This is a genomic window from Cupriavidus sp. GW823-FHT07A04, assembly GCF_058794615.1.
In genome coordinates, this window is sequence record NZ_JBXAHA010000002.1 from 1 (window position 1) to 221245 (window position 221245).

199 protein-coding genes and 3 pseudogenes (1 of these 202 cut by a window edge) are annotated in these 221245 nt (G+C 66.6%); 107 read left to right on the plus strand and 95 right to left on the minus strand.

Annotated features, from left to right (window positions below):
• Positions 1 to 110 precede the first annotated feature (110 nt).
• The 9 genes from AC1Q7Q_RS03255 to AC1Q7Q_RS03295 all read right to left on the minus strand — a co-directional run bounded on the left by AC1Q7Q_RS03255 (position 111) and on the right by AC1Q7Q_RS03295 (position 12384).
• Entirely contained in the window at positions 111 to 1682 is a 1572-nt protein-coding gene (locus tag AC1Q7Q_RS03255; protein WP_492375245.1) for an acyl-CoA synthetase, read from the minus strand.
• A 72-nt stretch (positions 1683 to 1754) separates the two neighbouring features.
• Positions 1755 to 2540, minus strand: coding sequence for an enoyl-CoA hydratase/isomerase family protein (locus AC1Q7Q_RS03260; protein WP_492375246.1), 786 nt, complete (start codon positions 2538 to 2540; stop codon positions 1755 to 1757).
• Positions 2541 to 2625: 85 nt separating this feature from the next.
• Positions 2626 to 4626, minus strand: a complete 2001-nt coding sequence (locus tag AC1Q7Q_RS03265; protein WP_492375247.1) for an acetyl-CoA carboxylase biotin carboxylase subunit — start codon at positions 4624 to 4626, stop codon at positions 2626 to 2628.
• 39 nt (positions 4627 to 4665) lie between these two features.
• Entirely contained in the window at positions 4666 to 5820 is a 1155-nt protein-coding gene (locus tag AC1Q7Q_RS03270; protein ID WP_492375248.1) for an acyl-CoA dehydrogenase family protein, read from the minus strand.
• Positions 5821 to 5875: 55 nt separating this feature from the next.
• Complete coding sequence (locus tag AC1Q7Q_RS03275) at positions 5876 to 7498, minus strand: acyl-CoA carboxylase subunit beta (RefSeq protein ID WP_492375249.1); 1623 nt, start codon at positions 7496 to 7498, stop codon at positions 5876 to 5878.
• Between the two features lie 155 nt (positions 7499 to 7653).
• Positions 7654 to 8556 carry a phosphatidylglycerol lysyltransferase domain-containing protein gene (locus AC1Q7Q_RS03280; RefSeq protein ID WP_492375250.1) on the minus strand — a complete coding sequence of 301 codons (903 nt, stop codon included), beginning with the start codon at positions 8554 to 8556 and terminating at the stop codon, positions 7654 to 7656.
• Entirely contained in the window at positions 8553 to 9365 is an 813-nt protein-coding gene (locus AC1Q7Q_RS03285) for a TIGR03084 family metal-binding protein (protein WP_492375251.1), read from the minus strand. The genes AC1Q7Q_RS03280 and AC1Q7Q_RS03285 overlap by 4 nt, the downstream gene beginning before the upstream one ends.
• A gap of 108 nt (positions 9366 to 9473) precedes the next feature.
• Positions 9474 to 10244 carry an AraC family transcriptional regulator gene (locus AC1Q7Q_RS03290; RefSeq protein ID WP_492375252.1) on the minus strand — a complete coding sequence of 257 codons (771 nt, stop codon included), beginning with the start codon at positions 10242 to 10244 and terminating at the stop codon, positions 9474 to 9476.
• A gap of 307 nt (positions 10245 to 10551) precedes the next feature.
• Positions 10552 to 12384 (minus strand): acyclic terpene utilization AtuA family protein, encoded by a 1833-nt coding sequence (locus AC1Q7Q_RS03295; protein ID WP_492375253.1) that lies wholly within the window; start codon positions 12382 to 12384, stop codon positions 10552 to 10554.
• Positions 12385 to 12661: 277 nt separating this feature from the next.
• Between AC1Q7Q_RS03295 and AC1Q7Q_RS03300 the strand changes: the two genes are divergently transcribed.
• The gene (locus tag AC1Q7Q_RS03300) at positions 12662 to 14230 is read left to right on the plus strand and encodes a fatty acid--CoA ligase (RefSeq protein WP_492375254.1); all 1569 of its coding nucleotides are present in this window, start codon (positions 12662 to 12664) and stop codon (positions 14228 to 14230) included.
• Positions 14231 to 14392: 162 nt separating this feature from the next.
• On the opposite strand, the gene AC1Q7Q_RS03305 is transcribed toward AC1Q7Q_RS03300, so the two are convergent.
• Entirely contained in the window at positions 14393 to 15361 is a 969-nt protein-coding gene (locus tag AC1Q7Q_RS03305; protein ID WP_492375255.1) for a DNA-binding protein, read from the minus strand.
• 122 nt (positions 15362 to 15483) lie between these two features.
• On the opposite strand from AC1Q7Q_RS03305, the gene AC1Q7Q_RS03310 reads away from it, so the two are divergent.
• From AC1Q7Q_RS03310 to AC1Q7Q_RS03325, 4 genes are all read left to right on the plus strand, one after another.
• Positions 15484 to 16644: a site-specific integrase gene (locus AC1Q7Q_RS03310; protein WP_492375256.1), complete on the plus strand. Its 1161-nt coding sequence runs from the start codon at positions 15484 to 15486 to the stop codon at positions 16642 to 16644.
• Positions 16645 to 16874: 230 nt separating this feature from the next.
• Positions 16875 to 17291 carry a hypothetical protein gene (locus tag AC1Q7Q_RS03315; protein WP_492375257.1) on the plus strand — a complete coding sequence of 139 codons (417 nt, stop codon included), beginning with the start codon at positions 16875 to 16877 and terminating at the stop codon, positions 17289 to 17291.
• Positions 17292 to 17473: 182 nt separating this feature from the next.
• Positions 17474 to 18445 carry a GGDEF domain-containing protein gene (locus tag AC1Q7Q_RS03320; protein WP_492375258.1) on the plus strand — a complete coding sequence of 324 codons (972 nt, stop codon included), beginning with the start codon at positions 17474 to 17476 and terminating at the stop codon, positions 18443 to 18445.
• A gap of 101 nt (positions 18446 to 18546) precedes the next feature.
• The gene (locus AC1Q7Q_RS03325) at positions 18547 to 18966 is read left to right on the plus strand and encodes a hypothetical protein (protein ID WP_492375259.1); all 420 of its coding nucleotides are present in this window, start codon (positions 18547 to 18549) and stop codon (positions 18964 to 18966) included.
• A 21-nt stretch (positions 18967 to 18987) separates the two neighbouring features.
• Here the strand turns inward: AC1Q7Q_RS03325 and AC1Q7Q_RS03330 are convergent, their stop codons facing one another.
• The 8 genes and pseudogenes from AC1Q7Q_RS03330 to AC1Q7Q_RS03365 all read right to left on the minus strand — a co-directional run bounded on the left by AC1Q7Q_RS03330 (position 18988) and on the right by AC1Q7Q_RS03365 (position 23192).
• The gene (locus AC1Q7Q_RS03330; protein ID WP_492375260.1) at positions 18988 to 19176 is read right to left on the minus strand and encodes a hypothetical protein; all 189 of its coding nucleotides are present in this window, start codon (positions 19174 to 19176) and stop codon (positions 18988 to 18990) included.
• Between the two features lie 214 nt (positions 19177 to 19390).
• Positions 19391 to 19645 (minus strand): annotated as a pseudogene (locus AC1Q7Q_RS03335) (TCP-1/cpn60 chaperonin family protein); the annotation flags it as partial.
• Positions 19646 to 19686: 41 nt separating this feature from the next.
• Positions 19687 to 19974: a co-chaperone GroES gene (locus AC1Q7Q_RS03340; RefSeq protein ID WP_492375261.1), complete on the minus strand. Its 288-nt coding sequence runs from the start codon at positions 19972 to 19974 to the stop codon at positions 19687 to 19689.
• 142 nt (positions 19975 to 20116) lie between these two features.
• Positions 20117 to 20497, minus strand: coding sequence for a hypothetical protein (locus AC1Q7Q_RS03345; RefSeq protein WP_253931045.1), 381 nt, complete (start codon positions 20495 to 20497; stop codon positions 20117 to 20119).
• Between the two features lie 239 nt (positions 20498 to 20736).
• Positions 20737 to 21303, minus strand: a complete 567-nt coding sequence (locus AC1Q7Q_RS03350; RefSeq protein WP_492375262.1) for an Hsp20/alpha crystallin family protein — start codon at positions 21301 to 21303, stop codon at positions 20737 to 20739.
• 89 nt (positions 21304 to 21392) lie between these two features.
• Positions 21393 to 21800, minus strand: a complete 408-nt coding sequence (locus AC1Q7Q_RS03355; RefSeq protein ID WP_492375263.1) for an Hsp20/alpha crystallin family protein — start codon at positions 21798 to 21800, stop codon at positions 21393 to 21395.
• Between the two features lie 15 nt (positions 21801 to 21815).
• A complete protein-coding gene (locus AC1Q7Q_RS03360) occupies positions 21816 to 22256 on the minus strand; it encodes an Hsp20/alpha crystallin family protein (RefSeq protein ID WP_492375264.1) in 441 nt (146 codons plus the stop codon).
• A 486-nt stretch (positions 22257 to 22742) separates the two neighbouring features.
• Positions 22743 to 23192 carry a PA2169 family four-helix-bundle protein gene (locus AC1Q7Q_RS03365; protein ID WP_492375265.1) on the minus strand — a complete coding sequence of 150 codons (450 nt, stop codon included), beginning with the start codon at positions 23190 to 23192 and terminating at the stop codon, positions 22743 to 22745.
• 349 nt (positions 23193 to 23541) lie between these two features.
• Here AC1Q7Q_RS03365 and AC1Q7Q_RS03370 point away from each other — a divergent pair, with 349 nt between their 5' ends.
• Complete coding sequence (locus AC1Q7Q_RS03370; RefSeq protein WP_492375280.1) at positions 23542 to 23913, plus strand: hypothetical protein; 372 nt, start codon at positions 23542 to 23544, stop codon at positions 23911 to 23913.
• 22 nt (positions 23914 to 23935) lie between these two features.
• On the opposite strand, the gene AC1Q7Q_RS03375 is transcribed toward AC1Q7Q_RS03370, so the two are convergent.
• Positions 23936 to 24745 (minus strand): sulfite exporter TauE/SafE family protein, encoded by an 810-nt coding sequence (locus AC1Q7Q_RS03375; RefSeq protein WP_492375281.1) that lies wholly within the window; start codon positions 24743 to 24745, stop codon positions 23936 to 23938.
• Positions 24746 to 24868: 123 nt separating this feature from the next.
• On the opposite strand from AC1Q7Q_RS03375, the gene AC1Q7Q_RS03380 reads away from it, so the two are divergent.
• Together AC1Q7Q_RS03380 and cqsA are read left to right on the plus strand one after the other, a co-directional pair.
• Positions 24869 to 25720, plus strand: a complete 852-nt coding sequence (locus AC1Q7Q_RS03380; protein ID WP_492375266.1) for an AraC family transcriptional regulator — start codon at positions 24869 to 24871, stop codon at positions 25718 to 25720.
• A gap of 218 nt (positions 25721 to 25938) precedes the next feature.
• Positions 25939 to 27267 (plus strand): alpha-hydroxyketone-type quorum-sensing autoinducer synthase, encoded by a 1329-nt coding sequence (cqsA, locus tag AC1Q7Q_RS03385; protein WP_492375267.1) that lies wholly within the window; start codon positions 25939 to 25941, stop codon positions 27265 to 27267.
• A gap of 7 nt (positions 27268 to 27274) precedes the next feature.
• Here cqsA and AC1Q7Q_RS03390 read toward each other — a convergent pair whose 3' ends face one another.
• The 5 genes from AC1Q7Q_RS03390 to nthA all read right to left on the minus strand — a co-directional run bounded on the left by AC1Q7Q_RS03390 (position 27275) and on the right by nthA (position 31257).
• Positions 27275 to 28624: a sensor histidine kinase gene (locus tag AC1Q7Q_RS03390; protein WP_492375268.1), complete on the minus strand. Its 1350-nt coding sequence runs from the start codon at positions 28622 to 28624 to the stop codon at positions 27275 to 27277.
• A gap of 129 nt (positions 28625 to 28753) precedes the next feature.
• Complete coding sequence (gene ribA, locus AC1Q7Q_RS03395) at positions 28754 to 29350, minus strand: GTP cyclohydrolase II (protein WP_043355124.1); 597 nt, start codon at positions 29348 to 29350, stop codon at positions 28754 to 28756.
• Positions 29351 to 29523: 173 nt separating this feature from the next.
• Positions 29524 to 29910: a nitrile hydratase accessory protein gene (locus tag AC1Q7Q_RS03400; RefSeq protein ID WP_492375269.1), complete on the minus strand. Its 387-nt coding sequence runs from the start codon at positions 29908 to 29910 to the stop codon at positions 29524 to 29526.
• Positions 29903 to 30574, minus strand: coding sequence for a nitrile hydratase subunit beta (gene nthB / locus AC1Q7Q_RS03405; RefSeq protein ID WP_492375270.1), 672 nt, complete (start codon positions 30572 to 30574; stop codon positions 29903 to 29905). The genes AC1Q7Q_RS03400 and nthB overlap by 8 nt, the downstream gene beginning before the upstream one ends.
• Positions 30571 to 31257, minus strand: a complete 687-nt coding sequence (gene nthA / locus AC1Q7Q_RS03410; RefSeq protein ID WP_492375271.1) for a nitrile hydratase subunit alpha — start codon at positions 31255 to 31257, stop codon at positions 30571 to 30573. Before nthA ends, nthB begins: the two co-directional genes overlap by 4 nt.
• A gap of 357 nt (positions 31258 to 31614) precedes the next feature.
• On the opposite strand from nthA, the gene AC1Q7Q_RS03415 reads away from it, so the two are divergent.
• From AC1Q7Q_RS03415 to AC1Q7Q_RS03440, 6 genes are read left to right on the plus strand one after another with little or no spacing between them, the layout of a single operon-like run.
• Positions 31615 to 32415 (plus strand): STAS domain-containing protein, encoded by an 801-nt coding sequence (locus tag AC1Q7Q_RS03415; protein ID WP_492375272.1) that lies wholly within the window; start codon positions 31615 to 31617, stop codon positions 32413 to 32415.
• A gap of 23 nt (positions 32416 to 32438) precedes the next feature.
• Positions 32439 to 32792, plus strand: a complete 354-nt coding sequence (locus tag AC1Q7Q_RS03420) for an STAS domain-containing protein (protein ID WP_492375273.1) — start codon at positions 32439 to 32441, stop codon at positions 32790 to 32792.
• Positions 32793 to 32842: 50 nt separating this feature from the next.
• Positions 32843 to 33259, plus strand: coding sequence for an ATP-binding protein (locus tag AC1Q7Q_RS03425; protein WP_492375274.1), 417 nt, complete (start codon positions 32843 to 32845; stop codon positions 33257 to 33259).
• Between the two features lie 15 nt (positions 33260 to 33274).
• Positions 33275 to 34378 carry an ATP-binding protein gene (locus AC1Q7Q_RS03430; protein ID WP_492375275.1) on the plus strand — a complete coding sequence of 368 codons (1104 nt, stop codon included), beginning with the start codon at positions 33275 to 33277 and terminating at the stop codon, positions 34376 to 34378.
• Entirely contained in the window at positions 34375 to 35772 is a 1398-nt protein-coding gene (locus AC1Q7Q_RS03435; protein ID WP_492375276.1) for a sensor histidine kinase, read from the plus strand. The genes AC1Q7Q_RS03430 and AC1Q7Q_RS03435 overlap by 4 nt, the downstream gene beginning before the upstream one ends.
• Before the next feature lie 7 nt (positions 35773 to 35779).
• Entirely contained in the window at positions 35780 to 37738 is a 1959-nt protein-coding gene (locus tag AC1Q7Q_RS03440; protein ID WP_492375277.1) for a response regulator, read from the plus strand.
• A 243-nt stretch (positions 37739 to 37981) separates the two neighbouring features.
• On the opposite strand, the gene AC1Q7Q_RS03445 is transcribed toward AC1Q7Q_RS03440, so the two are convergent.
• Positions 37982 to 38812 carry a sensor histidine kinase gene (locus AC1Q7Q_RS03445; protein ID WP_492375278.1) on the minus strand — a complete coding sequence of 277 codons (831 nt, stop codon included), beginning with the start codon at positions 38810 to 38812 and terminating at the stop codon, positions 37982 to 37984.
• Positions 38813 to 38985: 173 nt separating this feature from the next.
• Positions 38986 to 40395 (minus strand): sigma-54-dependent transcriptional regulator, encoded by a 1410-nt coding sequence (locus AC1Q7Q_RS03450; protein WP_492375279.1) that lies wholly within the window; start codon positions 40393 to 40395, stop codon positions 38986 to 38988.
• Between the two features lie 324 nt (positions 40396 to 40719).
• Between AC1Q7Q_RS03450 and AC1Q7Q_RS03455 the strand changes: the two genes are divergently transcribed.
• Together AC1Q7Q_RS03455 and AC1Q7Q_RS03460 are read left to right on the plus strand one after the other, a co-directional pair.
• A complete protein-coding gene (locus AC1Q7Q_RS03455; protein ID WP_492387128.1) occupies positions 40720 to 41736 on the plus strand; it encodes a sigma-54 interaction domain-containing protein in 1017 nt (338 codons plus the stop codon).
• 258 nt (positions 41737 to 41994) lie between these two features.
• Positions 41995 to 42264, plus strand: coding sequence for a hypothetical protein (locus tag AC1Q7Q_RS03460; protein ID WP_150984521.1), 270 nt, complete (start codon positions 41995 to 41997; stop codon positions 42262 to 42264).
• 102 nt (positions 42265 to 42366) lie between these two features.
• Here AC1Q7Q_RS03460 and AC1Q7Q_RS03465 read toward each other — a convergent pair whose 3' ends face one another.
• The gene (locus tag AC1Q7Q_RS03465; protein ID WP_492374221.1) at positions 42367 to 42981 is read right to left on the minus strand and encodes a TetR/AcrR family transcriptional regulator; all 615 of its coding nucleotides are present in this window, start codon (positions 42979 to 42981) and stop codon (positions 42367 to 42369) included.
• Between the two features lie 188 nt (positions 42982 to 43169).
• Here AC1Q7Q_RS03465 and AC1Q7Q_RS03470 point away from each other — a divergent pair, with 188 nt between their 5' ends.
• The 9 genes from AC1Q7Q_RS03470 (at position 43170) to AC1Q7Q_RS03510 (ending at position 50968) form a co-directional block, all read left to right on the plus strand.
• The gene (locus tag AC1Q7Q_RS03470) at positions 43170 to 44513 is read left to right on the plus strand and encodes an NAD(P)/FAD-dependent oxidoreductase (RefSeq protein ID WP_492374222.1); all 1344 of its coding nucleotides are present in this window, start codon (positions 43170 to 43172) and stop codon (positions 44511 to 44513) included.
• A 5-nt stretch (positions 44514 to 44518) separates the two neighbouring features.
• A complete protein-coding gene (locus AC1Q7Q_RS03475; RefSeq protein ID WP_492374223.1) occupies positions 44519 to 45367 on the plus strand; it encodes a DUF1365 domain-containing protein in 849 nt (282 codons plus the stop codon).
• Positions 45364 to 46578 (plus strand): class I SAM-dependent methyltransferase, encoded by a 1215-nt coding sequence (locus tag AC1Q7Q_RS03480; RefSeq protein ID WP_492374224.1) that lies wholly within the window; start codon positions 45364 to 45366, stop codon positions 46576 to 46578. The genes AC1Q7Q_RS03475 and AC1Q7Q_RS03480 overlap by 4 nt, the downstream gene beginning before the upstream one ends.
• Before the next feature lies 1 nt (position 46579).
• Positions 46580 to 47110: a chalcone isomerase family protein gene (locus tag AC1Q7Q_RS03485; protein ID WP_492374225.1), complete on the plus strand. Its 531-nt coding sequence runs from the start codon at positions 46580 to 46582 to the stop codon at positions 47108 to 47110.
• On the plus strand, positions 47107 to 48435 hold the full coding sequence (locus AC1Q7Q_RS03490; protein WP_492374226.1) for an MFS transporter: 1329 nt from the start codon (positions 47107 to 47109) through the stop codon (positions 48433 to 48435). The genes AC1Q7Q_RS03485 and AC1Q7Q_RS03490 overlap by 4 nt, the downstream gene beginning before the upstream one ends.
• Positions 48432 to 48989: a DUF3833 domain-containing protein gene (locus AC1Q7Q_RS03495; protein WP_492374227.1), complete on the plus strand. Its 558-nt coding sequence runs from the start codon at positions 48432 to 48434 to the stop codon at positions 48987 to 48989. Before AC1Q7Q_RS03490 ends, AC1Q7Q_RS03495 begins: the two co-directional genes overlap by 4 nt.
• Before the next feature lie 64 nt (positions 48990 to 49053).
• Positions 49054 to 49839 carry an SDR family NAD(P)-dependent oxidoreductase gene (locus AC1Q7Q_RS03500; protein ID WP_492374228.1) on the plus strand — a complete coding sequence of 262 codons (786 nt, stop codon included), beginning with the start codon at positions 49054 to 49056 and terminating at the stop codon, positions 49837 to 49839.
• Positions 49839 to 50330, plus strand: coding sequence for a nuclear transport factor 2 family protein (locus AC1Q7Q_RS03505; RefSeq protein WP_492374265.1), 492 nt, complete (start codon positions 49839 to 49841; stop codon positions 50328 to 50330). The genes AC1Q7Q_RS03500 and AC1Q7Q_RS03505 overlap by 1 nt, the downstream gene beginning before the upstream one ends.
• A 167-nt stretch (positions 50331 to 50497) precedes the next feature.
• The gene (locus AC1Q7Q_RS03510; protein WP_492374229.1) at positions 50498 to 50968 is read left to right on the plus strand and encodes an ion channel; all 471 of its coding nucleotides are present in this window, start codon (positions 50498 to 50500) and stop codon (positions 50966 to 50968) included.
• Between the two features lie 41 nt (positions 50969 to 51009).
• Here AC1Q7Q_RS03510 and cls read toward each other — a convergent pair whose 3' ends face one another.
• Entirely contained in the window at positions 51010 to 52443 is a 1434-nt protein-coding gene (gene cls / locus AC1Q7Q_RS03515) for a cardiolipin synthase (protein ID WP_492374230.1), read from the minus strand.
• 154 nt (positions 52444 to 52597) lie between these two features.
• On the opposite strand from cls, the gene AC1Q7Q_RS03520 reads away from it, so the two are divergent.
• The 9 genes from AC1Q7Q_RS03520 (at position 52598) to AC1Q7Q_RS03560 (ending at position 62874) form a co-directional block, all read left to right on the plus strand.
• Positions 52598 to 53623, plus strand: a complete 1026-nt coding sequence (locus AC1Q7Q_RS03520; RefSeq protein WP_492374231.1) for an aldo/keto reductase — start codon at positions 52598 to 52600, stop codon at positions 53621 to 53623.
• Between the two features lie 244 nt (positions 53624 to 53867).
• On the plus strand, positions 53868 to 55757 hold the full coding sequence (locus tag AC1Q7Q_RS03525; RefSeq protein ID WP_492374232.1) for a potassium transporter Kup: 1890 nt from the start codon (positions 53868 to 53870) through the stop codon (positions 55755 to 55757).
• A gap of 144 nt (positions 55758 to 55901) precedes the next feature.
• On the plus strand, positions 55902 to 56882 hold the full coding sequence (locus tag AC1Q7Q_RS03530) for a 3-oxoacyl-[acyl-carrier-protein] synthase III C-terminal domain-containing protein (protein WP_492374233.1): 981 nt from the start codon (positions 55902 to 55904) through the stop codon (positions 56880 to 56882).
• Positions 56879 to 57895, plus strand: a complete 1017-nt coding sequence (locus tag AC1Q7Q_RS03535; RefSeq protein WP_492374234.1) for an NAD-dependent epimerase/dehydratase family protein — start codon at positions 56879 to 56881, stop codon at positions 57893 to 57895. Before AC1Q7Q_RS03530 ends, AC1Q7Q_RS03535 begins: the two co-directional genes overlap by 4 nt.
• Entirely contained in the window at positions 57873 to 58679 is an 807-nt protein-coding gene (locus tag AC1Q7Q_RS03540) for an MBL fold metallo-hydrolase (protein ID WP_492374235.1), read from the plus strand. Before AC1Q7Q_RS03535 ends, AC1Q7Q_RS03540 begins: the two co-directional genes overlap by 23 nt.
• Positions 58679 to 59977, plus strand: coding sequence for a F390 synthetase-related protein (locus tag AC1Q7Q_RS03545; protein WP_492374236.1), 1299 nt, complete (start codon positions 58679 to 58681; stop codon positions 59975 to 59977). The genes AC1Q7Q_RS03540 and AC1Q7Q_RS03545 overlap by 1 nt, the downstream gene beginning before the upstream one ends.
• Positions 59974 to 60618, plus strand: coding sequence for a phosphatase PAP2 family protein (locus AC1Q7Q_RS03550; RefSeq protein ID WP_492374237.1), 645 nt, complete (start codon positions 59974 to 59976; stop codon positions 60616 to 60618). Before AC1Q7Q_RS03545 ends, AC1Q7Q_RS03550 begins: the two co-directional genes overlap by 4 nt.
• Positions 60615 to 61718: a sterol desaturase family protein gene (locus AC1Q7Q_RS03555; RefSeq protein WP_492374238.1), complete on the plus strand. Its 1104-nt coding sequence runs from the start codon at positions 60615 to 60617 to the stop codon at positions 61716 to 61718. The genes AC1Q7Q_RS03550 and AC1Q7Q_RS03555 overlap by 4 nt, the downstream gene beginning before the upstream one ends.
• Before the next feature lie 430 nt (positions 61719 to 62148).
• Complete coding sequence (locus tag AC1Q7Q_RS03560) at positions 62149 to 62874, plus strand: response regulator transcription factor (protein ID WP_492374239.1); 726 nt, start codon at positions 62149 to 62151, stop codon at positions 62872 to 62874.
• On the opposite strand, the gene AC1Q7Q_RS03565 is transcribed toward AC1Q7Q_RS03560, so the two are convergent.
• On the minus strand, positions 62861 to 63610 hold the full coding sequence (locus AC1Q7Q_RS03565; RefSeq protein ID WP_492374240.1) for an EAL domain-containing protein: 750 nt from the start codon (positions 63608 to 63610) through the stop codon (positions 62861 to 62863). The genes AC1Q7Q_RS03560 and AC1Q7Q_RS03565 overlap by 14 nt on opposite strands.
• A gap of 288 nt (positions 63611 to 63898) precedes the next feature.
• On the opposite strand from AC1Q7Q_RS03565, the gene AC1Q7Q_RS03570 reads away from it, so the two are divergent.
• The 3 genes from AC1Q7Q_RS03570 to AC1Q7Q_RS03580 all read left to right on the plus strand — a co-directional run bounded on the left by AC1Q7Q_RS03570 (position 63899) and on the right by AC1Q7Q_RS03580 (position 68075).
• Positions 63899 to 65503 carry a methyl-accepting chemotaxis protein gene (locus AC1Q7Q_RS03570; RefSeq protein ID WP_492374241.1) on the plus strand — a complete coding sequence of 535 codons (1605 nt, stop codon included), beginning with the start codon at positions 63899 to 63901 and terminating at the stop codon, positions 65501 to 65503.
• A 133-nt stretch (positions 65504 to 65636) separates the two neighbouring features.
• On the plus strand, positions 65637 to 67202 hold the full coding sequence (locus tag AC1Q7Q_RS03575) for a class I adenylate-forming enzyme family protein (RefSeq protein WP_492374242.1): 1566 nt from the start codon (positions 65637 to 65639) through the stop codon (positions 67200 to 67202).
• A gap of 36 nt (positions 67203 to 67238) precedes the next feature.
• Positions 67239 to 68075: an IclR family transcriptional regulator gene (locus AC1Q7Q_RS03580; RefSeq protein WP_492374243.1), complete on the plus strand. Its 837-nt coding sequence runs from the start codon at positions 67239 to 67241 to the stop codon at positions 68073 to 68075.
• Between the two features lie 160 nt (positions 68076 to 68235).
• Here the strand turns inward: AC1Q7Q_RS03580 and AC1Q7Q_RS03585 are convergent, their stop codons facing one another.
• The 5 genes from AC1Q7Q_RS03585 to AC1Q7Q_RS03605 form a co-directional block, all read right to left on the minus strand.
• Positions 68236 to 68550 (minus strand): hypothetical protein, encoded by a 315-nt coding sequence (locus AC1Q7Q_RS03585; protein WP_492374244.1) that lies wholly within the window; start codon positions 68548 to 68550, stop codon positions 68236 to 68238.
• A 60-nt stretch (positions 68551 to 68610) separates the two neighbouring features.
• Entirely contained in the window at positions 68611 to 69771 is a 1161-nt protein-coding gene (locus tag AC1Q7Q_RS03590) for a porin (RefSeq protein ID WP_492374245.1), read from the minus strand.
• A gap of 148 nt (positions 69772 to 69919) precedes the next feature.
• Complete coding sequence (locus AC1Q7Q_RS03595; protein ID WP_492374246.1) at positions 69920 to 73051, minus strand: efflux RND transporter permease subunit; 3132 nt, start codon at positions 73049 to 73051, stop codon at positions 69920 to 69922.
• Positions 73048 to 74163: an efflux RND transporter periplasmic adaptor subunit gene (locus AC1Q7Q_RS03600; protein WP_492374247.1), complete on the minus strand. Its 1116-nt coding sequence runs from the start codon at positions 74161 to 74163 to the stop codon at positions 73048 to 73050. Before AC1Q7Q_RS03600 ends, AC1Q7Q_RS03595 begins: the two co-directional genes overlap by 4 nt.
• An 88-nt stretch (positions 74164 to 74251) precedes the next feature.
• Positions 74252 to 74866, minus strand: a complete 615-nt coding sequence (locus tag AC1Q7Q_RS03605; protein ID WP_441637362.1) for a TetR/AcrR family transcriptional regulator — start codon at positions 74864 to 74866, stop codon at positions 74252 to 74254.
• An 85-nt stretch (positions 74867 to 74951) separates the two neighbouring features.
• Here AC1Q7Q_RS03605 and AC1Q7Q_RS03610 point away from each other — a divergent pair, with 85 nt between their 5' ends.
• From AC1Q7Q_RS03610 to AC1Q7Q_RS03620, 3 genes are all read left to right on the plus strand, one after another.
• A complete protein-coding gene (locus AC1Q7Q_RS03610; protein ID WP_492374248.1) occupies positions 74952 to 76412 on the plus strand; it encodes an efflux transporter outer membrane subunit in 1461 nt (486 codons plus the stop codon).
• A 90-nt stretch (positions 76413 to 76502) separates the two neighbouring features.
• The gene (locus AC1Q7Q_RS03615; protein WP_492374249.1) at positions 76503 to 77309 is read left to right on the plus strand and encodes an oxidoreductase; all 807 of its coding nucleotides are present in this window, start codon (positions 76503 to 76505) and stop codon (positions 77307 to 77309) included.
• A gap of 199 nt (positions 77310 to 77508) precedes the next feature.
• A complete protein-coding gene (locus AC1Q7Q_RS03620; RefSeq protein ID WP_492374250.1) occupies positions 77509 to 78033 on the plus strand; it encodes a nucleoside deaminase in 525 nt (174 codons plus the stop codon).
• Positions 78034 to 78058: 25 nt separating this feature from the next.
• Here AC1Q7Q_RS03620 and AC1Q7Q_RS03625 read toward each other — a convergent pair whose 3' ends face one another.
• The 4 genes from AC1Q7Q_RS03625 to AC1Q7Q_RS03640 are packed head-to-tail and all read right to left on the minus strand — an operon-like array spanning position 78059 to position 83396.
• Positions 78059 to 79132: an Ldh family oxidoreductase gene (locus tag AC1Q7Q_RS03625; protein WP_492374251.1), complete on the minus strand. Its 1074-nt coding sequence runs from the start codon at positions 79130 to 79132 to the stop codon at positions 78059 to 78061.
• A gap of 42 nt (positions 79133 to 79174) precedes the next feature.
• Complete coding sequence (locus tag AC1Q7Q_RS03630; RefSeq protein WP_492374252.1) at positions 79175 to 80167, minus strand: Bug family tripartite tricarboxylate transporter substrate binding protein; 993 nt, start codon at positions 80165 to 80167, stop codon at positions 79175 to 79177.
• A gap of 55 nt (positions 80168 to 80222) precedes the next feature.
• A complete protein-coding gene (locus AC1Q7Q_RS03635; RefSeq protein WP_492374253.1) occupies positions 80223 to 81647 on the minus strand; it encodes an FAD-binding oxidoreductase in 1425 nt (474 codons plus the stop codon).
• Positions 81648 to 81692: 45 nt separating this feature from the next.
• Positions 81693 to 83396 (minus strand): thiamine pyrophosphate-binding protein, encoded by a 1704-nt coding sequence (locus tag AC1Q7Q_RS03640; protein WP_492374254.1) that lies wholly within the window; start codon positions 83394 to 83396, stop codon positions 81693 to 81695.
• A 280-nt stretch (positions 83397 to 83676) separates the two neighbouring features.
• Here AC1Q7Q_RS03640 and AC1Q7Q_RS03645 point away from each other — a divergent pair, with 280 nt between their 5' ends.
• From AC1Q7Q_RS03645 to AC1Q7Q_RS03670, 6 genes are all read left to right on the plus strand, one after another.
• Entirely contained in the window at positions 83677 to 84780 is a 1104-nt protein-coding gene (locus tag AC1Q7Q_RS03645) for a Bug family tripartite tricarboxylate transporter substrate binding protein (protein WP_492374255.1), read from the plus strand.
• A gap of 123 nt (positions 84781 to 84903) precedes the next feature.
• Entirely contained in the window at positions 84904 to 85998 is a 1095-nt protein-coding gene (locus AC1Q7Q_RS03650) for a malate/lactate/ureidoglycolate dehydrogenase (protein WP_492374256.1), read from the plus strand.
• 44 nt (positions 85999 to 86042) lie between these two features.
• Positions 86043 to 86417, plus strand: a complete 375-nt coding sequence (locus AC1Q7Q_RS03655; protein WP_043355096.1) for a 5-carboxymethyl-2-hydroxymuconate Delta-isomerase — start codon at positions 86043 to 86045, stop codon at positions 86415 to 86417.
• Positions 86418 to 86559: 142 nt separating this feature from the next.
• On the plus strand, positions 86560 to 87351 hold the full coding sequence (gene garL, locus AC1Q7Q_RS03660) for a 2-dehydro-3-deoxyglucarate aldolase (protein ID WP_492374257.1): 792 nt from the start codon (positions 86560 to 86562) through the stop codon (positions 87349 to 87351).
• 8 nt (positions 87352 to 87359) lie between these two features.
• Positions 87360 to 88286, plus strand: coding sequence for a LysR family transcriptional regulator (locus tag AC1Q7Q_RS03665; RefSeq protein WP_492374258.1), 927 nt, complete (start codon positions 87360 to 87362; stop codon positions 88284 to 88286).
• Between the two features lie 92 nt (positions 88287 to 88378).
• Positions 88379 to 88900 carry an OsmC family protein gene (locus AC1Q7Q_RS03670; RefSeq protein ID WP_492374259.1) on the plus strand — a complete coding sequence of 174 codons (522 nt, stop codon included), beginning with the start codon at positions 88379 to 88381 and terminating at the stop codon, positions 88898 to 88900.
• Positions 88901 to 88915: 15 nt separating this feature from the next.
• Here AC1Q7Q_RS03670 and AC1Q7Q_RS03675 read toward each other — a convergent pair whose 3' ends face one another.
• From AC1Q7Q_RS03675 to AC1Q7Q_RS03685, 3 genes are all read right to left on the minus strand, one after another.
• Positions 88916 to 90298: an FAD-binding oxidoreductase gene (locus AC1Q7Q_RS03675; protein ID WP_492374260.1), complete on the minus strand. Its 1383-nt coding sequence runs from the start codon at positions 90296 to 90298 to the stop codon at positions 88916 to 88918.
• A gap of 284 nt (positions 90299 to 90582) precedes the next feature.
• A complete protein-coding gene (gene garD, locus AC1Q7Q_RS03680) occupies positions 90583 to 92178 on the minus strand; it encodes a galactarate dehydratase (protein WP_492374261.1) in 1596 nt (531 codons plus the stop codon).
• A gap of 78 nt (positions 92179 to 92256) precedes the next feature.
• The gene (locus AC1Q7Q_RS03685; protein ID WP_492374262.1) at positions 92257 to 93612 is read right to left on the minus strand and encodes an MFS transporter; all 1356 of its coding nucleotides are present in this window, start codon (positions 93610 to 93612) and stop codon (positions 92257 to 92259) included.
• 509 nt (positions 93613 to 94121) lie between these two features.
• On the opposite strand from AC1Q7Q_RS03685, the gene kdgD reads away from it, so the two are divergent.
• Complete coding sequence (kdgD, locus tag AC1Q7Q_RS03690; protein ID WP_006160033.1) at positions 94122 to 95036, plus strand: 5-dehydro-4-deoxyglucarate dehydratase; 915 nt, start codon at positions 94122 to 94124, stop codon at positions 95034 to 95036.
• A 94-nt stretch (positions 95037 to 95130) separates the two neighbouring features.
• Here kdgD and AC1Q7Q_RS03695 read toward each other — a convergent pair whose 3' ends face one another.
• Positions 95131 to 96090, minus strand: coding sequence for a LysR family transcriptional regulator (locus AC1Q7Q_RS03695; RefSeq protein WP_492387129.1), 960 nt, complete (start codon positions 96088 to 96090; stop codon positions 95131 to 95133).
• Between the two features lie 100 nt (positions 96091 to 96190).
• Here AC1Q7Q_RS03695 and AC1Q7Q_RS03700 point away from each other — a divergent pair, with 100 nt between their 5' ends.
• The 4 genes from AC1Q7Q_RS03700 (at position 96191) to AC1Q7Q_RS03715 (ending at position 100530) form a co-directional block, all read left to right on the plus strand.
• Positions 96191 to 97459 carry a CaiB/BaiF CoA transferase family protein gene (locus AC1Q7Q_RS03700; protein WP_492374266.1) on the plus strand — a complete coding sequence of 423 codons (1269 nt, stop codon included), beginning with the start codon at positions 96191 to 96193 and terminating at the stop codon, positions 97457 to 97459.
• Positions 97459 to 98490 (plus strand): NADPH:quinone oxidoreductase family protein, encoded by a 1032-nt coding sequence (locus AC1Q7Q_RS03705; protein ID WP_492374267.1) that lies wholly within the window; start codon positions 97459 to 97461, stop codon positions 98488 to 98490. The genes AC1Q7Q_RS03700 and AC1Q7Q_RS03705 overlap by 1 nt, the downstream gene beginning before the upstream one ends.
• The gene (locus AC1Q7Q_RS03710) at positions 98466 to 99512 is read left to right on the plus strand and encodes a tripartite tricarboxylate transporter substrate binding protein (RefSeq protein ID WP_492374264.1); all 1047 of its coding nucleotides are present in this window, start codon (positions 98466 to 98468) and stop codon (positions 99510 to 99512) included. The genes AC1Q7Q_RS03705 and AC1Q7Q_RS03710 overlap by 25 nt, the downstream gene beginning before the upstream one ends.
• 103 nt (positions 99513 to 99615) lie before the next feature.
• Complete coding sequence (locus AC1Q7Q_RS03715) at positions 99616 to 100530, plus strand: helix-turn-helix domain-containing protein (RefSeq protein WP_492387130.1); 915 nt, start codon at positions 99616 to 99618, stop codon at positions 100528 to 100530.
• A 9-nt stretch (positions 100531 to 100539) separates the two neighbouring features.
• Here the strand turns inward: AC1Q7Q_RS03715 and AC1Q7Q_RS03720 are convergent, their stop codons facing one another.
• From AC1Q7Q_RS03720 to AC1Q7Q_RS03745, 6 genes are all read right to left on the minus strand, one after another.
• Complete coding sequence (locus tag AC1Q7Q_RS03720; RefSeq protein WP_492370812.1) at positions 100540 to 102129, minus strand: FMN-binding glutamate synthase family protein; 1590 nt, start codon at positions 102127 to 102129, stop codon at positions 100540 to 100542.
• Between the two features lie 64 nt (positions 102130 to 102193).
• The gene (locus tag AC1Q7Q_RS03725) at positions 102194 to 103156 is read right to left on the minus strand and encodes an alpha/beta hydrolase fold domain-containing protein (protein ID WP_492370813.1); all 963 of its coding nucleotides are present in this window, start codon (positions 103154 to 103156) and stop codon (positions 102194 to 102196) included.
• Between the two features lie 177 nt (positions 103157 to 103333).
• Complete coding sequence (locus AC1Q7Q_RS03730) at positions 103334 to 103798, minus strand: HU family DNA-binding protein (RefSeq protein WP_492370814.1); 465 nt, start codon at positions 103796 to 103798, stop codon at positions 103334 to 103336.
• Positions 103799 to 104144: 346 nt separating this feature from the next.
• A complete protein-coding gene (locus AC1Q7Q_RS03735) occupies positions 104145 to 105827 on the minus strand; it encodes a class I adenylate-forming enzyme family protein (RefSeq protein WP_416052525.1) in 1683 nt (560 codons plus the stop codon).
• A gap of 132 nt (positions 105828 to 105959) precedes the next feature.
• The gene (locus AC1Q7Q_RS03740) at positions 105960 to 106922 is read right to left on the minus strand and encodes a cyclase family protein (protein ID WP_492370815.1); all 963 of its coding nucleotides are present in this window, start codon (positions 106920 to 106922) and stop codon (positions 105960 to 105962) included.
• Between the two features lie 188 nt (positions 106923 to 107110).
• Positions 107111 to 107353 carry a hypothetical protein gene (locus AC1Q7Q_RS03745; RefSeq protein WP_416052523.1) on the minus strand — a complete coding sequence of 81 codons (243 nt, stop codon included), beginning with the start codon at positions 107351 to 107353 and terminating at the stop codon, positions 107111 to 107113.
• A 141-nt stretch (positions 107354 to 107494) separates the two neighbouring features.
• Between AC1Q7Q_RS03745 and AC1Q7Q_RS03750 the strand changes: the two genes are divergently transcribed.
• From AC1Q7Q_RS03750 to AC1Q7Q_RS03760, 3 genes are read left to right on the plus strand one after another with little or no spacing between them, the layout of a single operon-like run.
• Entirely contained in the window at positions 107495 to 107887 is a 393-nt protein-coding gene (locus AC1Q7Q_RS03750) for a PepSY domain-containing protein (RefSeq protein ID WP_492370816.1), read from the plus strand.
• A 6-nt stretch (positions 107888 to 107893) separates the two neighbouring features.
• Positions 107894 to 108595 (plus strand): response regulator, encoded by a 702-nt coding sequence (locus AC1Q7Q_RS03755; RefSeq protein ID WP_492370817.1) that lies wholly within the window; start codon positions 107894 to 107896, stop codon positions 108593 to 108595.
• 3 nt (positions 108596 to 108598) lie between these two features.
• The gene (locus AC1Q7Q_RS03760; RefSeq protein WP_492370818.1) at positions 108599 to 109927 is read left to right on the plus strand and encodes a sensor histidine kinase; all 1329 of its coding nucleotides are present in this window, start codon (positions 108599 to 108601) and stop codon (positions 109925 to 109927) included.
• A 59-nt stretch (positions 109928 to 109986) separates the two neighbouring features.
• Here the strand turns inward: AC1Q7Q_RS03760 and AC1Q7Q_RS03765 are convergent, their stop codons facing one another.
• Positions 109987 to 111006: a DUF1338 domain-containing protein gene (locus tag AC1Q7Q_RS03765; RefSeq protein ID WP_492370819.1), complete on the minus strand. Its 1020-nt coding sequence runs from the start codon at positions 111004 to 111006 to the stop codon at positions 109987 to 109989.
• A 134-nt stretch (positions 111007 to 111140) separates the two neighbouring features.
• Between AC1Q7Q_RS03765 and AC1Q7Q_RS03770 the strand changes: the two genes are divergently transcribed.
• Positions 111141 to 112052, plus strand: a complete 912-nt coding sequence (locus AC1Q7Q_RS03770; RefSeq protein WP_492370820.1) for a LysR substrate-binding domain-containing protein — start codon at positions 111141 to 111143, stop codon at positions 112050 to 112052.
• A 19-nt stretch (positions 112053 to 112071) separates the two neighbouring features.
• Here AC1Q7Q_RS03770 and AC1Q7Q_RS03775 read toward each other — a convergent pair whose 3' ends face one another.
• Positions 112072 to 112569, minus strand: coding sequence for an Mpo1 family 2-hydroxy fatty acid dioxygenase (locus AC1Q7Q_RS03775; RefSeq protein WP_309409184.1), 498 nt, complete (start codon positions 112567 to 112569; stop codon positions 112072 to 112074).
• Between the two features lie 160 nt (positions 112570 to 112729).
• Here AC1Q7Q_RS03775 and AC1Q7Q_RS03780 point away from each other — a divergent pair, with 160 nt between their 5' ends.
• Both AC1Q7Q_RS03780 and AC1Q7Q_RS03785 read left to right on the plus strand, forming a co-directional pair.
• Complete coding sequence (locus AC1Q7Q_RS03780; protein WP_492370821.1) at positions 112730 to 113440, plus strand: Crp/Fnr family transcriptional regulator; 711 nt, start codon at positions 112730 to 112732, stop codon at positions 113438 to 113440.
• A 62-nt stretch (positions 113441 to 113502) separates the two neighbouring features.
• Positions 113503 to 114360 carry an arylamine N-acetyltransferase family protein gene (locus AC1Q7Q_RS03785; RefSeq protein WP_492370822.1) on the plus strand — a complete coding sequence of 286 codons (858 nt, stop codon included), beginning with the start codon at positions 113503 to 113505 and terminating at the stop codon, positions 114358 to 114360.
• Between the two features lie 9 nt (positions 114361 to 114369).
• On the opposite strand, the gene AC1Q7Q_RS03790 is transcribed toward AC1Q7Q_RS03785, so the two are convergent.
• Positions 114370 to 115143 (minus strand): TraB/GumN family protein, encoded by a 774-nt coding sequence (locus tag AC1Q7Q_RS03790; protein WP_492370823.1) that lies wholly within the window; start codon positions 115141 to 115143, stop codon positions 114370 to 114372.
• 341 nt (positions 115144 to 115484) lie between these two features.
• Here AC1Q7Q_RS03790 and AC1Q7Q_RS03795 point away from each other — a divergent pair, with 341 nt between their 5' ends.
• From AC1Q7Q_RS03795 to AC1Q7Q_RS03805, 3 genes are all read left to right on the plus strand, one after another.
• The gene (locus AC1Q7Q_RS03795) at positions 115485 to 116249 is read left to right on the plus strand and encodes an SDR family oxidoreductase (protein WP_492370824.1); all 765 of its coding nucleotides are present in this window, start codon (positions 115485 to 115487) and stop codon (positions 116247 to 116249) included.
• Positions 116250 to 116449: 200 nt separating this feature from the next.
• Positions 116450 to 118192, plus strand: coding sequence for a class I adenylate-forming enzyme family protein (locus AC1Q7Q_RS03800; protein ID WP_492370825.1), 1743 nt, complete (start codon positions 116450 to 116452; stop codon positions 118190 to 118192).
• A 137-nt stretch (positions 118193 to 118329) separates the two neighbouring features.
• Complete coding sequence (locus AC1Q7Q_RS03805) at positions 118330 to 119187, plus strand: acid phosphatase (protein WP_492370826.1); 858 nt, start codon at positions 118330 to 118332, stop codon at positions 119185 to 119187.
• A 48-nt stretch (positions 119188 to 119235) separates the two neighbouring features.
• Here the strand turns inward: AC1Q7Q_RS03805 and AC1Q7Q_RS03810 are convergent, their stop codons facing one another.
• The 4 genes from AC1Q7Q_RS03810 to AC1Q7Q_RS03825 all read right to left on the minus strand — a co-directional run bounded on the left by AC1Q7Q_RS03810 (position 119236) and on the right by AC1Q7Q_RS03825 (position 121544).
• The gene (locus AC1Q7Q_RS03810) at positions 119236 to 119994 is read right to left on the minus strand and encodes an SDR family oxidoreductase (RefSeq protein ID WP_492370827.1); all 759 of its coding nucleotides are present in this window, start codon (positions 119992 to 119994) and stop codon (positions 119236 to 119238) included.
• 68 nt (positions 119995 to 120062) lie between these two features.
• Positions 120063 to 120569, minus strand: a complete 507-nt coding sequence (locus AC1Q7Q_RS03815) for a CreA family protein (RefSeq protein ID WP_492370959.1) — start codon at positions 120567 to 120569, stop codon at positions 120063 to 120065.
• 16 nt (positions 120570 to 120585) lie between these two features.
• Positions 120586 to 121071 carry an acyl-CoA thioesterase gene (locus tag AC1Q7Q_RS03820; RefSeq protein WP_043355051.1) on the minus strand — a complete coding sequence of 162 codons (486 nt, stop codon included), beginning with the start codon at positions 121069 to 121071 and terminating at the stop codon, positions 120586 to 120588.
• Between the two features lie 191 nt (positions 121072 to 121262).
• Complete coding sequence (locus AC1Q7Q_RS03825) at positions 121263 to 121544, minus strand: HU family DNA-binding protein (RefSeq protein ID WP_017226623.1); 282 nt, start codon at positions 121542 to 121544, stop codon at positions 121263 to 121265.
• A gap of 609 nt (positions 121545 to 122153) precedes the next feature.
• Here AC1Q7Q_RS03825 and AC1Q7Q_RS03830 point away from each other — a divergent pair.
• Positions 122154 to 123356 carry an ammonium transporter gene (locus AC1Q7Q_RS03830; RefSeq protein ID WP_492370828.1) on the plus strand — a complete coding sequence of 401 codons (1203 nt, stop codon included), beginning with the start codon at positions 122154 to 122156 and terminating at the stop codon, positions 123354 to 123356.
• Between the two features lie 228 nt (positions 123357 to 123584).
• A complete protein-coding gene (locus tag AC1Q7Q_RS03835) occupies positions 123585 to 124415 on the plus strand; it encodes a mechanosensitive ion channel family protein (protein ID WP_492370829.1) in 831 nt (276 codons plus the stop codon).
• Between the two features lie 73 nt (positions 124416 to 124488).
• On the opposite strand, the gene AC1Q7Q_RS03840 is transcribed toward AC1Q7Q_RS03835, so the two are convergent.
• Entirely contained in the window at positions 124489 to 125709 is a 1221-nt protein-coding gene (locus AC1Q7Q_RS03840; protein ID WP_492370830.1) for a Bcr/CflA family multidrug efflux MFS transporter, read from the minus strand.
• Between the two features lie 387 nt (positions 125710 to 126096).
• On the opposite strand from AC1Q7Q_RS03840, the gene AC1Q7Q_RS03845 reads away from it, so the two are divergent.
• Positions 126097 to 126678 carry a hypothetical protein gene (locus AC1Q7Q_RS03845; protein ID WP_441638896.1) on the plus strand — a complete coding sequence of 194 codons (582 nt, stop codon included), beginning with the start codon at positions 126097 to 126099 and terminating at the stop codon, positions 126676 to 126678.
• 82 nt (positions 126679 to 126760) lie between these two features.
• On the opposite strand, the gene mdoH is transcribed toward AC1Q7Q_RS03845, so the two are convergent.
• The 9 genes from mdoH to AC1Q7Q_RS03890 form a co-directional block, all read right to left on the minus strand.
• A complete protein-coding gene (gene mdoH, locus AC1Q7Q_RS03850; RefSeq protein ID WP_492370831.1) occupies positions 126761 to 129313 on the minus strand; it encodes a glucans biosynthesis glucosyltransferase MdoH in 2553 nt (850 codons plus the stop codon).
• Positions 129286 to 130869 carry a glucan biosynthesis protein G gene (locus AC1Q7Q_RS03855; protein ID WP_492370832.1) on the minus strand — a complete coding sequence of 528 codons (1584 nt, stop codon included), beginning with the start codon at positions 130867 to 130869 and terminating at the stop codon, positions 129286 to 129288. Before AC1Q7Q_RS03855 ends, mdoH begins: the two co-directional genes overlap by 28 nt.
• Before the next feature lie 859 nt (positions 130870 to 131728).
• Positions 131729 to 131923, minus strand: a complete 195-nt coding sequence (locus AC1Q7Q_RS03860; protein ID WP_477132400.1) for a hypothetical protein — start codon at positions 131921 to 131923, stop codon at positions 131729 to 131731.
• A 173-nt stretch (positions 131924 to 132096) separates the two neighbouring features.
• Positions 132097 to 132648 carry a surface-adhesin E family protein gene (locus AC1Q7Q_RS03865; RefSeq protein ID WP_416052506.1) on the minus strand — a complete coding sequence of 184 codons (552 nt, stop codon included), beginning with the start codon at positions 132646 to 132648 and terminating at the stop codon, positions 132097 to 132099.
• A gap of 117 nt (positions 132649 to 132765) precedes the next feature.
• Positions 132766 to 133620 (minus strand): helix-turn-helix domain-containing protein, encoded by an 855-nt coding sequence (locus tag AC1Q7Q_RS03870; protein WP_492370833.1) that lies wholly within the window; start codon positions 133618 to 133620, stop codon positions 132766 to 132768.
• A 127-nt stretch (positions 133621 to 133747) separates the two neighbouring features.
• A complete protein-coding gene (locus tag AC1Q7Q_RS03875) occupies positions 133748 to 135769 on the minus strand; it encodes a sigma-54-dependent Fis family transcriptional regulator (protein WP_492370834.1) in 2022 nt (673 codons plus the stop codon).
• A 353-nt stretch (positions 135770 to 136122) separates the two neighbouring features.
• Entirely contained in the window at positions 136123 to 136629 is a 507-nt protein-coding gene (locus AC1Q7Q_RS03880; RefSeq protein WP_492370835.1) for an acetone carboxylase subunit gamma, read from the minus strand.
• 57 nt (positions 136630 to 136686) lie between these two features.
• A complete protein-coding gene (locus AC1Q7Q_RS03885; protein WP_492370836.1) occupies positions 136687 to 139011 on the minus strand; it encodes a hydantoinase B/oxoprolinase family protein in 2325 nt (774 codons plus the stop codon).
• 11 nt (positions 139012 to 139022) lie between these two features.
• On the minus strand, positions 139023 to 141167 hold the full coding sequence (locus tag AC1Q7Q_RS03890) for a hydantoinase/oxoprolinase family protein (RefSeq protein WP_492370837.1): 2145 nt from the start codon (positions 141165 to 141167) through the stop codon (positions 139023 to 139025).
• Positions 141168 to 141557: 390 nt separating this feature from the next.
• Here AC1Q7Q_RS03890 and AC1Q7Q_RS03895 point away from each other — a divergent pair, with 390 nt between their 5' ends.
• From AC1Q7Q_RS03895 to AC1Q7Q_RS03905, 3 genes are all read left to right on the plus strand, one after another.
• Positions 141558 to 142871: a hemolysin family protein gene (locus AC1Q7Q_RS03895; protein WP_492370838.1), complete on the plus strand. Its 1314-nt coding sequence runs from the start codon at positions 141558 to 141560 to the stop codon at positions 142869 to 142871.
• Between the two features lie 257 nt (positions 142872 to 143128).
• Complete coding sequence (locus AC1Q7Q_RS03900) at positions 143129 to 144475, plus strand: GGDEF domain-containing protein (protein ID WP_492370839.1); 1347 nt, start codon at positions 143129 to 143131, stop codon at positions 144473 to 144475.
• 131 nt (positions 144476 to 144606) lie between these two features.
• A complete protein-coding gene (locus tag AC1Q7Q_RS03905; RefSeq protein ID WP_006163387.1) occupies positions 144607 to 144738 on the plus strand; it encodes an entericidin A/B family lipoprotein in 132 nt (43 codons plus the stop codon).
• A gap of 45 nt (positions 144739 to 144783) precedes the next feature.
• Here the strand turns inward: AC1Q7Q_RS03905 and AC1Q7Q_RS03910 are convergent, their stop codons facing one another.
• The 4 genes from AC1Q7Q_RS03910 to AC1Q7Q_RS03925 all read right to left on the minus strand — a co-directional run bounded on the left by AC1Q7Q_RS03910 (position 144784) and on the right by AC1Q7Q_RS03925 (position 149557).
• Entirely contained in the window at positions 144784 to 146448 is a 1665-nt protein-coding gene (locus tag AC1Q7Q_RS03910) for a phospholipase D family protein (RefSeq protein WP_492370840.1), read from the minus strand.
• An 84-nt stretch (positions 146449 to 146532) separates the two neighbouring features.
• Positions 146533 to 147177, minus strand: a complete 645-nt coding sequence (gene eda / locus AC1Q7Q_RS03915; protein WP_492370841.1) for a bifunctional 4-hydroxy-2-oxoglutarate aldolase/2-dehydro-3-deoxy-phosphogluconate aldolase — start codon at positions 147175 to 147177, stop codon at positions 146533 to 146535.
• 81 nt (positions 147178 to 147258) lie between these two features.
• Complete coding sequence (locus tag AC1Q7Q_RS03920) at positions 147259 to 148194, minus strand: sugar kinase (RefSeq protein WP_492370842.1); 936 nt, start codon at positions 148192 to 148194, stop codon at positions 147259 to 147261.
• Positions 148195 to 148288: 94 nt separating this feature from the next.
• On the minus strand, positions 148289 to 149557 hold the full coding sequence (locus AC1Q7Q_RS03925; RefSeq protein ID WP_492370843.1) for an amino acid deaminase: 1269 nt from the start codon (positions 149555 to 149557) through the stop codon (positions 148289 to 148291).
• 149 nt (positions 149558 to 149706) lie between these two features.
• On the opposite strand from AC1Q7Q_RS03925, the gene AC1Q7Q_RS03930 reads away from it, so the two are divergent.
• From AC1Q7Q_RS03930 to AC1Q7Q_RS03950, 5 genes are all read left to right on the plus strand, one after another.
• Positions 149707 to 150600, plus strand: a complete 894-nt coding sequence (locus AC1Q7Q_RS03930) for a MurR/RpiR family transcriptional regulator (protein WP_150985497.1) — start codon at positions 149707 to 149709, stop codon at positions 150598 to 150600.
• Between the two features lie 2 nt (positions 150601 to 150602).
• Entirely contained in the window at positions 150603 to 152096 is a 1494-nt protein-coding gene (locus tag AC1Q7Q_RS03935; protein WP_492370844.1) for an N-acyl-D-amino-acid deacylase family protein, read from the plus strand.
• A 40-nt stretch (positions 152097 to 152136) separates the two neighbouring features.
• Positions 152137 to 152529, plus strand: a complete 393-nt coding sequence (locus AC1Q7Q_RS03940) for a RidA family protein (protein WP_006163400.1) — start codon at positions 152137 to 152139, stop codon at positions 152527 to 152529.
• 116 nt (positions 152530 to 152645) lie between these two features.
• On the plus strand, positions 152646 to 154007 hold the full coding sequence (locus AC1Q7Q_RS03945) for a GntP family permease (protein ID WP_174423583.1): 1362 nt from the start codon (positions 152646 to 152648) through the stop codon (positions 154005 to 154007).
• Positions 154008 to 154275: 268 nt separating this feature from the next.
• The gene (locus AC1Q7Q_RS03950) at positions 154276 to 154608 is read left to right on the plus strand and encodes a hypothetical protein (RefSeq protein ID WP_416052496.1); all 333 of its coding nucleotides are present in this window, start codon (positions 154276 to 154278) and stop codon (positions 154606 to 154608) included.
• A gap of 7 nt (positions 154609 to 154615) precedes the next feature.
• Here the strand turns inward: AC1Q7Q_RS03950 and AC1Q7Q_RS03955 are convergent, their stop codons facing one another.
• From AC1Q7Q_RS03955 to AC1Q7Q_RS03970, 4 genes are all read right to left on the minus strand, one after another.
• Positions 154616 to 157072 carry a TonB-dependent siderophore receptor gene (locus AC1Q7Q_RS03955; RefSeq protein ID WP_492370845.1) on the minus strand — a complete coding sequence of 819 codons (2457 nt, stop codon included), beginning with the start codon at positions 157070 to 157072 and terminating at the stop codon, positions 154616 to 154618.
• 3 nt (positions 157073 to 157075) lie between these two features.
• Entirely contained in the window at positions 157076 to 159292 is a 2217-nt protein-coding gene (locus AC1Q7Q_RS03960) for a TonB-dependent receptor (RefSeq protein WP_492370846.1), read from the minus strand.
• A gap of 115 nt (positions 159293 to 159407) precedes the next feature.
• Positions 159408 to 160454, minus strand: a complete 1047-nt coding sequence (locus tag AC1Q7Q_RS03965) for a FecR domain-containing protein (protein ID WP_492370847.1) — start codon at positions 160452 to 160454, stop codon at positions 159408 to 159410.
• Positions 160454 to 160972 (minus strand): sigma-70 family RNA polymerase sigma factor, encoded by a 519-nt coding sequence (locus AC1Q7Q_RS03970; protein ID WP_492370848.1) that lies wholly within the window; start codon positions 160970 to 160972, stop codon positions 160454 to 160456. Before AC1Q7Q_RS03970 ends, AC1Q7Q_RS03965 begins: the two co-directional genes overlap by 1 nt.
• Positions 160973 to 161234: 262 nt before the next feature.
• On the opposite strand from AC1Q7Q_RS03970, the gene AC1Q7Q_RS03975 reads away from it, so the two are divergent.
• Positions 161235 to 162236 (plus strand): Bug family tripartite tricarboxylate transporter substrate binding protein, encoded by a 1002-nt coding sequence (locus AC1Q7Q_RS03975; protein ID WP_492370849.1) that lies wholly within the window; start codon positions 161235 to 161237, stop codon positions 162234 to 162236.
• Positions 162237 to 162354: 118 nt separating this feature from the next.
• On the opposite strand, the gene AC1Q7Q_RS03980 is transcribed toward AC1Q7Q_RS03975, so the two are convergent.
• Together AC1Q7Q_RS03980 and AC1Q7Q_RS03985 are read right to left on the minus strand one after the other, a co-directional pair.
• Positions 162355 to 164592, minus strand: coding sequence for an NADP-dependent isocitrate dehydrogenase (locus tag AC1Q7Q_RS03980; protein WP_477132391.1), 2238 nt, complete (start codon positions 164590 to 164592; stop codon positions 162355 to 162357).
• Positions 164593 to 164878: 286 nt separating this feature from the next.
• A complete protein-coding gene (locus tag AC1Q7Q_RS03985) occupies positions 164879 to 165097 on the minus strand; it encodes a hypothetical protein (protein ID WP_492370850.1) in 219 nt (72 codons plus the stop codon).
• A gap of 335 nt (positions 165098 to 165432) precedes the next feature.
• Here AC1Q7Q_RS03985 and AC1Q7Q_RS03990 point away from each other — a divergent pair, with 335 nt between their 5' ends.
• From AC1Q7Q_RS03990 to AC1Q7Q_RS04000, 3 genes are read left to right on the plus strand one after another with little or no spacing between them, the layout of a single operon-like run.
• On the plus strand, positions 165433 to 166011 hold the full coding sequence (locus AC1Q7Q_RS03990) for a DUF2760 domain-containing protein (RefSeq protein ID WP_492370851.1): 579 nt from the start codon (positions 165433 to 165435) through the stop codon (positions 166009 to 166011).
• Complete coding sequence (locus AC1Q7Q_RS03995; RefSeq protein ID WP_492370852.1) at positions 166008 to 167855, plus strand: Hsp70 family protein; 1848 nt, start codon at positions 166008 to 166010, stop codon at positions 167853 to 167855. Before AC1Q7Q_RS03990 ends, AC1Q7Q_RS03995 begins: the two co-directional genes overlap by 4 nt.
• A 9-nt stretch (positions 167856 to 167864) precedes the next feature.
• A complete protein-coding gene (locus AC1Q7Q_RS04000; protein WP_492370853.1) occupies positions 167865 to 170666 on the plus strand; it encodes an Hsp70 family protein in 2802 nt (933 codons plus the stop codon).
• 28 nt (positions 170667 to 170694) lie between these two features.
• Here the strand turns inward: AC1Q7Q_RS04000 and AC1Q7Q_RS04005 are convergent, their stop codons facing one another.
• Complete coding sequence (locus AC1Q7Q_RS04005) at positions 170695 to 171399, minus strand: Crp/Fnr family transcriptional regulator (protein ID WP_492370854.1); 705 nt, start codon at positions 171397 to 171399, stop codon at positions 170695 to 170697.
• A gap of 200 nt (positions 171400 to 171599) precedes the next feature.
• On the opposite strand from AC1Q7Q_RS04005, the gene AC1Q7Q_RS04010 reads away from it, so the two are divergent.
• The 4 genes from AC1Q7Q_RS04010 to AC1Q7Q_RS04025 all read left to right on the plus strand — a co-directional run bounded on the left by AC1Q7Q_RS04010 (position 171600) and on the right by AC1Q7Q_RS04025 (position 175386).
• Positions 171600 to 172358, plus strand: a complete 759-nt coding sequence (locus AC1Q7Q_RS04010; RefSeq protein ID WP_492370960.1) for a Coq4 family protein — start codon at positions 171600 to 171602, stop codon at positions 172356 to 172358.
• A gap of 276 nt (positions 172359 to 172634) precedes the next feature.
• Positions 172635 to 173066: an HU family DNA-binding protein gene (locus AC1Q7Q_RS04015; protein WP_043354992.1), complete on the plus strand. Its 432-nt coding sequence runs from the start codon at positions 172635 to 172637 to the stop codon at positions 173064 to 173066.
• 94 nt (positions 173067 to 173160) lie between these two features.
• Positions 173161 to 173640 carry an SRPBCC family protein gene (locus AC1Q7Q_RS04020; protein WP_492370855.1) on the plus strand — a complete coding sequence of 160 codons (480 nt, stop codon included), beginning with the start codon at positions 173161 to 173163 and terminating at the stop codon, positions 173638 to 173640.
• A gap of 201 nt (positions 173641 to 173841) precedes the next feature.
• Entirely contained in the window at positions 173842 to 175386 is a 1545-nt protein-coding gene (locus tag AC1Q7Q_RS04025; protein ID WP_253930815.1) for a methyl-accepting chemotaxis protein, read from the plus strand.
• Positions 175387 to 175437: 51 nt separating this feature from the next.
• On the opposite strand, the gene AC1Q7Q_RS04030 is transcribed toward AC1Q7Q_RS04025, so the two are convergent.
• Positions 175438 to 175998 (minus strand): NADPH-dependent FMN reductase, encoded by a 561-nt coding sequence (locus AC1Q7Q_RS04030; RefSeq protein ID WP_492370856.1) that lies wholly within the window; start codon positions 175996 to 175998, stop codon positions 175438 to 175440.
• A gap of 197 nt (positions 175999 to 176195) precedes the next feature.
• Between AC1Q7Q_RS04030 and AC1Q7Q_RS04035 the strand changes: the two genes are divergently transcribed.
• The gene (locus tag AC1Q7Q_RS04035) at positions 176196 to 177371 is read left to right on the plus strand and encodes an ABC transporter substrate-binding protein (RefSeq protein ID WP_492370857.1); all 1176 of its coding nucleotides are present in this window, start codon (positions 176196 to 176198) and stop codon (positions 177369 to 177371) included.
• On the opposite strand, the gene AC1Q7Q_RS04040 is transcribed toward AC1Q7Q_RS04035, so the two are convergent.
• The 8 genes and pseudogenes from AC1Q7Q_RS04040 to AC1Q7Q_RS04075 form a co-directional block, all read right to left on the minus strand.
• On the minus strand, positions 177352 to 177951 hold the full coding sequence (locus AC1Q7Q_RS04040; protein WP_492370858.1) for a DUF6869 domain-containing protein: 600 nt from the start codon (positions 177949 to 177951) through the stop codon (positions 177352 to 177354). The genes AC1Q7Q_RS04035 and AC1Q7Q_RS04040 overlap by 20 nt on opposite strands.
• Before the next feature lie 136 nt (positions 177952 to 178087).
• Entirely contained in the window at positions 178088 to 178789 is a 702-nt protein-coding gene (locus AC1Q7Q_RS04045) for an ABC transporter ATP-binding protein (RefSeq protein WP_492370859.1), read from the minus strand.
• On the minus strand, positions 178782 to 178865 hold the full coding sequence (locus tag AC1Q7Q_RS04050) for an ABC transporter ATP-binding protein C-terminal domain-containing protein (protein ID WP_416053253.1): 84 nt from the start codon (positions 178863 to 178865) through the stop codon (positions 178782 to 178784). Before AC1Q7Q_RS04050 ends, AC1Q7Q_RS04045 begins: the two co-directional genes overlap by 8 nt.
• 156 nt (positions 178866 to 179021) lie before the next feature.
• Positions 179022 to 179534 (minus strand): annotated as a pseudogene (locus tag AC1Q7Q_RS04055) (ABC transporter ATP-binding protein); the annotation flags it as partial.
• Positions 179531 to 180547 carry a branched-chain amino acid ABC transporter permease gene (locus tag AC1Q7Q_RS04060; RefSeq protein WP_492370860.1) on the minus strand — a complete coding sequence of 339 codons (1017 nt, stop codon included), beginning with the start codon at positions 180545 to 180547 and terminating at the stop codon, positions 179531 to 179533. The pseudogene AC1Q7Q_RS04055 and the gene AC1Q7Q_RS04060, both read right to left, overlap by 4 nt.
• Complete coding sequence (locus AC1Q7Q_RS04065; RefSeq protein WP_492370861.1) at positions 180544 to 181410, minus strand: branched-chain amino acid ABC transporter permease; 867 nt, start codon at positions 181408 to 181410, stop codon at positions 180544 to 180546. The genes AC1Q7Q_RS04060 and AC1Q7Q_RS04065 overlap by 4 nt, the downstream gene beginning before the upstream one ends.
• A 79-nt stretch (positions 181411 to 181489) precedes the next feature.
• Positions 181490 to 182680 (minus strand): 4-hydroxybenzoate 3-monooxygenase, encoded by a 1191-nt coding sequence (gene pobA, locus AC1Q7Q_RS04070; protein ID WP_492370862.1) that lies wholly within the window; start codon positions 182678 to 182680, stop codon positions 181490 to 181492.
• Positions 182681 to 182845: 165 nt separating this feature from the next.
• Entirely contained in the window at positions 182846 to 183310 is a 465-nt protein-coding gene (locus AC1Q7Q_RS04075) for a DUF3995 domain-containing protein (protein WP_492370863.1), read from the minus strand.
• A 140-nt stretch (positions 183311 to 183450) separates the two neighbouring features.
• Between AC1Q7Q_RS04075 and AC1Q7Q_RS04080 the strand changes: the two genes are divergently transcribed.
• From AC1Q7Q_RS04080 to AC1Q7Q_RS04115, 8 genes and pseudogenes are all read left to right on the plus strand, one after another.
• Positions 183451 to 184386 carry an aldo/keto reductase gene (locus tag AC1Q7Q_RS04080; RefSeq protein WP_492370864.1) on the plus strand — a complete coding sequence of 312 codons (936 nt, stop codon included), beginning with the start codon at positions 183451 to 183453 and terminating at the stop codon, positions 184384 to 184386.
• A 7-nt stretch (positions 184387 to 184393) separates the two neighbouring features.
• Positions 184394 to 185761 carry an NTP/NDP exchange transporter gene (locus AC1Q7Q_RS04085; protein ID WP_492370865.1) on the plus strand — a complete coding sequence of 456 codons (1368 nt, stop codon included), beginning with the start codon at positions 184394 to 184396 and terminating at the stop codon, positions 185759 to 185761.
• 126 nt (positions 185762 to 185887) lie between these two features.
• Complete coding sequence (locus AC1Q7Q_RS04090) at positions 185888 to 186166, plus strand: hypothetical protein (protein ID WP_492370866.1); 279 nt, start codon at positions 185888 to 185890, stop codon at positions 186164 to 186166.
• Positions 186167 to 186290: 124 nt separating this feature from the next.
• A complete protein-coding gene (locus AC1Q7Q_RS04095; RefSeq protein ID WP_492370867.1) occupies positions 186291 to 186662 on the plus strand; it encodes a mechanosensitive ion channel protein MscS in 372 nt (123 codons plus the stop codon).
• A gap of 434 nt (positions 186663 to 187096) precedes the next feature.
• On the plus strand, positions 187097 to 188083 hold the full coding sequence (locus AC1Q7Q_RS04100) for a Bug family tripartite tricarboxylate transporter substrate binding protein (protein WP_492370868.1): 987 nt from the start codon (positions 187097 to 187099) through the stop codon (positions 188081 to 188083).
• A 41-nt stretch (positions 188084 to 188124) separates the two neighbouring features.
• A complete protein-coding gene (locus AC1Q7Q_RS04105; RefSeq protein ID WP_492370869.1) occupies positions 188125 to 189477 on the plus strand; it encodes an acyclic terpene utilization AtuA family protein in 1353 nt (450 codons plus the stop codon).
• A gap of 34 nt (positions 189478 to 189511) precedes the next feature.
• On the plus strand, positions 189512 to 189859 hold the full coding sequence (locus AC1Q7Q_RS04110) for an AtuA-related protein (protein WP_492370870.1): 348 nt from the start codon (positions 189512 to 189514) through the stop codon (positions 189857 to 189859).
• A gap of 81 nt (positions 189860 to 189940) precedes the next feature.
• Positions 189941 to 190920, plus strand: a pseudogene (locus tag AC1Q7Q_RS04115) (bifunctional helix-turn-helix transcriptional regulator/GNAT family N-acetyltransferase).
• Positions 190921 to 190971: 51 nt separating this feature from the next.
• On the opposite strand, the gene AC1Q7Q_RS04120 reads toward AC1Q7Q_RS04115, so the two are convergent.
• On the minus strand, positions 190972 to 191718 hold the full coding sequence (locus AC1Q7Q_RS04120) for a flagellar brake protein (RefSeq protein ID WP_492370871.1): 747 nt from the start codon (positions 191716 to 191718) through the stop codon (positions 190972 to 190974).
• Positions 191719 to 192032: 314 nt separating this feature from the next.
• Here AC1Q7Q_RS04120 and AC1Q7Q_RS04125 point away from each other — a divergent pair, with 314 nt between their 5' ends.
• Together AC1Q7Q_RS04125 and AC1Q7Q_RS04130 are read left to right on the plus strand one after the other, a co-directional pair.
• Positions 192033 to 192722, plus strand: coding sequence for a flagellar brake protein (locus AC1Q7Q_RS04125; RefSeq protein ID WP_492370872.1), 690 nt, complete (start codon positions 192033 to 192035; stop codon positions 192720 to 192722).
• A gap of 21 nt (positions 192723 to 192743) precedes the next feature.
• Entirely contained in the window at positions 192744 to 193259 is a 516-nt protein-coding gene (locus tag AC1Q7Q_RS04130; RefSeq protein ID WP_492370873.1) for a hypothetical protein, read from the plus strand.
• Positions 193260 to 193326: 67 nt separating this feature from the next.
• Here AC1Q7Q_RS04130 and AC1Q7Q_RS04135 read toward each other — a convergent pair whose 3' ends face one another.
• Entirely contained in the window at positions 193327 to 194106 is a 780-nt protein-coding gene (locus tag AC1Q7Q_RS04135) for an IclR family transcriptional regulator (protein WP_492370874.1), read from the minus strand.
• 326 nt (positions 194107 to 194432) lie between these two features.
• On the opposite strand from AC1Q7Q_RS04135, the gene AC1Q7Q_RS04140 reads away from it, so the two are divergent.
• From AC1Q7Q_RS04140 to AC1Q7Q_RS04155, 4 genes are all read left to right on the plus strand, one after another.
• Positions 194433 to 195539 (plus strand): S-(hydroxymethyl)glutathione dehydrogenase/class III alcohol dehydrogenase, encoded by a 1107-nt coding sequence (locus tag AC1Q7Q_RS04140; RefSeq protein ID WP_253930794.1) that lies wholly within the window; start codon positions 194433 to 194435, stop codon positions 195537 to 195539.
• A gap of 8 nt (positions 195540 to 195547) precedes the next feature.
• Complete coding sequence (gene fghA / locus AC1Q7Q_RS04145) at positions 195548 to 196399, plus strand: S-formylglutathione hydrolase (RefSeq protein WP_492370875.1); 852 nt, start codon at positions 195548 to 195550, stop codon at positions 196397 to 196399.
• A gap of 54 nt (positions 196400 to 196453) precedes the next feature.
• Positions 196454 to 196999, plus strand: coding sequence for a VOC family protein (locus AC1Q7Q_RS04150; protein ID WP_492370876.1), 546 nt, complete (start codon positions 196454 to 196456; stop codon positions 196997 to 196999).
• A gap of 153 nt (positions 197000 to 197152) precedes the next feature.
• Complete coding sequence (locus AC1Q7Q_RS04155; protein ID WP_492370877.1) at positions 197153 to 197527, plus strand: hypothetical protein; 375 nt, start codon at positions 197153 to 197155, stop codon at positions 197525 to 197527.
• 7 nt (positions 197528 to 197534) lie between these two features.
• On the opposite strand, the gene AC1Q7Q_RS04160 is transcribed toward AC1Q7Q_RS04155, so the two are convergent.
• On the minus strand, positions 197535 to 198533 hold the full coding sequence (locus AC1Q7Q_RS04160) for a GlxA family transcriptional regulator (RefSeq protein WP_253930791.1): 999 nt from the start codon (positions 198531 to 198533) through the stop codon (positions 197535 to 197537).
• Positions 198534 to 198742: 209 nt separating this feature from the next.
• Between AC1Q7Q_RS04160 and AC1Q7Q_RS04165 the strand changes: the two genes are divergently transcribed.
• The 7 genes from AC1Q7Q_RS04165 (at position 198743) to AC1Q7Q_RS04195 (ending at position 206177) form a co-directional block, all read left to right on the plus strand.
• Positions 198743 to 199807 (plus strand): ABC transporter substrate-binding protein, encoded by a 1065-nt coding sequence (locus tag AC1Q7Q_RS04165; RefSeq protein WP_492370878.1) that lies wholly within the window; start codon positions 198743 to 198745, stop codon positions 199805 to 199807.
• A complete protein-coding gene (locus AC1Q7Q_RS04170; protein ID WP_416052455.1) occupies positions 199788 to 200822 on the plus strand; it encodes an ABC transporter permease in 1035 nt (344 codons plus the stop codon). Before AC1Q7Q_RS04165 ends, AC1Q7Q_RS04170 begins: the two co-directional genes overlap by 20 nt.
• Complete coding sequence (locus AC1Q7Q_RS04175; protein WP_416052454.1) at positions 200816 to 201646, plus strand: ABC transporter ATP-binding protein; 831 nt, start codon at positions 200816 to 200818, stop codon at positions 201644 to 201646. The genes AC1Q7Q_RS04170 and AC1Q7Q_RS04175 overlap by 7 nt, the downstream gene beginning before the upstream one ends.
• A 3-nt stretch (positions 201647 to 201649) precedes the next feature.
• Positions 201650 to 202594, plus strand: coding sequence for a substrate-binding periplasmic protein (locus AC1Q7Q_RS04180; protein WP_492370879.1), 945 nt, complete (start codon positions 201650 to 201652; stop codon positions 202592 to 202594).
• A gap of 56 nt (positions 202595 to 202650) precedes the next feature.
• Complete coding sequence (locus tag AC1Q7Q_RS04185; protein WP_492370880.1) at positions 202651 to 203952, plus strand: acyl-CoA dehydrogenase family protein; 1302 nt, start codon at positions 202651 to 202653, stop codon at positions 203950 to 203952.
• Positions 203953 to 203959: 7 nt separating this feature from the next.
• Positions 203960 to 205453 carry an FAD/NAD(P)-binding protein gene (locus AC1Q7Q_RS04190; protein WP_492370881.1) on the plus strand — a complete coding sequence of 498 codons (1494 nt, stop codon included), beginning with the start codon at positions 203960 to 203962 and terminating at the stop codon, positions 205451 to 205453.
• A 262-nt stretch (positions 205454 to 205715) separates the two neighbouring features.
• Positions 205716 to 206177 (plus strand): hypothetical protein, encoded by a 462-nt coding sequence (locus AC1Q7Q_RS04195; protein WP_492370882.1) that lies wholly within the window; start codon positions 205716 to 205718, stop codon positions 206175 to 206177.
• A gap of 49 nt (positions 206178 to 206226) precedes the next feature.
• Here AC1Q7Q_RS04195 and shc read toward each other — a convergent pair whose 3' ends face one another.
• From shc to AC1Q7Q_RS04215, 4 genes are all read right to left on the minus strand, one after another.
• Positions 206227 to 208272 (minus strand): squalene--hopene cyclase, encoded by a 2046-nt coding sequence (shc, locus tag AC1Q7Q_RS04200; protein WP_492370883.1) that lies wholly within the window; start codon positions 208270 to 208272, stop codon positions 206227 to 206229.
• The gene (locus AC1Q7Q_RS04205) at positions 208269 to 208844 is read right to left on the minus strand and encodes a TetR/AcrR family transcriptional regulator (RefSeq protein ID WP_492370884.1); all 576 of its coding nucleotides are present in this window, start codon (positions 208842 to 208844) and stop codon (positions 208269 to 208271) included. The genes shc and AC1Q7Q_RS04205 overlap by 4 nt, the downstream gene beginning before the upstream one ends.
• 186 nt (positions 208845 to 209030) lie before the next feature.
• Positions 209031 to 209801 (minus strand): substrate-binding domain-containing protein, encoded by a 771-nt coding sequence (locus AC1Q7Q_RS04210; protein WP_492370961.1) that lies wholly within the window; start codon positions 209799 to 209801, stop codon positions 209031 to 209033.
• A 240-nt stretch (positions 209802 to 210041) separates the two neighbouring features.
• Positions 210042 to 211001: a LysR family transcriptional regulator gene (locus AC1Q7Q_RS04215; protein WP_492370885.1), complete on the minus strand. Its 960-nt coding sequence runs from the start codon at positions 210999 to 211001 to the stop codon at positions 210042 to 210044.
• A gap of 272 nt (positions 211002 to 211273) precedes the next feature.
• On the opposite strand from AC1Q7Q_RS04215, the gene AC1Q7Q_RS04220 reads away from it, so the two are divergent.
• The gene (locus AC1Q7Q_RS04220) at positions 211274 to 212470 is read left to right on the plus strand and encodes a GGDEF domain-containing protein (RefSeq protein WP_492370886.1); all 1197 of its coding nucleotides are present in this window, start codon (positions 211274 to 211276) and stop codon (positions 212468 to 212470) included.
• Positions 212471 to 212474: 4 nt separating this feature from the next.
• Here the strand turns inward: AC1Q7Q_RS04220 and AC1Q7Q_RS04225 are convergent, their stop codons facing one another.
• On the minus strand, positions 212475 to 213512 hold the full coding sequence (locus tag AC1Q7Q_RS04225) for an AraC family transcriptional regulator (RefSeq protein ID WP_492370887.1): 1038 nt from the start codon (positions 213510 to 213512) through the stop codon (positions 212475 to 212477).
• Between the two features lie 213 nt (positions 213513 to 213725).
• Between AC1Q7Q_RS04225 and AC1Q7Q_RS04230 the strand changes: the two genes are divergently transcribed.
• From AC1Q7Q_RS04230 to AC1Q7Q_RS04250, 5 genes are all read left to right on the plus strand, one after another.
• Positions 213726 to 214859 (plus strand): acyl-CoA dehydrogenase family protein, encoded by a 1134-nt coding sequence (locus tag AC1Q7Q_RS04230; protein WP_150985556.1) that lies wholly within the window; start codon positions 213726 to 213728, stop codon positions 214857 to 214859.
• Positions 214860 to 214947: 88 nt separating this feature from the next.
• Positions 214948 to 216468, plus strand: a complete 1521-nt coding sequence (locus AC1Q7Q_RS04235) for a CoA-acylating methylmalonate-semialdehyde dehydrogenase (RefSeq protein ID WP_492370888.1) — start codon at positions 214948 to 214950, stop codon at positions 216466 to 216468.
• Between the two features lie 431 nt (positions 216469 to 216899).
• Positions 216900 to 217799 carry a 3-hydroxyisobutyrate dehydrogenase gene (gene mmsB, locus AC1Q7Q_RS04240; protein WP_492371959.1) on the plus strand — a complete coding sequence of 300 codons (900 nt, stop codon included), beginning with the start codon at positions 216900 to 216902 and terminating at the stop codon, positions 217797 to 217799.
• A complete protein-coding gene (locus tag AC1Q7Q_RS04245; protein ID WP_492371960.1) occupies positions 217796 to 218566 on the plus strand; it encodes an enoyl-CoA hydratase in 771 nt (256 codons plus the stop codon). Before mmsB ends, AC1Q7Q_RS04245 begins: the two co-directional genes overlap by 4 nt.
• Before the next feature lie 10 nt (positions 218567 to 218576).
• Positions 218577 to 219731, plus strand: coding sequence for an enoyl-CoA hydratase/isomerase family protein (locus AC1Q7Q_RS04250; protein ID WP_492371961.1), 1155 nt, complete (start codon positions 218577 to 218579; stop codon positions 219729 to 219731).
• 65 nt (positions 219732 to 219796) lie between these two features.
• Here the strand turns inward: AC1Q7Q_RS04250 and alaC are convergent, their stop codons facing one another.
• Positions 219797 to 221053 carry an alanine transaminase gene (gene alaC / locus AC1Q7Q_RS04255; RefSeq protein WP_150985560.1) on the minus strand — a complete coding sequence of 419 codons (1257 nt, stop codon included), beginning with the start codon at positions 221051 to 221053 and terminating at the stop codon, positions 219797 to 219799.
• Positions 221054 to 221185: 132 nt separating this feature from the next.
• Positions 221186 to 221245: the 3' end of a 2-thiouracil desulfurase family protein gene (locus AC1Q7Q_RS04260; RefSeq protein ID WP_492371962.1), read on the minus strand. Its footprint extends 453 nt past the window's final position; only the last 60 of its 513 coding nucleotides appear in the window; its start codon lies off the right edge, out of view; it ends in the stop codon at positions 221186 to 221188.

Below are 221245 nucleotides of genomic sequence, written 5' to 3' on the forward strand. Positions count from 1 at the left end.
CAAAGAAGAGTGACCGGCAGCCCCCGCAGGGGGATGTCGTATGGCCCTTGGGTGCAAAAACCAACGCCGCTAAAAGAGACAGCAAACCCGCCATGCACCACCCAACACCCTTACCCCTCCCCCATCTCCCTCAACCTCACCTTCAACACCTTCCCCGTAGGATTACGCGGCAACGCCGCCACCACCCGCAACGCCCGCGGCAGCTTGTACCGCGCCAGCCGCGGCTCCGCAAACGCCTGCAGGGCTTCCAGCGTCAGGCTGGCGCCCGGCTTGAGCGCCACCACGGCAACCACATGCTCGCCCCAGCGCTCGTCGGGCGCGCCGATCACGGCGACTTCGGCAATGGCCGGGTGCTCGTACAGCACGCTTTCGACTTCGGCCGGGTAGACGTTCTCGCCGCCGGTGATCACCATGTCCTTCAGGCGGTCGCAGACGTAGTGGAAGCCTTCTTCGTCGACATAGCCGACGTCGCCGGTGCGGAACCAGCCGCCTTCGTAGAACGCCGCGGCGGTGGCTTCCGGGCGGTTCCAGTAGCCCTTCATGATGTTGCCGCCACGCGCGCAGATCTCGCCGCGGGCCTGCGGCTCGGTCAGTGGCTTGCCGTCGAAGTCGCGGATGCAGACTTCGGTCATCATGGCCGGCGTGCCACAGGAGCCGAGCTTGTCCTGCGCGCGCTCCGGGGCCAGGAAGGTCGTCGCGGCGGCGGTCTCGGTCAGGCCGTAGCCCTGGTTGACCGGGATGCCGCGCCCGGCGAACAGGCGCAGCAGCGGCTCGGGCATGGGGGCGCCGCCGACCGAAATGGTCCGCAGGCTGGACAGGTCCGCCTGCGCGAAATCCGGGTGCTGGCTGACGAACAGCAGCATGGCGGGCACCGCGAAGCTGACCGTCACCCGGTGCTCGGCCACCGCCTGCATGACGGCTGCGGGGTCGAAGCTGCGCTGCAGCACGAGATGGCCGCCCGCCATCAGGATGGGCAAGCTCACGCAGCACATGCCGCCAACATGGAACAGGGGCGCGAAATTGAGCGCGACGTCGGTGCTGGCGAGGTCGCTCAGCATCATCACGTTCAGGTTGTTGGCCCAGAAGTTGCCATGCGTGAGCATGGCGCCCTTGGGGTGTCCGGTGGTGCCCGAGGTGTACATGATCGCGGCGATATCGTCCGGATCGGTGGACACGGGCGGCAGCGCAGCATCGGCTTGCGCCATCCGCGACAACAGGCCTTCCCAGCCCGGCGCATCGGTGCGGCGCAGGTAGCGCTGGCACTCCAGCGTCGGGCGCGCTTCATCGATCAGGCCGGCGTAGTCTTCATCGGCAAACAGCGTATGCACGCCGGCATCGTTAAGGATAAAGGCCAGCTCCGGCCCGGTGAGCCGGAAATTGAGCGGCACGAAGATGGCGCCCAGCCAGGCGCAGGCGAACTGCGTCACCAGGAACAGCGGGTCATTCAGGCCCAGGTAGCCCACGCGCTGGCCGCGTCCGACGCCGCCCGCCGCCAGCACGGCAGCCACCTTCTGGGCGTCGGCCACCAGCTCGGCATAGGTCCAGGTCTGCCCGGCGCAGGTCAGCGCGGGGCTGCGGGGGCTGCGCGCAGCGCGGCGGCGCAGCCATTGCGCCATGCCGAGCGCCAGGAAGGCGGCGCTGTCCGCTTGGGTGGACGATGTTGTCGACGATGCATTGTTCATAGGCTGCTACCTTGTTCAGTCGTTGCAGACACCGCCAGCGCGGCCTGCCCGGCGCGCGCCTCGCCGGTTGTTTTACCTGCCGGTCCAGACCGGCTTGCGCTTCTCGTTGAAGGCGGCCAGGCCTTCGCGCGCGTCTTCGGTCATCGCCAGCAGCGCGATCTGGCTTTCGGTATAGGCGATGCCTTCGGGAAAGCTCATCGACGCCATGGCTTGCATGGCGTACTTGCCGCGCCGGATGGCGGTGGGCGACTTGTCGGCCACGCGGGCGACCAGCCATTCGGTGCGCGCGTCCAGCTCGCCCGGCGCGGCCAGGTGGTTGACCAGGCCGGCGGCCTTGGCCTCGGCGGCGGAAAACGGCTCGCCGCTGATGCACCACTCGCGCACCAGCCGGGGCGGCGCCAGCGTTTGCAGCAGACTCAGCACTTGCATCGGGAACACGCCCACCTTGACCTCCGGCAGGCCAAACAAGGCGTTCTCGGCGGCCACCGCCATATCGGTCATGCACAGCAAGCCCATGCCGCCGGCCATGCAGGTGCCGTTGATCCGCGCAATGCTGGGCAGCGTGGCTTGCTGGGATTCGCGCAGCATGTCGGCGTAGTCCACATTAGGCTGCGAGAGGTCGAAGGCAAAGCCCTTGCCTGGCTGCAGGTCGCCACCGGCGCAGAAGGCCTTGTCGCCGGCACCGGTCAGCACGATGGCGCGGATGGCGGGGTCTGCGTGCGCAGCGCGGTAGCCCGCCCGGATGCCGGCCACGACTTCCTTGTTGATGGCGTTGCGCTTGTCGGGCCGGTTGATGGTGATCCAGAACGCGGCGCCGCGTTTTTCATGGAGGACGGCTGGGGTTTCCGATTCGCTCATGGTGCTCCGCTGGTTAGTCTGTCGCTATGGGTTGGGAAGCGGTCTGATGGGTGCCGTGGCAACAGGCTCAGGCCACTCGGAGGGCTCAGGCGGCAGCCTTGACCGGCTCCGCCGGCGGCGCCTCGAACTCGATCTCCGCGATCACGCGCATGGCGGCGGCCTGATCGCCAACCTGTACGTGCACGGCGCCAACCCGGCCGGCGGCCGGGGCCACGTGGATGTGCTCCATCTTCATGGCTTCCAGCGTGACCATGGGCTGGCCCGCCTCGACCTGGTCGCCGATGGCCACCATCACGTTGACCACGCGGCCATTCATCGAGGCGCGCAGCTTGCCGTCCCCGGCAGCCTCGCCAGCCCTGGCGGCAGCGGCCCGGGTGTGGTCCTCGATGCGCAGCGGCGTGCCCTGGTAGTGCAGCAGCAGCGTGCTGGCGTCGCGATGGAAGGTGGCGCTCTCGACCAGGCCATCGCAGCTGAAACGTACCGAATGCGCGCTTAACGCGATGGTCTCGAAGGCAAAGCGCGCCTCGCCCATGGCAACCACGAAGCGATTGCCTCCGCCATATGCCAGGCTGGCCTGATGCTCCGCCCCGTTGACCCGGTAGCGCAGGCCGATGGGCAGCGTGGGGGCCAGGCTCGCGGCTGGCTCGCCCGGCTGGCGCTCCGGCGAGGTTTCATACAGGAGCAGCGCCGCCAGCGCGGCGGCCCGCTGGCGTAGTGCCGCATCGGGTTGCAGCAGCGCGTCCTGGTGCTGGCCGATGAAGGCGGTGGTGGCCTCTCCCCCGGCAAAGGCGGGATGGGCGAGGCAGCGGCCAAGGAACACCTGGTTGGTGGTCACGCCAAGCGCTACCAGGTCCGCCAGGCCTTGCGACAGCTTGCGCCGCGCTTCGTCGCGTGTACCACCGTAGCTGATGAGCTTGGCGATCATGGAGTCGTAGTACGGCGGGATTGTGGCGCCACTGCCCAGCGCGTGCTCCACGCGCAAGGCGCACGGGGCCTGCCACAGTGTAATCTCGCCGCTTTGCGGCATAAAGCCTTGATCGGCGTCTTCGGCGCACAGCCGCACTTCGATGGCGTGGCCGGAAAAGCGCACGTCTTCCTGCTTGAGCGGCAACGGCTCGCCTGCGGCAATCCGCAGTTGCAGCGCCACCAGGTCCAGGCCGGTGATGGCCTCGGTCACGGGATGCTCCACCTGCAGCCGCGTGTTCATCTCCATGAAGTAATAGTTGCCGTCGCGGTCGAGCAGGAACTCCAGCGTGCCCGCGCCTTCGTAGCCGATCGCCTTGACGGCGGCCACGGCGGTAGCGCCCATGCGGGCCCGCAGCTCGGCGCTCACCGCGGGCGATGGCGCCTCTTCGATCAGCTTCTGGTGGCGCCGCTGCACCGAGCAATCGCGCTCGCCCAGGTGGATGGCGTTGCCATAGCGGTCCGCCAGGATCTGGATCTCGATATGGCGCGGTTCCACCACGGCCCGCTCCAGGATCACCTCGGGGTCGCCGAAGGCGCCCTGCGCTTCCGAGCGCGCGCTGCGCAGCAGCTCGGGAAAGGCCCGCGCGTGCGGCACCAGCCGCATGCCCCGCCCGCCCCCGCCTGCCGTGGCCTTGATCATGACCGGGAAGCCGATGCGCTCGGCCTCGGCGCACAGGCGCGCCTCGTCCTGGTCCTCGCCCTGGTAGCCCGGGATGCACGGCACGTCCGCGGCCATCATCAGCCGCTTGGCGCCGGCCTTGTTGCCCATGGCCACGATGGACTCGGCCGACGGGCCGATGAATACCAGCCCCGCTTCGCGGCAGGCGCGGGCAAAAGCGGCATTCTCCGCCAGGAAGCCGTAGCCGGGATGCACGGCATCGGCGCCGCAACGCCGCGCTGCCTCGATGATGGCGTCGATGCGCAGGTAGGACTGCGCCGGTTGCGCCTCGCCGATATACACCGCCTGGCCGGCTTCCTGGACATGGCGCGCGCCGGCGTCGGCGCTGGAGTAGACCGCCACCGTGCGGTAGCCCAGCGCGGTGGCGCTGCGCATCACGCGCAAGGCGATTTCGCCCCGGTTGGCGATCAGGATCTTTTGGAATGGCGTGGGCTGCTTCATGGTGGCCTGGTCTGCTCTCTTGTCTTTAGCTTTGAACGCTTACTTCGACTGGGGGAAGGTGCCCATGAACTTGCACAGGATCTGCATCATGACTTCGTCGGCGCCGCCGCCGATGGAGGTGAGCCGCCCGTCCCGGAAAATGCGCGAGATCGGGCTCTCCAGCACGTAGCCCATGCCGCCCCAGAACTGCAGGCAGCGGTCCGCCACCTCACGCGACAGCCGGCCGGCCTTGAGCTTGGCCATGGTGGCCAGGCGGGTGGCATCCTCGCCGCGCACCATCATCTCCACGGCGCGCCAGCACAGGGCGTGCAGCGCTTCGACCTCGGTCTGCAGCTCGGCCAAGGTGTAGTGCACCCACTGGTTGTCCAGGATGGAGCGGCCAAATGCCTTGCGCTCGCGGGTGTACTCGATGGTGAGATCGATCGCCTTGGCGCATCGGCTGGCGGAGCTGAGCGCGCCCCACAGGCGCTCTACCTGGAACTGTTCCATCTGGTAGGTAAAGCCCATGCCTTCCTCGCCGATGCGGTAGCGCTGCGGCACCCGCACGTCGTCGAAGTACAGCTGCGCGGTATCGGACGAGTCCATGCCGATCTTGCGGATCTTCTTGGCCACTGAAACGCCGCGGGTCTTCATTGGCACCACGATCAGCGTCTTGTTGCGGTGCGGCGCTCCGTCCGACGTATTGGCCAGCACGCAGCAGAAGTCTGCCTGGGTGCCATTGGTGGTCCACATCTTGCCGCCGTTGATGATGTAGTCGTCGCCGTCGCGCCTTGCAGTGGTCTTGATCGAGGCCACGTCGGAGCCGCTGCCCACCTCCGAGACGCCCAAGCAGGCCACGTACTCGCCGCGGATCGCGGGCGCCAGGAATTCGCGGCGCAGCTCCGCGCTGCCGTGGTGGGCCAGGGCCGGGGTAGCCATGTCGGTCTGCACCCCGATGGCCATGGGCACGCCGCCGCAGTTGATGTCGGAGAGCGTTTCCGCCAGCACCGCGCTGTAGGAGTAATCGAGCCCCATGCCGCCATCCTCTTCCGGCTTGGACAGGCCCAGCAGGCCCAGATCGCCCATCTTGCGGAAGACGTCATGCGCGGGGAAGATCTCGGCCTCTTCCCAGGCGTCCACGTGCGGATTGATCTGCTCGGCGATAAATCGCTTGATGGTGGCGCGCAGCGCCTCGTGTTCGGGTGTCAGTAGCATGTCGCTGGTCTCCGTTCGTTCTTTTGCATGTCTGTTCTGGCTGAGTCGCTGGTCGTCAGGGCCGCGCAACCCCGAATTGCATGGCTTGCGGCGTCCTGGCATCGCCCTCGCGGCAGACCGCCAGCACATTGGCCAGCACCGCGCGCGTATTGCGCGGGTCGATCACGCCGTCGTCCAGCACGTGGGCGCTGGTGACAAACACGCTCATCTGGCGGTCGAAACGCTCGACGATGCCTTTCTGCAGTGCTTCCAGCTGGTCGGCATCGGCCTGCCCGCCTTTGCGCTTCATGGCGGCCTCGGTCACGATGGCCATGGTGCGCGCGGCCTGCTCGCCGCCCATCACGGCGGTCTTGGCATTGGGCCAGGAGAAGCAGAAACGCGGGTGGAAGCCGCGCCCGCACATGCCGTAGTTGCCCGCGCCGAACGACGCGCCGCAATAGATCGTGATCTGCGGCACGGTGGCGTTGCTCACCGCCTGGATCATCTTGGAGCCGTGCTTGATGATGCCGGCTTCCTCATAGCTGCGGCCCACCATGAAGCCGGTGGTGTTGTTCAGGTAGAGGATGGGCGTGCGCGACTGGCAGCAGGCTTGGATAAAGTGCGTGGCCTTGGTCGCGCCGGCCGGATCGATCGGGCCGTTGTTGGTGATGATGCCCAGCGGCCAGCCCTCGATCTTGATATGGCCGCATACGGTGGCGCCGCCGTAGTTCTCGCCGAACTCCAGGAAGTCGGAATCGTCGGCAATGCGCGCGATCACCTCCTTCATGTCGACCGGCCGCTTATGGTCCATCGGCATCACGCCGAGCAGCTCCTCGGCATCAAAGCGCGGCGGCTTGTAGCTGCGCGGCGCGGCGGCGGGCTGGTCGCGGTGCCAGTCGATCTTGCCCAGGATCTCGCGGGCGATGCGCAGCGCATCGCGGTCGTCCTCGGCCAGGTAGTCGCCCAGGCCGGAGACCGAGGTATGCATCACGGCGCCACCGAGCTCCTCCTCGGTGGCCACTTCGCCCGTCGCTGCCATCAACAGCGGCGGGCCTGCCAGGAAGGCGCGCGAGCGGCCGCGCACCATGATGATGTAGTCCGACAAGCCGGTCTGGTAAGCCCCACCCGCCGTGGACGAGCCATGCGTCACCGTCACCACCGGCAGCCCGGCAGCCGACAGGCGCGCCAGGTTGCGGAACAGGTTGCCGCCCCGCACGAAATCCTCGACCTTGTAGGTCATCAGGTTGGCGCCGGCACTCTCCACCAGCTGCACATAGGGCAGCTTGTTCTCGAGCGCGATCTCCTGCACCCGCAGCTGCTTGTCCAGCCCCTTGGGTTGCAAGGCGCCGGCGTTGATGCCTGAGTCCGAGGCGCTGATCATGCAGCGCAGGCCCGACACAAAGCCGATGCCCGCGATCAGGCCGCCGCCGGGCACGCTCTTGTCCAGGTCGGGGTTGTCCAGCCCCAGCCCGGCCAGCGACGACAACTCGATAAACGGTGCGCCCGGGTCCAGCAGCAATGCCAGCCGGTCGCGCGGCAGCAACTGCCCGCGCTTCTCGAAGCGCTCGCGCGAGGCGGCGGACAAACTGGCGGCGCGCTGCTCGAAGGCGCGGATACGCTCCAGCAGTGCCAGCATGCCGGCACGGTTGGCCTGGAATGCTTCACTGCCGGCGGAGAGTCTGGATTCGATATTTGCCATGTGGGTTCACTGTTCAGGGGCGGTGCGCCGGTGTGAAGCCATGGTAGGGGTGGGAGCCGGCAGGGTCTTGCGAGAACTGGCTGTGCTGCTTCGCGCCGTTCTGCCTTTGTGCCTTTGTGCTTTTATGCCTTTGTGTGACAGATGCCGGAAGTACGTCAACTCACCCGCAATTGCACCCTGAACTTCGGCAGCAACGCGCTCGGCGCATAGGAGAGCTTGGTCTGACGGAAGTTGTCCAGCCCCATGTCCTGTTCGAAATTCAGCCACGCTACCGGGCGTGGATACGCCGTGCAGAAGTGGTGGAACATGTACTGGTAGATGCCCTTGCAGGCTGCCAGGCCTTTGGCGAAGCGCATGGCGAAGACCGTTGGGCGGATCTCCTGCGCCAGCACGAAACCCACGGGCTGCCCTGCTATCTCGTACAGGAAGCCTTCCAGGCCGAGTCGTTCGGCGTGTTGGAGGGCCTCGCCGCAGGGGGTGTCGTCGGCTTCGCCGTGCGCCTTGTGCTTGGCTTGCATCCAGCCTTCATGCACGGCCAGGGCCTGGTCGGCCAGCCCCGGGTGGTAGGCGCGCGCGGTGACGGCATGCGTGGCCAGCAGTTGCTTCATCAGGTTGCGCTTCTTGGCCAGCGTCGTGCCGCGATAGGCTGTGAAGTTGGCGGCGGGATAGAGATAGTCAGCGTCGGCGCGCGATGCCGTCCAGGTGAAGATGGCGGGGTCGAGCCGCGCGACCTGGGCCGTGGACAGCGGATAGAAGCAGGCGTGCTCGCGCAGCAGCGCCCGCAGCACGTCAACCGGTGCGGTTTCCAGCGCGAACAGCGGCAGCACGTGGCGCGCGCCGTCATAGGTCACACCGCTGATATGCGGATAGTCGCCGCCGACATAGCGGTAGGCGTGCGCTTGCCGGAACAGGTACAGGTTGGCGAAGGCGTGCTCGGAGAGGCAGGTTTCGCCGGCGTCGGCGCTGAGCTTGCGCAGCGCTGCGTCGATCCCGGCGGCAAGCGCCGGGACCAGCGGCTCGCCGTGCGCGGCCTGAATGGGCGCTGCGGTGCCGTTCACCCTGCCGAAGCCGTGCGCAACACGCGCGTGCCGGCAGCCGGCCCGGTGGCGGGCGGCCCGGCGAAGCACTGGGCCTGCGCCAGCCATTGCCGGGCCGGCCCGGCGCTGTATTGCAGGCGGGTATCGTCCAGATGGCGGCGCTGCGTGACCAGCAGGCAGAAATCTTCCGCGCTGCCGCGCACGTAGTTGTCCTGCTGCGGTTCGTTCCAGGTCCACACGCTGCCATCGGGCGCGCTCAGCGCGATATAAGGCGCGGGCCCCGGCACCGGCTCACCGCGGTTGACGAAGGTCCAGCCGTAGGTGGTGGCGCCGATATGCGCGATGTGCTTGAGGCGGGCGGTGGGCGCGCGGGCCTGGCCCGCCGTATCCCAGATGTCCTGGCCATGGGCCCAGGTCTCCATCAGCCGCGCGGTGGCAAAGCTGCGGGCGCTCATGGGTGGACCGTACCAGGGCAGGCGGGATTTGGGGTCGAGCGCGGCCAGCGTGCGCACCAGCTGCTCGTACAGTGGCTGCCAGTACGCCAGCAAGGCGGGGCCGTCCAGGTGGCCGTAGGTATCGCGCGCCACGGCGCTGATATGCCCGCCTCCTGCCATCAGCGCATTGAGCGCTTGCGCGTCGCGCAGGAAGGCTTGCGGGTCGGTGGCAGCCTGCAGCGCGGTCTGGTCGAAGTAGCACAGGTGGGCGATCTCGTCCCAGGCGCTCCAGTCATAGAAGGCGCTTGGCTCGCGCCATTGCGCGGGGGTGAGCGTGGCGCAAAGGGCGGCCAGCTCGCGGTACTCGTCCAGCAGGTCCTGGCAGGTTGCTTTCATGGGGCGTATCCGGCTGCCGTTGGCGGCAGGCTTGGCAAGGTTCGATGGCTTCGATTCTGGCGCGCGGCGCGCCATTGGTCTTGTGCAAAGTGATCGCCGCCTGGCCAGCTACGCGGGGCGATAGGCAGTCATTGGCGGCAGGCCATGCAGCGCGAGCTTGCGCGAGCCCGCGAAGATGTCGCGCGGCTTGAGACCGTACACGCGGCGGATGGAGTGGCTGAAGTGCGTGGAATCCGGATAGCCGGTATCCAGCGCGACCTCGGCCAGGTTGGCCTCCTGGGTGACGTAGTGCAGCAGGCTGCGGGCGCGCTTCCAGGTGCGGAACGTGCGGAACGGCGTGCCGACCTCCTCCTTGAACAGGTGCAGGAAGCGGGAAAACGACAAGTTGGCGTCGCGCGCATGGTCGCTGGCGGCGCTACGCCCGCCCGGGTCGGCCTTGATCTGACGCACCGCCGCATCGATGCGCCGATCGAGCGCACGCGGCGCCAGCGGCTCGCCCAGCAGCAGCGCATCGAGCAGCCCGGCGCCCAGCTCCGGCCGCCGCATGCCGCGCAACTGGGTGATCAGGTCGCGCGCATGCTGCGCCATCCGCGGGGCCGCCAGTGCGCCGCCCGGACCGCGCAGCGGCAGGGGCAAGCGGGACATATCGACGGTCTCGGGCTCGATCAGGAAGCCGCACAGGCTGCGGCTGTCGGAAGCGATGCGGTGCGCAGCGTAGGGCGGCACGAAGGCGATCTCGGCGGTTTCCCACTCGCCATCCGCCACGCTCAGGCGAAACGGCGCGTCCAGCGCCACATAAAGCAGGATGGCGCCGATCGAGCGCACCGACGGCGCGCCGAGCAGCCCAACGTAGAGCACGCGGTCGGGGTCGATCCACATGAAACTTCCGCTCGGGCGCCTGCATGGCAGGTCCGTGGCGTCCGGTGTGCATGGCAAAACTGGCTGCATCTGGGTCTCACTGTTCGCGGCGCCGCGCGTGGCGGATGTGGCTGATGTGGCTGATGTGGCTGATGTGACTGACGGCTGGCGCCTGGTTCGGCAAGAACGCGCGGGCAGCCGCCCTGCGGCCTTGCGCGCCAGCGTCATGATGCCAGCGAAGGCGGCTGAAGAGGCGCCGGATGGGGGTTTATCCCGATGCCGCATGCCGCATGCCGTCGGCATCGGGATAGACCCCATCCGGCCTGGCTCAGGCGCCCAGTGCCCGCGCCAGCGCCGGCGGCACCCGCACCGGCATGGCCAGCAGGACCTGGCCCATCCCCTTGCCCAGCGGATCGTTGCGCAGCGACGCCATGCCGCCGCCGCCCAGCGCCTGCTCGCACAGGAAGTTGAAGGCGCCGATGCCGGGCAGGAAGTAACGCGTCACCCTGCCCTTGACGTTGTGCGCAAGGAACGCGGCCACCGCAGCCTCTGTCAACTGCACTGCGATCAGCGGCAGGTAGGCGGCGTCGCGCGCGATGATGCCGATGTTGGAAAAATCGCCCTTGTCGCCACTACGCCCGTACGCCAGCCGGATCAGCGGCACATCGACCCAGTCTGCGGCAGGCTCGGTAGCGGCAGATGGCGTCGACGCGCGGGCTGGCTCGGCCGCCGGCACCGTGCCAGTTGGCGCATCGCTTGCGCAGGCCATGGTCGCGGGCAGCGGCACCGGCTGCTCGTCAAGCCACACGGCGGGCTGGACCCGCGTTTTTGGCACCAGGAAGGGAAACTGCTTGATGGCCATGCTGACGGATGGCCGCCCGCCTACCCCGGTGGTGCCGGGCGACCATGAAGTGCCTGCCGGCGCAATCTCTCGCGCGAACATCTCCAGCGCGCGCTTGTCCGGATGCGTCACCGCCAGCCACATCACCGCCTCGAACAAGGCAGGTTGCGGCACATGCGGGCCAAAGGCCGCGGCGGTGCCCAGCACGTCCAGCCGGGTCTCGGTGAAATCCGGCTGCCCGGCCCGTGCCAGCATGCCGCGCGTGCGTGCCAGGAAGGCCTCGCCGCTGCGGCGCGCCTTGCGCACGGCATCGAAGCCCACGATGGTCAGTTGCGCCGAGCAGCGATAGCCGTCGGCATAGGTGGCCGAGACCTTGTAGCTGGCGCTAGGCGGGCGGCCCTTGGCGCCCTGGACTTCCACCAGGTCCGTCCCGGCCTGGCGCAGCGTGACGCCGGTGAAATCGCAGATCACGTCAGGCAGCAGGTAGGCGGCCGGATCGCCTATCTCGTATAGCATCTGCTCGCCGACGGTGGCCGGGCTGACCAGCCCGCCGGTGCCGGGCGGCTTGCCGACCAGGAAGGTGCCATCCGCCCGGCAGGTCACTACCGGGTAGCCGATATTGGCCCAGTCCGGTACCTGCTCCCAGTCGGTGTGCAGGCCGCCGGTGGCCTGGCAGCCGCACTCGATGATGTGCCCCGCCAGGCTGCCCGCGGACAGCAGGTCGTAGTCGGTGGGGCTCCAGTTGAACTCGTGCATCAGCACGCCCAGCGTCACCGCGCTGTCCACGCAGCGCCCGGTGATCACGATATCCGCGCCGGCATCCAGCGCGGCCCGGATCGGCACGGCGCCCAGGTAGGCGTTGGCCGTCAGGATGCGGGCCGGCATCGCGGCGCCGCTTTGCATGTCGCGCGTGCCTGCCTCGCGCAGCGCGTCGAGCTGCGGCAGCAGGTCGTCGCCATCGACCACCGCCACCCGCACCGTCACGCCGAGCTCCTCGGCCAGCTTGCGCACCGCCGCCGCACAGGCCCGCGGATTCACGCCGCCGGCATTGCTCACGATGCGGATGCCCTTTTCCATGGCTGGCTTGAGCACCGAGCGCAGGGCCCCGGTGACAAAATCCAGCGCATAGCCAGCTTCCGGATTCTTCAGCCGCGCCGCCGCCAGCAGCGACATGGTGAGCTCAGCCAGGTAGTCGAACACCAGGTAGTCGATGTCGCCCTTGTCCACCAGCTGGACCGGGCCGATTGCGCTGTCGCCCCAGAAACCGGAGGCGCCGCCTATCCGCACGTTTTCCTTGCCCTGCCGACTTTGCTTGTTCATGGACGCGCTTCCCCTTTCGTCTCAGTCATCGATTGCCGTTGTCATCGGCGAGTCATGGCTCGCCGGCCTTGCTGGCACGATAGCGAGTTGCGGGCATGACGTCTTGCGTCAATTGGCTTCGGCGCAGGGTGCCCTGGCGGATCCATATATGCAAAGTGCAAATCGTTATTTCCCAAAAAGAGACGCTGGCTTTATATTCGACCGCTTTCTTTCGGCCGTTCTTGCCGGCTTGCCTTGCCCGCCGGCGCCCCCCCACCCCCGCTGTTGGAGCATTGCCTTGAGCCACGTCCTTACCCTGGGCGACACCCTTTCCTGGCCCGCGCGCTACCTGCCACGCAAGACCGCGCTGGTCGCCGGCATGGGACCGAGCCGCCGCACCTGGACCTATGCGGAGCTGGACGCGCAGGTGAACCGCCACGCCCATGCGCTGCTGTCGATCGGCGTAGGCCATGGCGATGTGGTTGCGGCGTTCCTCTACAACACGCCAGCCTTTGTTTTCAGCATGCTGGCGGCGGCCCGGGTAGGCGCGATCTTTAATCCGATCAACTACCGGCTGGCCGCGCAGGAACTGGCCTTCATCCTGGAGGACGGCAAGGCCAGCGCCCTGCTGTTCGAGCAGGAAGGCTGCGCCGTGGTGGAAAAAGCCGCCGAGCTGGCCTCGGGCACAACACGCTGGATCTACGCGGACCCCGAGCCGGCACCGGCCTTTGCCACGCACCACCTGGCCACGCTGGCCGCGGGGCAGCCGCATGACGCGCCCGGCATCGCCGTGATTGAGAACGATCCCTGCATCCTGATGTACACCAGCGGCACCACCGGCCGCCCCAAGGGCGTGCTGCACACGCACCGCAGCAAGCTCGCGCACAACGCCATGATGCATCAGGCCATGACGCTGTCGCGCGAGGACGTGGGCTTGTCGATTGCGCCGCTGAACCACACGGCGGAGCTGCACACCAGCTTCCTGCCGCGCCTGCAGCTGGGTGCCACGCAGGTGCTGCAGCGGCGCTTCGATGCCGGCGAGGCCTGGCAACTGGTCGAGGCCGAGAAAGTCACGCACTTCTTCGCCGCGCCGACCATGGTCGGCATGCTGCTCAACCACCCGGACGCCCACGCGCGCGATGTGTCGTCGCTGCGGCTGGTGGAGTACGGCGGCGCATCGATGGCGCCGCACCTGATCCGCGAGTGGGACCGCGTGGTTGGCGCGGGCTTGGTGCAGGTGTATGGCACCACCGAGATGGGGCCCTGCATGTCCGTGCTGTATCCGCATGAGCAGCTCAGCCACGCCGGCTCGGCCGGCCTGCCCTCGCTCAATCACGACCTGGTGGTTGCAGTGCTGCGCGAGGACGACGCCCCGACCGATCCGGCCCAGCCTTGCGCACCCGGAGAAGTCGGCGAGATCCTGGTGCGCGGCCCGTGCATGATGGCCGGCTACCTGAACCGCCCGGATGCCAATGCGCGCGCCCTGGCCCACGGCTGGTACCACACCGGCGACCTCGGCAGCCTGGACGAGGACGGCTACCTGTGGGTGCGCGATCGCATCGACTACATGATCAATTCGGGCGCCGAGAACGTGTATCCGCGGGAAGTCGAGGATGCGCTGATCGAGCACGCTGCCGTGCTGGAAGTGGCGGTCATCGGCGAGGCGGATGCTACCTGGGGACAGGTTGTCGGCGCCTACGTGGTGGTCAAGCCCGGGGCACAAGCTACCGCGGCATTGCTCGACGGCTTCCTGGTGCATGGCGACCGCCTGGCTGCCTACAAGCGGCCGCGCCGGTATCACTTTGTCGATGCGCTGCCGAAGACCACGAGCGGGAAAATCCAGAAGCACTTGCTAAGGGGGACGTAAAGGAGTCGGGTCATGGAAATGCATGAAGATCAATGGCTTATCGGCATGTCCAAATGTCAGGTGTTAGGTGTTCCGGTGTGGAAATATTCCGGAGATTTCCAATAAATTCAACCGGTTGCGCCCTACTGTCAATGCTAGATCTAGCATCAGGATAGACCCTCCTCACACCTTGAATCTCGGTGGCCGGGCGGGCCTGATCGGGCGACTCTTTCGTATTGGCGGGCGTGCTGCCCGCGCGATATCCGCGTCCGGCTCTCCCCGGTTTTCCAATTGCTGCCGGTACTCGGCCAGCAAGCCATCCTGCTGCCGGACCCGCTCGTCCAGCACAGCCACGGCATTCCCTACCTTTGCCAGTTCCTCGGCCTGCCGCCCCGCGGCTTCGGCCGCGTCCACCAGCTTTTGCTGGGCCGCCTTGCGCTCGTTGTCCAACTGACGCTGCCCTTCGCGCAGCGCTACCCGCGCGCCGTCCAGTTCCAGCGCCATGCGCCGCTCATTGGCGCCAAATCGATCCGCCATGGTTTCGCGCTCCTTGTCCCAGGCGGCGCGCTGGCTAGCGGTATCGCGCAGCAGCGCGTCCTTCTCTTGCTGCGCGCGTCCCAGCGCGGCACGCATGGCGTCGTTCTCCGCTTGCTGCGCCACCAGTTGCGCCTCGGCGCGGGCGGCGCGTTCGCTGGCTTCATCGCGGGCGCGCGCCAGTTCGGCCAGGGCGTTGTCGGCCGCGTCCAGTTTTGTCATCAGGATGGCGCGCTCCTGCGCCAGCGCGGCCTGCTCCGCCTCGACGGCTGCCCTCGCCAGCGCCAGTTCCGATTCTCGCGTGGCATAGCTCGCCGACACGGTGGCCCGGGCCTCGGCTTGTGCCGCATCCCATAGATAGCGTGCGGCCTGGTTCACCGGCTCAGGCAGGTTCGCTGGCGCCGCAAACGCCTGCGGGTCCTGCAAACGGGCGCCCAGCCCGGCGAACCAGGCATCCAGGTGCGGGCTGACGGTGTTTGGCGAGCCGCGCCCAAGATGCAGCCGGATCCGTTCGATGGTGGGGCGCTGGCCGGCCAGCAGCAAGGCATCGGCGGCTTGCCAGACATCTTGCTGGGTGATGGAACGGGAGCGCGTGGCGGGCAGATTGGCGTTTTGCATGGTCCGGGCAAGTTTTTTGGCGGCGTTGGATCTCGCCGCAAAGATAAGGCACGATAATGAATGGTTATCGCGCCTTATCTGGTGTTGGTGTATAATTTAATACAGCATACATCATATTTATTATGACTTCTCAAGAGTCCCTCTTATTCCTCGGTGACAAGGCCGAAAACTCGCCAAAGCACCCCGATTCCTCCAGCCTGAAGCTCGCTCATGCCGATTTTCCCGCGCCGCTGCGCCCGTCCGAACTCGACCCGCTGGGCCGCCAGGCCGCCGAAGCGCTGTACCGCGAGGGCGAATCCGCCAACACGGTGGCCAGCTATCGTTCCGCCCTACGGTATTGGGCAGGTTGGTTCGCGCTGCGCTACGGCCAGCCGATCGCCCTTCCCCTGCAGCCGGCGGTCATCATCCAGTTTGTCGTAGACCACGCCACGCGGACCACGCCCCAGGGCCCGGTCAGCGAATTGCCGCCGGCCATCGACGCGGCACTGGTCGCCAGCGGACTCAAGGCGCGTACAGGCCCGCCGGCATTGGCCACGCTGATGCACCGGCTGGCCGTGATTGCCAAGGCGCATCGGCTGGAAAACCTGGATAACCCCTGTGCCGACCCGGCCGTGCGTGAGCTGGTGGCGCGCACGCGCCGGGCCTATGCCAAGCGCGGCGAGCGCCCGGCGCGCAAGGCGGCGCTGACGCGTGAGCCGTTATCCCGGCTGCTGGAGACCTGCGACGATTCGCTGATCGGCGTGCGCGACCGTGCGCTGCTGCTGTTCGCCTGGTCCAGCGGTGGCCGGCGGCGCTCCGAGGTGGCGGGCGCCACGCTGGCCAACCTGCGGCGCCTCGCGCCGGGCGAGTTCGTCTATCAACTGGGCTGGTCCAAGACCAACCAGGCCGGAGCCGACCTGCCGGACAACGCCAAGCCGGTGATCGGCGCGGCGGGCGCGGCGCTGGAGGCCTGGCTAAAGGCGGCAGCGATTGGCGATGGCGCGATCTTCCGGCGCGTGCGCCGTGGCGGGCATGTGGGCGAAGCGCTGTCCGACGCCGCCGTGCGCAAGATCGTCAGGCAGCGTTGCGAGGCGGCCGGGTTGGAGGGAGATTTCTCGGCGCACTCGCTGCGCTCGGGCTTTGTGACCGAGGCCGCTTCGCGCCAGGTGCCGATGGCCGAGGCCATGGCCATGACGGGGCACACCAGCGTGGCGACGCTGGTGCGGTACTTCCGGGCGGCGGATGCGCGGCGCTCGGTGGCGGCTGACCTGATCGGCGTGCTGGACGAGGATGCCGAGCGGTGACAGCTGATGCCGCCTTCCACGTGTAGTTCTCCTTGATGCAAGGAGAACGTCTCAAATCTGATTCTTTTGCCGAGAATGCAAGGGCGCCAGGATCATGGGAGAACGGTCGGCACCGCTGGACAAGCCGCCCTGGGACGGACAAGAATATGGGCCGGGTTGCGCACACGCCCACCAGATTCCAGATCGACAATCACGGCGGCCGCCACCGGCGGTGCCAACGGGAGACTGCCATGCGGCACTGGCTTGTCCTGCTTGCGCTTGTCTGCTGCATGGGCGCGGCCCACGCCGGCAAATGCGTAAGCGGCAACAAAACGCTCTACACCGACGCCCCGTGCCCGGCCGGCTGGCAGGGCGCGGCGCTGGGCGGCAATCTCTCTCGTATCAGCCCCGAACCGGCTACCGACGCGGCCAACCAGCAGTTCCTGAAAAAGCGCGAGGCGGAGGAGCGCGAATACCAGGCGCGGCTGGTGCGCGAGCAAAACGAGGCCGCCCGCACCGAGGTCAACCAGTGTTACTGGCTGGCCAACCAGATGCGGCTGCTGGAGTCCGACTACAGTGCGCGCCGCCGGGCTCGCCTGCCGGAGCAGGAGGACTACCGCCGGCGCTACCGCAACCTGCGCGATCAGCAGGCGCGGCTTCGCTGCTGAGGCCATGGACATCGCTCGAATGCCTGTTCGAATGCCTGTTCGATTGCCTCTTCGATTGCCTGTTTGAATTCCGCAAGCCACTACAATACGCGCCGGGTATGCCGATATACAGGCGGTGCGCGTGCAATCGCAGCCCGAGAGCGTGATGTCGCACACCATCCCCTGCCAGTCGCCGAACCCCTATGACGCCGCCTTCGATCCCCGCCAACGAACAGCTTCGGCTGGACACGCTGCGTGCCCTGAATATCCTCGATACCTCGGCGGAAGAGCGCTTCGACCGCCTGACCCGGCTGGCGCGGCGCCTGTTTGGCGTACCCATTGCGCTGGTCAGCCTGGTAGACGCCAACCGCCAGTGGTTCAAGTCCTGCATTGGCTTGTCTTCCACCGAGTCCCCTCGCGAGGTCTCGTTCTGCGGGCACGCGATCCTCGATGACGGCATCCTGCTGGTGCCCGACGCGCTGCTCGACGAACGCTTTCACGACAACCCGCTGGTCGTGGACGAGCCCGGCATCCGCTTTTATGCGGGCTGTCCGTTGTCGGTGGCCAACGGCAGCAAGCTGGGTACGCTGTGCCTGATCGACGTGCAGCCGCGCGAGTTCGGCGAGGAAGACCGCGCCTTGTTGCGCGATCTGGCTCGCATGGCCGAGCAGGAGTTGGCCGCGCTGCAACTGGCCACCATGGACGAGCTGACGCTGTTGTCCAATCGCCGCGGCTTCTCGGCGCTGGCGCAACACGCGCTCAATGTGTGCGAGCGGCTGGACAAGCCCGCCACGCTGCTGTTCTTCGACCTGGATGGTTTCAAAGGCATCAACGACCGCTTCGGCCATGCCGAGGGCGACCGCGCCCTGTCAGTCTTTGCCGCGCAGTTGCGCCAGTCGCTGCGTGACTCCGATGTGATCGGCCGCCTGGGCGGCGATGAGTTCGTGGCGCTGCTGACCAGCTCCGATGCCGCGCTGTGCGAGGCCACGCTGGCGCGCCTGAAGTCGGCCATGGATGCGATCAACGAGCAGGCGGCGCGAGGTTATGACATCGCGTTCAGCGTCGGCTCCGTCCAGTTCGATGCGGCGCGCCACGATGGCACCACCGCGCTGCTGGCCGAGGCCGATGCGGCCATGTATGCCAACAAGGCATCCCGCAAGGCAAGCCAGCGCTAACCCTAGGGGTTGCTGCCAAGCCACGCGCCCACCGCCGGGCGCGCCCTCCTGCCTATACTGACAAGCAGCCCCACTGAGCCAACAAGAAAAGGAGAACGGCTATGTCACACGAGCAATTCCTGGCCAAGCAGGAGGATCGCCGCAGCGGCCTGCGCGCCCTGCGGGCCGCGCTCCTGAAGGTGCACAAGGAAGTGATCGCGCTGAATCGCGTGGAGTACGAACGCCTGCATGGCCCGATCCCGGCCGGGCTGTTCGTGCAGGTTGTGACCGAGGAGACCTATTTCCGCTGGCTGGACCCGCTCTCGCGGCTGATCATCGAGATCGACGAAGAGCTGGACGCGCCCGAGCATCACGATGAAACCTGCAAGGCGGTGGCCGCGGCCACCGAGAAACTGTTTGGACCCGACAGCGCCCCGGCGTTTCGTGACCGCTACCAGCAAGCGCTGCAGGACGAGTCAGGCGTGATCGTGGCGCACGGGCAACTGATGAAAGTCGTCGCGCAGCTGCGGCAACTGGTCTAGCGGGGCGGCCCGGTGCAGGGGCTACTTCGCCGGCCGGGTGACGCGTCCGTGGTCCACCGAAATCGGGTCGCTTGCGGGAAAGGTTTCCCTCAGGGCTTCGTCGAGCTCTTCTTCCGCGTGGTCGGCCTTGCTGGCAGGCGATGGCTTGGTTTTGGATGGTGCGGGCGCCTTGTGAGGCGTCGGCGCTGCAGGTTTGCTCGCATTGGTCATGGTCATGTCCCTGGACGGGTGAGTGTGACTTGATCTTAGAAGGCTTATGGGCGGGATGCCAATCTTGCGCCGATCGCGGGCGCGCAGGCAGTGCCGGGCTCCGGCGCGTCGGCCAGCGCGCACAGGCAGCCGGCGAAGCCGTCCCGCACCCGGGCGTGCCGCCCAGCACAAGGTCGGCAGCGCGCGCGGCTGTCATGGCCGGAGACCGCCACGCGGCCACGTCGGAAGTCTTGGCCGCAACCTGCTTGACCAACTGGGCCCCCAATGTTTTCGAATTTGTCGCGAAGCTCGATTTCCTTGGTGACCGACACGCCATCCTTGGTAATCAACGGGGCCCCGAACGATCGCTCGAGGACCACATTACGCCCCTTGGGACCGAGCGTGACCTTGATCGCGTTGGCCAGCAGGTTGACACCCGCCACGATGTGGCGGCGACGGACTCCTGAAACTGGATCTCCTTGGCTGCCATGATGAGACTCCTCGCGAGACTCTGGCCTTATGTTCCTTCCTCTATCCGACGACGCACAGAATGTCCTCGTCATGCATGACCAGCACGTGCTCGCCTGCAAGCTTGACGGTGCTGTCCGTATACTTGCCAAATAGCACGCGCTCGCCGATCTTCACGCTCGGCGCGCTGACACGGCCATCGCCCAGGCGCTTGCCGGGGCCGATGGCCAGGACTTTGCCCTGGTCCGGCATTTCAGCGGCAGTTTCGGGGATGACAATGCCGCCGGCCGTCTTGTGTTCTGCCTCCAGACGTCTGACGATGACGCGATCGTGTAGTGGACGGATGTTCATCGCCTTGCTCCTCATCCAATCACTGTAATCATGAGCTTGACGGGCCGGCCAGTCCTGACACTGTTCGTGCTTGAGAGTCTTAACGCCGATGCCTGGATTCGCGCCACGAGCATCACTGGCCCAGAAGCCGAATTCTGGCGCTTCACTGAATGGGTGGCACGGCACCGAGCTTTTCGGCCAGCATCCGCTCATACACGCCAAAATGCGTATCCACCTCTGTTTGACTGACGACAACAACGTCAATCGTGACCTGTTCGAGCGCCAGGCCGAACATCGTGGCAAGGGCCACTTCCAGGTGGGGCGCCGCCTCTCTGTCCTTTTCGAACGTCGTGCCGATGCTGATCACGTAAGCATCGCCTTGTGCCGTGACTTCCACCAACCGGGCCCGCGCGCTGAGGTTGTTATCGATCGCGATGGTGACCAACTCCGCCACGCGCCGCGTCCGCTCGGTAGGGAAGCCGCGCGTGCACTTGAGCCGCACCCGATGCCTGCCTAGCGTCACCCACTCAGAATCGAATTTCATCGAAGTCTCCTTCTCGGGAAGCGTTTTCCGCGAAAATAGAGGCCAGTCCCGCGATTTCAAGACCTCAGCTTCGCACGTGGATTCGCTGCAGGGTTGCAAGCCGCACCGCACGTTCCGAGCGCCGCGTATGCCAGAAAGGAACCGCGGAGGTGCTACCTTGCATGGCCAGCAGGAACATCCCGGCGGAGCGCAGCAGGCTCACGCGAGTCCATGCCCTTGAGGCAGCTCGCATCTCCCGCTCACTTCACCTCGATCTTCCTCACCGCAGACTGCGGCGCACCGGTCTTGGGCAGACGCAGCGTCAATACACCGCGGTCGAAGTTCGCCTCGACGTGATCAAGGTCGACGCCATCTGGCAGCGGAATACTGCGCATGAAGGCGCCATATGCCCGCTCCAGCCGGTAGCAGCCGTTTTCCTCGCTCCGAGTGTCCTGCTTCTTCTCACCCCGCAACACCAGGGCGCCATCTTCGATGGTGGTCTGCAGGTCCTCGCGATCCATGCCGGGCAGCTCCGCCGTAATCCTCAGCGCCGTGCCATCATCGACCACATCGATTCGTGGCTGGAAGCGCGACGAACTGAAGTCACCGAACCATCGATCCAGTCCCCCGAAGCCCGCGAAGGGTTCATGCAGAAGCTCGCCCATCGCACGCCATGGGTCGCTTGAAAACAGCCGCGAAACGTCAGGCCAGTCCGGTGTCCGGTGCCTTGGCGCGGGAACATTTGATGACTCGCCCGTCGGCTGCCCGTCCTCTGTCGATTTGCGTAGGAACTTGAAGGGGTTCCATTTACCCAGATCGGTTTTCATCTTGTCCTCACCGAATGTCCAGCCAATTTCCGCGGGCACTGCGGTGGCGCCCTTGCGGACGCCACCGCTACCCGGCGGGCGACGGCAACTCACGCGACGTTGACGGCAATGCGGCGTGGGCGCGCTTCGTCGCGACGCGGGATCGTCAGCTTGAGCACGCCGTCCTGCAGGTTCGCCTCGATCTTCGACGCGTCAAGGTCCGCACTCAACGAGAAAGCGCGTGCGAAGTGCGGCTGGCGAATTTCCGCATGTTGCACCCGCAGTCCTTGGGGGGTGGGCACGACCGCTTCCGCCTCGATATGGAGGTTGCCGTCGTGAACATTCACCTCGAGCTTGTCCCTGGTCACACCTGGAAGGTCGGCCCAGAGGGTGACGCCGTTGCTGTCCTCGACGATGTCGACCGCGGGAAGCAGCGTCATCGTCGGCGTCGACCTGTCTTCCTGACCTTTTGTCACCGCATTCTGGTTGCGTTCAACCATTTGGGTAGTTTCGTTCATGGCATTCTCCTCGCGTTATTGGACCGTGATCGCCCGGGGCTTCGAGGCTTCGCGCTTACCGACACTGATAGACAGGCAGCCGTTGGCATAGCGCGCCTGAACTTTGTCCGGGTCGGCGCTCTGCGGCAATTCGACGACGCGCCGGAACGTGCCTGTGAATCGCTCTTGCGCGTACAGCCGGACCTCCGGATCATCCTCCGCTTGCGCCGTCTCGCGCTCGCCGCTGATGGTCAGCAAGCCCTTGTCGATCGACACCTCGAACTTGTCTGGCTTGAGCCCCGGTGCGAACGCGACGATCTCGATGGAATCGTCCGTGGCGCCGATATTGACGGGGGGAAATGCCCCGAAGCGGCCGGAGCGGATGCTGGATGGGAAGCCGCCGAACAAGCTCGCCATCTGCCTTTGCATGCGGTCGAGTTCGCTGAAGACGTCAGTTCCAAAGAAAAGATCGCTCATGGTTGTATCCTCCTTCGACGCAGCAAGGAGGCGAAGGGGCAACGCGCTCCCATCCACCTGCCAAGCCGCTGGCAAACAAACAGAAACACGCAGCGCGCAATGGTCGCGACTGCCTGAGCAAAAATAAAATAGTAATTGGCCACCCAAATTTCAAGGGGAGCAAGCCTGCGCCGTTCGTGAGATTCGTGCTGCCCCGGTCGCGTTTGGTCACACTCGCTTGCATTGCATCCGCGGCTGGTGCTCCCGGTTGCACGCCGCTCAAACAGGCGGGACAGGCTCATCGCCTAATCGATAGGCCGTGGGTATTCAAAGTCAATCGCCCCATGTAGTCCGAACACCACTCGCCGGAGCATGCCCTCGACGGCAGCGCCGGCTTGCCTCTCGTTGAGCAGAATCGGGCTGGTCATAGGATGCTGGCCGACGAACGTGGGTGCACCGTCGTACATGCCAATCATGACGAGCCTGACGTGCGGGAGGCGGCTGGCCTCAGGCTGCGCGATAGCGGTTGCGCAGGTCGCGGATCAGGTCGTGGTTGCGTAGCACGCCCTGGTACTGGCGTTCCACCAGCGCACGGACTTCGACGCTCAGCTCGGTTTCCTGCAGCGCGTCGGCGTACTTCTTCTTGGCCACGTCCTCGCCCTTCTCGGTTTCTTCCAGAATGGCGAGATCGTTGCGGTCGGCCACCGCCGTGCGCAGACTGACCCAGCCGCGATGCAGCGCGCCGGCCACGCTGCCGTGTTCCTCGGGCTTGCCGCCGAGCGCCGCCACCTGTGCCTGCAATTCCCTCACGCCGGCGGCGATGTCCGTGGCGCGGCTGGCGAAGAGTGACTTGAGCTCAGGATTCTGGGCATCCTCCGCTGCCTTGAGAAAGCCTTGCTCGCCGTCACGCGAAACTTCGATCAGGTCGTTCAGTATGGAGATATTCTTGTCAGCCATGTGAGCTCCTTGCAGCGTGTTGAAAGACAGTGTTCAAGGGTCCAGGGTTTCAGAACCTCAAAGAGAGTGGCGCCGTGAAGACGACAGCCGATGAAGCGGGCCTTGGCGTCGGCGCTGCGATGCGCCCTGCCTTGCCACCCCTCCACATTACGAAAGGGCGGCCCCGCCGGCTGTAGGGAGAAGGCGCGACGGTTTGTCGGTGCCGGCCTACAGCAGCCCCGCGGACATGGGGGCAAGCCGCAGACAGTTGCCGGCACAATTGACATCCCCATGAAAATTCCACGTGCCCTTCCCGGCATTGCCCGGCATTGCCTGGCAAGGACCAGCCTGAGCGCGCCTGTGCATGCCGATGCGCCCTTGGCACGCTATCTGCCTTGGATCAGTCTTTGCTGCTGTTTCCGGCCGACACTCCTCGGTGGGTTCCGTGATGTTCGATGCCGTCCATGTGCCGCAAGGCGATGTCGATGCGCTGCAGGCCGACCCCGCTGCCGTGCTCTTCATCTGCGAGGCCTACAAGCATGACAAGCCGATCGGCGCGGGTGGCACCGGCGCGATGCTGGTTGCCGCCGCCGCGCGCGCAGCCGGGATCGACGGCGGCTTTGCCGGCCCTGGCGTGGTGCTCGCCAAGAAGGATGGGGCCTCCGAGCACGATGCACTGCTGGAAGCCGTGGGCGAGCATCGCTGGTGGGCGCGCACGGACGCTGCGCGGGTCATGGCCTGAGCGGCCGGCGCCAGGCTCGCGCTTACTTGAACATCATGCTGACCATCACCAGGGCCAGCAGCCCGAGATAGACGCGCGCATGCACGCGGTCGGGGATGCGCCCGGCCAGCGGGGCGGCAAGGCGGATGCCGGCCAGGGCGCCGATCGATAGCAAGCCGAATGCGGCGAGGTCGATGTACCCCAGATAACCACTGCCCAGCGCCACCGGCTGGTACCACGCCATGGCCACATAGGCCAGGGTGCCCGGCACGGCAACCGGCAAGCTCAAGGGGTTCGCCATCGCCGTGGCTTGCGCCATGCTCAGGCCGCGGCGGCGCAGCAGGGGCACGGTCATGACGCTGCCCCCCACGCCGAGGAACGTGGCGACTGCGCCGATCGCCAGGCCGCCCGCCACCGTCTGCGCCTGCCCGAGCCGCTGCGGTGAGTCCTGCCCGGCGCGCGCGAGAAATCCGCGCCGTGCCAGGCAATCCAGCAGCGTGACGCCAAGGTAGGCCACAAAGGCAAGGCGAACCACGTCGCTGCTCGCCAGCGTGGCGGCGCCGGCGCCCATGATGGCGCCCAACCCGATGAATCCCCCCAGCGGCCACACATAGGACCACAGGATGTTGCCTGCCAGGCGATGCTTGCGCGTGGCGAGCGAGGCGCTCAGGATCATCACCGCCGTTGAGGTCGCGACGGCAATATGCATGGCGGACTGGCCTGGCCCATGCGCATCGGCGGCGCTCAATGCGCGGTAAAGCAAAGGCACCACCACAAACCCGCCGCCGAAGCCGAACAAAACAGTGGTCAAGCCAGTCAGGCAGCCGAACAGGACAAAAAGGAGATAGAGCATCGCAAAGGCGGAGTGGGTTCCAGGTGCGCCCACGATACGTGCGGTTGGCATGGCCAACTTTCGAAGATTGGACAATAATATTTGTGTTTCGGCCATTCCACCCTTCCGCCGCCATTTCCTTCCATGCGCAACGTCCGCATCGACGACTACGACCACGTGCCCAGGCCCGTGGTTGCGATCGGCACCGACTACCCCGAGGGCTACCTGCTGCCGCGCCATGCCCATCGCCGCGCGCAGCTGCTCTATGGCGCGACGGGTGTGATGCATGTGGCGACGCACGATGGCAACTGGATCGTTCCGCCGCAGCGCGCGGTGTGGATTCCGCCGGGGATGGCGCATGAGGTGACGATGCTGGGCGTCAGCACGCGCAGCCTGTATATCGAGCCCGGCGCCGTGCCGGGGCCGGGCGATACGTGCCAGGTGGTGGGGATATCGGCCTTGATGCGGCAGTTGCTGATTGGCGCGGTGGAGATGCCGGCGCACTACGATCCCGACGGCCGGGACGGCGCGCTGGTCGCCCTGCTGCTGCATGAGATCGCGGGCATGACGGCGCTGCCCTTGCATATTCCGCTGCCGCGCGATGCGCGGCTCGCGCCGCTATGCCACGCCTTTCTCCGGCAGCCCGACACCCATGATTCGCCGCAACGCTGGGCCCTGGTGCTGCACATGAGCAGCCGGACCTTCAGCCGGTTTTTCCGCGAGCAGACCGGCATGGCGTTTTCGGCATGGCGCCAGCGCGCCTGCGTGGTCCTGGCCTTGTCCCGGCTGGCCGCCGGCGACGCCGTCACGCGCATTGCCCTGGATTTCGGCTACGACAGCCCGGCGGCCTTCTCGACCATGTTCCGCCGCGTGCTGGGCCACGCCCCCACAGAATATTTGCGCCAAGGCATGGCCAGCCCGCGCGCCGCCGGCGCGCCGCTGGCCGCCGCATTGCCGCCTGCCGGCTTGCCCGCCGAAGCCTTGGCCCACATCTAGGCGTGGCGTCGCCGCGCCATTTGTCTGCTACGGAACAAGGCGAATTCCCGGACACGCGTCAGAATAGCTTGTCGGCGCAACATCAGACATGCAGCAGGCTGCATTCCGCCCCGGAACCTATATTGCAAACAAAGGACGCGGGATGCACCTGTGTTGCCTCGACCTTTATCGGCCGTTTCGGCCATTTTCTTTAGTCGGAGTACTTCAAGGGGGTTGTAATGAGCAATATGGATTCGGGTTGCCTGCAAGCTAGCCGTACGTCGCATCAGGCCGCCGCCACGGTGGCTGCCTGGCCGGATTTTGTCACCACGCGGGTGGCGGGCCACGAGGTGGAACGCGTACAGAAGCGCTGGGGCGGCAGCCATCTGCTGCACGGCCGGCAACCGGGGCCCGACGCCGTGCATTTCTCCAGCAACGACTATCTTTGCCTGCTCGGCGAAGACAAGCTGGTGCGCGCGCAGACGGCCGCCATGCGCGGGCCGGAGAGCGAGCTGCTGATGTCGGCGGTGTTCCAGTACGGCGACAACCCCACCAGCCGGCTGGAGCGCAAGCTGGCGCAGTTCAGCGGCGCCGAGGACAGCATCCTCTGCCAGTCGGGCTGGGTGGCCAATGTGGGCCTGCTGCAGAGCATCGCCAACGAGCGCACGCCGGTCTACCTGGACATGCTGGCCCATATGTCGCTGTGGGAAGGCGCCCACGCGGCGCGCGCCCGTGCCGTGCCGTTCATGCACAACGATGCGGAGCACGCCGAGCGCCAGATCCGTAAGGAGGGCCCCGGCATCATCGTGGTGGATTCCGTCTACAGCACCAATGGCAGCCTGTGCCCGCTGACCGATTTCGTGGAGGTTGCGGAGCGTACCGGCAGTGTGATTGTAGTTGATGAGTCACATTCTCTTGGTACGCATGGCCCCGGCGGCGCGGGCCTGGTGGCGCAGCTCGGACTGTCGAAGCGGGTCCACTTCCAGACAGCCAGCCTGGCCAAGGCATTTGGCGGCCGCGCGGGGCTGGTGACGTGCCCGTCGTCGTTCAAGGGGTATTTCGCTGCGGAATCGCGCCCGGCTATTTTCAGTTCGGGGCTGCTCAGCCATGAACTGGCCTGGTTCGACGCCGCAGCGGATTTCATCGTCGGGGCGAACGATCGCCGCAGGCAGTTGCACGCGGTGTCGGCTCAGGTACGCGAAGCGCTGTCCGGGCTGGGCTACAACGTCTCGGCAGGATCCGAGCAGATCATCGCGCTGGAGTCTGGCACCGAGGAGCAGACGCTGGTGCTGCGCAATGCCTTGCAGTCACGCGGGATCTTTGGCGCCGTGTTCTGCGCGCCGGCCACCGCGCGGGACCGCGCGCTGATGCGGCTGACCATGCATGCCCACCTCACCGCCGTGGAAATCGAGCGCCTGATCCAGGTCTGCGCGGAAATCCGCGATGAGGTGAACCTGGCCGGCTGGCGCTCCACGCAGCGCAAGCCGCGCACGCTGGTGGCGCGCCCGCCGATGGCCATGCAGGCCACGCTGCAAGCCAGCCTCGAAGCGCTGCACGGCGCGGCCTGATGCAGGCTCAGCTTGCCGCGCCGTCGCCCTCCGGGCGCGGCTTGGCAAGCGGGAACTCGAGGACGAACTCCGTGTACTCGTGTTCGACCGAGCTGCAATGGATGCGCCCGTCCCAGGCCTCGAGCGTCTCACGGCAAAAGGCCAGGCCGATGCCGGTGCCCTCATTGCGCGGGTAGGTGTGGAAACGCTTGAAGATGGACGGCAGCTCGCGCTCCGGCACGCCGGTGCCGGTATCCCGGAAGATCAGCCGGTTGCGCCGGGTGCCGCGCTCCAGCCGCAGCCGGATATCGCCGTGCCCTGCCCGCGCCAGCGCGTGCAGCGCGTTCTTGATCAGGTTGAACAACACCATGACCATCAGCTTCTGGTCCGCGTGAATCAGGAAATTCTCTTCCAGATCCACGCGCACCAGCTCCCGCTGGCTGGCTTCAAAGGGGTAGCGGGAGATCGCTTCCTCCACGGCCTGGCCGAGAAGGAAAACCTCGCTGGGCCCGTGCAGGGACTTGGCGCGCGCATTGACCAGCAGCACGTCGATGCCGTGGTTCATGCGGTCGACCTCCAGCTGGATCCGCGGCAACGCGTCCTTGAGCAGGCCAAAATGGGCCCGCGGCAGGTGCAGTGAGTTTTCCGGCGTCTCGTTTTCCTCATAGAAACGGATCAGCCCCGGCAGGTACCGGCCCATGCCGAGCGCCGTGGAGCCGATGCTGCGGATCGGCGTACGCAGCTCATGGGCCACCGTGCCCAGCGCAATCGCCATGCCGTCCAGCTTTTCCTGGATCAGGATGCGCTGGTCAATCTTCAGCACAGCGATGGTACAGATGGTGAAACCGATGATCGGCAGCTCCACCGGCCAGTTCACCGCCAGCATCGCGGCGGGTGGCGGCGTCACGTAGTTGTAGACCAGCCACGCCAGGGCGGTGCCCACCACCAGGGAGGTGGCGCCACCCAGCCAGCCGCTGAAGTTGAAGAGGATGATGACGGCGATCACGAGCGACTGGGACCACACCAGGTTGCCGTGATTCATCAAATACATGTAGACGAAGAAAAACGACAGGCTGTACGTCAGGGTCGCCAAAAAATGTGCAGGAAGCCATTTTTTGTCACGCAGGTCGCGCGAGACGATCAGCGGCAGGCACATGACCATGGCCACCAGCCGCAGGGCCAGGCTCTCGTAAGGCTGGGGAAACCAGAATTTCCAGATCAGGTAGAACGCCGGGTAGCCCGTAAAGGCGAGCCACCCCAGAAGGCGGATGCGCTTGACCTGGGCGGGCTGGCGGATATCGAGATGGACTTCCCTGGCAAGCACCCGGCGCAGGCGCATCGCGCTTTCACCGCAACTGCGTTGAATCTGGGCAAGCATGTTGAGAACCGGCTGAGGGCTGATGGTGGCAACGATGCGAAAGTGTAGCCGGATACACCGGTTCTTTTCTCGGTTTTGTGCGCTTTTCGTAGCTTGGGCCGGAATCCGCCGTTGGCTTGCCGCCCGGCGTCAATCCAGCAGGTGCCCCATGCGCTCGCGCTTGGTCTCCAGGTATTTTTCGTTCTCGGCGTTGGACGGCACGATATGACGCATCTGCTCGACCACCTTGATGCCTGCGGCTTCCAGCGCCTGCTTCTTCTTGGGATTGTTGCTCATCAGCCGGATCGACTTGACGCCCCATTGATGCAGCAGGTCGGCGGCAAAGGCGTAGTTGCGGCTATCGATTTCCTGGCCCAGCGCCAGGTTGGCGTCGACCGTGTCGAGCCCGCCGTCCTGCAGCGCATAGGCGCGGATCTTGTGGCCCAGGCCAATCCCGCGCCCTTCCTGGCCGCGCAGGTACAACAGGATGCCGCGGCCTTCCTCGGCGATCTTCTTCATGGCCAGGTCGAGCTGCTCGCCGCAGTCGCAACGGCACGAGCCAAAAACGTCGCCGGTCAGGCATTCGGAATGCAGGCGGGTCAGCACTGCCTCGCCAGTGATGTCGCCAACGCTCAGCGCAAGGTGTTCGATGCCCGAAACGGCACCCTTGAAGGCGTGGGCGGTAAATTCGCCAAATCGGGTCGGCAAGCGGGCCGAGCCGATCAGCTGGATCTCTGTGTCGTTCATGTCAGTCGGAGTGTTGCGCCGGCCTTGGCGGCGCGGCATCGGGGCGCTTGATAGCGTCTAGTCCGCTACGGTAGCACGAGCGGGGCCGGATCGCTGGCGGGCAAGTGGCCGGGCGCCCGCCGGCGGCTCGTATTTGGCCTGAAAGTCGCGCTCAGACCGGCCGCCTTGGCGCCTCAGCCAAGCTCGATCGGCTGGCCGTGGGGCGTGCGCCGGGCCGCCGCGTCCCACGCGTCACGCCGGTCCAGCAGCGCGCTGGCGTCGACCAGGCCCTTGGCCGCGGCGAGCCGCTCCAGCGCGGTCAGCCAGAAGCGGTAGTAATGCTCGCCGTTGTCGGGATCCCCCCCGGCCTGGGCTTCGCGGATGACCTGCGACAGGGTGGCCGCCCATTCCGTCCAGGTAAAGGCGCCGCGCTCATGCAGGGCGAGCGCCAGCGCAAAGGCCTGTGCTTCCCACGGCTCACGGAACACCGGTCCGGTGCTGTCGCAAGGCAGTGCCGGCAGTGCTGCCCGCATGGCCAGCAGGCTTGCGGGCGAGGGCGAAGTTGGCGCCGGATCAGCCATGGGCCACCTCCGCCGGGTCAAGGTAGGACTCCCAGCAATCCGCACAGACCGAGGCCGCGGTGGTGTCGGAGCCCCACAACTCGGTGGCGGCAAAGCGCACGGTGTAGAGCCACTGCGGCTGGTCGCCGGCCCCGGCGGCGCTGGCGTCCGGGAATACATGGGCGCCATGCACAGCCGCAATCTCGCCCTGCCGTCCACGGCAATAGCGTGGCAGCCGGGTGTGGCCGGCAGGATGCATCTGGCGGGTGCGTACCCGGTCGCCCACCTGGAAACGGGCTTCTCCCGGCGCGGGCCGGGCGCTGGGTGTGCCGCGCGCCAGGGCCGGGGCAACCTGATCCGCGCTCAGGATGCGCGCGAGGGGCAGCGGCGGCGCGGTGGATGCGCCGCTGGCGATCTCTTCCGCGTTGGCCATGCCGGTCTTGACCAGCATGGCCTTGAGGCCTTCGAACCAGATCTGGTAGTAGCTGCTGCCAAGGTACTGCGCCGGCGGCAGGCTTTCACGAGCCGCGCGCATGGTGTCGATATTCCACTTGCCGAGCGCACCCATGGCGAGCGTAAGCGCGAGCATGCGGCGCTCCCAGCCGGCGTGGAATACCGGCTCATCGGGTTCCGGGCGAACCGGGCCGAAACCCTGCATGCCGCCGAGGTCTTGGCCACCGTTCATTGCGGCTCCCCTGCCGTTGCCGGCGTGGTCACGTCCGGCAGCAGCCCCGTGCCGATCATCGCGTCACGGGTCACCAGCTCCGCCAGCGCTTGCTCGCTCCAGCTCTCGGTGCCGGCCGGGCGCATGGGTAGCACCAGGTAGCGCAGCTCGGCGGTGGAGTCCCACACCTGGATCTGCACCGCCTGCGGCAGCGTAAAGCCAAAATCGCGCAGCACGCCGCGTGGATCGATCACCGCCCGGGCACGGTACGGCGCGGACTTGTACCAGACCGGCGGCAGTCCCAGCACCGGCCAGGGATAGCAGGAGCACAGGGTGCAGACCACCATGTTGTGGGTGGCGGGCGTGTTCTCCAGCACGATCATGTGCTCGCCCTGGCGGCCGGTAAAGCCGAGCGAGGCGATGGCCGCGGTGGCGTCCGCCAGCAGCCACGCCTTGTAGGCGGGATCGGCCCAGGCCTTGGCGACCACGCGCGCCCCGTTGCGCGGGCCGATGTGTTGCTCGTAGGCTTCGATCAGGACATCCAGCGCGGCCGGGTCGACATAGCCCTTCTCCACCAGCAGCGATTCCAGCGCGCGCACGCGCAGGTCCATCTCGGAGAGCGTGCTGCCGCCGTGGCCGTGGCCGTGATCGTGGTCATGGCCATGCGGGGGACTGGCTGGCGAATCGGGAGAGTCTTGGCGCATCGATGTCTGGGGAGATCGTTTCGGGATCGTTCTGGCACGGACACTGCTGAGCGCTCAGTATGGCCGCGCGCGCGGCGCCTGGCAATCCGGGCCGCCCGGCGCCTTCCTGTGGCAGGGTCCTGCACGTGGGCACGGCTTTTGCGCCATTTCCTCCATCCGGGCCACCAGGCGGCACGAGCCAGGCCCGCCGGCTCCTGGGCATCGCCCGCAAACCGTTGCCGGCCAAGGGGAAACGCAGCCTTCGGCATATCAAGGGGGAGAATCGTGGCGCAAACGCTACATGCAGAAAATACCGATCAGGGCCCTGACGCCCTAGTCGTTCTTACAAGCGTTCTTACAAACGAACCCGAGGCGCTATTGAATGACTGGGTAGCGCAGCAGCTTGCCCTGCCGGGCGGGCAGCGCCTGGCGCAAGCGGAGCTGCGCGACCAGTCCCAGCGCTTCCTGCACGGCCTGCGCGAAGCGCTGCGCGCCGGCGCCACTGCGGACCTGAGCAAGCCGGAATGGGAGCGCGTACGCGGCGTGCTGGCGGATATCTCGCGCCGCCGCGCCCGCGAAGGCTTCTCTCCGGCTGATACGGCCATGTTCGTGTTCTCGCTCAAGCAGCTGGCTTTCGTGCGCTTGCGCAAGCTGCTGGTCCAGGACCCGGTCCGGCTGGCGGACGAAACCTGGGCGACCAGCGCCCTGCTGGATCAGCTCGGCCTTTACACCACGACGCTATACCAGGCCAGCCGCGAAGAGGTCATCGCGCGGCAGCAAAGCGAACTGATGGAACTGTCGACGCCCGTGGTGCAGCTCTGGGACGACATCCTGGCGCTGCCGCTGATCGGCACGCTGGATAGCGCGCGGACCCAGACCGTGATGGAGAATCTGCTGCAGAAGATCGTCGATACCGGCGCCTCGATCGCCATCATCGACATCACCGGCGTGCCCACCGTGGACACGCTGGTCGCGCAGCACTTGCTGAAGACCGTGGCGGCGGCCCGGTTGATGGGCGCGGATTGCATCATCAGCGGCATTCGCCCGCAGATTGCGCAGACCATTGTCCACCTCGGCGTGGACCTGGCCGATGTCACCACCAAGGCCACCCTGGCGGATGCGTTCCGCGTCGCGCTCAAGCGTACCGGGGGCGCCGTTACCAGTGCCGCCCGGCGCTAGCCGCGCGCAACGGACGAACGGATATGGAGCGCATTCCAATTCTTCGCATGGGCAGCCTGCTGCTGGTGACGATCCAGGTCGACATGCACGACCGGCTGGCACTGACGCTGCAGGAGGACCTTTCCGAGCGCATTGTCAAGGACCGCGCCAAGGGCGTGCTGATCGACATCTCAGCACTGGACCTGGTGGATTCGTTCATCGGCCGCATGATTGGCAATACCGCCGCCATTGCGCGCGTGCTTGACGCCCAGACCGTGGTCGTCGGCATGCAGCCCGCCGTGGCGATCACCCTGGTGGAACTCGGGGTCCCGCTGGATGGGGTGCGCACCGCGCTGAACGTGGAGCGCGGCATGGCCCTGCTGCAGGCCGGCGCATGAACCCGCACGACGGCGTTTTCGCGGCCCAGAGGCCCTCGCTTCAGCAGGCTATGCCCGAGAGCCATGCGGCGGCGCAGAACATGCCGTTGCGCACGGGCGAGGACGTGGTGCGGCTGCGCAAGCTGGTGCGCGAAGCGGCGGTGGCACAGGGCATGTCCCTGGTCGACCAGACCAAGCTGGTCACCGCGGCGAGCGAGCTGGCGCGCAACATGGTGCTCTACGGCGGCGGCGGCACCGCGCAGGTCCTGCCGGTGACGGCGGGCGCGCGGCGCGGCGTGCAGTTGCGGTTCATCGATCAGGGGCCCGGTATTGCCGATGTGCAGGCGGCCCTGCAGGACGGTTTCACCACCGGCGGCGGCTTGGGCATTGGCCTAGGTGGCGCACGGCGGCTATCCGACGCTTTCGAGATCGATAGCGCGCCGGGCCGGGGAACGACGGTGACCATCGCCCGCTACGGCGTGTTCTGAATGCGGGAGAACATCATGCAGATTAGAGCCTCGATCCAGGAAGCCAGCCATGTCGCGCAGGCGCGCCGCACGGTCACCGAGCTGGCCATCCGCTGTGGCTTTAGCGAGGTGGCCACGGGCCGCCTGGCCATCGCCGTCTCCGAGGCAGCAACCAACATCCTGAAGCACGGCGGGGATGGCGAACTGCTGATCCGTGCCTTGCAGGAAGAAGTTGCCGGGCCGGCCGCGCCGCAGGTGGAGGTGATCGCCATCGACCGCGGCCCTGGCATGGCCGACCTCAGCGCCAGCCTGCGCGACGGCTTTTCCACGACCGGCACCGCCGGCAACGGGCTGGGAGCAATAAGCCGGCTCGCCACCGCCTTCGATATCTACAGCGCGCCCGGCAAAGGCACGGTCCTGCGCATGGCGCTCTCCCCCTCCGACCGGCCAGCGCCACCAGCCCTGCCGGCGATCTCGGTGGGATCAGTGTGCGTGCCCATTGCCGGCGAGACCGAGTGCGGCGATGGCTGGCACGTGAGTTCGGCGCACGAGCTATCCAGCCTCACGGTGGCCGATGGGCTCGGCCACGGCCCCGATGCCGCGCGCGCCGCCGAGGCCGCCAAGCGGGTTGCCGCCGCCCATGCCTTCGTGGCCCCCGCGGTGCTGATCGGGCACGCCCATGCGGCACTGCGGGCCACGCGCGGCGCGGCCATGGCGGTAGCCCGCATCGAGACGGCGCCGGGGCGGATCCGCTTTGCAGGCATCGGCAACATCGCCGCTTGCGTGGTCACGCCCGGGACGCTGGGCAGCACGGGGACACGGCGCCAGTTGATTTCGCACAACGGCATCGTCGGCTACGCCATACGCAAGGTGACTGAAGTGGAGGCACCGTGGCCGCCCGACACGCTGTTGATCCTGCACAGCGATGGCCTGGGCACGCACTGGGACCTGGACGACTATCCGGGTCTGAACGCGCGGCACCCGGCCATCATCGCGGCGGTGCTGTACCGGGATTTCGCGCGCGGGCGCGATGACGTCACCGTGATCGTGTGCCGCCGCAACAGCGAATGCCACGCGTGGACGGGCCCGTTGAGCGCCCCGGGCTCGGCTGCCGCTGCTGGCCAGGGAGCCTTGCCATGAAGCTCCCGCTGTTCCAGATCACCCTGCGCGCGGACACCGACGTGGTGGTGGCGCGCCAGGCCGCCCGCAACGCCGCGGCCGAGCTTGGCTTCTCCGCGATCGAGCAAACGGCCATCGCCACCACGGTGTCGGAACTTGCGCGCCTGCTGCTGGCGATGGACGAGCCCCGCACGCTGCGCGCGGAACTGGATCGCGGCGATTGCCGCAACGAGGCGGCGCGCGAACTCGCCATCGTCGTCGACGCGGCGCCCTCCGCCATTTCAACGCTGGCACGCATGCTGCGGGGCGAGGCCCTGGCGGGCGACCCGCCGGGCCAGGCGCTGCTGCATGCCGTGGCGCTGGCCGACACCTGGTCGCTTGACCCCGAGGCAAGCCAGCAACCCCGTCTCGCCATTCGCCGGCATCTGCCGCCAGCCGCGGCGGAGCCTGCGCCAGCCGCGCTGGCCGCCATCTCCGGGCGCTGCCTGGAGCGCTCGCCTGATCTGCTTGCGAGCGAGCTGCGCGAGCAGAACCGCGAGCTGGCTGGCACGCTGCACGAACTGGCCGCCCGCCAGCGCGAGCTCGAGCTGCTGGCCAACGAGCTGGCGGACACCAACCGTGGTGTGGTGGCCCTGTACGCGGAGCTGGATGATCGGGCCGACCGCCTGCGCGTGGCGGACGAAACCAAGAGCCGCTTCCTCTCCAACGTGAGCCACGAACTGCGCACGCCGCTCAGCTCGATCCGCGCCTTGTCCACGTTGCTGCTCGACCAGACCGATGGCCCGCTCAATGCCGAGCAGGTGCATCAGGTGACGATGGTGCGCCATTCCGCCGAGGCGCTGAGCCAGCTGGTCGACGACCTGCTCGACCTGGCGAAGATCGCCTCGGGCAAGACCGAAGTGCACGTCACCGAATTCACGCTGGACAGTACCTTCAGCGCGCTGCGCGGCATGATGCGCCCGCTGCAGCACAGCACCGAGGTGGAACTGGTGATCGGCGCCGTCGACCACGTCCCGTCACTGCGTACCGACGAGGGCAAGGTGGCGCAGATCCTGCGCAACTTTGTCTCCAACGCGCTCAAGTACACCGAGCGCGGCGAGGTGCGTGTGAGCGCCCTCTACCTCCCGGCCACCGACCAGCTGGTGCTCACGGTTGCGGACACCGGCATCGGCATTGCTCCCGAACACCTGCCGGTGATCTTCGAGGAGTTCGCGCAGATCGCGAACCCGCTGCAGCACCGGGCCAAGGGAACGGGCCTGGGCCTCCCGCTGTGCCGCCAGCTTGCCGAATTGCTGAACGGCGACATCCACGTCCAAAGCGAGGCTGGCAAGGGATCCACCTTCACGCTGACGATCCCCGCTCACTGCCCCGCATGCACACGCCACACAGCACCTTTCGATACGCCACTTCGCTGAGTTCGCCATGAACATCCTGCCCTCTCCCATCAACGCCAGGCGCCCGCTGATCCTCAACGTGGACGATAGCGACGGGGCTCGCTACGTCAAGGGCCGCATCCTGCAGCGCGCGGGCTTCTCCGTGCTGGAGGCCGCGAGCGGACAGGCCGCGCTGTCGCTGGTGCGCCAGCATGCCCCGGACCTGGTGTTGCTGGATGTGAAGCTGCCCGACATCAGTGGACTGGAAGTGTGCCGGCTGATCAAGAGCGATCCCGAGACCGCCAGCACGCTGGTGCTGCAGACTTCGGCCGCGCTGACCGAATCGCGCCACCGGGTTCAGGCCCTGGATGGCGGCGCCGACAGCTACCTGATCGAGCCCGTGGACGCGGAAGAACTGGTGTCGAGCATCAATGCCCTGCTGCGCATGCGCAAGGCCGAGGAGGCCTCCCGCCAGTCGTCGCAAGCGCTGCGCGAGAACGAGGAACTGTTCCGCCAGCTGGCCGAGAATCTCTCCGATGCGCTGTGGATCCTGGACCCCGCCGAGCGCCAGTTCCTGTTCATGAGCCCGTCGTTCGCCCAGCTCTGGGGGCGCCCGGTGGAAGACCTCAAGCACAACCCGCGCAACTGGCTCGCCAGCGTGCACGCCGAGGACCGCGAGCGCATGGAGGCTGCATTCGATGCCATGTTGCGCGACGGCCATATGGATGCGGAATTCCGGCTCGAGCGAGGCGACGGCGAAGTCAGCGAGGTCCGCGCGCGCGCATTCCCGGTCTCCAACACGGCCGGCGTGTTCTATCGCGTGGCCGGCATCTGCCAGGACATCACTCCGCAAAAGCGCGCCGAGCGCATGCTGCTGGACGAGGATCGCCGCAAGGACGATTTCCTCGCCATGCTGGCCCACGAACTGCGCAACCCGCTCGCACCGATGCGCAGCGCCGCCGACTTGCTGATGCGCTGCGCGCCAAGCCGCGAGGACACCTTCAAGGCGCGCGACATCATCGCCCGGCAGCTGCATCACCTGACCCGCCTGGTGGACGACCTGCTCGATATCTCGCGCTTCACCCAGGGCCGGATCGTGCTGCGCGACGACCTGGTCGAGCTGCGCACCGCGCTGAGCACCGCCGTGGAAGCCGTGCGTCCGTTGATCGATTCGCGCGGCCACTCGCTGCGGTTGAGCGTGCCCGAGGGGCCAATGCCAGTACGCGGCGACCTGGTGCGGCTGACGCAGATCTTCAGCAACCTGCTGCACAACGCGGCGCGCTATACCCAGCCGGACGGCCAGCTCGCGCTGGAAGTCACCAGCGACGGTACGCTGCTCACGGTCCGGGTGCGGGACAACGGCCCCGGCTTGTCGCCGCAGGCGCTGCATGCCATCTTCGACCCAACCACCGCGCATTACGGCGACAAGCCCCGCGGCACCACCGGGCAGGAGGGCATGGGCATCGGGCTGTCGCTGGTGCAAAAGCTGGTCAAGCTGCATGGCGGCACTGTCCACGCGCAGAGCGCGGGCGCGGGCCTGGGCTGCACCTTTGTGGTGGAGCTGCCCGCGCAGCCGTGGCAGAGCTGGCAGCCCGAAGTGGGCAAGCTACGCTCCCCGCTCGGCACGCCGCGCACGGTGATGGTGGTAGACGACAACATCGATGCGCTGGAGGCCATGGCGCTCACGCTGGAGGCCATGGGACACACGGTGGTGACCGCCATCGACGGGCCGGCCGCGATCGTGCGCGCGGTCAAGGCGCAGCCCGATGTGATCTTGCTGGATATCGGGATGCCGGCAATGGATGGCTTCGAGATTGCGCAACGGCTGCGTGCCATCCCCGAGTTGCAGCATGTGCGCCTGGTGGCATTGACGGGTTATAGCCAGCCAGCCGACCGGCAGCGGACCAACGAAGCCGGTTTTGACCAACATCTGGTGAAGCCGGTGGACCTGGAGGTGTTGTCGCGGATGCTGGAAGAACTTGGGGAGCCGGCTGCCCCCCGATCTTGATTTTTCGGAGATGGAGCATGCAGATGCACTTTCATATCACGCCTGAGCCTGATCAAAACCCGCCACCGCCGGAGGTTCCTCCCCCGGAAGTGCCTGATCCCGATCCGCCCGTGCCCGTGAGCGATCCGCCGCCAGGCGACAGGCCCCCGCCGCCGCAGCGGGCGTGAGGCTTCGAAGCCAAACTGAAAACGGCATTTCGCAGGCGCCATGCACTTTATACTGCAACCGGTAAAAACTACGTGCTCAATGGGTTTCGTGCGGCGTGGCATGCAGCGGAAAACTCACTGTAATGCACACCGATCCGCTATCGGTCGAACACCCCTGCCCTTCGGCCTCGATGTGCGCCCCATGCGTTTCCACCAGCCGCCTGGCGAGCAGCAGCGCAGTGCCTTGGCGTGGCGCCGAGTTGCCGCCCTGGGCCTTGCGCCGGCGGAAGAAATCGGAGAGCACGGCAATGCGCTCTTCCCTGCGTGCGCCGGTGGGCGCCCGGCTCTCGGTAATGCGCAGCCGGATCCGCCCCGCCTCGAACTTGAGGTGCGTCTCCACGGTATCGGCGCTGCGCGCATGGTGAATGCAGTGCACCAGCAAGTTGCGCAGCAGCGGATCCAGGCGGCGCGTGTCTGCGTCGATCAGCAGGCCGTCGCCAGGCTGATCCGCAGCGCTGTCCACGCCCGCTGCGGCCAGTATGACGCCGCGCGCTTCGGCCACCGGGCGTACCTCGTCCGTCGCCTTCTGCAATGCGGCCAGCAGGTCTACGCGCTCCCACTGCGGCGAGCTGTCGTCGGCCAGCAGCGCCACCGCCTCCTCCATGTGTTCGATCAGCGCCAGTTGCTGCTGCATGCCGGTGCGGATGCCGCTAAGCGCCCGCTGCGCGGAGGCGGGAGGCGTGTCGAGCGTGTGGTCCAGCACGTAGGCCCAGCTCTGCACCCCGTTAAGCGCGGAGCGCAGGTCATGCGCCACCTGGCTGATCAACGTGGCGACCTCGGCGCCGCTCTGGATCGGCTCGCTGGGTTCAACGGTCGCGGGACGATCCGATGCATCGGGGCCTTCTGAAGGATGGTGTTGCTGCGACATGGATACCTTTTGGGGCTGCATGCTCGCCCGGTTGTCATGCAATAACCATACCGCGCACGCCAATGGATGGCGTCCGTGTAGCGCGAAACCGTAATCCGGGCACGCACCCGGCCAACTTTTGGTATCCGATCCAGCGGCGACGTCCCAGGAACGCTGGCGGCACGCGGCACAAGCTAGTTCGGCGCCGTGGTGCTGCCCGGCGGCGTGCTCGTGCCGTTGGCGCGCAGCGACTCGGGCAATTCACCCCTTGAGGCGTATTCTTCCAGGCGGTTATACAAGGTCTTGAGGCTGATGCCGAGTATCTCGGCGGCGTGCTTCTTCACACCGGAGCACTGCTCCAGCGTGGCGAAGATCAACTGGCGGTCGGCCTCGGCCAGCGACATCCCCACTGGCACCGAGACCATGGCGGTGGCGGCCGTATTGGTCGCTGCCACCTGCAGCGGCACGTGCGCATCGGCAATGAGATCCTGGTCGGCCATGATATAGGCGCGCTGCACAAAGTTGCGCAGCTCGCGCACATTACCGGGCCATGCATGCAGCAGCAGGCTATCGAGCAGCGCCGGGGCAAAGCGGCGTTGCGTGCCATGCTCGCCGTTCATCTGCTCCAGCAGCGTGTTAGCGATCTGCACCACGTCGTCGGCGCGCGCGCGCAGCGGCGGCAGCTCGATCGGGAACACGTTGAGCCGGTGATAGAGGTCGGCACGCAGCTTGCCCTCGGCTACCGCCTCTTCCGGATTGCGGTTGGTGGCGGCCACCACACGCACATCGGCATGCAGCTCGCGGTTGGTGCCAACGCGCAAGAAGGCGCCGGACTCCAGCACGCGCAGCAGCTTGACCTGCAACTCGACCGGCATCTCGGTGATTTCGTCGAGAAAGAGCGTGCCGCCGTCAGCGCGCTCGAAGTAGCCTTTGTGCTGGCGCTCCGCACCCGTAAAGCTGCCGCGCTCGTGGCCGAACATCTCGGACTCGATCAGCGTGGAGGAAATCGCGCCGCAGTTCACGGCCAGGAAGGGCTGACGCCGGCGCGCCGAGAGTTCGTGCAAGGTCTGCGCGGCCAGCTCCTTGCCGGTGCCGCTCTCGCCCACCAGCAGCACCGTGGCCTCGGTGGGCGCGACCTTACTGAGCTGGTCATAGACCACCTGCATCGCTTCGGAGCTGCCAAGCAGGCGGCCAAAGCGGCCATAGCGGCGCAGTTCGTCGCGCAGGGAATGGATTTCCGCCTTGAGGTCGCCGGTGGTGGCAATGCGCTTCAGGACGGTGCGCAGGCGTGTCACGTTGATCGGCTTGACCAGGTAATCGGTGGCGCCCCGGCGCAGGGCGTCCACGGCGGATTCCACGCTGGCGTAGCCAGTCATCAGGATCACTTCGACGCCGGCGGTGCCGACCTCGTTGAACAGGTCCATGCCGCTGCCGTCGGGCAGCTTCAGGTCGGCCAGCACAACGTCCGGCACCTGCCAGCCGATCTGCAGGCAGGCTTCGCGCAAGTCGCCTGCGGTGGCGGACGTGAAGCCCTCGGCCGCCACGATCTCGGACAGTGCGGCACAAGTATTTTCATCGTCGTCGACGATCAGGATGTGGGGCATCGTTCTCCGTATCGGCACCGTATCACCCGGCTGCCACGGCAAGCACGGTCCTGGCCTTATGTCAGAACATAGGGCGGTAGTGCGTCCTGGCGCCAAGGTTAATCCGGGGATACAACCAATTTTATGCGGGCGCCAGCCGCAGCGGTACCAGTGTCTGTCTGACAACGCCACGCGCCGGCACGCATTGGCGCAGGAACCGTTCAAAACAGTGGCCTCAAGCCAAAGCACGCGCTAGGATTAGCTCAACTGCCCCCAGATTGCCCCACCGCCGACGCACCTCCCGCCGACCCGGCCATAGGCGATCACGCCCCCATGCCGCACTCGATGACAAGCCTCAACCCGCCCGCCGCCTCCCTTCCCGCCACGCCGGCATGCGGCGCGCCGCGGCGCGCCGTACAGGGTCCCTCGGCCTTGCTATGGCAAAGCGCTTCGCCCGTCATGCAGCAGTTGCTCGCGCAGATCGACCGCGTGGCCGCCACGGAAGTCACGATGCTGGCGGTGGGCGAAAGCGGCACCGGCAAGGAGCTGGTAGCCCGCGCCGTGCACGACCGCGGCGCGCGCCGGGCCGGCCCGTTCGTCGCGGTCAATTGCGGGGCGATATCCCCCACGCTGATCGAGTCGGAGTTGTTCGGCCACGAGAAAGGCGGTTTCACGGGCGCCGTGCAGCAGAAGGCCGGGTATTTCGAGCAAGCCCGGGGCGGCACGCTGTTTCTGGATGAAGTCACGGAAATGGCGCCCGACATGCAGATCAAGCTGCTGCGCGTGCTGGAGACGCGCACCTTCCACCGCGTGGGCGGCGACACGCAGATCGTGTGCGACGTGCGCATCCTCGCCGCGACCAACCGCGACCCTGTCGACGCGGTGCGCACTGGCCAGTTGCGCGAGGACCTGCTTTACCGCCTTGCGGTCTTCCCGTTGCACATTCCGCCGCTGCGCGAGCGTGGCGAGGATATCGCGCAGCTGGCCAGGCACTTCCTGGCGGAATTCAACGCCATGGAGGGCGCCGACAAGGTGTTCTCCGGTACGGCGCTGGAACGGCTGCGGCACTACGGCTGGCCCGGCAATGTGCGCGAACTGAAGAACACCATCTATCGCGCCTTTATCTTGGCCGACCGCGTCATCGACATCGTCAACCCCAATATCGCCACCCAACCGCCACGGCCGGCCACGCTGGACGGCTTCGTCAACGTGCGCATCGGCACCTCGCTGGCCGACGCCCAGCGCGAGATCATCCTGGCCACGCTGGCGCGCTTTGGCGGCGACAAGCGGCAGGCTGCGCACTCGCTTGGCATCAGCCTGAAGACGCTCTACAACCGGCTGGATGCCTATCGCACGAGCTGAGCCGCGCCATTCGCCCACTGGAGGCGCGCTCACCGCGTCCCAGTGCGCCCCTCGGACAATCGATCCCCTCTAAAGAGGGGCAGCACCACGATCGCGAACTGCGCAGACTTGTATGCAAAGTCTGTCAGCACGTTGACCGCCTGGCGTCGTGGCTGGCCATGTTTCAATTTGACTTTGCGTTGCTACCAGTGAGGCAGCATGGCGCCTGGACCGATTTTCCCGCCCCTGCCCCCCTCCCCTTTAAGACCATTGACGGCGATGAAGGAAAAACAAGAATACTGCCCGCTTTGCGGCACCCAGGCCGCAGCCCGTGCCCGTCGAGGCAGCTACGGGCAATGGGTGCGGTACGACTGCGACAACCCTCAGTGTGGCCCGGTGGAGATCAGCACCAAGGCCCGCCGCAGCCTGCGCGAGCCCGCCCGGCAGGCCGAGCTCCGCGCCCTGGCCCGCTCCAGCCGCGAACACGGCAAGGTGCCACGCGTCGGCTTTGACGGGCCGCGCGGCGAATTCTACGTCGAGTTCGACTAGGCCCGCCTCCCCGGGCCGGGCGCTGCCGGCGCGCATCCAATCCCCGCTGCGCACCGTACATGTAGGCATCAGGACCCCAGCGCGCGGCTTGCCCGCGCCCGCCTACAAGTGACTACGCATCCCTTCAAAGCTGACCTTGAGCATGTGCTCGACGATCGCGTCGGTGCCCAGCTTGCTGTACAGCTGCAGGTACTCCACGGCCGGATCGCAAGTGCGCGCGTAATAGCTGAACAGGATCACCTCGTCGGGCAGCGACGGGTCGAGCTCGCCCGCCGCCTTGGCCTCGGCCACGAGCTGTTCCAGTTGCCGGTTGAGCTTGAGCACGCGCGTGACGTAGCGCAGGTTGCGCGTGAGCATTTCGCGCACATGCGGGCTGGTGGATGGCAGGAACGGCAGCCCGCCGGTCAGGCGTACCCGCAGCGCCCACTCGAGCAAGGCGCGCAGGCGCGCCAGCCCCGTGAGATCGCCCGGGAGCTGCTCCAGGTACTCGAGCGCGCCGTCGATCAGCCGGATCAGCGCTTCGCCGACCAGGTCCTCCTTGGATTTGAAGTGCTTGTAGAGGCTGGGCTTGGAGATGCCAACCTCCAGCGCCACGTCGTCCATGGTCATCAGGTCGAAGCCCTTGCCAGCCAGGATGCGGGTCGCCGCATCGAGGATCGCGTCCTCACGCAGCTTGAAAGCCTGGTCCTTGAAACTCAGCCTGCCGAAAATACTCATTAGTAAATCTCGCTACTATGTAGTAATCTTTTTTCCAACACGGTACGAAACCATCTTAGCACCCATCCAGGCAAAGCGATGTCGAATTCAGGAAATCCCCAGCACTGCCGCCCTGCAACCGCTGCCAGTCAAGCTGCCACAAGGGCTGGCGCTATTGGCGAGCGCGCGCTCGCCAGCCAGGAACCGGCATGAGCGGCGCGCCCGGAACCTATCCGCGCGGCCAGCGCATCGCCGTGGTCGGCGCAGGCATCTCCGGCCTGGCGAGCGCCTATCTGCTGTCGCGTCGGCACAACATCACATTGTTTGAAGCCGGTGACTACCTGGGGGGGCATACCAACACGGTCGAGGTCGAGCTGGAGGGCGCGCGCCATCCCGTGGACACCGGCTTCCTTGTGTTCAACGACCGCACCTATCCCAACCTGATCGCGCTGTTCGCCGAGCTTGGGGTCACGGCCTACCCCACCGATATGTCGTTCTCGGTATCGCTGGACCAGGGCCGGCTGGAATGGGCCGGCAGCAACCTCGACACCGTGTTCGCGCAGCGCCGCAACCTCTTTTCGCCCAGCTTCCTGTCGATGCTGCGCGATATCGTGCGCTTCAACGGTGCCGCCGAGCGCAACCTGGCGCTGGCCATCCGGAGCGGCTGCTCGGTGGACCAATTGCTGCTCGACGGCGGCTATGGCCAGCCGTTTCGCCACAACTACCTGCTGCCGATGGCGGCGGCGATCTGGTCCAGCGCGACCGCCGATATCCTGCGTTTCCCTGCCGCCACCTTCCTGCGCTTCTGCCTCAACCACGCCTTGCTGCAGGTCAACAACCGGCCGCAGTGGAAAACGGTGCAGGGCGGCGGGCGCGATTATGTACAGCGGATCGCCGCGCAACTGGCGCAGCGCGATGCCGCCATCCGGATATCGACGCCCGTGCGCAGCATCCGCAGGCATGAGCGCGGCGTTGACCTGCTGACCGAAGATGGCCCCGAGCACTTCGACGCGGTGGTGCTGGCCACCCATGCGCCCACCACGCTGCGCATGCTGGCGGACGCGGATCCCGGCGAGCGCCATACGCTTGGCGCGGTGCAGTACCAGCCGAACCTGGCGATCCTGCATACCGATCCGGCCCTGCTGCCGCGCCGGCGCAAGGTGTGGTCAGCCTGGAACTACCTGGGCGGTGCCGTTGGCACCCACGATGCGGGCCCGGGCACGCACGATCATGCCGGCCACACCCGCCCGGTCTGCGTGAGCTACCTGTGCAACCAGCTCCAGCCATTGCCCTTCAAGACCCCGGTGGTGGTGACGCTCAACCCCGTCACCGCGCCAGCGCCCGGCACGGAACTGGGCCGCTACCGCTACCAGCATCCGGTCTTTGACCTGGCCGCCGTGGCGGCGCAGTCCGCGCTGCCCGCGTTGCAGGGCCGGCGCCGCACCTGGTTTGCCGGGGCCTGGACGGGCTACGGCTTCCATGAGGACGGGCTCAAGTCCGCGCTGCGCGTGGCCGCCGATTTCGATGTGCTCCCAGACTGGGCCAGGCTATGAGCGGCATGGAAGACCACCTCGCCAGCAGCCCCGCCGACGCGCCGCCCGCGTGGTTGCTACTTGGCCGCGTGATGCATGAACGCCTGCGCCCCGCACGCCACCGCTTTGTGTATCCGGTGTTCTACCTGCGCTGCAATCTCGACCGCCTGCCTGCCTTGCGCCACTGGTGGTTCGGCATCGACCGCTGGGCGCCGCTGTCGCTTGCCACGCGCGACTACGGCCCGCGCGATGGCAGCGACCTGGCCGCGTGGATGCGCAAGCTGCTGGCCGAGGCCAACCTGCCGGCCGACGGCGAGATCTGGCTGCAGACGTTCCCGCGCGTGTTCGGCTATGCCTTCAACCCGGTGAGCTTCTGGCATTGCCATGACCGCGCCGGCCAGTTGCGCGCGGTGCTGGCCGAGGTCAACAACACCTTCGGCGCCAGCCACCGTTACTTGCTGTGCGCGCCCGACCGCTGCGCAATCGGCCCCGACACCGTGCTGAGCTGCCACAAGGCGCTGCATGTGTCGCCGTTCTGCGTGGTCGAGGGCAGCTATGCGTTCCGCCTGCGCGATACCGGCGGCACCAGCTTTGCCGGCATTGACTACTACGACGCCACGGGCCTCGTGATCCGTACCGCGATCGGCGGGCGCCGCCTGCCGTTTTCGCGCGCCAATGTGCTGGGTGCGCTGGCGAGGCAGCCCTGGCTCACGGTGTCGGTGATGGCGCGCATCCACTGGCAGGCACTGCGCCTGTGGCTGAAGAAAGTGCCGTTCCGCGGCAAAGACCCAGGCCCCGGTGCGGATCCCCCCGGCCCGACCAGTTTCCCCAACCCCTCCGCCAACCTGTCGCAGTTCGAGGAAAACAAGCCATGACGCCCTCTCGCGCGCTAACCCTGCCGCCCGACGGTGCCCCTGCGTCAGCCCGTCTTTTCTTAACCCTGCTCGCGCGCATCCGCGTTGGCCACCTGTTGCTGGTCGCGCCCTCGGGTGAGCAGTGCCTGTTTGGCGATCCGCATGCCGGACCCGGCGCGCGCCTGGAACTGCGCGACTGGCGTGCCTGTGCCGAGATCCTGCGCGCCGGGGACATCGGCTTTGCCGAAGCCTACCGCGCAGGCTGGCTGGATACGCCGGACCTCACCGCGCTGCTGCGCCTGGCCATCCGCAATGAGTCCGCGCTGCCGCAGACCGTGGTCGGCAGCTGGCTTGCGCGGCTGTGGTATGGCCTGCGCCACCGGCTGCGCCCCAACAGCCGTACCGGCAGCCGCCGCAATATCCACGCGCACTACGACCTGGGCAACGCCTTCTACCAGCGCTGGCTGGACCCGACCTGGACTTATTCGGCCGCGCTGTTCCAGGGCGAGCGGGCCCGGCCGCTGGAAGCGGCGCAGGACGCCAAGTACCAGCATATCGTCGACACGCTCGGCCTCAAGCCCGGCATGCGCGTGCTGGAGGTGGGCTGCGGCTGGGGCGGCTTTGCCATGCATGCGGCAAGGCAAGGGATCCACGTGCACGGCATCACCATCTCCTCCGCACAGCTTGAGGTAGCGCAGCAACGCGTGACCCAGGCCGGTCTGCAAGGGCTCGCCCGGCTGGAGCTGCGCGACTACCGGGATCTCGATGGCGAGTACGACGCCATTGTCTCCATCGAGATGTTCGAGGCCGTGGGCGAGCGCTATTGGCCCGGCTACTTCCAGATGCTGCACCAGCGCCTGCGGCCCGGCGCGCGCGCGCTGGTGCAGTCGATCACCATCGAAGAGCCGCGCTTCAAGGCCTATCGCGCGAGCAGCGACTTTATCCGCGAGTACGTGTTCCCGGGCGGCATGCTGCCCAGCCCCGAGCGATTCCTGAGGGCTGGGTTGCGGGCCGGGCTGGAAAGCCGCGTCACGCTGGCGTTTGGCCCGGATTACGCCGAGACGCTGCGGCGCTGGCGCGCGGCCTTCGAGCAGGGGCTTGATGATGTCGCCGCGCAGGGCTTCGATGCGGTCTTCATCCGTACCTGGCGCCTGTACTTGTGCTACTGCGAAGCCGGATTCGACGAAGGCCGCACCGACGTCATGCAGTTCGTGCTTCAGCGGAATGCCTGAGATGCGCCGCGCTGCCGCCGCCCTCGCCATGGCCATCCTCTGTATCCCAGCGCTTGCCGCGACGGGCTGGCACGCAGACGTGCAGCCCGCCCGGCTATCGGGCGAAGGCGAATTTCGCGTGTTTGGATTTCGCCTCTATACCGCCCAGCTCTGGAGCGCACAGCTGCCGATCGCGCCGGATGCGCCCTTTGCGCTGCAACTCACCTACGACCGCAGCATCAAGCGCGAGCGCCTGGTCGAAACCAGCCTGGACGAGATGAAGCGCATCGGCAGCGCCGGCAACACGCTGCCCAGCCCGCAGATGCTCGATAGCTGGCGCGCCAGCATGGCACAGGCGTTTGTCGACGTGCGCCCGGGTGACACGCTCACTGGCGTGTTCATGCCAGGCAAGGGCGTGCGCTTCTACGCAGGTGATCGGCTGACCACCGAGATCGACGACCCCGCCTTCGCGCAGGCGTTTTTCTCGATCTGGCTCGACCCCGCCACGCGCGCGCCGGCGTTGCGCCAGCGCCTGCTTGGGCTCGCACGATGACCGCGCCGCACCTCGGCAGCGCGACTGCCGCGACGCCCACCGCGCCCAATCCCGATCCGGCCCTCCCAGCGCCCGCCCCGGCATCCGCCATGGCTGCCTATGGCCTGCTCGGCATGCCGCTGGCCATGGCCGCCCTGCCGGTCTACGTGCAGGTGCCCGCCTACTACGCGAGCGAGCTCGGGCTGGCCTTGTCCGCGACCGGCACGGTGTTGTTCGCCGCGCGGCTGCTCGACACCGTGCAGGACCCATTCCTCGGCCGCTGGATCGACCACCTGGCGCAGCGCGGCAAGCTGGCGCCGGCGTTGTGGCTGGCGTGCCTGGTGCTCTCGGCCTCCTTTGCCATGCTGTGGCTGCCGCCCGTGCGCGGCGGGGCGCTGGCCGCCTGGCTGGCGCTCTCGCTGGTACTGGTCTACAGCGCGCACAGCGTGGTCAACATTGCTTACCTGGCCTGGGGCGCGCGCCTGTCTGGCGAGCCGGCCACGCTGACCCGCGCCGCGGCCTGGCGAGAGGCAGCGGGCCTGGCCGGGGTGATGCTGGCCAGCGTCCTGCCTACCTGGCTTCCGGGCGCATCGGGCTGGCCCGCCGCGCCGGCCATGGCGTGCTATGCCTTGGTGTTCGCCGCCTTGCTGCTGGGCGCGCTGGCGTTGCTGCTGCGGCACGCGCCGGCCTGGCGCCACCACAGCGCTGGCGTGCACGGTTGGCGCGCCACGCTCGCCAACCGTGCATTCCGGCGCCTGCTGCTGCCGTATTTCCTCAATGCGGTGTCGGTCTCGATACCGGCTACGCTGGCTCTGTTCTTCATCCAGGATCGGCTGGGCGCGCCACAGTGGTCCGGCGCGTTCCTCGCCACCTATTTCGCGGCGGGCGCTGCCGGCCTGCCGCTCTGGACCCGGCTTTCCGCGCGCATCGGCCTCGCGCGGGCGTGGCGGCTTGGCATGGCGCTGGCGGTGGCCGCCTTTGTCTGGGCGGCCGGCCTGGGCACAGGCGACACCGGCGCCTACCTGGCCGTGTGCGTGCTGGCGGGGCTTGCGCTTGGCGCCGACCTGGCGCTGCCGCCGGTGCTGCTGGCCTGCCTGATTCCCCCCGGCGAGCAACCCGCCGGCTACTACGGCATCTGGAGCCTGCTGGGCAAGCTGGCGCTCGCGTTGTCGGGCCTGGCGCTGCCATTGCTGGCCTGGTGCGGCTACCAGCCTGGCGCGGGCAGCACGGCGGCCGGCAGCCATGCCCTGGCGCTGGTCTACGGCGGCCTGCCCTGCCTGTTCAAGCTCGGCGCCATGCTGTGCCTGCGCACGGCCCAGGCACCACAGATGGAGGACCCGACATGATTCGCCTTGCCCCGTCGCGCTGCGGCAAACACCTGCTGCTGTACGCCGCGCTATGGCTGGCTGCCTGCGCTGGCCCGGACGTTTCGCAGTACGCGCAGCAGCAGCCCGTGCTCGATGTGCCGGCTTTCTTTGGCGGCAAGACCGAGGCCTGGGGCATGTTCCAGAAACGCAGCGGCGAGGTGGTCAAGCGCTTCACGGTAGCCATCGAGGGCCGCCGGCAAGGCAGCGATTTCGTACTGGACGAGCACTTCACCTACAGCGACGGCAGCACCGAGCAGCGCACCTGGACGCTGACGCGCCAGCCCGACGGCACCTGGCGCGGCCGCGCCGGCGACGTGGTGGGCGACGCGATCGGGCACAGCGCTGGCAACACGCTGAACTGGCGCTACACGCTGCGGCTGCCAGTGGGAGACGCTACGTATGACGTGCAGTTCGACGACTGGATGTACCTGGTCGACGCGCACACCATGATCAATCGCGCCAGCGTCTCGAAATTCGGTTTCGAGGTTGGCCAGGTCACGGTGTTCTTCCGGCGCCCGCAATCGCTGCAATAGCCGCAATGACCGCAATGACCGCAATGACCGAATCGCGGCTGCGGCGCAAATCAGAGAGGCAACCATGGCCTGGACGGCACTCAACCCCCGCTGGACGGATTGGCGCGAAAAGCGGGTCTGGCTGGTCGGCGCATCGAGCGGTATCGGCGCGGCGCTGGCGCGCGCCCTGCTTGCGCGCGGCGCCTGGGTAGCCCTGTCGGCGCGCCGGGCTGAAGCCCTCAAGGCGGTTGCCGGCGAGCATGCGACGGCGCTGCTGCTGCCGATGGATGCCACCGACCCCAACGCCTGGCGCCAGGCGCATGACGCGTTGCGCGAGGCCTGGGAAGGCGTGGACCTGGTGGTGTTTTGCGCGGCCGATTATCGTGCGTTGCGCCCCTGGGAGCTGGAAGCCGAGAGCGTGCGCCACACCATCGAGACCAACCTGAACAGCGTCTACTACGGGCTGCAGGCCACGCTCACCGACATGCTCGCGCGCGGTAGCGGCAGCCTGGTGCTGGTCGCCAGCGTGGCCGGCTACATGGGCCTGCCCAACGCCACCGTCTACGGGCCGACCAAGGCCGCGCTGATCAACCTGGCCGAACTGCTCTACGCCGAGCTGCATCCGCGCGGGCTGGGCGTCTACCTGGTCAACCCGGGATTCGTCAAGACACGCCTGACGGCCAACAACGCGTTCCCGATGCCTGCCCTGCTCACCCCCGAGGCCGCCGCCGAGGCCATCCTGCAGGGGCTGGCGCGCGGCCGCTTCGAGATCGATTTCCCGCGCCGCTTCACCCGCCTGCTCAAGCTCGCCAGCCTGTTACCCTACCGGCTGCGCCTTGCGGCTCTGCAAAAAGTGATGGACGCGCCGTGATGCCCCTGACCCGCCCGAACGCATTGACGGAGTTGACCGAATTGGCCGAGTTGACCGAATTGACAGAGTTGACAGAGTTGACCGCCCTGCTGCGATGGTACGAAACGCTCTCGCCCGCCTCGCTGGGCGACATCGCGCGCTTCTATGCCGACGATGCCCGCTTCAAGGATCCCTTCAACGATGTGCGCGGACGCGAGGCGATCCGCCGGATCTTTGCGCACATGTTCGTCGCCACGGACAACCCGCGCTTTGTGATCGGTGAGCAATTCCGGCAGCCGGGCCAGGCGTTTGTGCTGTGGGACTTCCACTTCACCCTGAAGGGCAAGCCCTACCAGGTGCACGGTAGTTCGCATTTTCGCTTTGACGACGATGGACGCGTGACACTCCATCGCGACTACTGGGACGCCGCGCAGGAGCTCTGGCAGCAACTGCCCTGGCTCGGGCCGCTGGTAGGCTGGCTGCGCCGCCGCTTCGCCACGCCGCTTCCCTAGCCGCGCCAGTGCGCTTCGGGCTGGCATTGCGCGTGATCCCCCGTTACATTCCAAGCAGTTTGTGACCGTGTGCGGCCATGCCCCGGGGAACATCCCGGCGGCAAGGGCGGTCATTACCCGCGTGCCGCGCCCAACCGAGGCGATCCCGGCCCGACAAGGAATGCCCAATGAACCTCACCGTCCACGACCTCCTGGCCTTGGCCTGCGCCAGTATCCTCACCGTGACCGTGGTCGCCATCCACTACGAAGCCCTGCGCCTGCTGTCCGGCATGAATCCGCGCCGCTGGACCGGCCGCGTCAACGTTGGCGTGCTGATCGTCTGCATCATCCTGGCCCATAGCCTTGAAGCCATGGTGTTTGCCGTCGGCTACTGGGTGGCGGGCCATGTGCTGGGCCTGGGCGGCCTTGCCAGCGCCCATCCCATCACGCCCATCGTCTACCTCTACTTCTCGCTTGAAACGTTCACCACGCAAAGCCTGGGCGACATCGCGCCGGTCGGCGCCACGCGCCTGCTCGCCAGCATCGAGCCGCTGGTGGGCCTGATCCTGATCGGCTGGTCGACATCCTTCACCTACATCATCATGCGCCGCGACTGGCCAACCGGCACCTCGAGGCAATCGGCGCAAGCGGATCTGTAGGCACGGCGCACGGCGCGCAGGGCCTGGCGCACGGCACATGGCTATAGGATCGGCGCAAATAGCGTGGCCACGTGCATCGCCACGCGGCGCAGCGTCGGCGCGGCGGTGTATTCGCTGCGCTCGATCTGGCAGGCCTGCGCGAAGTCCGCCTCCAGCATGTGCGTCACGCTGGCGGCAAAATCGCGGTCCGCGGTCATCACCATCAGCTCGAAATTGAGCCGGAACGAACGGTTATCGAGATTCGCGCTGCCAACCGCCGCGGCCTCATCGTCGATCAGGATGACCTTCTGGTGCAGGAAGCCCGGCTGGTAGCGATAGAGCTTCACGCCCGCGCAGACCGCCTGGTAGGCATACAGCGTGGAGGCGGCGAACACCACGAGATGGTCGGGGCGCGCCGGTAGCAGGATGCGTACGTCGACCCCGCGCAGCACCGCCAGCCGGAGTACGGCGAACACGGCCTCGTCCGGCACGAAGTACGGGCTGGTGATCCACACCCGCCAGCGCGCCGCCTGGATCGCCTCGACGAAGAACAGCGAGCAGGTCTCCTGCGCGTCGGCGGGGCCGGACGGCACCACCTGGCAGGTCATGCCCCCGGCAGGTGCTGCCGGCGGGGGCAGCAGCATCGGCACCTCCCGCGCGGCCCAGAACCAGTCTTCGGCAAACACCATCTGCAAGTCCAGCACGGCGCTGCCGCGGATCTCGATATGCGTGTCGCGCCAGGGCGCCAGCGGCGGCTTTTGCCCGAGGTACTCGTTGCCGACGTTGTGACCGCCCGTAAACGCGCATTCCCCATCCACCACCACCAGCTTGCGATGGTTGCGGAAATTGAGCTGAAAGCGGTTGACAAAGCCGCGCCGCGTGGCGAAGGCGCGCGCCTCCACCCCAGCAGCCAGCAGCACCTTGACGTATTGGCCGGGCAACGCATGCGAGCCGATGCTGTCGTAGAGGAAATACACCTTCACACCCGCGGCGGCGCGTTCGCACAGCAGGCTCTGCAGGCGCCGCCCGAGCGCGTCGTCGTGGACGATGAAGAACTGCACGATCACCACCTGCCGCGCGGCGGCGATCGCCGCAAAGATGGCTTCGAACGTCGCCTCGCCGTTGACCAGCAGCCGCACCGCGTTATTGGCCAGGCAGGGCATGCCGGTCAGCCGGGGCAAGGCGCGCAGGTAAGGCTGGGCGGGCGAGTGCACCACGCTGGCGTCGCGCGCCTCGCGCTCGTGCGGCTCCATCTCATGCGTGACCTCGCGCAGCCGGTCGTTGTTGAAGCGCCGGGCATTCACGTAGCCGGCAAAACTGCTGCTGCCGAGGATCAGGTACGGGATCAGCGTGAAATACGGCATCATCACCAGCGAGCCGGCCCACGCAATGGCGCCGGGCGCGGTGCGCACCGTCATGACCGCATGCAAGGCCGCGACGACGCCAAGCAGATGGAACACCAGCACGATCGCCGCGACGAGGGAGGGGCTGAGCATGATCGTTAGATTTCGCCTTGGCGGAGCCGGACCACAATGGCTAGCATTCTGGCATAGCCGCGCCCCGGGGCAGGCAGAATTTCCTCGCAGGCGTTAAGCTTTCACGCCTTACCGCGTTACTGCCTGACCGCCAGCCACATCAAGGAAGACCGCAATGTCAGAGTTCAAGATGGAATACCGGCGCCTGGGCGCCAGCAACCTCAAGGTATCGGCCCTGTGCCTCGGCACCATGATGTTCGCCGACCAGACAGACGAAGCCGAGGCCGGCCGCATCGTCGACAGCGCTCGCGCGCACGGCGTCAACTTCATCGACACCGCGGACGTGTATAGCAAGGGCGGCTCCGAGCGCATGGTGGGCAAGCTGCTCGCCGCCGACCGCCATGACTGGATCCTGGCCAGCAAGCTCGGCAATCCGATGCAGGCTGCGCCCAACCATTCGCACTACTCGCGCGCCTGGATCCTGCGCGAAGTCGAGCAAAGCCTGGGCCGCCTTGGCACCGACTACCTCGACATCCTCTACCTGCACCGCGACTACCCCGGCGAAAACCTGGAAGAACCCGTGCGTGCCATGGGCGACCTGGTCCGTGCCGGCAAGATCCGCTACTGGGCCTTGTCCAATTTCCGCGGCTGGCGCATCGCCGAGGTCGCACGCTTGTGCGACCAGCTGGGTGTGCCGCGCCCGGTGGTTTGCCAGCCTTACTACAACCTGCTCAACCGCATGCCCGAGGTGGAAATCCTGCCGGCCTGCCAGCACTTCGGCCTTGGGGTGGTGCCCTACAGCCCGATCGCGCGCGGCGTGCTCACCGGCAAGTACCTGCCCGGCCAGCAGCCCCCGCAAGACTCACGCGCAGGCCGCGCCGACCGCCGCATGATGGAAACGGAATTCCGCGAGGAATCGCTGGTGATTGCCCAGACGCTGAAGGCGCATGCCGATGCGCGCGGCCTCAAGCTGGGCCAGTTCGCTACCGCCTGGGTATTGGCCAACCCGATCGTCAGCTCGGTGATTGCCGGGCCGCGCACGCTGGCACAGTTCGAGGATTACTTTGGCGCCGTCGGCGTGCCCATCTCCGCCGAAGAGGAGGCCCTGGTCGACCAGCTGGTGCGCCCCGGACATGCCTCCACGCATGGCTACAACGATCCGAACTATCCGCTGACCGGGCGTCCGGTTCCGGCAGCCTGATCGCGTTGCCCGCCAGGGTGGCCCGCCCGCAGGCGACCCTGCCCACAACCGGTTCGCCTGGCAACCTGCACGCACGGTTGTCGGGCCGCCGGCCCTGGCCAACGGCTCGCGCTCGGGCCGGTCCGCGTTTCGCGGACAGATCGCGGGTTTTGCCTCGCGATTATCATCATGTTGGCTTACAAACCATGATCTGCATCCCGGGCTTCCCGGAATGTTCTTCAATGGGTTGCCTGGAGAGATAGTCATGCCGCAAGCCCCTGCGCTGATCGATACGCCCGCTAAAACCCGTTCCGGCCTCGCCGTCATGGGGCTGTCCGCACTGGGCGTGGTATTTGGCGACATCGGCACCAGCCCGCTCTACACCCTGAAAACCGTGCTCGCGCTCTCGGGGGGCAAACCTTCGGCACCGGTTATCCTGGGCCTCTTGAGCCTGCTGATCTGGACATTGATCATCATCACGACGGTAAAGTACGTGTCCTTCGCCATGCGCATCGACAACAACGGCGAAGGCGGCATTCTCGCCTTGATGTCGCTGTTGGGAATCAAGCAGAAGAAACGCCCGCTGGTGGTGGCCGCCGGGCTGTTCGGGGCGGCATTGATCTATGGCGACGGCGCGATCACACCCGCCATCTCCGTGCTCTCCGCGCTGGAGGGGCTGGAGATTGTCTTTCCCGAGGCCAAATCCATTATCCTGCCGGCCACGGTGGCCATACTGGTGGCGCTCTTTGCCATCCAGCCGATGGGAACGTCCCGCATCGGCAGGGCCTTCGGGCCGGTGATGGCATTATGGTTCTTTTGCATAGCCGTGCTCGGCATTCGCGGCATCCTGTTGCACCCGTCGATCCTAATTGCGCTCAATCCGATCTATGGCCTGGAATTCCTGTTCTCCAATGGCTATACCAGTTTCCTGGTGCTGGGCGGCATTTTCCTCTGCGTGACCGGCGCCGAGGCGCTGTATGCCGACATGGGCCATTTCGGCCCGCGCCCGATCCGCCTGGCATGGTCCGCCATCGTGTTCCCCAGCCTGCTGCTTAACTATGCCGGACAGGCCGCGCTGGTGTTGTCCGGGGCCGATTCAACGCACAACATCTTTTACCTGCTCTGCCCGCCGCCGCTGCTGGTGCCCTTGGTTATCCTGGCCGCCGTGGCGACGGTGATCGCCAGCCAGTCCATTATTACTGGCGCGTTTTCCATGACGCGCCAGGCGATCCTGCTGGGATGGCTGCCGCATCTGCAGATCAGGCAGACCTCCGAGGAGGGCTACGGGCAGATCTACGTTGGCACGGTCAACTGGCTGCTGATGGTGGTGACGGTCAGCCTTGCACTGTTCTTCAAGTCATCGGATCAACTGGCTTCCGCGTATGGCATCGCCGTTTCCCTCACCATGCTGATGACGTCCGTGCTGCTGTTTATCGCCATGCGCGATATCTGGGGCTGGAGCCTGTGGGCCAGCGCGGCCGTGTCCGGCGTCTTCCTGATCATCGACGGCGGGTTCTTCGTGGCCAATCTCGCCAAGGTACTGGATGGCGGGTATATCCCGTTGATGCTGGCGGCGGTTGTCTACAGCGTCATGTTGATCTGGCATCGGGGCACGGCCGCGATTTCGGCAGCCATCAACGAAGACATCCTGCCGATCGACGCGTTCCTGGGCGAGGTGCAGGCAAAGCACATTCCGCGCGTGCCCGGGACCGGGGTGTTCCTGACGCGAACGCTGGATGGCACGCCGCCGGTGATGCTGTGGCATGTCAAGCGCAACCACGCCTTGCAGCAGAAGATCCTTGCCGTGAGCATCGTGACGGAGACGGTGCCATGGATCAAGGATGCCGAGCGCCTGACGCTAACGCAACCGATGCCGGGTTTCTGGCGCGCCAACGCCCGCTACGGCTTTATGGAGCGGCCCGATATTCCCAAGCTGCTGCTACAGCCCCAGATGCTGCCCTGCGGGCTGGACCTGGGCACCATCACCTACTACATGGGCCTGGAGACCATCGTGCTGCGCGAGGGCGACAGCCGGATGCCGCGCTGGCAAGGCAAACTGTTCGCCTTGATGGTCAGGAACGGCATGCACGTTACCGATCTTTTCCGGCTGCCCAGCGATCAGGTGGTGGAGATTGGCCGCCGCGTCTCGATCTGACGATCAAGCGATCGTCAGATCAAGCTCCCCTGCCGGCCAACTCATTACAATACGCACCTTCCTTCGTGACCAACCTCTCTGCTTCTCAAGGATCGATTCGCTCCCGCCGCTCTGTTCACCCCGGCGGGAGAGCCAACCAACGACATGCTGCCATTAAGAATCCTGGCCACAGGCAAAGCACTCCCTGCCCGGCAGGTCACCTCCGCCGAGCTTGACAAGGTGCTCGGCAAAGCGGCCGGCTACGTCAGGAAAGCCGCCGGCATCGACCACCGCTACCACGCTGGCCCTGGCGAGACGCAATCCGCTCTGGCCGCCGCCGCGCTGCGCGATGCCATGGCGCGCGGCGGCATCGCCCCGGGTTCGGTCGGCCTGGTCATTTCTGCCGCCGGCGTGCAGGAGCAAGCCCTGCCCTGCACTGGCGCGCGGCTGCTAGAAGCCGCCGGCATCCCAGCCGGCACGCCGGCCTTCGACGTCAACGCCAGTTGCCTGAGCTTCCTGGCCGCCTTGCAGGTGGCGGCCAGCCTGTTGCACAGCGGCACCTACCGCCGCATCGCGGTGGTCGCATCCGACCTCGCCTCTCGCGGGCTGGACTGGAGCCAGCCAGAGGCCTCGCTCATCTTTGGCGATGGCGCGGCGGCGGCGGTGGTGGAGCGCGGCGATGGCAGCACCGGCATCGAGGCCTATCGCATGGAGACCTATCCCGCGGGCAAGGCCTTCTGCGAGATCCGCGCAGGCGGTACCCGCACCAACCCGCGCATGGGCGCGCGCGAGTCCGACTTCCTGTTCCATATGGAAGGCAAGCGGGTCTTCAAGCTGGCCTCCACGGTGATGGACGCCTTCCTGGCCGGCTTGCTCGACGCGGGCAAGCTGCGGCTTGATGAGATCGACGTGGTAGTGCCGCACCAGGCCAGCCACCTTGCCATGAAGCACATCGGGCGCCGCCTCGGCGTGCCGGCGGCGTCGGTGGTGGATATCTACCGTACGCACGGCAATCAGGTGGCCGCGTCCCTGCCCACGGCCTTGCACGAAGCGATGCACAGCGGCAGGGCCAGCGCCGGCTCGCGCGCGCTGCTGCTGGGCACGGCTGCCGGCCTTACCGTGGGTGCCATGGTGCTGCGATTGTGATCACGCTGGTAACCGGTGCAACCGGCGGCCTCGGCAGCAATGCCGTCGAGTACTTGTTGCAGCGTGGCCTGCCCGTGCGCGCCACCGGCCGCAACCCCGCGCAGGGCGAGGCGCTGCGCGCGCTTGGCGTGGACTTCGTGCCGGCGGACCTGGCCACGCTCGATGCTGCACAGGCACGCGCATTGCTGCGCGGCGTGAGCACCGTCTGGCACTGCGCCGCGCTGTCATCGCCGTGGGGCGCATCCGCCGATTTCCAAGCGGCCAACGTGGCCGCTACCGAGCGGCTCGCCGACGCGGCGATCGCAGCCGGCGTTGAGCGCTTCGTGCACGTCTCCACGCCGTCGCTGTACTTCGACTATCGGCACCATCTCGACATTCCCGAGAGCTACCGGCCAGCGCGCTACGCCAACCACTATGCCCGCACCAAGGCGCTGGCTGAGGCGGCGATACGGCTGCGCGCAGGCAACCAGGCCGCCACCGCCTTCGTCATGCTGCGCCCACGCGCCTTGTTCGGCCCGCACGACCGCGTGCTGATGCCGCGCGTGCTGGCGCTGATGGCGCAACGACGCGGCAAGCTGCCGTTGCCGCGCGCCGGCAAGGTGCTGATGGACCTGACCTTTACCCCCAACGTGGTTCACGCCATGCAGCTCGCCAGCACGAGCGCGCAGGTGGCGTCCGGCCATGCCTACAACATCACCAACCACGAACCGCGCCGCTTGTGCCAGGTGCTCGGCCAACTGCTCGGCGACGAACTGGGCCAGCCGCCGCGCCTGCGCCGCCTGCCCTATGCGCTGGCCGACGCCGTGGCGCGTGGCATGGAGGCCTGGTCGGCCCTGAGCCGGCGCGAGCCGGCCTTCACGCGCTACGGCATGGGCGTGCTGCACTACGATATGACGCTCGACAACACGCAGGCCATCGCGGCGCTGGGCTATCGGCCCGCCTATACGATGGATGAGGGAATTCGCCTGACGGCGCAATGGATGCGAGACCATGGCCAGCATCACCACCTTTGAGGCGGGCTTCTGCACGCACCGCGCCTGCATGGCGCTCAAGGGCGCGGGCCTGTCGGTCTGCCGCTTCCCGGCGCGGGCGTACCTGATCGAGGCAGGCGGCAGGCACTGGCTGTGGGATACGGGCTATGCCACGCACTTCCTCGATCACACACGCAGCGGGCTGTTCGCGCTGTACCGCATGGTCACGCCGGTGCATTTCGACAGCAGCGAGGCGGCGGCAAGCCAGCTGCGCGCGGCGGGCATCGGCGCGCGCGACCTCGCCGGCGTGATCCTGTCGCACTTCCACGGGGACCATATCGCGGGACTGCGGGATTTTCCCGGCATGCGCTTCTACTGCTCGGGCGCCGGGTGGCAAGCCACGCGGCTGCTGCGCGGCGTCGGCGCGCTGCGCCGGGGCTTCGTGCCAGGGCTGATGCCCGAGGATTTCGAGCAGCGCGTGGGCTTTATCGAAGCCTTTGCGCGCCAGCCGCTGCCCGTCGCGCTCACGCCGTTCCAGGAGGGCTATGCCTTGCCGGACAGTGACGGGGAAGTCTTCCTGGTAGCGCTGCCGGGCCACGCCGCCGGCCACCTGGGCGCCTTCGTGCAAACGAACGGCGGGTGGGTGCTGCTGGCGTCCGACGCGGCATGGTCGCCCACCAGCTACCGTGAGCTGATCGGCCCGTCGTCCATCGCCAACCTGATCATGGAAGACCCGCGCACCTACCAGGCCACGCTCAGGCAGTTGCACGCCTTGCATCGCAATGGCCAGGTGCAGATCCGCCTGACCCACGAAGGAGCCCTCTGATGCAGTTGCCGCGCATGCTCGGGGCCTACTGGCGCGCGCGCAGGCTGCGCTTTGCCAGCCGCGCCGAACTGGAGGCGCACCAGGCCCGTCAGATAGCCCGCTTCCGCCAGCGCGTGCTGGCGCGCAGCCCGTACTTCGCCCCCTTGCTGTCGCAGCCGATGCAAGACTGGCCGCGCATGGACAAGGCGGTGATGATGGCCAATTTCGACCGCATCAACACGGCCGGGCTCCGCCTTGATGACGTCCTTGCCTGTGCCCGGCAGGCCGAGGCCTCGCGCGATTTCAGCCCGACGCTGCAAGGATTTAGCGTGGGGCTGTCCTCGGGCACCTCGGGCGGGCGTGGCGCGTTTGTGGTGAGCCGGCAGGAGCAGGCGCAATGGGCCGGCACGCTGCTGGCCAGGTTGCTGCCGCGCGGGCTGCTGGCGGGCGAGCGCGTGGCGCTGTTCCTCCGTGCCAACAGCAACCTGTACACGGCGGTGCGCAACCCCTGGCTCTCGTTCGCGTTCTTCGACCTGTTCACCCCGTTCGAGGATCATCTTGCGCGGCTGGAGCACTATGCGCCCACCATTGTCGTGGCGCCCGCGCAGGTGCTGCGCAGCCTTGCGCTGGCGCGCCAGGCCGGGCGCACGGCACTGCGCCCGGCGCGGGTCGTCTCGGTTGCCGAAGTACTGGAAGCACAGGACCGCGCCTTGCTGGCCAACGTGTTCGGCGAGCCCGGCGAGGTCTACCAGGCCACCGAAGGCTTTCTCGGCGTCACCTGCGCGCATGGCACGCTGCACCTGAACGAGGAATTCGTCCACATCGAGCCGGAATGGCTGGACGAGAGCCAGGAGCGCTTCGTGCCCATCGTGACCGACTTCACCCGCACCACCCAGCCCATCGTGCGCTACCGGCTGGACGACGTGCTGGTGCGGCGCGCGGATGCGTGCCCGTGCGGCAGCCCTGCGCTGGCGCTGGCCCGCATCGAAGGCCGCTGCGACGACATGCTGGTGCTGCCGGGCCGCCTCGGCGAGCCGGTGCAGGTCTTTGCCGACGTGCTATCGCGCGCCTTGGCGCAGGCCCTGCCGCTCGCCGCCGACTACCGCCTGCGCCAGACCGGCGGGCGCACGCTCAGCCTGTATGCCGAAGGCGGCGACGCAGTGCACACGGCTTGCCGCGCGCGGCTGGAAACGGTGCTGGACGGGCTGGGCGTGGCTGTTGCGGATATCGCGTGGCACAACGATGCCGCGCCCCCGGCGGATTTCACCACCAAGCGCCGCCGCATTGTCCGGCTGCGCGAAGCCACGCAAGGCCCGTGACGCACCGCATGCAAAGCGCCGGGGCATGGTGGCGGTGCCGGCAGATGTTGCTGGGCTGGGGCAGCGTCGGCCTGGTCTACGGTGGCACCAGCCTGCTGCGAGGCGCACCGGCGCAGTTGCCCGAAAGCGCGCTGGACCGCCTGATCCCCTTCGATCCTGCCGGCATCTGGCTCTACCTGTCGTTCTTCGCCTTGATACCGGTCAGCTTTGCGCTGGCCCCGCCGCAACGGTTGCGCTGGCTGCGCACGGCGATGCAGTGCGCAGCGCTTGCCTGTGGCGCCGTCTTCCTGGCATGGCCTACCACGCTGGCCTATCCGAGCCTGCCGGGCGACGGGCTGAGCAGCACGGTGCTGGGCTGGCTGATCGCCGGCGACTCGCGGCAGAACTGCCTGCCCTCTTTGCATGGCGCGCTGACGCTGCTAAGCGTCTGGGCGTTGCTCGACCCGCGCCGCAAGCTGCGCAGCGCCTGCGCGATCGGCTGGGGGCTGGCGATCTGCTACTCGGTGGTGCAGACACGCCAGCATGTCTTGCTGGACCTGGCCGCCGGCCTGCTGGTGGGCCTGGCCGCGGGCACGGTGGCCACCTGGCTGGCGCGCCCCAAGGTGTCCGCGGTGACCGTTATCCAAGGACATTCGCAATGAACGCATTCGCGCTCCCCCTGATCGCCATGCTGCTATGCGTGGTGGCTGAGTTGCTGATCCGCAAGCATCGCCGGGGAGAGCCCATTCCCTGGCGTGAGGTGGTGTTCAACCTGGGGTCCGGGCACATCCTGATGTGGTTTTTCCGCGGTCTGGAGATCGCGGCCTTCGGGCTGGTGCTGCGGGTCGCCAACCTGCATTGGATAGACGCATGGCCGCTCGCCTGGCAATGGGTGTTCGGCTTTGTCGCGTGGGACTTCTGCTTCTACTGGATGCACCGGCTGCATCACAAGATACCCCTGCTGTGGGCGGTGCATGTGGTCCATCACCAGGGCGAGCACTTCAACCTGTCGCTAGGCATCCGCAACTCCTGGTACTCGTCGCTCACCAACCTGCCGTTCGTGATCGGGCTGGCTGTGGCGGGCTTGCCGCTGGAGATCTTCGTGGTGGTCTCGTCGATCCACTACGCGGTGCAGTTCTACAATCACAACGGCCTGGTGGGCAGCTCCGGCATCCTGGATCGCTTCCTGGTCACGCCGGCGCATCACCGCGTGCACCATGGCACCGCGCCGTGCTACCTCGACCGGAATTTCGGCGGCACCTTCCTCTGGTGGGACAAGCTGTTCGGCACCTTCCAGCCAAGGCTGGCCGACGTGCCGCTGGATTATGGCGTGCCCGGGACACCGCGCTGCGACAACCCCTTGCTGGCAAGCAACCTGCCGTTGCTGCGCCTCATCGGCGGCACCAGCAAGCATCGTGCGCCGCGCGCTGGGTTCCATGTGCCGGACCTGCTCATCGGCCTCGGCGGGCTGCTGCTGTTCGGCACCGTGATCCACTACATTCACCACGATGGGCAGTGGCAAGGGCAGCGGCAGGCGCTGCTGTTCGGCCTGATCTTTGCCGCCACCATCGCCCTGGGCGCCATGAGCGACGGCCGGCGCCGGGGGGCGGCCGCCTGGGTCTTGCTGACGGGCTCGCTGGCGCTGGCCGGGCCGCTGCTGCAGCCCGCTCCCGACTGGCCGGGCGCGTGCCTGTACCTCGGGCTGCTGCTGCACGGTGCCGCCACCCTGCCGCGCTTGCTGCCGCGCACGCTGTCGCGCTGAATTTGTCTGCGTCCACCTTCGCTGGCGAGGCGTCACCCGCCATCCTGTCCAAAATTTAGGCAGTCCGATACATAACCGCCACCATTGGCCAAGCGCGGCACGTCAAGCTCGGTTATCCACACAAGCTGTGGATAACACGATCCGGCAATCGTGGACAAATTGTGTACGTGCGCCGCAACAATCGACTGTGGCCTGGTGCGATACCGGTCGCCTTGTGGATTGGCTCCCCGCCTGCTTTGGGAATCTTCTGCCCGTCCTTGCAGATTGTTCCGAATGATATCCCTCGCTCCGCGGACTATCCTGCCTGGGTCGCCTCGCGGGCAGGCCGGTGGCCGCCCGGCCCTGGCACATTGACAGCCTGACTGGCCCGGCAGCCGATGCGCGCGCCGGCCCGCGAACCGTACTAAATCCAGTTTGTTTGACAATGCCTATGAAGATCGCACTGCTAGCGGATCTGTCGCTTCAGGCCAAAGCCATTGCAGACGCCCTCGCTCGCGCCGGCGTGCATTGCCACACCTATCCCGCAAGCGGGGAGCTCTTCCGTGGCATGGACCAAGCCGGCTACGACGTCCTGCTGATCGACCACGAACTTGCCGACATGCCTGCCATGGAAGCCGTGCGCGCGGTGCGCGGCGCCTGGCGCAGCGAGGTACCGGTGATGGTGGTTTCCCACCAGCGCGACGAAGACTCGGTCGTCAATACCCTGCAGGCGGGCGCCGACGACTACATGATCCGCCCGCTGCGCGCGCGCGAGCTGGTGGCCCGGCTGCACGCGCTGCAGCGCCGCGCCGCCTCGCGCCGGCAAACGCCAAGCCCGGACCTGACCGTCGGGCCCTATTCACTGGACTGCCTGGCGCACGAGGCCGTGTTCCAGGGGCGCAGGCTCGCGCTGCCCCCCAAGGAGTTCGAGCTCGCAGCGTTGCTGTTTGGCAGCGTCGGCCGCGTCTTGTCCCATGCCCATATCGAACGCGCAATCTGGGGCTATTCGCTGCCACCGTTGTCCCGCGCCCTGGCGAGCCTGGTATCGCGCCTGCGCAGGGCGCTGGAGCTCCACCCTCGCAATGGGCTGGTAATCACGGTGGTCTATGGCAAAGGGTATCGCCTGGATGAGACCGGCGCGCGGCCGCCTCGGCCCGGCCCGTTCAGCACTGGCTGAGCACCGGGTGCGGCGCCGGCCTGCCGAGGTAGTAGCCCTGCCCGAAGGGCACGCCGAGATCGCGCAGCACCGCCAGCTCATCGGCGTCCTCGATCCCTTCGGCGATCACCTCGCCGTCCAGCGCCTTGACCAGGGCCAGCACCGTGCGCACGACTTCAAGCCGGCGCGAGCACGTGCCGATGCCACGCACCAGCGACTTGTCCAGCTTGGTGTAGTGTGGCGCGAGGTGGACCAGCCGGTCGAGATTGGCGTGGCCGGTGCCGAAATCGTCCAGCGCATACTGCATGCCCAGTTCGCGGAGCACAGCCATAGCCTGCCCGAAGCGCTCCGCGTCCTCGATGGGGGTCTGCTCGGTCACCTCGATCACGACCCGATCCGGCGCGATGCTGTTCGCCACCAGGGCCCGCATGGCACTCCCGCCGTCGGCTAGCAGGTAGCGCAGCGCCATCGCGCTGAAGTTGAGGAACAGCTTGCCGTGCAAGCCATTCGCCAGGCAAGTGGACAGCCCGGTGCGCGCCGCCCGCAGCTCCAGCTCGATGGTCTCGGCCTCGTCACGCGCCAGGCGGAACAAGGCATCCGGCATGGCCAGCGGCGAGCTGGCAGGCCCCCGGACCAGCGCCTCGTGGCCCAGCACCTCGCCGGTGCCAAACACCACGATCGGCTGGAAGACGGCGTGGAGCTGCGGCAAGCGTAGCCGCGGCACGGGTGCGCCAGCCAGGGGGGAGGCAATCTGCATGGACGGAGTGAACGTGACGTGGGAAGGCGCGGCGCCAGGCGCAAGAGGCTGGTGAGCCAATGTGACTCGCCCTCTATTTCATGTCAGCAATGTGTCACCCGGATGACAAAGCCGATTACCCCTGCGCAATGGCGGGATGTCATTCATGCGTCACAGGTTGCGGCGAGCATGCATGCCATAACAAAGTCATGCCGTCACCCGCGGCAAGCTGGCGCTGCGAGCCGGCGCGCGAGATGGCGGTACCCCAGGGTCAGCATATGGGCCGCGTGGCCCATCGGAGTCTCAACCGTGTTGCAAGCCATCAACCTTCGCCTTCCACGCCGCGCCGGCCGGCGCATGCCCGCCTGGCTGGGCCGGCTTCCCCTCAGCGCGCGCATGTGCGTGGCATTTGCGCTGGTCTATGTGTTCGGCGCCGTGGTGGGGCTGACGGGCATTTTCAGCCTCGTCTCGGTCAAGCAGATGACAGATACGCTCTATCAACGCGATATGCAGGGCGCCATCGCGGCGGAGCGCGCGCAATCGGCGCTGGCCCGGCTGGGCCGCGCCCAGCTTGCCCTGACCATGGCGACCAGCAGCACCGAGCGCGATGGTGCAACCGCCGACATCGATAGCGCCCTCGCCCGCCTCGACCAGGCACTTGGCACCGTGCGCACTGCCGCACCCGCGCAGGCCACCGCGCTGCAAGCGGAACGCGACAGCGCCGCAGCCATGCTGCGTGACTATGTCACGTTGCTGCGCAAGCAGCCGCTCGATGCCCTGCAGTTCGACAGCGCCGTTTCGGTCGACGGCCATTTTCTTGGCGAGCAATTACAGAAGCTGGCCGATCTGGTAGAGGTCACGCGCAAGCAGCAGGAGCGGCAGGCCGCCGATACGGTCGCCACCGTGACGGCCAGCCAGTTGCGCGCCCAGGCCGTGATGATCGGCATGCTGGTGGCGAGCCTTGCAGCGGCGGCCGCGCTGGCCTGGTTTGCCTCGCGCCTGCTGCACTCGGAGCTGGGCGGCGAGCCGGCGGACGCGGCCAAGGTGGCCAGCCGCATCGCCTCGGGCGACCTGCAACAACCCGTGCGCGTGCGCCCTGGCGACGACCACAGCCTGATGAGCCTGTTGGCGCGCATGCGCGACCAGCTCGCCGGCGTGCTGGAAGGGATCCAGCTCTCCGCCGCCGAGATCGCCGCGGCCAGCGAAGGCATCGCCAGCGGCAACCACGATCTGTCGCGCCGCACCGCGCTGCAGGCGGCAGCGCTGGCCGCAGCCGCCGACAGCGTCGCCCGCCTCACCGCGCTGGTCGGCCAAGCCCACGCCCAGGCCACCGAATCCAGCGCCATGGCGCGCCAGGCACGCGAAGCCACCGACGCCGGCATGGCGGTGGTGAACGAGATGAGCGGCGCCATGGACACGGTGAACCAGCACTCGCGCAATATCGCGGAAATGGTCGAAGTGATCGAAAGTATTGCCTTCCAGACCAATATCCTCGCGCTCAACGCCGCCGTGGAAGCGGCCCGCGCCGGCGAGGCCGGGCGCGGCTTCGCCGTAGTGGCGCAGGAGGTGCGCGGGCTGGCGCAGCGCAGCGCCAACTCCGCGCGCGAGATTCGCACCACCATTGGCCAGGCCAGCTCTGAGATCGCCCGTGGGGCACGGCTTAGCGGGCAAGTGGTCAGCGCCATGAGCGGCATCGAGCAGGCGGTAGGCCAGAGCCACCAGTTGGCCGAGCGGCTGTGCGGGGTGGCCGATGAACAGGCGCGCGGCATCCGCTCGGTGGGCGAGGCGGTGGCCCAGCTCGACCAGACCAGCCGGCAGAACGCCGAGCTGGTCGAAGCCGTTACGGCGCAGGCGGCTAGCCTGGATGAGCAAGCGGCAGGGCTGTCGGCTGGGGTCGCGCGCTTCCGGTTCTGATGCTGAATGACCCATGTTCTGCAATGCAGAACATGGGTTCCGCGGTGCAGTTGACGTGTAAGGCGATCGGTGGGAGTATTCCGCCATCGAAAAATCCGGCGGCCCACGCCGGACGCCTTATCTGGAGACTGTGATGAGTAGCACCCCCACGCCCGCCGCGCACGCGCCGGCTGCCGCCCCGTCCGCTTCGCCTGCCACTGCATTTTCTCGCCTGCACCACACCATCGGCCCCTGGGTCCAGAGCCACCCCGAGCGCGTGGCCCTGATGGACGCCGAGCGGTCCCTGCGCTACGGCGAGCTGGACGGCGCCATTGCCGAAACCGCCCGCGCACTGGCTGGCGCCGGCGTGCGCGGCGGCGATCGCGTGGTGCTGGTGACCGAGAACAGCGTGGGCTGCGCGGTGCTGATCCTGGCGCTTAGCGCGCTGGACGCATGGGCCGTGCCGGTCAATGCCCGCCTGTCCGCCCGCGAGATCGACAACATCATCGAACACTCGGGCGCGCGCATCGCGCTCTACCTCGACAACGCCCATCCCGAAGCACGCGAGCACGGCCTGGCGCGCGGCGCGCAACCGGCCGAATGGCCGCATGCGGGCAAGCTGCTGCTGGGCGCGCTCAATGCAGCCGCCGTGGCTGAGCCGGTGGACGCAGCGGCGCGCGACCAGGTAGCCGCGCTGATCTACACCACTGGCACCACCGGCGCCGCCAAGGCCGTGATGCTGACGCACGCCAACCTGATGTTCATTGGCCGCTCCAACCGCCTGCAGGCGCGCGTGCAGCCGGGCGACCGGGTCTACGGTGTGCTGCCGATCTCGCACGTCTACGGTCTCTCCGTGCTGTTGGTGGGTCCGCTCTCCAACGGCGCCACGGTGTTCTACGAACCGCGATTCCGCCCCGAGAAGCTGGCGCACGCGCTGGTCGCGGAGCGGCTCACCGTGCTGCATGGCGTGCCCGCCATGTATGCCAAGCTGATCGAATGGAGCCGCGCCCAGGCAACGCCGCTGCAAGCGCCCGCGCTGCGCATGGCGCAATCTGGCGGCGCGCCGCTCACCGCCACGCTCAAGGCGGCGTTTGAAGCGAGCTTCGGCATCATCCTGCACAACGGCTATGGCATGACCGAGACCTCGCCCACGGTCTGCCAGACCCGGGTGGAATCGCCGCGCACGGATTGCTCGGTGGGCCCGGTGGTGCCTGACGTGGAGATCCGCCTGGGCGAGCCCCTGCCCGATGGCAGCGGCGAGCTGCTGGTACGCGGCCCCAACGTGATGAAGGGCTACTACCGCCGAGCCGACCTGACCGCGCAGGTGATTGACGCCGACGGCTGGCTGCACACCGGCGACCTGGCGCGCATCGATGCCGACGGCGCCGTCTCCATCGTGGGGCGCTCCAAGGAAATCATCATCCACTCCGGTTTCAACGTGTACCCGGAGGAGGTCGAGCAATCGATCAACGCCTACCCGGCCGTGCTGCAGTCGGCGGTGGTGGGACGCGCGGTGGAAGGCAACGAGGAAGTGATCGCCTTTGTGGAAGTGCGCGAGGGCATGACGCTGGACCAGGCCGCGCTGCGCACCTTCCTGCGTGAGCAGCTGTCGCCCTACAAGATGCCGGCGGAGGTCAGGATCGTGGCCCACCTGCCGGCCGCACCGTCCGGCAAGATACTCAAGGCCAAGCTGCGTGAGCTGCTCGCCAGTGCAGGCTGAGACGCAAGCTCAGCCCCAAGCCAGCCGAGGCCACCCATGTCCGGACCGCAGACCGAAGATCCGCCGCACGAAACGCAAGTGCCGCAGCACATGCAGCAGCACAAGGAAGACCGGCATTTCGTGACCGCGCTGGCGCGGGGCCTCGATGTGCTGGCGAGTTTCCGCAGCTTTGAGACGCGGCTGGGCAATGCCGAGCTGGCGCAGCGCTGCGGCCTGCCCAAATCCACAGTGTCGCGCCTCACGCATACCTTGACCGAGCTGGGCTACCTGCGCCTGGACCCGGAGCTGTCCAAGTACCAGCTCGGCAGCTCGGCGCTGGCCCTCGCGCCGGCGGCACAACATGGCGTGGATGTGCTGGCGGTGGTGCGGCCGTTCATGCAGGAGCTGGCCGACCTGTCCCAGGGCGTGACGTCGCTGATCGTGCGCGATCGGGCGCAGATGCTGATCTTTGAGAACTGCCAGTCGGAGTCATACCTGACGTTGCGGGTGGCGGTCGGCACGCGCATTTCCGGGCTGACCTCGGCCGCGGGGCGTGCCTACCTGCAAGCGTTGCCGGCCGTGGAACAACGGCAAGCACTGGCTGCCTTCCGGCAACAGGAAGGGGTGGACGCCCCCAATGCGCAGGCCATTGTGGAGCGCAGCCGCGCGGAGGTGGAGCGCCAGGGCTGCACCACGTCGTTTGGCGAATGGCTGCCGGACATCAACTCGATCGCCGCCGCGTTCCGGCCCGGCCCGGCGCTGCCGCCGATGACATTGTCGTGCAGCGGGCCTACCGCCATCGTGCCGGCCGCGCTACTGCTTGAGACGGTGCGCCCGCGCCTGCTCGAGAGCATTCGCGGCATCGAAGCGGCGCTGCGCGCGCAGGATCGCTAGGAGCGGTTGGCCGGGATTTGTAAAAAAAGAGTTGGGAAAGCAATCGGATATAAAAAAAGACCGCCTGCCCCAAGGTCGAGAGAGCACGGAGGTAACATGGGCAGGCGGGTGCAAAAGTTTGCCGCTGCTTACGCAGCGCCCAACATCGGAAGCAACGTGTTCAGGTCAACCTGTTACTTGGCGACTCGCTGTCGGTCGATGGCATGTCGAAGCCAGTACCGAACGTGTCGAGCACCTTGAACTTCGCGGTGTCCACACGTGGATCGGGCGTGCCAGTTCGCGTGCCGTCGCTGAACGGATCGAAGGGTCCCCACTTCGCCGCATTGCCTTTGGCGTCGTACTTGACGTGGAGCGCAGCGTCCACCCAAGAGCGTCTCTTTTCGCCCTTGCTTCGCGCGGGCGCAACCGTTGTGAAGCTCGAGGCCACCAGCACCGCGACGGCGAACCCACCAAAAATTACCGACTTGGTAATCATTTTTCGCTCCTTGAGGAAAATACCATCTGAATATTCTTGTAAGGCATCTCATAACGCCGCTCAAAACGTGTGGCGAAGTCCAAGCCCTACCCCAAGCATGGACGTCTCGCCTGCACCGAGGGTGTAGCTATTCCCTGTCCCCAGACTGTTGGCATAATTTACGGCGCTATTATCAAGATTGAGTCCCGCGTTCTTTGCGAAAGAAGTTACGACGTAGGCACTTGTACGCTTGGAGAATGAATAATTGGCGATTGCCGTTACTTGCCATGGATTTCCCATTTGCGATTCACCTACTCTTCGGTGAATCTTGTCGTACGCGTACTCCAAAGTGAAATCCACACTCGGTGTCAACTTGTAGTTTGCGCCGATCCAATAGAAATCGTCTCTCAGGATTTCACTTCCGGCCCCATCTTTATTCTTTCCCCAGCGGTACCCGGCCATTATCTTTGCGGGCCCCGCAGCATAGCTTCCGGCAATCGCGAGTTTTTTGAATCCTCCCGTCCCGTTCACCATGCTCGGATTGAATTCGTCAAAGGCGAGCGCTGCTCCAAAACTTCCGCCAAAATAATTCACTCCAACGCCATACGCGGAGTCTCTGCGAAATTGCCCCGGAACCTCGCCGGTTCCTGTGAGCGGGATTGTGCTTGGCGCGGTGGCGGGTAACGCGAGACCTGTTCCAAAGGACCAATGGGCACCGATAGTGAAGGGACCGAAAGCACCGCTATATTTCGCCGTGTTGTCTTCTCGATAGGCAGGCCCAAGAAGAAGTACGGTTGGCGAGTACTGCGTTGCGTAGATTGTTGGTGAGAAATTCGCAATGGAATCAAACAGCGATGTGTATTGACGCCCGAATGTGAATTTTCCAAGGGAGCTACTTTGCAATCCAACGAACGCCTGTCGACCAAAAAGTCGACCCTGCATCTGAGTACCGTTATCGAGACTCACGCCGCTTTCCAGGACAAAAATGGACTGCAGGCCTCCACCAATATCCTCTGTGCCGCGAATCCCCCAGCGCGATCCAGACAGACCACCAGAATCCATTCGATAGACGTTTTTTCCGGCCCCACTATTGAACCCATTGCTTACCAATGGCACCGTACCGACGTGATTTGCGTATTCCATGCTCATATCTGCAACGCCATACAGAATAACGTTAGACTGAGCCCAGGTCATGCCAGAAAATAGGCTCAAGGAGCCCAGAAGAATTGGATTTACCTTCATATTTTGTCTCCTCACCACGATTTCTATGACCTCTCGCACAGCAGCACACCTTGGGTGGAGGTCATGCACCCAATGTCTCGTCTAGAAGACGCTTTAATGCAAGTGGATTGGAATCAAGGGAAATGTGGCAGGAACATGCCCTTGCAATTCAATATGACTCGGGCACCAGTTTTCCGGCGGGCTGCGCGGTGGTCTCGTGCCGATCGCGCTGTGCATCGGCCGCGTTGCCTGGCCGAATCCTGAACCAGATCGAGTACATGGCCGGCAGGAACACCAGGGTCAAAATCGTCCCAGCAAATGTCCCGCCGATGAGCGTGTAAGCGAGTGCGCCCCAGAACACTGAATGGGTCAGCGGAATGAAGGCCAGGATGGCGGCCAACGCGGTGAGAATCACTGGCCGCGCACGCTGGACGGTGGCTTCTACAACGGCCCTGAACGGGTCCAACCCTTCGGCTTTGTTGTGCTGAATCTGCCCGATCAGGATCAGCGTGTTGCGCATCAAGATGCCCGACAACGCGATCAGGCCGACCAGCGCGTTGATGCCGAACGGCTGCCCGAACAGAATCAGCGTTGGCACCACACCAATCAAGCCGAGGGGGCTGGTCAGGAACACCATGACCATCGCCGGAATGGACCGCACCTGGAAGATGAGGATCAACAGTGTGACGGCCAGCATGATCGGGAACAGCGGCAGCATGGCCTTCGTCGCCTTGCCCGATTCTTCGATGGAGCCCGCTTGTTCAATGCGGTATCCGCTGGGCAGCTTCTCGATGATCGGCTGAAGCTGCTTGCTGATGGCTGTCGACACGTCGGGCGGCTGCAGGCCATCGGCAATGTCGCCGCGCACCGTGATGGTCGGCACGCGGTCGCGCCGGCGGATGATGGGTTCCTCCATGCGCACATCGATCTTGCCCACTTGCGAGAGCGGAATGCGTTGCCCGTTGGCGCCGGCTAGCGTGAAGTCGCCAATCTTGGCCGGATCCAGTCGGATGTCGCCGGCCGAGCGCGCGGTCACCTGCACGGTGCGGATGTCCTCGCGCACCGCCGTCACCGGAATGCCATTGAGCAGGAACTGCAATTGTTGCGCGACGGCGCTGGAGGTCAGCCCAACGGCCTGCAAGCGGTCCTGCTGCAAGGTGAAGTGCAGTGTGGGTACGCGCATCCCCCAGTCAGTGTTGACCGTGCGCATCATCGGGCTGGCGTCCATCACCTGCCGGACATCGGCCGCGATGCGGCGCAACGTCTGCGCATCGGGGCCGGTCACGCGATAGGCAACCGGGAACGGAGAGTACGGACCGAACACGAGCTGCGTGACCCGTACGCGCGCCTCGGGGGCGAGGCCGTCGGCAATGGCCTGGCGCAGGCGCTGCTTCAACGCGTCACGCTCTTCCTGGCTGTCGGTGCGGATCACGATCTTGGCGAACGACGGATCCGGTAGTTCCGGCCCCATCGCCAGATAAAAGCGCGGCGCACCCTGGCCAACGTAAGCCGTCACAATCTTGGCTTCCTTCTGTTTGGCGAGCCAAGCTTCCAGCTTTGCGGTGGCCGCGCTGGTCTGGTTGATCGATGTTCCATAGGGCATCTGCACCTCGACCAGCACTTCAGGCCGATCCGAAATTGGGAAGAACTGCTTCTTGACCACCGCCATACCGAGAATGGCCAAGGCAAAGAGCCCGACGACCGAACCCGCGACCAGCCATTTGCGCGCAATCACACGCCCGAGCAGCGCACGGAAGCGGTTGTAACGCAGGGTGTCGTAAATCGCATCGTGGCCGCCTTCGACCTTCTTGAAGTCGGGCAGCATCTTTACGCCTAGGTAAGGCGTGAACACCACTGCGACCACCCAGGACGTGATCAGCGCAATGCCGACGATCCAGAACATGTTGCTGGTGTATTCGCCCGCGGTGGATCGCGCAAAGCCATTGGGCATGAAGCCGACGGCGGTCACCAGCGTGCCCGACAGCATGGGCGCCGCAGTGTGGCTCCAAGCATATGCCGAAGCGGCGACGCGGCTGTAGCCTTCTTCCATCTTCACCACCATCATTTCGATGGCGATGATGGCGTCGTCCACCAGCAAGCCGAGCGCCAGAATCAAAGATCCAAGTGTGATGCGGTCGAAGTTCTTGCCTGTCGCAGCCATCACCACAAAGACGACCGCCAGTGTCAACGGCACGGCCGCGGCCACCACCAGGCCCGCGCGCCAGCCCATGCTGACGAAGCTCACCAGCATGACCACCAGCAGCGCGGCGAAGAACTTGAGCATGAACTCATCGACGGCAGCGGCGATGTTGACTGCCTGGTCGGTCACCTTGGTCAAGCTCATGCCGAGCGGCATGTCAGCGTTGATGGCGCCCACCTCCTTGTCGAGCGCCTTGCCCAGGTCCAGCCCGTTCCAGCCTTCGCGCATGACGATGCCCAGCAGCAAGGCAGGCTGGCCACCATTGCGCACCATGAACGTGGCAGGATCCACGTAGCCGCGCTTGACCGTGGCAATGTCCGACAGCTTCAACGTTCGGCCCTGCGATACAACCGGCGTATCCCGAATCTTCTGCAGCTCGTCGAACGCGCCGTCCAGACGGATGAATACCTGCGGCCCTTTCGTCTCTACCGAGCCGGCTGCCGTCAGGGCATTCTGGCTGTTGAGCGCGGCAAACACTTCTTGCGGACTCACGCCCAGCGTCGCCAGCCGGTCATGGGAGAACTCGACATAGATGCGCTCCGACTGCTCGCCGATGATGTTGACCTTCTTCACGCCAGGCACGTGCAGCAAGCGCTGACGCAGCGTCTCCGCATCTCGCGCGAGCACACGTTGCGGTTCGCCCTGCGCCTTGAGCGCAAACAACGCAAAGGTCACGTCCGCATACTCGTCGTTGACCATCGGCCCGATCACGCCGGGCGGGAGGTTGGCCACCTCGTCGCTGACCTTCTTGCGCGCTTGGTAAAACTCCTCCTGCACTTCCGACGGTGGCGTGCTGTCGAGCAGGGTCAACGTAGTGAACGCCAGGCCCGGCCGCGTGTACGTTTCCGTGCGGTCATACCAGCGCAGCTCCTGCATGCGCTTTTCGAGCTTCTCGGCCACCTGATCCTGCATTTCCTGCGCGGTGGCGCCGGGCCACGCGGTGATGATGGTCATCACCTTGACCGTAAACGCCGGGTCTTCCGCGCGGCCCAGCTTGAAGAAGGAAATGAGACCCGCCAGGGAGATCAGGCAGATAAGGAACAACGTGATGGCGCGCTCGCGCACGGCGAGCGCCGATAGATTGAAACGACCTTGGCTCACAGGCGCACCCCCGCGATGGCAGTGCTGGCACCTTGCCCTGCCACACGGACTTGCTGCCCTTCACGCAGCAGTTGTACACCAAGCGCGACGATCCGGTCCCCTTGCTTGACTTGGCCAGCAACCCGAGCGCTTTCGTCACCGAGGCGCACGATGGTGACGGATCGCCACGACACCTTCGCCGGATCACCCTGGATGACCCACACGCCCGGGCCCTTGCCGGCATCGAACACGGCACCAAGCGGCACCTGCAGATCGCCTTGCACGGTGGTAAGCCGATCGGGAATCTGGATCGTCACGGTGGCGCCCAGCGGCGCATTGGCCAGTTCCCCATCCAGCACATAGCGCGCTTCGAACGTGCGGGTAAGCCGATCGGCAGCATCCGACAGTTGCCGCAGCTTGGCAGGTACACCGGCGCTTTCCTTACCGAAAAGCGTGGCTTGTGCGACAGAGTCGATCGCCGGCCGCAACGTTTCCGGCAACTGGACCACCGCTTCACGGCGGCCAGCGTGGGCCAGCCGTACGACGGCTTGCCCTGCGTTGACGACCTGGCCGGGCTCGGCCAGCGTCTCCATGACCACGCCTTCACCATCGGCAACAAGCTCTGCGTAACGGCTGGCGTTACGCGCAACATCGGCCTGCGCTTGCGCTGCGCTCAGCTGGGCTTTGGCTGCGTCCGCCGCAGCCTTGGCTTGGTCATAGGCTGAGGCGGAAATGGCGCCAGTTCCTCGCAGATCGCGGTAGCGGGCTTCGTCTTCCGCCGTCTGGTGCGCGCGCGCTCGCGCGGCGCCCACGGCTTCTTGCTGTGCGTGCGCGGCGAGCTTCAGATCGACAGGGTCGATGCGCATGAGCGGTTGCCCGCGCTTGACGGTCTGTCCGGCATCCACAAGCCGCTCCAACACCTTGCCGGGCACGCGGAACCCGAGATCACTCTGCACCCGGGCAGCGACAACCCCCGTGAATGAACGGGACGCGGAAGCGACGGGCTGAACGAACGCGGCACGCACCAACGGTGCCTCGGTGCGCGGATCGGCAGGGGCCTTTTCGCCGCAAGCGCTCAAAGCGAGCGGCAACGCACCAATAACGATAGAGGTAACAAAGCAACGAGAAAGCATGAAAGCCCCATCGACAAGATGATCTGGGCTTTCATTCTGGTTCTTGTGACTATTTTAGTCAATGGTCACAATCAAAAAAATCTGCACATCAGGGGGAAAGACTCCGAAGCACGAGGCTGGAGAGCAGCCCGGGCGCACTTTCCGTGTAGTCAAAGCTGTACTGCAAAAGCAACGGATTCATGTACGGGCGCATGACCAGGTAGATGGCCGTCGTGGCCTCGTCCAACGGCGTCTTGCGCTCGAAATCTCCGGTCTCCCGGCCCTCCTGCAGCACATCGCGCAACAACCTCTGGATGCGGTCCTCATAGGCGATCACCGCTTGCCAGCGTTCAGTCGCTGCCGAGGCCGCGATCTCGTACAGCTTGCGGTCGTGGGAAAACAACCGAAGGCTGGCCTCAGTCAAGGCTTTGAACATGCGCCGGAGCTTCTCCGGCGGGGAGTCGGCGTCGGCCAGGGCGGCATTCACGTCGGCCTCGATGTCGCGCAGGCAGTTGGCGCAGATCATCTCGCCAATGGCCTGCTTGGACTCGAAGAACTTGTAGATGTAGGCCTTGGAAAAACCGATGGCCTTGGCCAGATCGGAAACGGCGGTTTTCTCGTAGCCGTAGCGGCTGAAGTGCTCGGTGGCGGCGGCAACGATCTGGTCTCGCACGTCATGGTCCGCCGGGCCACGGGCGGAAACGGGGTAGGGGGTGGTCTTCATAGGCTCCAGCTTACGCGAGTCGCGATAGTTGAACAACGTGTGACCATTTTGTACTATAGTCACAAAAACACGATGGAAGACATCCATGCTGCCAAAACACTCCTTTATGGCCCTCTTCGCTGCCAGCCTGGCGACCGGTTGTGCCGTCGGCCCCGATTATGTGAAGCCAGATGTGCCGGTTCCCCGACAATTCCAGGGCCAGACAGCAGTGGAGCAGCGGACAGCCAACGCCGAAGCCGATCTGCCTGCGTGGTGGGCTGGCTTTGGCGATCCGCAACTTACGCGGTACGTGCAGCTCGCGCTGGAACAAAACCTGGACCTTGCACAGGCCTTCGCCCGCGTCACGCAAGCCCGTGCGGGGCTTGGCGCTGCCAATGCTGCGTTGCTGCCCTCCGGCAATGTCACGGGCCAGGCCGCGCGTGCGTACCAGTCCGTCGAAACCCCTTTGGGCCGCGTCTTGAATTCGCGGCCCGGCTTCGATCGCTACGGCAACGCTTTTGAGGCCGATGTCAGCGCAAGCTGGGAGTTGGACGTATTCGGCGGCCTGCGCCGTGGCCGCGAAGGGGCTCTTGCCGACTACCAGGCCTCCCAGGCGGGCGCAGTCGCCACACGGCTGGCCGTGGCCGCACAGACTGCCGATATCTACATCACCATCCGCGGCTTACAGACGCGCTTGAAAGTGGCCCGCCACCAGGTACAGACGCAAGAAGAATTGCTCTCCACCATCAACCTGCTGTACGGCAAGGGACTGGCGGCCGAGCTTCAAGTCCGGCAGGCCGAAGGCGCACTCGCTCAGGTTCGCGCTTCCATCCCACAGCTTGAGGCTGGCCTCGATGCGGCGATGAACGCGCTGGATGTGATGCTCGGCTCGCTGCCGGGCACGCACCGGGCGGAGCTTGCGCAAGGCGGCGACATCCCGGCCGCTCCGCAAATTGCGATCAGCGGATCGCCGGGCGAATTACTGAGGCGCCGCCCTGACCTCATCGTTGCCGAGCGCCGCCTGGCGGCTTCCAACGCGCGCATCGGTGTCGCCATTGCGGAGTACTACCCGAAGTTCTCGCTCAGCGGCCTGCTGGGCAGCGCCACATCGGTGGGCGCCGGCAGTCTGTTCGGCAGCGGTGCCAGTCAATTTGCCGGCGTGCTTGGCCTGCGCTGGCGCCTGTTCGACTTCGGCCGTATCAACGCGCAGATCGATCAGGCCAAGGGGCAAGAGGCGGAGATGCTGGCCGCGTACCGGCTCGCCGTGCTGCGCGCCACGCAGGATGTGGAAGACGCCTTCTCTGCCCTCGTCAAGCGCGAAGAGCAAGCGGCCGTGCTCACACAAGGCGTGGATTCGCTTGGCCGCGCGCGAAATGCATCGTTTGCTGCGTATCAAAAAGGCGTCGTCAGCCTGATTGAAGTCCTGCAAGCCGACGAAAGCCTGTTACGTACATCAGACGCGCGCGCGCAGGCGCAAACCGAATCAGCGCGCGCTGCCGTCGCGGCTTTCAAGGCCCTGGGCGGTGGGTGGCAGCCCAACGAATCGATCGACGTTGCTAGCAAATAGTCACTGTGCGGATGAGGCTGCGCATTCAGCACGGCTCATCGCTCGAACCTTTACCGCAGCACCGAACCACGCATACCGAAAGAAACTGCCATGTCTAGTTCCAAAGTTGTCGTCATTACAGGCGTGTCCTCGGGCATCGGCCGTGCCACCGCCGCGAAGTTTGCGCTGCGGGGCTGTCTGGTATTCGGCACCGTGCGCAACGTCGCAAAAGCGCAGCCGCTACCGGGCGTTGAGCTGGTCGAGATGGATATCCGCGATGAAGCCTCTGTTCAGAGGGGGATCCAGGCCATCATCGCGCAGGCCGAGCGCATCGACGTGCTGGTCAACAGTGCCGGCGTGACGCTGCTCGGAGCGACCGAAGAAACCTCGATCGCCGAAGGGCAGGCGCTGTTTGACACCAACGTGTTTGGCATCTTGCGCACCACACGAGCCGTATTGCCACACATGCGCGAGCAAGGTTCGGGAAGAATTGTCAACATCAGCTCGGTGCTCGGGTTTCTGCCAGCGCCGTACATGGGTCTCTATTCGGCGTCCAAACACGCCGTGGAGGGGGTGTCCGAAACACTGGACCACGAGGTGCGCAAGTTCGGCATCCGTGTGGTGCTTGTCGAACCCTCATTTACCAAGACTAGTCTGGACATCAATGCCCCTCATGCAGTTTCCAAGGTAACTGCCTACGACGACGAGCGCAGCGTCGTTTCGCAGGCGATTCAAGAAAGTGTACAAAAAGCACCGGATCCCGATGGCGTCGCGAGCACGGTCGTCGATGCCGCCTTTGGTACGTGGAAAATGCGCCGCACACCCAAAGGCGAGGCCTCCCTCCTGAGCAAGCTGCGCCGTTTCATGCCGGCAGGCCCGGTCGATGCAAGTCTGCGGAAAACGTTCGGGCTCTCCTGAGGCGCTTTATCCCATCCACCGCTTTGCGGAGGTTCTGCGGATTCTTTGCGAATCCCGGCCGACCATCGCTAGGCACCCGCGTTTTGCCGCCATGATGGCGGCGGCCGTGGTCTGCCCTGCGGCTTGCATGTCATGATTCGCACCAGACCACCACGCCGTCGCGCCGCCACGCGCTTCACGAACCCACCGGGACCAGACCATGACCACATTGATTGCCGCCGACGTTACCGCTGCTGCCACGGGGATGAGCCAGCAGGACCTGCGCCTGCTGCGCGAGGCCATCCGCCTGTCGGCGGCGTCCCGCGCCCGCGGGCGGCATCCTTTTGCGGCGCTGGTGGCGGACGCCGACGGCAATATCATCGCCAGCGCCGGCAACAACTCGATGCCGCCCGAGGGCGACCCCACCCAGCATGCCGAACTGGTCGCCGCGGCCGAAGCCGCCCGCAAGCTGTCGCCGCAGGCACTCGCCAGCGCCACGCTCTACACCAGCGCGGAGCCCTGCTGCATGTGTGCCGGCGCGATCTACTGGTGCAACATCGGGCGGGTCGTGTACGCGCTGTCCGAGCACCGGTTGCTGACGCTGACCGGCGCGCACCCCGAGAACCCCACCTTCTCGCTGCCCTGCCGGGAGGTGTTCGCGCGCGGGCAGCACAGCGTCGCCGTGCTGGGCCCCGCGCTGGAGGACGAGGCGGCGCAGGCGCACGCGGGCTTCTGGCAGGACTGATCGCGCTTCGGCGCCGGGCTGCGCCTCAAGCCAGCGGCGCCGGCGCCGCCATGCCGAACTTGTCCAGCCAGGGCTGGATCTGCGGCAGGATGGCGGGATTCAGCGCCACGCCATCGCGCAGCTGGCGCGCCTTGCGTTCCAGCGCACCCTGCCCCGGCAGGCGCACGCGATCCACGCCAGGGCGCGGCGGATTATCCGTGCAGGCCCGCGCGATCCAGCCCATTTGCCCGGCAAAGGCTTCTTCACCGGCAAAGGCAGACGGATCCAGTATCTGCAGGAACACGGTATTGCCCCAGCGCTTGCCCGGATCGTCGCGGCCATGGCCGGACAGGCCGGCGGTCAGCGCTTCCACCATCAGCGACAACGCATAGCCCTTATGGCCGGCATCGAGCCCGCCCAGCGGCAGGATCGAGCCCGCGTGCGGCGCAAACATGACGGCGGGGTCGTCGCTGGCGTTCCCGTTCTCATCGATCAGCCACTGGTGCGGCAGGCGCTTGCCTTCCTTGTACAGCCGCGTGGTCAGGCCGACCGTGGTGACCGAGGTGGAGACATCGATCAGCACCGGGCCGTCGGGCGTGGGAAAGCCCGCCGCCACAGGACTGGGCGAGAACACGGGGCGGGTGCCGCCGAACGGCGCCACGGTCATGGCGGCCGGCGCCGAAGAGTACAGCAGCATGACGAAGCCTTCCCGCGTGGCGCGCTCCAGGTAGGCGGCCAGGCACGCAATATGGTGCGCGCGGCGGATGGTGACCGTGCCGGTGCCGTAGTCGCGCGCCCGCGCCATCGCGCTTTGCATGGCGCGCAGGGTCAGCCAGGGCCCCGGCAGGCGCTTGCCGTCCCAGGTGGCCACGGCGGCGCGGTTGGCCAGCACCTCGTAGTCCTCCTTGACGGCCATGCTGCCGCTTTCGATCTCGGCCAGGTAGGTGGGCAGCAATTGCAGGCCGTGTGTATCGTGGCCCATCAGGTCGCCTTCGACCAGGATGTCCGCCACGTCGGCGGCCCGGTCGGCGGGCATGCCCGCGCGCTCGAACATGGCCTGCGCCATGCTGCGCAGCGCGGCGGCGTCATGGCGCACGGTGGCTGGGGGTTGGCTTTGCATAGGGGCTCCGTCAGGTCGGGCGCGACCGGCGCGCCCAGGGTTTTACTCGTTGACCGATACGCCGGCCGCCTTGACCACCTTTTCCCAGCGCGCCTTCTCGGCCAGCGCGAAGACCTGGAATTCTGCGGCGGGCTTGGGGTCCGGCTCGGCGCCGGCATGGACCAGCTGCTCGCGGAACTCGGGCCTGCGCATGGCCGCCATCACCGCATCGCTCACCTTCGACACGATCTCGCGCGGCGTGCCAGCCGGGGCAAACAGGCCGAACCACGAGCCGGTCACAAAGCCTGGCAGGCCGGCTTCTTCCATCGTCGGCACATCAGGCAGCGCGCTCATGCGCTGGGTGCCGGTCACGGCAAGCGCCTTGAGCTTGCCGGACTTGACGAAGGGCAGCGAGGTCGGCGCGTTGTCGAACATGATCTGCACCTGCCCGCCCATCAGGTCGGTCACCGCCAGCGCGCTGCCCTTGTACGGCACATGCACCATCTGGATTCCGGTCATGACCTTGTACAGCTCGCCCGACAGGTGGATCGAGCTGCCCGCACCCGACGAGGCAAAGGTGGCCTTGCCGTTTTCGCTCTTCACGAACTGCGTGAGTTCCTTGACGTTCTTTGCCGGCACGGCGGGATTGACCACCAGGATATTCGGCACCGAGGCGACCATGGCCACGGCAGTGAAATCCTTGGCCGTATCGTAGGGCATCTTGCGATAGAAGCTGGCATTGATCGCATTGGTGCCAACCGTGCCCATCAGGAAGGTGTAGCCGTCCGGCGCCGACTTGGCAACGATGTCGGCGCCGATGTTGCCCGAGGCGCCGGGGCGGTTTTCCACCACCACCGGCTGGCCCAGCGCCTTTTGCAGGTCGCGCCCGATCAGCCGGGCCACGATATCCGTATTGCCGCCAGCGGCAAACGGCACCACCACGCGGATCGGCCTGGACGGATAGGTGTCCGCCTGCACGGGCAACGCCACGCACGCGGCGGTGGCGGCCAGGGCGGCCAGCAGCGTGCGGCGCAACGGCTTGTAGCTTTGATGCATGGGTGTCTCCTCTCAGGTTCTTGTTGTGATGCTTGGCGCGTGGCGTGCAGTGCGCTCAGTGCGATGCGCCCGGCAGCAGCCGGCCCGGGTTCATCAGCCCGTGCGGGTCCAGCGCGTGCTTGATCTTTTGCATCAGCTTCATTTCCACAGCGGATTTGTAGTGCGCGTTCTTGTCGACCTTGAGCTGGCCGATGCCATGTTCGGCCGAGATCGAGCCACGCACACGGTGCACGGCCTCGTACACCAGCGCGCTGATGGCCGCGCCGTTGGCCCGCACAAAGTCCGCTTGCGACATGCCGTACGGCGCGCTGACGTTGTAATGCAGGTTGCCGTCGCCCAGATGGCCAAAAGCCAGTACGCGAGCGCCGGGATTGGCGGCCACGATGGCGGCGCTGGTGTGCGCAATGAACGCGGCGATCGCGGAGATCGGCACCGAGATGTCGTGCTTGAGGTTGTCGCCCTCCAGCGACTGGGCCTGCGGCAGGTGATGGCGGATCCGCCACAGCCCATCGGACTGCGCCAGCGAGGCCGCGATGGCAGCGTCCGCCACGATGCCAGCCTCGAAGGCCTCTTCCATCAGCTCCCCGAAGGCCTGCGTGGCGTGCGCCTCGCTATGCGGGTCGCTGCTCTCCAGCAGCACATACCAGGGATGCTCCTGCCCGAAGGGCGCGCGGCAGTCCGGGAAATGTCGCGCCACCAGTGCCACGCACACGCCGCTCATCAACTCGAACGCCGTCAGCGTGGCGGCTAGCCGGCGCTGGGCCAGTTCCAGCAGGCGCAGTGCCGCATGCGGATCGCTCACCGCGGCCAGCGCCGTCATGCGCGCCGCCGGACGCGGGAACAACTTGAGGGTGGCGGCAGTGATCACGCCCAACGTGCCCTCCGCGCCGATAAAGAGCTGCTTGAGGTCGTAGCCGGTGTTGTCCTTGCGCAGGCCGCGCAGGCCGTCCCAGATCTCGCCGTCGGGCGTTACCACTTCCAGCCCCAGGCACAGCTCGCGTGTATTGCCGTAGCGCAGCACCTGCACCCCGCCCGCGTTGCTGGCGAGATTGCCGCCGATGGTGCAACTGCCCTCCGCGCCGAGCGACAGCGGGTACAAGCGCCCCGCTTCCTGCGCCGCCTGCTGCACGGCGGCCAGGATGCAGCCCGCCTCCGCGGTGAGCGTGTTGTTGATCGGATCGATCTCGCGGATGCGGTTCAACCGCGCCGTGGACAGCACCAGCGCGCGGCCGCGGTCGTCCGGGATGGCGCCACCCACCATGCCCGTATTGCCACCCTGCGGCACCAGCGGCACCTGGCGCGCCGCGCACCAGCGCACGATGGCCGCCACGTCGGCCGTGCTATCGGGCTGCGCCACGGCCAGGGCGCGGCCGGTCCAGCTGCGGCGCCAGTCGGTGAGAAACGGCGCAGTGTCATCGGCGGCGCTCAGCAAGCGGCCGGCAAACTGGCTGCGCAAGTCGGCCAGCGTGGCATCGGTCATGGGATGTCTCCTGTCTTGTATTTTGTTTTTTGCTTTCTTCTTCTTTCAGTCCGCGATCCGCATCGCCGGGGTGATCTGGCGCGGGTCCGTGACCAGCTCCAGCACGGCGGGCTTGCCCGCGGCCTGCGCGCGCGCAAAGGCCGCGGCGAAATCTTCCGTCTGCGTCACGCGCTCCGCCCAGGCCCCGCACGACTGCGCCATCGCCACAAAATCCGGGCTCGGGATGTCCGTGCCGCTAACGCGCCCGGGATAGCGCTTCTCCTGGTGCATGCGGATGGTGCCGTACATGCCGTTGTTGACCACCACCACGATCAGGTTGGCGCCGTACTGCGCGGCCGTGGCCACTTCCTGCGGGTACATCAGGAAGCAGCCGTCGCCGGCGAAGCACACCACGGTGCGCTGCGGGTCGCGCAGCTTGGCGGCGATCGCCGCGGGCAGGCCGTAGCCCATGGCACCGCAGGTGGGGGCCAGTTCGGTGCGCGGCTGGCGATAGGCGTAGTAGCGATGCAGCCAGACCGTGTAATTGCCCGCGCCGTTGGTCAGCACGGCGTCGTCGGGCAAGACCCGGTCCAGGTGCGCGACCACCGCGCTCATGTCCACGCCGGTGAGCTGCGGGTGCGGCTTGGCCGGGGCCACGAGAGCGTTATGCGCGGCGCGCGCGGCGCTGGTCCAGTCGCCCCAGCGCACCGCCGCCGGCGGCGTGAGCGCGGCCAGCATGGCGGCGCCGGGCTCGATGCCCGCATGGATGGCCAGCTCGGGCTGGTAGACGCGGCCCAGCTCGGCGCTGTCGGCGTGCAGGTGAAACAGGCGCTGGCGCGGCTGCGGGGCCTCCAGCAAGGTGTAGCCGTCGGTCGCGATATCGCCCAGCCGCGTGCCGAAGGCCAGGATCACGTCGGCCGTGCGCACGCGCTCGGCCAACGCCGGGTTGACGCCCAGACTGAGGTGCCCAACGTAGTGCGGATCGCGATTATCGAATACGTCCTGGCGGCGGAACGCACAGGCCACCGGCAGGTTCCAGCGCTGCACGAAGGCCGCAAAATCGGCCGCCGCCTGCGCGCTCCAGTTGGCGCCGCCGGCAATCACCAGCGGGCGCTCGGCCCCCGCCAGCGCGGCAGCGAGCGCATCGGCATCGACCGCGCGCGGTGCCGCCGCCACCGGGCGATAGCGGCCAGTATCGGCCACCTCGCACAGGCCGTCCAGGACGTCTTCGGGCAGGGAAATCACCACCGGGCCGGGCCGGCCCGAGGTGGCGCACTGGAACGCGCGTGCCACCAGCTCAGGGATACGAGCCGGATCCTCGATCTCCACCACCCACTTGGCGATGGAGCCGAACATGGCGCCGTAGTCGACCTCCTGGAAGGCCTCCCGGCCCTTGTGGCCGCGAGCGATCTGCCCAACGAAGAGCAGCATCGGCGTGGAATCCTGCGCTGCGATATGCACGCCGATGCTGGCGTGCGTGGCGCCCGGGCCGCGCGTGACGAAGCAGATGCCCGGGCGGCCCGTGAGCTTGCCGTCGGCCTCTGCCATGTTGGCCGCGGCGCCTTCGTGCTTGCAGACGATCAGGTCAATGGCGGGCTGGTCGTGCAGCGCGTCGAGGACATCCAGGAAGCTCTCACCCGGCACGCAGAAGATACGCTCCGCGCCGTGGATGCGCAGCGCGTCCACCAGGATCCGGCCGCCGGAGCGCGCCGCCGGATTGGCGGAGGAGGAAGTGGAAGGCACGGTAGCTGCAACGGATTGGCTGGTCATGGCAGAAAGGAAATGGTGCAGTGCAATCGGGCCGGAGCCGGGATGAGAGCAATCCGGAACCTCCGGGAATGTAGCGATTGTTACGTCGCGAACGCTTCGGGCGCCTGGCTTCAGGCGCATTTCTGTTATGCGTAAAACGCAAGGCTACTACCACGGCACGCGTGTAGCCTGTTGCCAGGCGATCCCACCCTGCCACATGCGCCGCTTGCCAGAGCATAGCGGCCACGTCACGCAGCGCAAAGGACGATGGCCCAGACAAAAATACAATGGAGACCAAGACATGCTTCTGCAGCTTCTGCACCTGCGGCCCCTTCGGGCCAGCCAGCCGGCCCATCAGTCCCATCCCGTTTTGCAGCCCGTTTTGCAGCCCGTTTTGCAGCCCATTTTCCGCGCCGTTTCCCCATCTCGCCGCGCCTTTGGCCTGCTCGCCTGCACCCTGGCCGCCGTTGGCGCGCTGCCGGCGCATGCGCAGGACACCTGGCCGGCCAAGCCGGTCAACTACGTGGTGCCCTTTGCCGCGGGCGGCACCACCGACGTGCTCGGCCGCCTGATTGGCCAGCGCCTGTCGCAGATGATCGGCCAGCCAGTGGTGGTGGAGAACCGCGCCGGCGCGGGCGGCAATATCGGCTCCGACTATGTGGCCAAGGCCGCGCCGGACGGTTACACCCTGGTCGGCGGCACCATCAGCTCGCACTCGATCAATGTGAGCCTGTATCCGAAGATGCCTTACGACCCGATCAAGAACTTCCAGCCCGTGGCCCTGATCGGCACCCTGCCCAACCTGCTGGTGGTCAACGCCAACAGCCCGTGGAAGACCGTGCAGGACGTGATCGCCGCCGCCAAGGCCAAGCCCGGCGCCGTCTCCTTCGGCTCGGCCGGCAACGGCACCTCGCAGCACCTGGCCGGCGAACTGTTCTCCAGCATGGCGGGCGTCAAGCTGCTCCACGTGCCGTTCAAGGGCAGCAGCCCCGCCGTGCAAGCCCTGCTGGGCAACCAAGTTGATGTCTTGTTCGAGAACAGCGTGGCCGCCATGCCGATGATTCAGTCCGGCAAGTTCCGCGCGCTGGCCACCACGGCTGCCAAGCGCGCCCGCGAACTGCCGGACGTGCCGACCGTGGCCGAAGCCGGCGGCGCGAAACTGCAAGGCTACGAGATCGTTTCCTGGCAAGCCGTGTTTGCCCCCGCTGGCACGCCTGCACCCATCGTCAACCGCCTTGCCGCGGACATCGGCAAGATCATCCAGGAGCCCGACATGCGCGCCCGGCTGGCCTCGCTCGGGATCGAGCCGTCCGGCGCCGGCCCGGCCGAACTGGGCGCGTTCCAGAAGAGCGAAGTGGCCAAGTGGGCGCAGCTGATCAAGAGCGCCAACATCCGGCCGGAATGACGCCAGTGCATGGCTCGCATGGCTTGCCGGGTACCCAAGCCGGGCCCGGCGGCTTATCATGGGGGCCGCCATGTTCGACCGATTTCCCCACCGATCTCCCCTTCTCTTTCGAACCCCAAGCTCATGAGTGAACACCGCATCCCGACTCCCGCCCTCCATCAATGGGTGGTCGATCTCTGGCTCGCCGCCGGCTCCGATGCCCGCGAGGCCCGCCTGACCGCCGACCACCTCGTCGGCGCCAACCTGTCTGGCCACGACTCGCACGGGGTCGGCATGATCCCGAAGTACGTGATGTCCTGGCAAGGCGAGCAGCTTCAACTGAACCAGCGCGTGAGCGTGGTGCACGAGGCTGGCGGCATCCTCAGCCTGGATGGCAATCGCGGCATGGGCCAGGCGGTGACCGAGGAAGCCATGGGCCTGGCCATCGAGCGCGCGCGCGAGCACGGCGTATGCGTGCTGGGGCTGCGCGCCTCGCACCACCTGGGCCGGGTTGGGCACTGGGCCGAGCAGGCTACCGCTGCCGGCATGATCTCCATCCACTTCGTCAATGTCCTATCCAAGCCGATCGTGGCCCCGCATGGCGGCTATGAGGCGCGCTATGGCACCAACCCGTTCACCATCGGCGTGCCGGTGGCCGGCGGCGAGCCGCTGGTGATGGATTTCGCCACCAGCGCGATCGCGCTGGGCAAGGTGCGCGTGGCCAACAACAAAGGCGTGACGGTGCCCCCGGGCTGCCTGCTCGACACCGAAGGCCATCCTACCGACGACCCGGCCGTGATGTTCCCGCCCGCTGGCCAGGCGCAGGGCGCGCTGCGCCCCTTTGGCGAGCACAAGGGCTACGTGCTGGCGGTGATGTGCGAACTGCTGGGCGCGGCGGTCACCGGTGGCCACACCATCCGCCCGGAAACCCTGAGCCACGAGCACGCGGTCTGGAACAATATGCTGGCCATCGTGTTCGACCCCGAGCGCCTGGGCAGCAGCACCACCTTTGGCCATGAAGTGCAGGCCTTCGTCGACTGGCTGCGCTCGTCGCACCTGCAGCCCGGCACCGATGCCATCCTGCTGCCCGGCGAGCCGGAACGTGCCTGGCGCCGCGCCCGCGCCGAATTCATGCCGGTGGACAGCGGCACGCTGGCCCAGCTTGACGACGCCGCGGCGCGCGTGCAGGCAGCGCGCGGCAAGTCGCCCGGCCCGCTGTCGCGGCTGGCGGTGGACTGATCCCCCACCCCGGCGACTTACCGAAACCTTCAGGCCTAGCGACCATGCCCCACCTCATCATTGAAATTACCGAAAACACCCGCCTCACCTGCTCGCAGGAAGAACTGCTGGACGAGGCCAATGCCGCGCTGCTGGCCTCCGGCCAGTTCGGTGAGCCGGACATCAAGTCGCGCTGCATCACGCTGACCTCCTACCGCCAGGGCACCGAAGCGCGCGAGCGCGCTTTCGTCCATGCGCGCCTGCACATCCTGGACGGCCGCGACCTGGCCGTGCGCCAGGCACTGAGCCAGGCGATCTGCGAGGTCATTGCCGACGCGGTGCGCCCGGCCAACGCGGAAGACAGCGTGCAGGTCAGCGTGGAGGTGGTGGAGATGGAACGCGCCAGCTTCACCAAGCAGATCGTCAGCGGTTCGCACTGATCCGCCAGACCAGCAAGCCATCTGGCATCAGCGATGGCCCCGCAGCCAGTCGAAGGCTGAATGCGGGGCCACACCGCCCTGCAGACCGGGGTCACCGGCTGGCCCATTCACCTTCCAGACTGAAAACAGGAACACCATCGTCATGTCCTCCCTCCCGAATTCAACCTTGCCTTCGCCCCTGCCCAACCGCTTTCGTGCCGACGTGCTGGCGCACAAGCGCTTGATCGGGTGCTGGTGCTCGCTGGGCAACGCCAACACCACCGAGATCCTCGGCCTGGCCGGCTTCGACTGGCTGCTGCTCGACGCAGAGCATTCGCCCAACGACGTGCTGACCTTCATCCCGCAACTGATGGCGCTGCAAGGCAGCGTGAGCGCGCCGGTAGTGCGCCCGCCCGCCAACGATCCGGTGTTGATCAAGCGCCTGCTGGACATCGGCTTCTACAATTTCCTGATTCCCTTTGTGGAGAGCGCGGAGCAGGCCGGGCGCGCGGTGAGCGCCACCCGCTATCCGCCAGCGGGCATGCGTGGCGTGTCGTCGGTCCAGCGTAGCAACCGCTATGGCACGGTGCCGGAGTACTTCAGCCAGATCAATGACAATATCTGCGTGCTGGTGCAGATCGAAAGCCGCAAAGGCGTGGACGCGGCCGACGAGATCTGCGCGGTCGATGGGGTCGACGGCATCTTTATCGGCCCGAACGACCTCGCGGCCGCTTACGGCCACCTCGGCAACCCCAACCACCCCGAAGTGCAGGCGCAGGTGGCGCGCATCTTCGAGGCCGCCAGGCGCGCCGGCAAGGCCGTAGGCACGCTGACACCGGTAGAAGCCGACGCGCGCCGCTACCTGGACATGGGCGCGAGCTTCGTGGCGGTGGGCGTGGACCAGAGTCTCTTCCGTACCGCGACGCAGGCGCTGCGCGATCGTTTCGCCAGCTAAGCGTTGCGATGAACTCCGAGGATCTGGCCTGCTTCGTCTGCGTCGCCAACACGCAGAGCATCTCGCGCGCCGCGCTCGAAATGGGCGCGGACCAGTCCACCGTAAGCCGGCAGATCGCCCGGCTGGAAGCCGCGCTGGACACCCGCCTGTTTCACCGCAGCGGGCGCGGCGTGGTGCTGACCGAAGCCGGCCAGACGTTGATTGTCTATGCGCGGCAGGTAGCGGCCACGCTGGCCGAAGCCCGCGAAGCCATCCGCGCTTCGTCGGCGCAAGGCCCTGCGCAACTGGTGATCGCGGCGCAGCCCACCATCGCCAACACCGCATTCGCCAGCATCGGCACCGCGCTCAAGCAACGCTTCCCGGCGACCAAAGTGCGCTTCGTCGAAGGACTGGCCAGCCCCGTGCTCGCCTGGCTGGCGGCTGGCGAGATCGACGTAGCCCTGCTCTACCTGCCCGAGCAGCAAGGGGCGCTGAAGGTCGACATCCTGCTGGAAGAAGACCTGACCCTGGTCACGCCGACATCCTGGAGCCACCTCGGCCCGACCTTCCCCGTGCGCCGCCTTGGCGAAGTGCCGCTGATCCTGCCCAGCACCGGACACGGCCTGCGCGTGCTGGCCGAATCGCTCGCTGCTCGCGCGGGCACCACCCTGCAACTGGCGCTGGAATGCGACGCGTCCAATACCGTATCGATGCGCCTGGTGGAAGACGGCTGCGGCGCCACCCTGCTGCCGTTTGCCGCGGTCGCGGATCGCGTAGCGCAAGGCCGGCTGCATTCCGCCCGGCTGGTGGATCCGGTCGTGACGCGGCAGGTGGCGCTTGCCACCGCGCGTAATCGCACACCGGTGCCGGAATTGTGGGACATCATGCAAACGGTGCGGCAGTCTGTGCGCAATATCGTGATGTCGGGGGCGTGGCCGGGGGCGCGGTTGATTTGACACCTCAGATGCTGGCTGCCTGTTGCCGCCTTGAAGGTTTTGCAACCGCCGCCTAGGCTCGATGCCTGAAGCCAACGCTTGGGAGAACGCCCGTGCACGCCGACCAACTCCGCACCCTCCAGGCCCCGCTCAAGGAAAAGTACCGAGAACACCCCGAGGCTGCCTTGATCACCTTGCGTGCATCGAGCCGCCTGGGCGAGGGGGTTACCTGCCACGTCGAAACCGGCAAGGCCATGGTCCAAGCCGGCCTGCATCCTGCCACCGGCGGCACCGGCCTGAGCGCCTGCTCCGGCGACATGCTGCTGGAGGCCCTGGCCGCCTGCGCTGGCGTCACGCTGAATGCGGTGGCTACCGCGCTGGGCATCGTGCTGCGCGATGCGCGCGTGCTGGTGGAAGGCGACCTCGATTTTCGCGGCACGCTTGGCGTGAGCAAGGACGCCGCCGTGGGCTTGCGCGCGATCCGGATGCGGTTTGAACTGGATACCGATGCCCAGGCCGAGCAGCTCGAATCGCTGCTGCGGCTGACCGAGCGCTATTGCGTGGTGTATCAGACACTCGCCCGCGGTACGAAGATCGACGTAACCCATGCCGCCGGCACGGGGCCGGCGGCATAGCCTGCCGGGAAGCGCTCAGGGCTTGATGTTCTGGTTGTGGCGGAACAGGTTGTTGGGGTCGTACCGCCGCTTGACCTCGACCAGCCGGGCATGGTTCGGCCCGTACGCGGCACCGACGCGATCGCCCTCTTCCTGCGTCAGGAAATTCACGTATACGGAGCCAAGCGCGTACGGTGCGGCGGCCTGGAACACCTCGCGCGACCAGGCGATGCAGGCGGCGTCGTCAGCCGGCTCGGTCCAGCGTCCATGCACGTTCATCACGTAGTTGGCATCGCGATTGGGGTAAGCCATGGCGTCTGCCGCGACCCGGTTGGTCTGGCCGCCCATGGCGCCGATGAAGATCTCGGTGTGCGGCGAGGGCAGCTTGTTGACGTAATCCACCAGCAACGTGAGCAGGCCATCATCCAGCCCGGCGAAGTTGTGCGATTTCCAGTAGTTGCGCGCCCCCGGCGTGAGCAGAGGATCGAACGCCTGCTGCCACGCAGCAAACGGCATGGGTCCGACATGCTCGCCATAGGGCGTGCCGAGATGGCGCAATGGCTCAACCAGTTGCGGCCCGTTGGCTGGCGGCCCGATGTAGCAGATGGCCAGCGCCACGATGGGCTTGCCATGGGTCTGCGGCGGCAGGAACGGCAGCGGCGGCGCGAGCCGCATCACGGCCCACACGGTCAGCTCGTCGGGCATGCCGTCTAGGCGGTCGCGCAGGGCTTGCAACACGGCCACGCCCTGCTCCAGTGGATAGACGATCAGGCCACCATAGATCTCCGGGCCGACTGGCCGCAGGGCGAACTCGAACATGGTGACCACGCCGAAATTGCCGCCGCCGCCGCGAATGGCCCAGAACAGGTCGGGATGCTCAGTGGCGCTGGCGTGCACCAGCTTGCCATCGGCTGTCACCACCTGGGCGCTGACCAGGTTGTCCACGGTGGTGCCGTACTTGCGGCTGATCCAGCCAAAGCCGCCGCCCAGGGTGAGTCCGGCCACGCCGGTGGTGGAGTTGATGCCAAGCGGCGTGGCAAGGCCGAAGGCCTGCGCCTCGTGGTCGAAATCGCCCAGCGTGGCCCCGGGCTCGACATAGGCGCGCAGCGCGGTGGGGTCGATCCGCACCGATTTCATGCCCGACAGGTCCAGCGTGATGCCGTCATCGCAAAGCGCCAGGCCGCCGATGTTGTGGCCGCCGGCGCGTACTGACAGCGGCACGCCGTTGTCCCGCGCGAACGCGACCGTATCGATGACATCGGCCGCGCCGGCGCTTTTGACGATCAGCGCGGGACGGCGGTCGATCATGGCGTTCCAGACTTGCCTCGCCTGCTCATAGCCCGGCTCGCCAGGTTGCAGCACCTGGCCTCTCAGTTTCGACTTCAACCCATTGACCAGCTCACTCGACAAATCGGCCATGATGCACCTCGCGACGGAATCCCGGATAGGGGTTCGGCCGCGGCACTGGCCGCGCGCCACGAAGCAAGGCTTGATCCGTGCTTCATCCGTCTCCGGCGTCATGTCGGGGAGAGGATGGCATGGCGAACTGAAGGGGGGAAGGCAGCAGGCGTGGTAGCCAGGAGAAGGGCCGAATCCTTCCTCATTTAAGGTTGGCCCCCGGCGAATGTAAAGCGGCCGGGACACTGGTCCCGGCCGCGTATCGCCGCATCGATTTTCTTGGCCGCGCTGGCCGGGCTAACGGGTCAGGTTACCGGCGCCGGGTTGAACAGCACCAGCGAGTTGTGCAGCTTGTGGTGCTCGGCCCAGGTCTTCTTGCGCCCGCTCGCCACATCCAGCATCAACCGGAACAACTCCCAGCCCACATCCTCGATGGTGGCTTCGCCGGTGGCGATGCGGCCAGCGTTCACGTCCATCAGGTCGTGCCAGCGGCGTGCCAGATCGCTACGCGTTGCCACCTTGATCACCGGCACTTCGGCCAGGCCATACGGCGTGCCGCGGCCGGTGGTGAATACGTGCAGGTTCATGCCGGCGGCCAGTTGCAGGGTGCCGCAGATAAAGTCGCTGGCGGGCGTGGCCGCGTAGATCAGGCCCTTTTGCTTGAGCTTCTCGCCGGGGGAGAGCACGCCGGTGATGGCCGTGCTGCCCGACTTGACGATCGAGCCCATGGCCTTCTCGACGATATTGGACAGGCCGCCTTTCTTGTTGCCGGGCGTGGTGTTGGCGCTGCGGTCGACACGGCCCTTTTCCAGGTAGCGGTCGTACCAGTCCATCTCGCGGATCATGGCCTGCGCCACTTCCGGCGTGGCGGCACGCGCGGTGAGCTGGTCGATGCCATCGCGCACTTCAGTGACCTCCGAGAACATCACGGTGGCGCCCGCGCGCACCAGCAAGTCGGTGGCAAACCCCACGGCGGGATTGGCGGTCACACCCGAAAATGCATCGCTGCCGCCGCACTGCACACCCACCACCAGCTCCGAGGCCGGGCAGGTTTCGCGGCGGCGCTGGTCCAGCTTGGCCAGGTGCGTATGCGCCATTGCCATGATGGAATCGATCATGCTCTCGAAGCCAACGTGCTCGTCGTCCTGCAGGCACACCACGCCAACATCCAGGCCGCCGGGCAAGCTGCCGGCCGGCAGCAGGCGCTCCGGCTGCAGCTTCTCGCAACCCAGGCTCACCATCATGGCGGTGCCGCCGAAATTCGGGTTCAGCGCGATATTGCGCAGCGTTCGGATCGGCACGATCGCGTCCGGCGCATCGATGGCCACGCCGCAGCCGTAGGTGTGCTCCAGCCCCACTACGTCGTCCACATTGGGATACTGCGGCAGCAGCTCGGCCCGGATGCGCCGCACCGCGTGCTCCACCACGCCCGACACGCACTGCACGGTGGTAGTGATGGCGAGGATGTTGCGGGTGCCGACCGAGCCGTCCGGATTGCGAAAGCCCTCGAAGCTATAGCCTTCCAGCGGTGGCAGCGGTTCCGCCACGCGCGTGCCGACAGGCAGGTTGTCCAGCCCGGGCGCCACCGGCATCTCGATCACGCGCTCGTTGACCCAGCTGCCCTTGGGCAGGTCGCGCAGCGCGTAGCCGATCACCACGTTGTAGCGCACCACGGCATCGCCAGCCGCCAGGTCCACCAGCGCCACCTTGTGGCCCTGCGGCACCCGCTCGCGCAGCGTCAGCCCGCAGGGAAATACCGTGCCCTCGGGAAGGCCGCCATCGTTGGCGACGATTGCCACGTTATCCAGCGCGTGGATGCGGATGTACAGCGCAGTGCCCTGCACTTGCGCAGCCGGCCGCGAACCGCCTGGCTGTTCTACTTTGATATCGATCACCGACATGTCTTTTTTCCTTGCGAAACACTTGGCCGCTGCGCCGGGGCGGCACCTGCGCAGCAGGCACCACTCAATTCAGGGATTTCAGGGATGCTTGAGCTCGACGCGCTTGATTTCCTTGACGATCACCAGGTAGCTGATCACCGTCACCAGCGCGTTGGCGCCGACAAAGACCAGCGCGCCATTGAAAGAACCGGTGGTGCCAAGGATATATCCGATCACGATCGGCGTGACGATGCCCGCGATATTTCCGAACATGTTAAAGATGCTGCCGGCCAGGCCAATCACTTCCTTTGGTGCCGTATCCGCCACCACGGCCCAGCCCAGCGCGCCGATGCCCTTGCCGAAAAAGGCCAGTGCCATGAAGCCCACCACCAGCCACTCGCTATCCACGTAGTTGCAGGCAATCATGCTGACCGACAGCAGCATGCCGGCGACGATCGGCACCTTGCGGGCCACCGTCAGCGAATAGCCGCGGCGCAGGAACCCATCGGAAATCACGCCGCCCAGCACACCGCCCAGGAACCCGCAGATCGCCGGCAGCGATGCGACAAACCCCGCCTTCAGGATCGACATGCCACGGGCCTGCACCAGGTACACGGGAAACCACGTCAGGAAGAAGTACGTCAGCACGTTGATGCAGTACTGGCCCAGGTACACGCCCAGCAGCATCCGGTTGGAGAGCAGCTGGCGCACATAGAACCAGCGCGTGCCGGAGGCTTCCTTGTCCCTCTTGCCAGCGTCGCCGCTCATCTCGATCAGGCCGCCGCCCTGCTTGATGTAGTCGAGCTCGGCGCGATTCACGCCCGGATGGCTCGCCGGGCTACGCACCACCTTGAGCCAGAGACCTGCCAGCACCATGCCCAACGCGCCCATCCACAGATAGACGTGGTGCCAGCCCAGCGCGTGGGTCAGCCAGGCCATCAGGGGCGTAAACAGCACCGCGGCAAAATACTGCGCGGAATTGAAGATGGCCGAAGCCGTGCCGCGCTCGGCCGTGGGAAACCAGCTGGCCACAACCTTGGCATTGGCCGGGAACGCCGGCGACTCGGCCAGGCCCACGGCAAAACGCAGCACGAACAGCGTGGTCACGGCCGCGCCGACCGTGGCGAATCCGCCGATAAAGCCCTGCAGCAGGGTAAAGAGCGACCACAGGAAAATGCTGCAGGCATAGATGCGGCGCGCGCCAAAGCGGTCCAGCAGCCAGCCACCCGGGATCTGCGCCATCACATAGGCCCAGCTGAAGGCCGAGAAGATAAACCCCATCTGCACGGCATCGAAGCCGAACTCCGAGCGCATCGCCGGGCCGGTGATGGAAAGCGTGGCGCGGTCGGCATAGTTCACCGTCGTCACCACGAAGATCATCAGCAGGATCCAGTAACGGACGTGGCTGCGACGGGTGGCCTCGCCGGCCACGCTGAGGGTATTGCTGAGATTCATGGTGTCTCCTGCACGAACCGGATTGGAGATGGGAGGCCGTCTTACGTCATACGGCTCTCGGCCATCTCGCCTATTTGGCCGGTTACGTGATATGTCATCGTATAACTTGAATTATAAGCACCCGGTTTCATCGGCAACATTGAGTGTTTACCCTAGCTCCGAGACAACTGCTCTGGGTAGGGTGCGTTAGCCGTTGCAGTGGCGCGGTTGGTCCGGGTGCTCCGACTGGAAGATGCCACGCCCCAAGCTTTCAGCCAGCTTTCAAGGCGAATTCATGAGATTCTGCCATACGCGTTCCATTCCGCGGCTGGACTGCTCCCCCCTGCCCTGTCTCTTCATATTGACGGTCGCTGGCAAAGCCGAAGGCCGAAACCCTTTGCCAAAACAAAAGTACTTGCGCATTCAAATCTCAAGTTGTACGATGACGTATCTCGAAATTGCGCAGACGAAAGTCATGCACAAGAACCACTGAACCAACACCGCCCTTGCGGGTATCAGGACCAGCCATCATGACCACACCACAAGAACTCAAGCAGATCGTCTCGGAAGGCCTGCTTTCCTTCCCCGTGACCGACTTCGACGCGCAAGGCAACTTCCGCCCCGAGACCTATGTCGAGCGCCTGGAATGGCTGGCCCCCTACGGCGCCACCGCCCTGTTCGCCGCCGGTGGCACCGGTGAGTTCTTCTCGCTGACGCCGGACGACTACGCCAATGTCATCCGCACCGCAGTGGAAACCTGCGCAGGCAAGGTGCCCATCCTGGCCGGCGCCGGCGGCCCGACCCGCATGGCCATCGCCTACGCCAAGGAAGCCCAGCGCCTGGGCGCCAAGGGCATCCTGCTGCTGCCGCACTACCTGACCGAAGCCTGCCAGGACGGCATTGCCAACCATATCGAAGAAGTCTGCAAGTCGGTCCACATCGGTGTGATCGTGTACAACCGCGGCAATTCCCGCATCAACGCGGACATGCTCGAACGCCTGGCCGACCGCTGCCCCAACCTGATCGGCTTCAAGGACGGAGTGGGCGAGATCGAAGGCATGGTCCGCATCCGCCGCAAGCTGGGCGACCGCCTGTCCTACCTGGGCGGCCTGCCCACCGCGGAAGTCTATGCCGCGGCCTACAAGGCGCTGGGCGTGCCCGTGTATTCGTCGGCCGTGTTCAACTTCATCCCCAAGACGGCGATGGACTTCTACCGCGCGATTGCCGCCGACGACCACGCCACCACCAACCGCCTGATTGACGAGTTCTTCCTGCCGTACCTGGACATCCGCAACCGCCGCGCAGGCTACGCGGTGAGCATCGTCAAGGCCGGCGCCAAGCTGGTCGGGCATGACGCCGGCCCGGTCCGCGCGCCGCTGACGGATCTGGACGAGCAGGAACTGGCGATGCTGGATGCGCTGATCAAGAAGCTGGGGCCGCAGTAAACCAGACGGGCTTGCCCAGCCAACCGCCGCAGGCGCGGCTGGCGCAGGCTTGCGCTGCTCGCGCCAATGACGTCGCGCCAACGCCGCCAAACTATCACGCGGCGTCAACCTCCGCGCCCGCCTTATGCCCGCCCCAGTTCCCCGCCTGGCTCTCCAGCCGCGCGCGGATGAAGTCCATCAGCGTGCGGGTGGCCAGCGTGGGAAACCGATTCGGCGCGGTCAGCATGTAAATGCTGTCGCCCACGCCTTCGGGCTCGTACTCGGGCAGCACCTCCACCACTTCGCCACGCCCGATCTGCTGCCACACGGCATAGCGCGGCAGCAAGGCAACGCCGAGTCCTGTCATCATCGACTCGAACAGGAAGGGATAGTCGCCGGACTGGATGCGCGGGGCGACCCGCAGGATCAGCGGCGTGCCGGCCAGCTTCAGCTTGAGATCGAAGCGCCGACCCAGCGACGCTGGCGCGATCAGGTCGCAGTGGGCAAGATCCTCCGCGCGGCTGACCGGCCCGTGCTCCGACAGGAATGCGGGCGATGCGCACAGGCACCAGCCTACCGCGCAAATCTTGCGCGCCACATGATCCTCCGGCGGCAGGGAGGTGATCTTCAACGCCACATCCACCTCGGCGGAGATCAGGTCGCCGATATAGTCATTGATCAGCACGCGCAGGGAGATGGCCGGGTATTGCCGGGCGAACTCCAGTAACACCTGCGCCAGGTACAAGTGCCCGAGCCCTGTGGGCAGGCGGATCCGCACATCGCCGCGCACGGTCTGGCCGAGACTGTCGATGGAAGTGCCCGCCGCTTGCAGCTCATCCAGCATGCGCACGCCGTGCGCATACAGCAGCCGCCCGGCCTCGGTCAGCTCCACATGGCGGGTGGTGCGCCGCATCAGTTGCGCGCCCATATGCTGCTCCAGCGCCTTGAGCCGGCGCGAGACATTGGAGCGGGTCATGCCGCCGCGCGCGGCGGCGGCCGTGAGCGTTTTGGATTCCACCAGCGTGACGAACAGCCGGATCAGGTTCAGGTCGAAGCTTGGATTATTGTCAATCATGAGTCAACACGGATGGCACAGGCCGGCGGATTGTCACGGCCAGGAGTACGCCCTAGCATAGGGCATCCGACGCGACATGACGACTCCCAGATCCCTGCCGATGGCCAAGACCGACCTGCAATCCGCGCTACCTTCGCATACCCCGCCTTCACCCGAAGCTGTCGACGAGCTGCCCTTCTCCGGCCTGCGCATCCTGGATATCAGCCAGGGCATCGCAGGCCCCTACTGCGCGCACATCCTCTGGCAGCAAGGCGCCGACGTCATCAAGGTCGATCCGCCTGCTGGCGACTGGGGCCGGCATGTTGGCGTGGTGCGTGGCGAGCACAGTGCGCTGTCCATCGCGTACAACGCCGGCAAGCGTGGCGTCTGCATCGATGCGGCCACCGACGCCGGCAAGGCGTTGTTGTTCGACCTCGCGCTGCGGGCCGATATCGTGGTGCAGAACTTCCGGCCGCAGGTCGCCGAGCGCCTTGGCGTTGGCTACGCCGCGCTGTCCGCGCGCAACCGGGCGCTGGTCTATGTGTCCATCAGCGGCTACGGCGCGGACGGTCCATATGCCGACCACCCGGCCTCGGACTCCGTGATGCAGGCCGACAGCGGCCTCATGCACACCAATCGCATGCCGGACGGCTCGCCGCGGCGCATCGGCATGCTGCTGGCTGACGCGGCCACCGGCCTGTACGCGGCGCAGGCCGCCGCCGCCGCCTTGTGCAGGCGCTTTCGCAGCGGCGTCGGCGCGCATGTCGAGCTAAGCTTGTTCGACGCCTGCGTGGCGCTGCAGGCCAACAATATCCTCGAATACGCCATCCAGGGCGCTGTGGCCGCCGGGCCGGTGAGCGCGCCGAATGGCGTCTTTGCCACCAGCGATGGCAGCCTCACCTTGCTGGCGCTCAACAACGCGCAATTCGGCAGGCTCTGCCGCGCGCTGGATCGCCCTGGCTGGGCGCAAGATGCGCGCTTTGCGGACAACGCCAGCCGCATGGCGCACGCGGCCTGGCTGCAGGACGCTGTGGCGGCGGTGCTTGCCGGCAAAAGCACGGCGCACTGGCTCGGCATCCTGCAGGCGCATGACATCCTTCATGCGCCGGTGCGCAACTACCAGCAAGTGCTCGACCACCCGCTAGCGGCACCGCAGGGGACCTTCCAGACGATCGAGCAGGCGGGGCTGGGTGCCTTGCCGTTTGCCGGCATCCCCGCCAAGGGCATGCGGCGGGCGGCCACCGCCGCGCCGCGTGTCGGAGAACACACCGAAGCCGTGCTGCGTGAGTACGGTGTCACCCCGGACAAGCTCGCGCAATGGCTGGAGATGGGCGTGGTCAGGCAGGCCAGCCCTCTGGCGGGCAATGCCACCGCGGGAGCCAGGGCATGATGCGGGCCCTGCTCTGCGAGCATTTCGGCAAAGCGCAAGACGTTCGCCTTGCCAGCATCCCGCGCCCGGCATTGGCGGATCCGCACGCCGTCACGCTGGCCGTGGAGTACGCAAGCGTAAGCCACGCCACAGGCCTGATGGTGGCAGGCCGCTATCAGACCAAGCCGCCGCTGCCGTTCGTGCCCGGCACCGAGGCGGTCGGCCACGTGGTGGCTTGCGGCGCCGCTGTAACCCGCCTGCGCCCTGGCGACCGCGTGGCTGCCATTGCCGACTGGGGCTGCTTTGCCGAAGAAGTCACGCTGCCCGAATACACGGTCTACCCCATTCCCGATGCGCTCGACGCGCTGCAAGCCCTGCCGATCCCCCTCTCCTACGGCACCGCCTACTGCGGCCTGGTGTGGCGCTGCGCCGTGCAGCCCGGCGACACGGTGCTGGTGCTTGGCGCCGGCGCCGGCGTGGGCCTGGCCGCCGTGGAAATCGCCCACCAGTTGGGCGCGCAGGTGATTGCTTGCGCCAGCACCGAAGCGAAACGCGCTCAGGCCCTGCAGCGCGGCGCCCAACATGCGCTCGCGCCGGAAGACCTGGCCGCCGCCGTCAAGCGTGTGAGCGGGGGGCGCGGTGCCGATGTGGTGGTGGACCCGGTAGGCGGCGACCTGTTCGACCAGGCGCTGCGCGCGGCGGCCGCCAACGCGCGGATTCTCAGTATCGGCTTTGCCAGCGGCCGCATCCCGCAAGCGCCACTGAACCTGCTGCTGGTAAAGAACCTGACGCTGCATGGATTTTTCGTAGGGCGCTACATCGGCTGGACGCCCGCCAACGAGCGGGCACAGCATGCCCACGCATTGCAAGCCGTCATGAAGACACTGTGCGGCTGGGCTAGCGAAGGAAAGATCCGACCGACCGTGTCGAAGGTGTACCCGATGAACGGGCTGGCCGAGGCGCTGGACGCGCTGGAAGCCAGGCAGGTCATCGGCAAAGTCGCAATAAAAATCAAGGAGACTAACGCATGCCAAGCCGATTCAGGGTCCTGAACACGCAACACAGTACGCAGCACACCAAGCATCGCCGGTCCGCGTTGCGCCTTGCCCTGCTGGCAACGTTGGCAACCACCGCGCTTGCTGCCATAGGCACGTCGCCGGCCCGTGCCGCCGACGATTTCCCGCAGCGCCCGATCCGCATGGTGCTGCCTTACCCGCCGGGCGGCCCCACGGACCTGCTGGCGCGCGTGGTCGCCGTCAAGATGGGCGACACGCTTGGCCAGACGGTGGTGATCGACAACAAGCCAGGCGCCAGCGGGATGATCGGCGCGGAAATGGTCGCCAAGGCTGCGCCCGATGGCTACACCATCCTGGCCAATGCCTCGCTGCATGTGATCAACCCGAGCATCTATCCAAAGATGCGCTACGACGCCTTCCGTGACTTTGTGCCTGTCACGCAACTGGCCGATGTGCCGCTGGTGCTGGTGGTCAACAACGATTCGCCGGTCAAGACCGTGCAGGACCTGATCGCCTATGCCAAGGCCAAGGGCGGCAGCATCAACTTCGGCTCGGCCGGCAACGCGTCGGCCCAGCAACTGGCGGGCGAATCGTTCAAGTTCGCCGCCAATGTCTCGATGCAGCACGTGCCGTACAAGGGCAGCTCGCCCGCGCTGACCGACCTGATGGGCGGCCAGATCCAGTTAATGTTCGATTCCATGCCATCGGCCATGCCGTTCATCAAGGCCGGCAAGCTGCGCGCCGTGGCCGTCACCACGCTCAAGCGCGCGCGTGCCCTGCCGGACGTGCCGACGGTGGCGGAGTCGGGCTTGCCCGGCTTCAATATCAGCACCTGGTACGGGTTGTGGGCGCCGCGCGGCACGCCAGCACCGATCGTGGAGAAACTCGCGGCCCACGCCGCGCAGGCACTGCGCCAGCCCGACGTGCAGCGCCAGTACGCCGACATGGGCGCCGAACCGGTGGGTTCCTCCCCCGCAGAGTTCGCGCGCTACACCGCGGCAGAGGGCAAGAAGTGGGCTGAGATCGTGCGCAAGTCGGGCGCCAAGGCGGATCAATAGCCATCGGTGGCCATCGGTGCGCTGCCGTGGCAAGCGGCAGCACCGATGGACAGATCCGCCCCCCCGGCGGGACAATGGCCACCCCGGTGCCCGCCCCCGCCCCATGAAAACCGTCCCGACCTACTCCCTCTATGGGGTCAACTCCAACGAGCCCCTGCTGGAACAGCTGCATTTCGAGTCGATCCCGGAGCGCAGCGGCGTCAACGACTGGGAAATCAAGCCACACCGCCACGAACGCTTCTTCCAGGTGCTCTACGTGCACCAGGGCGGCGGCCGCGCGCTGCTCGACGACCGCGAGTACCCCTTGGGCGCGCGCACGGTGGTAACGGTGCCGCCGCGTTGCGTGCATGGTTTTCGGTTTACGCCGGACGTGGATGGCATCGTCATTACCATGACCGACCACTACCTGCACACGCTGCTGGCTGGCGTGCCGGATGCGCTACCGTTGTTCGAGCGGCCCTACCATGACCCGTTCGGTGACCCGGCCGGTAGCGAGCGCGATGACGCCACCGTGCTTGCCGGGGCGCTGGAACTGTTCCGCGCGGAGATGAACGCAGTATCGCTGTGGCGCGGTGCTGCCTTGTCGGCGCTGCTGTCCTTGTTGCTGGTGGGCATTGCCCGGCGCGCTTGCGGCGCGGGTGCAACCGGGGCGCAGCCGGCGGGCAGGACCGCACGCCATTTTCAGCAGTTCCAGCAACTGGTAGAGGCACGTTTTCGGAACCACCAGGATCTGGCGGGCTATGCCGACACGCTCGGCATCTCGTCCACCCAGCTCAACCGGATCTGCCAGCAGCTTGCCAGCAGGAGCGCGCTGCAGCTGATCCATTCGCGCCTGATCGTGGAGGCGCAGCGCGACCTGCTCTATAGCGATCTCGACATCAAGCAGATCGCCTCGACCCTGGGTTTTGCGGACGCCGCGTATTTCGCGCGCTTCTTTGCGAAGCATGTTGGGCAGACGCCCAGCGCATTCCGGCAGCACGGGCGCGCCCGCCTGCCGGCGCCGCAAGCCGCGCGCTAGCGCAGTGCTTTACAACGAGAAACTGTCGGAACGCGCCAGCGGCCAGTACTTCTCGTACAACTGGTAACGGAAATTCCCGTTGATCAGGTCCCCCGGCGTGAGGAACTTGAGCAGCTCGGACATCAGCCGCACTTCGTTGGGCGAGATGCGCCGCACGATATGGTGCGGCTTGAGATCGCCCGGATGATTCAGGCCAGCGGCCTGCAGGATTTCCAGCAGCGCGTGCAGCGTCTGGCGGTGGAAGCTGGCTACGCGATCCGCCTTGTCAGGCACCACGATGGCGCGCTGGCGCACCGGATCCTGCGTGGCCACGCCCACGGGGCAGCGGTCGGTATGGCACTTCTGCGCCTGCACGCACCCGAGCGCAAACATGAAGCCGCGCGCCGAGTTGCACCAGTCGGCGCCGGTGGCCAGCGTGCGCGCCACGTCAAAGGCAGTGATGATCTTGCCACTCGCGCCAACGCGGATCTTGTCGCGCAGGTTCACGCCCACCAGCGTGTTGTGCACCAGCAGCAGCCCTTCCTGCAGCGGCACGCCGATATGGTCGACGAACTCCAGCGGTGCTGCTCCGGTGCCGCCTTCGGCGCCATCCACCACGATGAAGTCCGGCAGGATGCCGGATTCCAGCATGGCCTTGACGATGCCGAAGAACTCCCACGGGTGCCCGATGCAAAGCTTGAACCCGGTCGGCTTGCCGCCGGACAGCGTGCGCAGCCGGTCGACGAACTGCAGCAGGCCCAGCGGCGTGGAGAATTCGCTGTGCGTGGCGGGCGAGATGCAGTCCTCGCCCATGCCGATGCCGCGCGTGGCGGCAATCTCCGGCGTCACCTTGGCCGCCGGCAGCACGCCGCCGTGGCCCGGCTTGGCGCCTTGCGAGAGCTTGACCTCGATCATCTTGACCTGCGGCGAGCGCGCCTGCTCGGCGAATTTGTCGGGATCGAAGCCACCGTCCGGGCGGCGGCAGCCGAAGTAGCCGGAGGCCACCTCCCAGATCAGGTCGCCGCCTTCGGCACGGTGGTAAGGGGAAATCGAGCCTTCACCAGTGTCGTGGATAAAGCCGCCAAGCTTTGCTCCCCGGTTGAGCGAGCGGATCGCATTGCCGGACAACGCGCCGAAGCTCATGGCCGAGACGTTGAAGATCGATAACGAGTAAGGCTGGGCGCGGCCCTCGCCCACGGTAATGCGAAAGTCAGCGGAAGGGATGCGGGTCGGCGCAAGCGAGTGGCTGATCCACTCGTGGCCAGCCAGGCGCACATCGATCTCGGTGCCGAAGGGCCGGCTGTCGACCTCGTTCTTGGCACGCTGGTAGACCAGGCTGCGCTGCTGGCGCGAGAACGGCATCTCGTTGGTGTCGTCCTCGATGAAATACTGGCGGATCTCCGGGCGGATGAACTCGAATAAGAAACGCAGGTGGCCCCAGATCGGATAGTTGCGCAGGATGGAGTGGCGCGACTGGCCGATGTCATGCAAGCCAACCAGCAGAAGCACAACGGGCACAGCCAGCCATGCGGGAGAAAGCCGGTGACCGGCGGCAAGTGCCGCAAGAACCAGCAAAGCGAGCGCGGTCAGCCAGACCGCGCCGTAACGACGAGAAAGCATGGGGACTCCTAACTACTTTGGGCCGGCACCTGGCCGGCAACCCCGCGATTATCGCCGTTCCTTGTTACATCGGCTGATACCCGGTTGCAGCGCCCTGCCCGGCGCGCGCCTCCGGCTGCCGCTGCGGGGCTTCATCGGCCTGCACCGCGGCGACGATCTGCGCGAAGGCGGCATTGGATTCCGGCATTGGCAACAGCATCCACACGTGGAACATGCCCTCGTATTCGTAATAGCGCAGCGGCAAGCCCTGTTCCTGCGCAAGCGCGCGATAAGCGCGGCAGTCCGGCAACAGGACGTCGTGGGTGCCGATGAAAAGCGTGACCGGAGGCAAGCCGCGCAGGCTGCCGTAGATGGGGCTGACCTGTGCAAGCGTGACGGGATCGCCGCCGGCATAGACGCGCCCGCACTCGATGCCGCCGAGCTTCGACAACATCGGATCAAGTGGTTCGAGCACATCGATGGCCGGGTTGCTGCCAGTGGCGTCCAGGAACGGCGACAGCAAGACCAGGCGGCCAGGCAGCGCGCGTCCCGTATCCCGGGCCACTTGCGCCAGCGCGAGCGCCATGCCGCCGCCGGCGGAGTCGCCCATGACGGTCAGGCTGGCGGGTGGATTGCCGCGGACCAACTGGTCGTAGAGCGGCAGCAGTCCGGCAAAGACCTCACGATGGGTATGCTCGGGCGCCAGCGGATAGATCGGCACGGTCACCGTGGCGCCGAGCGCATCCACCAGCTTGCCGATGAAGTCCCAGTGCTGGCTGACGATATCGAAGACGTAGCCGCCGCCATGGAGATAGAGGATTTGCCTGCCGCTGTCGTTGCCCCGCGGGCGCACGGTGTAGACCTCGACGCCGGCCACAGGTTCCATGCTCACCGCATGGCGCGCCAGCAAGCGCGCCGTGGGATTCGCGCGGCCGATCTTGCGGCGGCGGCGAATTTCCTCGTGCAGCGCCTGCGCGCTGGAAAAACGCTGTTTGCGCCGGACCAGGCGCAAGGCAAGCCGCCACAGGCGGCACTGGATGCTAGGCATGACGATCTCCCGGAATGGTGCGCCGGCTTCATTGGCGGCCGGCTGAGGAACTACGGAAACGACCAAAACAGCGGGGAAAGCGGGAAAAGCTGGAGCTACGGGCACGGCTGCACATTCGCCGGATACAAAAAAGGAGCCGGCTAGCGGCTCCTTTTCAAGCTGGAAACAGGGCCCCTATCAGGCGGCAGCTGCGTCTTTCAGCTTCTTCAGCGGGCGTACCTTGACCTTGACGCTGGCCGGCTTGGCCGGGAACCAACGCTCTTCACCGGAGAACGGGTCCTTGCCGAAGCGCTTCTTCTTGGCCGGTACTTGCTGAGCCGTGACCTTCATCAGGCCGGGCAGCGTGAATTCGCCGGCGCCCTTCTTGTGCAGCGCGCTGACGATGGTGTTTTCCAGATGGGCCAGCACCGTCTTCACGGCCTTGGCGTCCAGCTGGGTCTGTGCTACCAGGTGAGCGACCAGGCTCGACTTGTTGAAGGTGTCCTTCAGCGGGCGCGGGGTCACCGCGGTAGCCGGAGCAGCCTTCTTGGCCGGCGCGGCCTTCTTGGCAGCAGCCTTTACGGGAGCGGCTTTGGTTGCCGGTGCCTTCTTGGCAGCGGTCTTGGTTGCAGTCTTCGCGGTCGGATTCGCTTTGGTCGCCATATCGATAAATATGAGTTGAACAGAATGATGTCGCACGGGATGTGGCATCCGATGTCGCTCGACGCTTCGTCGATCGACTATCGGCGTGCGGCATCGACTGAATCATAGCGGAAACAACGCAACGTCAAGGGGTTTTCGTGTGTGCGAGTGTAAAAACCGGGGTTTTCCCCGGGGTTTTTTGAGGTTTTGTCTCGCGCGGCCTGCCGTTGTGTCGCGCGGACGCAGCAGTGGATGCGTCCACGGACTCTATATACAAGGGGTAAACGCGTGATTTTGTCTTTTTTGCCACGCCGGATGCCGCGCGCGCGCCGACGATTTCAGCCGCTTTCTTGCGCGCACGGCCCCCTCAGCCGCGCAGCTCTCGCCGCAGGATCTTGCCCGTGACCGTCTTCGGCAACTCGTCGATGATCTCCACCACGCGCGGGTATTTATAGGCTGCCATGCGCTCCTTGCACCAGGCCAGCAGCGCTTCCGGCGTGACGCTGGCCTGCGGTTTCAGGCTGACCACGGCCTTCACTGTCTCGCCGCGATAGGCGTCCGGGATGCCCACCACGGCCGCCTCGCGCACCGCGGGATGCGTATACAAGACGTCTTCCACCTCGCGCGGCCAGACCTTGTAGCCGGCGGCGACGATCATGTCCTTCTTGCGGTCGACGAGGTAGAACCAGCCTTGCGCGTCCATGAATCCAACATCGCCGGTGTGGAAATAGCCGCCCGCCATGGCCTTTGCCGTCTCTTCCGGCTTGTTCCAGTAGCCCGGCACGATCATCGGCCCGCGCGAAATGATCTCGCCGACCTCGCCCACCGGCACTGGCGCGCCCGCATCGTCGCCGATGAAGGAGTCAACGTTGAAGGCGGGAACGCCGATCGCCAGCGTGCCGGAGGCCGGGTCCACCGGCGCCTCCCGGCCCAGCGGCACCACGTGGGTGGGCGAGTTGGTCTCGGTCAGCCCGTAGCCGTTGTGGATATAGTGCCCAAACTTGGCGCGGAACTGCTCCACCACGCTCGGCGGGATCGGTGCGCCGCCCGAGTAGATCTTGCGTAGCGTGGCGAAATGCGCGCGCGTCGCCTCGGGATGGTTCATCAGCGCGATGAAGACCGTGATCGAGCCAATGGTGAACTCGACCCGCCGGTCGCGGATGGCCTCCAGAACCACGCCCGGCTCGAAACGGCAGGCCAGCACCAGCGGCGCGGCGCAGATGAACGCCGCAGCCACGTGACCCACCAGTCCGGTGATATGGAACAGCGGCGCCACGCCCAGGATCGGGCCGCCCTGCGCCAAGCCGATCCAGTCGCGGTACACCTGCGCATTGAAAGCAACATTGCCATGGGTGTTCATCGCGCCCTTGGGCACGCCGGTGGTGCCGGAGGTGTACACCAGCATCGCGATATCGTCTGCCGCGAGCTTGACCGGCGCTGGGCGCTGGCCCAGGTACTCTTGCACCAGCGCCAGCAGATCGGGCACGCCCTCGGCGGGCTGGCGCCGAGTTGCGGCAAACAGGCGCGGATCGGCGCGCGTCTGGAAATCCAGCTCGGACGTGGTGATCACCGCAGGCAGCGCAAGGGGCGCGGCAGCGTCGCCCTGGCCGCGCCGCTCGGCGTCGAACAGCCCGCTCACCACATCGGCGTAGAGCGATTCGTGGCAGATCAGGACTTTCGCGCCGGAGTCGGCCAGCACCAGGCGCAGTTCGCGTGCGCGGTTCATCGGGTTGACCGGCACCGCGATGGCGCCGAGCTTCCACGCGGCAACCAGCCCGATGACGAACTGCGGCACGTTCTGCAGGTACAGCGCAACCCGCTCGCCGCGCGTGCAGCCGCGCGATGATAGCGCTACCGCCAGCGCGTCTGAGAGCGCATCCACCTCGGCATAGCTGAGCGTGGCGTCAAAGTAGTGGATTGCCGGACTGGCCGGCGCGCGGTCCGCGGCGGCCCGGAAAATGGACAATGCGTCGGTAAATTGCGGGGTGATGGTGTGCGGCTGGCCGGCGTTGTAGCTGGAGAGCCAGGGCTTCTCTTCATAGGGCGTCATGAGGCACCTCGATAGGCACGGCGGGTAGTGTCAAGCATAGCGCTTGGTCGAAACGAAGCTGGCGCCGCACAGTGCAAGAGGCCATTGAGGCTTCTCCACCGGACGGCGCCGAGGTCAGGCTTTTTGCCTGGCTTACTTGATGACCACCGGGTTGACCGGTGCGCCGCTGCCGTTCACTACCTTGAGCGGTGCTGCCGTATACAGGAAGGTCCACTGCTGGTCGTCCGCGCAGTCCGCGGCGAGCGGGTCCAGCTGGGCGATCTCGGTCAGGGCGACGCCCAGGTTGCGCATCAGCGCATTGTGCAGCGGCAAGGCAACGCCCGAGACCGGGTCCACCGTCACCTCGTTGGCAATCGTGTCGGTGACGAGATTGGGGATCTCCATGCGATGGAACCACTCGACCAGTTCCGGGCTGTAGGTCAGGCCCGGCTCGACGAACTCACGATAAAACTCAGCCTGGTCGCGCTTGTAGAAGGAGCCGATCCAGCCGGTGCGGATCACCAGGATGTCGTGCTTCTCGATGCGCACGCCCTGCATCTCGGCGGCGGCGAGCAAGTCAAGATGGGTGAAAGTCTCGCCCGGGGCGAGCACGTCCTTGCCGCGGTGGCGCGCCATGTCGATCAGCACGCCACGCCCGACCACGCCGCGCTCCGCGATTGGCAGGATGCTGGCTTTTTCCAGGCCGCCGATGGTGGATTTGGCATCGTAGCCGTTCCATAGCTGATCGCCGTACCAGACATGGCCGAGCGCGTCGTACTGGGTCGAGCCCTGCAGGTACATGATCATCATGTCGTCGGCGTACTCGGCCTCGCCGGGGAACTTCGGGCCCTTGCCGCAGAGATAATGGCCCTTGTCCATCACGTTGAGGCGGCGCGCCTGCGAACGCCCGGGCCAGACCGGGTCGCCGGCGGGGTTTCCCATCTGGATCTGCAGGGTGAAGGTCTTGCCGGAGCGCACGGAAGCCACGCCGCGCAGCGCCTCCGCCCGGGTGAGATAGTTCAGCGACCCGACCTCGTCATCCGGCCCCCATTTGCCCCAGTTCTTCGGTGCATCGCGCAACAACTCGGCTACCAGCGGGACGTTCTTCGATTCCATGCCATGTCTCCTTTTTGGATTGACCCTGAGGGATCGCACTGTGCCGGTCATGTCCGTGGCGCATGGTTGGCCATGCGCACGGAACATAAATAAGAACGGTCGTGCGTTTTATTGTGGATCGAGTGTAGGACCAGCCGCAGGCGCATGTCCAGGCATGGAAAACCCGCCGAGGGTTTCAGGGGCCAGCTTCAATCGTCCAGCCCGAAGGCCAGCAGTGGCCCGAGCACCAGTGCCCCGAGCACGATCATGGACAGGCCGCTGTCCATGTGCTTCCATTCATGCAGCACGGCCCGCGCGTCGACCTGCGCCCAGAACAGGGACACAACGCCCAACAGGACGACGATCACCGCCGCGGCCAGCGCGATCCCGTCGCGCGTGGCGCGGCGGTGGATTTCGGAAGGGCTATCATTCGAGATGCGCACGCCTTGCATGGCCAGACTCCTGGAAAACTGTGACGATGACGATCAATGCAATGGCGCCCATTGTCGTGATCCCTGCCTGAACCCATGCTGAGCGCGCCATTCAGCTTGCGTTCAGGCAAGGCACGGCAGACTGCTTCGCTCCATCAAGGCTTGCTCACAACCGTATTGCCCCGCTCGCTCACGCCATTGCCTTCGTTCCGCACCGCATCCCTGCCTCGCGCTCTGCTGCCGCTGCTAGCCGCCTTGCCGCTGCTGCTGGCGGCCCCGGCGCCCGCCCATGCCGACAAGGACGCCGACCGCGCCCGCGCCGCCGTCCAGTCGGGCGAGATCCTGCCGCTCACGCGCATCCTGGAGGCGGTGTCGGCGCAGTACACGGGCGACGTGATCGGCGTCAAGCTCGACCGCGACGATGGCGTCTGGCAGTACGAAGTCAAGCTGCTGCTGGCAAGCGGCTCGGTGGCCAAGCTCGAATACGACGCCAAGACCGCCACCCTGCTCAAAGCCAAGGGGCGCGATCTTGAGCAAGCCCGCAAGAAACCCTGATCCCCCATGCGCATCCTCCTGGTAGAAGACGAGGCCGTGCTGGCCGCCCAGATCCGCGCCAGCCTGGTCAGCGCGGGGTACGCGGTCGATACCGCCGCGCACGGCATCGATGCCTGGCACCTGGGCGCCGAAGAGCCCTACGATGCCGTGGTGCTCGACCTTGGCCTGCCCGGGCTCGACGGACTCTCCGTGCTGCGCCGCTGGCGCGCGGCGCAGGTGAACCTGCCGGTGCTGATCCTGACCGCGCGCGACAGCTGGACCGACAAGGTGGAAGGCATCGATGCCGGGGCCGACGACTATCTCGCCAAGCCCTTTCGCATGGAGGAGTTGCTGGCCCGCATCCGCGCGCTGATCCGCCGCGCCCATGGCATGTCCGCGCCCGAGCTGGCCTGCGGCCCGGTGCGCCTGAACGCGCGCACGGGCGTGGCGACCGTCGACGGCGCCGCGGTGGTGCTGACCGCCCATGAGTTCAAGGTGCTGGATTACCTGATGCACCACCCGGGCGCGATCATCAGCAAGGCCGTGCTGACCGAGCACATCTATGCGCAGGATTTCGACCGCGACAGCAACACCATCGAAGTCTTCATCGGCCGGCTGCGGCGCAAACTCGGCGTGGACGTCATCGAGACCGTGCGCGGACAGGGCTACCGCCTGCGCCCGCCGGCGTCTGCCGAAGCCCCCGCAATCTCTACAAACGCCGCCAACTGACCCATGCGCCAGTCATTAGCCATCCGCCTGCTCGCGGTCGCGGCCATCTGGCTGGCCGCCGCGCTCGGCGGCACCGGCTGGCTGCTCTCCACGCTGTTCGCGCGCCACGTCAACGACACCTACGTGCGCCAGCTCGACAATCAGCTCACCAGCCTCGCCGCCGCCCTGGACTGGAGCGCTGACGGCAAGCTCGCCCTGACCCGCGCCCCGGCCGACCCGCGCTTTGAACTACCCTACTCCGGCGCCTACTGGCAGGCGCAGGCACCGGGCGCCACGCTGCGTTCACGCTCGCTCTGGGATGCCGAGATGCCCGCCACGGTGGGCAACAAGGTAGCGGGCAGCCATGCCGAGATCCGGCCCGGGCCCAACGGGCAATCGCTGCTGGTGGTGTCGCGCCCCATCGTGCTGGCGTCGGCCGATACGCCGGTGATGCTGTCGGTGGCGCTGGATCGCACCGAGCTGCGCGCGGCGCGCCAGGCCTTCAACCGGCTGCTGGGCTGGTCGCTCACGGCGCTGGGCGCGGGCCTGCTGCTGGCGGTGGCGGCCCAGGTAAAGTTTGGCCTCGCGCCGCTGGCGCGGCTGCGCCAGGCGCTCGCCACCCTGCAGGCACGCCGCGAGAGCCGCCTGGGAGGCACGTGGCCGTCCGAGGTGGTGCCGCTGGTTACCGAGATCAATACCTTGCTGGCGCGCAACGCCAATGCGCTGGAGCGCTCGCGGCGACAGGCGGCCGATCTCGCGCACGCCGTCAAGACGCCCCTGGCCATCCTCGCCAACGAAGCCGAGCGCCTGCCCGGCGAGGCGGCCCGCGCCGCCGCCAGCCAGGTCGAGGCCATGCGCCGGCAGGTGGACCGCCACCTGGCGCGCGCACGGGCGGCAGGGGCTGCGAGCACGCGCGGGGCGCGCATCGACGCCGGCCCAGCGGCAGGCGAGCTGGCGCGCGCGCTGACCCGCCTGCACAGCGGCCGCGAGATCGATATCCAGGTGGATGGCGACGGGCACTTCGCCGGCGACCGCCAGGACCTGATCGAGATCCTCGGCAACCTGCTCGACAACGCCTGCCAGTGGGCGCGCTCGCGCGTTCGCGTCAAGCTCGTGGAGCGCGGCGGCATGCTTGAGGTCACGGTCGAAGACGACGGGCCGGGCATGCAGGCCGAGGCCCGCGAACTGGCCACAGCACGCTATGGGCGGCTGGATGAGTCCGCTGCGGGCAGCGGACTGGGCCTGGCCATCGTCAGCGAGATGGCGGCCCTTTATGAGGGTGGGCTCGAGCTAGGCAACAGCGAACTGGGCGGATTGCTGGCTCGCCTGCACCTGCCGGCTGGCCAGCCGTAAACCAAAAAAGGCCGGACGAGCCGGCCCCTTCTCTTTCTCCTGCTACCGCATTGCCCGCGTTAGCAGGCCGCCGTCATCTTGAAGATGCCCTGCGCGTTGCCGGCATCGAACGACAGATCCAACGTGCCGCCAGCTGCCTGCGTCGCGGGCACGAAATCGCGCGTGATGAACTCGTAGAACGAGCCCGGCACGCTGCGCTTGACCACGACGCCGTCGGCGCCGACAAACCCGCGCTCCACCGGATCGGCCTTGAATGCCGTCTGCAGGACCCGCCCGGAACGCGACACTTCCACCGAATCCTTGATCGGGCGGCCCAGGCTGCGTTGTGCGTCCGCCACGGCACGCACATCCGCCACGCGGTCGGTGGCGTGGTTGAAGGCATTGCCCTCGGTGGAAATCCAGGCCATCTCGGCCGATTCCTTCAGCAGCAATTCATAGTCGGCCAGCGCCGGCTCGGCATGTTGGCGGGCGAAGCAGGCTGCCAGTTGCGGCACCAGGCGTGCGGCGTCGGCCATCGGCAGGCTCGCATCGCGCTCGAGCAGGGCCAGTTGCGCGACGGCTTCGTCGCCGAGCGGATCGACGGACTTGGACACCACGCGCGACACGGCGGACTGGAAATCGGCACTGAAACGCTCGGGATGCAACTCGCTCAGGAAGTACTGGGCGATGTCGTCAGGCAGGTCGGCATGCGCATAGGAGCGGCCGGTCATGCCGATGCGCTCGAGCGGATAGGTGCCGTTGAGGCGGTAGCCCAGCGGGCCCAGGATACGGGTGAAAGCGATCTCGCCCGAGGGCAGGCTGCCGCAATCCCACTTCACCGTGCGCAGCGCGCCGTGGTCGAACACCACTTGCCCGCCAGCCTGGATCACGTCGCGGGTATAGGCCATGCCGGTCGGCACGCGCTCGAGAATGCCGGCGAACAGCACCATATTGAGCGCCTGCGCCACTTCGGCACGGCTGGCCTGTTCGCTGGTAGAAGACAGCAGTTGCGGGGAAACATTCATCAATTGCAGCAACTCGGCTGCCTGGGTTTCGCCACAAACAGTCTCGAGGAGGCGTTGCAGATTCGGCTTCGTCATGATCAATGCGCTGAAATGTGTTTGTTTTCGGGGGATGGCGGGGGCCGACGGCCTCCGGATGGGGCTTATTGTGCGACTGCGGCAGAGTTCGTACAATTGATAACTTCGCACCAACTTCCTTCCAAAAACGCACTATGCGCAAGGGCATACCCAGCCTCACGGCACTCCAGATGTTCGAGGCCGCGGCGCGGCTGGGCAGCTTTACCCGCGCCGCCGACGAGCTGGCGGTCACGGAGAGCGCGGTTTGCAGGCAGATCGCAGGGCTGGAAGCACGGCTTGGCGTGCCGCTGTTCCACCGCATCCGCAAGCGCATCGTGCTGACGCCTGCTGGCGGGACCTATGCCGAAGAAGTGCGGGAACGGCTCGACCAGATCGAGCAGGTGACGCTGGATGTGATGGCCCAGCGCCCGCGCGGGCGCGCCATCGAGTTGGCCATCGGACCCACCTTTGCCAGCCAGTGGCTGATCCCGCGCCTGCCGCTGCTGGCACGCGCCCTGCCCGATCTCACGTTGCATCTCTCGGCGCGCACCGAGGCATTCGAGCTCAGTGATACCGCGTTCGACGCGGCCATCTATTACGGCGAAGGGCTGTGGCCGGGCACGCAGGGCGAGCGGATCCTGCAGGAAGGCCCGTCGGTGCCGGTGTGCAGCCCCGCCTTGCTGGGGCGCCGCAAGCGCCTGGACCTGGATCAGTTGCTGGAATTGCCGCTGCTGCACCTGAACACCCGCTTGCGCGCATGGAGCGACTGGCTCGCCGCCGCGGGCGCGGCACTGCCGGCGCAGGCTTTGCGTGGCCCGCGCTACGACCTCTACACCATGCTGGCGCAGGCGGCCGCCGCCGGCATCGGCGTGGCGCTGATCCCACGCATTCTGATCACCGAGGAACTGGCGCAGGGGCGGCTGGTGGTGCCGCTAGCCACGCTGCCGGCGGAGACCGACAATCGCAAGGCCTATTACTTCGTCCACCGGCGCGGCCTGCCTCCCGACGACAAGGTCTTGCAACTGCGCGACTGGCTGCTGGAACACGGCGCGGAACACGGCGCTTAGCTGCCGGGCGCGCCGAAGGTCAATGCGCGTGAGCGCTCACGGCCTCGCGGGTGTCCCGCGCCAGGCCCATTGCGAAAGCCACTTCGGCCACCAGGAAGAGCGGCCCGACCAGAAGCCCGGCCAGGTCATCCACAAATGCAGGCTTGCGGCCTTCGTAGTAGTGCCCGATGAACTGGATGAGCCAGCCCGCCACGAAAAGGCCGATGCCCCAAGCCAGCCAGGCGCCGGTGGACAGCGCAGCGATGGCGCCGCCGGCGTAGACGAAGCCAGCCAGGATCACCGTCATCGCCAGCCCGAACCCCGCCGACAGGCGCAGGTAGAACAGGCAGGACAGACCATAAACGACCATCGCCGGCGTCAGGTACGCCGGACCGGCGTCAAGCGGCATGGCCGGGCGGGCCAGCAGTGTGGTCACGGCCAGCACAATCATGGGAATGCCGATGAAATGACTGAACACATTGCGCGCGTCGCGATGATAGGCTGCGTAGTTAGCCAGGTGGTCGATCAGTGTCTTCACAGGGTCTCCTGCCGGGGCGTCGTTGTATCCGCGTATTTGTGTCCGCGTATTTGCAGCCGCGTACTGTGGCTACGCGTTGTGGCCGTATATTAATAGGCATCAAAAAGCCCGTCTGTCCGGTTTTTGACAGTCGGCAAGAGCATCGATCAAGGAGACCATCATGCGCCTGGCAACCCGTGGCCAGCACGAGCCGGCCCTGGATCCGCTGCGCGCCTTGCGCGGCGGGAGCTGGTTTGGCGCCTTGCCGTCGACCATGCAAGACACCCTGCTGCGGGACGCGGCCACGCGCAAGCTGGCGGCCGGCCAGATGCTGTTTACCCGCGGCAACGCCTTTGACGGCATCTACGGCGTGACTGCCGGCACGGTGCAGATCGACAGCCACAGCGAGTCCGGCAAGGCCGCCTTGATCGGCCTGCTGGGGCCGGGCAGCTGGTTTGGCGAGATTTGCCTGTTCGACGGGCTGGCGCGCACGCACGACGCCCATGCCACCAGCGCGGCCACCGTGATGCACCTGCAGCGCGACAAGCTCTACGCGATGCTGTCGGCGCATCCCGAATGGTGGCGCGAGTTCGGCAAGCTGCTCGCCGCCAAGACGCGCGAGGCCCTTCATTATGTGGAAGAGGCGCAGTTGCTGCCGCCGCTGGCGCGCACCGGCCGCCGGCTGGTCGCCATTGCCCAGGCCTATGGCGACATGCCCGGGCTGGAGCGCCGCTCCGTGCATATCCCGCAGGAACAACTCGGGCAGATGCTCGGGCTGTCGCGCCAGACCGTCAACCAGGCCCTGCGCGAGCTCGAAGCGCGCGGGCTGTTGCGGCTGCACTATGCCGACATCGAGTTGATCGACCTGCCGGCCTTGCTGGCGCTGACCTGACAGTGCCGCCCTGCCCGATCCCTTCAGCCTACGCTGGCAGCGCAAACCGAACATCCATCGCCATGACCTATCTAGACGACACCCGCCTGCAAGCCTATCTCAGCCGCATCGGCCACGCGCTGCCGAGCCAGCGGGACCTCGCCACGCTCGACAGCCTGATCGCGGCACAACTGGCGCGGATTCCCTTTGAAAACGTCGACGTGTTGCTGCAGCGCCCGATCAAGATCGGCCTGGACGCGGTGTTCGACAAGCTGGTCACCAACGCGCGCGGCGGCTACTGCTTCGAGCAAAACACCTTGCTTGCCGCCGCGCTGCGTGCGCTTGGCTACGTGGTCACGCCGCTGGCTGCGCGGGTGCGCTGGAACGTGCCGGAAGACGTGCCCGCCATGCAATCGCACATGCTGCTGCGCGTGGAGGCCGCGCATCACAGCTATATCGTGGACGTGGGCTTTGGCGGCCCTACCCCGTATCGCGCCATGGCGCTGCCGCAGGCGGAGCAAGCCGATCCGTCGTTCCCATACCGCCTGTCCTGCGTGGAGACGACAGGTGCGGCCTTTCACGTGTACGATCTGGAGGTCAGGACCGCAAGCGCATGGTTCAAGCTCTACCAGTTCGATCTTTCGCCGCAGCAGGCCATCGATTTCGAGCCACGCAACTGGTACACCTCCACCCACCCCGACAGCCTGTTCCGCAACGCCCTGACCCTGGCGCGCTCGCAAGGCGACACCCGGCTGACGCTGATCAACGGCGACTTTGCCGTGCGCGCGCCCGATGGCAGCGTGCAGCGCCAGCAACTGGACGCGCCGGCTGCCATTGTCCAAGCGCTGAGGGATCGCTTCGGGCTGGCGCTGGACCTTGCCAGCGAGGCGCAATTGGCCCAGCTATTGCCCGTGCTGATCAAGGCGCGCAGCAACAGATAGGCGTGCGCTTTACCAGGGTTCGGGCAGCAGTTCGAGCCCGGCGGCCCCAAGCAGCGCCGGCAGCCCCGCGTCGCCCACCATGTGCAGGGCACCGGCCACGATCAGGGTTGGCACGCGATCCGCGACCAGCGCCTGGATTTTCGGCATCCACTGCTGGTTGCGTGCGTCGACCAGGACCGCCAGCGTGTCCGGCCATTGTGCGCGGCGCCGCGCTAGCAGCGCGCCAAACGGCCCGGCCTGGCCTTGCCGCCACCAGCGCACCATATCCGCCGGCTCCGCAGCGGCCAGTTCCGGCTGCTCGGCAAAGAATGCCAGCATCGATACCTGCTCGGCCAGCGGCACGCACTGCAACATCCGCAGCGCCTCGGTGCCATCCTCCAGCGCATCCGTTGCCCGTCCATCGACAGCGGCGCGCGCCCACAAGAACCGATCGACACCATGCTGTGCCAGGATGCCGTGCCTGGCGGCCACCGCGAACTGCAGATGCATCGCGGCGAACACGGGGCGCAGCCGCTCCAGTTCCGGGCCGGGCAACCCGAAATCCAGCCAAAGCGCCCGCACCTGCGCAAGCGTGGCCGGCTGCAGATGGCGGCTCAGACTATCGCCTTGCGGGAAATACGCCGGCGCGAAGTCAGGCGCCTGGTCCAGCGCCACCTCGAAGACCACCCGCGCCGAAGCGCGGTAGGCGCGCTCCGCGGCCGGCACCAGTGCAGGCAACGGCGCATCCAGCACGTGGATCGCCCCCAGCAGGTAGACCTCGGTATCCTTGATTTGCCAAAGCATGAAACGCTTTCCTCGTCCTTTGTGGCCTGTTGCAGCCTGTTATGACCTGTTCGCCGTTTGTGGGTGCGGACATCATGCCGCCGTCTTGCCGACGTCATGCACCGAATGCATTGCCCACAGAAAATTCTCTGATAAGCCGGGCCGGCTGCCGATTTGCTTGTGGACTGAGCCATGCCTCCCAACCATAATGTACCGGCCGGTAGCACTATGGTACTGACAAGCCCCTGCATGAACCGCTGTGCAGAACACGCCGGGCCGTGCTGCCAAGATGCAGATTCACCAGCGCCTTTTAAAGATCATCTGGTCCCGCCCCGCGAGGACCAGGACACCAGGAGACACGCATGTCATTGTTCGACCTGACCGGCAAGGTTGCCGTCGTCACCGGCTCATCACGCGGCATCGGCCGCGCCATCGCTGAGCAGATGGCGGTGCAAGGAGCCAAAGTGGTGATTTCCTCGCGCAAGGCCGAGGCCTGCCAGGAAGTCGTCGATGCCATCAATGCCAAGCATGGCGCCGGCACCGCGATTGCCGTGCCCGCAAATATCTCCTCCAAGGAAGACCTGCAGCGCCTGGTCGACCAGACCAACGGCACGTTCGGCAAGATCGACGTACTGGTTTGCAACGCGGCGTCCAACCCCTATTACGGCCCGATGAGCGGCGTGACCGACGAACAGTTCCGCAAGGTGCTGGACAACAACGTCATCTCCAACCACTGGCTGATCCAGATGGTGGCCCCGCAGATGCTTGAGCGCAAGGACGGTTCGATCATCATCGTGTCGTCCATCGGCGGCCTGCGCGGCTCGCCCACCATCGGCGTGTACAACGTGTCGAAGGCAGCCGACTTCCAGCTGGCGCGCAACCTTGCGGTGGAGTTCGGCCCGAGCAACGTGCGCGTGAACTGCATCGCCCCTGGCCTGATCCGCACCGATTTCGCCAAGGCGCTCTGGGAGGATCCGGAGCGCTACAAGCTGTCGACGCAAGGCGCGCCCCTGCGCCGCATCGGCGAGCCGGTGGAGATTGCCGGCGCCGCGGTGTTCCTGGCCTCCTCGGCCAGCACCTTCATGACCGGCCAGGCCATGGTGGTGGACGGCGGCGTCACGATCTGAGCCGCCGCGCACCTGCTGTTCCCGTTCCGGGCTCGCTCCAGGGCCAGGGCGCAAAGCCCGATGCCTGAGGCCTGAGCCGGGGCACTTCGTGCCCGCGTGCATTGCCGCCCGCATTTCCGGGCAGGCGCGGCACGCGGGCAAGCTTGCGCGCCGGCATGCCAGAGCGTTGCCCATCCTGCCATGCAGTCAGGGAGGCACCGATGTCGAACAACCCGCAATCCGCTACGACCTGGCCGGCAATCAGCCTGGCCGAGGCCCACGCCCGCCTTACCGCGCCCGGCGCCCCTTTCGAAACCGAAACGCGCGTGATCCGGGGCATTACCACCATCGTCTGGAAAAACGCGCCACCTACGCTGCGCGACCTGTTCCTGCAAGCCCGCACATTGGGCGACAAAACCTTTGTCGTCTATGAGGACGAACGTGTCTCGTACGATGCGTTCGCCCGCGCCGCGCTCACCATCGCGCATGCGCTGATCCGAGATGGCGTGACCAAGGGCGACCGCGTGGCGCTGGCCATGCGCAACCTGCCGGAATGGCCGGCCGTCTTCTACGGCGCCTTGCTGACAGGCGCCATTGTCACGCCGCTCAACGCCTGGTGGACCGGGGCGGAACTGGAGTACGGCCTGGCCGACTCCGGCAGCAAGATCGCCATCGTTGACGATGAACGGCTGGGCCGCATCATTGAGCACCTGCCAGGCTGCCCCGCGCTGGAAAAAATCTACGTCAGCCGCGCCGATGCGCCAGCCAGCGACGCGCGCATCAGCCAGCTGGAGAGCCTGATCGGCACGCCGGACCAATGGGCATCGCTGCCGGAACTGCCGGTACCCGATGTCGCCATCGACGCCGACGACGACGCCACCATTTTCTATACATCAGGCACCACCGGCAAGCCCAAGGGCGCGCTCGGCACCCACCGCAACGCCACCAATGTGGCCGTGGCCGCCGCGTTCAGCCCAATGCGCAATTGCCTGCGCCGCGGCGAGGCGATCCCCGCGCCCGATCCGGCCGCGCCGCAAAAAGGCATGCTGCTGTCGGTGCCGTTCTTCCACGTTACCGGTTGCATGGCGGTGCTCAACGGCGCGCTGGCCAGCGGCACCAAGATCGTGTTGATGCGGCGCTGGGACGCCGTGCGTGCCATGGGCCTGATCGAGCGCGAGCGTTGCACGGCTGCCGGCGGCGTGCCCACCATCGCCTGGCAGATCATCGAGCACCCGGAGCGCGAGCGCTTCGACCTGTCGTCGCTGGAAAACGTCAACTACGGTGGCGCCCCCGCTTCGGCCGAGCTGGTGCGCCGCATCAAGGAAGTGTTCCCGCATTCGGCCCCCGGCATTGGCTGGGGCATGACCGAGACCTCGGCCACCTTCACCAGCCACAGTGCAGAGGAGTATGTGGAGCGTCCCGAAAGCGGCGGCCCGGCCTTGCCCATCGGCGAGATGAAGGTGGTGGACGGGCGCGGACACAGCTTGCCCACCGGCGAGACCGGCGAGCTCATGGTGCGCGGCGCCAATGTGGTGCGCGGCTACTGGAACAAGCCGGAAGCCACCGCGCAAACATTCATCGACGGCTGGCTCAAGACCGGCGACATCGCGCGGCTGGACGAGGAGGGCTTTGTCTATATTGTCGACCGCATGAAGGACATGCTGATCCGCGGCGGCGAGAACATCTACAGCATCGAGGTGGAAAGCGCGCTGTACGATCACCCGGCCATCATGGATGCGGCACTGGTCGGCATCCCCCACCGCACGCTGGGCGAAGAGCCCGCGGCCGTGGTCAGCCTGAAGCCCGGCGCGCAAGCCACCGAGGCGGAGTTGCAGGCGTTCGTGGGCGAGCGGCTGGCGGCCTTCAAGGTGCCGGTGCGGATCGTGTTCTGCCCCGACATGCTGCCGCGCAATGCCAACGGCAAGATCCTGAAGTCGACACTGCGCAAGATGTTCGAAGCCTGAACCCGGGCGCTGGACAAGATCAGGATCACCCAGGCGGCAGTGAACGCGAGCACGGCCGCTTGCTTGCCGTTACCACGCCGGTCCGACGGCGATTACGGGAACAACCAACAGATAACAGATAACAGATGCGGATGCAGATGCAAGCAAATTCATTCACCAGACCTTTCCTGCCCTCCGGCAACCGGCTCGCGGGCTTGTCCATGCTGGGCACTGCCTTGCTCCTCGCGGGCTGTGCCGGCCAGGGCCAGGGCAGCGCCGCTGCGCCGGTGCCGGAGATACGGCCTGGCATTCTCGCCGGCTACCTGCCGGCGGACGCACGGCCCGATAGCCTCGCCCTGGTGCCACCGCCGCCCGCACCCGGCTCCGCGGCGCAAGCCCTGGACGACGAGATCGCGCGCGGCAACCAGGCCCTGCGAGGCACGGCACGCTACCGCCAGGCAGCAGTCGATGCCAACCTGAAATTCCCGCAGGCCGAGGGGATTTTCTCGTGTGCGCTGGATGCGCCGATATCGCAGGAGCAAACCCCCCGGCTCTACCTGCTGCTGCGCCGGACCCTGGCCGATGCGGGACTATCGACGTACGGCGTGAAGGACAAATATACGCGCGCCCGGCCGTTCGTGGTCAACCAGCAGCCGAGTTGCACGCCCGCCGAGGAAGCCATGCTTTCCAAGGACGGCTCCTACCCTTCGGGGCATAACGCCATTGGCTGGGCGTGGGCGTTGATCCTGGCGGAAATCGCGCCGCAACAGTCCAATGTGATCCTGGCGCGCGGGCTGGCCTATGGGCAAAGCCGGCTGGTCTGCAATGTGCATTGGCAAAGCGATGCGACGCAGGGCCGCATCATGGGCGCAGCTACCGTGGCGCGGCTGCATGCAGACCCTACCTTCCTCGCAGATCTTGCGGCAGCCAAAGCGGAGGTTGCGCAAGCCCGTGCCAACGGGCTGCGGCCGGCCGGCGACTGCCGCGCTGAAAGCGAGGCACTGGCGATCAAATAGCGGGAGACGCCTGGCCGGCGCGATGCCGGCCAGACGCTTGCGCCAGGTTCAGCCACGCCCGACGAAGGGCATCTTGGTGGCCATCACGGTCATGAACTGCACATTGGCACCCAGCGGCAGGTTGGCCATGTGCACCACCGAGCTGGCCACATGCGCCACGTCCATCAGCGGCTCCGGCGCGATCTCGCCGTTGGCCTGCGGCACGCCGCGCGCCATGCGCGAAGCCATATCGGTGGCGGCGTTGCCGATATCGATCTGCCCGCAGGCGATGTCAAAGGCGCGGCCATCCAGCGAGAGGCTCTTGGTCAGCCCGGTAATGGCGTGCTTGGTGGCCGTGTATGGCACCGTGTTGGGCCGCGGCGCGTGCGCCGAGATCGAGCCGTTGTTGATGATGCGGCCGCCGCGCGGGCTCTGCGACTTCATCAGCGCGAAGGCCGCGCGCGAGCACAGGAACGCGCCGGTCAGGTTGGTGTCCAGCACGGCCTTCCATTGCGCCACGGAGAGTTCATCGATGGACACCGCCGGCGCATTGATGCCGGCGTTGTTGAACAGCACGTCGAGCCGGCCGAAATGCTCGCGAACCTGGGCGAAGAGCCGCTCCACCGAATCCGGATCGCTGACGTCGCATTGCACCGCCAGCGCCGTATGGCCCTCGGCCTTGGCTTGCGCGGCCAGCGCCTCGAGCGGCTCGGCGGTACGCCCGGCAAACACCACCCGATAGCCTGCCACTAGCAGCGCCTGTGCCACCGCCTTGCCGATGCCGCGGGCCGCGCCCGTTACCAGCGCAACCTTGCCTTGCTCATTCATGCTGTCTTCTCCGGACTGGATTGTTGAATGGATCGTGGATCGTGGATCGTGGATCAGGAAACGGATGCCTACTTGACCGGAATCGGCGTGGCCGCCGCCACCGGCACGGCGGTCACACTATTCTGCGGGCTGCCGGACACGATGCGGTCCGAGTAGGTCAGATAGACCAGGGTGTTGCGCTTGCGGTCGACCGTGCGCACCACGTGCAGAGTCTTGAACAGGATCGACATGCGCTCGGAGAACACATTGTCCTGCTGGCGCAGCGGCCCCTTGAACGTGATCGGCCCTACCTGGCGGCAGGCGATGGAGCTTTCCGGCGGGTCTTCGGCCATGCCCAGCGAGCCCTTGATGCCTCCGGTGCGGGCACGCGACACGTAGCAGGTCACGCCTTCGACCTGCGGATCGTCATAGGCTTCGATCACGACTTTGTCGGAGCCGGTCATGCGGAAATTGGTGCTCACGCTGCCGATCTCCTCGGCATGCGCAGCCGGCGCCAGCAGCGCAAGCGCCGCCAGAAGGCCGGTCAGGGGCCACCGCGGCCCACGGGAAACGCGATGGAAACGCCCGGATGGCATGGCCGTGCCCCCCACCTCAGGACACCGTGCCGGTGATTTCATCGTGCCGTTTTTCCATTTCCTGGCGCAACTGGCGGCGCAGCTGGGCTGCGGCAAAGCGCTGGCGCTCGACTTCGTCGCGGGGCACCAGCGGCGGCACTTCGGCGGGCGCACCGTTGTCGTCCACAGCGACCATGGTGAAGTAGCAGCTGTTGGTATGGCGAACCAGCTTGCTGCGGATATTCTCCGTGATCACCTTGATGCCGATTTCCATGGAGCTGCGGCCGGTGAAATTGACTGCCGCCAGGAACGTCACCAGTTCACCCACGTGGATGGGCTGGCGAAACACGACCTGGTCGACCGACAGCGTGACCACGTAGCGCCCGGCATAGCGGCTGGCACAGGCGTAGGCCACCATGTCGAGGTACTTGAGGATGGTGCCGCCGTGCACATTGCCGGAGAAATTGGCCATGTCCGGCGTCATCAGCACGGTCATGGAAAGCTGGTGGGACAGGTCATTCATGATGAAAATCCGGAATCTGGAAGCGGCCGGGCCGACCCGCGGTGCAGGTCGAAAGGCTGGCGCCGACGATCGGCAGTTTAACCCGGAACGATCGCCCTGCCCTGCCCCCGAGAACGTCAAAAAGCACCCCGGCACCAATAAAAAAGCGGCCCAACGGGCCGCCTTCCTGTTTGCGCCTGGGCGCGGACTACTTATTTCTTCTTGTTCACAGCGTCCTTGAACCCTTGGCCGGCAGAGAACTTGACCGTCTTGGCGGCCGGAATCTTGATGGTCTCGCCAGTACGCGGATTGCGTCCGGTACGTGCGGCGCGCTTGCCGGAGCTGAAGCTGCCGAAGCCCACCAGCGTTACCGAATCACCCTTGGCAACCGCCTTCTTAATGTTGTCCAGAGCGGCATTCAGCGCGCGCTCTGCTGCAGCATTGCTCAGTTCCGCGTCAGCGGCGATGGCAGATACCAGTTCACCTTTATTCATGGCTGATTTCCCTTGTTGGTCGTCTTGATCGGAGTGTCTGCCACGCGGCAAATTACCGATCGGCGCAGTCTAATCCGCGCTTTACGCATTGGGCAATCCCCAGTGGCACCAATGCAACGAAAAAAGCCGCAAATCCTTGAGTCAAGCGCCTTTGCGGGGAATTTACCCTCCTTTTCCGTGCTTTCAAATGCGGCCGGTGAGAGTAATGGTCATTCGAACGCCGGTACACGATGACAGGCGTCGCTTGACGAGGTCAGACCTGCGCTGTGTGCGCCTTGCTGCCGTCAAAACCGCCCAGATGGCTTGGTCGGCGGTATGCCAATGGATTTGGATGGATGCGCCTCCACGGTCCATCATGGTGCATGAAATCCGTGAGCGCGCGCCCCAAATAGGGGCATTGCCTCATTTTGGCGCAGCCTCCATGTGCCTGGCATACCCGGCGCATGCTATTCGGCTGCAGGTTATGACTTCTCAATCCGTGCGCCGCCCCCTTCGAGCGCGACAAATCGGTGCAAATCCCACCAACACGGTGCAGATCCCGGCCTGCGATGCCCCAGACTGGTACGCTTTTTGCGTACGTGTGCTCCCATTTTGCGCATAGAGGATTGTATGGACAAATGGAAGAGCGGCACCGATGCCCTGTTCATCTTGCTAGGGGCGATCATGGTGCTCGCCATGCACGCGGGCTTTGCGTTCCTGGAGCTGGGCACGGTGCGCAAGAAGAACCAGGTCAACGCACTGGTCAAGATATTGGTGGATTTTGCGGTTTCCACGATCGCCTATTTCTTTATTGGCTACACCGTGGCCTATGGGGTCGAGTTCTTCACCAGCGCCCATGCACTGGCGGAAAGAAGCGGCTATGAGCTGGTGAAATTCTTTTTCCTGGCAACGTTTGCCGCCGCCATACCGGCGATCATTTCTGGCGGCATTGCCGAGCGCTCGCGCTTCAATCCGCAACTGGTGGCCACCTTCGTGCTGGTGGGCCTGGTCTACCCCTTCTTCGAGGGCATCGTCTGGAATAACCGCTTTGGCGTGCAGGACTGGATCGCCTCGGTCGCGGGAGCGCCGTTCCACGACTTCGCCGGCTCCGTCGTGGTCCACGCCATGGGCGGCTGGATCGCGCTTCCCGCCATCTTGTTGCTGGGCGCGCGCCGCGGCCGCTACCAGAAAGACGGCCGCATCAGCGCGCACCCGCCCTCGAACATCCCGTTCCTGGCGCTGGGCGCATGGGTACTGGCGGTAGGCTGGTTCGGTTTCAATGTCATGAGCGCGCAAACCGTCGACAAGATCAGCGGGCTGGTGGCCATCAACTCCCTGATGGCCATGGCCGGCGGCACGCTGGCCGCCTGGGCGGCCGGCCGCAACGACCCCGGCTTTGCCTACAACGGCCCGCTGGCCGGGCTGGTGGCGGTCTGCGCCGGATCCGACCTGATGCACCCGCTGGGCGCGCTGGTCACGGGTGCCATCGCCGGCGCGCTGTTCGTCTACCTGTTCACGCTGGCCCAGAACAAGTGGCATATCGATGATGTGCTGGGCGTCTGGCCGCTGCACGGGCTGTGCGGCGCATGGGGCGGCATTGCCGCCGGCATCTTTGGCAGCCAGGCGCTCGGTGGCATTGGCGGTGTTTCGCTCGGCGCGCAGTGCCTCGGCACCCTCCTTGGCATCGCGATCGCCCTGGTGGGTGGCACCGTGGTTTACGGCACGCTCAAGAAGGTCGTGGGCATCCGGCTGGACGCTGAATCGGAATACAACGGCGCGGACCTGTCACTGCATCGCATCTCCGCCACGCCGGAGCGCGAAACCAACTGGTAAGGCACGGTGCAAAGGGAATTGCGCCCTTGCGCCACGCCCCCTCACCTGCGACCCATGCCCGCGAGTGGCGCCCTGCGCCCTTTGCGGCCATTTTGTGCTTGAACTTCCGCTCGCCGCGTAGCAATAATGCGTTGCCCACCTTCGCGCCCCGCCGCCGATGCGCCCCGGGCATCCGCTGCTTGATATTCGTTGCCTGTATACCTGCCGAGCCAGCAAGGGAGAAACGCGATGGATGCTACAACGCTGCAGAAGTATCAGGATGTCGTCGTCGCCTATGCGACGGAAGTCGGGTTCAAGGTTCTCGCCGCCCTCGTCTTCTGGGTGATTGGCCGGTGGCTGATCCATGTCGTGGTGCGCATGGTGCAGGGGTCCCTGACCAAGCAAAAGGTCGACCCGACCTTGCTGCGCTATGTCGGTTCCATCGTCACGGTGACCCTGAATATCGTGCTGATCATCGGGATCCTGGGTTACTTCGGCATCCAGACCACCAGCTTTGCCGCACTGATCGCGGCGGCCGGCATCGCCATCGGCATGGCGTGGTCGGGGTTGATGTCCAACTTCGCGGCAGGCGCCTTCCTGGTGGTGCTGCGGCCCTTCAAGGTTGGGGATTTCGTCACGGTAGGCGGGATCACCGGCACCGTCAGGGAGATCGGCCTGTTTGCCACCACGCTGGACACGCCCGACAATGTCCTCACCGTGGTCGGCAACAATAAGATCTTTGCGGACACAATCCAGAACTTCAGCGCCAACCCGTACCGCCGGGTCGAGCTCAAGGCCCAGCTAGCCGGCAGCACGGACGTGGCGGCGGCCGCCACCCTGCTAAAGGAGCGGCTGGCCGCGCTGCCCAACGTTCTGGCCGAGCCGCCGCCCGACGTCGAGATTATCGAGTTCACCCTGGTAGGCCCGGTGCTTGCGGTACGTCCGTACTGCCATACCGACCATTACTGGCAGGTGTATTTCGACAGCAACCGCGTGATCCGCGAGAGCTTTGGCGAGGCCGGCTTCGCCGCGCCAATGCCAGCCCAACTGGTGGTGCTGCAAAACGGCGCGGCCGCTTAACCGTGTATCGATGGGATGGCGCGGCCACACTGAGCCAGGCCGCCCCGCTATCGCAGCGGCATCGGAGCCCGGATCATTCGGCGCCGTGCACTGTCGCGCCTGAACGGCCGAAGGCCCGCATCAGCACGGCGCCGGTACCGCAAACGCCCATGACCACCGCCAGCGGCAACGCGCTGCCGTCCCGCCAGAAGCTGACGGCAGCGCCGGCCAGGGTACCCAGGGAGAATTGCAGCGTTCCCATCAATGCGGAAGCGGTGCCGGCACGATGGCCCTGCTGGTCCATGGCCAGTGCCGAGGCGTTCGGCAGGATGCAGCCGAGGCTGGCGATGAACACAAAGAAGCCCGTCAGCAGCACCGGCAGCGGCGCCAGGCCGGCGAGCACGGCCGCGGCCAGGACAAGGCCGGCCAGGCACGGCGCAAGCAGCGCGCCGCGCAGGACGTGGTCCAGCGTGCGGTTGCGCACCAGGCGAGCGTTGAGCTGCGACATGCCGATCAGGCCCAATGCGTTGGCGCCGAACACGAAGCCGTAATGGGAGGGATCGATGCCATGCAACTCGATCAGCACGAACGGCGACCCCGCAATGTATGCAAACATGCCCGCCTGCGCGCAGCCGGCCGACAGCGAATAGCCGACGAAACCCCGGTCTCGCAGCAGCTCGCCGTAGTTCGAGAGCACGCGGCCCAGGCGCAACGGCATGGCGCTGGCGTGGTCGAGCGATTCCTCCATATAGCGGTGGACCACCCACAGGATCAGCAGGCTCGCACCGCACAACAACCAGAAGATGGCGCGCCAGCCGAATGCCGCCAGCACGGCGCCCCCGATGATGGGCGCCAGGATCGGCGCCAGGCCCATCACCAGCATCAGCGAGGAGAAGGCGCGCGCGGATTCATGGGCCTCCAGCCGGTCGCGAATGACGGCGCGCGCCATCACCATGCCCGCGCAGCCACCCAGGGCCTGCAGGAAACGCCACAGCATCAGCGCATCGACGTCACTCGCGAGCGCGCACCCGGCCGCGGCCAGCGCATAGGCCAGCAGGCCGACATACAGCGGCGGCTTGCGGCCAAAGCGGTCGCTGATCGGGCCATAGAATGCCTGCCCCACCGCCAACCCGACCAGGAACGTCCCCAACGTGAGCTGCACGCGGCCGATATCGACCCCGAGATCCCCGGCCAGCGCCGGGAAACTCGGCAGGTACATGTCAATGGAAAGCGGCGCCAGCGCGGTAAGCGAAGCGCATACCAGGAGCCAAAGCGGAAAGCGCCCGGATTGTGGGGCGCGGGTGGAGCGGGTCATCGAAACTTCCTGAGGAACAACTAGGCAGCCGGCACGGCCACCGGCGCCCAATGCGTCAACCGGCTAGCGGCGTAGCGGCACGGGAGCGGCTAAAGACGTAATTGTTGCATAGCGTAACAAGCCGCGCACTCGGCACGCCGCGCGGCGATGATGCAAGCGCACGTCCGACCGGACGCGTGCAACTGTGATGACGGGCCTGGCGATACCGCGGCATTGCGGCAATTTCGGGCCTCGCTTCGCCGCGGAGTGGAGGAGTGCGTGGCTATCAACGGCAGCGACGCCAAGGGTACAATGCCAGCCTGTCGGCCGCCTGGGGCGGACGATCACGCAGCCCGACGCACCGCGGGAACCCACCCGATGGTGCGGTTCCCGGCAACGTTTTCCTGCATGAGAACAAGATACAAACTGCTTTCTGTCTTTTTTGCCCTGGCCGCCGGCGCGGCTAGTTTGCCGTGGGCGCAGCGCGCGCATGCGGCACCGGCTCCAGCCAGGGCCGCCGCCTCCGCGCCTGCCCCCGTGGTGGTGGACGAGGCCGATGCCCTGGCGCAAATGCTCAAGGGCGCTGCCACGGGCCAGAATACCGGCGCGGCAGGCGTGCCTGAATTGCTGCGCAATACCGCCCGCCCCGACAACATATTGTCGCGCGCTTGCCGCCAGCTCAACGACGCCCTGCCCATCGAGATCGATGGCGAGACGCGCTTGCGCCGCTGCCAGTCGGTCCCTGGCAAACATATCCTGTTCCAGTTGGAGCTGACCAAGTACCGAGGCCCCATGCTGGACCTCGCCAGCTTCGAGCTCAGCTACGCTGCGCCGCTGCAGCGCAATATCTGCGCGAACCGGGACGTTGAAATCCTGACCAAGCTGGGCATCAGCATGATGTTCCGCTACATGACGCGCAACGAGCGCGGCGAGCGTCGCGTTGGCGACGTCTACATCAACGCGCCCATCTGCTCCTCGGCACTGCGCTAGACCCTGCCAACCCCATTTGGCATTCCTGCCGGGATGCCGGGCCTTGCCTCCGGGAGCAGGCGCGCCGGCTCCCGGGCATAGCTCAGGCAAGCCGTGGACGCAACGGCACCACGTTGGCCGCACGCCGGGGCAACACACGGGTTTCTTTCCATCGCGCGTGCGCCAGCGGTGAGCCCCATACCAGTCCATGCAGTTGGGCGAGCGCAAAGGGATCGCCCAGCAACAAGTGTTTCTGGGTAGCCGACAGCGCGTCCGGGCCGGCGGTGAGGGCCTGCTGCACCAGCGCGGCGTGCTCCGCTTGCGTAGCCTGTGGCTGCACCACGCGCGACGAGGCGGTCGCGCACATCAGCGCATTGGTCACCGGGTCGACAACGGCATCGATAAATGCCGGCGGCTCTCCCGCTGCCTCCACGTGCTTTTGCATGGCCACCATCTCGCGCGGGGGTGTGGCCTCCTCCGGCGTCACGAACAACCTGGCTCCGCGCAGCGCGCGGCCCAGCGAGACCCGCGACAGCCAGACCGAAAGCGGAATCGAGCATACCAGCGAGCCCACGATCGGCAGCAGCCACCAGACAAAATTCGGGTCCAGCCACAGCACCAGCCCGCCCCAGGCCAGGCCCAGCAAGGTGTGCATGCCATGGCGGCGGAACGCCTCGCCCCAGGTGGTCTGCGCATCTTCACGCGGCGGCGACTTCCAGGTAATGCCCCAGCCGCTATAAGCCGCCACCACGAACTTGGTGTGAAACAGCATGCGGACCGGGGCCAGCAAGGCCGACATCACGACTTCGATCAGCATCGACAGCACCAGGCGCAACGGCCCGCCATAGCTGCGCGCGTCCTTCATCAGCAGCACCACGCTGGCGATCTTGGGCAGGAACAACAGTGTGGCGGTCGCCGAGAACAGCGCCAGCGCCTTCTCGGGATGCCATTCCGGCCAGGTCGGGAACAGCTGGTAGGGCTGCGTGAAGTACTCCGGCGGCACCAGCGCGTGCTTGGCCAGCATGATGGTGGACAACACCAGGAACAGGAACCACAGCGGCGCCGACAGATAAGCCATCACACCGGTGAGGAACACCGCGCGGTGCACAGCGTGAAAGCCCTGCTTCATCCACAGGCGGAAGTTCATCAGGTTGCCCTGGCACCAGCGGCGATCGCGCTTGACCTCATCGAGCAGGTTCGGCGGGAGTTCCTCATAGGAGCCCTCCAGGTCATAGGCAATCCACACGCCCCACCCGGCCCTGCGCATCAAGGCGGCCTCGACGAAATCGTGCGAGAGGATTTCTCCTGCCAGCGGGCCCTTGCCGGGCAATGGCGCCAGCGCGCAATGTTCCATGAACGGCTGGATGCGGATGATGGCGTTGTGGCCCCAGTAGTGCGATTCGCCGAGCTGCCAATAATGCAGGCCAGCGGTAAACAGCGGCCCGTACACGCGCGTGGAAAACTGCTGCACGCGCGCATACATGGTCTCGCGGCCCACGGCCAGCGGCGCGGTCTGGATGATGCCGGCCCCCGGATTGCCTTCCATCAGCTTGACCAGCGTGGTCAGGCACTCGCCGCTCATCACGCTATCTGCGTCCAGCACCACCATGTAGCGATAGGCGCTGCCCCAGCGGCGGCAGAAGTCCGCCACATTGCCGGTCTTGCGCTTCACGCGATGGCGGCGCCAGCGGTAGAAGATTCGGCCAAAGCCGTTGACCGCGCGGCAGGTTTCCATCCACGCATCGGTCTCGGCAGTGCGCAAGTCCGGGTTGCCGCTGTCGGACAGCACGAAGAAATCGAAGCGGGCCAGCTCGCCGGTGCGCTCCATCGACTCATAGGTCGCGCGCAGCCCGGCAAATACCCGGGTCACGTCCTCGTTGCAGATCGGCATGATGACCGCAGTGCGCGCCTCCTCGGCAATGGGCCCATCCACCGCGGCCGAGCGTGAGATCAGATGGCGGTCGCCGCCTTTGGCCAGCACCAGGAAACCCATCATGGCAGTCCAGAACCCAGCCGACACCCACGAAAACAGGATGGCGAAGAGCGCCAGCACGGCGATCTCGAGCGGATCGGTGCCGTGATAAGGCAGCACCTTGGTCATGAAGTATGTAGCTAGCGCGGTCTGCCCGGCTACCAGGCCAAGCAGTACCCATCGGCGGTGCTTGCCCGCCGGGTGCCATTTGCCCTCGGCATCGGGACCGTCATGTAGCGTGTCCCAGGTTTCCGGGACTGGCGGGCGGCCCAGCATGCGCCTGCCCAGGTTGCGCAGGAAGCCGGTGACGATGTGCGGAGGCCACGCCCGCGGCACCATGGAAGCGCGTTTGGGTTCGGGGCCGGTGTCGATATGCACGGTGCCGTCCGCACGACGCTGCACCAGCGGCTCGCCCGACGCCAGCGGTGCGCCATAGGCAAGATTGAGGCGGCGCCCCACCGAGCCGTAGGATGGGCCCGCCGGGGATGGCTCGCCGTCTTTGGCCGCGAGTGTGCGCTGCAGAAGATGGATGGCCGACTCAGTGTCGGCGGCGTCGCTGCCAGCGACGTTGTCAAGCAGCTCGCGACGCTGGTCGGGCGAGACAGGAACGCGATCGAGATAGCGCTCGCATGCCGCCGCCGGAGCGGCGCGCCGCTTCAGCCTGGGGGTAAGATGTAGCTCCACGTCTCGGATAGGGTTGTATTGCCGTTGCGAAGATAGCCGCGCAATTCGACCGGTTTGTTCTCGTCCTTGCGGCGCACGACCATGGTCATGCGCCAGCCGCCGGTGGCCGCATTGCGTTGCGTCGAAGTGTTCAGCAGCTCCCCGTTGCTGTCGGCCGAGATCACCGGATCGATCCGGGTATCGGCGGCCAGTTTCTTGAAGGCCGGGCCTTCAAAATCCACCACCAGCGAAAAGCTGGTGTCGTCCTGCTTGCGGCTGAGGCCCTGGCCACGCCGCGTTTGTGTCACCCACGACAGCGGCGGCTGTTTGTCGCCGTCCTTCTGCCACAGCAGCCGATACTCGAAATCGAAAGGTTGCTTGGGCTTGGGCGGGGTGTCAGGCACCCAGTACGCCACGATGTTGTCGTTGGTCTCGTCCGGGGTCGGGATCTGCACCAGCTCGACCCGGCCCGAGCCCCAATTCCCCTTGGGCTCCACCCAGGCGCTCGGCCGACGCTCATACCACGCGCCAATCTCCTGGTAGCTGCTGAAATTACGATCCCGCTGCATCAGGCCAAATCCTTGCGGATTGGTCGCGGCAAACGAGGTCACCAGCAGGCGCTTGGGATTGCTCAGCGGCCGCCACAGCCACTCACCCGTGCCGAGCTGCACCGAGAGGCCGTCGGAGTCATGCACCTCGGGCCGATAGTCCGGCACCGAAGAAGGTTGGTTCTCGCCAAAGAGGTACATGCTGGTCAGCGGTGCCAGGCCAAGCTTGGTGACGTTTTCCCGCATGAACAAGCGCGACTTCACCTCCATGACCGTCTCCGTGCCTGGCCGGATCACGATCCGGTACGCCCCGCTCACGCGGCGCGAGTCCATCAGCGCATAGATGGTCAGTTGCTTGTCCGCTGGCGATGGCCGCTCGATCCAGTACTCCACGAAACGCGGGAACTCTTCGCCGGAATTGAGCCCGGTATCCACGGCCAGGCCCCGCGCCGACAAGCCATACCACTGGTCCTTGCCCAACGCGCGGAAATAGCTGGCGCCCAGGAAAGAAACGACTTCGTCCTTGCCCTTGGTGCTGTTGAGCGGATAGAGCACGCGGAAGCCGGCGAAGCCAAGCGTCTTGAGCTTGCTGGTATCGACCTTGTGCGGCCCGTAGTTGAACGCGGACGGATCGAAGCGGATCTCGCGGGCACTCCCGCTCACCACTTCATTGATGCGCACCGGCTGGTCGAACACCATGCCTTCATGAAAGAAGGAGAGCTCGAACGGCAGCTTGGCATTGCGCCACTGATAACGCTCAGGCTTGTATTCGATCTCGCGGTAGCGCTCGTACGGCAGCTCGCGCAATTCACGCGGCAGATTCTGCGCGGGTGCCTTGTAAGGACTTGCGGCCAGCTGGCGCGCGCGCGCCGCCACGGTGTCGAAGTCGAACGCGTGCGCCACCACGGCACACAGTGCCAGCATGCCGCCGCACAACCACCTGCCCAGGCGCAGTGCGCCTGTGTTCGCAGGCGCCAATGCACGGCGCTGGATAGATTCGACGGTCGGCAAGGTAACGGTTTCGGACATGAATGCCAGTGACGGGCGTAGTTGGACGGTTACGATCAATCAAACACCGCAGCAAAAGGCGGGCCACCATGCGAGCGGAATGACTGAAGCAACGGCGGGATGCCGGCCAGCGCGAACCGGGGGAAAATGTAGGGGATCTCGCTGCGCATCGCTTTTGACTGGGTGCTGAACCTGTGCCTGCATATATCGGGACGTATCCGACTTGCTGCAATGCGCAATAAGACCTTAACAACTCGAGACTAAGAAGTCACGTTTCGATCACGCAACGTTTGCAACAATTTGAAACCCCAGCCATCCGGACGCCGCTTTGCGCGCGCCGCTCGAGCCCAGGCATCACATTGGGCATACCGTCGAATCATCGCTTGGTGCTTCGCAGGGCACGTTCGGGGCACAGCCATTTCTTCAGCGATTACCCCTACGGCGCCACCACGCATGAGCAAGGCGGAACGCGAACATCGGCCCCCTGCCCTCAGACCGCTGCGCCATGTCCTCTACATAGCGGCAGCCCCCGAACCTGCAACGCTAGGATACGGATCGCACGCCGTCAACGTGCGTGGCGAGCACGTGCGCAGCACTGGAACGGCGCATAGCGCACCTGCAAAATCGTGCACTGCACTGGAATCATGCGGATGGGGTCCGCCGCGCCCAAAAAAAAAGAGAGGCCGTAGCCTCTCGATCGGGTTCCGCCTCGATGCCAGTCCCCCCGGATGGCGCATGGCGCCGCTGGACATCGGTACCCGGAAGCGCGGCACCGCGCGCTTCACGCGCGACGCAGGGCTCACAGGCGGCGTGGCGAACTAGCTCGGCAGCAAGCGAGCGCACCGGCGCGCCGCTGCCCGTCGCCTTTCACTAGCGGCGCTCAGGCGCCTTTATTCATCATCTTGTCGGCATCAGGAGGCGCGTGGTTCTTCTTCTTTGCCGGCTTCTTCGTCGTCTTGCCGGAGCTTGACGCCGCTGGCTTGTCGCCGGCCGCGGGCGCGGCAGGCGCCGACGCCTGGGCATAAGCACCCGCACCAAACATGGCCAGCGTCAACATCACGATCCACTTCTTCATTTCAGCCTCCTGGTCAGCCGTAAAGAGAAGCCTGCCTGCGGCCCTTGGTGGCGCTAGGCACCTGCGCTTCGTGACTACCAAAACGAAGCAGGGAACGAATGGGTTGACGTGTCAGTTCGCCTATCGACACTGCAACGCAGCATCCAGCCTGGCCACACGTGCCGGCACAGGCATCAAGGACACAAGCGGCTGAGCAGTTCGCCGGGAACAGTGCCTGCACTGGCAGGCTGCGGCATTCCGGTGTGAGGGGCGCTGATGGTGTAAAGCGACTCGCCGCGCGCATAGCGCTTGGCGTAGAGCGTCTGCTCCACCACCGCATACATGGACGTGGCGCAATTGAACACCATGCGCTTGAGCGAGGAACGGATCGGCTCGCCGCTGGTGGTGCGGATCACCCCGGCCGGCGCGTTGCGCATGACGGCGACACCCACTTCGGGACCACGGCGGCGCACCGAAGTCTTGTCGAAGTAAGAGATCACCCCGTTGGCGCCCGCCAGGGGCAGCCAGCGCTGCGGGTCTGGCGCCGAAGAATCGGGCGCGGCCAGCACGGCGCAACCTTCGCGCGGCGTGGAACGGAAGGCAGCCCCCCCGCTGGGAGCCTGGCATTCAATCAAACCCGCCGTGGCGGCGGGGCGAACCGTGGCAGCAGGCTCGGCATACGCGGCAAGACAGACACTGCTGCCAACCAGCACGGCGACAGCGTGGAAAAAGGCGCGCAAGGACATGGACGGACCCTCGTGTAGACCAAAAGACAACGCGCATTGTCGCACACCATGCTGCGCAATCTGCTCAACGTGTACGCTGGCGCCCGTCCTGTCGCGCGCACCGGTCAAGGCCACCGGCTACCGGGACAGCGCCTCGAGTGCATGGCGTGAAGCCTCATCGGCCGGGAAAAAACACTCGATGCGCATCTCCTGCAGCGTGACGTCCTGCGGAATGCCCAGCGTGGTCAGCGTCGAGAACAGTGAGGCGCGAAAACCATCGGCAGCCAGCGCCACAGGTAGCATTGGAGGCGGCGTGCGCTCGGCAGCGTCGTCGTCGAACAGCGGAGCGCCGGCCGGCCCTACCATATCGGGATGCCAGTCCGCGATGCGGTTGAAGATCTCCCGCGCGGTCTGGTCCTGCGCCTGCGTCTGCAACTCCTGCCACACACGCCGCAGCAGGTAGCGCCCGACCTGGCGCGCGTTGTCGATGACCGGCCACAATCCGTCCGGATCGAAGACGGTCAGCATCAGGTTGATGCGCCCGCCGCCCTCCTCCAGCTTGGACGGTGCGCGCCCACCCAGCAGCACGCCAATCATGTTGCGGTATGCCTGATTGGCATCGAGCATGTTCCAGAATCGGTCCAGCACCACCGCGGGATAAGGCTCTTGCTTGGACAGGATCAGCGCCACGGCCTGCTGCACCATCTGCAGCGCGGGTGCGGCCAGGCCGTGCTCGGTGTAGGCCGGTGCGAAGCCACCAGCAAGGAGCAGGCGGTTGCGCTGGCGCAGCGGCACGCCAAGGCGGTCCGCCAGCGACAGCACCATCTCCCGGCTGGGCCGGGCGCGGCCGGATTCAAGGAAACTGATATGCCGCTGCGATACCCCGGCGGCCAGCGACAGCGCAAGCTGGCTATAGCCGCGCCTGCCGCGCCAGTAACGCAGCAGGCCGGGGAAATCGAGAGCGGTTTCGGAGCTGGGGGTCAGGGTATCCATGGCGGCATTACAGCATGGCGAAGGCCGTCTGGCGATTACCTTCGGGGTAATCGCCGGGCCCGCACCCATGCTGCAACGCGACACCAGCCCAGGCCGAAATGCGGTTGTCGACGTCGGGCACGCCGCCCTATGTCACCCGTCCGCGTGTTTCGCTCAGCGCAGCACCCAACCCGTATTTCCGGATCTTCTGGTACAAGGTGCTCTTCGCGATGCCGAGCCGCGAAGCGGTCCTGGTCAGGTTACCGCCGCTGTACGCCAGGGCTTTGCGGATGGATTCCGATTCGGCCATCTCCAATGAGCAAACCGTCTCGGGCACACTGCCGGCAATGTCCTTTGGCCGGCCTGCCCCGCCCGGCATGCCCACCTCGCTGATTTCGAGCGGCAGCTTGTCCAGGGTGATCACGCCGCCCTCGGCCATCAGCAAGGCGCCCTCGAGCGCGTTGCGCAACTCGCGGACATTGCCCGGCCAGTCGTAGGCAAGCAGGCATCGGTAAGCATCATCGTCGAACGAGGCCACCGGCAGCCCATAGCGCTCGCATAGCCGGCCCAGCCAGTGCGTGACCAGGGCCGGGATGTCGTCCTTGCGCTCGCGCAAGGGGGGTATGGCGATATTGGTCACGGCGATGCGGTAGAACAGGTCCATGCGGAATTTCCCCGCGGCCACGTCGTCACGCAGGTTCCGGTGGGTGGCGGCAACCAGGCGAAAACTGACCTTGCGCGGCGTGTTCTCGCCCAGCCGGTAGATCTCTCCCTCTTCCAGCACACGCAGCAGGTGCGGCTGTATGTCGAGCGGCATTTCGCCAATCTCGTCGAGAAACAGCGTCCCCCGGTTGGCGGCCTCGATCTTGCCGGCCGCGCCCGATCGGCGCGCGCCGGTAAACGCTCCCTCGGCATAGCCAAAGAGCTCGCTCGCGAGCAGGTCCCGTGACAGCCCCCCGCAATTGAGCGCCACGAACGGGCCGTCCGCGCAGGCGCTGGCCTGGTGAATTCCCTGCGCGAACAATTCCTTGCCAACGCCGGTTTCGCCCAGCAGCAGCACCGGCACCCTGGACGGCGCCAGGTGCTGCGCCTTCTCCACAGCCGAGCGCAAGGCCGCGCCGTTGCCAACGATACTGGAAAACGCCGGCGCCGCGCCCAGCCGCGCGGCAGGTGCATCGGCAGCACCCGATGCAGGACGATGCGGCGCGGCTGGGATCACCACCACGAAACCCAGCATGTCGCCGCGATCGCGGATCGCTTCGAAGCGGGTCAGGCGAAGCCATTCGGGCAGCGGCCCGGATCCGGCGCGCGCCCCGCGGGCGTCCAGGCCGGGAATGGAAAACGCGCTGTTCAAAATGGTGCTCACGCCCAGCCGCGCCAGCGCGGAAGGCGCCTGCGGATTGGCCTTGACCAGGCGTCCGCCTTCGTCAAGGACGAGCACCCCATCGCTGCGCACCGATGCAAAATGGCTCATGCAGCGGTCCAGCAGCCGCAGGCGGCGCTCCATGGCCAGCTTGGCCAGCCGGCTCTCGATCCGGCCGGCCAGCGATACGGTCAGCGCCAAGCTATGCCTGCTATAGGTCTGCGCCAGGCCTGACACGTCGATCACACCCAGCACGCCGCCGTCCAGCGGATCACGGATGACAGTGGCCGAGCAGGTCCAGCGCTTGATACCGGCGCAAAAATGCTCGGCACCATGGATTTGCACGGGTTGTTGCAAGGCCAGCGCGGTCCCGATGGCATTGGTCCCGCAGTTGAGCTCCGTCCAGTCGCAGCCCGGAATCAGGCCGACTTCACCGGCGGGCTCGACGATATGCATATCCCCCTCCTGCTGGAGGATCATCCCGTCAGGATCGGCCAGCAGCATGATGGTGCCCGTCTGCGAGAGAAACTCTCGGGTCTGCTGTATCAGTGGCAGGCTGGCGCTGACCAGGCGATCATTCTTCTCCCGCCGGACTCTCAGGCCGGCTTCGTCCAGCGGCGGCGGCGCGGCCCCGGCGCCAGGATCAACCTGGCCCACCAGGCACCGCCGCCAGGAATCATCGACCACGCAGCGCAGTTCGCCAGCGCTCGCCTCACCGCCATCGATCAGGTGCTCCCAGGCGGACATGATGCTGGCGTCATGGTCGGGATGGGAAAACCAGTCCATCGGTGTACCGGCTTCTTGCATTCCGTGTCTCCTTGCGGGGGCCCGCCCGATGCGGGCTCGGATGGCCGGTTATCCGGCTCGATCTCCTGTCTTGCGTGCTTCGCGGGACTGGCGCCCGCTCTTTGCATCCTACTCCCGACGGCACCGCCAAAGCCAGCCGGGGCTTGCCTACCCGCAAGTTCCAGGCCACGCGCCATGCGCCCGCCGCGCGGCCCGCCCGGCCGCACGGGTGCCCGAGCGCCCGTCACCGACCGGCCGGAAACGAAACGGCCGTTCGAAAATCGAACGGCCGAAAGGCCACCGCCAGGAGGGATGCACGATCCATCCCTTGGCCCGGAAGTGCAGAAGCAATTACCTCGATGTCGAAATCGGTATCAGTCCGCGCGTTCCGGCAGAGGCAGCTTCACCCAGTCCGTATAGAACGCTTCGATATCCGGCTCGAAGTCGTGGATCACCGGATACCACGGCGTGGGGGCTTCCACGTCGTGCATGGTCCCGCACTTGGGGCAGTAGTATTCGCGGTACACCTGCCATTGCGTGTCCGGCGCCATCAGGTGCGGATAGACCTCGGCCATGGCTTCATCCGTGTCGCGCACGTAGACGTTGGCATGGAGCTTCCAGTTCTCCCGGTAGTCGCAGAAGACATGGCCGCAATAGCATTGCGTGACCCACTTTTTGGTCTTGGCCTGCTGCACGATAAACATGTGCGGGCTCAGCGGCAGCACGATGCGATCATCCCAATCGAGCTTTTTCTGCAGCGCTTGCACGTATAGCTGAAAGCGCGCGGCATCCTTGGGCATCGATAGCATGCGCAAGGTGGTGTCCCAGTCGAGCTTGCCGTCGACCAGGTTCTTGACCTGTTCACTGGTGTAAGTGGACATCTTGAATCCTCTCTGGCGTATTGACTAATGTGTGCATTGGTTGGTGCCGGCCGGGCCTCACTCTTCGACCAGCACCACCGTGTTGACGTCGGGCATCTTGGACAGGTCCATGCGGTACTTCGAGCCATAGGTCGGCACGTCCAGCTCGTCCTCGGTCAAGGTCCACGAGTCCGGCAGGCCCCAGAACGTGCGAAACTGCTGCTCGAACTTGTTCGACAGGCCGAAGCTGGTGGCAAACATGTGCCGCACCTGGATCGAGGCATGCTTGACCAGAATCCGCTCGCGCTCGCCCTTCATCCACTCCTGGACAGGCTGCGAGCGCGCCAAGCGCTGGTTGCGGATCTCGATACGCAGCAACGCGGTCGCCTTGGCATCCGCCGTCCATATCCCATTGCCGTCCTTGGTCGCGACCGCGCCATATACCTTCTGCGCATATTCCGGCAGCAGCAAGGCGTTGTTCAGGTCCCGCTCGATGGCCTCGACCTCACGGTCGAGCGGGTCACCAAAGCCCGGGCCGCCACGCAGGTAGTTCAGGTACAGGTCGTAGTTGTCGTAGCAGTCCTCGGTCGTCATGCACTGCTGGTCGCGCTTGACGACCGCGCCGGCGTTGAGGTGGTTCTCGTAGTCCGGCAAGTCCGGATTGGCATCGCCACCCAGCGGCAGGCTGTCGCCGCCGGCGATGCGCTCCTTCAGGCCGGTCTTGTGGGCTTCGAAGCGGTAGCCGGTGGCGGCGGGATAGCCGCCCATCAGGCCCCAGTCGCTGTTCATGTAGCCGTTGCCCATGAAAAACATGGTCCAGTCCTGCGCTTTCCACACCATGCGCAGCGTCTCGAAGCCGCAGCCGCCCCGGTATTTGCCATAGCCGCCGGAATTGGCCTTGGCGTTGCGCCCCAGGTAAAGCAGGGGCTCGGCCATTTCCCATATCTCGATATCGCCCATATCGCCTTCCGGGTTCCAGATCGCCGCGGCATGGTTGAGACCGTCCTTGATGGCGCTGGCGCCGGTGCCGCACGACGAAGCCTCGAAGCTGTTGACCGCGTGGATCTCGCCCTCCTGGTTGATGCCGCCGCCCTGCAGCCAGTTGGAGGTGTTGGCGTTGCCGGCATTGACCTCTTCCAGGTAGCCGCGGCTGAAGTAGGCCTGCGACAAGCCGCGCCACATCGCACTCCAGCCCGAGACCAGGAAGTGCCAGGCGTAGGCATGGCCGGTGCGGCAATCGTCCGGATTCATCCAGGTGCCCTTGGGCAGATGGAATTCCGTGCCGAAGTAGGCACCATCGTTAATGCGCTGCGTGGGCACCAGCGTTTGCGTCATCATCACCCAGATACCGCTGGTAAAGGCCACGTGGTGCGCATTGTAGGAATGCCAGCCCCAGCGGCTCGCACCTTCGAAATCCAGGCGCCACGAACCATCCTTGCGGATTTCCATTTCCACCGGCGAATGCATGATCGAATCGAGCTTGGCGAAGGCCGAAGAGGTCTGCACGTCCGGGTGGTTGTACGGCACGTCCACAAACGCCACCTTGCGGTACTTGCCCGGCAGCGTCATCGCCTTGATGCGCGTCTGCAGGCCGCGGCGCCCTTCCTCGATCACCTCGTAGGAGAACTCTTCGTAGGCTTCCAGCCCTTCGTCCTCGATCACTTCCTCGATCAGGTCGCGGATCATGTGGCAGCCGGCGATGCGGGTTCGCTCGTCGAGAATCCAGTACTTGGGCGTACGTACCGAGCGCTGGCTTTCATGCAGCCAGTCGCGCAGCGGGGTGTCGTTCACCCCGGTCTTGCGGCAGGTGATCATGTAGCCGTCGCCAAAGCGCTGCACCTGCCCGGTGGACATCGATCCGGGCGTCACCGCGCCGGTGTCGATCACGTGGGTCACGCCGCCCACCCAGCCCACCAGCTTGCCATGCGCAAAAATCGGCACGATGGTGGCGATATCGCAGGGATGGACATTGCCGATCGCGCAATCATTGTTGGTAAACATGTCCCCGGGGTGGATGCCGGGATTGGTCTCCCAGTCGTTCTCGATCATGTACTTGATCGCGGCCCCCATCGTGCCGACGTGGATGATGATCCCGGTTGAGGTCAATACGCAATCGCCTGCGGCGTTGTAGAGCGTGAAGCACAGTTCGCCCTCCTGCTCGACGATCGGGCTGGCGGCGATCTTCTTGGCGGTTTCACGCGCGTGCACCAGGCCGCCGCGCAGCTTGGAGAAGAGCTTTTCGTAGCGGATCGGGTCCCGCTCGCGAAATGCGAGGCGCGTGAGCCCGTTGTAATGGCCGGTCTCGGCGGTGCGTTCGAGGATGGCGTCGCGGAACTGCTTGAGCGTCTCGCCGGTCTTGAGCAGGTCGGCGAGCCCGACTTCCTTGCTGGACATCATGTTCATGGCGTGTCTCCTTACTTCACTTCTTTAAGGTGGAAGAGGTGATGCTTGTCGAGCGTGGTGGCAAAGCCCTCGGGCACGACGAAGGTGGTGGCGTCCGACTCGATGATGGCGGGCCCGGTGATGGTGTTGCCGGGCTGCAGCGCTTCCATCTTCCACAGCACCGCGTCGTGCCACTGCTTCTGGCGATACAGCGGACGCGTTCCCAGCCGTGCTTGCGCGGGCGGCTTCGGCCCGCCTTCCAGGTCTTCCGGCAGCACCGGCTTCTGGGTAACCACCATGCCGCGCATGATGGCGCCAGTAACGGAGAAACCCAGCTCGGGCGAGCGCGCCGAACTGGCGTACACGCGGCCGTAGGTTTCCTCGAAGGCATCGACGATCTGGTCCCAATCGCCCGCCGTGGCGGCATTGACGATCGGGGAGCTGATTTCCAGGTCGTTAAGCTGGCCCATGTATTGCATGCGGTAGCCCGGCCGCAGGATCACGTCTTCGGCCTTGAAGCCGTTGATCTTGAACTCCTCGATCACTTTGGCGGCCAGGTCCGACCACGCCTTCTGGATGGTCTGGGCCGCCCGGGCCTTGTCCTCCTGCGCAGCGTCCTGCGGCAGCGCCAGGTCGACGCTCTTGTCATAGCGGTACTCGAAGTCCGCGCAAGCACAGCCAAACGCCGAGAAGCCCGCCGCCCAAGCCGGCACGATCACATCCTTGAAGCCAAGCCCTTCGGTGTAGCCATAGGTATGGACAGGCCCGGCACCGCCGTAGGAGAAGCAGACGAACTCGGTCGGGTTATAGCCCTTGGCGCTCACGTTAGAACGCAGGTACTCGCGCAATTGCAGGTCAAGCAGTTCGATCACGCCGGCCGCGGCGTCCTCTACCGACAGACCCAGCGGATCCGCGATCTGTGCCTTGATATGCTGGCGCGCCCGCTCCACATCCAGCCGTATCGCGCCGCCAAGGAAGTTGTCAGGATTGAGGTAGCCCAGCACCACATGGCAATCCGAGACCGACACCGTGTCCAGCCCGCTTTCCGGCCAGCAGGTACCGACCCGGTAGCCCGCGCTGTCCGGGCCGAGCTTGATGGCGCCGCTATAGGGGTCTAGCCGCACGAAGCTGCCGGCGCCGGCGCCCACCGAGTCCATCGTCACCAGCGGCAAGGACAGCACCAGCCGCGCCATGTCGGGATCGGCGGCGATGGCGAAGTTGCCCTTGGTGATGAGCGCCATGTCGAACGAGGTGCCGCCGATGTCGGAACAGGCGATATTGTCGTAGCCCAGGGTCTCGCCCAGCAGCTTGGAGCCGATCACGCCGCCGATCGGCCCGGAGACGATGGTGCGCGCCAGTTCCTTGGCCTTCCAACTGATGGTGCCGCCGTGGGTGGCCATCACCCGCAGGTCGAACTTGGCGCCGTGCTTCCTGAAACGGTCGCTGACCTTTTTCAGCGTCTGCCGCGAAGGCTCGGCCGCGTATGCCTCCAGCACCGTGGTGTTCATCCGGTGGCTTTCCTTGCGCTGCGGGTAATAGTCCACCGAGGCGAACACCGGGATATCGGCACCGAGCTTTTTGAGCTCGTCACGCGTGATATCTCGCGCCTGCTGCTCGCTGGTGCCGTTCTTGTGCGATTGCAGGAAGCAGATCACGACGGCCTTGGACCCGGCCGCCACCAACTCGCGCGTCGCCTGACGCACTTCATTTTCGCGCAGCGGGATCACGATTTCTCCCTGCACGTCGGTGCGTTCGGTCACGCCGCGGGTACGCGACAGGGGCACCAGCGGTTCGTCGTAGCGGTGCGTGTTGAGATGGATGCGCTCCTCCAGCGCGTAGCCCAGGTAGCTCTGGATGGCCCGCCCCATCGAATGGACGTGCTCGAAGCCTTTGTTGACCATCAGGCCCACGTCCAGCCCCTTGCGCTGCACAACGCGGTTGAGCATCGCGGTGCCCGAGTACACGCAGGTCAGCAGTTCGGGGTACACGTCGTCGACCCCGCGCTGCCAGTGCGCAAGCGCGTCCTCCGAGGAGTTGAAGATGGCCAGGGATTCGTCTTCCGGGTTGCTTTGCGCCTTGCCGACGACGAACCGCCCGTCGCCGCGCACAAAGAAGGTGTCGGTCATCGTGCCGCCGGCATCGATGCCCATCACCTGGACTTGTGATTGCACTTCCATACTTGTCTCCTTGCTTTGTCAGCGTTCACGGCGGCTGCCAGGCAGCGCCGTTGCCAAACTCACCGCATGGCACGGTGGTTCGGTGGCAGTAACGCAACGGCTGTGCCAACTGCTGGAGACAAGTATTTTTTGTTTTATATCAATGAGATAGCGAATAACCTCGAGCAAAAGGCTGGAGCGGGAAGCGACTTGTAGCGTCTCGAACGTCGTGTTTTCGAACGGGGGCACCGTTCGGTTTTCACGCTGCGCCCGGGTGACGGCTCGGTCAGCGCAAAGTGCCGCAAGGGGGAATGGGCACGGCAATCCAGGCAAGCCCGCAGCGGCCCTGACACACAGCAATGTTATGCTTTGGGCCTCGATAACTCCTGCGCGCACAGGGCGCGCACCCTGATGGAAATTGCCATATTACTGGCGCTGATCCTGATCAACGGCCTGTTCGCGATGTCCGAAATCGCCTTGATGACAGCCCGCAAGGCCCGCCTGCAGCGGCGCATCGAAGAAGGCGACCGCGGCGCGATCGAAGCGATCAAGCTGGGCGAGGATCCCACCCGATTTCTGTCTACCGTCCAGATCGGCATTACCTCCATTGGCGTGCTGAACGGCGTCGTTGGCGAATCCACCCTGGCGCAGCCGCTCGGCGCCTGGCTCCAGGGCTTTGGCATGCAGGCCTCGACCGCCGGCTGGGTGGCCACCACCATTGTGGTGGCCGGCCTGACCTATTTCTCCATTGTGCTGGGTGAACTGGTACCCAAGCGCCTTGGCCAGATGGCCCCCGAAACCATCGCGCGCCTGGTCTCGCGCCCGATTTCCTTCCTGGCGCTGGCCTCCACCCCGTTCGTCAAGCTGCTATCCAGCTCAACCCGGCTGGTGCTGCGCATGCTTGGCGTGAAAAGCGGCCGCGGCCCGGCGGTGACCGAAGAGGAGATCCATGCCCTCCTGGTGGAAGGCTCGGAAGCCGGCGTCATCGAGCAGCACGAGCACACCATGGTGCGTAATGTGTTCCGCCTGGATGACCGCCAGCTCACCTCGCTGATGGTGCCGCGCGGCGATGTGGTCTGCCTGGACGTGGAAGTCCCGCTGGAAGAAAACCTGCGCCGCATCGAGGAGTCCGATCACTCGCGCTTCCCGGTGGTGCGCGGCGGCATGCACGACATGCTGGGCGTGGTGAGCGCCCGCCAGTTGCTGGCGCGCCGCCTGCGCGGCGAGCCTACCGACCTCGCCGCCGTGGCCCAGGCTCCGGTGTTCGTGCCAGAAAGCGTGACCGGCATGGAACTGCTGGAGAATTTCCGCGTTTCCGGCGGCCAGATCGCCTTTGTCATCGACGAATACGGCGAGGTGCTAGGCCTGGTGACGCTGCAGGACCTGATCGAGGCCATCACCGGCGAATTCAAGCAGGATGGCGTCGGCGAGGAATGGGCCGTGCAGCGCGAGGACGGTTCCTGGCTGCTCGATGGCCTCATTCCCATCCCCGAGCTGAAAGACCGCATTGGCCTGCGCCAGGTGCCGGAAGAGGACAAGGAGCGTTACCACACGCTGTCCGGCATGTTGCTGCTGTTGTTGGGCCGCCTTCCGCAGACCACCGACACCGTGCGCTGGGGCGACTGGAAGTTCGAGATCGTGGACATGGACGGCAAGCGCATCGACAAGGTATTGGCGTCGCGCGTGCTGCCCGACGACGGCGCCGACGCCGAGACCACCGGCTGACCCCATACCCGCCTGGCGCCGAAACTTGATCTCCGTCAAGCCCCGGCGAATCCGCACTATCCCTGTGTCCGCCACGCTTCGGGCCGCGCCTGCTCTACCGTATGATCGTCACTGTGCCGTGCCATCCCTGACGCCGGCTTGAGGGCCAGATCCCCGAGCCGGCGCGCCGATGGCGCGCCGGTTGCCGCGGCCAAGGCTTTGTGAGGCCGCGCTCATGCCACCGTGCGGCGAAATCATGCTGCCCACAGGGACCCCCAATGCATCCAGACGCAGACGATGCCGTCCGCTCGCCGGAGGTGGACCCTCATGAAAAATGCGACTTCGTGGCTGCCTTGATGGCGCGGCGGCAGATGCCGCCGGCCACGCAGCAGCGCTTCGCGGTGCTGGTGATCCACCTCGATCGCTTTACCTACGCTAGCGAAACGCTTGGCGCGGAGCTATCGGCGCGGCTACGCGCGCAGGTGGCGGCGCGCATAGCCGCGCTGGCCCAGACGGCCGAAGTGAACTGGCTAGGCCAGGCGGACATCGGTGCGGTTGTGCCGCTGGCCCCGCTGCTACAGCTGGCGGCAGACCCGCTGGAAGCAGCGACGCGCCTGGCACGTGCCGTGGCCGCTGGCCTGGCGCGGCCGTTCGTGCAGAACGGGTTCGAGCTGTTCCTGTCCAGCAGCATTGGCGTGGCGCTGGATGAACCCGACAAGCCAGCGGAGCGCAGCCTCCATGAGGCCTATGACGCGATGCTGCGCGTACGCAAACGCGGAGGCGACGGCGTTGCCGGCGGCGGCATTACCACCCCTGCATCACTTTCCACACCGCTCCTGGCCGCCCTGCCTTTTGCCATGGCGCGCGGGCAGATCGCGCTGAACCTGCAGGCAAGGGCATCGCTGGCCACGGGTTGCGTGACTGGCTACACGGCCCGTCTGCGCTGGCAGAGCCCTGAGTTGGGGCGTGTCGCGCCGCAAGACTTCCTGCCCGCGCTGGAATCTCTTGGCATGATGGGCGAGGTGGCACGCTGGCTGATGGAAAACGCCTTGCCCCTGCTGGATTGCCCGGGCGTTGCCGACCCGGTGGAACTGTCGTTGCTGGTTTCCAGCGCCCAGTTGCATGGCACCCCGCTGATCGACACCTTGTTGCGCACCCTGGCGGCACGCAAGCTCGACCCGGCGAGGATCTGCCTCGAGATTCCCGGCGACGCGTTGCTGGCCGGCGACCACGTTGCCGCGGCCAAGCTCGCCACGTTGCGCGGCGCGGGCCTGCGGTTTGCCCTGAGCGACTTTGCCGACGCGCCCGGCGGCGCGTCAACGCTGGAGCGCCTGCAACCCGATTTACTGACGTTCAACGCGCGCTGCATCGGCAGCAGCGAGCAGCCAGGGCAGCCGGGCCAGGCCGGCGCCGCCGCCCGGCTGCACGCCGCCTGCGAGCAGGCATGGCGCCTTGGCCTGCCAGTCTGTGCCAAGGGCGTCGAAACACGGCACCAACTGGCCGAAGTACGACGTTGGGGCTGCTGCGCCATACAGGGATACTTGCTGGCGCAGCCCTTCCCGGCTCACTGGCTGGCGCAGACACATGCTGCAATCTGCGCACGCGCGCGTGAATTGCTGACCTAGGGCGCAGTGCTTGCCCGCGCCGCGTCACAATCTTGGCACGATCGGTTACAAAATGGCACGCATCGTGCTTCAATAGAGCACCGCGACAACGGTAAAATTGCGGCGAATTCAATGACCGAAAGGAGTCTGGCGTGAAAAAAGGATGGATCTTCTGCGTTCTGTTTGCCACCCTGCTGGCTGGCTGCAACACCATGGCCGGCCTGGGCCAGGATATACAGAAGGGTGGCCAAAAGCTTGAAGGCGCAGCCGATCGCAGCAAGTAAGATGCGCTGACGGCACCGGAGCGCCAGGCATGGCGCTCCGCGGCATCACAACAACTGCTCAGGCGTGAACGGCGCGAGTACGTCGATCCACAAGCGCTTCTGCCAACTTGTATCCGGCTCGGTATCGAACACCACCGCCTTGTCCCCCTTGCCATCCACCCACTGCACCGCGCCCTGATCGGACAAGCGCAGCAGGTAGCTGTTATCGTCGATCGCCCCCGCGAACAACTGCGCGACTTGCTGCGCGAGCTTGGCGCTATGGATGATCAGGCCTGTTTCCGTATTCTGGCTGGCCGAGCGTGGATCGAAGTTCATCGATCCCACGAACAGGTTGGTCCGGTCGGCGACGGCCGCCTTCACATGCAGGCTAGCCTGCGAAGACATGTAATCCCCGATCAGTTTCTGCGGCCGGCCGGGGCGCGACTTGAGCTCATGCAGTTCCACTCCCGCGCGCAGCAGGTCGGGCCGATAGCGCCGGTATCCCACATGGACGAGGGGCGCATCGGTGGCGGCCAGTGAGTTGGTCAGTACCCGCACCTTGACGCCGCGCTTGACCAGGTCCGCCATCCACGCGACGCCGCGGTCGCCCGGGATGAAATAGGGGGAAATCAGGATGATCTCCTGGCTCGCCCCGCTCAGCATGCGGCCCAGTTCCTCGCTCATGGTCTCGCCGGCGGCTGGCGCCTGGTCCGGCGCGGCTTTGCTGGGCGCGTCGACCATCACGCTTGCCGAAGCCCATTCGAGAGCCAGCTTGCCGCCAGCCGTGAACTGGCGGCCCAGGAAGCTCTCCCGCGCATCGATCTTGCCGGGAGGCGTCATGCCCAGTGCTTCGATGCGCTTGCTATCCGTCTGCGTGCCCACGAGGGCCTGCTCGGGCCGCGCCGCCCTAGTGCCGGAGGCGGAGGCCGCGTCCGCCGCCTCCGCAGGGGTTGCCAGGACTTCCACCGGCACGGCCAGCGGATTGTTCCAGTATCTGTCGAATGCGGCAGACAACCGCCGTACCGCGGGGCCGGCAGCGATCACGTCAAGGTCGACGAAGTTTGTGTCGGGAGCGCGCAGGAAATAGGCGTTGCCGAGATTGCGGCCCCCTGTCATGGCCAGCGCGTTGTCGGCGATAAAGGCCTTGTTGTGCATGCGGCGGTTGAGCCGGCGGACATCGGTGGCGGACGAGAGCATCCGCGTCAGCTTGGAGAATCGCCCCGCAGGAAACGGGTTGAACATGCGTACTTCGATATTGCGATGGCCCGCGAAGCGCAGGAAGGCGCGATCCTTGCCGTCGCTATGCAGGTCGTCCACCAGCACGCGCACGCGCACGCCCCGCTCGGCCGCTGCCCGCACGTGCCGAAGGATCTCGCGGGACGATTCGTCGGCCTCGATGAGGTAGTACTGGAGATCCAGGGTGCGGGTGGCATGGTCGGCCAGCGAAATCAGCGTACCGTAGGCTTCTTCGCCAGAGGCGATCACATGAAAGCCGGACAGCGCCTGATCGGGCGAACTCTGCGCAGCCAGCCGCCCGAGGGCGGTGGTCGCCGGATCTGCCAGCGCTGCGCTCTGCTCGCGCGGTGCTTCCTTGGGCAGGCTGGCGCAACCCTCGGCAAACAAGACGCAAGCGCAAATCAACACGCGGCCAAGCCGCTGGGCCAGCATCGCGCCGCGGCGCCGGGAAGCTGCCATGCCACCCGGGGCCGGACCCGCCAGTTGCACAGCCATGCTGCCTCCAGCAGTCGGGATATGCCAAGCTTATAACCTGGCGCGGCGGCCCGCTATCCGCCTTTGTCCGACGCCTTGGGGGCTTCAGGCGGACTTGCGCAGCGCGGCAGCCTCCTGCGCCAGTGTGCGCACCCGCGCCCAGTCGCCCTTGGCCACCGCATCCTTGGGCACCACCCAGGATCCGCCCACGCAAACCACATTGGGCAGCGCGAGATACGTTGGCGCGCGAGCAAGGTCAATGCCGCCCGTCGGGCAGAAGCGCAGTTGCGCGAACGGCCCGTAAAGCGACTTGAGCATCGGCACGCCGCCCGACGCTTCCGCCGGAAAGAACTTCAGGAACTTGAAACCGGCTTCCATCGCGGCCATCGCCTCGCTGGCGGTGGCTACGCCAGGCAACAGCGCCACGCCCGCACCCTGCGCGGCCACGGCCAGCGCCGGCGTAAGCCCGGGTGAAACCGCGAACTGCGCGCCGGCGTCGCTCACGGCCTTCAGGTCGGCCGCCGTCAACACCGTGCCCGCGCCTACGCAGGCTTGCGGGAAAGCTGCCGCCACCGCCTTGATGGCGTCCAGCGCCACCGGCGTGCGCAGCGTGATCTCCAGCACCGGCAGGCCGCCGCCGATCAAGGCTTCGGACACATGCAGGGCTTCGTCCACGGAGGAGAATTCGAGCACCGGGATCACCGGCACGTTAACGAGGCGTTCGATCAGCGAGGGAGATTGAGTTTGCATGGCAGTGGATCTTCGGTCAGGTCGGACGATTGAGCTTGGAGCTTGAGGGCTTGAGGGCTTGAGGGCTTGAGGGCTTGAGAATCAGGCGATCACGGAAACCGACTGCGCCATTCGCGCCAGCACGGTTTCGGTGGATGGGATAGGCGCCACGGCGCCATAGCCGGTGGTGGACAGCGCGGCCGCCACATTGGCGTAGCGCGCGGCGTCGAACGGATCGTCGCCGGCGGCTAGGCGCGCGACAAAGCTGCCGCCGAAGCAATCGCCGGCCCCGGTAGCATCCACCGGGTGCACCGCGTACGGCGGCACCAGCGTGCGCGCCTCGGGCGTGGCCACGTACGCGCCCTCCTCGCCCAGCTTGAGCGCGACCAGCCCGATGCCGCAGCCCAGCAGGTAGTCGACGATGGCGTCGCGGTCATCGAGGCCCGTCAGCACGGTGATGTCGTCCCAGCTCGGCAGGCACACATCGGTCAGCGCGAAGGCCTCGCGCATGATGCCGCGCGCGCGCGCCAGGGTCCACAGGCGCAGGCGCAGGTTGGTGTCGAGCGTGACCTGGCAACCGGCCTTGCGCGCATGCTCCATTGCCGCCAGTCCGGCATCGCAGGCACTGGTGCTGATGGCCAGGCTGATGCCTGACACATGCAGGTAGCGCGCTTCGGCAATGGCGTGGTGCGGCAGGTTCTCGTGGCTGTAGTGGCTGGCCGCCGAGCCGCTGCGCAAGTAGTCGAAACGGTGCCCGTGCGCGTCGTGGGTGACGAAGTACACGCCCGTGGGCGAGCCCGCGTCGATGCGCACGTGGCGGGTATCCACCCGCTCCTGCGTCCACAGCGCCAGCAGCCGCTCGCCGAAGGTGTCCTCGCCCACCGCGCTGATATAGCCGGCGCGGGCGCCCTGGCGCGCCGCGGCGATGCAGAAATTGGAAGTGTCGCCGCCAAAGCCCTGCAGGTAGCGCGCGGGATCGTCGGGCTGCTGGTTGAACTCAACCAGCGCTTCGCCGAAGGCGAGAATGTCGATGCTCATGGTGCAAGCGTCCCCTGTTGTCGCTGTCGTTGCTGTTGTTGCTGTTGTTGCTATCGTTACCGTTATGGCTGTCTTTGCTGCTGCGTGCGGCCGTTCAGAAGAACGTCTGCACAAGATCGATCACGCGCAGGTCGCCGTCGAGCACCGGAATGTGGCGCCACTTGTCGAAGGTAAGACAGGGATGGGAAATATCAAAGGCCACCATGTCTCCAACCTGGACATCGTCGCCGGGGCGGATCGCCAGATAGGCGTGCTGGTCCATCATGCCCGTCACCTCCCAATGCGCGGGCACCGCCACCGGCGCGCTTGCACCGGGCCGGTAGACCTGCGCCGGGATCGGCATGCCCGCATCGAAGGCGGCGTCGCGCTTGCCCATGCCGATGATGGCGCGCTCCGGCTCGGGAATCGACTGCACATAGGCCCACAACTGCAAGGCCGGCAACAGGCCCTCGCGCATCTTCTGCGCGACCGGGTTGCTGGCCAGAATCCGTTTTTGCGCGGCGCGGTAGATGCCCACGTCGTGCGTGAGGTAGCAGCCCGGGCGCAGCACGATGTCGATCGGCGCGCCGATATCGGTGCGGGCGAACTCCTCCGCCACCACGTCGTACCAGGCCGAGCCCGCGCCGGACATCACCACCGGGCTGCGGCCGAAGCGGCCGGCCGCGAACAGCTCGCGCGTCACCGCCACGGTGCGCCGCAGGAAGTCGCGGATATCGGCCTCTTCCTGGAGCACGCCCTCGTAGATTTCCACACCGGCCAGCGACAGAACGCCGGGCCAGCGCGCCAGCGCCGCCAGCACCGCTTCTTGCTGCTGCGCACCGCGCACGCCAGTGCGCCCGCCTGGCACGCCCAGTTCCAGCAGTACCTGCAGCTTCTGGCCGCGTGCGCTGAAGTACGTGCCCAGCTGGTCCACCAGCGCCGCCGAATCCACCAGCGTAAAGAACTCGAAATCCGGATCGCGCAGCAGGTCGGCCACGATTTCCATGTTGCGCCGGCCCACCAGCTGGTTGGCCATCAAGACGCGCCGCACGCCGTGCGCGTACGCGGCGGCAGTCTGGTGCGCGGTGGCCAGCGTGATGCCCCAGGCGCCGGCGGCCAGCTGGCGCGCGAACAGCTTGGGCGCCATGGTGGTCTTGCCATGCGGCGCCAACTGCACACCATACTCACCCATGAAGCGGCGCATCCATTCCAGGTTATGCGCAAGGCGCTCTTCATACAGCACAGCGGCTGGCAGGCTGAGGTCTTCCGCCAGCAATTGCCAGCCCACCTGGCCGGCTGCATCGGGCGCCAGCGGGGCATCGAGCTTGCCCAGCGCCTTGTTGAGCGGATCGATCGTGCCGGCTTGGTACTTTATTTCACGCATGCTGTCATCATCCTGCAAAATTCCGATTGACGTAATGATAGCCTTGAAATTACGATATTTCACCCTTGTTATAAAGTAACATTCAAAGCTGGCTCCGAGGCGACATTGCGCACCCGGGACGGCTCGCCCCCACCATTGACCCGCCAACCATGTCCGCGCCCTTCGACATCCTGACCCGCATCGCCGAGCGTGGCCCCACGTTGCGCCTGGCCGAGCAGAAGGTCGCCCAGGTGATCCTGCAGGACCTGGCGGGCGCCGCCGCCACCAGCATCAACGAGCTGGCGCGGCAGGCCGGGGTGAGCGAAGCCAGCGTGACCCGTTTTGCCAAGGCCATCGGCTGCCGCGACGTGCGCGACCTCAAGTTGCGCCTGGCGCAAGCCACGGCCGTGGGCCAGCGTTTCCTGCAGGCGGAGGTCGCCCGCGCGGCGGAGCCGTCCCCTGCCACGCTGGCCGACAGCATTCATGCGGATATCCTGGACTCTCTTGAGGTCAATCGCAAGCTGATCGATCCCGACCATATGGAGCGTGCGGCGCGCCTGTTGCTGGAGGCGCGCATGGTCTACGCTTTTGGCATGGGTGGCGGCTCGTCCTTCATGGCCGACGAAGCGCGTTACCGGCTGGCCCGCCTGGGCCGTCCGGTTGCCAGCTACCAGGACGCGCTGCTGCAGAAGATGGTGGCAGCCACCTTGCACAAGGACGATGTCGTGCTTGCGTTCTCTGCCACGGGCAACGTGCCCGAGATGCTGGCCAGTTGCGATATCGCCCGCGAATACGGCGCGAAACTGGTGGCCGTGACCGCGCTGGGCTCACCGCTGGCGGCGCGCGCGGACGTGCTGCTGCCGGTGCGCACGCTGGAAACGGATTTTATTTTCAAGCCCTCGGCCTCGCGCTACGCGATGCTGCTGGTCATGGACGTGCTAGCGACCCAGCTCGCCCTGCTGCAGCAAGACCAGAGCCAGGACAACCTGCGCCGGCTCAAGTACGTGCTCGACGCGCACCGCGGCACTGGCGCCACCGATAGCCGCCAGCCGCTCGGAGACTGACCATGCCTGAACTGTTCGATACCCTCATCCGCGGCGTCACCCTGCTCGACGGCTCCGGCGCCGAGGCGCGCGCAGCCGACGTGGCGCTGCGCGCAGGGCGCATCGCGCGCATTGCCATGCTGGAAGACGGCGGCGATGCCATCGACCCCGGCAGCGCCGCGCATGTGGTGCAAGGCGCCGGCCTGGTGCTCGCGCCAGGCTTTATCGACGTGCATACGCACGACGACACCAACGTGGTTCGCCAGCCCGAGATGACCCCCAAGCTATCGCAAGGCGTCACCACTGTGATCGTGGGCAACTGCGGCATCAGCGCGGCGCCCGTCACGCTGCGCGGCGAGCCGCCCGACCCGATGAACCTGCTGGGCACCGCCGACGCCTTCTGCTATCCGGACTTCGCCGCCTATGCCGCGGCCGTGCAGGCTGCCCGCCCCGCGGTGAACGTAGCCGCGCTGGTCGGCCATACGGCGCTGCGCAGCAACCATATGGACCGGCTGGACCGCACCGCCACCCCGGCCGAGATCGCGGCGATGCGCGCACAGCTGCAAGAAGCGCTCGACCATGGCGCCATTGGCCTGTCCACCGGCCTGGCTTATGCCAACGCCTTTGCCGCCACCACGGACGAAGTGCTGGCGCTGGCCGAGCCGCTGGCGCACGCGGGCGCGCTCTATGCCACCCACCTGCGCAGCGAGTTCGCCGACATCCTTGAGGCGATGGATGAAGCCTTCCGCATCGGGCGCCATGCGCGCGTGCCGGTGGTGATCTCACATATGAAGTGTGCTGGCCTGGACAACTGGGGACGCAGCGGGGAAGTGCTGGATGCGCTGGAGCGCGCGCAACGCTGGCAGCCGGTGGGCTGCGATTGCTATCCCTACACCGCCAGCTCCTCCACGCTCGACCTGAAGCAGGTCACCAGCGATTTCGACATCATGGTGACCTGGTCCGAGCCGCACCCCGAGATGGGCGGGCGCCTGCTGGCCGATATCGCCGCCGAGTGGGAGCTAGGGCTCGAAGACGCCGCGCGCCGCCTGCAACCCGCCGGCGCGGTCTATCACTGCATGGAAGACGCGGACGTGGACCGCATCCTGAGCCATCCCGCCACGGTGGTGGGATCCGATGGCCTGCCCAACGATCCGCTGCCGCATCCGCGCCTGTGGGGCGCCTTTCCTCGCGTGCTGGGCCACTACGCCCGTGACCGCGAACTGTTCCCGCTGACGGTCGCGATCAACAAGATGACGGGCCTGTCGGCCGAGCGCTTCGGCCTGGCCGGGCGCGGCCTGGTGCGCGAAGGCTACTGGGCCGACCTGGTCCTGTTCGACGCCGCCACCATCCGCGACGCGGCCAGCTTCACCGATCCCATGCAGCCCGCCGAGGGCATCGCTTGCGTGTGGGTCAACGGCGAGCTGTCGTGGCAGCAGCGCAAGCCCACCGGCGCGCGGGCCGGCCGCTTCCTCGCGCGCACAAAGCCTGCCGGGGCCAGCGCGGCGCCGGCACAGTAACCACCTATTTCCCAATTTGCAATCTGCTTCAGGAGTCCCCATGGATATCAAACGATTTGGCGTCGAGGGCGGCGCCGGCACCGGCGGCCAGCACATGCCGTTTTCCCGTGCCGTGCAAGCCGACGGCTGGCTCTACGTGTCCGGCCAGGTGCCGATGGTGGCCGGCGAGGTGATCGACGGCGGCATCGTTGCGCAGACCCACCAGGCCATCAAGAACGTACTGGCCATCCTGGCCGAAGCCGGCTACGGCACCGAGCACATCGTGCGCTGCGGCGTGTGGCTGGACGATGCCCGCGACTTCGCGTCGTTCAACAAGATCTTCAAGGAATACTTCGGCGCCAACCCGCCCGCGCGCGCCTGCGTGCAATCGAGCATGGTGGTGGACTGCAAGGTCGAAGTGGACTGCATCGCCTACAAGAAGCCGGCTGCCTGATCCCGGGCCAGCCAGCCACGAAGACCTGAACCGGCCGCCGACAGCGCGGCCCTTTTCATAGCGGACGCGAGGGAGCCCCGCCGGAGTCCCGGCGGACCTCGCACAAAGGAGACAACATGGGCGCCGTAACCGGAACCACCCTTTTGCTTTACGCGTTGATCGCGGTGATCGCACTGGTCGTGCTGATCGCGAAATTCAAGCTCAATCCCTTTATCACCCTGGTAGTCGTCTCGGTACTGCTCGGCTTTGCCGTGGGCATGCCGATGGGCGACATCGTCAAATCGTTCGAGGCCGGCGTAGGTGGCACGCTCGGCCATATCGCGCTGGTGGTGGGTCTGGGCACCATGCTCGGCAAGATGATGGCGGAGTCCGGCGGCGCCGAGCGCATCGCGCGCACGCTGATCGACGCCTTCGGCGAGAAGAACGTGCACTGGGCCATGGTGACCATCGCCTTTATCGTCGGCCTGCCCGTGTTCTTCGAAGTGGGCTTCGTGCTGCTGGTGCCGATCGCCTTCAACGTGGCCAAGCGTACCGGCACCTCCATGGTGCTGGTGGGCATCCCGATGGTGGCCGGCCTTTCGGTGGTGCACGGCCTGATCCCCCCGCACCCCGCCGCGCTGCTGGCGGTGACTGCCTACAAGGCGGATATCGGCAAGACCATCCTGTACGCGCTGATCGTGGGCATTCCCACGGCGGCGATCGCTGGACCGCTGTTCGCCAAGCTGATGACGCGCTACGTGACGCTGCCGGATGTGAATCCGCTGGCCGCGCAGTTCACCGAGGAAGACGAACGCGTGCAGGCCTCGCATGAGCTGCCGGGCTTCGGCATCACGCTGTTCACCATCCTGCTGCCCGTGATCCTGATGCTGATCGGCAGCTGGGCCGACCTCATCACCACGCCCAAGAGCTTTGCCAACGACTTCCTCAAGCTGATCGGCAACTCGGTGATCGCGCTGCTGATCGCCGCGCTGGTGAGCTTCTACACCTTCGGCAAGCGCCGCGGCTTCACCCGGGAAAACATCCTGAAGTTCACCAACGAGTGCGTGGCGCCCACCGCCATCATCACGCTGGTGGTCGGCGCGGGCGGCGGCTTTGGCCGCGTGCTGCGCGACTCGGGCATCTCCAACGCCATCGTCGACGTAGCCACCGGCGCCCATGTGTCGGTGCTGCTGCTGGGCTGGCTGGTCGCCGTGCTGATCCGGATCGCCACCGGCTCCGCCACCGTGGCCATGACCACGGCTGCCGGCATCGTCGCGCCGATCGCCGCCAGCGTGCCGGGCACCCGGCCCGAGCTGCTGGTGCTGACCACCGGCGCCGGCTCGCTGATCCTGTCGCACGTAAACGACGGTGGCTTCTGGCTGGTCAAGGAGTACTTCAACATGACCGTGGCCCAGACCTTCAAGACCTGGTCGGTGTGCGAAACGCTCATCTCGGTGATCGCCCTGCTTCTGACCCTGGCGCTTGCCACGGTAGTCTGACCATCCGGGCAGGCTCAGACCGGGTGCCCGCACGGCGCCCGCCGAAAGGGAGGAGGCACATGCGGTGTCCCTCCCTTTTTTATGCTGCCGGCAATGTGCTATTGTGTGCACCGCAGCAAATCATCGGCGCCCTGCGTTTTTCCTGCCGCTGCCATAGACCGGGCATCACCCGTCGCGCTGACAAGGTGTCACAAATCTTTCATACTGGGAAGCAGGTCCGGGTTTCCCCCTAGCGCTAGAATCGAGCCCCAACCGGAGGAAAAGAGCCATGCCCAAGAAACTCAGGAAAACCGAGGACGCTGTCCCGGCCACCACGACCGCGCCGGGCCTGATCGCCCTGCTCGACCACATCGCCAATGCCACGGCGCAAGGCCAGCTCGATCCCGAGTTCGCCCGCAAGCTGGGCAAGCGCGTGCGCAAGGAAGCCGACGCGCTGATCGAAGACCAGGCGTACTCGAACGCCCACGGCACGCAGATCAGGGCCGCTCTTGCCACGCTGGAAGAAGCCGTATCGGATAGCGAAGGCGGGCTGCTGGGCAAAGCCGTCAAGCGCCTGCGCGATGCCGACAAGCGCGCCGCGGAATCCACCACCACCAAGTAGAACTGCCTCAGAAGCGCATCGTTGCCGAAAGCAGCAGCGTGCGCGGCTCGGCTTGCGCCAGCCCGCCGTAGGCGTCAACCGCCGCCCAGTCATGCTTGTCAAAGACATTGCGGACATTGAGGCGGAAGGTGGTTTGCTTGCGCGCCACGGTAGTCTGGTAGCGCGCACCGATGTCGACGCGGGTCCAGTGCGGGATACTTTGCGTATTGGCCTGGTCGACATATTGCCGTCCCGTGTAGGCCAGCGCACCGGCCAGCGTCAGGCCTGGCGCGAAGCCGGCATCCCATTCGGCGCCCAGGTTGGCTTGCAGCGTCGGCGCACCTACAGCCGCGTTGCCGGCCGACTCGGGGCTACTGCCGCGAACAATCCTGGCATCGAGCACGGTAGCGCTGGCCAGCAGCCGCACTCCGGCCACCACCTCACCAACTAGCCCGAACTCCAGCCCGCGATTGCGCTGCTCGCCGTCCGCCGCGAACAGCGTCCCGGACATCTGACCGCTTGCCTTCGATATCTGGAATGCGCTGACGGTCGCCATCATCCCGCCCTGCTCGACCTTCACGCCGAACTCAAGCTGCCTTGACTTGTAAGGCGCGAATACCTCGCCAGCATTGCTGGCGCTGCCGGGGGCAGTGTCGCCCTTGCTCAACCCTTCCGCGCGGTTGGCATACAGCGTGACGTGTTGCCAGGGCTTCACCACCAGACCGAGCATTGGCGTCCAGGCGCCCTGGTCGTAGTGCGAAGCGATGGCGCCGCCGGCGCTGAAATTGTCGGTCGTGACCTGCTGATGGCGCAGCCCCAGCGTCAGCTGCACGCGCTTGTCCAGCACCGACAGCGTATCGGCCAGGGCCGCGCCGGACAGCCGCGTCTGGGAGACCTTCGGCACGCCGGCGGGCGCCGCGATGTACTGCACCGGCAGCGACACGGGCTGGTAGAGGTTGGTCAGCGAGGTGGTCGTGGCGTTGTTGAAGCTGCGCTCCAGCTGGTCCCGATAGTCGCTCACGAGCATGCTCAGGTGATGGCTCACCGCCCCGGTGTCGAAGCGGGCGCGCAGGCCCGTGTCCGCGGTGGTGCGGGCTACGTTGAACCGGTAGTTCGAGTCCAGCACGGCAATATCGCCGGCCTCGTTGATGATGGTGGGCGTGATGGCAAAGAGCCTGGCCACCCGGGTACGGCCGCCGCCGCCGGCAATGAACCAGGTGAGCTTGTCGCCGATGTCATACTCCGCCCGCACCAGCAGGGACTGGTCGCGGATGCTGGAGTGTTCCCAGGGTTGCGAGACATTGCGCCGCCCGTTGGGCGCATCGGGTACGTTGATGCCGGACGCGATATGCAAGAGGCGCGATGGCGCTGCGATCCTCTCCTGCTGGCCAATGAAATCCAGCGTCGCGCGCAGGCGCTCGCCCTGGTAGTCCAGTGCCAGCGCGCCGGCACCGGCGCGGCGCGACTGGTTGTCCAGGTTGGTGTCGCCCGACCGATAGTTGCCATTGAAGCGAATGCCGAACTGCCGCTGCGCGCCAAACCGCCGGCTTACGTCAAGGTTGCCGCCCAGCTGCGATGACGCGGCATAGTCGGCCGTGACCTGGGTCAGGTCGGGACCGGTCGCCCGCTTGGGCACGATATTGATGCCACCGCCGACACTGCCGCTGGGCGCCATGCCGATCAGCATGGCGGTCGGGCCCTTGATCAGTTCGACCCGTTCGATGTAGCCGGTCGATACCCGATAGTTGGAGGCCACGCCGTACATGCCGTCGAAGGCGATCTCGCCGAAGTTGCCATTGCCAACGGGAAAGCCGCGGATCGTGAAGGCGTCCAGGATGCCGCCAGGCTGGCTGACATAGCGCACGGACGAATCAACGGCCACCATATCGCCCACCGTGCGCGCCTGCTGGTCCTCGATCGCCTTTGCGGTGTAGCTGGTGATGCTGAACGGCGCGTCCATGATGTCGATATTGCCCAGCAGCCCAAGCCTCGCGCCGCGCGCGACCTGCTCGCCGGCGAGAGCCGGGGGCAGCTCGCTCGCAGCCGCTGCCGCCCCGAAGATCGTGACCGTGGGCAGCAACGGCGCGGCCTGGGCGCCGGAGACCGCCTGTGCCTTGCGCAATGCGTACCCGCCTCCCGGCACTTCCACCGCTTCCAGGCCGCTGCCCGCCAACAGCGCCCTCAACCCGTCCGGCACGGTATAGAGGCCATTCAGTCCCGGGCTTTGGGCGCTGCCGAGCAGTGCAGCATCATAGGAAAGATCGATGCCGCCGACACTGGCAAAGCGATTGAGGACCGCGTAAAGCGGGCCGGGCGCGATGACGAACATCCGCGCCTGGCCCGTGCTCGCCATCAGGCTTACCACCGGGCTTACCACCGGGCTTACCACCGGGCTCGCCTGCGCGAGCACCGCATCCGGCGCAATGCCCAAACCCAGGGCCAGACAAGCGAAGGCGCTGCAAAGCGCGAGGCGTCGTGCGGCCAATGCTTAGAAATCCACGCTCATGGAAGCCATGAAGGTCCGCGGCGCGCCGAGCGAGATCGTGCCGTAGGATGCCACCCCGGACCAGTACTTCCGGTTGAACGCATTGAACAAACCGGCCCGGAACGTCGTGGACTTGCCGTACATCGATGTCTTGTAGCGCGCGCCGAGATCGACGGTTGTCCACGACGGCACCTGCTGCGTGTTCGCCTGGTTGACGTACTCGCTGCCCGTGTAGTTGACCGCGCTGGTCAGCGTCAGGCCCGGAACCCACGGCAGGTCCCACTCGCCGCCGAGGTTGGCCATGACGGTAGGCACGCCCACGGGGCGGTTGCCAAGTGTGGCTGCGCTGTTGGTCTTGGTCAGCTCGCCGTCAAGCAAGGTCAGCCCGCCGAGCAGGCGCACGCCCTTGTAGGGCTGCCCCGATACGGTCAGCTCCAGCCCCTGGTTGCGTTGCTCGCTGTCGATGGCATAGACCGTCCCGTACAACTGGCCGCTGGGCTTGGTCATGCGGAACGCGGCGAGCGTCGCCATCACCTTGCCCGAGTCGAGCTTGATGCCCACCTCCTGCTGCTTGGTCTTGTACGGCGCAAAGACCTGCCCCGCATTCGACGCGGTCGCCGGCGCGATGTCTCCCTTGCTCAGCCCTTCCACGTAGTTGGCATAGAGCGAGATGTTGCGCCAGGGCTTGAAGACGATGCCGGCCAGCGGCGTGATGGCGCTTTCGTCGTACGAAGCTGTCTTCGCGCCGGTGGCAGCATAGTTGCTCGACTTGACCTGCTGGTAGCGCAGGCCAAGGGTGAACTGCAGGCGGTCGTCCAGCACGCTCAAGGTATCGGCCAGCGACAGGCCCGACAGCGTGGAGTCGGACACCTTCGGCACGCTTTGCGGGGCGGCAATGTTCTGCGCCGGGCGGTCGGCCGGGGCGTAAATATTGGATGTGACAGGCGTGCCGGACACGTTGGCGCTGGCGAAACGGTCCATATACAGGTTGGCCTGCAGCGCCAGCGCGTGCTTGACCGGCCCGGTCTCGAACTTGCTCCTGACACCGGTATCGAAGCTCGAGCGGTTGACCTGGAACTTCCAGTTCTGCACGGCCGACGAAGTCGCGCCGGCCGAATTCAGGATGGTTGGCGTCTGGTCGGACAAGCGCGCCACGTCCGAGCGGGTACCGCCGGCATCGGCAAACACCGTCACGTTGTCGGTGAGGTCGTATTCCGCGTGCAGCAGCGTCGACACATCGTTGGACTTCCACCAGCCCCAGGGCTGGCTGACATTGCGCCTGCCGTCCGGCGCCGACGGCACCTGCACGCCGGCTGTGATCAGGAAGGGACGCGTGGGAGCATCGACCCACTGGTATTGCTCGATCAGGTCGAGCGAGGCCCGCAGGCGCTCGCCGCGGTAGTCGAGCGACAGTGCCGCCACCTCGGCGCGTGACTTCTGGTTGTCGAGCGCCGTCGGTCCCTGCCGGTGCAGGCCGTTGAAGCGAATGCCCCACTCTCGGTCTTCGCCGAAACGGCGGCTCAGGTCCACCGCGCCGCCCACCTGCGCGTCGGACGCATAGTCGAGCGTGAAACGCGTCAGGTCCGTCGCCAGCGCGCGCTTGGGCACGACATTGACCACGCCGCCGACACCGCTGTTCGGCGACATGCCGTACAGCAAGGCGGCCGGCCCCTTCAGCACTTCGACCCGCTCCAGGTACTCGGTAAACAGATGGTAGTTCGGCGACACGCCGTACACGCCGTCGAATGCGATCTCGGACAGGTTGCCCTCATTGATCGGGAAGCCGCGAATATAGAAAGAGTCGGTCACGCCGCCAACCTGGCCCGTGAAGCGCGTGGACGGATCGCTGTTCAGTACTTCGGCCAGCGTGGTGGCCTGTTGGTCCTCCAGGCGCTGCGCGGTGTAGTTGGTGACGGCGAACGGCGTGTCCATGACGCTCTTGTTGCCCAGCAGCCCCAGGCGGCCACCGCGCGCCACCTGGCCGCCCGCGTAGGGTTGCGCAAGCTCACCCGGCGTCTCGGCGCCGGCGGTGACGGTTACCGCCGGCAGGGTCGGCGCGGCGTCCGCGGGGCCTGCCTGCGATTGTGCCCTCACGGCAAACGGCGCCACTGTTGCGCCCATGGCAAGGCAGACCATAGCGTGGTGCACGGCGAGCGCAAACGGCTTGGGTCGGGGTGGGCGCGCAGCGGCGATGACAGTGGCATAACGAGTTGCAGACATGATTCCTTTCTCCGGCAGCGTTTGTTTAATTTGAGTTCCTACGCTGTAGGCCGGTCGAGAATCGAAATCCCCTCAATCTTCCTGACATATTTTTTCGGACACGCCTGGCATGGAGTCAATGCCCTCCCGCCGGGCCAACCGAAACCCAGAAGCGCGTGCGATAGACCACGGTGATCGGCTGCGCCTGCATCAGGAAGCGCAGCACCCGATCGGTGTCGCGCACGTGATACGCGCCCGAGATACGCAAATCGGCCACGCGCGGATCGCAGGCGATGTGGCCGGTGCGGTAGCGCGACAGCTCGGCCAGCACGTCCGCCAGCCGCATGTCCTTGCCCGCGATGACGCCATCGGCCCAGCCGTCCGCCTCGAACGGCTGCGGCGGCGCCGGCATGCTGCCGGCCTTGGCGAGCCGCCAGGTCGTCCCCGCACGCGCTACGTCGGTCGCCCCGCCCGCAGCCGGGTGCAGTTCCACGGCGCCCTCCTGCACGGTAACGCGGGCGCGTTCGTCCTCGATGCGCACCACAAAGCGCGTGCCCAACGCACGCAGGCTGCCGAACGGCGTCTGTACCCAGAACGGCCGCACCGCTGCGCTGCTGGCCGCGAAGCCATCATCATGTCCCGTGGTCACCAGGATCTCCCCGCGCCGCAGCGTGACCAAACGGCGCTCAGTGCCCAGCGCGGTACTGATGGCGGTATCGGTGTTGAGCACGATGGTGCTGCCATCGGCCAGGCGCAGGGTGCGCTGCTCGCCGGTGGCCGTGCTCGCGTCGGCGACCAGGCGCTGCCATGGCGCCAGTTCGCGCACGCTTGCCGCCGTGGCCACCGAGATGCCGGCCAATGCCAGCACCTTGAGCACCTGCCTGCGCTTTAGCCCGCCCACGCCACGCCGGGCGTCGGCAGCTTGCAGGGTACGCAGCGCCAGTGCCGGCGGCATGCCGGAGAAATCGGTGCGCAGTGCCTGCACGCGTTGCCAGGCAACCGCGTGCAGCGGGTTGGCGTCGTGCCATTGGGCGAATGCCTTGCGCGTGCTGGCGCTGGCCTCGCCGAAGTCGAGCTTGACCATCCAATGGATGGCCTGGTCGACGATGCGCGCGGGGATCGGGGGTTGCGGCCCGGCCGTAGCCGTCGGCTCGCCTGGCCTGGCTGGATCACGCACGGGCATCAGCCACCGAAACGCAAGCTGTAGCAATGGCGCAGCGCCGCCGCGACATAGCGCTCGGCGGTAGCCAGCGACACGCCGAGGCGCTCCGCGATCTGCCGGCAGGTCAGCCCTTCGAGCTGGGCCCACAGGAATGCTTTGCGCACCTGCGGCTTCAGCGCATCCAGGATGCGGTCGATGGCGATGAGGGTTTCCAGGAAAAGCAGCCGGCTCTCGGGCGACGGCGCCTGCGGCGCGGGCAGTTGCGCCAGCGTCTCCAGCCAGGCCAGCTCCAGCTCCCGGCGGCGCCAGTGCTCGATGACAAGGCCGCGCGCGATCGTGCTCAGGTAGGTGCGCGGTTCCCTGATATCGCACGGCTCGCGATGAAGCAAGCGGAGAAACACATCCTGTGCCAGGTCGGCGGCGTCAAACGCGTTGCCAAGCTGACGCCGCAGCCAGCCCTGCAGCCAGCGATGGTGATCGCTGTAGAGGGCATGGACATGCTGCTGTGACTGCTGTAACGCGGATTCTGCGGCGGCCATCGCTTCCCTTGCGTAGTGAAGTGTCTGGCACGGCCAAACTTAAATGAGAATGGTTCGCATTGTATGGCACGGAAAATGATTAGTGCAACCAACGGCACAGCCAGACGCACATATTGCAACGCAGCATCTGACGTAGAATCGACGCGATAGCCCGGCAAAGCCATCTAGTCCCGACATACCCGCCATTCTTTGATGCTTAACGTGTTTTTATCTGCTCACGCCAGCCTGCAGGTGCTACTACCCGACGCCAGTTGACCTGCCCATGGACCTGCTTTTTTCCTTAGACCCGTTGCGCCGGCTGGTCACCACTTCGCTGCTGGTGGCCGCCTCGGTGCCCAGCCCGCAGACACAGACCGCCCCCGAAGCATTCCCACAGCGGACCGTGCACCTCGTGGTCCCTTTCACGGCGGGCGGCACCACCGACATCATTGCCCGTGTCATTGCCGATAAGCTGCGCACCCGACTGGGCCAGCCCGTGGTAGTCGACAACCGGCCGGGTGCCTCCACGATGATCGCGGCGGAGCTGGTCGCCAAGGCGCCCGCCGACGGATACACGCTGCTACTCGCCAGTTCCACCACGTTCAGCATGCTCCCCGCGCTGCGCACCAGCCTGCCCATCCCGGCGGAAGGCGCCTGGGCGCCGATCGGCATCATCGCGCAGGCGCCGGTCATGCTCACCACCCGATCGGACTCCGGCATCAAGTCGTTCGCGGACATGCTGGCGCGTGCAAGCGCCCAACCGGGCACCGTCACCTACGGCACCACCGGCCCGGGCACCGCGCAGTACATTGTGGGCGCCATGATCGAGGCCGACCTGCATGCGGACATCACGCCCGTGTCATATCGCGGCAGCACGCAGATCCTCGCCGACGTCATTGGCGGGCAGATCGACCTGAGCCTCGACCCCATCGCCGTTGCCCAGCCTTACCTCGAGTCTGGCAAGTTGCGCCCGCTGGCGATCAGTGCCGGGGCGCGCTCCCCGCAGTATCCGGGCGTGCCAACCTTTGCCGAACTCGGCATCGCCATGCCCGGCAATGCATTCTGGTTCGGCATTGCCGCGCCGCGCGCCACGCCGCAAGCGGTGGTGGAGCGGCTGGAAAAGGAATTGCAGGGGGTGCTTCTGGACCCTTCCGTGGAGGCAGTCTTCCAGCGGCAGTCGATCTGGGTCATGCGCGGCAACGCGGAGGATTTCCGCCGGCGCGTGCAGGGCGAGATAACGCAATATCGTCGACTCGCAAAGGACGGCAGGGTGAAGCTCGAATAGCAGAAGCCCCGGGTACCTGTTACCAGGTATCCGGGGCTCCCATGGCGGCTCGCCTTGCCCAACGCGTGGCTGCCGCCGGCGGCCGCCCTGCGTGACAGGGCGGCCAGGCTTGCATCGATTACGCCTTGACGGCTGCCAGCGCGGCGTTCAGCGTCTTGCTGGGGCGCATCACGATGTCCAGCTTGGCAAAGTCGGGCTTGTAGTAGCCGCCGATATCGGCTTCCTTGCCTTGCACGGCCGACAGCTCGCCAACGATGACCTGCTCGTTGTCGGTCAGTTGCTTGGCCAGCGGCGCGAACTGCGCTGCCAGGGCAGCATCGTCGGTCTGTGCCGCCAGTTCCTGGGCCCAGTACATGGCCAGGTAGAACTGGCTGCCGCGGTTGTCCAGCTGGCCGGTCTTGGGCGACGGGTTCTTGTTGTTGTCCAGCAGCTTGCCAGTGGCGGCGTCCAGCGTCTTGGCCAGGATCTTGGCCTTTTCGTTGCTGGTCTTGATGCCGAGTTCTTCCAGCGACACCGCCAGCGCCAGGAATTCACCCAGCGAATCCCAGCGCAGGTGGTTTTCTTCCACCAGTTGCTTGACGTGCTTAGGCGCCGAGCCGCCCGCGCCGGTTTCATACATGCCGCCGCCGGCCATCAGCGGGACGATGGAGAGCATCTTGGCGCTGGTGCCCAGTTCCATGATCGGGAACAGGTCGGTCAGGTAGTCGCGCAGGATGTTGCCGGTCACCGAGATGGTGTCCAGGCCGCGGATGACGCGTTCCAGCGTGTAACGCATGGCGCGCACTTGCGACATGATCTGGATGTCCAGGCCGGTGGTGTCGTGATCCTTCAGGTAGGTCTCGACCTTCTTGATCATCTCGGCTTCGTGCGGGCGGTACGGGTCCAGCCAGAAAATGGCCGGCATGCCGGAGTTGCGCGCGCGCGTGACGGCCAGCTTGACCCAGTCGCGGATCGGTGCGTCCTTGACCTGGCACATGCGCCAGATGTCGCCCTCTTCCACGTTCTGCACCAGCAGCACTTCGCCGGTGGCGATGTCAACGATGCGGGCTTCGCCGGCCTCGGGCACTTCAAAGGTCTTGTCGTGCGAGCCGTACTCCTCGGCTTGCTGCGCCATCAGGCCGACGTTGGGCACGGTGCCCATGGTGACCGGGTCGAAGTTGCCGTTGGTCTTGCAGAAGTTGATGATTTCCTGGTAGATGCGGGCAAACGTGCTCTCCGGGATCACGGCCTTGGTGTCCTTCGGACGGCCATCGGCGCCCCACATCTTGCCGCCAATGCGGATCATGGCCGGCATCGAGGCGTCCACGATCACGTCGTTGGGCGCGTGCAGGTTGGAGATGCCCTTGGCCGAATCCACCATCGCCAGCTCGGGACGGTGTTCGTGGCAAGCGTGCATGTCGCGGATGATTTCTTCGCGCTTGGAGCTCGGCAGGCTTTCCAGCTTGTCGTACAGGTTGACCAGGCCGTTGTTGACGTTCACGCCCAGTTCGTCGAACAGCTTGCTGTGCTTCTCGAAGGCTTCCTTGTAGAAAATCTTCACGGCGTGGCCGAACACGATGGGGTGCGAGACCTTCATCATGGTGGCCTTCACGTGCAGCGACAGCATCACGCCGGTCTTGCGCGCGTCTTCCATCTGTTCTTCGTAGAAGTCGCACAGCGCCTTCTTGCTCATGAACATGCTGTCGATGATCTCGCCGTCCAGCAGCGACACCTTCGGCTTGAGCACGATGGTCTTGCCGCTCTTGGTGACCAGCTCCATCTTGACATCGCGGGCGCGGTCCAGGGTCATGGACTTTTCGCCATGATAGAAGTCGCCGTGCTTCATGTGCGCCACGTGCGTGCGCGAAGCCATGCTCCACTCACCCATGCTGTGCGGGTTCTTGCGTGCGTAGTTCTTGACGGCAGCCGGCGCGCGGCGGTCCGAGTTGCCTTCGCGCAGGACCGGGTTCACGGCGCTGCCCAGGCACTTCGAATAGCGTTGGCGGATGGCCTTCTCGGCATCGGTCTTCGGGTCTTCCGGGAAATCGGGAACCTTGTAGCCCTTGGCCTGCAGTTCCTTGATCGCGCTGACCAGCTGGTGCACGGAGGCGCTGATGTTGGGCAGCTTGATGATGTTGGTGTCCGGCTGCAGGGTCAGTCGGCCCAGTTCGGCCAGGTTGTCGGGCACGCGTTGTGCCTCGGTCAGGAATTCGGGGAATTCGCCCAGGATACGGCCCGCCACCGAGATGTCGCTGGTCGTCACGTTGATGCCGGCCGGGGCGGTGAAGGTGCGGATGATGGGCAAAAAGGCACTGGTCGCCAGCAGCGGAGCTTCGTCGGTCAGCGTGTAGATGATGGTGGGTTGCTGGGTACTCATTGCTTATCTCAGGATCAAGAAATAGGTTGGAGAACGCCACCGGCTGGGTCACAGCCCGGCAGGAATGCCCGAATTTTGCCTGAATTTTCTCCAGGGGGGTCTGAACCGCACGGGGTTTTTGCTTCGCAATCGCAAAACGCAAGTTCTGCGTGGGGGCAAGGCTAGCGCTGCGTGGCGCGTGCAGGGGCGGACAGCGCGCCGGCATTTGCCCCCACGCCGCGCACATCTGGCGGGCCAACGGGCTTAACTGCGCTTAAAGCCAGCTAACATGCACAAAACCGCTGCGCTAGTCCCAAAAACTGCGGAATGCGGCGGCAGCGATCACGGGGACCGTCAGCACCAGCGGAATGGCAAAGTACGGAACTTCGAGATCTACGCGCCACTTGTAGATAAGCCAGGCGATGCCGGCCGCGAGCGTAACCAGGCCCACGAGCGCCGCGAGAACGTTCAGTACCCTGTCGGACGGGCGCCTGCGCGTCCGTTCTTTGGTGGAAAGCGCTTTCATCCCAGCTCCAATGCAGATCGTGACGGGCATTTGTTCTATTTTGCTCTATTAAAGGCTACTCCGGCGCCCTGCGTAAGGGCGAGTCATGGCGGGCAGCATGGTGAGAGTCTTGGCGCTTTGTGGGCCGCATTGGCCGGATCATGGGCGCCTTAGGGCAAAATACCGCCTTGAGCGGCCCGGCCGGGCCCGAAGAACAAGATGCTGACGGGCGAGCCCGCCACTGCGCGCACCACGCCGTTGCCTGCCGGCAAGCGCCTGCGCTACGGCAGGGCGGGCCCAGTACAGCATCGCCAGGGGACAGCTCGTCCTTCAACAGAGCACATCTGGAGCCATTGATGACCGACTCGAACATGTCTTTCCTAGGCAGGATTTCCCTTGCCGTGGGCACGTTTTTCAACATCCTGGGCGACCGCGAGCTTGCCGCGGGCGTGCGGCGCCTGCGTGACGGCACGGGGCCTGGCGCAAGTCCAGCGCCCGCTGCACCCGTTCCTGCCCCCATGGCCGCGGCACCGGCCCCGAGCGCGCTGAAAGAAGCGAGCCCCGAGGCCGCGCTCCAGCTGCTGGGCCTGCTCCAGCGCGACGCGCGCTTCATCGATTTTGTCGAGGAAGACATCGCCGGCTATTCCGACACGGAAATCGGTGCCGCCGCCCGGCTGGTGCATGACGGTTGCCGCGCCGTGCTGCGCGAGCATTTCACCATCCGGCCGGTGCGCGAGGAAGCCGAGGGCAGCCGCGTAACGGTGCCCGACGGGTTCGATGCCACCGCCATCCGGCTGACCGGCAACGTGGTCGGCAGCGCGCCGTTCAACGGCAGCATCAGCCACCGTGGCTGGCGCGTGGCGGAAGTCCGCCTGCCCCGGCTGGCCGAGCGCCATGACGCCACCGTGATCGCCCCGGCCGAGGTCGAGCTATGAGCGACCCCCGCTACTCGATCGGCATCGACCTGGGCACGACGCATTGCGCCCTCTCCTACGTCGACCTCACCGCCAGTGACGGCGAGAAGACCACCCAGGGCGTCCTGCCCATCACACAGCTCACCGCACCAGGCGCGATCGAAGATTGCGACCTGCTGCCGTCGTTCTTGTACCTGCCGCATCCGAGCGAGCTGGCTCCGGGCGACCTGGCCTTGCCGTGGAACGCCGCGCGGGACTTCGCCGTGGGCGAGCTGGCGCGCAGCCGTGGCGCGGCCACGCCGATCCGGCTGGTATCGAGCGCGAAGAGCTGGCTTTGCCACCCCGGGGTAGACCGCCGCGCGGCGATCCTGCCGAACGACGCGCCGGCGGAAGTGCCGCGCGTGTCGCCGCTCGAGACTTCCGTGCGCTATCTCTCGCACCTGCGCGAAGCGTGGGACCACGCGCATCCCGACGCCCCGTTCGGTGAGCAGGACATCACCGTCACCATTCCCGCGTCGTTCGATCCGGCCGCGCGGGAACTGACGGCAGAAGCCGCCGAATCCGCGGGCTATGCCCGCATGACCCTGCTGGAGGAGCCTCAGGCCGCGCTCTATAGCTGGATTCAGAAGAGCGGCGGCCAGTGGCGCAAAGAGGTCAAGGTGGGCGACATCATCCTGGTCGTCGACGTGGGTGGTGGCACCACCGATCTTTCGCTGATCGCCGTGATCGAGCGCGAGGGCAACCTGGAGCTGCACCGCGTCGCCGTCGGCGAGCACATCCTGCTGGGCGGCGACAACATGGACCTGGCGCTGGCCCACGTGGTGGCGCGCAAGCTCGCGGCCCAAGGCACGCAGGCCGACCCGTGGCAACTTCGCGCGCTCACCTATGCCTGCCGCAGCGCCAAGGAAACCCTGCTCAGCGACCCAACCACGGACGCGGTGCCGCTGGTCGTGCCGAGCCGCGGCTCCAAGCTCATCGGCGGCTCGATCCGCACGGAGCTGACCCGCGCCGAGCTCACCCAGATCATCCTGGAAGGCTTTTTCCCGCAGGTGGATGGCTCTGCCCGCCCGGTCAGCCGGGCACGCGCCGGGCTGACGCAACTGGGCCTGCCGTACGCGCAGGACCCGGCCATCACACGACATCTGGCGGCGTTCCTGGGCCGCCAGGTGGCAGCGCTGGCCGAGATGGAAGGCCTGGCAGGCAAGGCGGCGCCGGGCGCGACCTTCCTGCATCCCACGGCGGTGCTGTTCAACGGCGGCGTGTTCAAGTCCGCCCTGCTGGTCGAGCGCATCCTGCAGACGCTCAACGGCTGGCTCGCCGCGGAAGGCGCGGCCCCCGCGCGCCTGCTGGGGGGCGCCGACCTGGACCTGGCTGTCGCGCGTGGCGCCGCCTACTACGGCTACGTGCGCCGCGGCAAGGGCGTGCGCATTCGCGGCGGCACCGCGCGGGCCTACTACATTGCGGTGGAATCGGCGATGCCCGCCATCCCGGGCTTCGAGCCGCCCATCCAGGCGCTGTGCGTGGCGCCCTTCGGCATGGAGGAAGGCACCGAGGCGCCGTTGCCGGAGCAGGAATTCGGGCTCGTGGTCGGCGAACCCGTGCACTTCCGCTTCTTCGGCTCGTCGGTGCGCCGCCAGGACCAGGTAGGCACCCTGCTCGACTTCTGGGGGCCCGAAGACCTGCAAGAGCTCGATGAAATCCAGGCCACGCTGCCGCCCGAAGGCCGCACGCCTGGCGAAGTCGTGCCGGTGAAGCTGCATGCCCGCATCACGGAGGCCGGCACGCTGGAGCTGGAAGCCGTGCCCCGTGGCACAGGCGAGCGCTGGAAGGTCGAGTTCGACGTGCGCGGCAACGCGAATGCCTGAGTGCCATGCATGAAGCGGTATAGCGTCGGCATTGACCTGGGCACGAGCAACACGGTCGTCGCCTATGGCGAGGCAGGGTCGGAGGACATCCGCGTCTTCGACATCGATCAACTGGTGAGCCTGGGAGAGGTGGCCACGCGGCCACTCCTGCCGTCCGTGCGGTACCACGCGGCGCCGGGGGAGCTGAATGCCAGCGATCTGCAGTTGCCGTGGCAAGTTGCCAATGGGACGGATGGTGCCGATGGAGCCGCATCGGGCCATGTCGTGGTGGGCCGCCTTGCGCGCACGCTGGGCGCGCAAGTGCCCGGCAGGCTGGTCGCCAGCGCCAAAAGCTGGCTGTCGCATGCGTCAGTCGACCGCGTGGCGCCGATCCTGCCGTGGGGCGCCGCCGACGAAGTCGGCAAGGTGTCGCCGGTGGCGGCCAGCGCCAGCTACCTGGCGCATGTGCGCGCGGCATGGAACCACCGTTTCCCCAATGCCCGGCTCGAGGATCAGGACGTGGTACTCACCGTGCCCGCCTCGTTCGATGAAGGCGCGCGCGCCCTCACGCTGGAAGCCGCGCGCATGGCCGGACTGCCCGCGCTGCGCATGCTGGAGGAGCCCCAGGCGGCCTTCTACGACTGGGTGTTCCATCATCGCGAAACGCTAGCGGCCGACCTGGCGCAAACGCGGCTGGTGTTGATCTGCGATGTCGGCGGCGGTACCACCGACCTGACCCTGATCAAGGTGGAGGTGCAGGACGGCCAGCCGCAATTGACCCGGATCGGGGTTGGCAATCACCTGATGCTCGGCGGCGACAACATGGACCTCGCCCTCGCGCATCTGGTCGAGTCGCGCATCGCCACGGCGCACTCGCGCTTGTCGGCGGGCAGCCTGTCGCAGTTGGTCGAGCGATGCCGTGCCGCCAAGGAGCAACTGCTCAGCGCGCAGGCGCCGGAGGCGGTCACGATCACGCTGCTCGGTTCGGGCTCCCGGCTGATCGGCGGCGCGCGCTCCGTCGAAGTCACCCGGCAGGAGATCGAGCAGATCATTGTCGAGGGGTTTTTCCCAGCCGTCTCGGCCGGCGAAAGACCGGGGCGCTCACGGGGCGGCATCGTCGAATTTGGCCTGCCCTATGCGGCCGACCCGGCGATCACCCGGCACGTTGCGGCCTTCCTGGGCCAGCACGCGGCCCAGTCGCGCATCGCGAACGCACAGGATGCAAGAGAAGCGCCAGACGACGCGCCACCGATGCCCGACACCTTGCTGCTCAACGGCGGCGTGTTCCGCGCCGAGGCGCTGACGGGGCGTTTGTCGAGCACGCTTGGCGCCTGGCGCCGAGCGCCCTTGCATGTGCTGCACAACGACAACCCCGACGTGGCGGTCGCCCGTGGCGCGGTGGCGTTCGCGCTTGCCCGCGCCGGGCATGCGCCGCGCATCGGCGGGGGCTCGCCGCGCAGCTATTTCCTCGTGCTGGACAACGGTGATGCCGCGCAGGCACAGCGCGGCATTTGCCTGTTGCCGCGCGGCACCGAAGACGGCCAGGAGATCCATCTCAAGGATCGCACCTTCTCCCTGCGCCTCGGGCATCCGGTACGCTTCCACCTGGTCTCCTCCGTCGCCGACACGCCCTATCAGCCGGGCGAACTGGCCGACCTCGCCAGCGGCGATTTCGTCCGCCTGCCGCCGATCGCCACCGTGGTGCAACCGCGCGGCGCCAGCGACGCGCGAGACACGCTGGTGCAACTCACCACATCGCTCACCGAAGTCGGCACGCTGGAGGTGCACTGCAGCGAGATCGCCAATCCTTCGCAGCGCTGGCTGCTCGAGTTCCAGTTGCGCGGCGATGCCCCAGCGGCGGACACGGCGACCCACGCGCCGCATCCCTCCCTGGCCCAGGCCGTCGAATGCATCGACCGTACCTTTGGCGCCCGCTCGCAAGACGTTGGCCCCAAGGAAGTCAAGCGGCTGCGCGCGCAACTGGAGCAACTGCTGGGCGCGCGCGACCAATGGGACAGCGCGCTGCTGCGCGCCCTGTTCGGCACGTTGTGGGAACGCGCGCGCCGCCGCCGCCGCACGGCAGACCATGAACGCCTCTGGCTCAACCTTGCCGGCTATTGCATGCGGCCTGGGTTCGGCTACCCGCTGGACGAGTGGCGCGCCGGGCAGCTCTGGTCGTTGTTCGAGCAGGGCATCCAGTACGTCAACGAGAGCCAGATCTGGTCGGAATGGTGGACGCTGTGGCGCCGCACCGCCGGCGGCCTGGACGAAAGCGCGCAGTTGCGCTTGCTGGACGACATCGCCTTCTACCTGCAGCCCCCCGGCACGGCGCGCTACAAGCGCCCCGCCGGCGCCGCCAAGGCCGGCTACGCCGACATGGTGCGGCTCGCGGGATCGCTGGAACGCGTGCCTGTCGAGCGCAAGATCGAAGTCGCCGAGTGGCTGCTCGCCCGGCTCAAGAAACCCTCGGAGAACCTTCAAAGCTGGTGGGCCGTGGGCCGCATCGGCGCGCGCCGGCCGTTCTACGGCAGCGCGCACAGCGTCGTGCCGCCAGAGGTTGGCTCGCAATGGCTGGAGGCGATTCTTGCGCTCGACTGGAAGAAGGTCGAGCCGGGCGCCTTCGCCGCCGTGCAGATTGCCCGCATGACGGGGGACCGGTCGCGGGACCTGCCGCTGGAGATCCGCATGCGCGTGGTCAGCCGGCTCGAGGCCGTCAACGCGCCACGTAGCTGGATCGACATGGTGCGCACAACGGTGGAACTCGATGAGGCCGATGAAGGACGGGTCTTTGGCGAGTCGCTGCCAGCGGGGTTGACGCTGATCGTAGCCTGAGTGCGATCGCGGCGGGCCGGCAAATGACCTAGCCGACCTCCGCGAATCTTCGCAGCGACGCGAGATCCAGGATCTCGATGGACCCCCGCGTGCGCTGCACCAGGCCCTGCGCCTCGAAATCCCGGAGAATCTGGTTCACCGTTTGCCGCGAAACCGACAGCATCAAGCCGAGTTGCTCTTGCTGCACGTTGATCACCCGCTTGCTCAGGCCATGGCGCTCGCCATAGCCGCCGGCGATGGCCAGCAAGCGGCGCGCCAGCCTGACCGGCACAGGCATCAGCACCGACGACTCAATCGCTTCAAACGCCAGCCTGAGCTTTGGGGCCATCAGCAGGCCCACCGCTTTCCAGTGCACCGGATTTTCGTCGAGAAACCGCACCGCATCCTGCTGGTCGATATGCAGCAGCACCACGTCGGACTCGATCCAGGCATCGTGGGCGCGCGGCAAGGCGTCAAACAAGGCAACCTCGCCGAACCATTGCGGCGTTTCCGCAAAAGCCAGCAGTGCCTCCTTGCCATCGGCGGAGGAACTGGTCATGCGGATGGCGCCAGCCACCACAAAGTACAGGCCATCCGCCGGGTCCCCGTGCGCGAACAAGCGTTGGCCCGCAGCTAGCGACCTGACCTTGGCGTGCGCGACGATCCATCGTTGAAAATCAGCGGCAAGACCGGCGAACCATACGCTGGATCGCAGGGCAGCGAGGTGGTCTTCGGGGGTGGATGACTTTGACACAGCGCCAATCGTAGTCTTATGTCAGGAAGACGACATTGTAGTCGGCCATTCCCTGCAAAGATCGCTCATTGCGATCAGGGACCTGGATGAAAACCCTGGACACCCTGAAAACCCCGCAAACCCTGAAGACCCGAAGCACCGGCGACTTCGCCATCCCGGCAACAACCGCCGGCAACAAACCCGATAAGAGGAACGAGGCAATGGACGTAGCGACCTCCCCCGCTCTGTATAAGCGTGACTTTCCAGCCGCATTCCGTGCGATCCGCAAGCTGCTGGCAAACGGAGACGACACCACGCAAGTGTTTCTCATCATGCGCGCCCTCAACGGCCCGTCCGCGCCAAAGAACTACGCGCGGCTCCTGAGGACCACGAGCGGGCGGCGGCTGGCTTATCTTCGCGTCGAACTGACGGAGCGCTTCTCCGACCCGGCGTTCATCGCCAGCTTCGCACCCGGCACGCTCGGCGCCGCCTACCGCGCGTTCCTGGAGCAAACGGGCTACAGCGCCGCCGGACTTGCCGCGATTTCAAACCTCAACAGCGAGCCGCTGGTCGAGGATCCCTACGCCTGGTTCGGCAGGCGAACCCGTGACATCCACGACATCTGGCATGTGCTGACCGGCTACAAGGCCAACGAGAACATGGGCGAAGCAGCGCTGGTGGCGTTCAGCTACGCACAGACCGGCGCCCTCGGCTGGGCATTCATCGCCGTTGCTACCGCCTTGCAGAGCCTGCGCAAGACCGGCAACACCGCGTACTTGCGCGCCGTCGTCGAGGGCTATCGCCATGGACGCAAGGCGAAGTGGCTGATGGCCGAGGACTACGAGACGCTGCTGCATGAGCCGCTCGAGGCAGCGCGCGCGCGGCTGGGCATTCTCGAACCCGTGCTGTACCAGGCAGCCAGCAAGGCCGCGCAATGCCAGCCACAGGGCGCGGCTTCGCAATCGCTGTTTTCCGACTAAGCTCCGGGCGCTGCCTATGGGCCTGTGGGCCTGTGGGCACTCCTGCTGCGTTTCTGGCGAATTTCGTATTTTATCAATCGCATCGGGCGCATCCATCAAAATGGCATCCCGCATCCATCCGTAATTTCCGCAGCCGGGACCCAAAGCACTGTCCCTTGTCTATTGTCGATTGTGATTGCAGACGTTTGGCAGGCGCCAGTGGGAATGTTATGCTCCCCATACGCTTGCCGCCGTCGGCAGCAAGCGTCATTCAACGAACACAAGACTCCATAATCCATGGCTACCAAAGCAAATGCTGTCGTAAAGACCACCGCCAAGCCTGCCGCCAAGAAGGCGGCGCCGGCAAAGAAGGCGGCTCCGGCAAAGAAGGTCGCAGCGGCCGCGCCGGCGGTGAAACCCCTGAAGGACACGTTCAACAAGTCCAGCCTGGTGGCCCACCTGGTGGCCCAGACTGAACTGGATGCCAAGACGGTCAAGACCGTGCTGGTCCATCTGGAAAACACCATCCTGAGCGCGGTGCACAAGAAGGGCGCCGGCGAATTCACCCTGCCGGGCCTGTTCAAGGTCGTGGCAACCCAGGTTGCCGCCACCAAGAAGCGCTTCGGCAAGAACCCGTTCACCGGCGAAGACCAGTGGTTCGCTGCCAAGCCGGCGACCGTCAAGGTCAAGGTTCGCCCGATGAAGAAGCTGAAGGACGCCGCGCTGTAAGCTGAGCGGGCAAACAGAACGCAGCTGGAACAAAAGGGAGCCCGCGTGGCTCCCTTTTGCATTGCAGGTCAATACCCGATATCGAGCACACGCGATGAAGATCAGGTCCGAGTGGATTTTTGAGTGCGAGCCACGGCATGTCTGGCCGCACTTCCTTCATGCCCGCATGGATGCGTCGCGCCCGCTGCTGTTCTGGCTGGGCATTCCAAAGCCAATGAGCTGCCGCGTCCTGGAGGGCGTCGCGGCGGTCGGGAACACGCGGCAATGCACCACGGACCGGGGCACCATCGACCAGCGCATCCTGCAACTGGAGCCGGACCGGCTGCTGCAGTACCAGATGCAGGAAAGCACAGTCTGGTGCCGTGCCTGGGTCGGCAAGCTGATCGACACCTTCAGCCTTGAGCCGCTGGGCGATGGCAGGACACGGGTACGGCGCACGACCGAATTCGAAGCCAAGGGATTCCTGAAGGACATCAGGCTCGTCGGTCTCTGGGCGGCGCTGCGCCAGGCGCATGCTTATGCCGCGCGAAACTGGCAGCGGCTGGCACTGCAGAGCCTGCGCGAATCCGCCTGAGCACGCCATCCTCGCCAGGCCGCTCTCGCGGCCTGCCGGCCGGGCGACAAGCCCCGCCACTCAAGTTCCCACCTCGATAGCCGATATTCACCATAGTCCGCAGATGCGTTCGCGATAAACGGCGCGGCTGACAATAGAGCGAATCCAGGTCCTATGGGCCAGCATTTCGCCGCCTTATTATTTCCATTCAGGTAGAAGAAAATGAAGAATCTTGGAATTGGGGTACGCCTTGGCATTGGCTTTGGCGTGGTGCTGCTGCTGTCAACGCTCATGACCGTGTTCAGCATCCTGGGGCTGCAGGACGTGGCCAGCCACACGCACGACATGATGCAGCAGCCGCTGGCCAAGGAGCGCGTCGTCAGCGACTGGTATCGCCTGATGCATACGAGCGTGCGTCGCACCACCGCGGTGGCGCGCAGTGCCGACCCGAGCCTGGGCGCATTCTTCGCCGCCGAGACGAAGGGGTCGGTCGACGCCATCGCGGCGTTGCGCGACAAGATCGAGCCGATGCTGTCCTCCGACGCGGAGAAGGCGGCGTTCAAGACGATCCAGACCGTGCGCAAGCCGTACAACGACTCGCGCGACAAGATCACCAAGCTCAAGGAAGCCGGCCAGACCGACGAAGCCAACCAGGTGCTCGAGAGCGAGTTCGTGCCCGCCGGCAATGCCTACCTTGCCGAGATCCAGAAGCTGCTGGATATCCAGCGCGCCAGCATTGACCAGACCGCATTGGACATCAACGAGATCTACCTCTCCGCACGCAATCGCCTGATCGCGCTTGGCGTGCTGGTGCTGGCCATTGGCGTGGCGTTCTCGGTATGGCTGACCGCCGGCATCACCGCGCCGCTGCATCGCGCCGTGGGCTTCGCGCGCAAGGTGGCGTCTGGCGACCTGACCAGCCACATCCGCTCGGATAGCAAGGACGAGACTGGCCAGCTGCTGCGCGCCCTGGGCGACATGAATGGCAACATCCTGCGCATCGTGACCCAGGTGCGCACCGGCACCGAATCCATTGCGTCCGGCACGAGCCAGATCGCCGCAGGCAACACGGACCTGTCCCAGCGCACGGAAGAACAAGCGTCGTCACTGCAGGAAACGGCCTCCAGCATGGAGGAGCTGACCAGCATCGTCCGCCAGAACGCGGACAACGCCAAGCAGGCGAGCTCGCTCGCCGTCAACGCCTCCGAGATCGCGATCAAGGGCGGTGCGGTGGTTGGCCAGGTGGTCGACACCATGCAGGAGATCAACGGTGCTTCGCGCAAGGTGGTCGACATCATTGCCGTGATCGAGGGCATCGCCTTCCAGACCAACATCCTCGCCCTCAACGCCGCGGTGGAAGCCGCCCGCGCGGGCGAGCAAGGCCGGGGCTTTGCCGTGGTGGCCGGCGAGGTGCGCAGCCTGGCGCAGCGCAGCGCGACCGCCGCCAAGGAGATCAAGTCGCTGATCGGCGACTCGGTCGAGCGCGTGGAAAAGGGCTCGCAGCTGGTCACCAAGGCCGGCCAGACCATGGATGAGATCGTGGGCGCGGTAAAACGCGTGACCGACATCATGGGCGAGATCAGCGCCGCCTCGGCCGAGCAGAGCGCCGGCATCGAGCAGGTCAACCAGGCCGTCACCCAGATGGACACGGTGACGCAGCAGAACGCCGCGCTGGTGGAGCAAGCCGCGGCCGCAGCGGGATCGCTGGAAGAGCAGGCCCAGCGCCTGAAGGAAGCGGTATCCACGTTCCGCCTCGTGGCTGCCTGAACCGCCCGCCCCTCCTGGTCCTCCTATGGCGCGCCGCGAGCCGCTTGCCGGTCACGCCAGCGGAAAGGTGGCAACTGCCGTCGTCTTGTGAAGGACGACGGCATCGTACAGCGCCACCAGCGCTTCTTGAATGGCAGCGGCAATGGCCGGCGTCGATACCATGCCATCCTCATCCAGCCTGGCGCCCAGCAATGGCACGGTGATCGACGCCGGCTCGATAATGACGGCGGCCATCGTCTTCAAGGTCTCGCGCAGTGCCGCATCGGCATGGTGCGCGCGCGGCGATGCATTGAGCACGGCGACCGGCTTGAAGGCGAACGGCTCGTAACCCACCAGCCAGTCCAGTGCATTCTTGATCGTGCCGGTCACGCCGTGCGCGTACTCGGGGCTAGCGATCAGCAGCGCGTCCGCCTGCGCCACCTCGGCAAACAAGCGTGTCACGCTGGCATGCGGACAAGCCTCGTCGTCCGGGTTGAACAGCGGCAACGCCCCAAGACCGCTGAACACTGCAACCGACACATTCGCTGGCGCCAGCCGCGCGGCCGCGCGCAGCAGCGCGGAATTGATGGACACAGCCCGCAGGCTGCCGGATAGCGCAAGTACTTTCATCATTCCCGATTTGCACCGCATGGGTGGTGTCTGAGCCAGCGCGCATTCTATGCCGAATGCGCCTGGCTGCCCGCAGCCCTTTGCGCAAGCCCCGATTGCACCAAACCGCCCCGCCCCCTAAACTCCTGTGCCAGTGCCCCGCGCCAGCACCCGCCCGGCCCCTTTGCGGGACCAGAGCGCACTCGACCAGGAGACCATCGATGACCTTTGCCCCCTTGCTGCGTGCCCTCGCGGCTTGCAGCGTGCTTGCCATGGCGCCAACGCTTGCCCACGCCGCCGATCCCGTCAGGATCGGGCTGATCGCGCCCTTCTCGGGCAGCTTTGCCGACTATGGCAAGCAGATGGAAGGCGGCATCAAGGCGTTCCAGAAGCTCAATGGCGATACCGTGGCGGGGCGCAAGGTGCAGATCATCAGCAAGGACACCACGGGCCCGGCCCCGGATGTGGCCAAGCGGCTGGCACAGGAGCTGGTGGTGCGCGACAAGGTCGACGTGCTGGCCGGCTTCGGCCTCACGCCCGAGGCCCTGGCAGTGGCGCCGATTGCAGAGCAAGCCAGAAAGCCGATGGTGATCTTCAACGCGGCGTCGTCCTCGATCACCACCAAATCCGCGTATATCGCGCGGGTGTCGATGACCTTGCCGCAGATCTCGGCGCCGATGGCCACCTGGGCCATCAAGAACAAAGTGCGCAAGGTAGTGACGCTGGTGGCGGACTACGCGCCGGGGATCGACGCGGAGACCGCGTTCAAGACCAATTTCATCGGCGGCGGCGGACAGGTGGTCGAATCGATCCGGGTGCCGCTGCGCAACCCGGAGTTCGCGCCGTTCATCCAGCGCATCAAGGATGCCAAGCCGGAGGCGGTGTTTCTGTTCCTGCCCGCCGGCGAGCAAGGCGTGGCGTTCATGAAGGGCTTTCGCGAGCGCGGCCTGGCCGAGGCCGGCATCCGCGTGATCGCCACCGGCGACCTGACCGACGACCATGTGCTGCCGGCCATGGGCGACGCCACGCTGGGCGTGATCACGTCGTTCCATTACTCGATGGCGCACGATTCGCCCGAGAACAAGGCCTTCTTGAAAGCCTTTGCCGAAGCCAATCCCGGCGCCGGCCGGCCTAACTTCATGGCCGTGGCCGCCTATGACGGCATGCGCGCAATCTACGACGCGCTGAAGAAGACCGGCGGCGCGACCGACGGCGACAAGTTCGTCGCGGCGCTCAAGGGCATGAAGATCGTCAGCCCGCGCGGCCCGATCATGATCGACCCGGACACCCGCGATGTAGTCCAGACCGTCTATATCCGGCGTGTGGAGAAGGTTGGCGGCGAGCTCTACAACGTGGAGTTCGACAAGTTCGACAACGTCAAGGATCCGGGGAAGTAGGCCAGGCGGCGTGATGCGGCGAGTCTGCGTGCATCGCGCCTTCACGCTGCCGGAACTGCGATGGCGATGGCACGACACGGGCGGGCTGTCTGTGGGTCTCGCGGGACACGCCTGCCTCGCCATCGGGCTGCGCCGCTGCGCCCTGCACATCCCAGCCACGCTGCTCGTAGCATATCCACATCGCACGCTGCGGCACTTCGTTGAAATTGCTGTCGCTGGCGGCCAGCACCCGCGCCCAGACCTCGGGCGTGGAACTGCGCCAGACGCCGCACAGCAGGCGGCGAAAGCGCGGGGCGCGCGCGGCCTCCTGCTCGATGCGGCCGATGAAGGCCGGGCCGTGGTATTCGATCAGGTCTTCGAGCTCGCCTGCAGCGAGCGCGGCAAGGACACGGGGACTATCGGTGCGGGCCAGGACTTCCTGCACCAGCCGCCATAACCCTTCGGGGTCGTTGACGCCGAGCCAGTCGCAAGCCTGCCAGACCCAGAACGAGCGCACCTCGTGCCGGCCAATGGCCGGGTCGTAGCGGCTGTAACGCTGGATATAGGCGTTGACGAGCCGATTCTGCTCATGGGTTTCCATAGTTCCCCGTGACTACCCGCCTGCGAAAAATGGGCACTGCCGCTGGCCGAAGGCGGTGTTGCCGTCAACGGCCGCTGACGGCCACCAACGCTCGCCGCCTATCGCTTGCCGCCGGTTGACCATACCGGGGTTGGGCTCAGGCAACCGTCAGCAACCTGTCCAGATTGCCCTTGTCCGCCAGCAGCTCCGCGCTGGTCGACTCAAACACTACCTTGCCGCGATCGAGCACCATCGCGCGCCGCGTCATGCCAAGCGCCAGGCGAGCGTGCTGCTCCACCACGATCACAGCCATGCCGCCTTCCTCGATCAAGCGGCGGATCACATGCTGCAATTCCTGAACAATGATAGGCGCCAATCCCTCCATCGGCTCGTCGAGTAATAGCAGGGCCGGGTTTACCATGAGCGCCCGGCCAATTGCCAGCATCTGCTGCTCTCCCCCCGACAACTGGTTGCCCAGGTTTGCGCGCCGTTCCTGCAGCCGGGGAAAGACTTCGTAGACCCGAGCGACATTCCAGTGGCCCGGACGTGCCACCGCCGTCAGGTGTTCCTCCACGGTCAGGGACAGGAACATGCAGCGCTCCTGCGGCACCCATCCCAGGCCGGCGGCGGCGCGCTGATGCGCCGCCAGCCGCGCCAGGTCGCGCCCGCGCCAAGACAGGCTGCCGCGCCGCTGCCGGGTCAGGCCCATCAACGTCATCAGCAGCGTGCTCTTGCCCACCCCGTTGCGGCCCAGCAAGGCCAGGCTCTCGCCGGCATCCATCGCCAGGTCGATGCCGTCGAGCACGACGGCGTCGCCATAGCCCGCACTCAGCCCCTGCACCCGCAGCAGTTCAGTCATGGGCGGCCTCCCCGAGGTATACCTCCCTGACGCGGGGATCGGCGCCGATCTCGGCCGGCGTGCCCTCGGTCAGCACGCGGCCACCCACCAGCACCGTAATGCGCTCGGCAAAGCGAAATACCAGGTCCATGTCGTGCTCGATAAACAGGATGGTGATGTCGCGCGGCAAGCCGGCGATCACGCCGAACAGCTCTGCGCTCTCCCCGGCCGGGATGCCCGCCGCGGGTTCGTCCAGCAGCAGGATGGCGGGCCGGGTGGCCAGCGCCAGCGCGATTTCCACCAGACGCTGCTTGCCGTATGGCAGGCTGCGCGTCTCGGTATCGGCCTCGGCGTGCAGGCGCAGGCTGGCCAGCACCGCCATGGCCTCGTCGGCCAGTGCCCGCTGCGAAGCCACGGTGCGATGCCAGATCCGGGTGGCACCGCTGCGCTCGGCCACCGCCAGCACCACGGATTCGAGCACCGTCAGGCCGGGGAACAAGGTGTTGATCTGGAAGGTCCGGGTCATGCCGCGCCGCACCCGTGCGTGCTGGGGCAATTGCGTGATATCTTCGTCGCCCAGCCAGATCCTCCCGCTGCTGGCCGGCAAGGCCCCGGTAAGCAGGTTGATGAAGGTGGTCTTGCCCGCGCCGTTAGGCCCGATCAGCGCATGGCGGGCGCCCGGCGGAAACTGCAGGGAGATATCGCTGTTGGCGGCAAACCCGCCCCAGGACCTGGACAATCCCTCGGTACGCAGCAACCTGGTCATGGCCGCCCTCCTCCCGGCTTGCGGCGCATGGCACGGCGCAAGGCATCCAGCGCGCCCATCAGCCCGCCACGCGCAAACAGCACGATCACCACCAGCAGCAGGCCAATCCAGAACTGCCAGTACACCGGGTTGATGCCCGCCAGCACATCTTGCGCGACCATGAACACGGCCGCCCCGAGCAGTGCGCCGTACAGGCGGCCCGCGCCACCCAGCACCAGCATCACCAGCAGTTCCGCCGAACGCGGGAAGCCAAGCACGTCCATGCCGACGAACTGCGTCGTCTGCGCCAGCAGCCCACCGGCCACGCCGGCCAGCGCCGCCGCCACGGCGAACACCGCGCCCAGGCGGCGCGGCACGTCGACACCCAGCGCCGGCATGCGGCGCACGCCTTCGCGCATGCCGCGCAGCGACAGCCCGAAGGGCGAAGCCACCAGCCTGCGCACCAGCACGAACAACAGGAACGTCACCACCAGGCTGTAAAGGTAGGCGGTCTTGCCAAACAGGTCGAACTCGAACAGCCCGAGCAACGGCGCCATGGTGACGCCCGACAGGCCATCCACGCCGCCGGTCAGGAAGGCCGCCTTGTTGGCCGCCTCGAACAGCATCAGCCCGATGCCCAGCGTGACCATGAGCCGGGTCAGGTCGCCGCCGCGCACCACCAGGAAACTCGCCAGCCAACCCGCCAGGCCAGCCACCGCGCCGGCCGCGAGCAGGCCCGAGACCGGCTCGCCCCAGCCATGCGCGGCCAGCAGCCCGGCGGTGTAGGCGCCCAGGCCGAAGAAGGCCGCATGTCCCAGCGAGACGATCCCGGCGTAGCCCAGCAGCAAATCCAACGACAGCGCGAAGAGCCCGGTGATCAGCACCTGGCTGCCAAGGATCAGGTAGCCGGGCAAGAGGAAGAACACTGCCACCGGCACCAGCCAGAACACGATCTCGCCAACGCGCCAGCGCCCGTCGGGCAGATGGGTACGCCGCTCGATCGCGCGATTCGGCAGCTCGTCAACAGCGCTCATGCCCGCCTCCCGTAAAGGCCGGCTGGGAACAGCACCAGCAGCAGCACCATCAGCGCGTAGATGACAAAGGCGCCTACCGCCGGCACGTAATACTTGCCGGCCACATCGGCCACGCCAAGCAGCAGCGCCGCCACCAGCGGGCCGCGGATGGTGCCCGCGCCGCCCACCGCCACCACCAGCAGGAAATACACCATGTACTTGAGCGGGAACGACGGATCGAGCCCCAGCACGTCGATGCCCAGCCCGCCGCCCAGCCCGGCCAGCCCGGACCCAAGCGCGAAGGTCAGGCTGAATACCCGCTCCACGTTGATGCCCAGGCCGCGCGCCGCTTGCTGGTTGTCCACCGCCGCGCGCACCTGCGCGCCAAAGCGCGTGCGCGCCACCAGCCAGCCCAGCGCCGCGGTGATGACCACCACCACGCCGATCAGGAACAAGCGATAGGCGCCAAGGTCCAGGCCCGCCACGTGCACCTGGCCGAGCAGGAAGTCGGGCAGCGCCACCGGCTGCTGGCCCGGCCCGAACACGTAGGTGGCCCCCGCGATCGCCATGAAGGTCAGCCCGATCGAGAACAGCACCTGGTCGAGATGGCTGGCGCGGTACAGCCGCCGGTACAGGGTGCGCTCCAGCACCCAGCCCACCACCGCGGCCCCCACGAAGGCTAGCGGCAGCGTCGCCAGGAAGGGCACGCCGGCCCGGGTCATCAGGACCACCGCCACGTAGCCGCCGAACATGGCGAACGCGCCGTGGGCCAGGTTGACGAAATTCATCAGGCCCATGGTCACCGACAGCCCTACGCTGATCAGGAACAGCAGGCAGCCATAGGCCAGCCCGTCGAACAGCACGCCGAGAAAACTGGCGATCATCGTCGGCCCTCCCCCGGCCACGGTGGCGCGCAACCAAGCTTTGTCATGACATCTCCTGTATGGCGATCGGGACGGGCACTCAATCGCCCTCGAAGGTGGTGAATGGCAGCCCGACATAGTTTTCCGCGAGAGCCGCGGCGGCGGCGGGCGAAGCGGCAACGTATTCCAGCTCGGCTTGCTGCAGCCGCGCCATGAAGGGGGTCTGGTCGGCAAAGCGATGCAGCAACGCGGTCATCCACCAGGAAAAATGCTCGGCACGCCAGACCCGCCGCAGGCACGTGGCGGAGTATGCCGCCAGCAGGTCGTCGCGGCGCTCGCCATAGTGCGCGGCCAACGCGCGCGCCAGCGTGCGCACGTCGGCCACGGCCAGGTTCATGCCCTTGGCGCCGGTGGGCGGCACGATATGAGCGGCATCGCCGGCCAGGAACAGCCGGCCGTATTGCATGGGCTCCACCACGTGGCTGCGCATGGGCGTTACGCCCTTCTGCAGCACGGGGCCCTCGTTGAGCCGCCAGCCGTCGCCGGTCTCCAGGCGGGCGTGCAGTTCCTGCCAGATCCGCGCGTCGGGCCACTGGGCGAGATCCTCGTCGGGCCGGCATTGCAGGTAGAGCCGCGTGATCTGCGGCGAGCGCATCGAAAACAGCGCGAAGCCGCGCGCATGGCTGGCGTAGATCAGTTCCTGCGCGGCGGGCGCGGCCTCGGCCAGGATGCCCAGCCACGCAAACGGATAGCGCCGCTCGAACACCTGCAGCGCAGCCGGCGGAATTGCCTCGCGCGAGACCCCATGAAAGCCATCGCAGCCGGCGATGAAATCGCAATGCAGCGTGTGGCGCTTGCCGCCGTGGGTGAACGTGACGCTGGGCTTGCTGCTGTCAACGCCATGCAGGGCCACGCCGCTGGCCTCGAACAAGATGGGCGCGCCATCCGCCAAGCGCGCGGCGATCAGGTCCTTGACCACTTCGTGCTGGCCATACACGGTAATGGCGCGGCCGCCGGTTGGCCCGGACAGGTCGATGTGGTGCCGGACCCCGTCGAACAACAGGTCGATGCCATGGTGGCGCAGGCCCTGGCGCTGCAGGCGCTCGCCCACGCCGGATGCCACCAGCAGGTCGACGGTCCCCTGCTCCAGCACGCCCGCCCGGATGCGTCCTTCCACATGCTGGCGGCTGCGGTCCTCGATGACCACGGCATCGACACCGGCGCGGCGCAGCAGATGGCCCAGCAGCAGGCCTGCCGGCCCGGCGCCGATGATCGCGACCTGGGTGCGCATCGTGGTCTCCCGTCCCCCGTTTTTCGTTGCCTGCGTGGCCCGCCGGATGGGCCGTGGCGGCAGCGCCCGGCCTCTGGTGCTGGGCATTGTCAGACGCGCCACTTCATTTTGCAATCGGGGGTTCTTGCGATACGGCGCAGGCGGCTGCCAGGAATGCGGCGACGCTCAGGGCGGGAGGATCGCCACGTACGCCAGGCCAGCGGACAGCGTCAGGCACAGGGGAGAATAGACCCGCGTATCCAGCCAGGCAAACGAAGAGCCGGTGATGCGCTTGAAGAAGCCAACCAGCCGAAAATCGCCCACTGCCCTGGCCAGCATGGCCAGCGCGACCAGGCCGATGGCCCATTGCAGGACCGGCCCGGTGCAAGGCGCCGTGGCCAGCCCGGCGCGCGCGCCCACCATCAGGGCCACCACCGCCAGGCCGACGGCAACCAGCAGCGTGCCCGTGCGCGAGGGCGTGAAGGCGGGCACCATCGCGCTCGCCGTTGCCGGTGGCGCAATGTCGCCGGCGGCTACCTTGCGCGGCACACGGGGAACAGCGGCATCCTTTGCCAGGCGCCCGCCCAGCGCCCAGTAGACATGCACACCGGCAAGCAAGAAGTAGGTGCAGGCGACCAGCAGAGCGACCATGGCGGCAGGTTTCCTATCTGTGAGAATATGATCCGGATCGAGGCAACAGCTTAAGCTAGCCGGGCCGCTGCGCGGCGCGCAGTGACTAAATGCCGCAGCCCCGGCCGCCAGGTTCCGGGCCCACCAGCAAGGAGATCGTCATGTCATCCGATAGACGCCGTTTTCTTGGCCACGGCGCGCGCCTTGCCGCCGCACTTAGCCTGTCCTGCGGCGCCTGGCCCGCCAGCACGCTCGCGGCGCCGCCCGCTGCCGGGCCATTGCGCCGGGCACTGCCCGGCGGCCACGAAACCCTGCCGGTGATCGGCATGGGCACGGCCAATACCTTCAACGTGGGAACCGAACGCGCCGAACGCGCCCCGCTGGCCGAGGTCCTGGCCTTGCTGCTGCAAACGTCCGGCCCGGTGATCGACACCGCGCCCAGCTATGGCAGCGCGCAAGGCGTCACCGGCGAGCTGCTGCGCGACGCCAATGCCCGCAGCAAAGTCTTCCTGGCCACCAAGATATCCAGCCCGGCCGGCGGCGCGGCGCAGGCGCAATGGACACAGTCGCTGCGCGACCTGCATAGCGATACCGTGGATCTGCTACAGGTCCACAACCTGATCGACTGGCGCGACAACCTGCGCTTTGCGCGCCAACTGAAGGATCAGGGCAAGACGCGCTATGTCGGCATCACCCACTACCGCGAGGACGCGCATGAGGCGCTGGCGCAGATCGTGCGCAGCGAACGCCTGGATTTTGTGCAGCTGAACTATTCCCTGGCCGAGCGCAATGCCGAACGCGCGCTGCTGCCGCTGTGCCAGGAGCGCGGCGTGGCCGTGCTGGTCAATCGCCCGTTCCAGGACGGGCGCCTGTTCCGCGCAGTCAAGGACCGGCCGCTGCCGCCCTGGGCCGGCGAGATCGACTGCGCGTCCTGGGGCCAGATCTTCCTGAAATTCATTGTCAGCCACCCCGCGGTGACGGCAGCGATCCCAGCCACCTCCAAGCCCCGCAACATGCAGGACAACCTTGGCGCGGGCCTTGGCCGCATGCCCGATGCGCGCCAGCGCGAGCGCATTGCCGCGCTGCTGGCCGCCTGAACCCATCATGGCAGACCCCATAAACTCCGCGGACCCCAGGCAGGCCACCCGGCACGGGCTTGGCATCCAGCCCGGTGAAGGCAACGCCGTCGCGGCTGGCTTTCTGTTCTTCTTCTGCCTGTTCGCCAGCTACTTCATGCTGCGCCCGGTGCGAGAGACCATGGGCATTGCCGGCGGCGTGCAAAACCTGCAATGGCTGTTCACCGCCACCTTCGTGGTCATGCTGGTGGCCATTCCCTTCTATGGCTTGTGCAGCGCGCGGCTGCCCCGCCGGCGTTTCGTGCCCTGGGTCTATGCGTTCTTTATTGCCAACCTGCTGGGTTTTGCCGTGGCCACGCGTGGCGCGCCGGACAACATCTGGCTGGCGCGCGTGTTTTACGTCTGGCTATCGGTGTTCAACCTGTTCGTGGTGTCGGTGGCGTGGAGCCTGATGGCGGACGTGTTCCGCCCCGGCCAGGCGCGCCGGCTGTTCGGCCTGCTGGCCGCCGGCGCCAGCGCGGGCGGCCTGGCTGGCCCGCTGCTGGGCGGCTGGCTGGTGACGCGCATCGGCCTGACCGGGCTGATGGTGCTGTCGGCCGCGCTGCTCGCGGCCACGCTGCCCGGCGTGGGCTACCTGTTCGGCTGGCGCAAGCGCGCCGGCGCGGGCGTGCCGGTGACGGACGATCCGGTGCCGGCGCAAGACCCGGCCCGACCCATCGGAGGCGGGCTCTGGGCAGGGCTGACGCTGGTGGCGCGGTCCCGTTACCTGCTTGGCATCAGTCTGTTCGTGATCCTGCTGGCCACGGCCAGTACTTTCCTCTACTTCGAGCAGGCCAGGCTGATGGCGCAGACCTTTCCCAGCCGCACGCAGCAGACGCAGGTGTTCAGCGCCATCGATGCCATCGTGCAGGCGCTGACCATCCTGGTGCAGGTGCTCCTGTCGGGGCGCATCGCCAGGCGCTATGGCGTGACCTCCCTGCTCACGGCGGTGCCGCTGGCGGTGGCGGCTGGCTTCCTGGTGCTGGCGCTGTGGCCCACCTTCGGCGTGCTGGCCGGGGTGATGATCCTGCGCCGCGTGGGGGAATACGCCTTGCTGCGCCCGGGGCGGGAGATGCTGTTTACCGTGGTGGATGCCGAGACCAAGTACAAGGCGAAGAATGTGATCGACACCGCCGTCTATCGCGCCGGCGATGCCGTGAGTGCCTGGTTCAAGACCGCCATCGATGCGCTTTCCGGCCACCCGGCCGTGGTGGCGTTCACCGGCGCCGCGCTGGCGCTGGGATGGGCGTGGCTGGGATGGTGGCTTGGCCGGCAGCATGAAGGCCAGGCCGGGAACGCGCCGGCGGCGGCCCGCGTCGGGATGACGCCGGTGCCGCGTGATGGCAGCGGCGCTTAAGTAGCGCTAGTTGATGCAGGGAGCTACAAACACGATACGCGAATCAGGCTTTGTCCTACACCGCATCCACCGTCACAGTGCGGATAATTGTGACTGTTGTGACGGATTATTTTTTGAGGAGTACTGATGAAACCCGGAATTCCAAGCCTCAAGGCAGTCGCGCTGGCAGCCGCCCTTGCCCTGGGCGGCATCGCCCACGCCCAGCTTGCACCGCCCCAGCCGCAGCAGCCACAGGGCGAGCGGGCCACGGCAACGCCCATGCCGGCCCAGCCTGCGCGCCACAAGAAGCATAAGCACAAGCACCATCACAAGAAGGCGCCGCCGCCGGCCGCCCCGGGCGCAGACGCCGCGCCGCCGCCTCCGGCCCCGCAATCGCCCCCGCCGCCGCCGCGTCCCGCCCCCTGATCGGCGTGATCACGGTGGTATTGGCGTTACATCTGCTAACCGCGCCAATCTATTCCGCAGACGCCTGCCCCTTAAGATGACGTCATGGTCAGCCGCCCCCGCTGGCCGTCTCAAGGAGTCAGTCATGCGCAACACCCATCGTGCCACCCGCGCCATCGGCGCGGGCCTCATCGCCGCCGCGCTGCTGGCCGCAGGACCTGCCTCTGCACGCGACCGCTACCACGATGGCGGCTACCACGGCGGTGGCGGTTCCGCCGGCGCAGTAGCACTGGCCATCGGCGCCTTGGTCGGGCTGGCAGTCGTCGGTACCGCCGTGGCCAGCCAGCCGGTCGTGGTAGCCGCGCCGCCCCAGCCGGCATATGGCCCCCCGCCGGGATACTGCTATCGGGATTACGATCGCGCGTACGTGCCATGCGCGCCGCAGCCGGCGCCCTATTACTATCAGCAGGCGCCGCAGCCGCAATACCAGGGGTACCAGGGGTATCAAGGGTACTGAGCGCGGTTACCCCCAAGCACCGCACCAATCCCCCATCGTCACCATCTCCCGGATCGCCTGCCCGGTGCGTAGCCGGCCGAAGCCATCATTGATGCCTTCGAGCCCGAGCGTGCCGGTCAGCATACGGTCCACCGGCAGCTTGCCCTGGCGGCATGGCGCGATCTACGCGCGAGGCGCCCGCCGTCAGCGCGCCCAGCACGGCCCGCTTCATCGGCAGCTCGCACAGTACCACCGGGACCAGGGCCACAGGGCCCCTTGGCAAAGCATCGAATTTTCATTCAATGAAAATCTATAGCCTTTGTTTGACCTGCAAACCGGCTAATGCATAAGATCACCAAAAAGAAATTTCATTAAACGAAATGCTGTGGCGCACCCGCGCACACGGCAAAACCACCGGGCACTGCCGTCACGGCAGCGCCTGCGAGGAGACAACGATGCACCGACGTGCCACCCTGCGCCTGGCGGCCATGGCCTGTGCCGCCCTGTGCGCCCAGCTTGCGCTGCCGGCGCGCGCAGCGGACAACTACCCCGCCAAGCCGCTGCGGCTGGTGGTGCCTTTCACCCCCGGTGGCACCACCGACATCCTCGCGCGCCTGGTGGCGCAGAAACTGGGCGAGGCGCTGGGACAAACCGTGGTGGTGGACAACCGGCCCGGCGCCGGCGGCAACATCGGCGCCGAGGCCGTGGCCAAGGCCGCCCCGGACGGCTACACGCTGCTGATGGGCACGCTCGGCACCCAGGTCACCAACCAGTTCATCTATGCGCGCATGCCTTACGACTCGGCCAAGGACTTCGCGCCGGTGACGCTGGTCGCCAACTCGCCCAATGTGCTGCTGACCAATGCCACGCTGCCGGTCAAATCCGTGGCCGAACTCATCGCGCTGGCCAGGCAGCGGCCCGGCGGCCTCAACTACGCCTCCACCAGTACCGGCGGCTCGCCGCACCTGTCCGGCGAATTGCTCGACAGCATGGCCGGCGTGAAGATGCAACACGTGCCGTACAAGGGCGCGGCGCCCGCCATGACCGACCTGCTGGCGGGCCAGGTCAACCTCATGTTCGACAACCTGCCCTCGGCGCTGGCGCAAATCCAGGCCGGCAAGGTGCGCGCGCTGGCGGTGACCAGCCCTCAGCGTTCTCCCATCCTGCCGGATGTGCCCACCGTGGCGGAATCCGGCCTGCCCGGCTACGTGGTGAACTCGTGGTTCGGCCTGCTGGCCCCGGCCGGCACGCCACCCGCGCTGGTGGCGCGCCTGCAGCAAGCGGTGGCCAAGGTGCTGGCCACGCCCGAGGTCAAGCAGCGCATCGAGCAGCTTGGCGCGGTGCCCGGCGGCGACTCGCCTGCCGCCTTTGCCGCGGTGATCCGCGCCGATACCGAGAAATGGGCGCGCGTGATCAAGAGCGCAGGCATCCAGGCCCAGTAAGCCCAAGATTCCACGCAAAACGACAAACCAAGGATCCCGTCATGGCAACCAAGACCCTGCGCATTGGCTCAGGCTCCGGCTGGTGGGGCGACCGCGTCGAACCCGCGGCCCTGAGCGCGCAGCACGGCAAGCTCGATTTCCTCTGCTTCGAAACCATGGCCGAGGCCACCGTCTGCGCCGCGCAGGTGCGAAAACGCCGCGACCCCGCCTTCGAAGGCTACGACACCTACCTCGACGAGCGCATGCGCGCCGTGCTGCCGCACTGCATCGCCAACGGCACGCGCATCGTGAGCAACCAGGGCTGGATCAATCCGCTGGGCGCGGCGCGGCGCATCGCGCAGCTGTGCGCAGAGCTCGGCCTGCCCGGCGTGAAGATCGCGGCGATCACCACCACCGACCTGACCGGCACCATCTGCGACCAGCAACTGGAGATCCTGGAGACCGGCGCGCCCATCGCCACCCTGCGCGGCTCGCTGATCTCGGCCGAGCCATATGAGGGTGCGGAGCCGATCGTGCGCGCGCTGCAAGCCGGCGCGCAAATCGTGGTGACGGGCCGCGTGGCCGATCCCTCCCTGTTTCTCGCGCCGATGATGCATGCGTTCGGATGGCAGCCTGAAGATACCGAGCTGCTCGCGCGCGGCAGCGCCATCGGCCATTTGCTGGAATGCGGCGCACAGGTGACCGGCGGCTATTTTGGCGACCCGGGCTACAAGGACGTGCCCGAGCCGTGGAACCTCGCCTTCCCGATTGCCGAGGTGGACGCGAGCGGCACGGCCGTGATTTCCAAGGTGGCAGGCACCGGCGGCCGCATCGACCTGCAGACCGTCAAGGAGCAGATGTTCTACGAGGTGCACGACCCGCGCCGCTACATCACGCCGGACGTGGTGGTGGACTTCACCACGGCGCAGCTGGAGCAGGTTGCGCCCGACCAGGTGCGCGTGAGCGGCATCAGCGGATCGCCGCGCACGCCCACGCTCAAGGTCTCGCTTGGTTGCACGGAGGGCTTTATCGGCGAGGACATGTTCTTCTACGCCGGCCCCGGCTGCCTGGAAAAAGCGCAGCTGGCCAAGACCATCCTGGCGCACCGGTTCCAGCTGGCCGGGCTGGACGCGCAAGCGCTGCGCATCGACTTCCTCGGCGTCAACGCCATCCACGGCGAGGCCTCCCCGGCGCCGGCCTGTGAGCCCAACGAGATCGCCGTGCGCGTGGCCGCGCGCACCCTCACCCGCGCGCAAGCCGCCAAGGTCGGCCGCGAGATCGACAGCATGGCCGTGTGCGGCCTGGCCTCCACCGGCAAGCGCGTGCCGCACCAGGAGCGCACGCGCGAGATCATCGGCGTGTGGTCGGCCTTGGTGCCGCGCGCGCAGGTCAGTTCCGAGATCCATTTCCTTTGATCCATTTCCTTTGATCCGCTGCGAGGCACATCCCATGAAAGTTCTGCTAAGGCGCGTGGCACATACGCGGTCCGGCGACAAGGGCGATATCTCGAACACCTCGGTGATCGCCTACGACGCCGCGTTCTACCCGTATCTCAAGGCGCAACTCACCGCCCAAGCCTTCAAGAGCCTGTATGGCGGCGTGGTCGCCGGCAAGGTCGAGCGCTTCGAAGCCGATGGCTTGCAAGTGCTCAACTTCGTCGCGCATGGCGCACTGGGAGGCGGCGTGTCGCGCAGCCTGGCGCTGGACAACTACGGCAAGGCGCTAGGCAGCGCGGTGCTGCGATTCGAGGTGGAGGTGCCGCAGGCCTTGGCCCCGTTGTTGCGCGGACCGGCGTAGGCCGGCCTCTCCGGCTGGGTTCCTTGAAAAACTTGCGATCCGCAACTATTATGGTTGCGATACGCAACCAATGGAACCACCATGGATATCGTCGAGCCCCTGCCCGAGTCGCGTGATGCCACGATCGCCGCGCTCAGGGTGTTCTCCAGAAAGCTGGTCCGCGAGCTCGGCTTCATGCGGACCACGCTGGCCGATAGCCAGCTTGCGCCCTCCGCGGTGCACGCCATCATCTCATCGAGATCGGGCTGGCGCCGGGGCTGCAGGCGCGGGATCTGGCCAGTATCCTGCGGCTGGACAAGTCCAATACAAGCCGGCAGCTCGCCAAGCTCGAATCGTTGGGTCTCGTCGTCCGCACGGCCGCGACCGATGATGCTCGCTCGTCCCATCTGAACCTGACCGACGCCGGCAGGCACTTGCACCACCAGATCGATGGCTTTGCCACGGAACAGGTCTCCAGCGCATTGCGGCGGCTGACCCCGGCCGACCAGCAAGCGCTGGTCCGGTCCCTGTCGATCTATGCGGATGCGCTTGCCGCGGACAACGCGCAAAAGACCACCGGGGACGATGCCGGCGCGGGCAGCGGGATCCAGGAAGGCTACCGGCCGGGCTGCATCGGCGACATCGCCAGCCTGCATGCCCGCTTCTATTCGCAACTGGTGGGCTTCGGCAGCTTCTTCGAAAACAAGGTGGCCACCGAGCTGGCTGGTTTCGCGACCAGCCTGCCATCGCCGGACAGGCAACTGTGGCTGTGCCTGGAAGGCGGCCGGTCGCTGGCCAGCATCGCCATCGATGGCGAACCGGACGGGATTGCCCACCTGCGCTGGTTTATCGTCGACAACGCCTTGCGCGGCACCGGCGTCGGACGCCAGTTGCTGGAACGCGCGCTGGATTTCGCGGATGCACGCTACAGGCAAACCTACCTGTGGACGTTCAAGGGCCTCGACGCGGCGCGCCATCTCTATGAGTCCCACGGGTTTCAACTTGCGCAGGAGGCGCCAGGCGAGCAATGGGGGGCTGCCGTGACGGAGCAGCGCTTTGTGCGCAATGCCGCCAAGCGATGAGCTTGATGTCCGACCATTGCCGCAGCGATGCTGAGCGGCCGGCTTACCAGCTTACTCGCGCCCGGCCAGCTCCAGCGCAAACACAATGCGCTGCAGCCACTTTGCGGCCTGAACATCCATGTGGCCAAAGTGGCAGCCAAAATGATGGTGCGCCTCATCGCCGCGCCAGGCCTTTCGATGCCGCACCACCTGTAATGCCAGGTTCAGCCCGCCCAGCTCGCCAAGGTCCAGATGGCATTCAGCGATCCAGGTCCCGACCGGCAAGCGCTGCGGGCCGACACTGCGGGAGCGCAAGCCCACGCCGGACACCGACACGTCGGCGACTTCCATCTCCACGAGCTGGCCGTCGCTTAACAGGACCTGGCAGCGGCACTGTTTTTCCTCGTGCGGGCGGACGCGGAAATGCCTGCGGCGCGGGACTTGATAGATCCCGGTTGGGTAAGGGACGAGAAACGCCGGTCCGCCGTCGAAACGGGTGACGGCGGCAGAAGCGATGCGAAACTGGAACGTGATGTCGCCCATCGACGCCGAAGCCGCCATATCGCTGGCGTTCAGGATTGCCTCCAGCTCCACGCCATTGCGGCACCACGCGAGCACGCAGGTGTCTTTGGATGGATCGATAAACAGAAAGCTCGAAGCCACCCGGCACTGCTGCGCAGGATGGAGATGGAGCCGGATGCGCTTGCGAACCAGATCCTGCAGGATCTCAAGTACCTGGTCCGGATCGCTGATCCGCTCGACATCGCCGTTTGCCGCCGATGGAAACGGCAAGGACGTGCCTATGGCTGCCGAAGCCATGGTGATGGTGCCGGGTGGCCCAGGAGCATTGCCGCGCGCGCGCTACGATTCATCGCAACTAACTCATTCAAGACATTGGATATTGGATCGGACAACGCTGCGCGCATCCAGCTTCGAGGCTGCACTTTCCCGCTTTGTAACATTCTTTTATTCGTTTACTCGTTTGCATGCCGACGGCTCTAACGGCATTGCGAGCACGTTCTTTAGGCATCCGTCGCGCTCTCGCCCGGACTAAAGATTGGCAGATTCCTGCCGTTAGGCAACGTTTAGCAGCCATGCTTGCGGCCGCCTTTGCCTGTCAGCCACATCAGCCCATGAATAGACTTGATCCCGCTTCGATCGACCCGCCGTCACCGGATGGATACCAGCACGCGCTTGCGGATGAGATCCACGACATGCTGGATGTCCTGGCTACGCAGGAGCGCTACCTCGACTTGCGCTTGCCGGATGGGCGCACCTTGCGCTCACGGGTATTGTTCGTGGATGTCGCAGCGCGCCAGTTTACGCTTGAGGGATGCGAGAACGAATCTGACAACCAGGCGGTATTGGCCAGCGCACAGAGCGAGCTTTCGACCGTGCTCGACGATGTCTCGGTCACGCTTGCCCTGGGCGCCGCGAAGCGCTGCGTGTTCGCCGGTGCTACCGCATTCGCCGTGCCGCTCCCGGAGATGCTGTCCCAGGTGCAGCGGCGGCGCGACTACCGGGCAGAGACGCTGGACTACAACTACACGTTCGAGGCCCCGTTGCCTGACGGCACCGCACTCGTCCTGGACATTGCCGACTTATCGGCTTCCGGCGTGGGATTGCGCTCGCGCACGCCAGGGACAACTGCACTGGCCGTCGGGGCGGTGCTCCCCAGAGGCATCCTCAGCTTTGGCTCGCTGGCCAGGCTCGAAGTCAGCGTGCGCGTGGTGCGTTACCAACTGGTGAATACAGCCGATGATGTGGTACACCACTACGGCTGCGAATTCGTCGCGTTCGATCAGGCTGCCTTGCTCGCCTGAGCCCCCCTCCCGGAGCCATCCATGTACCACTCACATCGCGTCTTCGGCGCCCTGCTGCTTTCGATGTTCTCGCTGACGGCAACGGCGCGCGACTCCCTGTGCACGAAGGACGAACAAGTTGCGTTCTCCTGCACCGTCAAGGGCAACAAGCTTGTATCACTCTGCGCCTCGCCGGACCTGTCCAAAACCAAGGGGTATGTGCAGTACCGCTTTGGCAAGAAGGGCGCCGTCGAACTGGCGTACCCGAAACTCACGGATGATCCGCGCAAGCACTTCCGCTGGGGTGTCACGGCTTACTCAGGCGGCGGCACCGATTACTTCAGGTTCTCCAACGGCGGCTACGACTATGTAGTCTATGCTGGCAGCGGCAAGGGCTGGGAGAAGGAAGGGCTGGTCGTGGAGAAAGACCAGAAGCGCATCGCCAGCCTGCCTTGTCGCGATGGCGGGCTGGGTCCCGATAACTGGGCGGTGATGTATTCCGCAGGCTTGCCGGAACTGGACCAGGGCAAGCCGGCGGAACAGTTCGACATGCCTTGAGGCACGCCGGCGCAGAGACGCGCCGCGCAGACGCACTATTGCACTATTGCACTATTGCACTATTGCACTAGTCTCCCAGCGCCCGGCGCGCCCATGCGCCCGTGATACGCCGCGCCTCCTCCTTTAGCCGGCGCGCCATCTTCGCCTCGCGAGACAAGATCCGCTCGCTCAGTGCCGCCACGCTCAACGCGCCCAGCGGGCGGCCCTCGTAGTCAAGCAGCGGCACGGCGATGCCGCCCATCTTGTCGACCACCCAATCCAGGAACAAGGCATAGCCGCGCGCACGGGCGGCCTCGATCTGCTCGCCGATCACCTCGGCAGTGAGGCGCGGGTAACGCGCGCGCTGCGCCTTGCCAAGCCGGGTCCGCGCGGTGCGCTCGGCTTCCGGCATCCAGGCGAGCACCGCCAGGCTGCCTGCGCCCACCCCGAGCGGGCGGCGTGTGCCGATCTCGACATAGTTGGCGCGGATCGGGAATGTGCCCAGCTCGATATCCGCCACCACCGATTCGCCCCGGCTGGCCAGCGTCAGCACGGCGGTATCCTCGAACTCCTCCACCAGCCGCTGCAGGCTCGGCCGCGCCAGCGCGCGCAGGTCGACCCGGCGCTGGGCCACGTCAGCCAGCTGGAATATCTCCGGGCCAATGCCAAAGCGCCGGCTGGCATCGCGAGTGACAAAGCCTTCGGCCACCAGCAACTCCAGCAGGCGCGACGCGGTGGCCGGGTCCAGCCCGGTGGCGCGCGCCACGTCGGACAGGCGACGCACTTGCGGGTCGGACAGGGCACGCAGGATCCAGAGGGCGCGTTGCACTGGCGAGGCGCGGGAGGTGCGCTCGGCGTCGTGACTCATGTCCGCTCCTTGCGGGTGGTGGGCGAGGCCGACAGGCAATACGGCAAGGACATTGAGCGTGGGCGGCGGCGCGTGGGTGGAACCGGCATTTAAGCCGTAGCCGCCGCCCCGGTCAACCAACCCGGCCGGCCAACCCACGTTTTTGGCCAAACAGGGGGCGCCCAGGGCCAAATCCGCCGCTTCGGGCGTCCATGGCCAGCCGGATCGACGTATAGTCTCTGCTGACGAAAGACGCCGCGCCCGGGCTTGTACCGCGCGGCGCGGACTTGCGTCCCCAGACATCGGGCCGGCGCCCTGGCTGCCAGCCACTACCAAGGAAAACCATCATGAAGACCAAAGCCGCCATCGCCTGGAAAGCCGGCGCCCCGCTGACCGTGGAAGAAGTGGACCTGGACGGCCCGCGCGCTGGCGAAGTGCTGGTGGAGATCAAGGCCACGGGTATTTGCCATACCGACTACTACACACTGTCGGGCGCCGACCCGGAGGGCATCTTCCCGGCCATCCTGGGCCACGAAGGCGCCGGCATCGTCACCGACGTGGGCCCGGGCGTGACCTCGCTCAAGCCGGGCGACCACGTGATCCCCCTCTACACGCCGGAATGCCGCCAGTGCAAGTTCTGCCTGTCGCGCAAGACCAACCTTTGCCAAGCCATTCGCTCGACCCAGGGCAAGGGCCTGATGCCCGACGGTACCTCGCGCTTTTCCATCGATGGCAAGCCGATCTTCCATTACATGGGCACCTCCACCTTTGCCAACCACATCGTGGTGCCGGAAATCGCGCTGGCCAAGATCCGCCCGGACGCGCCATTCGACAAGGTTTGCTACATCGGCTGCGGCGTGACCACCGGTGTGGGCGCGGTGCTGTTTACCGCCAAGGTGGAAGCCGGTGCCAACGTGGTGGTATTCGGCCTCGGCGGCATCGGCCTGAACGTGATCCAGGCGGCCAAGATGGTGGGCGCGGACAAGATCATCGGCGTGGACCTGAACCCGGGCCGCGAAGCCATGGCACGCAAGTTCGGCATGACGCATTTCATCAACCCGAACGAAGTCGAGAACGTGGTGGACCATATCGTGCAACTGACCGATGGCGGCGCCGACTACTCCTTCGAGTGCATCGGCAACACCAAGGTCATGCGCCAGGCGCTGGAGTGCTGTCACAAGGGCTGGGGCAAGTCCATCATCATCGGCGTGGCCGAGGCCGGCGCGGAAATCTCCACCCGGCCGTTCCAGCTGGTGACCGGGCGCGAATGGAAGGGATCGGCCTTCGGCGGCGCGCGCGGGCGCACCGATGTGCCCAAGATCGTCGACTGGTACATGGAGGGCAAGCTCAACATCGACGACCTGATCACCCACACCCTGCCGCTGGAGCGCATCAACGAGGGCTTCGACCTGATGAAGCGCGGCGAGTCGATCCGCTCGGTCGTGCTGTACTGAGGCCGGCCATGCTCGAGCTTCTCTCCGAGCACGGCTGCTTCGGCGGCGTGCAGCGCTTCTATCGCCATGCATCGGCCACCATCGGCCTGCCGATGCGGTTCTCGGTGTTCCTGCCCGCGCAGGCGCTGGTCCAGCCCGAACAGCGCCTGCCCGCGCTCTTCTACCTGGCCGGCCTGACCTGTACCGAGGAAACCTTCATGGTCAAGGCCGGGGCCCAGCGCTATGCGGCCGAGCACGGCCTGATCCTGGTGGCGCCGGATACCAGCCCGCGCGACACCGGCATTGCTGGCGAGGCCGAGTCGTGGGATTTCGGTGTGGGGGCGGGCTTCTACCTGGACGCCACGCAGGCGCCGTGGAGCCAGTACTGGCGCATGGAAAGCTACGTGACGCAGGAGCTGTTCGACCTGGTCACCACGGTGCTGCCCGCCGATGCGCAGCGCGTTGGCATCTTCGGCCATTCGATGGGCGGGCACGGCGCGCTGGTGCTGGCGCAGCGTCACCCCGGGCGCTTCCGCTCCGTGTCGGCGTTCGCGCCAATCGCCGCGCCCACGCGTTGCCCCTGGGGCGAGAAAGCGTTCAGCCGCTACCTGGGCGAGGATCGCGCCAGCTGGGAACAGTACGATGCCTCGGCGCTGATGGCGCGCCAGGCAAAGGCACCCTTCCCCCGCGGCATCCTGGTCGACCAGGGCCTGGCCGACAAATTCCTCGCCGAGCAGTTGTATCCGGAGGTCTTCGAAGCCGCGTGCGCCGCCATCGGGCAGCCGCTGCTGCTGCGCCGGCACGAGGGCTACGACCACGGCTACTACTTCATCTCCACCTTGATGGAGAACCATATCCGGCACCACGCGGCGCAGCTCTGAAGTGCGCCGCCGGCAGGGGCGCGGCAAGCTGCCGCTCCCCTGCACGCACGAGCCATGTCGACATCGATCCGCGGCGCCGATGGCAACGTACTGACCCAACACGACAATGCCTGGATCGTGACGCGTGTGCAGCAGCGCTGGGGCATTGACCTGCGTTCCTACTCAAAACAAAAAGCCAACCACAGCCGCTCGTCCGGGCCTGGCCTGGCCTGGCCTGGCGGTACCCATACCATGAGCAACCTGTCCGCCATCGAACTCAAGGCCTTCGTGCCCGCCCGCGATTTCGCGCTCTCCAAGCAGTTCTACCAGGACCTGGGTTTCGTCATGCCGTGGAGCGACGACAGCCTGGCCTACCTGCATCACGGATCGTGCAGCTTCATGCTGCAGAATTTCTACGTCCGGGACCTGGCCGAGAACCTGATGATGCACCTGCTGGTGGAGGACGTCGGGGCCTGGTGGGACAAGGTCAACGCGCAGGACCTCGCCGGGCGCTACGGCGTAAGGCTGGTGCCGCCGCAGGACCAGCCGTGGAAGATGCGGGATTTCGTGCTGCTGGACCCATCCGGGGTGCTGTGGCGTATCGGGCAGAACCTGGAGTAGAACCGCTTCGCTTTGGGCAGGCGGCGCCGCTTGGTAATACGTTGAAACAAGCTGGTGGCCGCTGAAACGGAATCCGTCGGGCGCCGCGTTGCCCGCCGGCACGCCATGCTGCTAGCATCCCCCGGGAACGCGACAACCCCGAAGGACATCACGATGCTCCGCAGCGCCCGCACTTTCCGCCTGATTCCCGTGGCTGCCACGTTGCTGCTCTCCTGCGCCGCCTTTGCGCAAGGCTCGCCCGCCGGCGGCGACGAAGCCATGAACGCGATCCAGAGCAACTTCGCGCGCATGACGCCTTCGCCGCGCACGGTGGACAGCATCAACCAGGAGTTGCGGCAGAACCACGCCGCGCCGGTCGGGACCAGCGGGCGTGGCGGCGGCCGCGGCCGGGGTCGCCAGCGCTCGCAAGACAGCACGCAGAACGGCATCGGCGGCACGGGCGCCGCCGATACGCCGGCGAGCCAGGATCCGGGCCTTCACGCCAATGCGCCCGCCGCGGCCGCATCGCCTGCCACAGGCAATCAGTAACCCTGCGCTATGGCTGCACGGCCCCAAACCGCTCGCGATACTCGCGCGGCGTGATACCTAGCTGGCGCAGGAACGCGCGCCGCAGCCCTTCATCCGACCCGAAGCCCGTGCGCGCCGCAATGGCCTTGAGCGGCAGCTCACCCTGCTCCAGCAGCCGCCGCGCCCCTTCGATGCGCGCCGACTCGATGAACGCCATCGGGCTGGCACCCGCCTCCCGCGCAAACACGCGCCGGAAATTGCGCTCGCTCATCGCCACCCGCCCCGCCATTTCCTCCAGCGTGAAATCGTGCGCCAGGTCGGACAGGATCCAGTCCTGCACCCCGCGAATGCCGGCATGGCTGGTCGCCTGGCTGGCCAGGTGCAGGCTGTACTGCGATTGCCCGCCCGGGCGCTTGAGGTAGACCACCAGCTCGCGTGCCAGGTATAGGGCCAGGTCCCGGCCAAGATCCTCTTCCACCACGGCCAGCGCCAGGTCGATGCCGGCGGTCACCCCGGCGGACGTCCACAGGTTGCCCTGGCGGATGAAGATGGCATCCGCATCCACCTCCACGGCCGGAAAGCGCTGGCGCAGCAGCGTGGCCACGCTCCAGTGCGTGGTGGCGCGGCGCCCGTCCAGCACGCCCGCCGCCGCCAGGAAGAAGGTGCCCGAACACAGCGCAATCAATCGTCCGATGCGTGGCGCCACGGCGCGCGCCCACGGCACGATGCCCTCGGCGTCTCCCATGGCCCGCTCAATGTCGCGCGCGCCGACGATCACCGCGATATCCGGCAGCAGCACGGGATCGAGCCGCGCCGTGGCCTCCAGCGTCATCAGCGTGTCCGAGCGCACCGGGCCGGCCTCCAGCGCCACCACCCGCGTGGCATAGGCCGGTGGCTGCCCGAGCTGGGCCAGCCGCACATTGGCGTAGTCGAACACCGTCATCGGGCCGATCGCCTCCATGGCCTTGAAACCGGGGTACACCACGATATCCACCCGCCTTGGGGCGGCGACTGCCTGCGCTTGCATCGATCTGACCGGAGTGGAAAGCGGCGATCTTAACCCAGCGGGCCATCGGCCACCGCCTCGGTACAAGCATATGCAGCGGCCGCATTAGTCGCTGGGCGTGCAAGCTTGTGCCAACAAATTCGTTCTATTGCAGTGAACCTGTTCTTAGCATGGTGCATATCGTCCACATCCCACCACATCGGGCATACCGCCGCCTAACGAGGAGTGTCATGCATCAAGAGCCAGAGCAACCGTTGGCCGACCACCGTCCCGCGTCCGCGGACAACCCGCGCAGCACCGCCACCCTGAACCGCCGCGGCTGGCTACAGGCAGCCGGCACGCTGGCCGTGGCCAGCGGCATCGCACCCTTTGTCTGGACGTCCCGGGCCAGCGCCGCGGGGCAGCTCAAGCCGATCAAACTGGCCTGGAACGCCAGCGGCGTGTGCCTGGCGCCGGTCGCCGCGGCGGTGAAGGAAGGCATCTTCCGCAACCATGGGCTGGAGGTGGAGCTGATCAACTTCGGCGGCTCCACCGACCAGTTGCTGGAAGCCATTGCGACCAAGAAGGCGGATGCGGGCGTGGGCATGGCGCTGCGCTGGCTCAAGCCGCTGGAACAGGGTTTTGACGTGAAGCTGACCGCCGCCACCCACGGCGGCTGCATGCGGCTGCTCACCCTGCGCAATTCCGGCGTGACCGACCTGAAGAGCCTCAAGGGCAAGACGGTGGCGGTCAGCGACATGGCCAGCCCGGCCAAGAATTTCTTCTCCATCCTGCTGGCCAAGCGCGGCATCGACCCGGTGCGCGACGTGCAGTGGCGCCAATACCCGGCGGACCTGCTCGGCATCGCGCTGGAAAAGGGCGAGGCCCAGGCCGCCGCCGATGGCGATCCGCGCACCTACCTGCTGCGCAAGGAACGCAGCCTGGTCGAGGTGGCCACCAACCTGTCGGATGAATACGCCAACCGCTCCTGCTGCGTGCTGGGGATTCGCGGCAGCCTGCTGCGCGAGGACAAGCCGGCCGCCGCCGCGCTCACGCACGCCGTGCTGCAGGCGCAGGACTGGACGGTAGCCCACCCGGAAGAAACCGCCCGGCATTTTGCCGAGTTCGCCAAGGTGCCGCAGGCCGATGTGGTGGCCATGCTCAAGAGCCACACCCACGGCCACCATCCGGTCGGCGCGGACCTGAAGAAGGAACTGGCGCAATACACGGACGAGCTCAAGCTGGTGTCGGTCATCCGGCCGGGCACCGACTCCAACAAATTCGCGGAGCGCATCTATGCCAACGTTCTCGGCTGAAGGGCAACACGGTGCGCATGGCTTGCAGGATGCGCACGATGATTTCCTGGCCGTGCCCGCGCCCGCCGTGCCGCGCGTCTGGCTGGGTGGCGCGCTGGCCGCGGCGGCCTGGCTGAGCGTGGCGGCCATCGTCAAGTTCTGGCCAGAGCCGGAGGATTGGCCGCTGACCCATGAGACCGCCTCGCTGTTCGCGGGCATTGCCGTGGTGCTGCTGGTGCTGGCCTTCGTGCAGCACCGGCTGGGCGGCATTGGCGCCTCGTTGCGCCGCGCAGGGCCATGGCTGCTGGTGCTGGCGGTGCTGACCTTCATCTGGGAAGTGGTGACCGCCAAGCTCGGGCTGCTGCCGCGCCCCTTCTTCGCGCCGCCGCAGGCGCTTGTCGAAGTCTTTGTCGAAGACTATGCACGGCTGGCGGAGGCGGTGGCGCATTCGTTGCGCCTGCTGGCCACCGGCTACCTGCTGGGTGCGCTGGCGGGCTTCCTGACTGGCGTGTCCATCGGCTGGTCGACCCGCGCGGGCTACTGGGTCCATCCGGTGCTGCGCCTGCTGGGCCCGCTGCCGGCCACGGCCTGGCTGCCGATCGTGTTCTTCGCCTTTCCCAGCAGCGCCAGCGCCGCGACCTTCCTGGTGGCGCTGGCCACTTGGTTCCCGGTCACGGTGCTGACCTGGTCAGGCGTGGCGGCGGTCGACCCGGCGTACTACGACGTGGCGCGCACGCTCGGCGCCAAGGAGCGCTTCCTGGTGCTCAAGGTGGCGGTGCCCGCGGCGCTGCCCAGCGTGTTCGTTGGCTTGTTCATGGGCCTTGGCGCGTCGTTCTCCGTGCTGGTGGTGGCCGAGATGCTGGGCGTCAAGTCCGGGCTGGGCTGGTATCTGCAATGGGCCCAGGGCTGGGCCGCCTACGCCAGCATGTACGGCGCGCTGCTGGTCATGGCGATCATCTTCTCGGGGCTTATCACGCTGCTGTTCCGCTCACGGGATCGCCTGCTGGCATGGCAAAAAGGAGTGGTCAAATGGTAAGCGCCGTGCTCGACAAACCCGCCCAGGCCCAACCTGCGCAAGCCGCCACCGGCAGGGACAGCGCCAGCAACGGCGTGCGCCTGACGATCGACCAGGTGAGCCACCATTTCACGCTGCGCGACCAGGTATTGCCGGTGCTCAGCCGCGTCAGCCTGACGGCCGAGCCGGGCGAATTCGTGGCCCTGCTCGGCCCCAGCGGCTGCGGCAAGTCCACCCTGCTGCGGCTCGTTGCCGGGCTGGAGCCGCCGCGGCGCGGCACGCTGGCAGTGGATGGCGTGCCGATCGGCGGGCCGGACCCGAGCCGGGTGGTGGTGTTCCAGGACCCGACGCTGTACCCGTGGCGCACCGTCTGGGACAACGCCGCACTGGGCCTGGAGGCGCGCGGCTTGCTCGGCAGCCAGCGCGAGCGCGTGGACGATGCGCTGGCGCGCGTCGGCCTGACCGAGTTCGCGCGGGCCTATCCGCGCCAGCTGTCCGGCGGCATGGCGCAACGCGCCGCGCTGGCGCGCGCGCTGGTCAACGAGCCACGCTTGCTGATCCTCGACGAACCGCTGGGCAAGCTCGATTCCCTCACGCGCCTGAGCATGCAGGGCGAACTGGTTTCGCTATGGCAGCGCTCGCGCTTTACCGCGCTGCTGGTCACCCACGACGTGGAAGAAGCACTGCTGCTGGCAACCCGCGTGATCGTGTTCAGCGAACGCCCCGCCCGCATCACGGCGGAAATCAAGATCGATCGCGACTACCCGCGCCACCGCGACGATCCCGAGCTGATCCGGCTGCGCCGCGAGATCCTGGGCCTGCTGGGGCTGGGCCAGGGATGGTAAGCCATGCCCGATGAACTCTGGCATCTGAACGGCACCGGGTGGCTGGGCCCGCATGCGGTGCAAGGGCGCAACCCAGCGCGCGCCCTGCCCCGCATCCCGCCGGCAGCGCTGCGTGCTGCGCGCCGCGCGGCAGGCACCATGGCACTGGCCGCCGGTGCCATGGCCATGCCACTTTGGCTGTTCACGGGTGCACCCTGGCAAGCACAACCGGCCGAGCCCGGCCCACTGCTCCTGCAGGCCCGGACGCGCGGCGAGCTGGTGGTGGGCGTGCACGCTTATCCGCGCCCCACGCCACCGGGCCGGCCCCTGATCGCGGAGCCCGACCCGGGCGAGGCCGCACTGGCCGCCGAGCTCGGCCGCGCGCTGGGCGTACCGGTGCGGCTGCGCCATCTGCCCGTTGCGAGCTTCGGCAACGGTGCCAACACGGATATCGACCTCGCCTTCGGCGCGCCGCAGGACGCCGCACGTCCGCGCGCGGCTGCCGTGCCGGCACCGGCCACGCCGCGCGGCACCTTGCTGACGCTGCGCTACACGCCGGTCAGCCGGCTCGACGCCCTCAATGGCAAGACGGCCTGCGTGAGCGCGGGCAGCCCCTTCCAACCCGCGCTGGCGCGCGCCGGCGCCGTGCTGCGCAGCTATCCCTCCGCGCTGCAGGCACTGCTGGCGTTCCGCCGCGGCGAGTGCGCGGCGGTGGCGGAAGACGCCACGCTGGTCGCCCGGGTGATGCGCTTGCCCGAGTGGCGTTTCTTTACCGCGGCGCCGCTGGTGCTCGACGGCGAGGGCGCGGCGTTGGCGCTGCGCCAGCCGGACGCGCAATCCGCCCGCTACCTGGCGCAATGGCTGGCGCGCTGGCAGCGCGACGGGCGCCTTGCACGGCTGCGCGACGCGGCCGCCGGCGACGCCGCTTTCAACATGATGCTGGTGGAGAGCGGGCTGATTTGCCACTAAGCCCCCGCCAAGCAACACCAAAGACAAAACAGCACAAGCACACGACAGGAGCAACCATGAGCTTGCAGTCCACCGGCACCACCAGCCGGCAGCGGATTTCCCAGTGGCATCGCGAGAACGGCTTTGCCTCAGCCGAGCCGGCCACGCCACTGCCCGACGCGGCCCGCACGCTTGCCTCCGACGAAGCACTGCGTGCCTTGTCCGAACGCTTTGCCGCGCGTGCCGCCGCCCATGACCGCGATGGCAGCTTCGCCTTCGAGAACATCGCCGAGCTCCACCAGCTCGGCCTGCTCGCGCTGACCGTGCCGCGCGCGCTTGGCGGTGCCGGGGCGGGACTCGCCGACGTCCGCCGCATCGTCCATCACGTTGCCGCCGGAGATCCGTCTACCGCGCTGGTGCTGGTGATGCAGATCCTTGGCCACCGCAACCTGGCGCAGGACACGCAATGGCCGGCGCCCGTGCGGGAGCAGGTGCAGCGCAGCGCGGTGGAGCAAGGCGCGCTGATCAACTCGCTGCGCGTGGAGCCCGAGCTGGGGTCTCCCGCGCGCGGCGGCCTGCCGGCCACGGTGGCGCGCCGGCACGGCGATGGCTGGCGCTTGTCCGGCCACAAGATCTACTCCACCGGCATCCCGGCCCTGAGCTGGCTGGCCGTATGGGGACGCACCGATGAGCCGGTCCCGCGCACCGGCGTGTTCCTGGTGCCGCGCGATGCGCCCGGCATCACCGTGGTGCCCACCTGGGACCACCTCGGCATGCGCGCCACCGGCAGCCACGACGTGGTCTTCGACAACACGCCGCTGCCCGCCGCCTACGCGGTCGACCTGCGCCTGCCCGCCGCCTGGGGCGAGCGCTACGACCCGGCCTGGGCCGTGTGGACGTCGACCCTGCTCGGCACGCTTTATGACGCCGTGGCGCGCAGCGCCCGCGACTGGTTCGTGGCATGGCTCAACCTGCGCGCCCCTGGCAGCCTGGGCGCGCCGCTGGCCACCTTGCCGCGCTTCCAGGAAGCGGTGGGCCGCATCGACGCCTGGCTGCTGGCCAACCGCATCCTGCTGGAGCGCTTCAGCGCGGATGCCGATGCCGGCGCACCGGCCAGCGCCAGCGACAGCAACCTGCTCAAGCTCAACGTGACCGACAACGCCATCGCCGCCGTCGAGCTCGCGCTCAGGCACGCCGGCAACCCCGCCCTGTCGCGCGGCAACCCGCTTGAGCGCCACTACCGTAACGTGCTCTGCAGCCGCATCCACACGCCGCAGAACGACGCGATCCTGGCCGGCGCCGGCGCGCAGGCCCTGCACGCGGCGGCCGACATCGCAACCCACGCCGCGGCAGCCACACCGCCCGGCACCCAAGCCTGAGGCCATCATGACCCGACCCGATTCCCAGCCGCGCCGCATCGCCATCGTCGGCGGCGGCATGGCCGGCACCCTGAGCGCCATCCGCCTGCTGCGCGACAGCAGCGCCCCGCTTGCCATCCACCTGTTCGAGCCGCGCGCCGAGCCGGGGCGCGGCCTGGCCTACAGCACGCAGGACCCGGCCCACTACCTGAACGGGCCCGCGCTGAACTTCAGTCTTTATCCCGAAGCGCTGGAGGACTTCTCGCAATGGCTGGTGCGCCACGGGCATGCCAGCGCAGCCGAGGCCGACAATGCCTTCGCCCCGCGCAGCGTCTATGGCGACTACCTGCGAGACACCCTGGCGCGCGCCCTGGCCGGGGCCGCCGGACGCGTCACGCTGGAGCATGTACGCACGGAAATCACCGACGTGACCATCGGCGTGCCGCACCGCGTGCGCGGCGCCGACGGCCGCGCATGGGACGCCGACCACATCGTTCTGGCCACCGGCGTGCAGCAGGCACGGCCAGCGCTGGCACAAGACGACACACTGGAAACCGACGGCCGCTACATCCCGGATCCCTGGCAACCCGATGCACTGGCCCGGCTCGCAAGCGCGCGCGATATCGCCTTGATCGGCACCAGCCTGACCATGCTCGACGTGGTTGCCACGCTGGAGCGGCTCGGTTTCACCGGCACCTACCACGCGTTCTCGCGGCGCGCGCTGGTGCCCTGGCTGCGCCACAACGCCGGCCCCTGCGACGACTTCCTCGCCGCTGCCGGGCCCGAAGCGCTGGCCGCGCCCACCGCCCGCAGCGTGGTCCGCTGGGTGCGCCACCAGCGCGACAAGCTGGCCACCCAGGGCCTCGACTGGCAAAGCGTGCCGCCCGCGCTGCGCACCTACATCGCCCCGCTGTGGGCAGCCGCCAGCGTGCCGGAGCGCCAACGCTTCCTGCGCCACGTGCGCCCCTTCTGGGACAACCTGCTGCATCGCGCGGCACCGCCCACGCACGCGGTCTTCGAGGCAGTGCGTGCGCAGGGCCGCCTGCATGTGCACGCCGCCCGCGTCACCGCGCTCGAAGCCGTGGCCGGCAAGAATGAAGTGAATAACGCCAACGGCTGGCAACGCGGCCCCGCAGGCAAGGCGGAGAAACACGTCCGGGTGGCTCTGCACCTCTCCCGCGAACTGCAAGCCCCGGCCACGGTGGACGCCGCCATCAACTGCACCGGCGCGGAATACGGCTGGCACGCCGGCAACACCCGGCCGCTGGTGCGCAGCCTGCTGGCGCGCGGCCTGGTCCGGCAAGCGGCAGCCGGCTCCGGCCTGGACGGCGACGCGCACGGCCGCGTATTCGATCGCGGCGGCCGCCTCGTGCCGGGCCTCAGCGCACTGGGCGCGCCGCTGCGCGGGGCGCTGTGGGAATCCGGCACCATCATCGACGTGCGCAACCAGGCGGCAGCGCTGGCGGCGCGGCTGGTGGAGGAACTCGGACTAACGGCCGAGATCGAGGCGCAGGCAGCCTAGCAGGCTGGTGGGCTGGTGGGCTGGCATCCGGCCAAAGGGCAGGCGCACCCTGAAAGCGGCAACGCTTGCCAAGCGCACCCGCCGTTGGCATATAATCTCGCCCGGGCGCTGGCAGGGCGCCCGCTCCCGCAAAAGCCAGCGCACCTGCCTGCCCGTACCGTACGGCGCCGAGCGATCCAGCCCGGCACCGCCAGTTCGTTGCAAGAACCACACCGTTGACCTTTTTTGCCGCCGCGGGAAACGGCATTGCAAAGGACATGACATGTGGCTCACAACGCTCAACACACCAGCTCGCGCCCCCAATAGCGACTTCCTGCGCCGCCATGCACGCAGGCTGCTGCGCCAGCTCCACGCCGAACAAGCCATGCAGGCGCTACCGGTAATCCGGCGCATCCACCGCGCGCAGGTACGCACGCAAAGCGTCGCGGAACTCTACCGGCTGCGCCACACCCTGCAGCTCAAGCATTGCCTGCAACTGCTGGCGGCCGAACTGGGCTACGCCAGCTGGTCCGCATGCAAACGCGACATCGACGGCCGGCCCGCCAGGGTACTGGACCGCTACCGCCTCGACCTTGGACAGTTCGGCGACTACCAGCAACTCTGGTTCGCCGACCGGCAAGGCGCCCAGGCATGGCAAGCCTCCAACGGCGGTTACGTGGTGGCGTATGGCGAGCAAGCGGCGGTACTGCTGACTGGCAACGCCATGCCGGCGATGCGCGACTGACCGCGGGGCCGTATGGGGCGCCTCGGGGCACCTCCGGGCACCTCGGCGCCTACTTCGCCGCCGGGCGCCTTGCCAGCTGACGGTAGCGCGTCAGCGCCCATAGCGGGAAGTAGGCGGTGTAGCCGTGGTACTTCAGGTAGTAGATGCGGGGGAAGCCCGGCGCATTGTGCGACGGATGCTGCCAAAGGCCGCTGCCAGCCTGGCAGTCCAGCAGGTAAGCAATGCCCCTGCGCACTGCGGGCGTATCCACCTCGCCCACGGCGAAGAGGGCCAGCAACGCCCAGGCGGTGCTGTTGGGCGTGCTCTCGCCCCCATTGGTGCCGGCCAGCGAGCCATCGAAGTAGCTATCGTTGGTCTCGCCCCATCCACCGTCGGCGTGCTGGCAGCGTAGCAGCCAGTCGACTGCCTTGCGGATATAGGGCTGGCGCACGTCCTCGCCCACCAGCGCCAGGCCCGCCAGCACGCTCCAGGTGCCATAGATATAGTTGCTGCCCCAGCGTCCCCACCAGGCGCCGTCGGCGCGTTGCGTGCGGCGCAGATAGGCCACGCAGCGCTCGACGGCGTCGGCGTGCGCTTCGCGGTTTCCGCTCAGGCCGATGCATAGCAGCACACGCCCGGAAACGTCCTCGGTGGGCGGATCCAGCAGGGCGCCGTGGTCGGCGAAGGGGATGCGGTTCAGGTAATCGCGATCGCAATTGGCATCGAAGGCGCCAAAGCCGCCATTGCGCGATTGCAGGCCTACCATCCATTTCACGGCGCTCGCGACCGCGTCCTGGTAGCGCTCGGGCTGGCCGATCCGGCGCGCGTGCACGGCCAGCATGGCGGCTACCACGGCGCTGTCGTCGATGTCCGGGTAATGGGCATTGGCGTACTGGAACGCCCAGCCGCCGGGCTGCACGGAGGCCGGCACGTGCTTGCCCCAATCGCCGCGCAGGTCTCGCACCTGCCGCGCTTCCAGCCAGTCGTAGGCGCGCTGCACCGCCTGCTGCGTGCACGCGTCGGTGCCGGCGTGCTGCAAGGCCATGATGCTCCAGGCGGTATCCCACACCGGTGACAGACAGGGCTGGCAATAGGCCGAGCCGTCGGCGCGGCGCACCACGAGCTTGCGGATCGCGGCCAGGCAGGTAACGCGTGCCGGATCGGTCTTTGGCACGCCAAGCAGCGTCATCATCTCGTACCAGTACACCATCGGCGGAAAGATCCCGCCCAGGCCATCCTCGCCGTTCATGCGCTCCACGCACCAGGCTTGCGCCCGGGCGATGGCCCGCCGGCGCACCGCGGCGGGAATCCACGGCTCGATCGTGCGTGCCAACTTGTCGGCCACCAGAAAGGCCTTGCGCATCAGGCCCTCGCGGGAGAAATAGTGCCGCTCGTGCTCGGGCGGCGTGACGAACAGCTCGCTGACCCCGACACGGTGCGGATTGATGGCCTTGGCCCGCAACGAACACAGCACCGTCAGCGGCACCAGCGTGGAGCGCGCCCAGTAGGCCATCTTGTCCAGATGCACCGGCGCCCAGCGCGGGAACAGGATGAGCTCGACCGGTACGAAGGGCGTGGCGCGCCAAGGCACCTGACCGAATGTGGCCAGGAGGATGCGGGTGAAAACATTGGCCTTGGCGGCCCCGCCCTGCGCCAGGATGGCGCGGCGAGCCTGGGCCATGTGCGGGGCATCCGGGTCGTCGCCGGCCGCCTTCAGCGCGAAATAGGCCTTGACGCTGCATGACACGTCGAGCGCGCCGCCGTGGTACTGGTCCCAGCCACCATGACGGTCTTGCCTCTGGATGCTTCGCAGGTAGACCGCCATCGCCGCCTGCAAATCGGCGTCGATTTCGTCCACGAAGTGCATCATCAGGATGTACTCCGCAGTAATGGTGGCATCTGACTCGAGCTCGAAGCACCAGTGGCCGTCGCGATGCTGGTGGCTCAGCAGGGCGTCTCGGGCCGCGTCGATGGCCCGGTGCAAATTCGCGTCGGCGCCCGGCGTGGCCGGCGTGGGCGCGCCGGCGTCCTGCCAGGGGCCAAATTGAGCGCTTGGCTGGGTATTCAGTTGGGTATTCAGTGAGGTACTCAATTGAGCGTTCGATCGTGCGTTCATTGCGGCTGGCACCGCGTCATCTGGTCCAGCTGGCGCAGGACCTCGACCCTCAGCCCGGGTTCCATCGACTGGCTGCCCAGCAGGTCGGCGAGCCACAGCCCGTCAGCAGCCAGGCGGCAAATCATCAGCCTCGCCGCCTCCGCCGCGGGCAGCGGATCGGGGCGCGCGATTTCGGCAATGCGTGGTGCCCAGCGATCGCGTGTATCGGCATCGGTCAGCATCAGCGCCAGCAGCAGATGCAGATAGCTGGCGGCGTCCTCTTTCCGCTCTTCCTGCAACGTCGCCCGCATATAGGCCCGCGCCGCGCGGCCCTCGGCCTGCGTGTCGCTGGCGATCGCAGCGGCCACATCGGTGTTGAAGGTCTCAACCGCATCGTCGAAGAGCGCGTCCAGCAGCGCTTGCTTATTGCGGAAATGATGCTGCAACCCACCCTTGCTGACGCCGGCACGCGCCGCCACCGCATCCAGCGTCACGGCGCGCAGGCCGGATTCGAGGGCGAGCTGCGCCGCAGCGTGCAATAGCTGCGGGCGCAGCACGTCGGGCTGCTTCTTTCGGCGGTGTGCTTGTGTCATGGGCCCGGATCATACCATCCAGACGGATTGTTTTGAATCCGGTTGCACGGCGCGCCAAGAACCCGTTTCAGGATGAAGTCTCCTCGCGCCGGAGCAGCCCCGCCGGCGCCGCTTCGCCGCCGTTCCGGATTGCCAGGGCAAGCGCCAGGGCGAACGCGCAACCAACGCCCGCCCTGCCTCTCACACTCACTGCCTCCGCGTATCCCCAACGACCGGATCCATGCCGCTGCGCTCGATCTCGCCCCGCGCCGCGGGCGAAGCCAGATAGCGAATCAACGCGCGCCCGGCCTCAGGATGCTCCGCCCCCACCGGTACGCCGGCGGCAAATGTCGTGATTTTCTGCAAAGGCTCGGGAATCTTGCCAACAAAGCTGGCACCCTTGACCGGCAGCAGCTCGCTGACCTGCTGCAGCCCGATCTGGTATTCGCCCTGCGCCACCACGCTGCCAACCGGCGTCTTCTCGATCTTGTGGGCTCGGCCCTTGACCTGCGCCTCGATGCCTAGCTTCCTGAACATCTCCGTCTCGACATACACGCCGCTGGCGCTGTCCGAGTAGGCGATGGACCTGGCATCCAGCAGGGTCTTGCGGAATGCGTCGACGGTGCTGATATCCGGCTTGGGCGCGCCCTCGCGCACCGACAGGCCGATGCGCGAATCGGCCAGGTCGACCCGGCTGTCCGGCAGCACCTTGCCTTGCTTGATCAGGTCATCCAGCGCATAGGCCACCATGATCACCACGTCGGCATGCTCGCCGCGCGCGAGCCGGTTGGGAATGGCCTCGGGCGACTTGCCCATCGAGGGGCCCCATGCGGTGGACAGCGTATTGCCGGTGGCCTTCTCGAAGCCCGGGCCGAGCGCCTTGTAGGCCGCGGTAAAGCCGCCCGAATTCATGACCTTGACCTCGTCGGCCAGCGCATTGCCGGCGGCCAGCGCCATGCTGGCCACGCCGGCCAGCATGAGCGCCAGCCATGGCTGCTTGTGTTGCCGAGGGAGATGGGAAGGGGAAGCAGGCTTGCGGGCTGCCTTGACGGGGGACGGCACGGCAATGGTCAGCATGGTCGGCGTGGTCATATGCGCTCTCTGTGGGCATTGAAATGGAAATCGGCCTGCCCGCTTCAGTCTCCGCGGCGCAGGCCGACCATTCTATGCAAGCACCGCGCACGGCGATAATGCAATGTTTCTTGGATTTGATCGGTTTTACGCATCAATACCGGCGCTGCCGCCCCCGCCTTGCGCCGATGTGGCCGCGCTCCGGCCACGCCGTGCCACCGCCTGCCCGACCATGTCGTACAGCGCTTGCGCATGCGCCGGCAACGTACGCCCACGGCGGCGCAGGATGCCCAGCGTGCGGGACACGGCAGGATCGCGCAGGGGGACCGCGACCAGCGTGGCGCGCTCGCCACCGGGCAGCGCCAGGCGCGGCACGGCCGCTACCCCCAGCCCGGCCTCCACCAGCGCGAGCACGCTGCTGACATGGCGCACTTCGTAGAAGGCGGCCGGCCGCAGCGGCAGCTCGGCCAGGGCAAGATCCAGCATCAGCCGGTTGCCGCTCGACTTGGCTAACGCTACCAGCGTGTGGGCGCCAAGTTCAGCCCATTTCACCGAGCGGCGCCGGGCCAGCGGATGGTCGTGTCGGCAAGCCAGCACGAAAGGATCGCGCAGCAAGGGCTCGAACAGCAGGTCGGCCTCCTGCGTGCCGATGAAGTTCAGGCCAAAGTCCGCCTCGCCGCTGGCCACGCTGTGCAAGACGACGTTGGCGCCTTCGTCCACCATCTTGACGCGGACGTTGGGGAATTGCGCATGAAAACGCGCGATCACCGCCGGCAGGAAGTAATGCGCCGCCGACGGCACGCAGGCAACCGTCACCTCGCCTGAGCGCGTCGCGGCCGCGTCGCCGATGCCCATCAGGGAAGATTCCACTTCCGCCAGCAGCGCGCGCGCCTTACCGACAAACTCCCGGCCCACCACGGTCAGGGTGACGCGGCGCGTGGTGCGCTCGAACAGCCTGACATTGAGCGCCTGCTCCAGTTTGTCGATACGACGCGACAGGGCCGGCTGCGACAGGCTGAGAGCCTCGGCGGCAGCGCGGAAGCCGCCTTGCTCCACCACGGCCACCATCGCCTGCAGGTCGCCGAGGTCAAATCTGATCGGTTGCATTGTGTTCCAGGCTAGGGCAGTGATGAAGGGATCAGGCAGGCATTGATGCGCCCTGCCGATCAAAGCGTTCCGCCCCGCATTCTAGCCGTCCGGCCCCGGCGCGTCCTCTCGCACCGGCCTCCCGCAGGCGGTTGTCCGACACCCCACGTGCGTAGGTGAATGGGGACAACGCCATTGAGGTATTCTCGCGAGCTTCGCCGCCAGGCCCGGCGAGACTACCCGCCTCACCAAGCCTCATCACGCCCACCCACTGCACCGGAGGAAATTTGCAGATGTCCGACCCGTTCGCCCTGCTAGCCGTTACGACGCTCCTTAGCGTCATGATGCTGGCGATCGTCTGGTCGCTGCGGCGCTGCGGCCAGCCGGGCGTGACGCTGTGGTGGCAAGCCAACCTGACGGCCATGGTCGCGCTGCTGCTGATTACACTGCGCGACAGGATCCCGGATGCGCTATCGATCGTGGTGGCCAACGGCGCGCTGGCTTGGGGGCTGGCATTGTTTCATGCGGGCATCGCCCGCTTCTGCGGGCGGCAGCCACCCTGGCGCGCGATGATCGCCGGCACCCTCGCCGTGGTGGCCGGCGTCGTGACGTGGCGCTATGTATTCAATGATTTCAATACCCGCGTGGTCATCGTCTCGGCATTCCACGCCACATTCTGCGCCTGCGCAGGGTACGTGCTGGTGCGCTACCGCCCGCGCGCTCGCCCGGCCAGCCATTATCTGACCACCGCCGGGTTCGCCTTCTTCCTGTCCGCGGCGCATGCATTGCGGGGCGTGCTGTCCGCGCTCTCGGTCATGGACCACCCTGCCACGACGAGCACGCCCGGATTGAATGCCGCCTTCCTGGTGCTCGGCGCGCTGGCCATGCCGGGCCTCACCATGGGCGCCGTGCTGATGATCCACGACGCCATGGTGCGCCAGCTCGAGGCCGTGGCCAACACGGATTTCCTGACCGGCGTGATGTCGCGCAAGGCGTTCGAGAACGAGGCCGCGCGCGAGCTGGCGCGCGCCGGGCGCGGCGGCCCTCCGCCCGTGCTGCTGATCATCGACATCGACCACTTCAAGGCGGTCAACGACACCTTCGGCCATGCCGCGGGCGACGCCGTGCTGGTGGAGTTCGCGCGCCTGGCCGCCGCCAGCCTGCGCGCGCCTGACAGCATCGGCCGCATGGGCGGCGAGGAATTCGTCGTGCTGCTGCCCGCCAGTTCGCTGGAAGCGGCCCGCCCTGCCGCCGAGCGCATCCGCCTGCTGGCCGAAGGTAGCCGAGTCAGTGGCCCGTTCGGCACCGTGCACTACACGGTCAGCGGCGGCTATGCCCGGTGGCACCCCGGCGAGAGCCTGGCGCAGCTCACCGCGCGCGCCGATACGGCGCTCTACATGGCCAAGCTATCGGGACGCAACCGCATGCTGGCGCATGTGCCTGCCCCGGCAGCAGCCAGCGCGCCCTCCGAACTGGTCACTAGGCACTGACGCTCTAAGCCTGCAACGGCGTGCCCCGGTACGCCCCGGGCCGCAGCCCCGTCCAGCGCCGGAACGCGCGATGGAACGCACCCGGCTCGGCAAAGCCAAGCTCGGCCGCGATTTCCGCCAGCGGACGGCTGGAATGGCTCAGCGCTTCGATGGCCAGGTCGCGCCGCATCTCATCCTTCAGTTGCTGGTAGGTCCCGCCCTCCTCCATCAGCCGGCGCCGTAGCGACGATGACGACATGTGCACGTCGTGCGCCAGGCGGTCGAAGGTGGGCCACTGCTCCGGCGGCTGCGAGCGCAACTGGCGCCGCACGCGCGCCATGATGCTGGTGCGGTCGGTGTATTTCACCACCACGTTGTGCGGTGCGTCGCGCAGGAAGGCCTTGAGGCTGCGCTCGTCCTGGTGCACCGGCTGGTCCAGCCAGGCCGCGTCGAACACCAGCGCCGTGGCCGGCTGGCCGAACGCCAGGTGGCGCGAGTACATCAGGCGGTACTCGGCGCTATAGGCCGGCTCCGGATAGCTGAACGCCGCCAGCAGCACGGGCACCCGCCGGCGCAGCAGCCAGCTCATCAGCCCGTGCAGCATGATCAGCATGGTCTCCTGCGCGAACACGCTCGGCGGCTGGCTTGAGGTGGCCGTGAGCACCAGCGCAGCCCGTGCGCGCTTGCCGGCGCCCGGCTCACCGCCCACGCCTTCGCGCTCCAGCCGCACGCCGATATCGTCCAGCAGCAAGCCGAAGTAACGCACCACCCTCTCCAGCCCCTGCGCCAGCGTCTTGCTGCCCACGATGGCGTGGCACAGCATGGCAAAGCTGCCGCACTTCATGCGGCGCGAGTCCTGGCCAAAGAATTCATCGTCCAGCGCGGCGGCCACCTCCATCCACAGCGCGCTATAGCTTGCCGCTGACACACGCGCCTGCGGCACCGCCAGCAGCGCGGGCACGATGCCCGCCGCCTGCAGCACCGGCTCCGGCGCGATGCCGCGCGCGCGCAAGCCCGTGATGGCGTGATGCACGAAGCAAATGGCGACACTGTGTTTTTCCATGGAAAGGCAAGGATCTGGAACGGATGGCTTGCTGGCCCAGGCTTGCCAGCAGTGGCAAACGAGTTCAGCAAGGTTGGCGGATTCTGGCATAGGAGCGCCTCGCCTGTCTTCCTACACTTGCTGCCAACACTCCCGCCCAGTGCGGGCCACCAGACCGCCAGCCTCACCCGGATCGCGTGCCCCCACGCCAATCCCGGCCCAACCCGAGCCGCCATGCACCACGAATTCAGCGAACAGCAAGCCATGATCCGCGACACCGCTCGCGCCTTCGCCAGCGAGCGCCTGGCGCCCTGCGCCGCCGAGTGGGACCGTGCCGGCCAGTTGCCGCCGGAGGTGGTGGCGGAGATGGGCGCGCTCGGGCTGCTCGGCATGATCGTGCCGGAGGAATGGGGCGGCACATATACCGACTACATCGCCTACGCGCTGGCCATCGAGGAAATCGCCGCAGGCTGCGCCGCCTGCGCCACCCTGATGAGTGTGCACAACTCGGTGGGCTGCGGCCCGATCCTGCACTACGGCACGCAGGCGCAAAAAGAGCGCTACCTGCCGCGCCTGGCCAGCGGCGAAATCATCGGCGCGTTCTGCCTGACCGAGCCGCAGGCCGGCTCGGAAGCGCACAACCTGCGCACCCGGGCGCGCGCCACGGACAATGGCTGGGTGCTGTCCGGCAGCAAGCAGTTCGTCACCAACGGCCAGCGCGCAGGCGTGGCCATCGTGTTTGCCGCCACCGAGCCGGCACAAGGCAAGCGCGGCCTGTCGGCCTTCGTGGTGCCCACCGATACGCCCGGCTTCTCGGTGCACACGCCCGAGCGCAAGATGGGCATCCGCGCCTCCGACACCTGCGCCATCACGCTGGACGACTGCCACGTGCCGCACGACGCGCTGCTCGGCGAACCCGGCGAGGGACTGCGCATTGCCCTGTCAAACCTGGAGGGCGGGCGCATCGGCATTGCCGCGCAGGCACTCGGCATCGCCCGCTCGGCCTTTGAGGCCGCCTGCCGCTACGCTGCCGAGCGCGTGCAGTTTGGCCGCCCGCTGCGCGAGCATGCGCCCATTGCCAACATGCTGGCGGACATGGCCACCGAGCTCAACGCGGCACGCCTGCTGGTGCACCGCGCCGCGCACATGCGCACGGCCGGCCAGCCCTGCCTGTCGGAAGCCTCGCAGGCCAAGCTCTATGCCTCCGAGCTGGCCGAGCGCGTGTGCTCCAAGGCGCTGCAGATCCATGGCGGCTACGGCTACCTGGAAGACTACCCGGTCGAGCGCCATTACCGCGACGCCCGCATTACGCAGATCTACGAAGGCACCAGCGAGATCCAGCGCATGCTGATCGCCCGCACCCTTTGAGCTGCTTGCCCGACGACTTGCCTGACCACTTGCCCGAACACCTTCCTGTCTTGCACCACCCACACTTAGAACCGACGGAGACCACCCCATGAGTGCCCAGAACCCCAACGCCGCCGTGCCCACCGTCAAGCTGTTGATCAACGGCGAGTGGGTGGAGTCCGCTGCCACCGAATTCCGCCCCGTGGTCAATCCGGCCACCCAGCAGGTGCTGGCGCAGGTGCCGCTGGCCACCGCGGCCGAGGTCAATGCCGCCGTGGGCGCCGCGCACCGCGCCTTTGCCACGTGGCGCCACACGCCGCTGGGCGCGCGCCTGCGCATCATGCTCAAGTACCAGGCGCTGATCCGCGAGCACAGCAAGCGCATCGCCGCCATCCTCACCGCCGAGCAAGGCAAGACCCTGGCCGACGCCGAAGGCGACATCTTCCGGGGGCTTGAGGTCGTGGAACACGCGTGCTCGATCGGCACCCTGCAGCAAGGCGGCTTTGCCGAGAACGTGGCCGCCACTGTCGACACATACACCCTGCAGCAGCCGATTGGCGTGTGCGCCGGCATCACGCCGTTCAACTTCCCGGCCATGATCCCGCTGTGGATGTTCCCCATGGCGATCGTGTGCGGCAACACCTTCGTGCTCAAGCCATCGGAGCAAGACCCGCTATCCACCATGGAACTGGTCAAGCTGGCCATCGAGGCCGGCGTGCCCGCCGGCGTGCTCAACGTGGTCCATGGCGCGCGCGAGGTGGTGGACGCGCTGTGCACGCACCCGGACATCAAGGCGGTTTCCTTCGTCGGCTCCACCGCCGTGGGCACCCATGTCTACAACCTCGCCGGCGCGCACGGCAAGCGCGTGCAATCGATGATGGGCGCCAAGAACCACGCCGTGGTGCTGCCCGACGCGCACCGCGAGCACACGCTCAACGCGCTGGCCGGCGCAGCCTTCGGCGCGGCCGGCCAGCGCTGCATGGCGACGTCGGTAGCCGTGCTGGTGGGCGCCGCGCGCGAATGGCTGCCCGAACTGGTGGAAAAGGCCGCCACGCTCAAGGTCGGCGCCGGCAACGAGCCTGGCACCGACGTATGCCCGGTAGTATCCATCGCCGCCAAGCAGCGCGTGCTCGGCCTGATCGAAGCCGGCGAACGCGAAGGCGCCACGCTGGCGCTCGATGGCCGCAACGTGCAGGTAGCCGGCTACCCCGAAGGCAATTTCATCGGCCCGACCGTGTTTGCCGATGTCACCACCGAGATGTCCATCTACACGCAGGAGATCTTCGGCCCGGTGCTGGTAGTGATCGGCGTCGACACGCTGGACGAAGCCATCGCCCTGGTCAACCGCAACCCCTTCGGCAACGGCACCGGCGTATTCACGCAAAGCGGCGCGGCCGCCCGCAAGTTCCAGAGCGAGATCGACGTCGGCCAGGTCGGCATCAACATCCCCATCCCGGTACCCGTGCCCTACTTCAGCTTTACCGGCTCACGCGGCTCCAAGCTCGGCGACCTCGGCCCCTATGGCAAGCAAGTGGTGCAGTTCTACACGCAGACGAAGACCGTCACGGCAAGGTGGTTTGACGACGCAACGGTAAATGACGGGGTGAATACGACGATCAGCCTGCGCTGATTGGCAAGCATCGGCTTCGGCCAGCGCCCGCCCTCTCCCCCGGCCCCTCTCCCACAAGTGGGAGAGGGGAGCCAACCAGCAGGAGAGTCAGAGCACCGATTTGGTGTAGCCATGCGCGATGCGAAGCGAGCCGCCAAGGTTTACCTAGGCCGTATGGGGCGCCTCGGGATTCGGCGAAAAGAGCGGAAAAGAGGGACCCATGTCTGAGTATCGCCTTAAGGCGATGCGAGTTTGGGTCCCGGCCGCTCTTTTCGTCGAAGCCCGAGGGGTAGTCGCCCCATCCGGCGCGCCTTCTTTGCCTACTTTCTTGGCAAGACAAGAAAGTAGGTCGCCGCCCCGCAGGGGTGGTGAAACTGCAGTTGAAGTTCAGCAGTTTCAGTTAAGCAGTTCCAGTCGCCACAACCACCAAACACCAAGAGTAAGGACCCAACATGCACATAGCCTTCATCGGCCTAGGCAACATGGGCGCCCCCATGGCCCGCAACCTGCTCAAGGCAGGCCACACCCTGACCGTCTTCGACCTCAACCCCACCGCCCTGTCAGCCCTGCAAGCCGACGGCGCAGCCGTAGCCCCCTCCGCCCGCAAGGCCACCGCCGAAGCCGACTTCGTCATCACCATGCTGCCGGCCGCCGCTCACGTCCGCGCCACCTACCTCGGCCCGGAAGGCGTCCTTGCCGGCGTACGGCCCGGCGTACCGCTAGTGGACTCCAGCACCATCGACCCGGCCACCATCCGCGCACTGGCCGTCGAGGCCAAGCAGCAAGGCAACCCGATCGCCGACGCCCCCGTCTCCGGCGGCACCGGCGGCGCGCGGGCCGGTACGCTGACGTTCATGGTCGGCGCCGAACCAACCCTGTTCGAACAACTGAAACCTGTGCTGTCCGGCATGGGCCGCAACATCGTCCATTGCGGCGACACCGGCACCGGACAGGTCGCCAAGATCTGCAACAACCTGATCCTCGGCATTTCCATGATCGGCGTGTCGGAAGCGATGGCGCTCGGCGTCAAGCTGGGCATCGACGCCGGCGTGCTGGCCGGGATCGTCAACACCTCCACCGGCCGCTGCTGGGCCGCCGACACCTGCAACCCCTACCCGGGCGTGATCGAGACCGCGCCGGCCTCGCGCGGCTACAGCGGCGGCTTTGGCGCGGACCTGATGCTCAAGGACCTGGGCCTGGCCACGGATGCCGCTCGCAGCGTGCGGCAACCGCTGTTCCTCGGGGCACTGGCCCAGCAGATCTACCAGGCGGTGAGCCAGGCCGGCGACGGACAGCTCGACTTCTCGGGCGTGATCCGCCAGTACCTGGCCCAAGAGGAGCGGCAAGCATGATCGAGCACGTCATCGACGGACATATCGCCCGCCTCACCCTCAAGCGCCCGCCCGCCAATGCGTTCAACGCCGAGGGGCTGGCACAGTTGCAGCAACTGGTGGCCACGCTGAATGCGGACACGCGCGTGCGCGCCATCGTGATCACCGGCGACGGCAGCCGCTTCTTCAGCGCCGGCGCCGACCTCAATGGCTTTGCCGACGGCGATCGCGCCCATGCGCGGCTGATGGCGCAACGCTTCGGTGCCGCCTTTGAGGCGCTGCAAAACGCACGCCCCCTGGTGATCGCGGCGATCAACGGCTATGCCATGGGCGGCGGGCTGGAATGCGCGCTGGCCTGCGACGTGCGCATTGCCGAGGAACAGGCCCAGATGGCGCTGCCGGAAGCCGGCGTCGGCCTGCTGCCGTGTGGCTGCGGCACGCAAACCCTGCCCTGCCTGGTGGGCGAGGGCTGGGCCAAGCGCATGATCCTGGCCAACGAGCGCATCGATGCCGCCACCGCGCTGCGCATCGGGCTGGTGGAAGAGATGGTGCCCACGGGCCAGGCGCTGGACGCGGCGCTGCGGCTGGCCGAGCGCGCCAGCAATGTGAGCCCGCGCGCGGCTGCCTACAGCAAGCAGCTGGTGCACCTGGCGCGCCAGGGCGTGCCGCGCGGCCCGGCGCTGGCGCTGGAGCGCGAGCGCTTTGTCGACCTGTTCGACGACGAGGACCAGCGCGAAGGCGTCAACGCCTTCCTGCAAAAACGTGCGCCGCAATGGCGCAATGCCTAGGAGCCGCGCCATGCGCCTGAACCCGAACGATGCCGCCCAGGAACGCCCCGCAGCCGCGCCGAGCGCCGAAGACGAGGTGTGCTTCGTCGAGATCAACGGCATCGGCCTGATCACGCTCAACCGGCCGCGCCAGCTGAACGCCTTGTCCTACCCGATGATCGGCCTGCTCGATGCGCAGCTTGCCGCCTGGGCCGCGCGCGACGACATCGCTGCGGTGGTGCTGCGCGGCGCGGGCCCCAAGGCGTTCTGCGCCGGCGGCGACATCCGCGCGCTGTACGACAGCTTCCACGCGGGTACGGCGCTGCATCGCCAGTTCTTCGTGCACGAGTACCAGCTCGACTATCGCCTGCACTGCTACCCCAAGCCGGTCGTGGCGCTGATGGACGGCATTGTCATGGGCGGCGGCATGGGCCTGGCGCAGGCCGCGCACCTGCGCGTGGTCACCGAGCGCTCGCGCGTGGCCATGCCGGAGACCGGCATCGGCCTGGTGCCCGATGTGGGCGCGAGCCATTTCTTGTCGAAGCTGCCGCCGGCGCTGGCGCTCTATGTCGGGCTGACGGGCGTGACGCTTGGCGCTGCCGATACGCTGCTGTGCAAGCTGGCCGACATCGCCGTGCCTGCCGCAAGCCTGGAGCACTTCGAGCAGACGCTGGCAGCCATCAACCGGACAGGCAACGTGCTGGCGGACCTGCGCGCCGCGCTGCAGGCAACGCCTGTCGCCAGCGCGCCCGCGGCGCCGCTGCAGTCAGTGCTGCCTGCCGTGCTGCGGCATTTCCGGGCAGACGCCAGCGTGGCCGGCCTGCTCGAGAGCCTGGCCGCCGAATCCGACCCGGCCTATGCCGACTGGGCCGCGCGCACACTTGAGATCCTGCGCGGGCGATCGCCGCTGATGATAGCGGTCACGCAGGAATTGCTGCTGCGCGGCCGCGACCTGGATCTTGCCGATTGTTTCCGCATGGAGCTCGGCGTGGTGTCGCACGCATTCACGCAGGGCGATTTCATCGAAGGGGTGCGCGCGCTGATCGTCGACAAGGACAATGCGCCGCGCTGGCGCGTGAAGGATGCGAGCGAAGTCAGCAAGGCCATGGTGCAGTCGTTCTTCGACAGCGCATGGCCGCGTGAGCCCCACCCGCTGGCCATGCTTGGCCGATCAGGGCATGCCTGATGGTTGCACGCCGGCATGGCGCCGGCGTGTGGTCACGTGCATGCGGATACGGAAAAACTACGCACTCAGTCCTTGGGCTTCGGCGCGTGGCCGTGCGGCTGGTGCTCGTCCACCGGCACCTTCACCAGCCCATCCGCGCGGAACATCGCCTTGATGCCGCGCACCGCCTGCCGGATACGCGCCTCGTTCTCGATCAGCGCGAAGCGCACGTACTCGTCACCGTAATCGCCAAAGCCGATGCCGGGTGAGACGCAGACTTTGGCCTTGGCCAGCAGTTGCTTGGAGAACTCCAGCGAGCCCAGCGCGCGATACGGTTCGGGGATGCGCGCCCAGATATACATCGATGCCTTGGGAATCTCCACCGGCCAGCCGGATTCGATCAGCCCGCGCGCCAGCACGTCGCGGCGTGTCTGGTAGTGCGCGGCGATCTCCTTGACGCATTGCTGGTCGCCTTCCAGCGCGGCGATGGCGGCCACCTGCAGCGGGGTGAACGTGCCGTAGTCGTGATAGCTCTTCATGCGCGTGAGCGCGGCCACCAGATCCGGGTTGCCTACCATGAAGCCGATGCGCCAGCCCGCCATGTTGTAGCTCTTGGACAGCGTGAAGAACTCCACGGCAATGTCTTTCGCCCCTTCCACCTGCATGATCGACGGCGCCTTCCAGCCATCGAACACGATGTCGGCATAGGCCAGGTCGTGCACCACGAAGATATCGTGCTTGCGCGCCAGCGCGATCACGCGCTCGAAGAAGTCCAGCTCCACGCATTGCGCGGTGGGATTCGACGGAAAGCCCAGCACGATCATCTTCGGCTTGGGATAGCTGCCGCGAATGGCGCGTTCCATCTCGGCGAAGAAGTCCACGCCCGGCACCAGGGGCACGGAACGGATATCGGCTCCGGCAATCACCGCGCCATAGATATGGATGGGATAACTCGGGTCCGGCACCAGCACGGTGTCGCCGCGATCGAGCGTGGCCAGCATCAGGTGGGCCAGCCCTTCCTTGGAGCCGATGGTGACAATGGCCTCGGTGTCCGGATCGATCTCGACGTCGTAGCGCTCGCGATACCAGTGCGAGATGGCGCGGCGCAGTCGCGGGATGCCCTTGGAGGCGGAGTAACCGTGGGTATCGGGGCGTTGTGCGGCTTCGGTCAGCTTGGCAACGATATGCGGCGGCGTGGCGCCGTCCGGGTTGCCCATGCTCATGTCGATGATGTCTTCGCCACGGCGGCGCGCCGCCATTTTCAACTCGGCGGTGATATTGAAGACGTACGGGGGAAGACGATCGATACGCGCGAAGCGGCGCTTGCCTGCGGAGGCTGACATGGATTTTCCTTGAACGTAAGCGCCCGGAACCGTCCGAGCGACGCTGCCAGCCGTTGGTGCGGCTGACCGGAAAGATCTTAGCGGCGAATACCGGCCGCGTCTACGGCTTTTGCAAGCTGGGCGGCGGCACCGCTACGCACCGGGCACGCCGGCCGTGCGGATCAGGGCATCGATCTCGCTTTCGTTCCACAC

What these genes read in the sequence shown, in the direction of transcription:
- AC1Q7Q_RS04155 (WP_492370877.1), top strand. Translation starts at nt 197,153, where the DNA reads ATGCTCCGCAGCGCCCGCACTTTCCGCCTGATTCCCGTGGCTGCCACG.
- AC1Q7Q_RS03790 (WP_492370823.1), bottom strand. Translation starts at nt 115,143, where the DNA reads ATGCTTTGGCAAATCAAGGATACCGAGGTCTACCTGCTGGGGGCGATC.
- pobA (WP_492370862.1), bottom strand. Translation starts at nt 182,680, where the DNA reads ATGCGCACCCAGGTCGCGATCATCGGCGCCGGGCCGGCAGGCCTGCTG.
- AC1Q7Q_RS03960 (WP_492370846.1), bottom strand. Translation starts at nt 159,292, where the DNA reads ATGTCTGCAACTCGTTATGCCACTGTCATCGCCGCTGCGCGCCCACCC.
- AC1Q7Q_RS03495 (WP_492374227.1), top strand. Translation starts at nt 48,432, where the DNA reads ATGATTCGCCTTGCCCCGTCGCGCTGCGGCAAACACCTGCTGCTGTAC.
- AC1Q7Q_RS03510 (WP_492374229.1), top strand. Translation starts at nt 50,498, where the DNA reads ATGAACCTCACCGTCCACGACCTCCTGGCCTTGGCCTGCGCCAGTATC.
- AC1Q7Q_RS04065 (WP_492370861.1), bottom strand. Translation starts at nt 181,410, where the DNA reads ATGATCGCCAGTTTTCTCGGCGTGCTGTTCGACGGGCTGGCCTATGGC.
- AC1Q7Q_RS03640 (WP_492374254.1), bottom strand. Translation starts at nt 83,396, where the DNA reads ATGACCAGCCAATCCGTTGCAGCTACCGTGCCTTCCACTTCCTCCTCC.
- AC1Q7Q_RS03930 (WP_150985497.1), top strand. Translation starts at nt 149,707, where the DNA reads ATGTCCGCGCCCTTCGACATCCTGACCCGCATCGCCGAGCGTGGCCCC.
- AC1Q7Q_RS03840 (WP_492370830.1), bottom strand. Translation starts at nt 125,709, where the DNA reads ATGACCCGCTCCACCCGCGCCCCACAATCCGGGCGCTTTCCGCTTTGG.
- AC1Q7Q_RS03270 (WP_492375248.1), bottom strand. Translation starts at nt 5,820, where the DNA reads ATGCTACTGACACCCGAACACGAGGCGCTGCGCGCCACCATCAAGCGA.
- AC1Q7Q_RS03870 (WP_492370833.1), bottom strand. Translation starts at nt 133,620, where the DNA reads ATGGATACCCTGACCCCCAGCTCCGAAACCGCTCTCGATTTCCCCGGC.
- AC1Q7Q_RS03365 (WP_492375265.1), bottom strand. Translation starts at nt 23,192, where the DNA reads ATGGCTGACAAGAATATCTCCATACTGAACGACCTGATCGAAGTTTCG.
- AC1Q7Q_RS03345 (WP_253931045.1), bottom strand. Translation starts at nt 20,497, where the DNA reads ATGAAATTCGATTCTGAGTGGGTGACGCTAGGCAGGCATCGGGTGCGG.
- AC1Q7Q_RS03715 (WP_492387130.1), top strand. Translation starts at nt 99,616, where the DNA reads ATGAAAACCGTCCCGACCTACTCCCTCTATGGGGTCAACTCCAACGAG.
- AC1Q7Q_RS03580 (WP_492374243.1), top strand. Translation starts at nt 67,239, where the DNA reads ATGTCCGGACCGCAGACCGAAGATCCGCCGCACGAAACGCAAGTGCCG.
- AC1Q7Q_RS04220 (WP_492370886.1), top strand. Translation starts at nt 211,274, where the DNA reads ATGTCCGACCCGTTCGCCCTGCTAGCCGTTACGACGCTCCTTAGCGTC.
- AC1Q7Q_RS03860 (WP_477132400.1), bottom strand. Translation starts at nt 131,923, where the DNA reads ATGAAGAAGTGGATCGTGATGTTGACGCTGGCCATGTTTGGTGCGGGT.
- AC1Q7Q_RS03785 (WP_492370822.1), top strand. Translation starts at nt 113,503, where the DNA reads ATGACCTATCTAGACGACACCCGCCTGCAAGCCTATCTCAGCCGCATC.
- AC1Q7Q_RS03305 (WP_492375255.1), bottom strand. Translation starts at nt 15,361, where the DNA reads ATGCAAAACGCCAATCTGCCCGCCACGCGCTCCCGTTCCATCACCCAG.
- AC1Q7Q_RS03455 (WP_492387128.1), top strand. Translation starts at nt 40,720, where the DNA reads ATGACAAGCCTCAACCCGCCCGCCGCCTCCCTTCCCGCCACGCCGGCA.
- AC1Q7Q_RS03525 (WP_492374232.1), top strand. Translation starts at nt 53,868, where the DNA reads ATGCCGCAAGCCCCTGCGCTGATCGATACGCCCGCTAAAACCCGTTCC.
- AC1Q7Q_RS04020 (WP_492370855.1), top strand. Translation starts at nt 173,161, where the DNA reads ATGAAGATCAGGTCCGAGTGGATTTTTGAGTGCGAGCCACGGCATGTC.
- AC1Q7Q_RS03865 (WP_416052506.1), bottom strand. Translation starts at nt 132,648, where the DNA reads ATGTCCTTGCGCGCCTTTTTCCACGCTGTCGCCGTGCTGGTTGGCAGC.
- AC1Q7Q_RS03880 (WP_492370835.1), bottom strand. Translation starts at nt 136,629, where the DNA reads ATGTCCACTTACACCAGTGAACAGGTCAAGAACCTGGTCGACGGCAAG.
- AC1Q7Q_RS03950 (WP_416052496.1), top strand. Translation starts at nt 154,276, where the DNA reads ATGCCCAAGAAACTCAGGAAAACCGAGGACGCTGTCCCGGCCACCACG.
- eda (WP_492370841.1), bottom strand. Translation starts at nt 147,177, where the DNA reads ATGCAAACTCAATCTCCCTCGCTGATCGAACGCCTCGTTAACGTGCCG.
- AC1Q7Q_RS04030 (WP_492370856.1), bottom strand. Translation starts at nt 175,998, where the DNA reads ATGATGAAAGTACTTGCGCTATCCGGCAGCCTGCGGGCTGTGTCCATC.
- AC1Q7Q_RS03470 (WP_492374222.1), top strand. Translation starts at nt 43,170, where the DNA reads ATGAGCGGCGCGCCCGGAACCTATCCGCGCGGCCAGCGCATCGCCGTG.
- AC1Q7Q_RS03520 (WP_492374231.1), top strand. Translation starts at nt 52,598, where the DNA reads ATGTCAGAGTTCAAGATGGAATACCGGCGCCTGGGCGCCAGCAACCTC.
- AC1Q7Q_RS04105 (WP_492370869.1), top strand. Translation starts at nt 188,125, where the DNA reads ATGGCAACCAAGACCCTGCGCATTGGCTCAGGCTCCGGCTGGTGGGGC.
- AC1Q7Q_RS03615 (WP_492374249.1), top strand. Translation starts at nt 76,503, where the DNA reads ATGTCTAGTTCCAAAGTTGTCGTCATTACAGGCGTGTCCTCGGGCATC.
- AC1Q7Q_RS03990 (WP_492370851.1), top strand. Translation starts at nt 165,433, where the DNA reads ATGACCGACTCGAACATGTCTTTCCTAGGCAGGATTTCCCTTGCCGTG.
- AC1Q7Q_RS03810 (WP_492370827.1), bottom strand. Translation starts at nt 119,994, where the DNA reads ATGAATGAGCAAGGCAAGGTTGCGCTGGTAACGGGCGCGGCCCGCGGC.
- AC1Q7Q_RS03430 (WP_492375275.1), top strand. Translation starts at nt 33,275, where the DNA reads ATGCAGATTAGAGCCTCGATCCAGGAAGCCAGCCATGTCGCGCAGGCG.
- AC1Q7Q_RS04130 (WP_492370873.1), top strand. Translation starts at nt 192,744, where the DNA reads ATGTACCACTCACATCGCGTCTTCGGCGCCCTGCTGCTTTCGATGTTC.
- AC1Q7Q_RS03895 (WP_492370838.1), top strand. Translation starts at nt 141,558, where the DNA reads ATGGAAATTGCCATATTACTGGCGCTGATCCTGATCAACGGCCTGTTC.
- AC1Q7Q_RS04085 (WP_492370865.1), top strand. Translation starts at nt 184,394, where the DNA reads ATGGCAGACCCCATAAACTCCGCGGACCCCAGGCAGGCCACCCGGCAC.
- AC1Q7Q_RS04015 (WP_043354992.1), top strand. Translation starts at nt 172,635, where the DNA reads ATGGCTACCAAAGCAAATGCTGTCGTAAAGACCACCGCCAAGCCTGCC.
- AC1Q7Q_RS03435 (WP_492375276.1), top strand. Translation starts at nt 34,375, where the DNA reads ATGAAGCTCCCGCTGTTCCAGATCACCCTGCGCGCGGACACCGACGTG.
- AC1Q7Q_RS03605 (WP_441637362.1), bottom strand. Translation starts at nt 74,866, where the DNA reads ATGAAGACCACCCCCTACCCCGTTTCCGCCCGTGGCCCGGCGGACCAT.
- AC1Q7Q_RS03980 (WP_477132391.1), bottom strand. Translation starts at nt 164,592, where the DNA reads ATGAGTACCCAGCAACCCACCATCATCTACACGCTGACCGACGAAGCT.
- AC1Q7Q_RS03505 (WP_492374265.1), top strand. Translation starts at nt 49,839, where the DNA reads ATGCCCCTGACCCGCCCGAACGCATTGACGGAGTTGACCGAATTGGCC.
- AC1Q7Q_RS03940 (WP_006163400.1), top strand. Translation starts at nt 152,137, where the DNA reads ATGGATATCAAACGATTTGGCGTCGAGGGCGGCGCCGGCACCGGCGGC.
- AC1Q7Q_RS03460 (WP_150984521.1), top strand. Translation starts at nt 41,995, where the DNA reads ATGAAGGAAAAACAAGAATACTGCCCGCTTTGCGGCACCCAGGCCGCA.
- AC1Q7Q_RS03555 (WP_492374238.1), top strand. Translation starts at nt 60,615, where the DNA reads ATGAACGCATTCGCGCTCCCCCTGATCGCCATGCTGCTATGCGTGGTG.
- AC1Q7Q_RS03530 (WP_492374233.1), top strand. Translation starts at nt 55,902, where the DNA reads ATGCTGCCATTAAGAATCCTGGCCACAGGCAAAGCACTCCCTGCCCGG.
- AC1Q7Q_RS04190 (WP_492370881.1), top strand. Translation starts at nt 203,960, where the DNA reads ATGACCCGACCCGATTCCCAGCCGCGCCGCATCGCCATCGTCGGCGGC.
- AC1Q7Q_RS03600 (WP_492374247.1), bottom strand. Translation starts at nt 74,163, where the DNA reads ATGCTTTCTCGTTGCTTTGTTACCTCTATCGTTATTGGTGCGTTGCCG.
- AC1Q7Q_RS04165 (WP_492370878.1), top strand. Translation starts at nt 198,743, where the DNA reads ATGCATCAAGAGCCAGAGCAACCGTTGGCCGACCACCGTCCCGCGTCC.
- AC1Q7Q_RS03420 (WP_492375273.1), top strand. Translation starts at nt 32,439, where the DNA reads ATGGAGCGCATTCCAATTCTTCGCATGGGCAGCCTGCTGCTGGTGACG.
- alaC (WP_150985560.1), bottom strand. Translation starts at nt 221,053, where the DNA reads ATGTCAGCCTCCGCAGGCAAGCGCCGCTTCGCGCGTATCGATCGTCTT.
- AC1Q7Q_RS03735 (WP_416052525.1), bottom strand. Translation starts at nt 105,827, where the DNA reads ATGACGCCCTATGAAGAGAAGCCCTGGCTCTCCAGCTACAACGCCGGC.
- AC1Q7Q_RS04245 (WP_492371960.1), top strand. Translation starts at nt 217,796, where the DNA reads ATGATCGAGCACGTCATCGACGGACATATCGCCCGCCTCACCCTCAAG.
- AC1Q7Q_RS04025 (WP_253930815.1), top strand. Translation starts at nt 173,842, where the DNA reads ATGAAGAATCTTGGAATTGGGGTACGCCTTGGCATTGGCTTTGGCGTG.
- AC1Q7Q_RS03360 (WP_492375264.1), bottom strand. Translation starts at nt 22,256, where the DNA reads ATGAGCGATCTTTTCTTTGGAACTGACGTCTTCAGCGAACTCGACCGC.
- AC1Q7Q_RS03835 (WP_492370829.1), top strand. Translation starts at nt 123,585, where the DNA reads ATGGATGCTACAACGCTGCAGAAGTATCAGGATGTCGTCGTCGCCTAT.
- AC1Q7Q_RS03890 (WP_492370837.1), bottom strand. Translation starts at nt 141,167, where the DNA reads ATGGAAGTGCAATCACAAGTCCAGGTGATGGGCATCGATGCCGGCGGC.
- AC1Q7Q_RS03780 (WP_492370821.1), top strand. Translation starts at nt 112,730, where the DNA reads ATGCGCCTGGCAACCCGTGGCCAGCACGAGCCGGCCCTGGATCCGCTG.
- AC1Q7Q_RS03575 (WP_492374242.1), top strand. Translation starts at nt 65,637, where the DNA reads ATGAGTAGCACCCCCACGCCCGCCGCGCACGCGCCGGCTGCCGCCCCG.
- AC1Q7Q_RS03685 (WP_492374262.1), bottom strand. Translation starts at nt 93,612, where the DNA reads ATGAATCTCAGCAATACCCTCAGCGTGGCCGGCGAGGCCACCCGTCGC.
- garD (WP_492374261.1), bottom strand. Translation starts at nt 92,178, where the DNA reads ATGTCGGTGATCGATATCAAAGTAGAACAGCCAGGCGGTTCGCGGCCG.
- AC1Q7Q_RS03760 (WP_492370818.1), top strand. Translation starts at nt 108,599, where the DNA reads ATGCGCCAGTCATTAGCCATCCGCCTGCTCGCGGTCGCGGCCATCTGG.
- AC1Q7Q_RS03485 (WP_492374225.1), top strand. Translation starts at nt 46,580, where the DNA reads ATGCGCCGCGCTGCCGCCGCCCTCGCCATGGCCATCCTCTGTATCCCA.
- AC1Q7Q_RS04235 (WP_492370888.1), top strand. Translation starts at nt 214,948, where the DNA reads ATGAGTGCCCAGAACCCCAACGCCGCCGTGCCCACCGTCAAGCTGTTG.
- AC1Q7Q_RS04185 (WP_492370880.1), top strand. Translation starts at nt 202,651, where the DNA reads ATGAGCTTGCAGTCCACCGGCACCACCAGCCGGCAGCGGATTTCCCAG.
- AC1Q7Q_RS03620 (WP_492374250.1), top strand. Translation starts at nt 77,509, where the DNA reads ATGACCACATTGATTGCCGCCGACGTTACCGCTGCTGCCACGGGGATG.
- ribA (WP_043355124.1), bottom strand. Translation starts at nt 29,350, where the DNA reads ATGAACGACACAGAGATCCAGCTGATCGGCTCGGCCCGCTTGCCGACC.
- AC1Q7Q_RS03370 (WP_492375280.1), top strand. Translation starts at nt 23,542, where the DNA reads ATGCGCCCTTGGCACGCTATCTGCCTTGGATCAGTCTTTGCTGCTGTT.
- AC1Q7Q_RS03330 (WP_492375260.1), bottom strand. Translation starts at nt 19,176, where the DNA reads ATGACCAATGCGAGCAAACCTGCAGCGCCGACGCCTCACAAGGCGCCC.
- AC1Q7Q_RS03845 (WP_441638896.1), top strand. Translation starts at nt 126,097, where the DNA reads ATGAGAACAAGATACAAACTGCTTTCTGTCTTTTTTGCCCTGGCCGCC.
- AC1Q7Q_RS03820 (WP_043355051.1), bottom strand. Translation starts at nt 121,071, where the DNA reads ATGAATGACCTGTCCCACCAGCTTTCCATGACCGTGCTGATGACGCCG.
- AC1Q7Q_RS03965 (WP_492370847.1), bottom strand. Translation starts at nt 160,454, where the DNA reads ATGCCCGTGCGTGATCCAGCCAGGCCAGGCGAGCCGACGGCTACGGCC.
- AC1Q7Q_RS03265 (WP_492375247.1), bottom strand. Translation starts at nt 4,626, where the DNA reads ATGAAGCAGCCCACGCCATTCCAAAAGATCCTGATCGCCAACCGGGGC.
- fghA (WP_492370875.1), top strand. Translation starts at nt 195,548, where the DNA reads ATGCTCGAGCTTCTCTCCGAGCACGGCTGCTTCGGCGGCGTGCAGCGC.
- AC1Q7Q_RS03800 (WP_492370825.1), top strand. Translation starts at nt 116,450, where the DNA reads ATGTCGAACAACCCGCAATCCGCTACGACCTGGCCGGCAATCAGCCTG.
- AC1Q7Q_RS04100 (WP_492370868.1), top strand. Translation starts at nt 187,097, where the DNA reads ATGCACCGACGTGCCACCCTGCGCCTGGCGGCCATGGCCTGTGCCGCC.
- AC1Q7Q_RS03500 (WP_492374228.1), top strand. Translation starts at nt 49,054, where the DNA reads ATGGCCTGGACGGCACTCAACCCCCGCTGGACGGATTGGCGCGAAAAG.
- AC1Q7Q_RS03450 (WP_492375279.1), bottom strand. Translation starts at nt 40,395, where the DNA reads ATGCCCCACATCCTGATCGTCGACGACGATGAAAATACTTGTGCCGCA.
- AC1Q7Q_RS03755 (WP_492370817.1), top strand. Translation starts at nt 107,894, where the DNA reads ATGCGCATCCTCCTGGTAGAAGACGAGGCCGTGCTGGCCGCCCAGATC.
- AC1Q7Q_RS03545 (WP_492374236.1), top strand. Translation starts at nt 58,679, where the DNA reads ATGCAGTTGCCGCGCATGCTCGGGGCCTACTGGCGCGCGCGCAGGCTG.
- AC1Q7Q_RS03465 (WP_492374221.1), bottom strand. Translation starts at nt 42,981, where the DNA reads ATGAGTATTTTCGGCAGGCTGAGTTTCAAGGACCAGGCTTTCAAGCTG.
- AC1Q7Q_RS04075 (WP_492370863.1), bottom strand. Translation starts at nt 183,310, where the DNA reads ATGGTCGCTCTGCTGGTCGCCTGCACCTACTTCTTGCTTGCCGGTGTG.
- AC1Q7Q_RS03630 (WP_492374252.1), bottom strand. Translation starts at nt 80,167, where the DNA reads ATGCATCAAAGCTACAAGCCGTTGCGCCGCACGCTGCTGGCCGCCCTG.
- AC1Q7Q_RS03935 (WP_492370844.1), top strand. Translation starts at nt 150,603, where the DNA reads ATGCCTGAACTGTTCGATACCCTCATCCGCGGCGTCACCCTGCTCGAC.
- AC1Q7Q_RS03765 (WP_492370819.1), bottom strand. Translation starts at nt 111,006, where the DNA reads ATGACGAAGCCGAATCTGCAACGCCTCCTCGAGACTGTTTGTGGCGAA.
- AC1Q7Q_RS03490 (WP_492374226.1), top strand. Translation starts at nt 47,107, where the DNA reads ATGACCGCGCCGCACCTCGGCAGCGCGACTGCCGCGACGCCCACCGCG.
- AC1Q7Q_RS03645 (WP_492374255.1), top strand. Translation starts at nt 83,677, where the DNA reads ATGCTTCTGCAGCTTCTGCACCTGCGGCCCCTTCGGGCCAGCCAGCCG.
- AC1Q7Q_RS03275 (WP_492375249.1), bottom strand. Translation starts at nt 7,498, where the DNA reads ATGGCAAATATCGAATCCAGACTCTCCGCCGGCAGTGAAGCATTCCAG.
- AC1Q7Q_RS04060 (WP_492370860.1), bottom strand. Translation starts at nt 180,547, where the DNA reads ATGAGCGCTGTTGACGAGCTGCCGAATCGCGCGATCGAGCGGCGTACC.
- AC1Q7Q_RS04140 (WP_253930794.1), top strand. Translation starts at nt 194,433, where the DNA reads ATGAAGACCAAAGCCGCCATCGCCTGGAAAGCCGGCGCCCCGCTGACC.
- AC1Q7Q_RS04120 (WP_492370871.1), bottom strand. Translation starts at nt 191,718, where the DNA reads ATGGCTTCGGCAGCCATAGGCACGTCCTTGCCGTTTCCATCGGCGGCA.
- AC1Q7Q_RS04215 (WP_492370885.1), bottom strand. Translation starts at nt 211,001, where the DNA reads ATGCAACCGATCAGATTTGACCTCGGCGACCTGCAGGCGATGGTGGCC.
- AC1Q7Q_RS03665 (WP_492374258.1), top strand. Translation starts at nt 87,360, where the DNA reads ATGAACTCCGAGGATCTGGCCTGCTTCGTCTGCGTCGCCAACACGCAG.
- AC1Q7Q_RS03585 (WP_492374244.1), bottom strand. Translation starts at nt 68,550, where the DNA reads ATGATTACCAAGTCGGTAATTTTTGGTGGGTTCGCCGTCGCGGTGCTG.
- AC1Q7Q_RS03290 (WP_492375252.1), bottom strand. Translation starts at nt 10,244, where the DNA reads ATGTGGATCGACCCCGACCGCGTGCTCTACGTTGGGCTGCTCGGCGCG.
- AC1Q7Q_RS04150 (WP_492370876.1), top strand. Translation starts at nt 196,454, where the DNA reads ATGTCGACATCGATCCGCGGCGCCGATGGCAACGTACTGACCCAACAC.
- AC1Q7Q_RS04000 (WP_492370853.1), top strand. Translation starts at nt 167,865, where the DNA reads ATGAAGCGGTATAGCGTCGGCATTGACCTGGGCACGAGCAACACGGTC.
- AC1Q7Q_RS04170 (WP_416052455.1), top strand. Translation starts at nt 199,788, where the DNA reads ATGCCAACGTTCTCGGCTGAAGGGCAACACGGTGCGCATGGCTTGCAG.
- AC1Q7Q_RS03340 (WP_492375261.1), bottom strand. Translation starts at nt 19,974, where the DNA reads ATGAACATCCGTCCACTACACGATCGCGTCATCGTCAGACGTCTGGAG.
- AC1Q7Q_RS04195 (WP_492370882.1), top strand. Translation starts at nt 205,716, where the DNA reads ATGTGGCTCACAACGCTCAACACACCAGCTCGCGCCCCCAATAGCGAC.
- AC1Q7Q_RS03635 (WP_492374253.1), bottom strand. Translation starts at nt 81,647, where the DNA reads ATGACCGATGCCACGCTGGCCGACTTGCGCAGCCAGTTTGCCGGCCGC.
- AC1Q7Q_RS04080 (WP_492370864.1), top strand. Translation starts at nt 183,451, where the DNA reads ATGTCATCCGATAGACGCCGTTTTCTTGGCCACGGCGCGCGCCTTGCC.
- AC1Q7Q_RS03830 (WP_492370828.1), top strand. Translation starts at nt 122,154, where the DNA reads ATGGACAAATGGAAGAGCGGCACCGATGCCCTGTTCATCTTGCTAGGG.
- AC1Q7Q_RS03875 (WP_492370834.1), bottom strand. Translation starts at nt 135,769, where the DNA reads ATGCAAGAAGCCGGTACACCGATGGACTGGTTTTCCCATCCCGACCAT.
- nthB (WP_492375270.1), bottom strand. Translation starts at nt 30,574, where the DNA reads ATGAACGGTGGCCAAGACCTCGGCGGCATGCAGGGTTTCGGCCCGGTT.
- AC1Q7Q_RS03815 (WP_492370959.1), bottom strand. Translation starts at nt 120,569, where the DNA reads ATGCCATCCGGGCGTTTCCATCGCGTTTCCCGTGGGCCGCGGTGGCCC.
- AC1Q7Q_RS03945 (WP_174423583.1), top strand. Translation starts at nt 152,646, where the DNA reads ATGGGCGCCGTAACCGGAACCACCCTTTTGCTTTACGCGTTGATCGCG.
- AC1Q7Q_RS03650 (WP_492374256.1), top strand. Translation starts at nt 84,904, where the DNA reads ATGAGTGAACACCGCATCCCGACTCCCGCCCTCCATCAATGGGTGGTC.
- AC1Q7Q_RS03625 (WP_492374251.1), bottom strand. Translation starts at nt 79,132, where the DNA reads ATGCAAAGCCAACCCCCAGCCACCGTGCGCCATGACGCCGCCGCGCTG.
- AC1Q7Q_RS04250 (WP_492371961.1), top strand. Translation starts at nt 218,577, where the DNA reads ATGCGCCTGAACCCGAACGATGCCGCCCAGGAACGCCCCGCAGCCGCG.
- AC1Q7Q_RS03995 (WP_492370852.1), top strand. Translation starts at nt 166,008, where the DNA reads ATGAGCGACCCCCGCTACTCGATCGGCATCGACCTGGGCACGACGCAT.
- cqsA (WP_492375267.1), top strand. Translation starts at nt 25,939, where the DNA reads ATGAGCAATATGGATTCGGGTTGCCTGCAAGCTAGCCGTACGTCGCAT.
- AC1Q7Q_RS03610 (WP_492374248.1), top strand. Translation starts at nt 74,952, where the DNA reads ATGCTGCCAAAACACTCCTTTATGGCCCTCTTCGCTGCCAGCCTGGCG.
- AC1Q7Q_RS03985 (WP_492370850.1), bottom strand. Translation starts at nt 165,097, where the DNA reads ATGAAAGCGCTTTCCACCAAAGAACGGACGCGCAGGCGCCCGTCCGAC.
- AC1Q7Q_RS03560 (WP_492374239.1), top strand. Translation starts at nt 62,149, where the DNA reads ATGAAGATCGCACTGCTAGCGGATCTGTCGCTTCAGGCCAAAGCCATT.
- AC1Q7Q_RS04040 (WP_492370858.1), bottom strand. Translation starts at nt 177,951, where the DNA reads ATGGAAACCCATGAGCAGAATCGGCTCGTCAACGCCTATATCCAGCGT.
- AC1Q7Q_RS03440 (WP_492375277.1), top strand. Translation starts at nt 35,780, where the DNA reads ATGAACATCCTGCCCTCTCCCATCAACGCCAGGCGCCCGCTGATCCTC.
- AC1Q7Q_RS03310 (WP_492375256.1), top strand. Translation starts at nt 15,484, where the DNA reads ATGACTTCTCAAGAGTCCCTCTTATTCCTCGGTGACAAGGCCGAAAAC.
- cls (WP_492374230.1), bottom strand. Translation starts at nt 52,443, where the DNA reads ATGCTCAGCCCCTCCCTCGTCGCGGCGATCGTGCTGGTGTTCCATCTG.
- AC1Q7Q_RS04225 (WP_492370887.1), bottom strand. Translation starts at nt 213,512, where the DNA reads ATGGAAAAACACAGTGTCGCCATTTGCTTCGTGCATCACGCCATCACG.
- AC1Q7Q_RS04230 (WP_150985556.1), top strand. Translation starts at nt 213,726, where the DNA reads ATGCACCACGAATTCAGCGAACAGCAAGCCATGATCCGCGACACCGCT.
- AC1Q7Q_RS03590 (WP_492374245.1), bottom strand. Translation starts at nt 69,771, where the DNA reads ATGAAGGTAAATCCAATTCTTCTGGGCTCCTTGAGCCTATTTTCTGGC.
- mmsB (WP_492371959.1), top strand. Translation starts at nt 216,900, where the DNA reads ATGCACATAGCCTTCATCGGCCTAGGCAACATGGGCGCCCCCATGGCC.
- AC1Q7Q_RS03295 (WP_492375253.1), bottom strand. Translation starts at nt 12,384, where the DNA reads ATGAACAAGCAAAGTCGGCAGGGCAAGGAAAACGTGCGGATAGGCGGC.
- AC1Q7Q_RS03425 (WP_492375274.1), top strand. Translation starts at nt 32,843, where the DNA reads ATGCCCGAGAGCCATGCGGCGGCGCAGAACATGCCGTTGCGCACGGGC.
- AC1Q7Q_RS04095 (WP_492370867.1), top strand. Translation starts at nt 186,291, where the DNA reads ATGCGCAACACCCATCGTGCCACCCGCGCCATCGGCGCGGGCCTCATC.
- AC1Q7Q_RS03255 (WP_492375245.1), bottom strand. Translation starts at nt 1,682, where the DNA reads ATGAACAATGCATCGTCGACAACATCGTCCACCCAAGCGGACAGCGCC.
- AC1Q7Q_RS03375 (WP_492375281.1), bottom strand. Translation starts at nt 24,745, where the DNA reads ATGCTCTATCTCCTTTTTGTCCTGTTCGGCTGCCTGACTGGCTTGACC.
- AC1Q7Q_RS03795 (WP_492370824.1), top strand. Translation starts at nt 115,485, where the DNA reads ATGTCATTGTTCGACCTGACCGGCAAGGTTGCCGTCGTCACCGGCTCA.
- AC1Q7Q_RS03740 (WP_492370815.1), bottom strand. Translation starts at nt 106,922, where the DNA reads ATGGAATCGAAGAACGTCCCGCTGGTAGCCGAGTTGTTGCGCGATGCA.
- AC1Q7Q_RS03325 (WP_492375259.1), top strand. Translation starts at nt 18,547, where the DNA reads ATGTCACACGAGCAATTCCTGGCCAAGCAGGAGGATCGCCGCAGCGGC.
- kdgD (WP_006160033.1), top strand. Translation starts at nt 94,122, where the DNA reads ATGACCACACCACAAGAACTCAAGCAGATCGTCTCGGAAGGCCTGCTT.
- AC1Q7Q_RS03445 (WP_492375278.1), bottom strand. Translation starts at nt 38,812, where the DNA reads ATGTCGCAGCAACACCATCCTTCAGAAGGCCCCGATGCATCGGATCGT.
- AC1Q7Q_RS04035 (WP_492370857.1), top strand. Translation starts at nt 176,196, where the DNA reads ATGACCTTTGCCCCCTTGCTGCGTGCCCTCGCGGCTTGCAGCGTGCTT.
- AC1Q7Q_RS03285 (WP_492375251.1), bottom strand. Translation starts at nt 9,365, where the DNA reads ATGAAAGCAACCTGCCAGGACCTGCTGGACGAGTACCGCGAGCTGGCC.
- AC1Q7Q_RS04205 (WP_492370884.1), bottom strand. Translation starts at nt 208,844, where the DNA reads ATGACACAAGCACACCGCCGAAAGAAGCAGCCCGACGTGCTGCGCCCG.
- AC1Q7Q_RS03920 (WP_492370842.1), bottom strand. Translation starts at nt 148,194, where the DNA reads ATGAGCATCGACATTCTCGCCTTCGGCGAAGCGCTGGTTGAGTTCAAC.
- AC1Q7Q_RS03695 (WP_492387129.1), bottom strand. Translation starts at nt 96,090, where the DNA reads ATGATTGACAATAATCCAAGCTTCGACCTGAACCTGATCCGGCTGTTC.
- AC1Q7Q_RS04010 (WP_492370960.1), top strand. Translation starts at nt 171,600, where the DNA reads ATGGACGTAGCGACCTCCCCCGCTCTGTATAAGCGTGACTTTCCAGCC.
- AC1Q7Q_RS03260 (WP_492375246.1), bottom strand. Translation starts at nt 2,540, where the DNA reads ATGAGCGAATCGGAAACCCCAGCCGTCCTCCATGAAAAACGCGGCGCC.
- AC1Q7Q_RS04180 (WP_492370879.1), top strand. Translation starts at nt 201,650, where the DNA reads ATGCCCGATGAACTCTGGCATCTGAACGGCACCGGGTGGCTGGGCCCG.
- AC1Q7Q_RS03355 (WP_492375263.1), bottom strand. Translation starts at nt 21,800, where the DNA reads ATGAACGAAACTACCCAAATGGTTGAACGCAACCAGAATGCGGTGACA.
- AC1Q7Q_RS04045 (WP_492370859.1), bottom strand. Translation starts at nt 178,789, where the DNA reads ATGACTGAACTGCTGCGGGTGCAGGGGCTGAGTGCGGGCTATGGCGAC.
- AC1Q7Q_RS03855 (WP_492370832.1), bottom strand. Translation starts at nt 130,869, where the DNA reads ATGTCCGAAACCGTTACCTTGCCGACCGTCGAATCTATCCAGCGCCGT.
- AC1Q7Q_RS03910 (WP_492370840.1), bottom strand. Translation starts at nt 146,448, where the DNA reads ATGGCTGTGCAACTGGCGGGTCCGGCCCCGGGTGGCATGGCAGCTTCC.
- nthA (WP_492375271.1), bottom strand. Translation starts at nt 31,257, where the DNA reads ATGCGCCAAGACTCTCCCGATTCGCCAGCCAGTCCCCCGCATGGCCAT.
- AC1Q7Q_RS04175 (WP_416052454.1), top strand. Translation starts at nt 200,816, where the DNA reads ATGGTAAGCGCCGTGCTCGACAAACCCGCCCAGGCCCAACCTGCGCAA.
- AC1Q7Q_RS03900 (WP_492370839.1), top strand. Translation starts at nt 143,129, where the DNA reads ATGCATCCAGACGCAGACGATGCCGTCCGCTCGCCGGAGGTGGACCCT.
- AC1Q7Q_RS03705 (WP_492374267.1), top strand. Translation starts at nt 97,459, where the DNA reads ATGCGGGCCCTGCTCTGCGAGCATTTCGGCAAAGCGCAAGACGTTCGC.
- AC1Q7Q_RS03540 (WP_492374235.1), top strand. Translation starts at nt 57,873, where the DNA reads ATGGCCAGCATCACCACCTTTGAGGCGGGCTTCTGCACGCACCGCGCC.
- garL (WP_492374257.1), top strand. Translation starts at nt 86,560, where the DNA reads ATGTCCTCCCTCCCGAATTCAACCTTGCCTTCGCCCCTGCCCAACCGC.
- AC1Q7Q_RS03770 (WP_492370820.1), top strand. Translation starts at nt 111,141, where the DNA reads ATGCGCAAGGGCATACCCAGCCTCACGGCACTCCAGATGTTCGAGGCC.
- AC1Q7Q_RS03745 (WP_416052523.1), bottom strand. Translation starts at nt 107,353, where the DNA reads ATGCAAGGCGTGCGCATCTCGAATGATAGCCCTTCCGAAATCCACCGC.
- AC1Q7Q_RS03565 (WP_492374240.1), bottom strand. Translation starts at nt 63,610, where the DNA reads ATGCAGATTGCCTCCCCCCTGGCTGGCGCACCCGTGCCGCGGCTACGC.
- AC1Q7Q_RS03885 (WP_492370836.1), bottom strand. Translation starts at nt 139,011, where the DNA reads ATGAACATGATGTCCAGCAAGGAAGTCGGGCTCGCCGACCTGCTCAAG.
- AC1Q7Q_RS03655 (WP_043355096.1), top strand. Translation starts at nt 86,043, where the DNA reads ATGCCCCACCTCATCATTGAAATTACCGAAAACACCCGCCTCACCTGC.
- AC1Q7Q_RS03975 (WP_492370849.1), top strand. Translation starts at nt 161,235, where the DNA reads ATGGACCTGCTTTTTTCCTTAGACCCGTTGCGCCGGCTGGTCACCACT.
- AC1Q7Q_RS03475 (WP_492374223.1), top strand. Translation starts at nt 44,519, where the DNA reads ATGGAAGACCACCTCGCCAGCAGCCCCGCCGACGCGCCGCCCGCGTGG.
- AC1Q7Q_RS03725 (WP_492370813.1), bottom strand. Translation starts at nt 103,156, where the DNA reads ATGCCTAGCATCCAGTGCCGCCTGTGGCGGCTTGCCTTGCGCCTGGTC.
- AC1Q7Q_RS04125 (WP_492370872.1), top strand. Translation starts at nt 192,033, where the DNA reads ATGAATAGACTTGATCCCGCTTCGATCGACCCGCCGTCACCGGATGGA.
- AC1Q7Q_RS03970 (WP_492370848.1), bottom strand. Translation starts at nt 160,972, where the DNA reads ATGGCCGCCGCAGAATCCGCGTTACAGCAGTCACAGCAGCATGTCCAT.
- AC1Q7Q_RS03700 (WP_492374266.1), top strand. Translation starts at nt 96,191, where the DNA reads ATGGCCAAGACCGACCTGCAATCCGCGCTACCTTCGCATACCCCGCCT.
- AC1Q7Q_RS04090 (WP_492370866.1), top strand. Translation starts at nt 185,888, where the DNA reads ATGAAACCCGGAATTCCAAGCCTCAAGGCAGTCGCGCTGGCAGCCGCC.
- AC1Q7Q_RS03825 (WP_017226623.1), bottom strand. Translation starts at nt 121,544, where the DNA reads ATGAATAAAGGTGAACTGGTATCTGCCATCGCCGCTGACGCGGAACTG.
- AC1Q7Q_RS04135 (WP_492370874.1), bottom strand. Translation starts at nt 194,106, where the DNA reads ATGAGTCACGACGCCGAGCGCACCTCCCGCGCCTCGCCAGTGCAACGC.
- AC1Q7Q_RS03315 (WP_492375257.1), top strand. Translation starts at nt 16,875, where the DNA reads ATGCGGCACTGGCTTGTCCTGCTTGCGCTTGTCTGCTGCATGGGCGCG.
- AC1Q7Q_RS04110 (WP_492370870.1), top strand. Translation starts at nt 189,512, where the DNA reads ATGAAAGTTCTGCTAAGGCGCGTGGCACATACGCGGTCCGGCGACAAG.
- AC1Q7Q_RS03925 (WP_492370843.1), bottom strand. Translation starts at nt 149,557, where the DNA reads ATGCGTGAAATAAAGTACCAAGCCGGCACGATCGATCCGCTCAACAAG.
- AC1Q7Q_RS03730 (WP_492370814.1), bottom strand. Translation starts at nt 103,798, where the DNA reads ATGGCGACCAAAGCGAATCCGACCGCGAAGACTGCAACCAAGACCGCT.
- AC1Q7Q_RS03805 (WP_492370826.1), top strand. Translation starts at nt 118,330, where the DNA reads ATGCAAGCAAATTCATTCACCAGACCTTTCCTGCCCTCCGGCAACCGG.
- AC1Q7Q_RS03380 (WP_492375266.1), top strand. Translation starts at nt 24,869, where the DNA reads ATGCGCAACGTCCGCATCGACGACTACGACCACGTGCCCAGGCCCGTG.
- AC1Q7Q_RS03390 (WP_492375268.1), bottom strand. Translation starts at nt 28,624, where the DNA reads ATGCTTGCCCAGATTCAACGCAGTTGCGGTGAAAGCGCGATGCGCCTG.
- AC1Q7Q_RS03710 (WP_492374264.1), top strand. Translation starts at nt 98,466, where the DNA reads ATGCCAAGCCGATTCAGGGTCCTGAACACGCAACACAGTACGCAGCAC.
- AC1Q7Q_RS04210 (WP_492370961.1), bottom strand. Translation starts at nt 209,801, where the DNA reads ATGCTGGCCGGCGTGGCCAGCATGGCGCTGGCCGCCGGCAATGCGCTG.
- AC1Q7Q_RS03675 (WP_492374260.1), bottom strand. Translation starts at nt 90,298, where the DNA reads ATGGCCGATTTGTCGAGTGAGCTGGTCAATGGGTTGAAGTCGAAACTG.
- AC1Q7Q_RS03350 (WP_492375262.1), bottom strand. Translation starts at nt 21,303, where the DNA reads ATGAAAACCGATCTGGGTAAATGGAACCCCTTCAAGTTCCTACGCAAA.
- AC1Q7Q_RS04160 (WP_253930791.1), bottom strand. Translation starts at nt 198,533, where the DNA reads ATGCAAGCGCAGGCAGTCGCCGCCCCAAGGCGGGTGGATATCGTGGTG.
- AC1Q7Q_RS03720 (WP_492370812.1), bottom strand. Translation starts at nt 102,129, where the DNA reads ATGCTTTCTCGTCGTTACGGCGCGGTCTGGCTGACCGCGCTCGCTTTG.
- AC1Q7Q_RS03400 (WP_492375269.1), bottom strand. Translation starts at nt 29,910, where the DNA reads ATGGCTGATCCGGCGCCAACTTCGCCCTCGCCCGCAAGCCTGCTGGCC.
- AC1Q7Q_RS03320 (WP_492375258.1), top strand. Translation starts at nt 17,474, where the DNA reads ATGACGCCGCCTTCGATCCCCGCCAACGAACAGCTTCGGCTGGACACG.
- shc (WP_492370883.1), bottom strand. Translation starts at nt 208,272, where the DNA reads ATGAACGCACGATCGAACGCTCAATTGAGTACCTCACTGAATACCCAA.
- AC1Q7Q_RS03480 (WP_492374224.1), top strand. Translation starts at nt 45,364, where the DNA reads ATGACGCCCTCTCGCGCGCTAACCCTGCCGCCCGACGGTGCCCCTGCG.